Origin of the sequence: Mesorhizobium sp. STM 4661 (genome assembly GCF_000359125.1) — a bacterium.
In the GTDB taxonomy this organism is placed as follows: domain Bacteria; phylum Pseudomonadota; class Alphaproteobacteria; order Rhizobiales; family Rhizobiaceae; genus Mesorhizobium.
In genome coordinates, this window is record NZ_CAAF010000065.1 from 1 (window position 1) to 165187 (window position 165187).

Below are 165187 nucleotides of genomic sequence, written 5' to 3' on the forward strand. Positions count from 1 at the left end.
GCCACGCCCCGGCCGAGGCCGTGCTGCGCGCGCACCGCGTCGCCGCCGCCGTCGTCCAGGTGCGCGGCGCGCTGGCGCCGTTCGAAATCCTTCGAGCGGCATTTGACGGCTAAGGCAGCCGGAACCGGTATTCCGTCACCTGATGGTAGATCTGGCCCGGCCACAGCGTGGCCTGCGGGAAATACGGCCGGTTCGGCGCATCCGGCCAGACCTGGGCCTCCAGGCAGAAGCCTGAAAAAGCCTTGTAGTGGCGCCCGTCCAACCCTGAAGAAAACGGCTGCAGATACTGACCCGTATAGAGCTGGAGACCCGGCTCCGTGGTCCAGACCTCCATTTCGACACCGGAACTCGCACCTTGCGCCCAGGAAGCCTGCTTGAGCGGCCCGCGTGTCGGAGCGAGGCAGAAATTGAGGTCGTAGGGAAGCTGTTCGCCCTCGGTCTCCATGCGCAGCGGCCGCGCCTGGCGGAAGTCGAAGGGCGTGCCGTCGACGGGCTTCACCGTGCCGGTCGGGATCATCTCGCCGTCGACAGGCGTATAGGCGCCGGCATTCAGCATCAGCCGGTGGTCGAGGATGTCGCCGGCGCCGCCATCGTCGAGGTTGAAATAGGAATGCTGGGCGAGATTGCAGAGCGTCGGCTCTTCTGAGGTCGCGGTCATCTCGATGCTCAGCGTGCCCGGGATCTTCAGCCGGTAGGTGCAGGTCACGTCGAGCGCGCCGGGAAAGCCCATCGTGCCATCGGGATCATGCAACGTCAGCGTGACGAAATCCCTGCCATGCAGCGAGACCGTCCATGGCCGGTGGGAATAGCCTTCGGAGCCGCCATGCAGCGTATGCTTGTCGAGGAAGTTGCGCTCGCTCTGGTAGCGCTTTCCGGCGATGGTGAAGCGGCCGTCACGGATGCGGTTGGCAAAGCGCCCGACAACGGCGCCGAAGAAGGCCCTGTCCGTCTCATAGGGCTCGAAACGGTCATATCCCAGCACCAGCGGTGCGTCGTGCCCGGCCAGTCGCAGATCCTGGATTATGGCGCCGAGCCCGATGATGTTGGCGGTGAGGCCGCCGCCCCGAATGGTGAAGCGGCGGACCTGGTCGCCCGCCTGCGTCGTGCCGAAGACCTCGCCGTCCTTCATCGCCATGCCCGAAATGCCGGTTGGTTGATCGATGCCCGCCTGACCTTTCGGGCTTAGCGGGGTCCGTTGTGATCAACAGACCCCGAGGAAATCAGAGGTGAGCAAATCAGAGGCCGAGGCCGCCGATGCAGACATATTTGGTGTCGAGATAGTCCTCGATGCCCTGATGTCCGCCTTCCTTGCCGAGGCCCGATTCCTTGACGCCGCCGAACGGCGCTTCCGGCGTGGTGATGAGGCCTTCATTGACCCCGACCATGCCGTATTTCAGCTCTTCCATGACCCGGAAGGCGCGGCCGAGATCGCCGGTGTAGAAATAACAGGCCAAGCCGAATTCGGTGTCGTTGGCGAGTGCTATCGCCTCCCCTTCGGTTTCGAACTTGAACACCGGTGCCACCGGGCCGAAGATCTCCTCCTTCATGAAGCGCATCTTCGGCGTCGCATTGGCGATCACCGTCGGCTGGAAGAACGAGCCGCCAAGCGCATGGCGCTTGCCGCCGGCGACGATTTTGCCACCCTTGGCAGTGGCGTCGGCGATCAGCTCCTCGACCTTTTCCACGGCCTTCTCGTCAATCAGCGGCCCCTGCTGCACGCCGTCCTCGAGGCCGGAGCCGACCTTCAGCCCGTTGCTGGCGGCGGCGAGCTTTTCGACGAATTTGTCGTAGACTTTCGCCTGCACCAGGAAACGGTTGGTGCAAACGCAGGTCTGGCCGGAATTGCGGTATTTGGCGGTGATCGCGCCCGCGACGGCCCGCTCGATGTCGGCGTCGTCGAAGACGATGAACGGCGCATTGCCGCCGAGTTCCATCGACACTTTCTTGACGGTGACGGATGACTTCTGGATCAGGATCTTGCCGACTTCGGTCGAGCCGGTGAAGGTGATCTTCTTGACCAGCGGATTGGCGCAGATCTCGTCGCCGATCTCGCCGGCGGCACCGGTCAGGATGTTGATGACGCCCTTGGGGAAGCCGACTTCCTCGGCGAGCGCGCCCCAGGCGAGGCCGGAATAAGGCGTCTGCGAAGCGGGCTTGACCACCGCGGTGCAGCCGGCGGCAAGCGCCGGGCCAAGCTTGCGGGCCAGCATCGAGGACGGGAAATTCCACGGCGTGATGGCGGCGATGACGCCGACCGGCTCCTTGGTCACCAGGATGCGGCGATCCGCCCACGGCGACGGCACCACGTCGCCATAGGTGCGGCGGCCTTCTTCGGCGAACCACAATATGTAGGACGCGGCCGAGCCGATCTCGCCCTTCGATTCGAACAGCGACTTGCCCTGCTCGATGGTCAAGAGTTCGGCCAGCACGTCCTGATTGTCCATCATCGCGTCATGCAGCTTGCGCAGCAGCTTCGAGCGTTCCAGCGCGGTGGTCTTGCGCCAGGTCTTGAAGGCGGCGTCGGCGGCCTCGATGGCGCGGCGGGTCTCCACCTTGCCCGACTTCGGCACGGTGCCGATCTTGAGGCCGGTGGCGGGGTTGTTGACGTCGACCGTCTGGCCGCTGTCGGCCTGCACCCATTCGCCATTGATGAGATTGGCCTGGCGCATGAAATGGCTGGTTTTCTGAAGCATGGTGTAGCCTCCGTTCGGCGCACTGACGGGCCGGTCGCTGGATTTTCTTCGATGAGCGCACTTGACGGCATTGGTGCCGGTACGCTGGAGCCACTGCTCTTTACCTAGGGCAAGCCCCGCAATCAATCGCAAGATGGCATATAGGGTTTGGGCCAGCGAAAACTAGCCGAAAACCCAGACGACCACCGCCAGCCAGAAGGCCGTGGTGACGGCCGCACTGGCCGTGGCGATGGTCATCTGGTTCGACGCCAGCGCCTGTCCGGTGTTGAACTGCACGGCGATGAGATAGGAATTGATGCCGGACGGCAGTGCCGCCACCACGACCGCCACCTTGGCCGTCAACGGCGGCAGGCCAAGCAGCCAGACGAAGGCGAGAACCAGTGCCGGCATCAGGAACAGTTTCAGCGCCGACAGCGCCAGCGCCGGCCGGACATTGCCGGAAATGCCGAGACGGCGCAGGCTGAGCCCCATCGCGAACAACGCCACCGGTCCGGCGGTGTCGGCCAGCGCATCGACCAGCCGCATGGCAAATTCGGGCAACGGCGCAGCGCTGAGGCGCCACGCAAGCCCGGCCAGAATGCCGATGATCAGCGGGTTGAGGAACACTCTCCTCAGAAAGCCCCGGATGACGCGAAGCGGATGCACGGGCTCGCTGCCGCCACGGCCGAACATCTCGAACAGGACGATCGAGGCCATCATCATGACCGGCAGATGCACGGCGACGAGCAGCGACAGCACTTCGAACCCATCCGCCCCGAATATGCCGAGGATGAATGGGGCTCCGAGCAGGACGATATTGGAATAGGCTGACGATACACCGCCGACGATACCCGTGCGTGCGTCTCGCCCGAAGATCCGCGTGGTGACCAGATGACCGGCGGCCCAGGTGAGCGCAACCGCCGTGAAATAGGCGCACCACAGCGACCATGGCGCGGCACCATGGAAGTCGGATTTCACCATCGTCTGGAACAGCAAAGGCGGCAGCGCCACGTTGATGGCGAATTCGGCTATGCCCTCACCGCTTGCCGGCCTCAAATAACCAGTGAGCCCGGCGAGATAGCCGAGCGCGACAAGGCTGAAGACGAAGAGCACGGTTTCGGTGAGCGGAGACATTTCCCGTGATAGGCGAGCCCGCATTGCCGTGCAATCGCCTGTCCTCGGAAACAGTCCTTGATCTGGATAGCCAGGAAATGGGCCACCATGCCCTCGCTTGTCTTTCAGCCGGCTTTGCCATCCCTATATGCCGGTCACCGGGGCCTACCTCCGGCGACCGGGAAAAGGACGTCCGATGTTTCGATTTGCCCTGGCGCTGTTGCTGCTTGTCGTTCCCGTCGCAGCGCATGCGACGGAGGCCGGCTGGGCGCTGTTGCGCGACGGCGGCCATGTGGTGCTGCTTCGCCATGCCATGATCACCGGCACGACCGATCCGGCGAATTTCGACATCGCCAAATGCGCAACCCAGCTCAATCTCTCGGCGCGCGGCAAGCAGCAGGCCAGCAGGATCGGCGCGCTGCTTGGCGCCCGTGCGGCCCCCATCGAGCGCGTGCTGTCCAGTCGCTACTGCCGCTGCCTCGACACCGCCCGCATCGCTTTCGAAGCAGAGCCCGAGCCCTTCGCGCCACTTGATCTGCTGAAGACCGACGGAAACGAGAAAGCCGCCCAGCTTGCCGCGATCATGAACGAAATCCGAGGCTATTCCGGCTCCGACAATCTGGTCATGGTCACGCATCTGGAAAACATCGTCGCCCTCACCGGCGTCTCTCCGCGCGAAGGCGAAGCCGTGGTGGTCGAGCCGCAGGGCGACGGCCTGCGCGTGCTTGGCCGCGTCACATTCTGATAGGACACCCATCTTCGGCAACTGTTGCAAAAATGCCACTGATGGAGCTCGATGCTCTGGAGGCTGACGTGGCGTCAATGGAAGGGCCACCGGGCCAACCGGCGGCCCTTCTTGTCTTTTCCAGACCCGCATCCCATCTGCGCGCGGCGTATCAGGCCTTTTCCTGCCCGGAAAAACCGATTAGACAGCGCGCTGAACATGCGGACAGATTCCGCCCGCAACCGAAGGAAAAGCCCTTGTCCACCACGTTCGACAAAGTCGCCAAGATCATCGCCGACACCAGTGAGATCGATATCGACACGATCACCCCTGAAAGCCACACCATCGACGATCTCGGCATCGACAGCCTCGACTTCCTCGACATCGTCTTTGCCATCGACAAGGAATTCGGCATCAAGGTGCCGCTGGAAAAGTGGACACAAGAGGTCAATGACGGCAAGGCCTCGACCGACGATTACTTCGTCATGAAGAACCTGTGCGCCAAGATCGACGCACTGGTTGCGGCCAAGAACGCCTGATGGAGGCAGGGCGCGTGACCTTGACGCGCTTGGCGCATGACCCCGAAAATCGGCATCGATTTTCGGATAGGGATCATGCGCAAAATCAAAAGAAATCGCCTGACCCACAAAGCCGCTCATGAGCAGCCCCCGCGACGTCGTCATATCAGGCATCGGCCTTGTCTCTTCGCTGGGAGAAGGCCCGGATGCGCACTGGCAAAAGCTCGCCCAGCCGGGGCTCGAGCCGGTGCTGGAGGCCTCGCGCTTCGCGCCCTATACCGTTCATCCGCTGCCGGCGATCGACTGGAACCTGCAGATCGCCAAGCGCGGTGACCAGCGGCAGATGGAAACCTGGCAGCGGCTTGGCACCTACGCCGCGGGCCTGGCACTGGACGACGCCGGCATCAAGGGCAATGACGAACTTTGCGCAACCATGGACATGGTGGTGGCCGCCGGCGGCGGCGAGCGCGACGAGGCGGTCGATGCCGCCATCCTTGCCGCTTCGGAAAGCCGCAACGACCGCGACGTGCTGCTCAACGAGAAACTGACCACGGAACTACGCCCGACACTGTTCCTGGCGCAGCTTTCCAACCTGCTCGCCGGTAACATCTCGATCGTCCACAAGGTAACCGGCTCGTCGCGCACCTTCATGGGCGAGGAAGGCGCCGGCGTCGCCGCCGTCGAGACGGCGGCAGCCCGCATCCGCTCCGGCCAGTCGACGCATATTCTGGTCGGCGGCGCATTCCAGACCGAACATTCCGACATGCTGCTCGGCTATGAGCTGGCCGGTTACCTGCATCGCGGCGCCTGGAAGCCGGTCTGGCAAAGGCAAGGCGGCGAAGGCGGCGGCGTGGTGACTGGGTCCGGCGGCGCATTCCTGGTTCTGGAGCAACGCGAGCACGCAGTGAAGCGTGGGCGCAAGATCTACGCCGAACTCGGCCCGGTCGTATCCGGCCGCGCCAGGCGCCGGCGAGACGAGCTCGATGCCGAGATCGCCGCGCTGCTCAAGCAGGCTGCATTGCCGAACGGCGAGCTGCTTGCCGTCTCCGGTGCTTCGGGCGCCCATGCCGCGACCGCTGCCGAGAAATCGGCGCTCGATGCCAATCCGGCGCTGGCCATACGCGCGTTTTCGACGCTGACCGGCCATATGAAGGAAGCGCAATTCCCGTTCGCCGTGGCGCTTGCGGCACTCGCCGTCGACCGCAAGGCCGCCTATCCCGTTTTCGACGCCGCCAACGAGAAGCCGTTCAGCGGTATTCCCAGGACCGCGCTTGCAACGGCGATCGGCTATCACCAATTCGAGGGCATGGCGCTGGTCAACGCTGCTTGAGGCAGCGCTGCGCTACCATGCTGCAGAGATTAAGAGGGCTCCCCTATGGCCAATCTCAGAGATCACATGAACAGGCCGATCGTCGCCGTCACCGGCATCGGCGTGGTGACCTCGCTTGGCGTCGGCAAGGCCGACAATTGGGCGGCGCTCACGTCGGGCAAGTCGGGCATCCATCCGATCACCCGCTTTCCGGTCGATCATCTGAACACGCGCATTTCCGGCATGGTCGACTTCCTGCCGTCAAGTTCGAAGGGCGCCAGCCTCCTCACCTATGAACTGGCCGAAACCGCCGCACAGGAAGCGGTGGCCGAATCCGGTCTCGATGCAGTTGATTTCGGTGGACCGCTTTTCCTCGCCTCGCCGCCGGTCGAGCTCGACTGGAGCGAGCGCTTTTCGCTCTACAATTCCGACAGTGAGGATGCTGGCGCCGAAAGGCTGCTGCGCGTGGCGCGGGGCCTGAAGGAACTCGACATCTTCGAGACCACCCAGTTCGGTTCGATCGCCGACCGGCTGGCCGACCGTTTCGGCACCCGCGGCCTGCCGATCACGCTGTCGACGGCCTGCGCCTCCGGCGCCACGGCGATCCAGCTCGGCGTCGAGGCGATCCGTCGCGGCGAATGCGACAGGGCGCTGTCGATCGGCGCAGACGGCTCGGCGACCGCCGAGGCGCTGATCCGTTTTTCGCTGCTTTCGGCACTGTCCACCCACAACGACCTCCCCGAAAAGGCCTCAAAACCCTTTTCCAAGGATCGCGACGGTTTTGTCCTCGCCGAAGGTTCCGGCGCGCTGGTGCTGGAATCGCTGGAGGCCGCACTTGCCCGCGGTGCGACCATCCTCGGCATCCTGCGCGGTTGCGGTGAAAAGGCCGACGATTTCCATCGCACCCGCTCGAAGCCGGACGGTTCGCCGGCGATCGCCGCGGTCCGGGCCGCCCTTGCCGATGCCGGCTTGAGCGAAGACGAAATCGACTATGTCAACGCGCATGGCACCTCGACGCCGGAAAACGACAAGATGGAGCATCTATCGCTGTCGACCGTGTTCGGCGAGCGGATCGGCTCGATGCCGATCTCGTCGAACAAGTCGATGATCGGCCACACGCTGTCGGCGGCCGGCGCGGTCGAGGCCGCCTTTTCGCTGATGACCATGCGCGAAAGCGTTATTCCGCCGACCATCAACTACGACAATCCCGATCCGGCGATCGTGCTCGACGTGGTGCCGAACCAGAAGCGCAACGCCGAGGTTGGCACCGTTTTGTCCAACTCCTTCGGCTTCGGCGGCCAGAACACCTGCCTTGTCATGGCGCGGGAACCGGTCTAAGCGAGCGCTTTCCGCTCAACAGAACCGACAGCCCATGCGCGCATTGCAACTTATCGAGGACCGCCGCCTTGAAACGGTGGACCTGCCGCCGCCGCCGCCGCCTTCGCTCGGCGAAGTGACGCTGCGCATCAAGGCGGTGGCGCTGAACCACATCGACGTCTGGGGCTGGCGCGGCATGGCCTTCGCCAAGCGCAAGCTGCCGCTGGTCGTCGGCGCGGAAGCCTCCGGCGAGGTCGAGGCCGTCGGCCCTGGCGTCTCCAGCCTGGTGCCGGGGCAATTGGTGTCGATCTATGGCGCACGCACCTGCGGGCTTTGCCGCGCCTGCCGCGAAGGCCGTGACAATCTCTGCGAGCAGGTTTCCGGCGTTCACGGCTTCCATCTCGACGGCTTTGCGCAGGAGAAGATAAACCTGCCGGCGCGCCTGCTGGTCCCTGCCCCGCCCGGCGTGACCGACATCGGCGCGGCCGTTGCGCCCGTAACCTTCGGCACGGTCGAGCACATGCTGTTCGACAATGCCAGGCTGCAGCCCGGCGAGACGATCCTCATCCATGCCGGCGGCTCGGGCATCGGCTCCGCCGCGATCCAGCTTGCCAGGAAAATGGGCTGCACCGTTATCACCACGGTCGGTTCCAACAACAAGATCGACAAGGCCAAGGCGCTTGGCGCCGACCACGTCATCAACTATCGCGACGACCGTTTCGAAGGCGTCGTGCGCAAGCTGACCAAGAAGAAGGGCGTCGACGTCGTCTTCGAGCATGTCGGCGCCGACACCTTTGCCGCCTCGATGCTCTGCCTGAAGCGTGGCGGGCGCCTGGTGACCTGCGGCTCCACCTCCGGCGTGTCGACGCAGATCAATTTGATGCAATTGTTCCAGCAGCAGCTGAAACTGCTGGGCTCCTTCGGCTGCCGTATGGGGAACATGGCCGACGCCATGCAGAAAATGGCGGCGGGTCTCGTCGCGCCGGTCATCGACACCGAAGTCGGCTTCGACGGCATCGATGCGGCGCTGAAGCGCATGGAAGGCCGCGACGTGTTCGGCAAGATCATCCTGCGCGTCGGCTGAGAATGCTCGGCAAGGCCTTCAAGAAGCTCCGCCGCGACCTGGCGTTTCGCCACGGCAGGCGGCTTCGCCAGTTCAACTACTGGCTGGTAGCGCGCGCCGCGATGGCGATAATCTCGGTGCTGCGTCTGCTGCCGGTTGATAGCGCGCTCAATTTCGCCGACCGCGTCGCCCGCCGCATTGGTCCTTGGGTCGGACGCCACGACGTTGCCATCGACAATTTGCGCAAGGCCTATCCGGAAAAAAGCGAAGGGGAGATCCAGGCCATCGCCTCCGACATGTGGGGCAATATGGCGCGCCTGGCGGCGGAATACATCTTTCTCGACGCCTTGTTCGACTTTGATCCGGCGTCGGCGAAGCCGGGCCGTGTCGAGGTCAAGGGGGTAGACCATTTCGTTCAAATCGCCGGCGAGGAAAAGCCGCACATCATCTTCACCGGGCACCTTGGCAATTTTGAGCTGCTGCCGGTGGCTGCCGCCACGTTCGGCATGAACATCACGGCGCTGTTTCGCCCGCCCAACAACCCTTATCTTGCCGAATACATCCTCTCGACGCGCCGCTCGACCATGGGCTCCCTGCTGCCCTCGTCGACCGGCGCTTCATTCGCGCTGGCGGGCATCCTGGAGAAGGGCGGCAATATAGGCGTCCTCGTCGACCAGAAATTCTCGGGCGGGCTCGAAACGACCTTCTTCGGCCGCCCTTGCGAGAGCAACCGGATTCTGGCCACCTTGGCCCGGCACTATGATTGCGATGTCTATCCGGCGCGTTGCGTGCGCTTGCCGGGCAACCGCTTCCGGCTCGATATCGAGGACAGACTGACCTTGCCGCGCACTGCCGGCGGCAGTGTCGATGTCCAGGGCACCACCCAGCTTCTCAACGATGTCGTCGAGCGCTGGGTGCGCGAGGATCCCGGCCAGTGGATGTGGTTCCACAAAAGGTGGGAAATCAGCGGCCGTCGGAGAAAGCGTCAACAGGCGAGACAGCACGGCGAAGCCGCCTGAGCAGCAGCGGTAGACGCAACAATTGCCAGGTGACGGCAGTTATGCTATTGTTTTGGGCATGGTGCTGATTTGCGCCAACGACCCGCCCGCCGAGGCGGGTTTTTTCTGGCCATCGACCGCTCGACGGCCGCCAAGCAGCCTGGCCGGTCCTTGGCGCCGCCGCAGATGGCGTCGCCCCAATGGTGGGAATCTGATTGGTCAAAGCCTTGCCCCATCGGCCGTAAGTGCGTGCTCTCGCGTGCCGGAGACGATGATCTCCAGGACCTCATGCTCGTCGGTGTTCTTGATGTAGCGATCGCCGACATTCTCGCCGCGCTTCAGCACCATCACTCGGTCGCCCACGGCGAAGATGTCAACGAGGCGGTGGGAGATGATGATCTGGGCAACGCCCTGCTTTTTCAGTTCCAGCATGGTCTCGAGCAGCCGCTCGGTCGCCATCACCGAGAGATTGGCGGTCGGCTCGTCGAGGATCACCACGCGCGGCTGGAAGGAGATAGCGCGGGCAATCGCTACGGATTGCTGGCGGCCGCCCGACAGGCTCTCGACCTTTTGATAGACGGAGTTCACGTCGACCTTGAGCCGCTTCAGCACGCTGTCGGCTTCCGCGTACATTTTCCGCCGATTGACGAAAAGGCCCTTGCGCGGCCAACGGCCAAGAAAGATGTTCTGACCGACATCCATATTCCCGCAAAGAGCGAAATCCTGGTAGATCATCTCGATGCCGGCGTCGCGGCTTTCGTGCGGGCTCTTGAAGTGCACCGGCTGCCCGGCGACGAACACCTCGCCGGCGTCGCGCTGGTAGGCGCCGGTCAGGATCTTCATCAGCGTCGACTTGCCGGCCGAGTTGTCGCCGACGAGGCCCAGGATCTCGCCGGGATAGAGCACGAGGTCGACGTTGCGGAGCGCCTGCACCGCACCGAAGGCTTTTTCGATGCCCCGCATTTCTACGATCGGTGCAGGCGTGGTCGCGTCACGCATGGGTGGTTTCCGCCGTTCTCGTGCGTCGCGCAAGGCGCGCCCGCAGGCGGCCGAAGATGTTGGCCTGGCGCACCCAGATGTCGATCAGCACCGCCACGATCAGGATGCCGCCGATGAAGACGTTGATCCAGTGCTGCGGCATGGTGAAGCCCTGGACGTTGAGCTGCAGCAGCGCCCGGATCAGGGTGATCACCGCCGCCCCGGCGAGCGCCCCGATCACGGTGCCGTAGCCGCCGAAGATCGAGCCGCCGCCGATGATCACCGAGGCGATGGCGTCGAGCTCGCGGAACTGGCCGGCCACCGGGTTGAAGCTGCGGAAGTAGGCGATGTTGATAATCCCGGCCATTGTCGCGCAGAGCGCCGCCAGCATGAGCGCGAGGAACCGCACCCGGTTGGTGTTGATCCCGGCATAAGCGGCGGCGCGAATGTTGCCGCCGGTCGCATAGACCTTCTGCCCGAACGGCATGTAGGCGAGCACGACGCCGGCAAGGAGGGCGACGAACAGCATCCAGATGGTCTGGACGCTCACCACCTCGGCGATCGAGCGCACGAGCCCGTCCGGCAGCGAGATGCGGTAGTGCAGCAGGATGTCGTTCACCTTGCGGCCAAGCAGGTTGTAGCCCTCGGGCCAGCCGGTGAGCTGCTGCCCGGCGACGAACCAGGCGGCGAGGCCGCGGGCGATGTAGAACATGCCGAGCGTGGCGATGAAGGCCGGCAGCTTGAAGCCGACGGTGACGATCGCGTTGACGAGGCCGGCGCACATGCCCGCGAGCAGGCCCATCGCCACGGCGGTCACGGGGTCGGCGCCGAGGACTTTGAGGAAATAGGCGGCGGTGCTGCCGGCAAGGGCGAGCACTGCCCCGACGGAGAGGTCGATATCGCCGGCGGCGATGACGTAGGTGAGCCCGACGGTGATCAGCGCAAGCTCGGTGTAGTTGAGCAGGATCGCGAAGCTGTTGGACAGGTTCCACCAGTAGTCCGGCCGGAGCGCAAGGCCGGTCAGCCACAGAAGCGCGGTCAGGATGATGGCGAGCGCGTCGCGCCGGGCGAGGAACTTGCCGAACCCGGTGGCCGACAGCGCCATGTCGGTCGCCATCGCGCCCTTGGTCTGCACCCCCTCGATCGCGATACCGCCGATCTCGTAGGCCGGTGGCGGCGGCTGGCCGCGGAGCCAGGCCCAGAGGCGCCCTGCCACCTGGCGGCGGATGAGATAGGGCTCGATGAGCACCGCGACGATGAGCAGCAGCCCGAGGAACACCGGCACCGCGCCGACCGGCAGCGAGAAGACGGCGTTGACCGTGATCTCCTCGTCGCCGATCTTGATGATGCGCGTGATCGGCCAGCCCTCGCGCAACACCTTGTCGAGCAGCACCACCAGCAGGGCACCAAGGCAGGATCCAGCGACCCGGCCGCGGCCGCCGAGGATCGAGGCGCCGCCGATGATCACGGCGGCGATGACGGTCAGCTCGCCGCTGACGCCGTAGAGGGGCGTCACGCCCTTGTCCTGGGCCGCCGACAGCAGGCCGGCAAGCGCCGCGCAGAGCGATGAGATCAGGTAGGCCCGGATGCGCACCCAGTTGGTCGGGATGCCGGCATAGGACGCCGCCTGCTCGTTGCCGCCGGTGGCGAAGGTCTCGTAGCCCCAGCGGGTCTTGGCGAGCACATAGGCGCCGATCACGGCGACAATGGCGAAGATCGCGATCTGGTTGTTGAAGCCGAGGAGATTGGTCTCGCCGAGGTGAAAAAAAAGCGGATAACCGGTCGCCTTGGCGGGATAGTAGATCGACTGGCCGTGGGTCAGCGCCAGCACGAAGCCGCGGCCGATGAACAGGATGGTCAGCGTGGCGATGAACGCCGGCACCTTCAGGATGGTGACGAGCACGCCGTTGATCAGCCCGATCAGCGTGCCGAGCAGCAGGCAGAGGATCACCGAGGGGACGATGCCGAGATCGAGAAAGCTCGGGGCGAACAGCCTGGCGAAGACGACGGCGACCAGGCCGTAAGTGGAACCGACCGAAAGATCGAGGTCCTTGTTGACGATGACGAAGGTCACTCCGACCGCGATGATGGCAACCCGCGAGGTGTCGCGGAGTAGCGAGTGAAAGGCCCCTGTTGACCCGAAGAACGCGGGATTGACGAGAGCGCCGCCGAGATAGAGCAGCAAAAGCAAGGCAAGGAGGCCCACCTCCCAGCCGCCGACAATCTGGGACGGCGCACGGCCGAGCGATGTGGTCGCGGTGGGCGCCATGGGTCCCCCTCTGGTTGTTGCCGTCGCTGCGGGGGAGCTCGCGCCCTCCCGCACCGATTTTAGACGTTCCGAGCGGACTCAGTTCTCGAAGCGCTTGCCGACTTTCTCGACGGTCTCCTGCGTCACGAGTTGGGCGCGTGTGTCGAGGTTGGCTGCCGCGATGCCGCGATCGATCTGCAGATAGAGCTGCATGACCGGCCAGAAGCCCTGCAAGAAGGGCTGCTGCCCGAGCGCACCGGTCAGATCGCCGCTCTTCATCGCATCCTGCTGGGCCGGGCCGAGGTCGAAACCGTAGGCGCAGATCTTGCCGGTCATTCCGGTCTGAGCGACGGCCTTGGCAAGCGCCGGCGTGAACACGTTGTTGCCGGCGAACGCGCCAACGACGTCGCCGCGCGATTCGAACAGCGTCACGATGCCGTTCACCGGATCATTTGGATTGGTGTCGATACCGGTGTTCTCCGGACCCGCGTCGACCTTGAAGGCATCAAGCTTGCCGGCATCCCTCAAGCCCTTGACGATGGCGTTGAAAGCCGAAGTGACACGATTGTTCACCTCGATGTTGCCCATTGCGGTCGACGACGGCAGGACGATCGACCCCTTCTCGATACCCTTGTCCGCGAGGCACTTGACGAGCGCCTCGCCGGCGATTGCGGCAGCGGAGGCGTCCTGGCCGGTGTGGCCGATGCCGCTGCGGTTGAGGATCGTGCCGTCAAAGGAATTGGTTGTGGCGACCGGTATGCCCTTCGCCTCGGCGGCCTTGACGATGTCGTTGTAGGCGCCGACCTGGGGCGTTGTCATGATCAGCCCGTCGATCGTCGGATCCTGCACGATCTGGTTCAGGATTTCGATCTCGCGGGCAGGGTCGTCGGTCGGCGATTCCGAGCCGAGCAGCAGGATCTTGGCGCCGATCAGGTTGCCGGCGACGGTCGCGCCGACGTAGACCGGATCGAAGAAGCCATTGCCGGCAGTGTGTGTCACGATAGCGAAAGTTAGGCGACCATCGGCCGAATGGAAGTCCTTGGTACCGGGGGCTTCCTTTGCGGCCTCTTCGAAGCTGTAGCCGCCGACCGCCTTATCGACGCCGCCCGATTGTGCGTAGGCGTTCGATACGTCGAGCGATAACGCCGCGGCAAAAGCCGCGAGCACGAAAATGCGTTTCATGATTATCCTCCCTTGCAACCAACGGTCGGAAGCCGTTCGGGCGCATTTATTCAGGGATTCCGAATGCTTCCTCCCACCCCGTATATTCTGCCCAAAGCCTGCCCACGTAAATAGAGCTCCCACTTTCACCGACGAATTGGTTCAGAGCGGAAAGCCGGCGTCGCTTCACAGCCCATTCGACTTCTTGTAGGAGCCGCGAACCCTCGGCTTTCCGCTTCCTTCGCTTGCAGCCAGCCACAGCTAGTCGGTAACGACGATCCGCGTGTTGCGGAAGCCGGCTTGCCGCACCATGGAATAGAAGGTGGCAGCGTTGGCGGTGCGCAGCCGAACACAGCCATGCGACGCCGGGCGCCCTAGCTGCTTGACCGCGCCCGTGCCGTGGATGGCATAGCCGCCGCGAAAGAACACCGAATAAGGCATCGGCGACATGTCGTATTTGCGCGAGTACCACATCCGTTCCGTCCGCTGCGGCCGATAGCTGCCGCGTGGCGTGACATAACCTTTGCGGGCGGTGGATACGGTCCACCGATACACCGCCTGACCATGTCTTACCGTCATCCTCTGCGAAGATATGTCGATGTTTGCGACCAGTTTGGCTGCCTGGCCCTCGACTGAAGAACCAAACAGCATCGTTGCCAGAACCGCTGCCATGAGAACGGTCTTTTTCATGCGATCAAACCCCTTTGATTGCCCTGCCTGCTTGCCTTCACGCCATTATTCATCTTTTTAATGGCGCGTGAGCGAAATATCACACACTCCCTGACGAATTCACCAATCCAAAGCAGCGAATTTGAACGATTTCCCGCCATAGTTGCCGCAGCGATACGCAACTTTGGCGCGATCCGCCAACAGGCTTGCCAAATCGCGTGCTTCGTTGCTCAACTCGCCGGATGAACGAACGACTCCTGAAGGCGGTCGATGACCGGGTCGACGACCTGGTCGCGCTGACCGCCGACCTGATCCGCTTTCCAACTGTCAATCCGCCTGGCGAGGCCTATCGGCCATGCGCCGAATATATCGGCGCACGCCTGAAGAAGCGCGGTTTCGAGACCGAATTCATCCGCGCCGAAGGCACGCCCGGCGACACCGACCGCTATCCGCGCGTCAACGTCGTCGCCCGTTTTGACGGCCGCTCGGCCGGCGCCTGCGTGCATTTCAACTCGCATATCGATGTCGTCGAAGCCGGCGAAGGCTGGACCGTCGATCCGTTCGCCGGCGTCGTCAGGGATGGCAAGGTCTATGGCCGTGGCGCGTGCGACATGAAGGGCGGGCTTGCCGCCTCGATCATCGCCGCCGAGGCCTTCATGGAGGTCTTTCCCGATTTTCCCGGCGCAATCGAAATATCCGGCACGGCCGACGAGGAATCCGGCGGCTTCGGCGGCGTCGCCCATCTGGCGAAGCTCGGCTATTTCTCCGCGCCGAAGGTCGACCACGTCATCATCCCCGAGCCATTGAACAAGGATCGCATCTGCCTTGGCCACCGCGGTGTCTGGTGGGCCGAGATCGAGACCAAGGGCGAGATCGCGCATGGCTCGATGCCGTTCCTCGGCGACAATGCGGTGCGCCATATGGGCGCCGTGCTAAGGGCTTTCGAGGACGAGCTGTTTCCGGCGCTTGACCGCAAGATGACGCGCATGCCGGTCGTGCCCGAGGGGGCAAAACGCTCGACCATGAACATCAATTCGATCCATGGCGGCCAGACCGAGGATTTCCGGCCCGGCCTGCCCTCGCCCAACGTGCCGGATTCCTGCCGGCTGACCATCGACCGCCGCTTCCTGCTCGAAGAGGATTTGGGCACGGTCAAAAGCGAGGTCACTGATATCCTCGAGCGGCTGAAGCGCGATCGCAAGAAATTCGACTACGAGATCCGGGACCTCATGGAGGTGCTGCCGCTGATGACCGAGCGCGACGCGCCGGTGGTCAAGGCGGTGGCGCAAGGCATCATGGAGATTTTCGACCGCGAGCCCGACTACGTGATTTCGCCCGGCACCTACGACCAGAAGCACATTGCCCGCATCGGCCATATCTACGACTGCATCGCCTATGGTCCAGGCATTCTCGACCTCGCTCATCGGCCCGACGAATGGGTCGGGATATCAGACATGGTGGAATCGGCGAAGGTGATGGCGATCGGGCTCAATGTGCTGCTGAGAGGTACCGTCGCCGGGTAGCGACCGGGTGCGCCAATTGATTGAGCATGCAGTTCGGAGAAAAACATTCCTCCCGGCACTGCCGGACAGCATGAAACGCGATTTACTCCTCGGCGAAATCACGCTTCTATCCGCCGGGTTTTTTGAGCACATTCGAGCCTATGGGGAGTTTGCGCGATGAAATTGTGGAAAACCATTCTGGCCGCCGCGGCGCTGGCACTGGCCGCTGGCGCTTCTGCGTTTGCCGCGCGAACCGACCTCGTCATCGGCATTCCGCTCGAACCGCCGCATCTCGATCCGACCGCGGGCGCCGCGGCGGCGATCGACGAAGTGCTCTACGCCAATGTGTTCGAGGGCCTGACCCGCATCGGCCCGAATGGCGAGGTGCTGCCCGACCTCGCCGAAAGCTGGACCATTTCCGATGACGGCAAGGTCTACACCTTCAAGCTGCATAGCGGCGTGAAATTCCACGACGGCACCGACTTCAACGCCGACGACGTGAAATTCTCGCTCGACCGCGCCCGCGCCGACACCTCCGTCAACGCGCAAAAGGGCCTGTTCGCCGCCATCGATACGGTCGAGGTCGTCGATCCGGCGACAGTGAAGATCACGCTGAAGAACCCGCAAGGCTCCTTCCTCTACAATATGGGCTGGGGCGACGCGGTCATCGTCGCGCCTGAGACAGCCGACACCAACAGGGAAAAACCCATCGGCACCGGTCCGTTCAAATTCCAGAGCTGGGCCAAGGGCTCGTCGATCACGCTGGTGAAGTCCGACACCTACTGGGGCGCCCCGGTGTCCCTCGACAAGGCCGAGTTCCGCATCGTCCCCGATGCCGCCGCCGCGATACCGGCGCTGCTTTCCGGCGACGTCCAGGCCATTCCTTTCCTCGATCCCGACAGCGCCGCGCAGATCAAGGACGATCCCCGCTTCAAGGTGGTGATCGGCGCCACCGAGGGCGAAACCATCCTGTCCATCAACAACAAGAAACCGCCTTTCGACAGACCGCAGGTCAGGCAGGCGATTTCCTATGCGCTCGACCGCAAGGCGATCATCGACGGCGCCTCGGCCGGCCTCGGCGTGCCGATCGGCTCGCATATGTCGCCGGCCAGCAAGGACTATGTCAACCTCACCGGCCGCTATCCGCACGATGTGGCCAAGGCCAGGGAATTATTGAAGGAAGCCGGCTTCGAGAACGGCATCAAGGCGACGCTGAAACTGCCGCCACCTTCCTATGCGCGGCTTGGCGGCGAGATCATCGCCTCCGAGCTTCGCGATGTCGGCATCGATCTGGAGATCATTCCGGTCGAATGGGCGCAGTGGCTGGACCAGGTGTTCACCAAGAAGGATTACGACCTGACCATCGTCTCCCACACCGAGCCCAACGATATCGATATCTATTCGCGCAAGGATTATTACTTCAATTACGACAACCCGGCCTTCGACAAGATCATCGCCGATTTGAACCTCACCTCCGACGAGGCCAGGCGCAAGGAGCTGCTCGGGCAGGCGCAGAAGATACTGGCCGACGACGCCGTGGTCGGCTTCCTCTACGAACTGCCGAAGGTCGGCGTCTGGGACGCCAAGCTGCAAGGCCTGTGGGAAAACGCACCGATCCAGGCCAACGACCTGACCAAGGTGAAGTGGACGGATTGAAAGAGGGGAACTTGCGCTCCGTCCCACCCCCCTCTGCCCTGCCGGGCATCTCCCCCGCAAGGGGGGAGATTGCGCGCTCAGCCGCTTTCGCCAATCCTGAACGTGGCAGAAGAGGCGTGCCGCCGAAGCTGCCGATCTCCCCCCTTGCGGGGGAGATGTCCGGCAGGACAGAGGGGGGTGGGCGGGAATGCAATCTCTACTCGGTCGCCGCACCGGGCAGAACATGACCGCCTATCTCCTCAAACGCCTCATCATCGCCGTCCTCACGCTGGTCCTGGCCTCCATGGTGGTCTTCGCGGTGCTGGAGATCATTCCGGGCGACCCGGCGCGGCTGATGCTGGGCATGAATGCCAGCGCCGACCAGGTCGAGTTGCTGCGCAACCAGATGGGCCTCAACGCCCCCCTCGCTTTGCGTTACCTGCACTGGGCCAGCGGCTTGCTGAGCCTCGATTTCGGCCGTTCCTACACCTATTCGGTGCCGGTCATCGATCTTGTCCGCGAGCGCGTCGTCGTCTCGCTGCCGCTGGCGCTGATCGCGCTGGCGCTGTCCACCCTCATTGCCATTCCGGTCGGACTGTTTTCCGCCGGCCGGCACGGAAGGGCCGGTGACACGATTGCGATGGGCGCCGCGCAGCTCGGCGTCGCCGTGCCGAACTTCTGGTTCGCGCTGATGCTGATTTACCTCTTTGCCGTCTGGCTGCGGCTGGTGCCGGCGGGCGGCTTTCCTGGCTGGGGCGCCGGCGTCTGGCCGGCGCTGAAATCGCTGTTCCTGCCGGCGATCGCGCTCGCCCTGCCGCAGGCGGCGATCCTTGCCCGCGTCACCCGCTCGGCCCTGATCGAAGTGCTGAACGAGGACTACATCCGCACCGCCCGCGCCAAGGGCCTGCCCTATCGCACTGTCTTGTGGCGGCACGCGCTGCGCAATGCCATGATCCCGGTGCTGACCATTCTCGGCCTGCAGTTCGCCTTTCTGCTTGCCGGCACCATCATCATCGAGAACGTCTTTTATCTCCCCGGCCTCGGCCGGCTGGTGTTCCAGGCGATCACCCAGCGCGACCTGATCGTCGTCGAAAGCGTCGTCATGCTGCTGGTCGCCGCCGTCATCGCCGTCAACCTGCTTGTCGATCTCTCCTATGCGGTCGTCGATCCGCGCCTGAGAAGCCGGCAATGACGCTACGCTTCGACATCCCCGAAGAGAACCTTGCCAGCATTCTGGCCAAGGCGTTTGGGAATCGATCGTTCCTCGCCGGATTCATCATCACCGCACTGGTGGCGGCGGTCGCGATCGTCTCGTTCTTCTGGACCCCATATGACGTCACCAGGCTGATCATCGCCGACAAGACGCAAAGCCCGTCGCCGGCGCACTGGTTCGGTACCGACCATTTCGGCCGCGACATCCTGTCGATGATCATGGTCGGTGCACGTAACTCGATTGCCGTGGCGCTGGTGGCGGTCGGCATCGGCATGGGTGTCGGCGTGCCGCTCGGCGCCTTTGCCGCGGCACGCGGCGGTCTCGTCGACGAAGCGCTGATGCGGCTCAACGATCTCGTCTTTGCCTTCCCCGCCTTGCTCTCGGCGATCATGATCACAGCCATCTTCGGGCCGGGTGCGGTCAACGCCATCATCGCCATTGGCATCTTCAATATCCCGGTCTTCGCGCGCGTTGCACGGGCTGGCGCGCTGGCGATCTGGCCGCGCGAATTCATCCTCGCCGCGCGCGCCGCCGGCAAGAGCAGGACGCTGATCACGCTGGAACATGTGCTGCCCAACATCGTCACTTTGCTGCTGGTGCAAGGCACCATCCAGTTTGCGCTGGGCATCCTGGCCGAAGCCGGACTTTCCTATGTCGGGCTGGGCACGCAGCCGCCGATGCCGAGCTGGGGGCGGATGCTGTTCGATGCGCAGACCCGCATGGTGGTGGCGCCATGGATGGCGCTGTTTCCGGGCATGGCGATCGTCGTCACCGTGCTTGGCCTGAACCTGCTCGGCGACGGCATCGCCGACATCCTCGATCCGAAATCGCGGCGGCAGCGATGAGCCTGCTCGAGATCGAGAACCTGTCGCTGACCATCGGCGGAACGCGGATCCTGAGGGATATCGAGCTTTCCGTCGCACCCGGCGAGGTGATGGGGCTGGTCGGCGAATCCGGCTCCGGCAAATCGATGACGGCGCTCACCGTGATGCAGCTCCTGCCCTGGGCAGCCCGCGCCACGGGGCGCGTGACCTTCGACGGCATCGACATCCTCTCGGCAACCGAAGACCAGATGTGCGCGCTGCGTGGCGACGACATCGGCATGGTTTTCCAGGAGCCGATGACGGCGCTCAATCCGGTCAAGACCATTGGCGAGCAGGTCGCGGAAGGCATACGCTGGCACACGAAAGCCAGCCGGGCGGAGGCCGAGGAACGCGCGCGAAAAATGCTCGACCGGGTCGGTCTGCCGGCGGCGCAATTCCCGCTGTCGCGCTATCCGCACGAACTGTCCGGCGGCCAGCGCCAGCGCGTCGTGATCGCCATCGCCTGCGCGCTGAAGCCGAAACTCTTGATCGCCGACGAGCCGACGACAGCGCTCGACGTGGTTCTTCAGGCGCAGATCCTCGATCTTTTGCGCGATCTGGTCGCGGAAAACCGCATGGGCTTGCTCCTCATCTCGCACGATCTCGCGGTGGTGACCGAAATGGCGGACCGCATCACCATCCTGCGCCATGGCGAGGTGATGGAGGCCGGCGACACCGCCCGCACGCTGTCCGAGCAGCTCCACCCCTACACGCGCCAGTTGGCGCAAGCCTCGATGCATGTACCCGCGCGCGCCAGAGCACATGAGGCCGGCCAAGGCAAACCTCTGCTTCAGGTAGCCAAACCTCTTCTTCAGGTAGAACGGGTGACGCGGGACTATCCCGGGCGGCGCATATCGCTGTTCAAGCGCAGCGCCCCGATCCGTGCGGTTAATGACGTATCTTTCTCGATGGCGCCTGGTCAGTCGGTGGCGCTGGTCGGGCGTTCCGGCTGCGGCAAGTCCACGCTTGCCCGCATGGTCCTGGCGCTGGACGAGCCGACATCGGGAACAATCCGGTTTCGCGGGCAGACCATCACCGGCAAGAGCGAGGCGGACCTAAAACCGGCGCGGCGCGACATGCAGGTGGTGTTCCAGGACCCTTACGGCTCTTTCGACCCACGCCAGAAGGTGGAAAAACTGGTCGCCGAACCGCTGCATGTCCTGGAGAAGAAGCCGACGAATGCCGAACGGCGCCAGATGGTGGCCAATGCGCTGCACGAAGTCGGCCTGTCGCCGGACGACATGGACAAGTATCCGCACGAATTTTCTGGCGGCCAGCGCCAGCGCCTGTCGATCGCCCGCGCCATCATTACCCGCCCGAAACTGGTCGTCGCCGACGAGCCGGTCTCGGCGCTCGATGTCTCGATCCGCGCCCAGATCCTCGACCTGTTCGCCGAGCTCAACCAGAAACTCGGCATCGCCTATCTGTTCATCACCCACGATCTGACCGTCGCCCGCGCCATCACCGAAGCGGTGATGGTCATGCATGAGGGAAAGATCGTCGAGCGCGGCAGGACGAACGAAGTTCTCGACCACCCGCGGTCCGAAGCGGCCAGGGCGTTGGTCACCGCGGCTCCCGATTTGCACCGGGCGATCGCACGGCGGTTGCAGGAACAGGGGTGAGCGTCCGTCTCACTCTTCCGGTTTCACCACATCGACAGGGCTGATGTCGAGCAGGTCGAGCGTGCGGCGCAGAAGCCGTACCTCGCTCTCGGCAAGTTGCGAATCGGCCTTGGCGATGTCGGCCATGTGGCGGGCGAGCAGCTTGCGCCGTTCGATGTCGAGGTCGCGAAACTGCGCGATGGCTTGCGAGCCGTTGGTCTCGTAGCCAAACTCGTTGAGATACTCGATGACGCTGTCGATGCTGGCTTCCGGAATTCCGAAAGCTTCCCGGCAGATGCGCCTGAAGGCGGCCATCTCGCTCTCGCTGACCGATCCGTCGGCCAGGATCATGCGGAACAGCATGAGCAACTCCGCCGACAGTACAGGATCGTCCGCCACCTTGCGCACGCCGGGGTCGCCGTCGAAGATCGAGCGTATCTGGTCCAGCAAAGCGAATGCCATGGCGTTCCCTCATCGATTCGTCGTGAATAGGTAGCGCGGAATCAGCTTTACGCAAACGGGTTAGAAGATGCCAATCGGGGCGGAGTTGGCGGTGGAACCCAGGACGGGGTGCTGACTGGTGTATGATTGCGGGCCTGATAGACTGTGAGTGTACGAATCATGTTGGAGGAGCCACACATGAATCTCAGTGCACCTACTCAGTTGATTTTCATCATTTCCCTTGTACTCGCCATCATCGGCATTCTCGCCGCTCTTGGCGTTCTTGCGTTCATTCCTTTGGCCGCGGTGTGGATTGTCCTCATCGCCTACATTGTGCTTGCCGCCGGTTGCTTGATGCGCGGCGCCTGATGCATGTCGCCCAAAAGCATGCCCTCGGGCTTGACCCGTGGGTGCGCAGCGGTTTTGGGACAACGACATGCATGAAACAAAAGCTTGAAGCGCATCGTATGAGCCTTTTCAGGCACGACGCGCTTCAAGCACTCCAATCTCAGGCAACTCGGAGCGCCCGGCCAAAAGCCGGGCGCTTTTGATTCTGTATGAGGGTCTGTTAAAGTCCCCAGGCGGAAGGAAAGCCTATGCCCGCCCAGAGCGACGACGGCAACCGCCATCCCAGTCCCGATCTCGACCGGTTCGAGATGGTGCGGCGTGCGCCCGGCCCGCGGCTCCGGGGTTCGGTCACCAATATCTGCGGCTATCGCGAAACCATGCGCGGCCATTTCCGCAATGTCGAATATGCCTCGCTGACCGTGCCGCTGGTCATCAGCTTCGCCGAACCCTTCGCCATCGGGCTCGGCAAGAATCCCGGCGACAATGACCGTTTCGCCAGTTTCGCCGCCGGCCTCTATGCCGGGTCGGTGGTTATCGAATCCTTCGGCGGCGCCTGCTGCGTCCAGATCAATTTCACCCCGCTCGGCGCCCGCCGCTTTTTCGGCCTCCCGATGAGCGAGTTGACCGACTGCATGGTCGGCCTGGACGATGTGCTCGGCCTTGAAGGCATCGCGCTGCGTGAAAAGCTTGGCAACGCGCACGATTGGAACACCCGCTTTGCCACCGTCGAGACGTTCGTCGCGGCCCGGCTGACCGAAGCCCGGGAAATACCGGCCGAAATCGCCTGGGCCTATGACCAGATCCTCGCTTCGGGTGGACGTACCCGCGTCGCGACGCTGGCCGGAAAACTTGGCTGGAGCCGCAAACATCTCTTGGGAAAATTCTCCAACACGATCGGCGTCGGCCCCAAGACGCTGTCGCGCATCGTCCGCTTCAACCGGGCGCTCGGCCTTTCGCGGCAGGACCAAAGCGACTGGGCTGATATCGCCGCCGATTGCGGCTATGCCGACCAGTCGCATCTGGTGCGCGAATTCCGCGACCTTGCCGGCGAAACACCGACAATGCTTGCCCTCCAGGCATAGATGCCGCAGCGTCCTTTGCAGGACGCCCTGGGAGGTAACATTTCTTCAAGACGCCGAAGCGGCCTTCGCCCAGACTGGGGTTATCGACCAACCCAACTGAAGGAGACCGTCATGTCCATAACGTCGAGCCGCCCAGGCTCTATCCGACCTTGCGCTATCGCAATGCCGCCAAGATGATCGACTGGCTGGGCGAGGCCTTCGGTTTCGCCGTTCGTGCTCGCTACGGCGAAGGTGATGTCGTGCATCACGCCGAACTGACCTTCGGCTCGTCGATGATCATGCTGGGCACGGCACGCGACGACAAGTTCGGCCAGATGGTCGGCGCGGCAGGCCCCGGCGGTGGCAGATCGATCTATGTCGCCGTCGCTGAGGCCGACGCAGCCTATGACCGAGCCAAGAAGGCCGGCGCCGAGATTCTGGAAGAGCTCACCGACCGCGACTATGGCAGCCGCGAATTCATCTGCCGCGACCCGGAGGGCAATGTCTGGTCCTTCGGCACCTATTGGCCGAAAGCCGACGAACCTGCCGGCTACCGCGCCAAACCAAAAATAGCGTCGCAGTCGAGGTGGGTTTCCAGCTCGGCCGCGATCTCGTCCAGCGCCCGTTCGACCTCGGCGCGATAGTCGATGCCGCCACCCCTGGCGCCGAGGCTTTCGAGGAATCTTGTCCGGAAGGCATCGGCGGAAAACAACCCGTGCAGATAGCTGCCTGATACCTTGCCGTCGGCGGAGATCGCGCCATCATCGATGCCGTTGATGATGGCCGACGGCCGCAACGTGTCGGGACCAGTAGTGCGGCCGAGATGGATCTCGTAGCCATCGAGCGGCAGGTCGAATGGCACGGAATGCGCGCTGACATTGCGCACCGTCTTTTCGGGCTCCATCACCGTTTCGACGTCGAGCAGTCCGAGCCCTTCGGTTTCGGTGATGCTGCCTTCGATGCCGTCGGGATCGCGCACGATTTTGCCCAGCATCTGGAAGCCGCCACAAATGCCGACGACATGACCGCCGCGCTTGCGATGGGCGAGAAGGTCGCGGTCCCAGCCATTCTCGCGGAATTTCAGGAGATCGCCGATCGTCGATTTCGAACCGGGAATGACCACCAGCCCTGCATCCCGCGGCAGCGGCTTTCCCGGCGGCACGAAGACCACCTCGACCTGCGGTTCGGCCTTGAGCGGGTCGAGATCGTCAAAGTTAGCAATGCGGCCGAGCATCGGCACCGCAACCCTCAGCGCCCGTTTCTCGCCAGAGGCCAGCCGTTCGAGCACGACCGAATCCTCCGACGGCAAGCGCGCCGCCGCCTTCAGCCACGGCACCACGCCAAAACAGCGCCAGCCGGTGAATTTTTCGATCGACTTGATGCCGTCCTCGAACAGCGAGACATCGCCGCGGAACTTGTTGATGAGATAGCCGACGATCATGCGCCGGTCTTCCTCCGGCAGGATCAGATGCGTGCCGGCGACCGAGGCGATGACGCCGCCGCGATCGATATCGCCAACCAGCACCACCGGCACGTTGGCGCGCGTCGCAAAGCCCATATTGGCAATGTCGCGGTCCCTGAGATTGATTTCGGCCGGCGATCCCGCGCCCTCGACGATGACCAGGTCGGCGCCCTCGCCGACCTTCGCCCAGGAGTCCAGCACCGCATCCATCAGCCGGCCCTTCAACGCCTGATAGTCGCGCGCCCGCGCCTCGCCGAACACCTTGCCCTGCACGACGACTTGTGCGCCGACATCGGTCTGCGGCTTGAGCAGCACCGGGTTCATATGGACCGACGGCGCGACGCCGCAGGCGATCGCCTGCAACCATTGCGCCCGGCCGATCTCACCGCCGCCGGCGTTGTTGTCGCCGGGAATGTCGGCGACAGCGGCGTTGTTCGACATGTTCTGCGGCTTGAACGGCCGCACCTTCAGGCCGCGTTTCTTCGCTGCACGGCAGAGACCCGCGACAAGCACCGTCTTGCCGACATCGGAGCCCGTGCCTTGCAGCATGATCGCTTTGGCCATGGCTCAGGCCCTGCCCTGCGCGACTGTGCCGGGAACGGTCGATTTCTGCGCCAGCGGTCCGCCACGCCAGATGTACAGTGCCAGCAGCGGCTCCTTGGCCGTTCGCATGGCATGGCTGACATTGGACGCATGGTGGATCACCTCGCCCGCCTCGCGAAGGTGGAAGCCGCTGTCGCCCTTGTGCCATTCCGTCCCGCCGGTCAGCGGAATGTAGATCTCCTCGGCGATGTGGTGATGGTCGGGATAGACGATATCGGGTCCGAGGATGAGCAGGCCGGCCGCAACCTCGTCGTTGACGAAGGGACCGCGCGTACCGAAGACCTCCAGCCAGCCATATCGGTTAAGGAATTCCGCGCCGAAATCGGCCGCGCTGTACGTCTGGCCCCAGCGCAGCTCATTGCGATGCGCCGCGAGGAACCGCGCCAGAGGTTTGGCATTTGTTGGCGCAAGTTCGGCGGCGCGATCGAGATAGCCAAGGCAAGGCAGGCGGTGCGGCTCGAGCTGGCGCGGGCGCATATACCAGCCGATCCCAGCCACCGCATCGCGCACCAGCGCCTCCTCGAAGGTTTCGAGATAGGTTCGGAGATGCTCAAGCAGTTCATTTGAATTCGTCGACACATCTTGCTCCGATTTGCGCACAGCCGTTCCGCAGGGGGTCGGGTTGCGCGGCGGCATCATTGGTCTAGATTGGGGCGCGCGCAAAGCCAAAAACAACAGGCCAGCAAGCCAACCCAAGGGAGCACGCCATGGACGCCGCGGTCGATGCGGGCACCAGCCAGTTCGAACTCAACGAGGACCAGCGCGCCATCCAGGAGATGGCCGGGGCTTTCGCGGCCGACCGCATCGCGCCCAATGCGCTCGACTGGGACCGGGCAAAACATTTTCCGGCGGATGTGATCCGCGAGACAGGGCCGCTCGGCTTCGGCGGCATCTATATCAGGGACGATGTCGGCGGCTCGGCGCTCGGCCGCCTGGACGCCGTGCTGATCTTCGAGGCGCTTTCTCGCGCCGATCCGGCCTTCTCCTCCTTCATCTCGATCCACAACATGGTGGCCTCGATGATCGACCGCTTCGGCAATGAAGAACAGCGCCAGCGCTTCCTGCCGAAGCTGACCTCGATGGAATGGCTGGCGAGCTATTGCCTGACCGAACCGGGCTCGGGATCGGACGCAGCGGCGTTGAAGACACGCGCGGTGAAGAGCGGCAGCGACTATATGCTGAACGGCGCCAAGCAGTTCATCTCCGGCGCCGGCGACAGCGACCTCTATGTCGTCATGGCGCGCACCGGCGCCGACGGGCCCAAGGGCATCTCCACCTTCGTCGTGCCGAAGGATGCGCCGGGCCTCTCCTTCGGCGCCAACGAGCACAAGATGGGTTGGCACATGCAGTCGACCCGGCAGGTCATTTTCGAGGACTGCAAGGTGCCGGCGGAGAACCTGCTTTCGGCAGAGGGCGCCGGTTTCGGCATCGCCATGGCCGGTCTCGATGGCGGCCGGCTCAACATCGCCGCCTGTTCGCTGGGCGGCGCGCAATCGGCGCTCGACAAGGCGCTTTCCTACACGGCCGAGCGCAAGGCTTTTGGGTCTAAGATCAACCAGTTCCAGGCGCTGCAGTTCAAGCTTGCCGACATGGAGACCGAGCTGCAGGCGGCGCGCATCTTCCTCTACGCCGCGGCCTCCAAACTCGACCGCAAGGCGGCGGATGCCGGGAAATGGTCGGCGATGGCCAAGCGCTTTGTCACCGACATCGGCTTCAACGTCGCCAACGAGGCGCTGCAACTGCATGGCGGCTACGGCTATCTGCACGATTACGGCATCGAAAAGCTGGTGCGGGATCTGCGCGTCCATCAGATCCTCGAAGGCACCAACGAGATCATGCGCGTCATCGTCGCCCGCGCGCTGATCGGGCGATAAAACATCTAGGCAGTAGGCAGTAGGCAGTAGGCAGTAGGCAGTAGGCAGTAGGTGAAAGATGACCGGCAAGATCAATTCGTACAAGGATCTTATCGTGTGGCAGCAGGCGATGGATTTGGCCGTCACCACCTACTCATTGACCAAGGCATGGCCAAAAGAGGAATTGTATGGGTTGACCAGCCAAATCCGCCGCTCAGCGACCTCTATCCCTGCAAACATCGCGGAAGGTTATGGCCGAGACAACAGAGGCTCTTATCAGCAATTTCTCAGGATAGCTCAAGGCTCGCTGAAGGAGTTCGAGACACACCTCCAGATCGCTGAACGCATTGGCCTTGCCACGCATGATCAAGCCCATCACATGCTGTTAGCAACCGAGGGCATCGGGAAAATGCTTCGCCAACTTATTGTCAAGCTTGCGCCCGAATAGACCGCCTATTGCCTACTGCCTACTGCCTCACCCAAATCACGGAGCGCCATATGACCACCATCGCCTTCATCGGCCTCGGCAACATGGGCAATCCGATGGCTGCCAACCTGGTCAAGGCGGGACATGCCGTGCATGGCTTCGACCTGATGCCGGAGAACCTGACGGTTGCGCGCGACCATGGCGTCGTCATCATGGCCAATGCCGTTGCCGCGGTGAAGGATGCCGATGTGGTCATCACCATGCTGCCGGCCGGCAAGCATGTACTCTCGGTCCATGAGGATATCGCGCCCAAGGCCAGGAAAGGCGCGCTGTTCATCGATTCCTCGACCATCGATGTCGAGTCGGCGCGAACGGCCCATGCCATCGCCGGCAAGCACGGCCTGCTGTCTATCGACGCGCCGGTTTCCGGCGGTACCGTAGGTGCCACCGCCGGCACGTTGACCTTCATGGCCGGCGGCTCCAAGGACGCCTTCGCCAAAGCCGAGCCGATCCTGAAGCCGATGGCCGGCCGCATCGTCCATTGCGGCGACGGCGGCGCCGGACAGGCAGCGAAGATCTGCAACAACATGATCCTCGGCATTTCGATGCTCGGCGTCGCCGAGGCCTTCGTGCTGGCGGAAAAACTTGGCCTGTCGAATCAGGCGCTGTTCGACGTCGCCTCGACCTCTTCCGGCCAGTGCTGGTCGCTCACCACCTACTGTCCGGTGCCCGGCCCGGTGCCGACATCGCCCGCCAACAATGACTACAGGCCGGGATTTGCGGCAGCCCTTATGCTGAAAGACCTGAAACTGTCGCAGGAGGCAGCGCAAAGTAGCGGCGCGGTGACGCCGCTTGGCGCTGAAGCCGCGCAACTTTACGCGCTGTTCAACGCACAAGGGAATGCCGGCGTCGATTTTTCCGGCATCATCAATTTCCTGCGTGGTGCCCCTGCGTAAGCCTCGAATTTCACAAGACGTTTTGGATTTTCTAGCCGGCAAGGATCGCGAATTTAGATTTGCTTAAGTTCTCGATAACCCCCCGGTAACGATGTGTCTGTAAAACGGACTGCGAGGCGGACATATCCGCCCGGCGCTCCGGATCAGGTCTCGCGTACCGGAGCCCGTAAGTTTCGCAAGTGCATTTGTAGCGAAACGCCATGCGTATCTGGCAAAGCCGCGTTCCCGATGGGACGCGGTTTTTGCGTTTTGGCCAGCCCGCAGAGTCAGGATCTTGTCGACAGCCGGCGAAAATTGGCCTTTACGGCACGGCTAGCCGGCTTCAGCGCGGCACTGATCGACCGCTCCGCCGCGATACCGTTGAACAGCGACGGCATGCTGCCGGAAAAAACCTCCGGCCAGAAGCGTGATGCGGACTGCAGCAGCGCCATTTGCGCGGCAAACGCGCCCTCGGCCATCGCTGCGGTTTTTTCATGCATAGCGCGTGCGGTCTCAGGGCTCCAGGCCCGGCCGTTTTGTGCGTCCGCGGCCATCAGCGGCAAGCGCATCATCGCCACCAATGGCGCCAGCATCAGGTCCTGACCTATCGCAGCCACTTCCAGCGCCCGCCGGCTCTTGCCAGTGTTCTTCATGAAAATCCAAGCCCCAATTGCAGCCGGTATGGCCGATCCCAAACCACTACGCGCAACGAGTGGTATTCGTTCCCTGACACCATAACAGAAGTTCACTTGAAACCGGGCGCCCTGATCGCAGGACGCCCGGTTGTGGTTTGCCTTACCGTCTGCGCAGATCCGCTTGCGCCAGATCCAGCGCCTTGGCGATGCGTTCGCAGGCCATGTCGATCGTCTCGCGCGTCCAGATCAGCGGCGGCGACAGGATCATCGTGTCGCCGGTGGCGCGCAGCATCAGGCCCTGGGCGATGGCGTGATCGCGAACGACGACGGCAGCACTGCCCGCTGGCAGAAACCGCTCCTTGGTCGCCTTGTCCCTAACGATCTCGATCGCCCCCATCAACCCGATCGAACGCACCTCACCGACCAGATCGTGGCCGGCGATGCGCTCCTGCAGCGCCTTGGCGAAATAGGGTCCGGTGTCGTTCTTGACGCGATCGACCAGACCTTCCCGCTCCATGATCTCGAGGTTCTTCAGCGCCACGGCGCAGGCCACCGGGTGCCCGGCATAGGTGTAGCCGTGATAGAACTCGCCGCCCTTCTCGACCAGCGTTGCCGCGATGCGGTCGCCAACCAGCAGCGCCGACAGCGGCTGATAGCCTGATGTCAGCGCCTTGGCCGTGGTGATGGTGTCGGGCTCGACACCGAAGGTCTGTGCCGCGAACCACTCGCCGGTGCGGCCATAGCCGGTGATGACTTCGTCCAGCATCAGCAGCACATCATATTTGCGGCAGATGCGCTGCACTTCCGGCCAATAGCTCATCGGCGGGATCTTCACCCCGCCCGCCCCCATCACCGGCTCGCCGATGAAGGCGGCGACCTTGTCGGCGCCAGCTTCGAGGATGGCGTCCTCGACGGCCTTCGCCGCGCGCAGGCCGAAATCATGGTCGCTTTCGCCGGGCAGAGCGAGCTCATAGGCATAGGGCATCATCACATGGACGATATTGGGGACCGCGCCGCCTAGCTGCTTGTGCATCAGGTCCATGCCGCCCAGCGACGTGCCGGCGATGGTCGAGCCGTGATAGCCCATCTTGCGCGCAATGATGCGGTTCTTCTGCGGCTTGCCTTCCAGCGCCCAATAGTGGCGGACGAGCCGCAACGCCGTGTCATTGGCCTCCGAGCCGGATGAGCCGTAGAATACCTGGTTGACACCTTTGGGCGCCAGTTCCGCCAGCTTTTTGGCCAGCAGCACCGGCGTCGGCGTCGAGCATTTGAAGAAGGAGTTGTAGTAGGGCAGTTCCTTCATCTGGGCATAGGCCGCATCGGCCAGTTCGTCGCGGCCGTAACCGACATTGACGCACCACAGCCCGGCCATGCCGTCGAGGATTTCCGTCCCCTCGGAATCGTAGATGAACGGCCCGTTGGCCCGCGTGATGATGCGTGAGCCGGTTTCGCGCATCTCCTTGTGGTCGGTGAACGGATGAAGATGATGCGCGGCGTCGATCTGCTGAAGCTGCTTCAGCGAATAATTCTGGTAGGTCATGTCAGGTCTTTCCTCTTTTGAATCAATCCGGCACAGCCGGGGCGGATTCTTCAGGGGAAGGCAGGCGGCGAATAGCCGATGCGGGCGCACAACCGCAAAAGCTCGGCGCGCAGCGTGCGCGGCGACGGCGTCACCGCGACCCCAAATGCGCAAGATGCCTTGATGCGAGCCATGCTCGCACCTTAGGCTGCCTGCTGCCCACGTTTCAAGCGGTGCCGCTCAGCGCCCTTTGCAGGAAGACATACTTCATCGCGGCCTGGGCTGCTTGCGGCCGGCGGTCACCACGGCCACCGTGACCGCCCTCCGTTTCCTCGAAGAACAATGTCTTGTCATGGCCAGCGGCCTGCAACCTGGCAGCCATCTTGCGGGCGTGGCCAGGATGGACGCGATCATCCGCCGTCGACGTTGTCAGCAGCACCGGCGGATAGATCTCGTCGGCCGAGACATGCTGATAGGGCGAATAGGCGGCCAGCCATGCCGCCTCGTCCGGCTTCGCCGGATCGCCATACTCCGCCATCCACGAGCCACCGGGCGGCAGTTCGGTGTAGCGCAGCATGTCGAGCAATGGCACCTCGATGATGACAGCCCCGAACAGTTCGGGGTGCTGCGTCAGCGAGACGCCGGTCAGCAGGCCGCCATTCGAGCCGCCCTGGATGCCGAGCGTGGCCGGCGTGGCAATGCCGCGTTTCACCAGGTCTTGCGCGACCGCGGCGAAATCGTCGAAGGCATTCTGCCGGTTGGCCTTGAGTGCTGCCTGATGCCAGTTCGGGCCGAACTCGCCGCCGCCGCGGATGTTGGCCTGCACATAGGCATTGCCCTTCTCCAGCCACAGCCTGCCGCGCACGCCGGCATAGCCGGGCAACAGCGGCACTTCGAAGCCGCCATAGCCGTAGAGCAGCGTCGGCACCGGGCCGTCCTGGTCGCTTCGCCTGACGACGAAGTAAGGGATCATGGTGCCGTCCTTCGAGCGCGCCTCGAACTGTTCCGCGATGAAGGGCGAAGCGTCGAAACGTGCCGGCTGGGACTTCACCGTGGCAAGCGTCGCGCCATCGTCGTCCGACCAGACGATCGAACTCGGCGTCAGGAAATCGGTGAAGGAGAACGACACGCTGGCGCCGAAATGCTCTGCATGAGCGATGCCGACATTGCCGTTCCCCGGCAGCGCCACAGGCTTCAGCGACCAAGTCCCGTTATTGCGCTCGCAGACGACGACCTTGCCGCGCACATTGTCCATCAGGTTGATGAACAACCGGTCCTGCGTACGGGCGATACCGGCGATGGAAACGCGATGCGCCGGCTCGAGCAAGGTTTCCACCGGGCCCAAGGCGCCGGTTTCGACCCAGCGCGCCAGATCCAGCGAATAAAGCCCGTCAGGTTTGCACACCACGCGGTCGGGCGTTGTCCACGGGCTACGCACGCCGAAGACAAGCTGATCGCGAAAGATCGCGCTGTCGGTCATGTCGTCAGGCAAGGGAAGGCGTCTGTTCTCGCCTGAAGGCAATCTCAGGAAGATGTGCGAGGCGAAGAAGTTCAACGTCCGGGCCAGGATCAGATAGCGTCTGTCGCCATCGAACTCGAGAGCAGCACCCGCGGCCAGATCCTCCTTTTCGGCCTCGAAGATCGGTGTCGCGTCTTCCAACCTGGTGCCGCGCTTCCAGAGCTTGACCACGCGCGGATAGCCGGACTGCGTCTTGTCTGCTTCGTCAAAAGCCGCCGAAACGATGACCGTGTCCTTATCCAGCCAGCCAAAACCCGATTTCGAGGCGGGAGCCCGAAAGCCATCCTCGACAAACGATCTGGTTTCGATGTCGAATTCGCGCATCTCGCTGGCGTCGCCACCATCCGGCGACATCGAGAGCAGACAGCGATTGAAGTCGGGGTAAAGCCGGCTGGCGCCGCTGAACACCCATTTCACGCCCTCTTTCGCCGACAGCACGTCGAAGTCGATGATCGTCTCCCACTCCGGCTTCTCGGTCTTGTAGGAAGCGATCGTCGTGCGGCGCCAGAGGCCGAGCACATTGGTCTTGTCCTGCCAGAAATTGTAGACATGGCCGCTGAGCGCTGCGCCCACGGCGATATTGTCCTCCGCCGTCATCAGGTCGAGCGCGGTCTGGAACGTTGCCTGGTAGGACGGATCGCCCTGCAATTCGGCGACAGTCATTTCATTTTGGCGATGAACCCAGTCGAGCGCTTGCTTGCTGGTCCTGTCCTCCAGCCAGAGAAAGGGGTCTTCGGCGGCCGGCTCAGTCTGGCCTTTTGTCATCGATTGGGTCACGCGCGGTCTCCGAAAGAATTGTCAGGCGGCCTTGCCTACATCGCGTTGCAAGCGTCCACATTCAAGATGGCGATGCAGCGTCATCAGCCGATCGCGGCTTGCTTACACCATCCGGCGACGCACGACAGTCATGACCGCCAGCGCCATGCAGATGGCGCCAAGCGTGATCGGCAGGCCGGACGCGCCGATGACATCCATGACGCCGCCGGTGAGCGGTGGGACAAGAATGCCGCCGACACCCCACATCAGGGAAAAGGCGGCATTGCCGGCGACCAGCGCCGAGCCGCTGAAGCGTTCACCAAGCTCGATGATCGACATCGTATAGATGCCGTAGGAAACCGCGCCCCAGATGAACACGCATGGCCAGATCAGCGGCGTCTCGATGAGAGCCGGTAGCAACGCGCATCCGAGCACGGTCAGCGACACGCAGATGAAGCGCACCAGACGCGCCGTCAGCCGTTCCGCCAGCAGGCCGAGCGGTACCTGCATGGCGATGTTGCCGGCGATCATCACCGACAGCAGCGCCGACATGCGGGTCTCAGTGATGCCGTAATGCGTCCCGTAGACCGGCAGCAGCGCCAGTATCCCCTGTTCGAACCCGGCGGCGACGACGACCGCCGACAGTAGCAGCAATGCCATCGGTATGAACCCCATCACCGAAACCCGGTGTCCGGCCTCGTCGACCTTCGGCAATCGGCGCAGCACCAGTGCCAGGCAAGCACCGCAGAAGACGAATGCGGCGATGCCGACTAGGAATGGCGGCCACCCCTCGGTGCCGACGGCGAGCAAGCAAAGCGGACCCGCCGCGAAACCGGCCGAGATGACCGTCGAATAAACACCCATCACGCGGCCACGGCGCGCCGGCGGCGCCAAGGCGATCACCCAGATTTCGCTCAGCACGTAGAGCGGGTTGGTCACCACGCCGATCAGGAAGCGCAGTGGAAACCACAGATAGACGTTCTGCGTCCAGCCGATCAGCGCCAGCACGATCGCCGAAAGCGCGGCACAGGTAAGCGCGGTGCGCCCTGCCCCGAAGCGACGCGCCAAAGCCGGGATCAACGGCGACGAGACGATGAAGCCGATCGGCGTCATCGCCGCCGACAGCCCGATCATGGCCGGCGAAACGCCCTGGCGCTGTAGGATGAAGCTTAACAGCGGATAGGAGAGCCCTTGCGCGATGGCGAACACCGAGACGGTCGCGATCACCCCGGTGATCGCTGCCCATTGCATCGGCTCGTCGCCGGTTTTTTCCGCCACATCCATCGGGCAGCCTTAGCGGGTCGCCTTCATGGCCGTAAGCGCCGCCGGTGAAAACCGCTTGCTCCAGCCAAATGCGCGTCAGGAGTTCCCGCGCCTGGCGGACCGATAGAGCGCGAACGCGATCAGCAGCGCATCGAGGCCGGCGATCACCGCCGGCAGGCCGAGCGGACCGATCACCTGCATCAGCGAGCCGGCGCCGGGCGGACCGACAATGCCGCCGGCGCCCCACATCAGCGCGAAGGCGGCGTTGCCGGCGACCAGTGCGGTCCCCTTGAACCGGCTGCCGAGCTCGACCAGCGCCATCGTATAGACGCCGTAGCCGATGGCGCCCATCACCACCAGCACGGGCCAAAGGACCATCGCCGGCGCGACGCATGGTGTGTTGGATATCCCTGCAAACAGAGACTACGGAAAATAGCGGGCAATCGCTCCCTTCTTGCCCTCCGCGTAAGGCTTCAACCACTTGTCGTCGATGGAGAGCCCGTCGTCGTCCGAAGGTCCTTTTCCGATGGTCCGGCGCCAGGCGCGAAACTTGTAGTGGTCGAACACATCGAGCATGTGCACCGCATAGGCTGCGGCAAACGTCTTGTCGCCCTCGACGATCACCAAATTCTCGTCATTCTCGTAGGACGCCTTGTAGCCGAGATTGTGGCTGCCGGTGATGACGGTGGCGTTGTCTTCCATCGGATCGATGATCACGATCTTGTCGTGCACGATCGCGCGGCCGACGGTCAGCACCTCTGCCTGGAAGTCGCGCGCAACCGTGGCTCCGGTGAGATTTACCGCCCTGACGATGGAGACGTTCGGCGCCTCCCAGACCTTTTCCGGAAAGACGAATGGCGACTTGCCGTCCTTGTTCGATTTGCGGGTGACAGGATCCTTGGTCGGGGCGACGTAGTTGGGCATGGCGGTTTGGTCGCTGATCGCGCCTTGCACGATCAGACCAGTATCCGCCATGGCTGCCGCTACGGCCTGGTCGACGATCGAATTTTCGCCACGCCGCGAAGGATTGAACACCAGGAAGAGCACCGCGCGCTTCGCCGCCTTGATCCTGGCGAAAACGTCCGCGAGGTCGACCGGCCGCACCGAGATGTCCTTCTTGTTGCGGTCGGGATCGTTCGGCGAAAACCATACCGTCATGCCGTCCAGCGCTACCGTGGCGCCGTTCAGCGGGTTTGGCATGTGGTTTTCCCTGCGGAACGGCACACCTTGCGTCTGCGCGACACGACCGGCCGCGCTTTCGCTGGCCGGCGGCGGGAACACGTCGGCCTTCATGCGCTCCCAATAGGCATCGAACACCTTGGCCATCGCAGGGTCGTCACGGATGAAGGCGTTGTTGGTCTGCCCGCAAATGCCTGTCGAGGTCCAGTTGGTGCTGCCGGTCATGACCGCCTGCGCATCGCCTTGCGCGTCGCGGTAGACGGCAAATTTGTTGTGGCCGATATGGTTGTTGTTGAACAGACGATCCGTCAGCGTGACACCCGCGTCACGCAACCGCTTTCTGAAAGGTGCGTTGCCGGCATCCCAGGCCTTGGTCTGGTCGTCCCTGCCCGAATTTGAAAGAATGACTTCGACGACATCCTTGGCGTCGATGATGGCGTCGCAGAGTTCGTCGTCGCCAAGTTCATAAAGGGCAAGCCTGACAGTGCCGCCCTCGTCCTTGGCCCGTTTCATCAGGCTGGTGAGCACATCCGGCACATCGCCATGCAGATAGGCGCGTATCTCGCTGCCGGGACGCTCGAGCTCGGCCCTGATCTTGTCGCGCTGCCCGACCTTGATCCCGGCGTCCTCGAGGGCGCGCGACATCCATTGTGTCGACAGCACGCCATTGGTGAACGCGACTCGCGCCTTGCCGAACATCTGCCCGAGAAAGATCGGCGGGCTGACGGCGCCCTGGCCGAGATAGCCAAGCGGCCGCGCCGGTCCGGTATAGGCGGGCTTGCCGTCGACGACCTGATCCGGGCGCACCGGCACTGGGTCGAGGCCCGGCTTCATGTCGCCGACCGGGCGCACACGGTAGGCGATCATCTCGCCTTGCGGCCTGACGCCGAGGCTGTCGCGGCGGCGGCGCACGGTGAGGTCGCGCCAGAATATCTTTTGCACCGGCCACACGCCGGTGTCCTGCGGGATCCACCTTGGATTGCGCTGGCCCTTGAATGGCACCCACGACGCCAGGCAACGCTCCCCGCCTGTGTCGGGATAAAGGCGCACGATCTCAAAGCCGAGACAGCCCGGGATCATCCCGTCGAGATCCCATGACAGGAACGCAACTTCATTGTTTGTCGCAGCGCGCACTTTGATGACGTCAGGCATCGTGGTCCCCTCAAAGGTGCTCAACAAGGAAGTATGTCAGAAGTAAAAGACAGAACTGCAACGCATTTCACACTAAGGCACTCCGCCTCGTCCAGCTGGCCTTTCGGCATGTCGCTTCCCTCGCCCTAGTGGTCGCCGCCTCCGCAATGGCCGGACAGCCGGCGGTCCATTATGCCGCCGCATTGTCGCAGCGTACGAGGCCTGTCATGACCGCCGCCCTTCATCCCGCCGAACCGCCATTGGCAACCGACCGCGCCCGTCGCGGCGGCCGCGCGGGCAAGCGTGCCGGCGGATCGGCGGCGTTCGAACAGCCGCCGTTCCGGCAGTTGAGAAACCCGCTGACGCCGACCAGGCTGGTCTCCGACGACGAGTTGGAATCGATCCACCTCGCCTCCTTGCGGGTGCTCAGGGAAATCGGCGTCGACGTCCTGCACGACGAAGCCCGCGGCATCATGAAGGCGCATGGCGCCGATGTCCGCGAAGGCAGCGAGCGGGTGCGCTTCGACAGCGACATGATCCTCCAGCTGGTTTCGCATTGCCCGCCGGAATTCACCATTCATGCCCGCAATCCGGCGCACAATGTGCGCTTTGGCGGCGACAATCTGATCATCTCGATGATGGCGTCGGCGCCCAACTGCTCCGACATCGATCGCGGTCGCAGGCCCGGCAACCAGCAGGACTACCGCAATTTCCTCAAGCTCGCGCAGATGCACAACATCCTGAACTGCACCGGCGGCTATCCGGTCGAGCCGATCGACATCCATCCGTCGGTCCGCCACCTCGAATGCATCCGCGATCTCGCCACGCTGACCGACAAGGTGTTCCACATCTATTCGCTCGGCAAGGAGCGCAATGTCGACGGCATCGAGATCACCCGCATCGCGCGCGGCATCAGCCACGAGCAATTGCTCGAGGAGCCGTCGGTCTTCACCATCATCAACACCAATTCACCGCTCAAGCTCGATGTGCCGATGATGGAAGGCATCATCCAGATGTCGAGCAAGGGCCAGGTCGTCATCGTCACGCCGTTCACCCTGTCGGGCGCCATGGCGCCAGTGACCATCGCCGGCGCGCTGGTGCAGCAGAATGCCGAGGCGCTGTCCGGCATTGCCTTCGCTCAGATGGTGAGGAGGGGAGCGCCTGTCGGCTATGGCGGCTTCACCTCGAACGTCGACATGAAATCCGGCGCGCCGGCCTTCGGCACGCCGGAATACATGAAGGCGCAACTGGTCGGCGGCCAGCTCGCCCGCCGCTACAAAATCCCCTACCGCACCTCCAACACCTGCGCCGCCAACACGGTCGACGCGCAGGCTGCCTATGAGAGCGTCTTTTCGCTATGGGGCGCCATCCAGGGCGGCGGCAATCTTATGATGCATGCGGCGGGCTGGCTCGAAGGCGGCCTGCGCTGCTCCTATGAGAAGACCATTTTGGACATCGACCTGTTGCAGATGGTGGCCGAATTCCTCACCCCGCTCGATCTTTCCGAAGAGGCGCTCGGCTTCGACGCCATCCAGTCGGTCGGCCCGGGCGGCCATTTCTTCGGCACCCAGCACACGCAGGACCGCTACAAGACCGCTTTCTATGCGCCTGTTCTCTCAGACTGGCGCAATTTCGAGACCTGGGTGGAAGCCGGATCGCCGACGGCGCTCGAAAAGGCCAACAAAGTGTGGAAGGAACGGCTGGCGTCCTATGACGAGCCTTACATGGACCCGGCCATTCGCGAGGAACTCAACGCCTTTGTCGAAAAGCGCCGCGCCGAAGGCGGCGCGCCTACCGATTTCTGACCAACACTCGGCAACACGTTGACTTCGGCGTCGAGGCGCGGAGTCATCGCTGACCGATCAACTGATTCAGTTTACGCAAAAACGGACCTAACTTTATGAAATCTCACGTCAAAGCGGTTGTCATCGGCGGCGGCGTCGTCGGCTGCTCGGTGCTCTATCATCTGGCCAAGGCCGGCTGGACCGACATCATGCTGATCGAACGCTCGGAGCTCACCTCCGGTTCGTCCTGGCATGCTGCGGGCGGCTTCCACACGTTGAACGGCGACCCCAACGTCGCCAAGCTGCAGGCCTATACGGTGCAGCTCTACAAGGAGATCGAGGAGCTTTCCGGCCAGTCCTGTTCGCTGCACCTGACCGGCGGCGTGATGATGGCGGATACGCCGGAGCGCATGGACTTTCTGCGACTTGCGCATGCCAAGGGCCGCTATCTCGGCATGGACACCGAACTGATCACGCCGTCCGAGGCCAAGGCGATGTTCCCGCTGATGGACGAAACCAACTTCGTCGGCGCCATGTGGGATCCGGTCGAAGGCCATCTCGACCCCTCCGGCACCACCATCGCCTATTCGAAGGCGGCGAAAAAGCTCGGCGCCGAGATCGTGCTGCGCAACCGCGTCGTCGAACTGACGCAGGAGGTCGACGGCACCTGGAACGTCGTCACCGAGCAAGGCACGGTGAAAGCCGAGCACGTCGTCAACTGTGGCGGCCTGTGGGCGCGCGAGATCGGCCGCATGGTCGGCGTCGAATTGCCGGTGCTGGCGATGGAGCACATGTATCTGCTGACCGAGCCGATGCCGGAGGTCGAGGAGTTCAACAAATCGACCGGCCGCGAGATGATCGGCGTGCTCGACTTCAAGGGCGAGATCTATACCCGCCAGGAGCGCAACGGCATCCTGCTCGGCACCTATGAAAAGGCCTGCAAGCCGTGGTCGCCGGTCAACACGCCGTGGGATTTCGGCCATGAGCTGCTGCAGCCCGACATCGACCGCATCGCGCCGTCACTGGAGATCGGCTTCAAGCACTTCCCGGGCATCGAGAAGGCCGGCATCAAGCAGATCATCAACGGCCCCTTCACCTTCGCGCTCGACGGCAACCCGCTCGTCGGCCCCGTGCAGGGCCTGACCAATTTCTGGTGCGCCTGTGCCGTCATGGCCGGTTTTTCGCAAGGCGGCGGCGTCGGCCTCGCACTGTCAAACTGGATGGTCAACGGCGATCCGGGCTTCGACGTCTGGGGCATGGACGTGGCCCGCTTCGGCGAATGGGCTGGTCTGCGCTACACCAACGCCAAGGTGCGCGAAAACTATTCGCGCCGCTTCTCCATCCGTTTCCCCAACGAGGAACTGCCGGCCGCGCGCCCGGCGCAGACGACGCCGCTCTACGACACGATGCTCGCCAACAACGCCGTCATGGGTGACTCCTGGGGTCTCGAAACTCCGCTCTGGTTCGCGCCGAAGGGCAAGGAGCCGAAGGACATCGTCTCCTTCCACCGCTCCAACGATTTCGGCCCGATCGGCGAGGAAGTGCGCGCCACCCGCGACAAGGTCGGCGTCACCGAGATCGCCAACTTCGCCAAATACGAGGTGTCGGGACCGGGAGCGGAAGATTTCCTCAACCGTCTCATGACCAATCGCATGCCGAAGACCGGCCGCATCGTGCTGACCCCGATGATCAACGAATTCGGCAAGCTCATCGGCGACTTCACCATCGCCAAGGCTGGCCCAAGGGATGGGGAGGACCGCTTCATGATCTGGGGCTCGTCCGCCGCGCAGAAATATCACATGCGCTGGTTCGAGAAGCACCTGCCGAAGAACGGTCCAAGGGCGTCAGAGGTGCGCATCCACCGCTTCGACCAGACGCTGGTCGGTCTCTCCATCGCCGGGCCGAAATCGCGCGACCTGCTGCGGAAGCTGGTCGATGTCGACATCTCGACCAAAGCCTTCCGCTTCATGGATTTCCGCGAGATGGCGGTCGGCGGCGCGCCCTGCATGGTCAACCGCATCACCTATACCGGCGACCTCGGCTACGAGATCTGGATGGCGCCGGCCTACCAGCGCCTCGTCTACAAGGCGATCAAGGACGCCGGCGAGGAGTTCGGCCTCGTCGATTTCGGCATGCGCGCGCTGCTCTCGATGCGCCTGGAAAAGAACTTCCCGACCTGGTTCCGCGAACTGCGCCCGATCTACGGGCCGTTCGAAGGCTCGATGGACCGCTTCATCAAGCTGGAAAAGAACGATTTCATCGGCCGCGAGGCCGCCGCCAAGGAACAGTCGGAAGGACCGAAGCTGCGCCGCGTCTCCTTCTTCGTCGACGCCGCCGACGCCGATGTGATGGGCGACGAGCCTATTTGGGCCAAGGTCGGCAAGGACTATGGCACGGTGGAAAAGCCGCATGGCTATGGTGCGCCGCGCTTCGACACATCAGGCCAGGAAGTGCGTGGCTCAAAGGCTGCGCAAGGCGCCTCGGCCGTGCGCGGTATCGTCGACGGCGACTGGCGCGTTGTCGGCTGGGTCACCTCCGGCGGCTATGCGCACTATGTCCAGAAGTCGATGGCGCAAGGCTATGTGCCTGCGGCCTTGGCAGAGGACGAGAGCGCCGGGCTGTTCGAGATCGAGATCCTCGGCCACCGGCGGCCCGCCCGTATCAATGTCGAGCCGCCTTTCGACCCGAGCGGCGAGAAGATGCGAACATAGGGACAGGACAGCCACATTGTGCAGGGCATAGTTCTCATGCTAGCGGAGCCGGCGGCACACTATGCCGGCGCGGGCGATGAGAATTCCTTGAAGTATCCCATGAAATGGGCCGAATGGCTCGCCGAGGCCAGGATCGGCCCCTTCCCCGCGGCGATCGTGATGGTCGCGCTTTATTGCTGCATTCAGATCGTCGTGCTGCCGCTGGTCAGCCTCTGGGCCGGAACCGGGGTCGGCGTCGATGACTCCGAACAGCTGATGTATATGCGGTTTCTATGGGCCGGCTATGGCGGCTCGCAGCCGCCGCTCTACTCCTGGCTCGGCTGGCTGACGTCGTCCGTGTTCGGAACCAACATCGTCACGCTCAAAATCCTGAAATACTCGCTGATTTTCATTGGCTTGACATCGGTCTTCGTTGCCGTGCGCAAACTGGGATACTCCCAGCGAACCGCAGTGGCGTCGATGTTCGGCCTGTGGCTGTTTCCCCAGGTGATCTGGGAAATGCAACATACCTTGTCGCACAGCGTTGCCGCCTTGTGTTTTTCGGGAGTGCTGCTGCTTGCGCTCATCCAGCTTTTGCAGCGCAAATCACCACTGACCTATGCCTTGTTCGGGCTGGCGCTAGGCGCGGCCATCCTGGCGAAATACAACAATTTCATCCTGATTGCCGCAATGCTGGCGGCTACCTTGTCGTTGCGCGAAGCGCGGCAGGTCATCCTGCGTCCGCAGATCGTGATCAGCATGGTCGTGGCACTGCTGGTGTGTGTGCCGACACTGTACTGGAACGCCACGCACCCAGGTGAGTTGCTGGCGCGCAGCTACAAATTCGGCATCGATGACGGCGACGGTCTTCTGCTCATCCGATGGAACGGCATCGTCGACCTCGGCGAAGCCGCGTTGAATTTTGCCATCCTGCCGCTCGTGATTTTTGCGGTAGCCATGCTGGCGGGGCGGGTCGTTCCATCGATGTTCCGCCAACGGTTTCCCGATTCCGAGAAACTCGTATGGCGCATTCTCGGCTTCGGCATCTGCATCACCATCATCCTGGTGCTCGCCAGCGGCGCCACCCGATTCCAGGATCGCTGGTTGCTGCCGATCCTGCTTTTCCTGCCCGTGGCTTTCGCCATCCGCATGGATGCCCTGGGCGACAACGGCAGGACGGCGCAAAACCTCACCATCAGCGTTGCGTCCGCACTGGCCATCCTGATCATGCCCGCGGCATGGGCCTATCAGGTCTATGGCGGCAGCGGCCTGGGACGCGTCGCGCGTCTGGACTACCAGACATTCTACCGTGACCTGACCGCCGATGGTCCGGTCAAGACGGTTACGTCGGATTGGCACTGGGTCGGAAACCTCAGGCTCGCCGATCCCGACCTTGTCGTCCTCGGAGAGGAAGTGCCAGGTTTCGCCGCGTTGCTGCAAGAACCCGCCGTTCTGGTCTGGCTCGACAAGCCAAGCCCGGAGCCGGACATCCTGGAGCGGATCCACCAGGCAGGTTTTGACGTGGATGGCGCAAGTCGCAGCCTCCGGATTCCCGAATTTTTCGGCTCGACTGACGGCAGGCTCGTAACCGTCGCCAGGTTGAAGAAGCAGGACGCAAAATGAGCGAGCATGGCGTCGAGCGGCGGTTCGGTCGCCACCGCAAGATCATGCCGTTCGAGCCGGGCGAGACTGGTTCCCTTGATGCATTACGTCAGCAATCGCGTCAGAAGGCCGCCGAACTTAACCAGCATGTGCTGGGCTATGGCGCTGTTGCGGAAGCCGAATGGCAAACCGCGGGCATTGCCGCTCCCGACCTGCCCGCCATGCGCCAGTACCGGCTCGACCGCATCCGTGCCGAGCTGAAGCGCCGCGATTGTGCGGGAGCCCTGCTCTACGATCCGATCAACATCCGCTACGCGACCGACTCGACCAACATGCAGCTCTGGGTCGCGCACAATCCGACCAGGCATTGCTTCGTCGCCACCGAAGGTCCGGTGGTGCTGTTCGATTATTTCTCCTGCGAGCACCTTTCCGACCATTCCGGCGTCGTCGACGAGGTGCGGCCGGCGGTGTCGTGGATGTATCTCTACAGCGGCGAGCTGACCGAACTGAAGGTCCGTCGCTGGGCGGCGGGCATCGCCGATCTGGTGAGGGAACATGGCGGCGGCAACAACCGTATCGCCGTCGACCACATCAATCCCGAAGGCGTCGAGGAACTCGCCCGCCTCGGTGTTTCCATAGGCAATGGCGAAGCGGTGATGGAGAACGCGCGGCTGATCAAATCGCCCGACGAGATTCTCGCCATGCGCCGGGCGGTCGTCGCGTGCGAGGCGGCGATGGGCGAGATGGAAAAGGCGCTGAAGCCTGGCATTTCCGAGAACGAGCTCTGGGCCGAACTGCACCGCGCCAACATCGCGCGCGGCGGCGAATGGATCGAAACCCGGCTGCTGACGTCAGGCCCGCGCACCAATCCATGGTTCCAGGAATGCTCGTCCCGCGTCATCGAAGCCGGCGATCTCGTTGCGTTCGACACCGACCTGATCGGCCCTTACGGCTTCTGCGCCGACTTGTCGCGCACATGGCTTTGCGGCGACAAGAAGCCGTCGAACGAACAGCGTGACCTCTACCGCATCGCCGCCGACCAGATCGGCCACAACACCGCCCTGATGCAGCCGGGCGCGTCCTTCCGCGACCTCGTCGAACGCTCGGCGGTGCCGCCGAGCGATTGCTTCCCGACCCGCTATGGCGTGCTTTATCACGGCGTCGGCCTGGCCGACGAATACCCGACGCTGCCGCATGCCAGCGACTGGACGGAAGACACCCCAGACGGCGTACTCGAAGCCGGCATGGTGCTGTGCGTCGAGAGCTATATCGGCCGGCTTGGCGGCCACGAGGGCGTCAAGATCGAGGAGCAGATCCTGATCACCGAAACCGGCAATGAGAAGCTTTCGACCTATCCGCTGGATGAGCGACTGCTCGGCGGCTGATCGCCTCCGGACCGGATTTCAGCCAACCGCCGCGACAGCCTCGCGCAACGCGGCGACGATCTTTTCCGGCGTCGTCCTGGCGGTGATGAATGGCAGGCCTTTGCGCCGCCCCGTCCAACCGACGACCTTCACCGCTTGCGCCGCTAGCTCGAAGCGCTGCGCCAGCGCCCAGCTCTCGCAGTCGATGGCCGCGACATCCGCACTGCCCTCGGCGATGGCGACAATCGATGCGCGGTGGCCGCCGCTTTCGCTTCGCGCCGCAAAGATGTCCAGGCTTTCGCCCATCGTTTCGAGGTCGCGCGTCAGCCCGATGAAGCCCGACATGGAATCGAGGCTGTTGAAGGTGAAGCGCTTGCCGCTGATGAGATCGAGCGGGATGAGCGGCGTGCCGTCATCGGGTGATCGAGCCATTGGCTCCTCGCCCTTACGCATGACCAGCGCGCTCGAATAGAGCTCGCCTTGCCCACCCTCATAGGCGTCATAGCTCGGCTGACTGACCACCTGCACATGTCTGGAAAGGCCAAGTTCCATCGGTCCCCAGCAGGTCTGCGCAAAGAGCAGAGCCGGGTGCAGCCAGAGCCTGTGAAAATCCAGTTCGTCCGCCGGCAGCGTTGCCGGATCGGGCGCGATCAGCTTTCCCTTGGCATCGCGAACACCACCCGGCACCGGCGGCAGGTCGCCATTGCGGCGAACGATGGTTTCCGGCGCGTCGAGGCCTCTTTGCCGGAAAGCGTCGCGCAATCGCGCCCACTGGGCGTCGACCTCTGCCCGCACTTCCGGCCAGTCATACATCGGCAACGCCGCAACGAATTCGCTCATGCCGGAAATCGACCGTTGTACCTGAGGATTGATGGGATCACGGGCGCCAGGCGCCCGTGGCGACCATAGCCGCTAGTGCGGCAAAGCTGCAAAACTCATTCCTTCGGCGGCTCGGCCGGAACCGGCGCGCTGCCTAGCCCATTGAGACTGCGCGCCCTGACGCGCGGCTTGAATGCCCTGCCCGGCTCCGGCGCGCGCCTGAGCACGGGATGGATGATCGGCTCCTTCGCCTTGAAGGCGTATGCCCTAAGCAGCGCGAAATAATTCGGATAGGCGTAGCCATTGTTCATCCGCAGCCACTCGTCCCGGCGGTCGGCAAACAGTTTCGGCAGCCGGTACCAGGCCACCGTCGGGCTCTTGTGATGGACGAAATGCAGATTGTTGTTGAGGAACAGGAAGGACAGCGGCGAACGCTCGACGATCACCGTGCGGCCTTCCGGATGCTCCGACCACTGATGCTCGGCAAAGGTGCGGATCGAGATCAGCGACTGGCCGAGCCACACCGGCACCAGAATGTAGAGCCACAGCGGGATGCCGAAGCCGAACTGTACGATCGGCAGCACCACGGCGAGGCCGATGGCGTGTAGCAGCCACGCCTTACGGATAGCCTTGTCGCCGGCCGCGATCTGCTTGGCATCGTCGATGAAGAAGCCGATGCAGGAGAGCCACGGCCCGAGCACGAAACGGCCGACCATGGTGTTGTTGAGCTTCAGCAGGAATTTCATCGCCGGCGGCAATTCGTCATGATGCCACAGCGCCTTGTAGTAGCTCTCGGGATCGTCAAGCGGATCGGTCAGCCGCTCGTCGGCGTGGTGGCGCAGATGAATGGTCTTGAAACGGCGGAATGGCCAGACGAGGCCGATCGGCAGGAAGACGAAAGCTTCGTTGAGCCGTGCGTTGCGGGTCGGATGACCATGCAGGACTTCATGCATGATTGATGATTGCAGCGCGGCGGTGAAGGCCAGTATGGCGAGGGCGAGGATGGGATAGGACGGCCAGATCAGGAAGCCGGTGACGAGCCAGATGCCGTAGCAGAAAAATGTGAGAAACACGGTCGGCCATTCGATGGCCGGTGCACTGCTACGTCTCTTGCTCATGCTGGTCATGCTATCGACCACTGCCTTCCAGTCGCCGGAACCCCTCTGATTCCTGACAGCATTGTGTCAGGAGTGTTGGGTTGCCGCAACGCGACAAAGTACACAAACTGTTGCGATTGCGCATTTAAAGCCGCACATGTTATGTTTAGTGAACAACCCTGAGGATTCATTTACGCCTGAGGCAGGGTCTGGTTGGCTTCAGCGCAAATTTTTCCTTCAGGAGACGGAGCGAAAATGATGGACAAGCGCGACCTGTCGACGATCTTTCGCGAGCGCCTGAAAATGCTCTTGACACGGTCGGACTTGAACCAGTCGGCTTTCGCCACGGCCGTGGGCATCGACCGTTCCGCGCTTTCGCAGCTTCTCTCCGGCGCTTCGACGCGCCTTCCCCGCGCCGAAACGCTGCTCAACATCGCAGCCGAATTCAAGGTGTCGCTCGACTGGCTGCTCGGCCTCAGCCAGGACGAAGGGGTCACGGGAGAGATCCGCGAGAGCCTCGAGATCGAGGAAGCGCCCGACGGTTTCGACCGCACGCTGCTGGCCAAATGGCATGCCGAGGCCGCCGGCACGAAAATCCGTTACGTGCCGGCCGGCATTCCGGATCTCCTGCGCACCGAGGCGCTCGTCGACTACGAAGCGGGCATCGCCAACAAGAGCCGCGAGGCGCAGGCCGGTGAAACACAGTACCGCATCGACTATAACCGGCGGCCGGAAACCGACATGGAAGTCTGCATGCCACGCCACACGCTGGAGATCTTCGCGCGCGGGCTGGGCGTGTGGGATCGTTTCCCGGAGGCCGAGCGCCACCAGCAGCTTCTCCATATGGCAACGCTGCTCGACGACCTCTACCCCACCTTCCGCCTTTTTCTCTATGACGGGCGGATGCGCTATTCGATCCCCTACACCATCTTCGGGCCCTATCGCGCCGCCATCTATGTCGGCGACATGTATCTGGTGCTCAATGCGACCCAGCCGGTCCGCACCCTGACCAGCCATTTCGACAATCTGATCCGCGCCGCCGACATCAACGCGCATGAGGCCGCCAGCTTCACGCAAAGGCTGGCCGAGATGCGCTTCTGACAGGCGACAACGCGCTCTCGACATTGACGCCATATAAAGAATTCTTTATATCCTTGGCTCAAAGAAAATCCCGGAAGGCGTATTTCACCATGACCAACCCGATCGACGCGCTGCTTGCCGAAAAGGGCGTTCTGCTCGCCGATGGCGCCACCGGCACCAATCTGTTCGCCATGGGGCTGGAGGCCGGCGAGGCTCCCGAGCTGTTGAACGAGACCGCGCCCGACACGATCACCAGCCTGCACCAGAACTTTGTCGATGCCGGCGCCGACATCATCCTGACCAACTCCTTCGGCGGCACTCGCCACCGCTTGAAGCTGCATCATGCGCAGGACCGCGTGCATGCGCTGAACCAGCGCGCCGCCGAGATCGCCCGCGCCGTCGCCGACAAAGCCGGTCGCAAGATCATCGTCGCGGGCTCGGTCGGCCCGACCGGCGAATTGCTGGTACCGCTCGGCGCCATGACCTATGACGAGGCGGTCGACGCCTTTGCCGAGCAGATCGAAGGGCTCAAAGCCGGCGGCGCCGAAGTCGCCTGGATCGAGACCATGTCGGCGCCGGACGAAATCCGTGCCGCCGCCGAGGCCGCGATCCGCGTCGGCCTGCCCTATACCTATACCGGTTCCTTCGACACCGCCGGCCGCACCATGATGGGGCTGCTGCCGAAGGATATCCACGGAGTCGTCGATGGGCTGTCGCAGGCACCGCTCGGTGTCGGCGCCAATTGCGGCGTCGGCGCCTCCGACATTCTCGCCTCGCTGCTCGACATGACCGAGGCGAAGCCGGAGGCGACGGTGATCGTCAAGGGCAATTGCGGCATTCCCGAATTCCGTGGCACCGAGATCCACTATTCCGGCACGCCCGAACTGATGGCCGACTATGTCAGGCTCGCCGTCGATGCCGGCGCCAGGATCGTCGGCGGTTGCTGCGGCACCTCGTTCCAGCACCTTGCCGCGATGCGCAAGGCGCTCGACGCGCACACTCGCTCGGATCGCCCGACCGTCGAGACGATCGTCGAACGGATCGGCCCGATGCGCAACAAGGTGGCGACGGAAAACACCGCCGAGACCAGCGAAGCCCGCCGCGAGCGCCGGCGCAGCCGCGCCTAAATCAAGGGCGGAAAAAGCTTAAGCAGGAAGCCATGGAACCAGGCGGCTTGCGCGGCGTCGTGCAGGCTCATGAGACGATCCTGTTCCTCGCGCGTCTGTGCGCCCGGCTTGTCGTAGTTCGCGCCTGGACGGTTTTGCACGCGCCCAAAACCGCTGGGGGTGACCTCCGCATGGAATTGCAGTCCGTAGATATTGTCACCGATACGGAAAGCCTGATTGGGAAACAGCGCGCTCGAGGCGAGGCGCTCGGCGCCGGCCGGCAATTCGAAGCCATGCCAGTGTGACTGCGTCACATGGATCGGCGCAGCCAGGAAATCTTCCGCGCCCGCGACCGGATAGAGTGGATAATAGCCGAATTCATGCACCCCGGTCGCTGGCGGGCCGACATGCGCGCCGCGATGCCAGGCAATCTGCTGCGCACCCTGGCAGATACCGAGCAAGGGGATGTCGGAATTCATGCAGAAATCGATAAACCGGTACTCGTCCAGCAAAAATGGATGCAGCGCTGTATCGTAGACGTTGTACATGCCGCCGTAGACCACGCCACCCGCGACAGCGCCATCCATATCCAGCGCCTCTCCGGCATAGGCCCGACGCAAGACCGGTTCGTAGCCGTTCTGTGAAAGATAGGCAAAAACACGGTCGTCCGCCGGCTCGTCGCTGTGCCGCACCAGAATAACACGTTTCGTCATGGCTCTGCCTTTCATCTCGCCGAGAATGGGTGGCGGCAGGCCGCGCTGCAACAAAAAAGGCCGGCAAGGTTTCCCTCGCCGGCCTGCCTCACCCGCCCATGGGCCGGCATTCAGAACGATCCCCACCCCAATGAACCGGCCATCATCGCCACTACCGATTGCCGCCCAGCGCCGAGGCAAGGCGCACAAGCGAGAGGAACTCGGACCTGTACCCGAACGGGTCGGCTCCCCGGGCGGCAGTGGCAATCTCCATGATCTTGTCGTAACCGAACTTCGCGGTTGCATCCTCGTCGCGCAGCTTCTGGCCAAGGGCCGCGACCGCGACGGAGAAGCGCTGATCAGTGCTGGCCTGGTCGAAGGACGATACTTCGTTGGCCGATGTCACCGGCGTGGTGATCAGCTTCGAGACGTCCTCGTTCGGCAGCTTGTAGCGGATCTTGACGAAGGCATATTCGTCGGCGTTGGCGACGCCGCCATTGTTGACCGAAGCCTGGCCGTAGCGCAGCGGATCGATTTGTTCGCCGCCACTGCCCTTCGGCGTGATCTCGTAGATCGCGGTGACCGAATGGCCGGAGCCGATCTCGCCGGCATCGACGCGGTCATTGTTGAAATCCTCGCGGTTGAGTGCGCGGGTCTCGTAGCCGATCAGGCGGTATTCCGAGACCTTGTTCGGATTGAACTCGACCTGGATCTTCACGTCCTTGGCGATGGTGAACAGTGTCGAGGACGCATCCTCGACCAGCACCTTCTCGGCCTCGGCCAAAGTGTCGATATAGGCGGCGGTGCCGTTGCCGTTCTGAGCGATGGTCTGCATCATCTGGTCGTTCAGATTGCCGCGGCCGAAGCCGAACACCGACAGGAACACGCCGGTCTTGCGCTCCTGCTCGATCAGCCGCTTCAGGTCGTCGTCATCAGTCTGGCCGACATTGAAGTCGCTATCCGTGGCCAGCATCACCCGGTTGACGCCATCCTTGACGAAGGACTTTTGCGCCAGCCGGTAAGCCTCCTTGATTCCCGCCTCGCCGGCCGTCGAGCCGCCAGGCGTCAAAGTGTCGATGGCATTGAGGATCTTGTCCTTTTCCGAGACCTTAGTGGGTTCGAGCACGGTGCCGGCGTCACCCGCATAGGTGACGATCGAGACGGTGTCGTCCGGCTTCAGCTTGTTGACCAGAAGGCGGAAGGCCGACTGCAGGAGCGGCAGCTTGTCCTGTTCGTTCATCGAGCCCGAAACGTCGATCAGGAAGACCAGGTTGGCCTTGGGCTGCTCGGCCGGCTTCACGTCGAAACCCTTGATGGCGACATGCATCAGCTTGGTGTGCTCGTTCCACGGCGTCGGCATGACGCTGACGGTCGAGTTGAACGGTGTCGAGGCAGAGTCCGGACCCTTCCAGTCATAGGGGAAGTAGTTGATCATCTCCTCGACGCGGACCGTGTCGGCCTGGGGTACAACACCTTCCCTGAGCGAGCGCCGCACAAAGGAATAGGAGGCCGTGTCGACATCGATCGAGAAGGTCGAGACCGGATCTTCAAGTGCGGCGCGCACCGGATTGGTCTTGAAATCCTCGACGCGGTCGCGGTTTTGCTCCGGCGGCAGCATCTGGTCGGCCGGCGTGGCCTGCGGCTGCACCATAAGCTTGGATTCGGCGCCTGGCATGCGGCCAACCCGGGCTGCATTGGGCGCGCTCGGCATGAGCCCGGCACTCTCCCGTGAAAATTCATCACTGGGCGCGGGCGCGGCCGGCAAAGTGCCGTACTGCATATCTTTGGTATCTTTGTACGTCTTTGGATCAAACCTCGGCGACAAGACCGGCGCTGCCGACGGATCCTGCTGTGCCGTGCCGCCAGCAACGGTCGATTCGGATGTCGACGGCGCACCTGGCGCGACAAGCGCCTCGGTTGCGTCATGGCTCTCGCTGTCGGCGTCGGCTTTCTTCTGCTTGTCAGGCTCGGCCGCCGTCTGCGGCTTCACCGTAGCGGGCTTGTCGGCCAGCGTCTCGGTGATCTTCTCGTCCCCTCCGGAATGGAACGGCTGCTCCTGCAGCATATAGATGGTGGCGTATCCGGCGATCGGCAGGGCGACGAGCCCGGCAATGGCCGGCGTGGCGAAGAGTTTCTTTTGCATGATTTCGCTCCAGAGCTTTTGTGCTCGCTCTGTAAGACGAAGCCCGCTCGCCGATCCTTGGGCGGCCATGTCAGTTTTTTCGTCCAAGTCGTAGGCACGCATGGCGGCCGCGAAAGCACGCGCCTTCGCATCGGCGTCCGGCGCCGGTACAGCTGCGTTGTGCAGCCTGTTGAGTTCGTTGTCGTCGACCATGGTCACACTTCCCCGACTGAGCGCATAAGCACTTTCAGCCGTTTCTTCGCTTCATGGATGTGCCAGGAAACCGTCGTCTCCGAGATCGCCATCGCCTCGGCGGCGGCCGCGTGGCTAAGCCCTTCGCCATAGACCAAAAGCACCGCGTCGCGCTGCTTGTCCGGCAGCTTGCGCACCGCCGCCCAAAGCGCCTCGGCCGGGTCTTCGGGCTCGGCCGGGGCCTCTCCCGAGATTAGCGCGTAGGCGCCATAGGCTTCGGTCTTGACCGTCTCGCGGGCGGTCTTGCGCATCATGTCGCGCGCCGCGTTCAGCGTCATGGTGTAAAGCCAGGTCGTGAAGGCAGCGCTGCCATGATAGTCACGGATCGCCCGGCCGAGCCGAACGCAGACTTCCTGGGCGATGTCCTCGGCGTCGGCCTTTTTTCCGCACCAGCGATAGGCCGCGCGATAGACGAAACCATAGTGCCTTTCGAGCAATTTGCCGAAGGCCCCCCTGTCTCCGCCCTTCGCCCGCCCGATCAATTCGGCGTCGGAGGCTTCGCTTTCATCCAGCATCATCGCCATCATTTGCCTGTTGGACGAAGGCTAATGGCGATTCCTTGGGTGATGGGAAGATTTTTTTACCTGCCGGCCGGATGGCTGGCCGTCCGGACCTTAACTCAGCGTTTCCGAAAACAGCGTGGTCAGCCGCTTCCAGTGACGCTCAGCGCCGGTCGCATCGAAGACGCTGTGGTCCGGCACGCACCAGCCATGCGCCATGTCGACATAATTTTCGATTGTATGGTCGACTTCCCCCACCCGGAGCGCTTCGGCCAGCCGTGCTGACTGCTCTGGAGGAAAACTACGGTCGACGCCGGCAACACCGACATAGACGCGCGCCTTGATCGAAGCCGCCTTGCGGTGCGGACTGTCGGGAGCGTCGCTGGCCAGATTGCCGCCATGGAAGCTGGCGGCGGCCTTTATCCTGTCGGGATAGGTCGCGGCGGCATTGAGCGCCCGTGCGCCACCCATGCAATAGCCGACGGTGCCGATTGGTCCTGTCACGCCTTCGCCGGCCAGCGCGTCGAGAAAGGCGCCGCCGTCGCTGATGGTCATCTCCTGCGTCGTGCCGCTCACCAGCGCCATCAGCGCCGCCTTGGTTTTTTCCTCGGCGAAGGCGGTCTTGGCATCGAAGGGACCGTAGGGCACGTTGCGGTAAAAGAGATCGGGAACCAGCACCGCATAGCCCTCGCCCGCCAACCGCTCAGCCATCTGGTCGAGCGCCAGGCGCGGACCAAAGGCGTCCTGGTAGAGAATGACACCGGCCTTCGCCGGAGAAGCGTTTGCGGAGCGGAACAGCCCCGCCTTGGCCGTACCGTCCCTGGTCTTGATCTGAATGTCCTGCTTCGCCATCGCCCGCTCCGTTCATCAGATATGCGATACATACCCGCGCGAGCCGATAGGGCAAGGCGCTCCCTGGATTGCGTGACGCGCTACAGACCCGCGAACGCCGCCATATGGAATGCCTGCACTTCGGCCGGATAGCGGTAGGCGGTCCCGTAGGGACAGGCATTGCGATCGAGACAACCCCCGTTGCGACAGGGCTCGCCATTCGGTCCGCGCACATGCGCCAGGCAGGATTGATAGGCGAATCCTTTGGGAGAATAGGCATCGACCGGGCAGGATTTCATGCAAGGTTTTCCGACGCATGCATCGCAAAGGTGTATAGCCGCCTCGGCCGACTGAACCGAAATCTCATCCTCGAACAGCAGCGCGCCACGATAGGCGTGCCAGAGTCCGTACTGCGGATGCATCAGGATGCCGAGCGGCGACGGCCTCAAGCCCTCCGCCCGCATCGCCCATTGCTGGAACGGCAGATACGGCCTGTCGGAGGGCGAGACTGCACGCGCGCCGAATTCGTCCGCAACCGCGCCGATCACTTGTCGTGCCCAGGTGTCGAGCGGATCGGCGATTGCAAGTGGTTGGATTTCCCGCCACCGCAGGAAATGCGGCCACGGCGCTGCGCCCGCCTGCCCCACCAGCAGCACGGATTTGGCGCCGGAGAGGCCGAAAGTTGCCTCCTCTCCATCGGCAAAGTTGAAGCTGCCGCGAAGGATCAGGCCGTCACGAGCCAGCGCTGCCGCGATGCTTTCGGTCAGGCCGCGCAAATCATCCCTTCTTGTCCGGATCGGAGAAGGCGCTCCGCCAGACTTCCTTGTGGATGATGTTGGCGACTTTAGCCCCGCCTGACTCGGGCTCCCTTCACGTGAAGGCGTCGGCCATCGACGCCTTCTTCGTCGCGATATAGTCCTTCAGCCCATCGTCGATGCCCGGATCGAGAGGCGGCGCTTCGTAGCTTTCCAGCCAGCGGCGGGCGAGCTCGTTGGCGCGCTGCGGCGCGGTCTTCTCGCCTTCGGCCAGCCACTGCTCGTAGGAATTGTTGTCGGCGATGTTGGAACGATAGAAGGCGGTCTGGAAATTGGCCTGGGTGTGGTCGCAGCCAAGATAATGGCTGCCCGGCCCGACCTGGCGGATAGCATCCATCGCCTGGCCGTTTTCCGACAGGTCGACACCTTCGGAAAATTTCTGCGTCATGCCAAGCTGGTCGATATCCATCATGAATTTTTCGTAGCAGGAGGCGAGCCCGCCCTCCAGCCAGCCGGCCGCGTGCAGCACGAAATTGGCGCCGGCAAGGATCGTCGAGTTCAGCGTGTTGGCGCTCTCATAGGCCGCCTGCGCGTCCGGTATCTTCGAGGCGCACAGCGAGCCACCGGTGCGGAACGGCAGGCCGAGCCGGCGGGCGAGCTGTGCCGCGCCATAAGACACTAGAGAGGGCTCCGGCGTGCCGAAGGTCGGCGCGCCCGACTGCATCGAGATCGACGAGGCGAAGGTGCCGAACAGCACCGGAGCACCCGGCCGGATCAGCTGCGTGAACGACGCACCGGCCAGGACCTCGGCCAGAACCTGCGTCAGCGTGCCGGCGACCGTCACCGGGCTCATCGCGCCGGCGAGGATGAACGGCGTGACGATGCAGGCCTGGTTGTGGCGCGAATAGACTTTCAGCGCACCCAGCATGGTCTCGTCGAACACCATCGGCGAATTGGCGTTGATCAGGCTGGTCAGCACCGTGTTGTTCTCGACGAAATCGTCGCCGAATACGATCTTGGCCATCGCCACCGTGTCTTCGGCGCGTTCCGGCGCGGTCACCGAGCCCATGAACGGCTTGTCCGAATATTTGATGTGCGAGTAAACCATGTCGAGATGGCGCTTGTTGACCGGCACGTCGACCGGTTCGCACACCGTGCCGCCCGAATGGTGGATCGACGGCGCCATATAGGCGAGCTTCACGAAATTGCGGAAATCCTCGATCGTCGCATAGCGCCTGACCCCGTCGAGGTCGCGCACGAAGGGCGGACCGTAGACCGGCGCGAACACCGTGGCGTTGCCGCCGACCTGCACCGAGCGCTCCGCATTGCGGGCGTGCTGGGTATAGATGGACGGCGCGGTCTTCAAGAGCGAGCGGCAGAGGCCTTTCGGGAAATGCACGCGCTCGCCCTTGACGTCGGCGCCGGCCTCCTTCCAGAGCTGCAGCGCTTCAGTGTCGTCGCGAAAGATGATGCCGATCTCTTCGAGCACCGTGTCGGTGTTCTTCTCGATCAGATCAAGCCCTTCCTCGTCCAGCACCTCATAGACGTTGATCTTGCGCTTGATGTAGGTGAGCTGGGTGCCGGGGCCACCGCCCGAGCGCGCCGCCCGCCGGGCAGCGGCGCCGCCACTGGCAGCGCGGCCACGTCGGGCGTTTGACGCTTCCTGATCGACTGGCGCGTTCTCACTCATGAGCTTCTTCCCTGAAACTTGAAATCCGTTGCGGCCGCATAGCGCGGCTTCTGGCCGGATCGTAGCCATGCACCCTATTCGAAACGGCCCGCCAGCGCCAACGCCTGTCGCAAAATCGACAAGAATTCCAATAGATTTGCGGTCGCTTTCCTTTTGCGGGAAGTCGCAAATCAGCTATGGACAAGCAGCCCTCACGGGTTAGGTATTGACGCAATATTTTTTGATCTGCCGTGATTATTGCACACGGCAAGGAGCCCGAGAAAAATGGCCGACGACGAGATCATCCTTTCCGAGCTTTCCGACGACGAACTCGTGCAGCAGATGCACGACGATCTTTATGACGGGCTAAAGGAAGAGATCGAGGAAGGCACCAACATCCTTCTCGAGCGCGGCTGGGTGCCCTACAAGGTGCTGACCGAGGCGCTGGTCGAGGGCATGCGCATCGTCGGCGAGGATTTTCGCGACGGCATCCTGTTCGTTCCCGAAGTGCTGCTGTCCGCCAACGCGATGAAGGCCGGCATGTTCATCCTGCGTCCGCTGCTCGCCGCCACCGGCGCGCCGAAGCAGGGCAAGATGGTGATCGGCACCGTCAAGGGCGACATCCACGACATCGGCAAGAACCTCGTCGGCATGATGATGGAGGGCGCCGGCTTCGATGTCATCGACCTCGGCATCAACAATGCGGTCGAAAAATACCTCGACGCCATCGAAAAGCATCAGCCCGACATCATCGGCATGTCGGCGCTGCTGACGACGACCATGCCTTACATGAAGGTCGTCATCGACACGATGAAGGAAAAGGGCATCCGCGACGACTATGTCGTGCTGGTCGGTGGCGCGCCGCTCAACGAGGAATTCGGCAAGGCAGTCGGCGCCGATGCCTATTGCCGCGACGCGGCCGTGGCGGTCGAGACCGCCAAGGATTTCATGAAGCGCAAGCACAATGTCCGCGCTTCGGCCTGAACTAAGCAAGGCGTTTATCAAAAAGCCGCGCCTTGCAGCGCGGCTTTTTTATTCCCAGATGCTGGGGAGATTGTGGATCAGGGATTCTCCACCGTGTCCTCAACTGCATTTGCGGTCGATTTGACGTCCTTGCCGACGCCACGAACGGTGTTGGCGCAGGCTGAAAGAGCCAAGGCGCAAGCGATAATGGCAATCGGCGCGATGCGTAACAGTTTCATGAATGGTGTCTCCCTCAACAAATAGATTCGCCCGACAGCAACGAAGATCGGTTAAACTGGTTCCATGAGCGTTGCGCGAAAACAGCAATCCGATCAAGGCGGCAGGCTTCTGGTCATTGCCTGCGGGATGATTGCGCGCGAAGTTCTGGCCGTCAAGGAGCAGCTCGGGGTGGACCATCTCGACCTGACCTGCCTGCCGGCGGAGTTCCATTTTTATCCCGATCGCATCGCGCCGGCCATGGACAAGGCGATCGTGAAGGCCAAGGCGGACGGCTACCTCAACATCTTCGTCGGCTATGCCGATTGCGGCACCGGCGGCCTGCTCGACCGCGTCTGCGAGAAGCATGGCGTCGAACGCATGGCCGGGCCGCACTGCTTTGCCTTCTACCAGGGCATGGATGCCTATGCGAAAGTCGCCGACGACGACATGATGTCGTTCTATATGACCGACTTCCTGTGTCGGCAGTTCGACGCCTTCTTCATGAAGCCGCTCGGCCTCGACAGGCACCCGGAGCTGATCAAGGACTATTTCGGCAATTACCAGAAGCTGGTCTATCTCGCCCAGACCGACGATCCCGAGCTCGACAAGGTTGCCGAGAAGGCCGCGAAAATGCTCGGCCTTGCCTACGAGCGCCGCTCGACCGGCTATGGCGATCTGACGGCGGAGCTGGCGCAGGCTGCGGCCGTCGCCTGACTACGCAGACTCCGCTGCCAGCGCGGCCAGCACATCGGCAAAGCTCGTCTTGCAGACAAAGCCCAGCCTGTCTCTCGCCCGCGAAGCATCATAGACCCGGTCGATCGATGAAAACATCGTCCATCCCTTTCGCGCATAGAGCGCCGGATAGTCCGGAAAGTAGCGCGCGACGACGGACGGCGCCTCAGCGATCAACGCTTGGCAATCGTCGGAATTGAACGGCGTCGGCGCTGAGGCGATGAAGATATCGAAGCCCAGTTGCGGCGCCTTCTCCAGCGCCGCGACATGGGCCTCTGCCGCGTCTTCCACGGTCAGCCTGCGAAACAGCAGCTCATTGGCCTTGGTGTTGGCGTCCGACTGCTCGATCGCATGCGCCATGTCGTCGGCTTCGGGAAAGAAGCGCGCCGTGCGCAGCACGATGACAGGCAGGCCGTGCTCGATATGGTAGAGACGGCAAAGATGTTCGGCCGAAAGCTTGCTGACGCCGTAGATGTTGCGCGGCTCGGGCGACATCTCTTCCGTCAGCCAGGCAGCCTTGCGCGCGCCGCCGATGAAGCCGGCGCGGATGGCTTGCGAGATCATCAGCGACGTCGTCGATGTGAAAACGAAGCGCCGAACGCCTGACACCACCGCCGCATCGAGAAGATTGAGCGTGCCTTGCACGTTCGTCGCGACGAACTCGCTGTTACCGTGGTTCTCGATGTTCGGCTTGTGCAGCGCGCCGCTGTGGATGATCGCCTCGATGCGGTTTTCGCTGACTGCTTGCATCACCAGATTGCGATCGGCGACCGACCCGATCATCTGCGTTTGCGCCGACGGCGTGGGATCGAGGCCGACGACGTCGTGGCCAAGCGCCCGCAGCCGCGGCGCCAGCGCGCTGCCCAGCCAGCCTGACGATCCCGTCAGCAAGATCCGCATCGATGAAACCACGATTTTTGACCTGACGCTGTTAAGCACGGATGACAGGCCGCCGCGAACCGGTAAGTTATGCGCCAGACAAGAAAACAGGCTGTTCCAGCCATCAACGGGAAACGCACTTATGATCGCTCGTCTCTTGATTGCCGCAGGCGTTGTTTGCTTCACCTTGCCCGCGCTGGCCGATGGCGAGGTGCAGAAGCTCATCACCGCCGCGGACAAGGCGCGGCTCGACAAATATGGCGAGACGCGCAAGGCAGCGCTCGAAGAGGCGAAGGCGGGCAGTCCCGCCGAGGTCAAACAGCTCGACGCCTTGCTGGCGAAGCCGCTGGCCGCCTTTTCCGACAAGGATTTGACCGGCAACTGGCAATGCCGCACCATCAAGGCCGGCGGGCTCGGCGCGCTGGTCATCTATGGCTGGTTCAAATGCAAGGTGAGCGACGACGGTTCGGGCTGGATGCTGGAAAAGGTCAGCGGCTCGCAACGCACCAAGGGCCGCTTCTTCGACGACGGCGAAAAGCGGGCGATCTATCTCGGCTCCTTCCATGTCAACAACGATCCCGCAAAACCCTATGGCAGCGGCCCGCAAACCGACCAGGTCGGCTACGCCTTCCGCAACAGCGCCAGTGAATGGCGCATCGAGTTTCCAGCGCCCTATTACGAATCGAAGCTCGACATCCTCGAATTCAAGCGCTGACCCCTGCTGATCACCAAGGACTAACCCGGACACCTAGCGTCCGGCGCGCCCAAACCATGTCTATCCGGACGGCTCGTCGCGACCATGGACCGCTTGAAATCAAACCTGCCGCCGATCGTCGTCGTCACCGAGGGCGGCCTGCATATCTGGGCCATCGTCAACGCCATCGCCGATCGGCTTGGGCCTGTCAGCGTCATTCTCGAAACGCCTGAATCCAAAAAGCAATTGCTGCTTGGGCGTGCCCGCCGCCAAGGCTGGTTGCAGGCCATCGGGCAACTTGGCACGATGGTGCTGACGCGGCTCGGAAAACGGTTTTTCGCCGGTCATGCGGCAAGCATCATCGCCGAACAGAACTGCAAACCGAACCCAAACCGGGGCAAAAGATCATCCACGTGCCCTCGGCCAACGCGCCGGAGTGCTTGCGGGCGATCGACGAAATCCGGCCGGCGTTGTGCTGCTTGCCGGCTGCCGCCTGCTGTCGCGGCAGACGCTGGCCAGGATGCCTTGCCCGGTCCTCAACTATCATGCCGGTATTGCGCCCAGATATCGCGGCATGAATGGCGGCTACTGGGCGCTGGCTTCCGGCGATGCGGAGAACTTCGGCACCAGTGCATCTGGTCGACGCCGGCGTCGACACCGGCGGCGTGCTGCGGCAGGCGCGCGGCAAGCCTGGTCCGGGCGACACCATTTCAAGCTACACGCTGCGGCAGGCTGCATTCTCGCGCGACATCTGCGTCGACGCGGTCAGCGATGCGCTTGCCGGAAAGCTTGCCACATCGGATCCCGGCCTGCCTTCGAAGCAGTGGTACCATCCGACGATCTGGTTCTATCTCTGGACCGGCGCGAAAAGCGGCGTCTGGTAATCCAGCTTCTGAAATCTCGCCTTTCTCTTGCCGCTTGCCATTGCGTCGCTTTTGAATGCGCGCGCGTCGTCCCATAACAAGCAGCCTAGTGGCGCTTGCGGCAATGCTCGAAACTGCTGCATCGACCCGAAAATCGAAATCGATCGTCGGAAAGCACGATGCAGTCGAGTGAAAGTGGCAGGGCGTCCTTTCCAATTAGACGCAAGGCGCCCTGCAGGAGTGAGAAATTCATGGCCGATCTGATCGTCGTCTACTGGCGCGATATCCCCGCCCAGATCATCGTCAAGAAGGGCCGGCAGAACGCCAAGCGCGAACTGCCGCTGCGCTTCACCGAGGCGATCGACATGTGCGCCATGCGCACCGGCGCCGGCGGCACCGACGACTATCTGGCAGAATGGCGCAAGGCAGACCCCGTGCCGGTCGGCGACGACCTCGAAGCCGAGGTCGAAAAGGCCTTTCAGGACTTCGACACGAAATACGACCGCGAGCGGCTGGTCGCTCTGGTCAAGGCCGGTGGCAAAGAAAATGCCTGAAATCCAACCGACAACGGCTGAAGGCGGGCTGACCCAGGCGACCATCGTCAAGAAGGCGGCGGCGAAATCCGACTACAAGCCGGCCGACGTGTCGCCGCAGCGGCGTGTCCAGCGCTCCTTCGCGGTCAGGCTGTGGTCCGTGCGGCACTCGCGATTGCTCGAATGGTTCTACGCCAGGTTCGCCGACATGTTCCTGCTGCTGCATCCGCTGTGGAAGGGCATCGGCTATGGCCGCGTCGAAGGCCCGATCAAATTCGTCGAAAAGCGCGTCAAGGGTTTCATGTTCGACTGCCGCATGTGCGGCCAGTGCGTGCTGTCCTCCACCGGCATGTCGTGTCCGATGAACTGCCCCAAGCAGTTGCGCAACGGCCCTTGCGGCGGCGTGCGCGCCAACGGCAATTGCGAGGTCGAGCCTGACATGCCCTGCGTCTGGGTCAAGGCCTGGGAAGGCTCGCAGAACATGGTGCATGGCGACAAGATCCTCGACGTGCAGAAGCCGGTCGACCAGTCGCTGCGCGAAACCTCGGCCTGGCTGCGGGTGACCGCGCAGACCGCCGCCGCGCGCGAATCCACCCAAGCTGCAAAGACCGGGGCACCGACATGATCGGACGCCAGCGCGACGAGAACCCGGCCGGCATCGACCTGCCGCTCGAACCCCTGCCCGGCCATACCTCGCGCGGCCGGCTGGAGCGCGTCTTGCGGCGCGGCGAATTCGCGGTGACCACCGAACTCAACCCGCCCGACAGCGCCGATCCGGAGGATGTCTACAACCGCGCCAGGATTTTCGACGGCTGGGTCGACGCCATCAACGCCGTCGATGCGTCGGGCGCCAACTGCCACATGTCGTCGGTCGGTATCTGCGCGCTGCTGACCCGCATGGGCTATGCCCCGATCATGCAGATCGCCTGCCGCGACAGGAACCGCATCGCCATCCAGGGCGACGTGCTGGGCGGCGCGGCGATGGGCGTTGCCAACATGCTCTGCCTCACCGGCGACGGCGTGCAGGCCGGCGACCAGCCCGGCGCCAAGCCGGTCTTCGACCTCGACTGCATGTCGCTGCTGGAGACCTGCCGCATCATGCGCGACAACGGCAAATTCCTGTCCGGCCGCAAGCTGACGACGCCGCCGCGGCTTTTCCTGGGCGCGGCGATCAATCCTTTCGCGCCGCCGATCGATTTCCGCCCGCATCGGCTGGGCAAGAAGATCGCCGCCGGCGCGCAGTTCGTGCAGAGCCAGTACTGTTTCGACGTGCCGATGTTCCGCACCTACATGCAGAAGGTCCGCGATCTCGGTTTTACCGAAAAATGCTTTATCCTGTGCGGCGTCGGGCCGCTGGCCTCGGCCAAGACGGCCAAATGGATCCGCTCCAACGTACCGGGCATTCATATCCCCGATCAGATCGTCAAACGGCTGGAAGGTGCTGAGGACCAGAAGAAGGAAGGCAAGCAGCTCTGCATCGACATCATCAACGAGGTGAAGGAAATCCCCGGCGTTTCCGGCGTCCATGTGATGGCCTACCGCCAGGAGGAATATGTCGCCGAGATCGTCGATGAGTCCGGCGTGCTGAAGGGCCGCCAGCCATGGAAGCGCGAAATCCGCCGCGACGACCAGCTCGTCGCCGACCGGCTCGACCACATACTGCACGACGAGATCACCGAAACGCAGGTGGATATGGTCAAGACCGCGCATTGACGGCGCGGACGGCCACCATTCGCTTGAACGAAATCAGAAACGATATAAAGAAGTCTTTATATCACGACGGAGAGATTTCATGACCCGGACGATCGTCGCCTCGGCGACACGAGAAATCATCATCGGCTTCGACCAGCCCTTCTGCGTGATCGGCGAGCGCATCAACCCGACCGGCCGAAAGAAGCTGGCCGCCGAGATGATCGCGGGCAATTTCGACACCGTCATCAGGGATGCGCTGGAACAGGCCGCCTGCGGCGCGACCATGCTCGACGTCAATGCCGGCGTCACCTCGGTTAACCCGAACGAGACCGAACCCGGTCTGCTGGTGCAGACTTTGGAGATCGTGCAGGGGTTGGTCGACCTGCCGCTGTCGATCGACTCCTCGGTAACCGCCGCGATCGAAGCGGCGTTGAGGGTCGCCAAGGGCCGGCCGCTGGTCAACTCCGTCACCGGCGAGGAAGAAAAGCTCGAGGCCATCCTGCCGCTGGTCAAGAAATACAATGTGCCGGTCGTCGCCATCTCCAACGACGAGACCGGTATTTCGATGGATCCCGACGTGCGCTTCGCCGTCGCCAAGAAGATCGTCGAACGCTGTGCCGATTTCGGTATCCCGGCGCATGACGTGGTCGTCGACCCGCTGGTGATGCCGATCGGCGCGCTGGGCGACGCCGGCCGCCAGGTCTTTGCCCTGCTGCGCCGGCTGCGCGAAGAACTCAAGGTCAACACCACTTGCGGTCTGTCCAACATCTCCTTCGGCCTGCCGCACCGCCACGGCATCAACGCCGCCTTCATCCCGATGGTGATCGGCGCCGGCATGACCTCGGCGATCATGAACCCGGTGCGCCCGCAGGAAATGGAAGCGGTGCGCGGCGCCAATGTGCTGAACGGCACCGACGAGAACTGCACCAACTGGATCAGGACCTACAAGGACTACAAGCCGGCCGAAGGCGGCCAGGCGATCGCGGCTCCGACGGCAGTCAACGCGCCAGGCGAAGGCGCCAACAATGGCGGCCGCCGCCGCGGTGGCCGCGAAGCGCGGATGGCCAGGGGATAAGCGCGCAATCGTGAACTCTCCCGCCAACATCACCGATCCGCTCGTGCTGTTCATGCCGTCGGGCAAGCGCGGCCGGTTTCCGGTCGGCACGCCGGTGCTCGATGCCGCGCGCCAGCTCGGCGTCTATGTCGAGAGCGTGTGCGGCGGACGCGCCACTTGCGGGCGCTGCCAGATCGAGGTGCAGGAAGGCAATTTCGCCAAGCACAAGATCGTCTCCTCCAACGACCACATCACCCCCAAGGGCGCCAAGGAGGAACGCTACGAACGCGTGCGCGGCCTGCCCGAACGGCGACGCCTCTCCTGCTCGGCGCAGATCCTCGGTGACCTCGTCATCGACGTGCCGCAGGACACGGTCATCAACGCGCAGACCATCCGCAAGGACGCCGACACCAGGGTCATCGCCCGCGATTCGGCAATCCACATGTGCTATGTCGAGATCGAAGAGCCCGACATGCATAGGCCCCTTGGCGATCTCGACCGCCTGAAGATCGCGCTGATGAAGGATTGGGGGCTGAAAGAACTCGACTTCGACTTCTATCTCCTGCCGCAGGTGCAAGGCATCTTGCGCAAGGGCAACTGGACCGCGACCGCCGCCATCCACAAGGATGCCGACTCAGAGACCGCGCGGGTCATCGCTCTGTGGCCCGGCCTCAAGAACGAGGCATACGGTCTTGCCTGCGATATCGGCTCGACCACCATCGCCATGCATCTGGTGTCGCTGCTGTCCGGCCGCGTCGCCGCCTCGTCGGGCACCTCCAACCCGCAGATCCGCTTCGGCGAGGATCTGATGAGCCGCGTCTCCTATGTCATGATGAATCCCGACGGCCGCGAAGGCATGACGGTGGCGGTGCGCGAGGCGATCTCGGGCCTCGTCGACAAGGTCTGCGCCGAAGGCAATGTCCAGCGCAACGACATCCTGGATTCCGTCTTCGTCGGCAATCCGATCATGCACCATCTGTTCCTCGGCATCGACCCGACCGAACTCGGCGGCGCGCCTTTCGCGCTGGCCGTCTCGGGTGCCATGCACATCAAGGCGTCGGATATCGGCCTGAAGCTCAACCAGGGCGCGCGCCTCTACATGCTGCCTTGCATCGCCGGCCATGTCGGCGCCGATGCGGCGGCGGTGACGCTGTCGGAAGGCCCGCACCGTCAGGACGAGATGATGCTGATCGTCGATGTCGGCACCAATGCCGAGATCGTGCTTGGCAATCGCCAGCGAGTGGTGGCGGCTTCCTCGCCCACCGGCCCGGCCTTCGAGGGCGCGGAAATCTCCGGCGGCCAGCGTGCCGCGCCCGGCGCCATTGAGCGCGTGCGCATCGATCCCGATACGCTGGAGCCGAAGTACCGCGTCATCGGCTCGGAACTGTGGTCCGACGAGCCAGGCTTCCTCGACAGCGTGCAGGCGACCGGCGTCACCGGCATTTGCGGCTCCGGCATCATCGAGGTGGTCGCCGAGATGTATCTGGCCGGCATCATCTCCGAGGACGGCGTCATCGACGGGTCGCTCAGCGCCCGCTCGCCGCGCGTTGTCGCCAACGGCCGCACCTTCTCCTATGTGCTGAAGGAAGGCGAACCGAAGATCACCATCACCCAGACCGACGTGCGCGCCATCCAGCTTGCCAAGGCGGCACTTTATGCCGGTACCAAGCTGTTGATGGAAAAACAGCACACCGATCATGTCGACCGCATCCACTTTGCTGGCGCCTTCGGCTCCTTCATCGATCCGAAATACGCCATGGTGCTGGGACTGATCCCGGATTGCGATCTCGACAAGGTTTCGGCCGTCGGCAACGCCGCCGGCGCCGGTGCGCGCATGGCGCTCCTGAACCGCGGCTACCGCCGCGAGATCGAGGAAACCGTCAGCCGCATCGAGAAGATCGAGACCGCGCTGGAGCCGAAATTCCAGGAGCATTTCGTCTACGCCATGGCGCTGCCTAACAAGGTCGACCCGTTCCCGAAACTGTCGGCTGCGGTGAAGCTGCCGCCGAGGAAAACCGTCAGCGAGGACGGTGTTGCCGGCGATGCCGCCCCACGGCGTCGTTCGCGTGAAGGCCACGCGGCCAGGCGCGGGCGGGAGTAGCATCCCGCCGGCGAAAGCGGCACTTCGCTCCAATTTCATTTGCATGCAAATGTTTCCGGATCGGTCGATCTGGAAACCAAAACGCTGTTTTCGCGAAATCCTTCAGATACATGCGCGGCGCATTTAACCGGCATTGAACGGCAGGCAGGAAATGTCTTCCAGCCGCTGCTCCAAGGAAGAAGAAGATGTCGATGTTCGGAAGTCTCGGCCGCTATGGCGCGGCCATCAAGCATGCACACAGCAGAAGCAGGTCGATCCGCGCGCTCAACAGCCTGCCGCCCGAAATCCAGAAGGATATCGGCTGGCCCGTGTCGCAGCGCGATGACCCGCGGGGCAAGCTGTCGGCCCTGCTGCTGGGATCGGCGCGCTGATGACCTTCGCCGATAAATGCAAACTGCTCGGCAAGCGCCGGAGCCGTCATGCGGCTCCGGCGGCAGCCGACATCAGGCTGCGTGCCGCGCTGCTGCCCCGGCGTTGAGCTTGCTGGACCCAAACTGCCAGCCAGATCACATCGTGTTGAAACCGGGCAAATCTTGACATTTTTGGCGAAGATACGATCTTCGGACAGCGAGGGGTTCTCTTTAGTCGGCTCGGCCGAGATCCGTGTGTCCGCATGCCCAGTTTGAAAAGCCACGTCGTGTCCTTCGTGCTCAGGCATAGCCGCAAGCAGGCTTTTTCCAGTCCGGAAAATCTGCAGCGCTGGATCGCCTATGCCCGCAAGACCGAGGACCACCAGCCGCCGGCGTCACTGCATCAGCGTTTCGACGTCACGACGCGCAGCGTCAGCGGTTTTCCCGTCTATGACATCGCACCCAAGGCCGGCGAGCGGAAGCGGATCCTTTACCTGCATGGCGGCGCCTATGTCTTTCAAATCACGTCCTATCATTGGGGCCTGATCGCCGAGATGGCCAACCGGCTGGGCTTCGGCATCACCGTACCGATCTATCCCATCGCCCCCGAACACGATTTCCACGCCATGTTCGGCATGGTCGGCGAAGTCTACCGGCAGATGCTCGACGAGACGGAAGCCGAGGACATCGTCTTCATGGGCGATTCCGCCGGCGGCAACATGGCCGTGGTGCTGACCATGATGGCGGCGGAAGACGCCCTGCCCCTGCCCTCGCGCCATGTGCTGATTTCGCCCGGCCTCGATATGTCGCTCGCTAATCCCGAAGTGTTCGAGGCCGAACGCAACGATCCATGGCTGGGCATTTCGGGTGGCCTGGAGGCGGTCCGGCTCTACAGCGCCGGCATCGATCGCAGCGACTGGCACATCAGCCCGCTTTACGGCGACCTTTCGGTGCTGCCGAAAACGCTGCTTCTGACCGGCTCGCACGATCTGCTCAGCCCCGACAATCTGATCTTCGCGCAAAGAGCGCGCGCCGCCGGCGTCGACGTGGACGTCGTTTACGAGAAGGGCATGTTCCACGTCTGGCCGCTGATCGAGATGCCAGAGGCGCGGCGGGCGCGGGACAGCATCGTGGCCTTCCTGGCCGGTGAACCCAAAACACGCCGCACTGAGGCCGGCGGATGGTCGCTGCAAGGCCAGGTCGCGACGTGACAGCTCACGGCCTGGCTGCGCTGCTCAGGTCAGATCAAAATTTCCCGGTTTCCCTGAACACTTCGAAGGTCGCGCGGATATGGTCGGCGACCGCCTTGACCGGCGCGCTGGCGTCCGGCGCCACGACCATGGCGAGATTGTAGGTGCCGATATCGGGCATGCCGTCCTTCGGGCAAAGCTCGACCATATCGTTGCCGAGGAAGGATTTTGGCAACGGCGCCACCGCAAGGTCGGACATGATCGCGGCGCGCTGGCCGGCGGTATGCGCGCTCATATAGGCGATGCGGTAGTTGCGGCCCTCGCGGCCGAGCGCATCGAGCGCCCCCGCCCGCCAGGCGCAGCCTTCCTCCCACAAGGAGACCGGCAGCGGCTCGCGCAGATGCGCGCAGCCACCCTTGGCGCCGGCCCAGACGATCGGCTCGGTCAGCAGCACTTCGGCGCCGAGCGCGCTGGTCTTGTAGGAATTGGTGAGCAGCGTGATGTCGAGCGCCCGGTCGTCCATGCGCCGGCGCAGATTGCTGCTCTGGTCGATGGTGACGTCGACGGCGATCGAGGGATGCGACTGGGCAAAACGCTTCAAGACATGCGGCAGGACGCGCTCGCCATAATCGTCCGGCGAACCGAGCCGCACCACCCCGACAATGTCGGGAATGATGAATTTCGACACCACCTCGCGGTTGATCGACAGCAGCCGGCGGGCATAGCCGAGCAGCATCTCGCCATCCGTGGTCAATGTCACCGAACGTGCGTCGCGCGCGAACACCGAGCGGCCGAGAATGTCCTCCAGCTTCTTGATCTGCATGGAGACGGCCGACGGCGTGCGGAACACGGCATTGGCCGCGGTGGTGAAGCTGCCGGTCTCGGCGATCGCCACGAAAGTGCGCAGGACATCGAGATCGAGCAGTGGCAGCGGATGATTGAGTGGGGCGTTCATGGAAACCGACCTTCAATTTTTCTGATGCAAACCATCATTCCATTTCGTTTGATTGAACATCACTTTGGGAGGATAGTCAACTCCATCGAAGCAGGGCGTATCGAAAGCGGTCTTGAAACGACCATGACACGAACCTGCATTCGACACGAAATGAAGCTGAAACAAACCGGGTGTAGCGCTTTGCACATCCATTGGCCGGAAAGCCCGGCCCAACACCGAGGAGAATGAAATGTCTATCCTGTCGTCCATCGGTCGCATCGCGACCGAATTCAGCGAGGCCCGCGCCCGCTACCAGACCGAACGCGCCATCCGCGCGCTGCCGATCGAACTGCAGAAGGATATCGGCTGGCCTGAAGCCGCCGACACCAAGACCAGCACGCGCCACGGCGTCGGATCCTGGGCTGGTGGAGCGAAGTAGATCGTGTGTACCAAGTGCTGAAGGCCTGCCGCGCAACCCGTCCGGCAGGCCTTCTCTATTTATTTGCATTCAAACGAATTCAGAAGCCATGCCGCCGCTGCATGGCGCGCATGAGCAAGCCGCATAGCGGCTCAGTTTTTGAGCTAACCAACTGTAAATAATCGCAAATCCTGGGCATTCTGCCCAAATTTGTCGCATTTAGTGTCGCTTTTCATATCAAGTGCTTCGCTTTTGTCATTTAGTTTCCCCTCACGTAAGCCTATATGACCACCAGCAAACGAGCTGCCCCACTCCATCAAGCGAAGGCGACCCGTCTGAGCAACCGAATGGAGATGATCATGAAGCTTTTTGCCCGCCTTTTCGCTCGCCGTGAAATGAACCTGACGACCGCGCTCGAGCGCCAGCGCCTTGCCAATACCATGCCCGGCCAGACCGGCGCCATGGCTGCCGCGCGCCTCGGCTTCGTCGCCTGAAATAGCGACTCCCAAGCGGCGCTCCCTGCCGTCGCTTCGAAGTTGATTCCAGCGCCGCTTCGGTTTTGCCGAGGCGGCGTTTTCGTTTGCGCCGACCACATCCTGCACGTCTGCTCAATCCGGCAGCATGTTGGCTCCGTGGCTGCACGGCGATTGCCCATTTGCGACCCATGTCGCAAATATAGTCTTGCCGTTGCACCCTAGCCAATTGACAGGAAAGGTTTTTCCTGATGTCAGCTATGCTGATCGCGACATCCTGTTCGCGCCATTGCAGCGTGAGGGTTCCCCTGTGAACGTCGTAAAGCATCCGATCAGACGATCGTTTGTATTCTTCCTGGTCCCCGATTTCACCATGATCGCCTTTGCAACGGCGCTCGATCCGTTGCGCTCGGCCAACCGCATGCTCGGCTACGAGGCCTACCGCTGGCGTCTCGCCAGCATCGACGGCAAGCCGGTGCGCGCCTCGAACGGTGTCGAATGCGCCGTCAACACCTCGCTCGAGGAAGAGCGCAAGAAGATGTCCGGACCGGACCGGCCGTCGATGGCGATCGTCTGCAGCGGTATCAATGTCGAGCGCTACCAGAACAAGTCGGCCTTCGCCTGGCTGCGCGAGGAATACAACCGGGGCGTTGCCGTCGGCGGCCTGTGCACCGGAGCGCATATATTGGCGGCCGCCGGCCTATTGTCCAACAAGCGCTGCGCCATCCATTGGGAAAATCTGCCCGGCTTCTCCGAGGCCTTCCCGAAAGCCAATGTCTTTGCCGACCTCTTCGAGATCGACCAGAATGTCTATACCTGCGCCGGCGGCACCGCGGCGCTCGACATGATTCTGAAGCTGATCGGCGACGATTTCGACGACAACCTCGTCAACCGCGTGTGCGAGCAGGTGCTGACCGACCGCGTGCGCAGCCCGACCGACCGCCAGCGCCTGCCGCTGCGCGCGCGCCTTGGTGTGCAGAATTCCAAAGTGCTCACCATCATCGAGCTGATGGAAGCCAACCTTTCCGAGCCGCTGTCGCTGATCGAGATCGCCGACCATGTCGACCTGTCGCGCCGTCAGATCGAGCGTCTGTTCCGCACCGAGATGGGCCGGTCCCCTGCCCGCTACTATCTGGAGATCCGGCTCGACCGGGCTCGGCACTTGCTGATCCAGTCGTCGCTGCCGGTGGTCGAGGTGGCGGTCGCTTGCGGCTTCGTCTCGGCCTCGCATTTCTCCAAATGCTATCGCGAACTCTATGCGCGCTCGCCGCAGCAGGAGCGTGTCGACCGCAAGCAATTGCTGGCGGCCTGAGGTCGCGTCGCGGATAAGACTGGCAACCCGATACGACCGGCCATCGACGATCTCAATATCGGGCGCAATAGCATTCGGCAGACGAGATGCGGTCATTCCAGCCAGCGCGCTGGAGATCGCGGAGCCCGCGATTGATTTCGATAGATCTGCCCCCCATCCTTGAATCTTGATAGGCGACAAGCGTACAGCCCCTGCGCACCATCACCGAAGAGATCCGATCGTTCCAGAACTGGCCGTTGCGAAAATCGACCCTGTCATCAGGACTCATCTCCAGTGAGCGCCCGCGAAAATTCGTATCTTCAAACATGACGCAGGCAGGCTCTTCGAAATAGGCGCTCGCGCTGCCGACACAAAGCGCCGACGCGACAGCCGTCAGGGTCACAAGATTTTTCATACAAATATTTCCTCCCTGGCTGCGTTGCGCAGCTTGTTGGCACGGCGCACGCAAGTTTGCCATCGCGCCGGGCAAGGAGGCAAGTCTGGACCGGTTCCGGTTCTCTCGGTACCGTAACATGCTCTAACTATTTGTTTTGCCGCATTTATGCGGACGCCAATGATTCCATTTGGCTGAAAAATGCTCTAGCGGCTGTCGAACATCCAGCTTCGGTCGCGCCACATTTTTTCGCCGATCTGGCAATCGGTGACCGGTCTGTCCTGCGCCAGCACCACCGGCGGGTGCGCCGCTTCGTCCGCCGCCCATTGCGGCGAGTCGGGTCCGGCAAGCTCGAGCACCAGCTTGCGGCGGATCGCTTCGGGAAACTGCGTCCAGTCATTGACCGGGATCATGAACGCGCCAGGCCCGCCGATGACGCAGTCGGTGTAGTAACGGTCGAGATCATTGACATCGTAGACGCTGGTGAAGCCGCTTCTGGTCATCAGCGGCAGGCCATTGATGGTGATGCCTTGCTTGACCAGCTCGTCGCGGGTGATGTTGACGGGAGCACCCTGATTGTTGGGGCCGTCGCCCGAAACATCGATGACACGCTTGATGCCTTGAAAGCCGCTCTCGGCGAAGAGGTCGCTGGAGAATTCCAGGACGCCGGAAATCGACGTGCGCCGGGCGCTGTTCGGCGGCCGGGCGGAAAGCTGTTCGACCACCCGCTCGGCGTCGGCGCGGTTGGCGATCACCGTCCACGGCACGATGACGTGCTGCCATGTCGTACCGGCCCATTCGACATAAGTGACGGCGATCTTGCCATGGACGCCATCGGCGATGGCCTGCAGCACGTCGTCATGCGTCAGCGCCGCCGCATAGCCGCGACGCTGGATCTCGAGTTCGTCTGGCGACATGGACAGCGAAACATCGACGGCCAGCACCAGCTCGATGTCGACGGGCTCCGCGGCGACAGCTCGTGAGCTAAGCCCAACAAGGAACGCCAGCGCGGCGGCGCTCGAAAGCAACTGTCCTGCATGGCCAAGAGCAGACATGACGCCACGTTAAGCGAGAATCGTCCGCCGACAAAGAGAAAAGCCCGACCAAAGGTTGGGTGCATCCACTCACATCTTGCGAGTCCGTTCCTCTGCTCTTCGCGGAACGATCGGACAATTCGCACTCAACTGCGCGGCTTGAGGTTCTCCGGGTCGTAGAGCGGTCTGTAGCCGACAGCGGCCACTTCGACCGGATAGGTCTCGCCGAAATATTCGACATTGAGTCCGCGGCCTTCCTGGCAATACGCCCAAGGCAGATAGGCGAGCCCGATGTTCTTGCCGATGGTCGGACCATAGGCGATTGAGGTCGTGAAGGACCGGCGGCCGAGTTCGTCGACCAGCGTCTCGCCGGTTTGTGGGTCCATCACCGGCATCGTGCCGACGGGATAGCGGGCAACACCTTTGGAATCGACATTGTTCGTCATCACCAGCGTGCACAGCATCGCCGGCTGGTGTTCACGGGCGCGGTACTCCACATGCCTGGCCTTGCCGCAGAAATCGTTCTCCTTGACCTTGGGTCGGGCAAGATCTGCCTCCAGCAGATTGTACTCGGTCAAGAGATCGGCGTTCTGCAGCCGCAGGCTCTTTTCCATGCGGCGCGTGTTGGCATAGGTTTCGACACCAAAAGGCATCACGCCAGTTGAGCGCAGCGCATCCCAGACGGCGAGCCCATCTTCGTAGCGCATATGCAGCTCCCAGCCCTGCTCGCCGACATAGGAGATGCGGAAAGCGGTCACATCCTTGCCGGCGATCCTGACGGGCTTGATCGCGGCAAAGGAGAAATTTTCCGGCGACAACCCGTCCGGATTTTCGACCACTTTCTGCAGCGTCGCCCGGGCGTTCGGACCCCAGATGCCGACGGTGACGTACTTCTCGGTCACATCGGTGATGGTGACATCAAAACCTTTGTCCTGCGCGGTGCGGCGCATGTACTGGAAGTCGCGCGGCCCGGCGTCGGCGCCATCGATCACGCGACAGCGGTCGGCCATGCGGATCACCGTAAAGTCGGCGCGCACCATGCCCTCCTCGTCGAGGAAGTGGGTGTAGATGCCCTTGCCGATATTGTTGTCGCCGCCGATCTTGGCCGCGCACAGCCATTCCAGCAGCGCGACATGGTCCGGCCCTTCGACGTCATACATGGCGAAATGCGAGAGGTTGACGATGCCGCAATCCTCGCTCATGGCGAGGTGCTCGGCATTGGAGACGCGCCAGAAATGGCGGTTGTCCCACTCATTCTCGCGCACCGGCACGCGGTTGCCGTATTTCTCGAGCAGGTGCTCGTTGGCGGCATAGCCATGCGCGCGTTCCCAGCCGCCCAATTCCATGAAGTAGCCGCCGAGTTCCTTCTCGCGCTCCCAGAACGGAGAGCGCCTGATGTTGCGGCCCTTCGAAAAAGGTTCGCGCGGATGCACCGCCGGATTGTAGACCTTCATCGCCGTCTCGGTGCAGCGATCCCAGATGAACTGCTCCTTCGTCTGGTGCGGATAGAAGCGCGAATAGTCGATGGCGTGATGGTCGATCGACGTGCGGCCGTCCGTCATCCAGTCGGCGATCAGCTTACCCATGCCGGGACCGTCCTTGACCCAGATGGCGACGGCATACCACAGGCCCCGCACCTTCTGGCTCTCACCCATGGACGGGCCGCCATCCGCCGTCACCTGCAGCAGACCGTTGAAGGAGTGGCTTTCGTTGTAGCCGAGTTCGCCGAGGATCGGCGTCAGCTCCATGGCCCGCTCGAGCGGCGCCAGGATCTGCTCCATGTCGAGGTCGCGCTGCGAAGGCGAAAGCCGGGCCTGGTCCTTTTCCAGGAGGTCGCGCGGATGGCAAAGGCGCGGATTGGTCTCTTCGTAATAACCCCATTCGATCTGTCCGCCCTCGGCGGTCTTGGGATCGCCGGTGTCGCGCATATAGGCGGAGTTGCCCTGGTCGCGCAGCAGCGGCCAGCCGATCTCCTTGCCGGTGCCGGCGAACTCGGTGTACGGCCCGAAGAAGGTGAGTGGATGGTCGATCGGCATGACAGGCAGGTCCTCGCCAACCATCTCGGCGGTCAACCGGCCCCAAATGCCCGTGCAGACCACCACGTAATCGGCTTTGATCGTGCCGCGGTCGGTCACCACGCCCTTGATGCGGCCGTCCTCGACGATGAGCGACCTCGCCGCCGTATTGGCGAATGATTTGAGCTTGCCCGTGGCCTCTGCCTGATCAACCAGCTTGCCGGCGACAGTCTGCGAGCGCGGGATGACCAGGCCGGCGTCGGGATCCCACAGACCGCCCTGCACCATCTCTTCTTCGATCAGCGGGAATTTTTCCTTGATCTCGGCAGGTTCGATCAAACGCGCGCGCGTGCCGAAGGATTTGGCCGAGGCGATCTTGCGCTTGATCTCTTCCATGCGGCTGTCGTCGCCGACGCGGGCGACCTCAAGGCCGCCGATACGCGCATAGTGGCCCATCTTTTCGTAGAAATCGACGGAATAGAGCGTCGTCCAGCAGGACAGGAAATCATGGCTGGTCGTGTAGCAGAAGTCGGAAGCGTGCGCGGTCGAGCCGATGTCGGTCGGGATGCCCGATTTATCGATGCCGACAATATCGTCCCAGCCGCGCTCGATCAGGTGATGCGCGATCGACGCGCCGACAATCCCGCCCAGGCCGACGATGACCACCTTCGCCTTTTCCGGAAACCCTGCCATTGCCCGCGACTCCAAAGTGGTAAAGCGGGCACCCGGCGCCCGTTTGATCGGCGCACAATATGCAGGCGACGGCCGTCCCGCTACCGCCTGTTTGCGACACGCCACAGGTGCGGCGCGACCCGATAAAGTCAGGTGCTTTCGAGGAGCCCGGAGCTATCCTTCAGGCGAAGGCCCAGACGTCCTCGGCTTGGAAGCCGAGCTGGTAGCCGGCGGTCTTCAGCTTGACCACGACCTGGCCGATCTCGGCCGCCGGCAACGCACCGACCTCGACCTTGATCATGCCGGGACGATAGCGCTCGAGATCGAGCTGTTCGAAGACGATCCAGTCGGCGCCTTCGCAATCGACGAGGAAGGCGTCGATATGGGTGATGCCGTTGCGGTCGAGCAGCGTCTGCAGCGTTTCCGACGGCACTTCGATATCCCTGAGGTGCGGCGCGAATTTGTTGAAGTTGGCGTCGGTCTCACCCCAGGCATTCTTGCCCGACATGAGATTGGTATCGGTCACCGACGAGCAGCCGATGAATTCGATCGGCAGCGCGCCGGCCTCAAGTGCGGCGGCATCGAAGGTGTGGACCGTGATCGTGCCCTTGGTCCTGGTCACCGCCACCGGCTCGATGATAAAACGCTCCGTATCGGGATAGTTGGCGCGCAACCGCTTCTGGTTGTACGGGATCGGCTCGACCAGCACGGCGCGAGCGTGCGGGATGCGCTGCAGCCACGGTGTCACGTCATCGAACAGCGCGCCATCGCAGGCACCGACATTGACCATCTGGAACGGCCTTTTTGCCCTACTGAGGCGCGCTTTCAGCGCGGCCTTCGCCAGGAACTTCGTACCGCGCAGCGACGGCCCGCGGTCGAGGACGCCGGTGGGGAGGCCGAGCGACAGGGCGACGCGCGCCAGGCTGGAAACGGAGCTCATCGCTTATCTCCAGGAATGACGTGCAATGCCGCGGCACGACGCCCATTGATGCTGGCCGACGCCCACAACGCCATGAATGGCCCGGCGAGCAGCAGGAAGGGCGGGATCAGGTTGGGAAAGTAGATGCGGGTGTCGTGGATCGGGAAGACGGTGAATTTCGCCAGCACGCCGAGCACGAGCGCCCCAAACAGGATACCGGTACGACGGTCGAGCTTGAAGCCGGCGCGGCTCGACGCATACCAACCCGCCAGCGCCAGCACCGAGACGCCGACCCAACTGTTCAGGCTGATGGCGCGAACAAAGGAAGCGGCAAAAGCCTTGAGGTAGGCGACAACCGAGAATGGCGGATCGAAGCCGTCCATATTGTAGCGCTGCTCGATCGAGGAAAACCACAGATGCGGCCACCAGCCGGGATGCTGCGCCCAGTGCGATATGGCGAAATAGGCGACGAGCGAGGCGGCGAAGCCGGCCAGCGCACCCCACGCCTTCTGCCGGAAGACCAATAGCAGCATGGCAAAAATAGCAAGGAAAACAATATTGTCCGGCCGCGCCATGAAAGCGAGGAAGAGCAGGATCGCGGTGGCCACTTCACTGCCGCGCGTATAGGCAAAGAGCCCGCCGAGGAACAGCGCCGAGCACAGGAGATCGGGCGTCGATGCCCGTGCCGCGTCGCCGAAATCGGCCATGATCAGCACCGCGCCGAGAACCGGCGCCAATGCCAGCGCGCCTTCTGAGCGCAACCAGAGCAGCGCGATCGCGCCAAACAACAGCACCGAGAACACCTGTAACAGCCGCATCGCCTCGACCGGCGACATCACCGAGCTCATCGTCGACAGGATCTCGGCGTAGAGGAACTTGATCCGGTACATGCCGAGCAGCGAATGGAAGTCGGCGGCATTCCCTGCCATATGGCTGCGGAAGCCGCCGCCATCGTCGATCAGCGCCTTGTAGTCGCCCGCCGACAATTCGGCCTTGACAGTGCCATAGGCATAGTCATGCAGTGCCTGCGCATCGGGATAGGTGCTCTCCTCGGCGATCGCGAGATAAGGCAGCATGTCCCAGTTGGCGTCGGGCGTGAACCACGCCGTCATCGCCGTCAACAGGATGTAGAAAGCGAAGGCCGCCGCCCCGATCGGCGCGGCTAGGCGCGCATAGGTTCCCTCGCCCCACGCCAGACCGGCCCCGGTGAGCCGGTCGAGCAGGTTTGTCGGAGCGGGAGACCTGGTCAGCATGGGTTTCGCTCAGCGGACATCATTCAGCGGACTTGGCTTTTGACGAAGTCCTTCACGATCGACACGATGCCGCGCGCCAACAGGCTGTCGAGGGCCTCGACGAAGCGGTCGACATGTTCGCGCTGGCAGATCAGCGGCGGTTCGAGACGGATGACGTTGCGGTTGTATTCGGTGAAGGCGACGAGCACGTCATAGTCGCGCAGCAGCAGCGCTCCGACGAAGCCGGACAGCGACCCCTTCAGCTTGTCGTCGAGCACGCTGACGACGGGGCGCAGCACCATCGGCAAGGTCTGCGAAAAGTCGTGGAACTCCAGCCCGACCATAAGACCCTTGCCGCGCACATCCTTGATGATCTTCGGGTATTTTTCCCTGAGCGCCTGCAGGCGTTGCAGCAGGTAATCGCCGGTGACGGCGGCATTGTCGATCAGCCCCTCGTCATAGAGCACGTTGAGCGCCTCGATCGACGTGACGCAGGCCTCGCCCATGCCGCCGAAGGTGGCCATGGCATGGATCATCGCCGTTTTCGGCGTGCCATAGGCCTTCATGTAGATCTCGCGCCGGGCGATCATGGCGCCGACAGCCGCCTTGCCGCCGCCGAGCGACTTGGCCAGCGCCGTCACATCGGGAATGACGCCGTAATGCTCGAAGGCGTAGAAGCGGCCGGAGCGGCCATAGCCGCACTGCACTTCGTCGGCCACCCACAGCACGCCATACTGGTCGCACAGCGCGCGCAACTTCCGCCAGTATTCGGCCGGCGCCTGGATGATGCCGCCGCCGCCCTGGATGGTTTCGAGCACGATGACGCCGATCTCGGGATCGGCGCGGAAGGCGCGCTCGACCGCCTCGATATCGGCGAAGGGAATGCGCACCACATTGTCGGCGACCTTGAAGTCGGCGCGGTAGAGCTGACCGTCGGTGATCGCCAGCACGCCCTTGGTCTTGCCGTGGAAGGAATTCTCGGCATAGACGACCTTCGGCCGCTTGGGGCCGGCGGCGCGCTCGGCGAGCTTCACCGCCGCTTCCATGGCTTCCGAGCCGGACGAGCCGAGGAACACCATATCGAGGTCGCCGGGCGAGCATTTGGCGATGTTGTGCGCCAGGGCCGCCGCATATTGCGACATGAAGGCGATGGCGATCTCCTGCCGCTTCTCCTCCTGGAATTTGCGGCGCGCCTCGATGATGCGCGGATGGTTGTGGCCGAAGGCCAATGAACCGAAGCCACCGAAGAAATCGAGGATCTTGCGGCCGTTCTGGTCGATGTAGAACATGCCTTCGGCGCGCTCGATCTTGATCTTGTGAAAGCCGAGCAGCTTCATGAAATGCAATTGGCCGGGATTGAGATGCGCCTTGAACAGGTCGGTCATCCGCGCCACATCCATGGCCTTCGCCTGTTCGACGCTGATCAGGTCTGGCTTGGCGATAGTCTCCGGCGAAAGGGCCGGTGCGCTCACCACTGTGCGCGCTTTTGTGTGTTCCGGCTTGGCCATCACTGTCATCTCAAAAAATCCTTTGTTCGGCAGGCGCTGTTATTCAGCGGGCACATGTTTGGCGGCGACGGCATGGCCGTCCTTCTTGGCGCGGTATTCGCTGTAGGCGGCGATCAGCATGTCCTCGTCGCGATATTGCGGCACCCAGCCAAGCTGGCGCTCGGCCTTGGATACATCCAGCACGCATTCCTCGTCGGCAATCAGATATTGTTCCGGATCCATGATTGGCAGGTTGAGCAAGTCGAGCAGGTCGAGCGTGCGCTTGACCGCCCAGCCCGGTGTCGGGATCAGGATCGACTTCGAGCCGGCATGCTTGATCAGGTCGCCGAGCAATTTCTTCACCGGCGGCGGGTTGAGCGAGCCCAGATTATAGGCCTCATCAGGCACACCGGCCTTCCAGGCGGCGCGCGCGGCCTCGGCGCAGTCGAACACCGAGATGAACTGATAGGGATTTCTGCCCGAGCCAATCATCGGCACCGGAAAATTCCAGTCGATCAGCTTGAACAGTTTTTCGAGAATGCCGAGCCGGCCGGGGCCGATGATGAGGCGCGGCCGAAACAGCGAGATCGACATGCCGCGCTTGCGCCATTCGGCGGCCAGTTCCTCGGTCTTCTGCTTCGACCAGCCATATTCGCCGAGCGGCGCGACCGGGTGCTCCTCGGTCATCGGCTGCGTCACCGTGTGGCCGTAGATCATGTCGGTCGTGTAGTGGACGAGCCTCGGAGCGCCGGCCTTGTCCATCGCCTGCATGATGTGCTCGGTGCCATGGAAATTCACCGGGAAGAAGAACTCATGCCGCTTGGCGCGCACCTGGATCGGCGACAGCATTTTGGCCGACAGATTGTAGACCATGTCGTCGGCCTTCAGCCCCACCGAAGCGACCGAGGCCGGATCGGTGACATCGCATTTGACATAGCGGACCGAGCGGTAGTGCGGCAGATCGCTTTTGGCGATGTCGGCGACGACCACATCCTCGCCGTCGGCAAGAAGCTTTGGGGCCAGATGGCGGCCGACGAAACCGTCGCCGCCGAAAATCACATGTCTCATCGAACGATCTCGTTTGTGTGAATCTTGTCGGAGGAGATGGAAGCTGTCTGGTCCTCATGCTCTCGACCGCCCAAATCTCGACCACTCTGCGCGATCAGCACCGTGCCGACGCAAATGAAGGCGATGCCGGCGATGCGCCAGGCGTTGAGATCTTCGCGGAAGATGAAATAGGCGAAGATCGCAACCGCGACATAGGCAAGGCTGAGGAACGGGTAAGCGAAACTGAGCTCGACCTTGGACAGCACATAGAGGTGCGAGGCCATCGAGACGACGAAGGTGCACAGGCCGAGGAACACCCACGGGCTGAACACGATCTGCAACAGCTTGAGCAGCGGATTGACGCCCTCGAAGGAAACCGGACCGAGCGACATCATGCCTTGTTTCAGCATGAGCTGCGCGGCGGCGTTGGTCATGACCGTGAACAGAATGAATACGATATATTTCATGTTCTTCCCACCAACCCTTCAGCCGTCCTATTACAAACCTGCAAATATTTCGTGAAGTAATAAGAACGTTTCCGGTAAACCTTGATAGTATCCATTCACTAACGACGAATTATTCGAATTTTATCTATTTCCGCGGCTTCGGCGACGTCCCCTTGTTCTTCGAGCTGTTTCGCCGTTCGGGCCCAGAAACTCGACATGAAGGCAGCGTCGCGGATCGCTTCGAGGCGCTGCCATTCCGGAAACGACGCGGCAAAGATGTCGGCGCCCATCCGGGCGTCCTTGTAGGGATTGACCGCGCCGCCGGCTTCGACGGTGATGCGGTCCAGCTCCTTCAGCAGCGCCAGCGTCGCCTGACCACGGTTCGGAAAATCCAGCGTCAGCGTGAAACCCGGCCGCGGGAACGACAGCAGTGCCGGTGAGCGGATTTTGCCGAAGCGCTTCAGGACCGTGAGGAACGAGCCCTGCCCTGCCCGCTTGGCCGCCGCGAGCAATTCCGGCACGACCTGACCCGCAACATTTTCCGGCACCACGCTCTGGTGCTGGAAAAGCCCGTTCGGTCCATAGAGGCGGTTCCAATTGCCGACACCGTCGAGCGGAAAGAAGAACCCCTGATAACCGACATGGCGCGGCGCCGTGGACCGGCGTTTCTTCCACCTATAGGCAGCGTTGAAAACCGTCAGGAACGGCCGGTTGAGCACGTTGAACGGCGGCTGGAAGGGCACCGAAAGAGTGCCGCCGGCGCGTGAGGCCGCATGCGAGCCATGCTCGGCATGATTGCCGGTGAACAGCAGCCCGCGGCCGCTGCGATGGCCGCCGGCAAGCTGATCGATCCAGGCGACGGCATATTCGTTGGCCAGGTCGGCCGCTTCGGCAAGCTCGAAGAATTCGCCGAGGTTGCGGAATGGCGTCGCCTTCTCGACGATGTCGAGCGATGGCACCCGCATCAGCCGGATCGATACGGACAGGATTAGTCCGGTCAACCCCATGCCGCCGATCGTCGCTCGAAACAGCCGTGCATTGTCGGTGGCCGAGCAATGATAGGTCTGCCCGTCGGACTTGAGCAGAGACAAGGATTCGACATGGCAGCCGAAGGTGCCGCGCCGATGATGGTTCTTGCCATGGACGTCATTGGCAATGGCGCCGCCGAGCGTGACGAACTGGGTGCCCGGAACGACCGCCGGAAAGAAGCCAAAGGGCGCCGCATGGGCGATGATGTCGGACAGAAGTGCGCCGGACTCGGCTTCGATCACGCCGGTTTCGGCATTGAAGGCGCGGATTCGGGCCAGCGGCCGCATGTCGACAATCGTGCCCGCCTCATTCTGGCAAGAATCGCCATAGGATCGACCATTGCCATAGGCGAGCAAGGCGCCTTTCTTGGCTTTGCGCTGCTTCAGCAGCGCGATACCGTCACCCGCCGAAATCACATTGGGTGCCGGCGGCGTGGCGAGGCCAAAGCTCTGATACGGCTCCCCGACCATATCTACAGGCTTCCAACGACCAGCAGCACGGCGCCGATGAGCACGACGATCTGGCTACGCCAGTCGCGGATGATGAAGACGACCGGATCGTCATGCATCTCGTCGCGGCGGGCGAGTATCCAGACGCGAATGGTCAAATAGAGCACGATCGGCGCCAGCGGCCAGACCAGCCAGGGATTCGGATAGAGTTCGCGCACCGCGGCGCTGTCCATATAGAGCGCCAGCACCAGTGCCGAGGAAAAGGCCGAGGCCATTCCCGCCTGGGCGACGATCTCCTGGTCCTCGGTGCGGTAGCCGCGGCCGGCAATGCGCTCACCAGCCGGAATGGCGGTGGTGCGCAACTCGACAAAACGCTTCACCAGCGCCAGCGACAGGAAGAAGAAGATCGAGAAGGCGAGCAGCCAGAACGAAACATCGACGCCGGTCGCCGCCGCGCCCGCCAGGACGCGGATCGTGTAGAGGCCGGCCAGCGTCAGCACGTCGACCAGAAGCATGCGCTTGAAGGACAGCGAATAGGCCGTGGTGATGACCATGTAGCCGAAAAGCACCCCGAGGAATTCCCACCGCAGCAGGCATGCCGCACCGATGCCGATTGCCAGCAGCAGCGCCATCGAACCGAGGCCGAACGGGATCGACAACGCGCCGCTGGCGAATGGCCGGTTGCGCTTGGTCGGGTGTTTGCGGTCGAGCGCGAGATCGAAGAAATCGTTGAGGATGTAGATGGCCGAGGCCACCGCGCTGAACGAGACGAAGGCCAGCAGGCATTCCCAGATCATGTCGGAGTTGAAGTATTCGTGCGACAGCACCATCGGCACCGCGATCAATGAGTTTTTCAACCACTGATGGACGCGCAGCATCTTGACGATGGTTCTGAATGTCGGTTTCGGCGCCGGCATCATTTCGGCGCAGTGCATGGCCTGCCAGCGCGCGGCGTGGCGGTCGGGCGCGACAACGATCGCCGTGCGCGCGGCGTCGAACACCTGGAGGTCGTGCCGGCTGTTGCCGGCATAGTCGAAGCCGCCATCACCATAGGCGGCAACAAGCGAGGCACGCTTTCTGCCGGATGTCATGTTGTGCGGACCATCGGTCGCCAGCACGCGATCGAAAATCCCGAGATGCGCGGCGATCGCCTCGGCGAATTTGCGCGGCGTGCCGGTCGCCAGCACAACCTGGCGGCCCTCGCCATGTTCGGTGCGAAGGCGCTGCAGCAGCACCTCGCGATAAGGCAGCGATGCGGGATCGATGTCGATGCGTTGGGCGATAGCCTGCTTCAACCGCGCCGGCCCGCCGGCGAGCCAGAACGGCACGAGAAAAATGTAGAGGGGGTTCTTCTTGAGAAGGATGAACAGCCCTTCCCACAACAGGTCCGTCGCGATCAGCGTGCCGTCGAGATCGACCGCAAGCGGGATTGCGTTCCTGTCAGACCGCGCGTCCATTTTTCGTTGCCCTGCCTGGCGCATGATCCCGAAAACTCTGGTTTTCGGAAGGGGTCATGCGCGGATCCAAAAACCGCGCGCCGTGCCTCGGCGTCTTCGGTCCGGATATAGCGGGGAACAGCGTAACGAACGTTAAAACGCCCGGCCTGGTCCAGTCCGCGTGACGGAATTCCCGTTCATCGTTAAGGTTCGATGACCCGAAACGATAAAAGGCCGGGCATTTTGCCCGGCCTTCCAAAGACAAGCCGTCAAATTACTTGATGCGGGCGACGCCACCCGAGATTTCGACCGTTTCCGAACCGGTCAGCGCCTCGAGGTCGCCGTTCGGTAAGGTGACGAAACAGCCATTCGGGCAGAATTCCACGGTTTCGCCGGCGGCCAGCGCCAGCTCAGTCTTGCCGCCGCCTTCGGTCACGATCAGCGTGCGGGTCTCGGCGTCCTTGTTGACCGCGCTGGCTGCAAAAGCCGAACCACCCACGGCAAGAAAAGCAATGGCGGCAACGACAGACTTCCACATTTGCAATATCGGTGTTTCCACACCGCCTCTGGTTACATTTTTGCAAGGCATTCTCGCCCTTTGCATGTGAGCTTATATGACATGCAAGCTGAACAGCAACTGAATGCCGCATTCATGCCGCAATTGCTTTCGCTGCTCCAACCTACGCTCCAAAGGCGTGTTGAGAGCCGGATCAGCCCGGCCCCCTGAATCTCGACAAGCGCTAGTTGGGATCCGGCTTGCGCGCTTTGCGCCCGGCCTTGGCCAGGCGCTGCGCTTCGGCAGCGGCTTCGGCCTTCGCCTGCTCCTGTGCGGCGAATTCGACCTCGATCTTGTCGTCGTCGATCGGCCATGCCTCATGCTTCTGGGTCTCGACGACGGCGCGCGGTTGCGACGGAATCTCGATATGCTCGCGGTCGAATCTATCGAGGACGGCGAAGCGGATGTCGTTTTGCACGATGGCGCCGTTCAGCACATCGGCGAGAAACACGCGGATTTCGAATTCAAGCGCGGCCAGCCCGAAATTGGTAAACAGCACGAAGGGTTCGGGATTCTTCAGCACCAGCGGATGGCTGCGTGCGATCTCCAGCAGGATGTCATGAACCTGCTTGACGTCGCTGCCATAGGCGACACCCACCTTGACGTCGACACGGCCGAGCTTGTTGCGATGCGTCCAGTTGCCGACCGCATTGTTGATCAGGTTCGAATTGGGCAGGATCACCGATTGGCGCTGGAACGTCTCGATCTCGGTGGCGCGCACGCTGATCTTCTTGACAGTGCCGCTGATATCGCCGGCGACGATCCAGTCGCCGACCTTGAATGGCCTTTCCGCCAGCAGGATCAGGCCCGAGACGAAGTTGGAGACGACGTTCTGCAGACCGAAGCCAATGCCCAGCGAAAGGGCGCCGGCGACGAGCGCGAGATTGGAGAGATCGATACCCGCCGCCGAGACGCCGACGAGGGCGGCAAGTGCCACGCCGGCATAGCCGACGGCCAGGCGGATCGAGTTGCGCACGCCGGTGTCGACCTTGCCGCGCGCCATGACCGAGCCGTCGAGCCAGCCCTGGAACCAGCGCGTCAGGAAATAGCCGATGATGAAGACGACGATGCCGGTGAGGATGCCGGTGACCGAGATCGTCACCGAGCCGATGTTGATGCCGGTGGCCAGCCTGTAGGCCCAGGCCTGGATGTCGCCGGGCTGAAAGCCCCACATCAGCAGGATCAGCGGCAGGAACACCAGCACGATCATGACATTGATGGCGATGCTGACGACCAGGCCGAGCTGGTCGAGGGCTGCATCCTCATAGCTGGAATTGGCCGACAGCCAGCGCCCGATCGACGTGCCGGCGAAACCGCCTTCCTCGCCGATCTCTCGTGCCGAAAGGAAGCCTATATAGGCGGTGACCAGGATCGTGCCGGTGACGACGACCTGTAGCGAGACGAAAATGGCAAGGCCGATATAGCCGAACAGCGCCGCCGCGATGGTGAAAAGACCGAGCGCTATGGCCGTGTAACGCAGCCACGCCGGCCAGGGACGCCAGCTTCCATCGGGCGACTTGAACGGTCTCAGCAACGCCATCAGGATCAGGATAACGCCGACGATGATCGTGGCGACAAAGCTTCTGGCGATGGTCAGCGACAGCGGCGAGCCCATCTTGTCGTTGACGACCGACAGGAAATTGTTGAAGCCGATGACCACAGCCATGGCTGTGGTCAGCCGCACCAGCCAGCGTGCCGGACCTGTTTCGACGGGTATCAAGCGCCAGTTCGGCAGCCGCGGCTCAAGCGCCGCATTGGTCATCCGGTTGACGCAGAACACCACCGCGATGACGGCAGCCAGCGCGTTGAGGAAAACGCCAATGTCGCCGCGCAACACATTGTAATAGTTGAAAAAGAAAACCGTCGAAGCCAGGAAGGCGCCGACCGCCAGCGTCGGCAGCAATGTCGACCAGAACGCCACCGACAGCCGGCTGAGATAGGACGGATCCTCGATGGAAGGGTCCGCTTCGAAGATACGTCCAAAAAGCCGCCGGCCGCCGACAAAGAGCACGGCGGCGAGCGCAAGCGCCATCAAGGTCGCCGCCAGCATCGCCTGGAACTTGAACTTTAGGGCGAAGCCCAGCCAGGACGACACTGCTTTGTAAAGATTGGCGTATTCATCCTGGGCGTCTGAGAACACCTGAGGGCTCAGCGCGTCGGACAGTTCATATCGTTTGGTCAGCACATTGCGGAAAAGCTCGCTGCGCGTGTTGCCGATCTTCTCGATCAGACCATTGATACGGATCGACAGATTCTGTGCGCCGGCGATGACGGCGTTGATCTCGGCCTTTTCGGACGCCAGGGCCCCGCGCTCGCTGCTGACGATCTCGGGTTCTGGCGGCTGACCCTCGGCCGGCGGCGCGCCCAGCACCTCGACACGGTTGTTGATGTCGGAGAGACGCGAGCGAAACGCCAGGGCGCTGGTCAGTGCGGCCCGCGACATCTCCTCCAGTTGCAGGCGGATATCGACGAGGCCGGCGTCGTCCGTGGCCTCTTGCGATACTTTCTTCTCGAGATCGTCGGTCTTCGCCGTCAGATCCTGGATCGCCTTCTGCTGCTCCGCGATCAGCACGGCGGAGCCCTGGCCGATCGCCTGCGCCATCGCGTCGAACGACGACGGCGCCGACACGGCGACAAGCGCAACGATCAGAACCAGGCGGAGCAATCTGAAGAACATGATCTGTTGGCGACTCGCGAACGGCAAAGCAGTTCTGAAAACGCATCCTTGATAAAGACGCTCATATCATGGGGCAAGCCATAGCGCCCGCCGCGTTTTCGGAGTCGGCCAGTCGAAAAGCGATGGCGCAATATTGGCTTTGCGCTGGTGGCCTGCTCTATAGTCTGCCGCATCGCACGCAACGGATGACAAAAGAATGGCGGAATATTCGGCGTTTTCGCTTCTCAAAAACGCACTCACCGGCAACAAGGACTGGAAGCCGGCCTGGCGCAAGTCGGACCCGAAGGCATCCTATGACGTGATCGTCATCGGCGGCGGCGGCCATGGTCTGTCGACCGCCTATTATCTCGCCAAGGAGCACGGCATCACCAATGTCGCGGTGCTGGAGAAGGGCTGGCTTGGATCGGGCAATGTCGGCCGCAACACGACGGCCGTACGCTCCAACTATCTGCTGCCCGCCAACACGCGCTTCTACGAACATTCGATGAAGCTGTGGGAGAACCTCTCGCACGATCTCAACTACAATGTCATGTTCTCGCAGCGCGGCTGCCTGAACCTCGCGCACACGCCCGGCCAGTTCGATGATCTTGCCCGGCGCGGCAATGCCATGCGCCATCTCGGCGTCGACGCCGAACTGATGACGACGGCCGAGATCGCGCGCCTGGTACCGACGCTCGACGTCTCGGGTTCGGCGCGCTTCCCGATTGTCGGCGGCCTGATGCAGCGGCGCGCCGGCACGGCCCGCCACGATGCGGTCGCCTGGGGCTACGCGCGCGGCGCCGATCGCCGCGGCGTCGACATCGTCGAGAATTGCGAGGTCACCGGCTTCCTGCGCGATGGCGACCGCATCACAGGCGTCTCGACCACGCGCGGCGAGATCCGCGCCAAGAAGGTGGCGCTCGCCGTTGCCGGCAGCACCGGGCGCGTCATGCAGCTTGCCGGCATCGAGACGATGCCGATCGAGAGCCATGTGCTGCAAGCCTTCGTGACGGAATCGCTGAAGCCGATCATCGACACGATCCTGACCTTCGGCATGGGTCACTTCTACATCTCGCAGTCGGACAAGGGCGGCCTGGTCTATGGCGGCGACCTCGACGGCTACAACAGCTATGCCCAGCGCGGCAGCCTGCCGATCGTCGACGAGGTGATGAGCGAGATGCTGGCGCTGTTCCCCGGCCTCGCCCGTGTCCGCATGCTGCGCTCCTGGGGCGGCGTCTGCGACATGTCGATGGACGGTTCGCCGATCATCACCACCGGCCCGCTGCCGGGCATGTATCTCAATTGCGGCTGGTGCTATGGCGGCTTCAAGGCGACGCCGGCCTCCGGCTGGTGCTTTGCCTGGACCATCGCCAAGGACGAGCCGCACGAGTTCAATGCACCCTTCACGCTCGACCGTTTCTACCGCGGCCTGGTGATCGACGACAAAGGCCAGGGCGCAACGCCTCGGCTACATTAGACCATGATCCCGAACCGAAGGACCGCGCTAGCGAAAAGTGGAAACCGGTTTTCGGAAAAGATCGTGGTTAAACAAAAAGATAGAATGAAATGCTGATCACCTGTCCTTACTGCGGCCCGCGCGACGTCATCGAGTTCACCTATCAGGGCGACGGCAACCGCGAGCGCCCCCAACCCGCCTCGCAGAATCTCGACGCCTGGAACGCCTATGTCTACGACCGGCTGAACCCGGCCGGTGACCACAACGAGATCTGGCAGCATTCCGGCGGTTGCCGCGCCCATCTGAGGGTCGTGCGCAACACGCTGACGCACGAGATCTCCAGCACCGCCTTTGCCCGCGGCGGCCACAAATCCACTGCGCGGCACAAGGCGGAGGGCAAATCATGAGCCCGCGCCGCACCGATGCCGGCGGCCGGATCGACCGGCTGCGCACCATACGCTTCACCTTCGACGGCGCGTCCTATACCGGCCATGCCGGCGATACGCTCGCTTCGGCCCTGCTGGCCAATGGCGTCACCCTGTTCGGACGCTCGTTCAAATATCACCGTCCGCGCGGCGTGCTGACATCTGGCGTCGAGGAGCCGAACGCCCTGGTGACGGTGCTGCGCGGCGAGGTTCGCGAGCCCAACATCGCCGCGACCATGATCGAGATCCATGACGGGCTGACGGCCGTCAGCCAGAACCGCTTCCCGTCGCTTGCCTGGGACGTCAGCGCCATCAACCAGCTTGGCGGCAAGCTCCTGTCGGCCGGTTTCTACTACAAGACCTTCATGGGACCGGTGTTCGGCCCGCTGAAGGGCACGCGCTTCTGGATGTTCTGCGAGCATTTCATCCGCCGTGCCGCCGGTCTTGGCCGCGCCGGGACCGCTCCCGACACGGCGCGCTACGAGCGCATGAACGCCTTCTGCGACGTGCTGGTGGTCGGTTCCGGCCCGGCCGGGCTGATGGCCGCCAAGGCCGCGGCCGATCAAGGCGCACGCGTCATCCTCGCCGAGCTCGAGCCGCATTTCGGTGGTTCGGCCAACTGGTCGGGCGAGGTGATCGACGACATGCCCGGGGCGGATTGGGCGGCTCGGGCCGCCGGCCAGCTCGAAGGCCATGACAATGTCCGCCTGCTGCCGCGCACCACGGTCTGGGGCTATTATGACGGCAACACGCTGGCCGCGCTCGAACGGGTCACCGACCACAAGGAAAACCCCGGCAAGGGCGAGCCGCGCCATCGCTACTGGGCGATCCGCGCCAAGACGGTGGTGCTGGCCACCGGCTCCTTCGAGCGGCCCCTGGTGTTCCCGGGCAACGACCGGCCGGGCGTGATGCTGGCCTATGCCGGAGAACGCTATGCCAACGAGTATGGCGTGCTGCCGGGCGACAGGATTGCGCTGTTCACCAACAATGACAGCGCCTATCGCGCAGCCCTGGCGTTGAAGAAGGCAGGAGCTGCGATCGTCGCCATTATCGACGTGCGCCCGGAGCTGTCGAGCGAGATGCGCAAGCTCGCCGGTGAAGCGGAGGCCGAGATCCTTTCCGGCCACGCCGTGGTCGCCACCGAAGGCGGCAAGGCGCTGTCCGGCCTCAAGGTGCAGCGCTTTGATATGGTGAGCGGCGCGCTGACCGGCGATGCACGCAGCATCCATGCCGATTGCCTGCTGATGTCGGGCGGCTGGTCGCCGACCATACATCTGGCCAGCCAGGCCGGCGCCAGGGCGGAATGGAATGCCGCCAGACAGGCCTTCCTGCCACCCAGGCCGACGCAGCGCTGGCCAACTCAACAATGGATTGGCGCCGGCGCCTTCACCGGCAGCTTCTCCACCGCCGAGGCCATCGCCGAAGGCCGCGCCGCCGGTCTTTCAGCCGCCGGAGCGGCAGGCGCGCTGTCGGCCTTGCCTTCCGTGGAGGCCGCGCCCGGCGATCCCGATCCGGCGCCAGTGTTCGAGATCAGAGCCAAGGGGAAAAGCTTTGTCGATTTCCAGCACGACGTGACGGCGGAGGATGTGCGGCTGGCGCATCGCGAAGGCTTCGTCTCGGTCGAGCATCTGAAGCGCTACACCACGCTCGGCATGGCGACCGACCAGGGCAAGATCTCCAACATTCCCGGCCTCGCCATCATGGCCGAGGCGCTCGGCAAGCCGATCCCGGAGGTCGGCACGACACGCTTTCGCCCACCCTTTTCGGCCGTGTCGATCGGCTCGCTGGCCGCGGAACGCTTCGGCGACATCAAGCCCGAGCGGCTGACGCCGATGCATGACTGGCACATCGCCAATGGCGCGACCATGTATTCGGCCGGTCTCTGGTATCGCCCGATGATCTATGGCCACGCCGGCGAAACGATCGAGCAGGCCTATGTGCGCGAAGCCAAGGCGACGCGCGAAAGCGCCGGCATCGTCGATGTCTCGACACTGGGCAAGATTGCGGTGCAGGGTCCGGACGCGGCCGAGTTCCTCGATCGGGTCTACACCAACATGTTCTCGACGCTGGCCGTCGGCAAGGCACGCTATGGGCTGATGCTGCGCGAGGACGGCCTTGCTTTCGACGACGGCACCACCTGGCGGCTCGGCGAACAGGACTTCCTGATGACCACCACCACCGCCAATGCCGGCAAGGTGATGCAGCATCTGGAATATTTCCTGGACGTGATCTGGCCTGAGTTGAAGGTCCATGTCACCTCGGTGACCGACGAATGGGCGGGTGCCGCCATCGGCGGGCCGAAGGCCAGGCCAATTCTTGCTGCTTGCGTCACCGGCACCGCCGTCGACAACGCGGCATTGCCCTTCATGGGCATCGTGCGCGGCAAGATATCGGGCGTGCCTGTCATGATCTGCCGGCTCTCCTTCTCCGGCGAAATGGCCTTCGAGGTCTATTGCGGCGCCGGTTACGGCACCCATGTCTGGGAAGCGCTGATCGAGGCCGGCAAGCCGTTCGGGCTGGTCGCCTACGGGCTCGAGGCGCTTGGCACGATGCGCATCGAAAAGGGCCATGTCACCGGCGCCGAGATCGACGGCCGCACCACGGCACGCGATCTGCATCTCGACTGGATGCTGTCCAAGAAGAAGCCCTTCATCGGCTCGGCGATGATGGATCGCGAAGGCCTGATCGCGCCCGACCGGCTGGAACTCGTCGGCCTGATTGCGCTCGACAACCGGCCGCTCAACGGCGGCGCGCATGTCGTGGAAGTGCTCGACGAAGCCAATCCGCACGATTCCATCGGCCACATCACGGCCTGCTGTTATTCGCCGGCGCTCGGCAAGCACATCGCGCTGGCGCTGGTCAAGGGCGGCAAGGCAAGGCACGGCTCGCGAGCCTTTGTCTCCGATCCGCTGCGCAACCGGTTCGGGCCGATCGAGATCGTCTCCAACCACTTCTACGATCCGGACGGGAGCCGCATGCATGGTTGAGCGCCAATCACCGCTTGAGCCGGTGCTGCAGGCCGGCTCGCACGGCAATTTCGAGCATGGCGTGGACATTATCCTGTCCGAAACGCAGCCGGGATCGATCGTGCAGCTCGCTGCTTGGCCGGGCGAGGAGAGGAGGCTGATATCGGGCATCCGCACGGTCACCGGCCTTGCCTTGCCCGATGGCGCCGGCGGCGGCAGCACTGACGGCGTCAAGTCGGTATTCGGCTTTGCGCCGGGAAAATTCACCGTCGTCGATGAGGCGGAAGGCCTGGCCTCGGCCTTTGCCGGTGTCGTCACCCCGGCGATTGGCACGGTGACCGACCTGTCGCACGGCCGCACCGCGATCCGCATTGCCGGACCTAAGGCCGAATGGGTGCTGGCGAAATTCTTCGCCATCGACTTCGCCCTGCCGGCCTTCCCGGTCGGCGCCGGTCGTTCGACCGTGCATCATGATGTCTTCGCGCAGATCCAGCGCACCGGCGCAGACCAGTTCGACATCTATGTGTTCCGCTCGTTCGCGCGGTCGTTCTGGAAGGCGCTCTGCCATGCCAGCGAGGAAGTCGGCTACGAGGTGCAATAACACTCTCCCAGCCGCTTGGCACTATGGACTGACACAACTGCTGCTTGAGCCCGGGCCAGCAGGGAGGATAGATAGGAATCACGGGCCCTTGTCGGGGCAAGCGCCCGTTCAGGCAACCGGTTCGACAATATCCTTCCATGACCGCGGAGACTTCGGCGACAGCCACAACCCGCTTTGCCCCGGCGGGCGAGGCGTCGATGCTTTTGCCGGCGACGGTCGCCTGCGGCGTCTTCATGACCAGCCTCGACCAGAATGTCGTGGTGACCGCCCTGCCCGGCATCGGCGAAAGCCTTGCCCGGCCACCGAGCCAGCTTGGCTTGCTGATCACTGTCTATGTCGCGAGCCTGATCATTTCGATGCCGGTTGGCGGCTGGGCCGCGGACCGCTTCGGCCTGCGCAACGTCTACTGTTTCGCCTTGCTCGTCTTCGCCGTGGCCTCGGCGCTGTGCGGCCTGTCCAGCGACCTCTGGACGCTGGTCGCCTCGCGCGCCTTGCAAGGCTTCGGCGGCGCGCTGATGGGAACGCTCGGCCAGGTCGTCATCCTCTCGAGCTTTCCGCGCGACCGCACGCTCAGGATCAACATGTACATTTCGCTGGCCGGCCAGTCGGGGCCACTGGTCGGCCCGCTGGTCGGCGGCGCGCTCACCACCTACGTTTCCTGGCGCTGGATCTTCTTCATCAACGTCCCGTTCGCACTGACGGCCGCGCTGCTAGCGGCCTCGCTGTTCCCAACCACAACCAAGCCGGTTCGCACCTCATTCGACTTTCCGGGTTTTTTGCTCGTCGGCATCGGCATGGCGCTGCTCGTCTTCGGCATGGATTCGCTTGCCGCCAGGGATGCCACCGGCGGCATCATCGCCGGCGAACTCGGGCTCGCCATCGCCATCCTTGCCGTGGCCGCCTTCTATTGCCTGCGCGCCCGCAATCCGCTGCTCGACCTCAATCTGCTGCGCATCCGCACGTTCCGCATCAGCTTCCTGACCGGTGGCGGTCTCGACACGATCGGCCTCAGCTCGGTCGTCTTCCTGCTGCCGCTGATGTTCCAGCTTGGTTTCGGCATGAGCGCCGTGCAGGCGGGATCGCTGACCTTCGTCGCCGCGATCGGCTCGCTGCTGATGCGCTTCTTCATGCCGCGCGTCTTGAACCGTTTCGGCTTCCGGCGCGTGCTGATCTTCAACACGCCGGTTGCCGCTTGCCTGGTCGCCGGCTTTGCCTTGATGCAGGAGAGCGCTCCGACCTGGATCGTGCTCGCCTACATCTTCGTCTTCGGCATGTTCCGTTCGGTGCAATGGGCCTCGACCGGCAACCTCTCCTATTCGGACATCGCGCCCGAGCAGCTGTCCCGCTTCAGCGCGCTCTATTACATATTATGGCAGCTTGCGGTGGCGATCAGCGTCGGCCTCGCGGCCGCGCTGCTGTCGCTTCTGGCCGGCGGCGGCCATGCGAGCATCAACGATTTCCGCGTCCTGTTCGTCATCGAAGGCCTGATCACGCTGTGCGCGCTGTTCGCCTATCTCAAGCTGACGCCGCAGGACGGTGCTCACGTCAGCGGCCATGGCGCGCCGGTCAATACCGAATAAGCAACCGAACCCGAAGGCCGCCTCACTTGGCGAACGTCACCCACTCCTCGAGCGGCGCGCGGTCGGTGCGGAACTCGTTTTCGGGCTTGGACGTGTCCTCGTGGCCAAGCGCCATGCCGCAGACGACGATCTCCTCGTCGGGAATGTCGAGCACCGGCCTGATCTGCCGGTGATAGGGCGCGAAGGCTGCCTGCGGGCAGGTGTGCAGGCCCCGGCCCCGCGCCGCCACCATGATGTTCTGCAGGAACATGCCGTAGTCGATCCACGACCCCTTGTTCAGCCGCCGGTCGACGGTGAAGATCATGCCCACCGGCGCGTCGAAGAAGACGAAGTTGCGGTCGTGCTGCGCGCGCATCTTGTCGACCTCGCGCCGGCCGATACCGAGCACGCCGTAGAGGCCGAAGCCATTCGCCCGACGCCTTGTGAGATAGGGTTCGAAGAACTGGTCGGGATAGTAGCGGTATTCGTCCCAGTCAGCCTTTTCGGCGCGGACGCCGGAATTGAGGATGGCGTCGGTAATCCGCTGCTTGACCTCGCCCTTGGTCACATAGACCCGCCAAGGCTGCATGTTGGTGCCCGAAGGCGCACGCGCCGCGACGGCCAGAATGGCGCGGATCGTGTCGTCGTCGACCATATCGGGCAGGAATGCTCGTACCGAACGGCGCGAAGTGATCGCCTCGTCGACGATCGCCGTCGCAATCCGGGTATTGTCTTCCAGCATGGGCCGTCCCTTAACGCCAGATACCGACGGACGCCCCCACTCGCCGTTCGCGGCCGAGCCTTTGCATGAACCGTCAAAATGGCGCAAGCGTTTCTTGTGACCCCATGAAAATCCCCTTGATTTTTTCACAGACTTGACCTCTCATGAAATTTGTCACGCATTTTTCACCAAGAGCAATTTTTCATCGAGACCTGGCTTTGCCCTCAACCGCTATCCGACCGGAACAGGAAAACGCCGAACGGCTGCTGGCCGGCGATATCAGGGCGCTGCGCAAGGCGCGCGGGCTGACGCTGGCCGAGATCGGCCTGAGGCTCGGCCGCTCGGTCGGCTGGGTCAGCCAGGTCGAGCGCGGCCTGTCGATCCCGTCCCTAGGCGATTTGCGCGCCTTCGCCGACCTGTTCGGCGTCCCGCTCAGCCTGTTCTTCAGCCATGACGTGCCGATCGAGAAGGAGCGTGGCGTCGTCGTGCGTGCCGGCAGCCGGCGCTCGCTTGGCACAAGCGAATCCGGCCTGGTGGAGGAGCTTCTGTCGCCCGATCTCGGCGGTAGTTTTGAGATGGTGCGCTCGATCTTCGCGCCGGGCGCGGAACTGAAGACCGAAGCGCGGCGGCCAACGGAGGAAGCTGGCTATGTCGCCTCCGGCATTTTCGAGATCGAGATTGCAGGCGTCTGGCACCGGCTCGGCGAAGGCGACTCCTTCCGTTTCGAGGGCAAGCCGTACCGCTGGCGCAATCCGGGTGCCGAGCCGGCAGTGGTCATCTGGGTGGTTTCGCCGCCTGTCTATTGAACCAATGCATGTCGCCCAAAAGTGCGTAGCGGTTTTGGGACAACGACATGCATCAAAACAAAATAGAAGCGCAACGCGCTTTGGGGTTTGGAGAAGAACATGGCCGGTTTGCCGACCACGGCACGCGTGGTGATCATCGGAGGCGGTGTCGTGGGCGCCTCCTCGCTCTATCACCTCGCCAAGGCGGGTTGGACCGACTGCGTGCTTCTGGAAAAGAACGAGCTGACATCGGGCTCGACCTGGCATGCCGCCGGCAATGTGCCGACTTTCTCCTCGTCATGGTCGCTGATGAACATGCAGCGCTATTCGACCGAGCTCTATCGCGGGCTGGCCGACGCGGTCGACTACCCCATGAACTACCACGTCACCGGCTCGCTCAGGTTGGCTCACACAAACGAGCGGATGCAGGAATTCCAGCGCGCCAAGGGCATGGGCCGCTACCAGGGCATGGACATCGACGTGGTCGGGCTGGACGAGATCAGGCGCCGCTATCCCTTCATCGAAACCCATGATCTGAAGGGCGCGCTCTACGACCCGAGTGACGGCGACATCGACCCGGCGCAGTTGACCCAGGCGCTGGCCAAGGGCGCGCGCGACATGGGCGCGAAGATCATCCGCTTCTGCCCGGTGACCGGCGTGCGCCGCGACGGGGACGAATGGGTGGTTGTAACAGCGCAAGGCGAAATCCGCTGCGAGATCGTCGTCAACGCCGCCGGCTACCGTGCGGCCGAGGTCGGCCGGATGTTTGGCCGTGAGGTGCCGATGATGGTGATGAGCCATCAGTACATATTGTTCGAGGAAATCCCCGAACTGGCGGCCTGGTCGAAGGAACAGGGAAAGAAGTTGCCGCTGCTGCGCGACGTCGACACCTCCTACTATCTGCGCCAGGAAAAGACCGGCATGAATCTCGGCCCCTATGAGCGCAATTGCCGTGCCCATTGGGCAACCCATAACGATCCGATGCCGGAGGATTTCTCCTTCCAGCTCTTCCCCGACGATCTCGACCGTCTAGAGCACTACCTCGCCGATGCCGTCGCCCGCGTGCCGATCCTCGGTACGGCCGGCCTGTCCAAGGTTATCAACGGTCCGATCCCCTACGCACCGGACGGCAACCCGCTGATCGGGCCGACGCCCGGTGTGCCCAACGCGTTCGAGGCCTGCGTCTTTACCTTCGGCATCGCCCAAGGCGGCGGCGCCGGCAAGGTGCTGGCCGAATGGATCACCGAGGGCCAGACGGAATGGGACATGTGGTCCTGCGACCCGCGCCGCTTGACTTCATTCGCCGCCGCGCCGGACTATTGCGTGGCCAAGGGCATGGAGATCTACGGCAACGAATACGCCATCCAGTTCCCGCGCCATGCCTGGCCGGCCGGGCGCGACCGCAAGCTGTCGCCGATCCATGATCGCACTAGGGCGTTCGGCGCCCGCTTCGACGCCTATAATGGCTGGGAGCGCGCCACCTGGTACGCCGGGCCGGGCGACGACATTTCGGAAGAAGCCACTTTGACCTTCCGCCGTGATGGCCCCTGGCAGCAACGCGTTCACGAAGAATGCCTCGCCGTGCGCGACGCCGCCGGCATCCTCGACCTGCCCGGTTTTTCTCGGTTCAACCTCGAAGGTCCCCGCGCCGCCGAATGGCTGAGCCGACAGGTCACCGGTCTGGTGCCGAAGCCGGGCCGCATCGGCCTCGTCTACTTTTCCGACGACAAGGGCCGCATCGTCACCGAAATGTCCGTCGTGCGCCACGGCGAGGACCAGATGACGCTGATCACCGCGGCGGTGGCGCAGTGGCACGATTTCGAATGGCTGAAATCGCGCATGCCCAAGGATGCGCCGTTCAAGCTGATCGACCGGACGGAGGAATATTCGACGCAGATCCTCGCCGGCCCCAATTCGCGAACGATCCTCGCGGAGGTCTGCGCCGCCGATCTTGCCCTGCCCTGGCTCACCCATCAGGAGACGACCATCGCCGGTCGCTGGGCGAAGCTGGTGCGCGTCTCCTTCGCCGGCGAGCTTGGCTGGGAAATCCACACCAAGGTCGGCGACACCCCTACTGTCTTCGACGCCGTCTGGGCCGCCGGCCAGAAGCACGGACTGAAACCATTCGGCATGTACGCGCTGGACTCGCTCCGGCTCGAAAAGGGCTACCGCGCCTGGAAGGGCGACCTGTCGACAGATTACTCGATCCTGCAGGGCGGGCTGGAGCGCTTCGTCAAGTGGGAAAAGCCCGACTTCCGCGGCAAGGCGGCGCTGCTCAACGAAAAGCAGCAAGGCGTTAAGAAGCGCTTCGTCACGCTGGTCGTCGAAAATCCCGGCGATTGCGATGCGCCCTACATGTCGACGCTCTGGCATGATGGCAAGATCGTCGGCGAGACGACGTCGGGCGGCTGGGGCCATCGCATCGACAAGTCGATCGCGCTCGGCATGCTGCGCGCCGACCTCGTCGAACCCGGCACCGCGGTCGAGGTCGAGATCTTCGGCGACCGCTTCAAGGCGATCGTGCAAAAGGATGAACCGCTGTGGGATCCGAAAAACGAAAGATTGCGCGCATGAAATCCGTCATCCTTACCGACGGCGGCATGGGCCAGGAACTGGTCCGCCGCAGCAAATCCGAGCCGACACCGCTATGGTCGGCCAGGGTGTTGATCGACGAGCCCGATCTGGTGCGCGACCTGCATGCGGAGTTCATTCGGGCGGGCGCCCGCGTCATCACCATCAACACCTACTCCGCGACACCCGAGCGCCTGGCGCGCGAGGGTGCGGAAGCGCTGTTCGAGCCGTTGCAAAAACGCGGCATCGAGCTCGCAATGCAGGCGCGCGACGACGCCGGCGACGTGGCCATCGCCGGCTGTCTGTCACCGCTGTTCGGCAGCTACGCGCCGGCGCTGACCATTTCCTTCCAGGAGACGCTCGACACCTACCGCCGTATCGTCGCCGAGCAGGCTGATGGCGTCGACTTGTTCCTGTGCGAGACCATGGCCTCGGCCGAGGAAGCACGCGCCGCCGTCACCGCGGCCTCGGAAAGCGGCAAGCCAATATGGGTGTCGTGGACGCTCGCCGATCACGGCACGCCGCGCCTGCGCAGCGGCGAGGCTATAGCGGCAGCGACGAGCGCGCTCGGCGACCTGCCGGTCGCAGCCAGGCTGATCAATTGCTGCCGGCCTGAAGCGATCACTGCGGCACTACCCGAACTGATCGCTCTCGGCGGCCCGGTTGGCGCCTATGCCAATGGCTTCACGTCGATCGAGGCGCTCAAGCATGGCACCACCGTGGACGTGCTGCACGCCCGCCACGATCTTGGCCCTGATGCCTATGCCGACCAGGCAATCGGCTGGGTCGAAGCCGGCGCCGGCATAGTCGGCGGTTGCTGTGAAGTCGGCCCGGCCCACATCGCCACTCTGCGCGACCGGCTAGAACAGGCCGGCTACCAAATCTCGGGAGTCGCATAATGCCCAGACCGTCATCGCGTATTTCCGGCATCGTGCCTTCGGGCAAGGATGGCTGGGAGGTTCATTCCGCCGCCTGGGCACGCAAGGAGGCCGGCGAGGACATCATCATGCTGTCGGTCGGCGACCATGATTTCGATACGCCGAGCCAGACGATCGAAGCCTGCGTGACGGCGGTTCGCGGCAGCAATCACCATTACACGCCGCTTCCCGGCCTTCCGCGCCTGCGCAAGGCAATGGCGGCAGCCTCGACCGCCTGCACCGGCGTCCCGACCAGCCCCGACCAGGTCATCGCCACGCAGGGCGGACAGGCAGCACTCTACGCTGCCGTGCAGGCCGTCCTCGACCACGGCGACCACGCCATCGTGGTCGCGCCCTATTACGCCACCTATCCAAACACTTTCAGTGCGGCGGGTGCGGAATTCACCGTCGTCGAGACGCCGGCCGAGGATGGTTTTCAGCCCCGCGCGGACATGATTCGCGCGGCACTTCGGTCGAACACGCGCGCCATCCTCATCAACACGCCGAACAATCCGACCGGCGCCGTCTATTCGCGACAGCATCTTGAAGAGCTGGCGCAGGTCTGCCGGGAACATGACCTGTGGCTGCTGTCGGACGAAGTCTACTGGACGCTGGGTGGCGGCGAGCATATCTCGCCCCGCGCTCTGCCCGGCATGGCCGAGCGCACGCTGGTCATCAATTCGATGTCCAAGAGCCACGGCATGACCGGCTGGCGCATGGGCTGGCTGACCGGCCCCGAAGCGATGATCTCGCTGCTGATCAACCTCAATCTGGTGACGACCTACGGCCTGCCGGCCTTCATCAGCATCGCCTGCGCCGAAGCGCTCGAAAACGGCTATGGCGTCAAGGAGATCGCCGAACGCTATGCGGCGCGGCGCACCCTCTTCCTCGACGCCATGCGCGGCATGAACAACGTCACTGTACGCGGCTCCGAAGGCGGCATGTTTGCCATGCTCGATATCTCAGCCATCGAGCCGGACGACGAGAAATTCGCCTGGGCTTTTCTGGACACGGAAAAGGTCGGCGTCATGCCGGGCTCCAGCTTCGGCGAGGCAGCCGCCGGTCACATCCGCGTCAGCCTTTGCCAGCCCGAGCCCGTGCTGCAGGAAGCAGCCACTCGCCTGCGCCGCTTCGCTTCCAGCTATCGCCGCGAGGCCGCATGACCGCCAAGACCATCCCCACCAGGGCCATCCCTACCAAAGCAAGGGCGGTCATCATCGGTGGCGGCGTCTCCGGCTGTTCGGTCGCCTATCATCTGGCCAAGCTCGGCTGGACCGACATCGTGCTTCTCGAGCGCAAGCAGCTGACATCGGGCACGACATGGCATGCCGCCGGCCTGATCGGCCAGTTGCGCGGCTCGCAGAACATGACGCGGCTGGCGAAATATTCGGCCGACCTCTACGTCAAGCTGGAAGCCGAGACCGAGGTCGGCACCGGCATGCGCCAGGTCGGCTCGATCACCGTGGCGCTGACCGAGGAACGCAAGCACGAGATCTATAGGCAGGCGTCTCTCGCCCGCGCCTTCGATGTCGATGTGCGCGAGATTTCGCCCAGCGAAGTCAGTGAGATGTATCCGCATCTCAATGTTTCCGATGTGGTCGGCGCGGTCCACCTGCCACTCGACGGCCAATGCGACCCGGCCAACATCGCCATGGCGCTGGCCAAGGGTGCGCGCCAGCGCGGCGCTACCATCGTCGAGAACGTGAAGGTGACCAAGGTCCACACCAAGGCCGGCCGCGTTACCGGCGTGTCCTGGACGCAAGGCGACGAGCAAGGCACGATCGACACCGACATCGTCGTCAACTGCGCCGGCATGTGGGCGCGTGAACTCGGGGCCCAGAACGGCGTCACCATCCCGCTGCATGCCTGCGAGCATTTTTACCTCGTCACCGAGCCAATCCCCGGCCTGACCCGCCTGCCGGTGCTGCGCGTGCCGGACGAATGCGCCTACTACAAGGAAGACGCCGGCAAGATGATGCTCGGCGCCTTCGAACCCGTGGCAAAACCGTGGGGCATGGACGGCATTCGCGAGGATTTCTGTTTCGACCAGCTGCCCGAGGACATGGATCATTTCGAGCCGATCCTCGAAATGGGCGTCAACCGCATGCCGATGCTGGCGACCGCCGGCATCCATACCTTCTTCAACGGCCCCGAAAGCTTCACGCCTGACGATCGCTACTATCTCGGTGAGGCGCCGGAACTGTCGGGCTACTGGATGGCGACCGGCTACAATTCGATCGGCATCGTATCCTCCGGCGGCGCCGGCATGGCTCTGGCGCAATGGATCAATGATGGCGAAGCGCCCTTCGACCTCTGGGAAGTCGACATCCGCCGCGCCCAGCCGTTCCAGAAGAACCGCCGCTATCTCAAGGAGCGCGTCTCCGAAACGCTCGGCCTGCTCTATGCCGACCATTTCCCCTATCGCCAGATGGCAACCTCGCGCAATGTCAGGCGCTCGCCGCTGCACGAGCATCTGAAGGCGCGCGGCGCCGTCTTTGGTGAAGTCGCCGGCTGGGAGCGCGCCAACTGGTTCGCCCGCGAAGGCCAGGAGCGCGAATACCGCTATTCCTGGAAGCGGCAGAACTGGTTCGACAACCAGCGCGAGGAGCATCTGGCCGTCAGGAACGGCGTCGGCCTGTTCGACATGACCTCCTTCGGCAAGATCCGAGTCGAGGGGCGCGATGCCTGTGCTTTCTTGCAAAGGTTCTGCGCCAACGACATGGACGTGGCGCCGGGCAAGATCGTCTACACCCAGATGCTCAACCAGCGCGGCGGCATCGAGAGCGACCTCACCGTGTCGCGCTTGTCGGAAACCGCCTATTTCCTCGTCGTGCCGGGCGCCACGCTGCAACGCGATCTGGCCTGGCTGCGCAAGCATCTCGCGGACGAATTCGTCGTCATATCAGATGTGACGGCGGCCGAAGCCGTGCTCTGCCTGATGGGTCCGGACGCAAGGAAGCTGATCCAGAAGGTAAGCCCCAACGATTTCTCCAATGAAACCAATCCGTTCGGGACGTTCCAGGAGATCGAGATCGGCATGGGGCTGGCCCGTGCCCACCGCGTCACCTATGTCGGCGAACTCGGCTGGGAGCTTTATGTCTCGACCGACCAGGCAGCCCATGTCTTCGAGGCGATCGCGGAGGCCGGCACCGATGTCGGCCTGAAACTTTGCGGTCTGCATACGCTCGATTCCTGCCGCATCGAAAAGGCCTTCCGTCATTTCGGCCACGACATCACCGATGAGGACAACGTGCTGGAAGCAGGGCTTGGTTTTGCGGTCAAAACGGCCAAGGGCGATTTTCTCGGCCGCGATGCGGTACTGAAGAAGAAGGAGGCCGGCCTGTCACGCCGGCTGGTCCAGTTCCGCCTGACCGACCCGCAGCCTTTGCTCTTCCACAATGAGGCGATTCTGCGCGACGGCAAGATCGTCGGCCCGATCACCTCGGGCAATTACGGCCATCATCTCGGCGGCGCAGTCGGACTTGGCTATATCGAGTGCAAGGGCGAGAGCGAGGCGGACGTGTTGTCGTCGTCCTACGAGATCGAGATCGCCGGCGAGCGCTTCGCCGCCGAGGCGTCGCTCAAGCCGATGTACGATCCGAAGGCCGAGCGAGTGCGGATGTAGTTCTTTTTCCTTCTCCCACAAACAAGGAGAGAAGGAAGCTTCCGCAAAACCTCCCCCGAATCAGAACGCATCCATCCTGGCCGCGACCTTCGCCTTGAACGTCTTGCGCGTCCCGTCGGTCGACAGATTCATTGAATAGTGCGCCAGATAGGAGACGGATGCGCCGGGCTTGATGGTAGCGCGCAGCATGCGGTTGACCAATTTGCGCGGCGGGTCGCCCATCAACATGGCGCGGAACCGGCTGCCGCCATAGGTGGTGACAGCGGCCAGCTTGCTTATGTTGTGCAGCGTCGGCTGCACCTTGCCGTCGACCAGCCTGAACGACACGCCGGGCAGGAAGACGCGGTCGAAAAAGCCTTTCAGGATCGCCGGATAGCCGTAATTCCAGACCGGGAATGACAGCACCAATGCTTCTGCCCGCAGCAGGCGCTCGACATAAGGCGCTGCCGCATCATCAGCACCGCGCATATCGTGATAGCCGAGCCGCTCGGCCCGCGTCAGCCGCGGATCGAAATTCTCGGCATAGAGATCGCAGTCGTCGATCGCGTGGCCGGCGGCCGTCAATCGTTCGACGATCGTCCGATGCAGACCGGCGTTGAAGCTGGTTTCGACCGGATGGGCGTAGAGGACGAGGATGTTCACAGGAGAACATCTCGCAGGTCAGCGCGAGGCACCCCCCTCTGCCCTGCCGGGCATCTCCCCCTCAAGGGGGGAGATCGGCTGTCAGTATCGCTTTCGCCAGTTGACGACGTTGGAAGATGGTCGAGACGATGGAACTGCCAATCTCCCCCCTTGAGGGGGAGATGTCCGGCAGGACAGAGGGGGGTAAAGCGCCACACGCTCTTCATCGACTCAGCCCGCCTTCTGCAAGCCCTTGAACAGAAACGACTTGCCCGAACGGTAGTCGTAATCCGGGTTCTCCCAGGCGATCATCTTGCCGGGGTTCAGCAGCCCTTGCGGGTCGGTCTCGCGCTTGAAGGCAAGCTGCACCTCGTCGGTCTGCTTCATGCCGCCCTCTTCCAGCGTGTAGCGATGCGGATTGAAGATCCAGCAGCCATTGTCCTCATGGATGCGGATGATCTCGTCGAGTCGCTCCGCCGTGGTGAAACGGACCAGCGGCAGGCCGGCGACGCCGATCGCGCCGTCGAAGCGAATGAATTCGAGATGCGACGGCACTTCGTCGCCGAAGCGATCGACCATCGCCTTGACGTGAGCGAGATGATCGGGCGACGGGTAGCGGGCCTGCAGATAGGTGATCGTGGGATCGACCCTGATGGCGCGCAATGTCGTGTGGTTCCAGGTCAATTCATAGGCCGGCGGCAGGCCCTTCAAATCGGCCTCCTTGTCGGCGCGGAAGACGATCTCGCCCTTGCTGCGCGCCGCGAAGGCGAGGAAGGCGTCCATCGCATGCGGCGCGATCATCAGGACGACGATGCTCTGCTCGCGGCGGAAGAATTTCTGATGGCGCTTGAAATAATCATACGGGATCGGTGCTGCGATCGGCGTGATCAGTTTTGCCAATATGCCATCCTGGACGGCGAGATCGTCGCCGAAGCCGGCCGCATCCATGAAATCGTCGAAGCCGACGATGACGTCGACCCAGTCGTAAGCGGCCGTCAGCGGCATCTCGACCTCGGTGATGATGCCGTTGGTGCCATAGGCATGCATGACCTTCAGCACGTCCTCGCCGGTAAGCTCCATGACGCGTGGCTCCGCCTCCATCGTCACGGTTCGCAGCCGGATGACATTGCCGAGGTCGCGCAGGCCACCCCAGCGGATCGAGCCGACGCCTCCCGAGCCACCGGCAACGAAACCGCCGATCGATGCGGTGTTGTAGGTCGATGGCGACATCCTGAGCTCCTGGCCCGAATGCGCCCGCGTCGCTCTGTCGATCTCGGCCAGAACGGCGCCTGGCCCGGTGACGACGCGCCCGGGCGCGATCGCCTTGACCGCGTTCATCTCGGCGAGATTGAGCACCACGCCGCCGGACAAAGGCATGGCCTGCCCGTAATTGCCGGTGCCGCTGCCGCGCGGTGTTACCGGAACGCCGTGCCGGTGGCAGGCCGCCAGCAAGCGGATCACCTCCTCCTCGGTTTTCGGCGTCACGATCAGGTCGCCGGTGACATGGTCGAGCTGCTGCTTCAGCACCGGACTGTACCAGTAGAAGTCGCGGCTCTTCTGCTGAACGATCGCCGGATGGTCGTCGATCTTCAGGCCGTCGAGGTCGCGCTTGAGCGCCGCAATATCCATTACTTCACCATCAGCTCGTCGAGTTCGGCATAGTCGGGCAATTGGCGCTCGATGGCGCGGCCATCGCGCACCACGATGCGATCAGATTCCGGTCGCGACAGCAATTCCGTCCAGCTTCGCCCCTTGAAGACGACAAAATCGGCAGTGCCGCCGGCGGCGAGCGCACCAAAGCCGTCGAGCCGCATCACCTTGGCCGGCGTCTCTGTTACGGCCTTTGGCCAGTCGCCGACAGGATGGTCGAAATGCAGGATGCGCGTCGCCATCCGGTAGACCTCCAGAATGTCGAGATCGCCATAGGCATGGAACGGGTCGCGCGTGTTGTCTGAGGCGACAGCGACGGGAATGCCGCGCGCCTTCATCTCATGCAGCAGCGTCACGCCGCGCCAGCGCGGCGTGGTGTTGTCGCCGCGCCGATCCTGCAGATAGAGATTGCACATCGGCAGCGACACCACGGCGAGCCCCGCCTTCGCCACCTTGTCCAGCGTGTCGAGTACGTCGAGGTCCGGCTGACGCGCCAGAGAACAGCAATGGCCGACGAGGATGTTGCCCTCGAAACCGTTCCACAGCGCCGCCTCGGCGATCTTCTTCAGCGAGATCGCGGAAACATCGTCCGTCTCGTCGGCATGGAAATCGAGATCGAGCCCATGCTTGATCGCCAGCGCGAACACCTGGTCGAGAAGTTCCTCGAGGTCCGGCACCATATAGGTGACGACGCCGAGCACGCCCTTGGCCGCGGCCACGCGTTTGGCCAGTCCTTCGAACCATTTCCTGTCGCGCACGCCTTCGATGCCGAGCAGGCAGGCCGCCTGCAATTCGATACGGCCGCGCCACGTCTCCCGCATCGTCTCGAACACCGGCCAGGAGATCTCCTCCTGCGGCGCCACGCTGTCGAGATGGGTGCGCAAGGCCTTGGTGCCATGCGCGTAGGCCGAGCGCAGCGAGAAATCCATGCGGCGCGCGACGTCCTCGGCGCTCCAGCGGGCGGCGCGGTCGGCGCCTGTGGCATTCAATGCGCCCATGAAGGTGCCGTCGGGATTGGGTTTTCGGGGCCAGATATGGCCCTTGTCGATGTGGGTGTGGCAGTCGACGAAACACGGCATGACGATGCGCCCGCCAAGATCGATCGCGCCCGCCGGTGCCTTGGATCGGCCATGCGCGGCAATGCTGGAGATCTTGCCGTCGGCGACGGCGATATCGGCAAGCGCGAAACCGTCGCTGTCATATGCCGCGGCAAGGCCGGGCGTCAGCGACTGATGAACACGGACGCTGGCAAGATGATAAGGACCAGAGGCTGGTATCAAGCCGCACCCCCCTCTGTCCTGCCGGACATCTCCCCCTCAAGGGGGGAGATCGGCAGCTTCACCCGTGGCACACGTCTTGCCACGTCAGTAATTGGCGAAATCCAAAATGAAGTCCAATCTCCCCCCTTGAGGGGGAGATGTCCGGCAGGACAGAGGGGGGTAACGGCGCCAACCACCCTACCGCTCCTGCTTCAGGGCGCTTTCGTGCCAGCGCCGCAGGATCAGATGCGACACCAGCGACAGCACCAGGAAGATCAATATGCCGGTCAGCGAGATCAGGATCAGCGCCGCGAACAGCCGCGGTGCATTGAGCCGATAGCCGGCCTCGATGATGCGCGAGGCAAGACCCGAAGACTGCCCGGTGGCGCCGGCGACGAATTCCGCCACCACGGCGCCGATCAGCGACAGGCCGCCGGCGATCTTCAACCCGCCAAGGAAATAGGGCATCGCCGCCGGCAGCCTGAGATAACGCAATTGCTGCCAGCGGGTCGCGCCGTTAAGCTTGAACATGTCGCGCAGATTGCGGTCGACGGAGTTGAGGCCGAGTGTGGTGTTGGAGAGGATCGGAAAGAAGGCGACGATCCAGGCGCAGAGCAGGAGTTTCGTCGTCTGATTGTCGACATAGATGTTGATCAGCGGGAAGATCGCGACGACCGGCGTCACCTGCAGCACGATGGCAAAGGGGAAGAACGACATCTCCACCCATTTCGATTGCGCGAACAGCACCGCCAGCCCGACCCCGCCGACGACGGCGAGAAGCAGGCTGAGAAAGGTGATCTTGAGCGTCACCAGCAGCGAGGAGAACAACAGCCCGGCATCGTCATGGAGCGTTTGCAGCACCACGCCGGGACGCGGCAGGATGTATTTCGGAATGTCGTTCCAGACGCAGATGCGATCCCACAGCCAGATCGCCAGAATCATGATCGCCAGCGGCAGGATCCATCTGCCGATCCGTTCGAGCCGCTCCTGGCGCAGGCGGCGCGCCTCCTCGGGATCGAGCGTCGGCGTGTGTTCTTCAATGGCCGTCATGATGCGATCCGGCGGTTGAGTTGATGGCGCCGATCAGCACGTCGGACGCCTGGCGGCAGAGCGCGGCATAGTCGGGCGAGGTGCGAAACGCCTCGTCACGTGGATAGGGCGCATCGACGGCAAATTCCCTGAACACGCGCCCCGGCCGCGCCGCCATGACGACGACGCGGTTGGACAGGAACACGCTTTCGAAGACGCTGTGGGTGACGAAGACGACGGTGAAGCGCTCGTCCTGCCGCAGCTCCAGAAGATCGTTGTTGAGCTTGAAGCGGGTGATCTCGTCCAGCGCCGCGAACGGCTCGTCCATCAAAAGCACGCGCGGCCTGTTGACCATTGCGCGCGCGATCGAGACGCGCATCTTCATGCCCCCGGACAGTTCGCGCGGCACGGCATTCTCGAAACCGGTCAGGTGGACCCGCGCCAGCATCTCCATGACAGAAGGCGCCGCCTTGGCCCGCGAAACGCCCTTCAGCCTGAGCGGCAGCCAGACATTGTCGAAGACATCGGCCCAGGGCAGCAGCGTCGGCTCCTGGAAGACGAAGCCGATGTCAGAGCGGTCGAAGGAGCTACTGCCGCGCCAGTCGAGCACGCCCGAGGTCGGCGTCGACAGACCGGCGATCAACCGCAGCGCCGTCGATTTGCCGCAGCCCGACGGTCCGAGCAGGCTGAGGAAATCGCCTTCCCGGATCGTCAGATTGACGTTGCTGAGCGCCGCAACACCGTTGGAAAAGACCTTGCCGACATCGCGCAGCGCCAGCAGTATCGCGGCTTCACCCGATGCGTTTACAGGCGCTTGCGCCACTTTCTCCAGCTTCACGGCCTACTTCTTCAGGTCAAGCCCGACGCTCTTGTTGATAAAGGCAAGCGTGTAGGACTTCTTGATATCGACGCCGTCCGGCACGACCTTCGCCTTGACCATCTTGTCGTAGAAGCTCTGGATGCGCTCGTCTGTCATCGCGCCGATGCCGAGTTTTTCGGTATCGCCAGAATCGACGATGCCGAATTTCTTCATCTGCTCGATCGAAAACGCGATCTGCTCGTCGCTGATGTCGGGATTGTCCTTCTTGATCGCCGCGTTGGCGGCAGCGTTGTCGCCGTAGAGATAATTGTACCAGCCCTTGGCCGAGCCATCGACGAAGCACTGCACGACCTCCGGGCGCTTGTCGATCGTGTCCTGCATGGTCTCGATCGTCGTCGCGTAGGTGTCGAAGCCGTAGTCAGCGAGCAGAAACAAATTGGGCTGGAAGTCGCCTTCCTTGGCGACGGCATAGGGCTCCGAGGTCACGTAACCTTGCTGGATCGACTTCTTGTTGGCGATGAAGGGCGCGGGGTTGAAGGTGTAGGGCACGCGCTTGGCCGGGTCGAAGCCGAATTCAGTGATCATCCACTGGAAGTAGCTCTGTGCACCCTCGTCGCTCAGTATGTACTGGTCCGCGTTTTTCAAATCTTCCCATTTGTCGAGCCCCTGACCCGGATGGGCCATGATCACCTGCGGCTCTTTCTGGAAGGAGGCGGCGACCACGCGCAGCGGAATCTCCTGCTGAACGGCGTCGAAGGCCTGCAGCATGTTGCCGCCCATGTAGAAGTCGATCTTGCCGGCGAGCAGCAGCGGCCGCCCGCTGACCTGCGGGCCACCTTGCATGATCGTTACGTCGAGCCCGCAAGCGGCATAGGTGCCATCAGCGACTGCCTGATAGTAGCCGCCGTGCTCGGCCTGGGCGAGCCAGTTGGTGCCGAAGGTGACCTTCTCGTTCGCTGCCGCACTGAGCGTGCTTGCGGCAAGCAGCGCGATGGCGCTCGCCGAGATCTTCCGTTTTCCGTACATGAACACCACCCTTTGTTTGCTCCGGCACGCCACGCACCGGGCTCGACACCGTCGATTCAAGAAGCAAGACACATGCCACCAGCAAGGCCGCCCGCTTGCGCAATAACCGCATGCGAAGACTGGACGGGTCATGCTGTATGGGATGCATCGTGCCTATTTTTTGAACGCCTGTCCACAATTGCACCGATGGCATGCACCACATCTTGAAGGCCCCACCGGTCCGGTCCTACGCTGGCCGCAAACAGGAGATTGCCATGTTCAGATTCCTCACGCCGAAGTCGATCAAGCCACCTTTCGCCCGCTACAGCCACGGCGTCGAGGTGCCCGCGGGGAAGCGGCTGGTGCTGTGCTCGGGCCAGGTCGCCATCACATCGGATGATCAAATCCCGGAGGATGCCGGCGCCCAGGCCGAACTCTGTTTCCAGAACATAGCGGCGATCCTCGGCGAGGCCGGGCTTGGACTTCAAGACATCGTCCGCATCAACGCCTATGTCACCGACCGCGCCTTCCTCAGGCCCTATATGGACGTTCGCGACCGGCTGTTTTCGAGCCCGGCGCCGGCCTCGACGTTGATGATCGTTTCCGGTTTCGCCCGGCCTGAGTTCAAGGTCGAGATCGAGGTCATCGCGGCGGGGTGAATCGACAGGCGACCCTTCCCGCGCTAGGTCTGGCCTTGCATCGAAGAGGCCACGCTATCGAAAAGGCCAAGCTATCGAAAAAGGCATGACATGAGCGTTGCAAAAAGACGCGTGTGGTGGGGCGACTATCGGACCACCGAATACGCCACGATCGACCCTGAGGCGACGATCGCCATCCTGCCGGTGGCGGCGATCGAACAGCACGGCCCGCATCTGCCGGTTTCGACCGACACCTCGATCATGAACGGCATGCTGGAAACGGTGATCGCCCGCCTGCCCGGCGATCTCGACATCCGCATCCTGCCGGTCCAGGCGGTGGGCAAATCGAACGAGCATCTGTATGCGCCGGGCACGCTCACCCTGCCGGCAACGACCCTGGTCGAGGCCTGGACCGAGCTCGGCCAGTCGGTCGCGCGGGCCGCCGTCAGGAAACTGATCGTCGTCAACTCGCATGGCGGCAACGAGGAGATCATGGGCATCGTCACGCGCGAATTGCGCGTGCGCGCCAAAATGCTGGCGGTGAAGACGAACTGGCAGCGCTTTGGCCGGCCGGCGGGCATGTTCACCGAGCTCGAGGATCGTCACGGTATCCATGGCGGCGATGTCGAGACCTCGCTGATGCTGCATTTCCGGCCGGATCTCGTCGATGTGGGCAAGGCCGACAATTTCGTTTCCAACGTCGCTCGCGCCGAAAAAGAGTTTTCGCTGCTGCGCCACACCGGGACGCACGCCTTTGCCTGGATTGCCACCGACCTCAACCCGAACGGCGTGGTGGGCGACGCCAGCATTGCGACGGCCGAAAAAGGCCGGCTGACCGCCGAGCATCAGGCTGACGGTTTCATCGGCCTGTTGAAGGATGTGCGCAAGGCGAAGCTCGCCGATTGGCTCGCGTAACTAGCCGTCGATCTTCAGCGCGAAGGGCGTGCCTTCAAAGGCATCGGCGCCGCGCCCGATCGCCTGGATGGCGTCGATCATCCGGCCGTTTCGGTCAAGCAGCGTGTCGGCGACGGAAATCAGCCGCGGATTGGGTGTTGCCGAGGGCGACAGAGCACGCAAAGTCTCAGCCAATTCGACCTCGTCGCGCTTCGGCGCCAATGCAGCCGCGATGATGTAGGCCGAGGCGGTCGAACGGCTGATGCCGGCATAGCAATGGACGACCAGCGGCCTTGCACGATCCCACCGGCGCGCGAAATCGAGCAGGTTGCGGACGTGTTCCTCGCCCGGCATGGTCATGCCGTCCTGCGCCACCGCAATGTCGTGCATGACGAGGTGCAGATGGTTCTCCCTGGCGATCGAGGCCGGCCGTGTCACCTCCGTCCCGGCGGCCAGCAGCGAAAGCAGCCGCTCGGCGCCGGTCTTCGTCACCGTTTCCTCGACCTTCGACAGCGAGCAGACATGGATCATCGCTTGATCTCCCTGGCGGCATCGTCGCGCCGCGAAGCCCAGTCCGCAAGAGCCGATTCGAGCCGCCGCCATTCCTCGTCCTCGCCCGGCAATCCGCCGCGCAGCACGTGCGGCCGATCGGAGAAATGCCGAAGCAGGACGCCGCGTTCGCCGAGCGCCGAAAACAGGCCGGCGGCGTCCGGAAGGCTGACATAGCGAAACAGCGTGGTGCCGCCGGCGACGGGAACGCCGAAGCGGTCAAACAGCGCATCGAGCCGCGCCGCATCCTCGGACAGCCGGCGCCGCATGCCGGCCTGCCAATCGGTGTCGGCCAGTGCACGGATGCCATATTCAAGCGCCGGGCCGGCAACCGCCCATGGCCCGAATTGCGCTTCCAGCCGCTCGACGGTCAGCGCGTCGGCCAAGGCAAAGCCAAGCCGCAGGCCGGCCAGGCCAAAGAACTTGCCGAAGGAGCGCAGCACGACGATGCCGCCCTGCTCGACATCGCCGGCAAGGCTTTGCGCGCGCGGGCCGACATCCATGAAGGCTTCGTCGACGACCAGCAGGCCACCGTTGGCGCGCAATTTCCCGGCAAGCCGAAGCAGGTCTTCGCGCTCGACGACGCGCCCGTCCGGATTGTTGGGATTGACGATGATGGCGATGTCGGCCGCGGCAAGCGCCTCGAAATCATCGACCTCCGCCGCCGCATGGCCAGCGATCGCCGCCGCTCGGCTGTGTTCGGCATAGGTCGGGCCGAGCACCAGCGCCTTGCCGGGTTTTACCAGCGAAGCGACGCGCGGCAACAGAATCTGCGTACCGGGCGCCGCCGCCACATTCGCCGCCGATGGTGCGCCATAGACGCTCGCCGCGACATCCGTCAGTTCGCGCAGACGCGCGGCCTCCGGCAACCGTGACAGGGCGGTGGCGGGCAGCTCGAAAAGCGGATAGGAGTGCGGATTGATACCGGTCGAGAGGTCGACAAAAGGCTGCGGCGCGTGGGGAAAGAGCGCCCTCGCCCGGCCAAGGCTTCCGCCATGATCCACTGCTGCCACCGCTCCATCAAGAAGCTTCATGTCGTTCCTGATCGCCTTCCTGTCACTGGTTATCGAATTCGCGCTCGGTTATCCGGACTGGCTGTTCCGTCATGTCGGCCATCCCGTCACCTGGTTCGGCAGGCTGATATCCCTTCTCGATCGTCGGCTCAACCGCGATGCTGATTCCGACGCGCTGCGTCGCCGGCGCGGTGTTCAGGCGCTGTTGGTCATCGTGCTGGTGCCGGGGATCATCGCCCTGGTGGTAGAAATCCTGCTGTGGCAGATCTTTCCTTCCGGTCTGCTCGTCGTGGCAATTCTTGCAACGTCGATGCTGTCGCAGAAGAGCCTGGCCGAGCATGTCGAGGGTGTGGCCGACGCACTCGACAATGGCGGGCTTGCCGTCGGCCGTGTCGCGGTCTCGCACATTGTCGGCCGCGACCCCGAAACGCTCGACAGGGCCGGCGTCTGCCGCGCCGCGATCGAAAGCCTGGCCGAGAATTTTTCCGACGGCATTGTCGCGCCCGCCTTCTGGATCGGCGTCGGCGGGCTCCCCGGCGGCGTCGCCTACAAGGCCGCCAATACCGCCGATTCGATGATCGGCCACCGCACGCCGCGCCATGAGGCATTCGGCCGGGCGGCGGCGCGTTTCGACGATCTGATCAACCTGCCGGCGTCGCGGTTGACCGCGCTGCTGATCGTGCTGGCGGCTTTTTTCGTCAGAGGCGCCGATGCGAAAAATGCCTGGCGCACTGTGCGGCGTGACGCGAGAAAACATCGTTCGCCCAATGCCGGCTGGCCGGAAGCGGCAATGGCCGGGGCGCTTGGCCTCTCCCTTGCCGGGCCGCGCAGCTATGGCGGCGTCATGGTCGAGGATGCGTTCATGGGCGACGGCGGCCGGCGTGAGGCCGAGAGCGCTGACATCAGGCAGGCGCTACAACTCTATCGGACGGCCGATTTTCTGCTGATCGCGCTGTTCGGCATGATCGCGGTGATCGTTCTGGTCGCGTGACCTACCCTCTCCGGGACGGAGGGTAAAAACTTCTCAGAACTCTATCCCTTGCTGCGCCTTCACGCCGGCCGAGAAATGGTGCTTGGTCACGCCCATCTCGGTGACCAGGTCGGCGGCCTCGACCAGCGCCGGCTTGGCGTTACGGCCGGTGATCACGACATGCAAGCCTTCGCGCCGGCCTTTCAGTGCCGCGACAACCTTGTCGAGATCGAGATAGTCGTAGCGCAGCGCGATGTTCAATTCGTCGAGCACCACAAGGCTGATTGACCGATCGGCCATCAGTTCGAGCGCCTTGGCCCAGGCGGCTTCGGCCGCCGCGATGTCGCGCTTCAAATCCTGTGTCTCCCAGGTAAAACCCTCGCCCATCGCATGCCAGACGACACGGTCGCCGAAGGCGGCGAAGGCATCCTTCTCGCCGGTGTGCCATTTGCCCTTGATGAACTGGACGACGCCGACGCGCTTGCCGTAGCCGAGCATTCTCAGCGCCAGCCCAAAGGCGGCGGTGGTCTTGCCCTTGCCCGGCCCGGTGTTGACGATCAGCAGACCCTTCTCGATCGTCTTTGCCGCCACTTCGGCGTCCTGCACCGCCTTGCGCTTGGCCATCTTGGCGCGATGGCGTTCCTCGTCCCCCTGTTCAATGGTCTTGGCATTAATATCGGTCATCTCGCTTCACCTTGAGCGGCAGCCCCGCCACCATCAAAAGCACCGTGTCGGCCACTGCTGCGACCTGCTGGTTGAGCCGGCCGGCAGCGTCGCGAAAGCGCCTTGCCAGCGCATTGTCGGGTACGATGCCTTGGCCGACTTCGTTAGCGACCACGAACCACGGCCCGCGCGGCCGCGACAGCACATCGGCCAGCCGCCGGCTTTCGGCCTCAAAATCATGTTCGGCCAGCATATGGTTGGTCAGCCACAGCGTCAGGCAATCGATCAGGACCGGCCGGCCGTCAGGCAATGCGGCGAGCGCGCCGGCAAGGTCGAGCGGCGCATCCACCGTCGTCCACCCCTCGCCACGCCTCGATCGGTGCAGCGCGATGCGCTCGCGCATCTCGTCGTCATAGGCTTGCGCCGTCGCGATATAGGTCCACGGCCCCCGACAGGCCGTCACCAATGTTTCGGCGTGCGCGCTCTTGCCGGAGCGCGCACCACCGATGATGAAGGTCAATCCTTTGCGATCAGGCAAAGCTGTCGCGCAGGCTGGTCGCCATGCCGGTGAAGCGGCCACGCACCACGCCGACAACAGCGCCTAACACCAGCCAAAACACCAGATTGGTCAGCGTCACCGCCACCACGAACTGGTGATGCAGGCCTTCCGGGATCGCGGTCTCGAAACTGTCGGGCTGCGGCGCGCCGACAATATGCGGCGCCACGATCAAGGCCACAGCCAACAATGCCAATGGCAGCGATTTGCGGAAGGCGAGCAGGCCGAGACCGCCCGCGGTCGCCACCACGGTTGCCGTCCACCAAATCTGGCGCTGGGTGAGATCGGCCGCCGGCATCGCCGGCAGTTCAGGCGGCAGGCCGAGGCCCGGCGCCAGGATGAACGCGGCAAAGCCGGCCAGGCCCCAGAACACGCCCTGGCGCCAATTGCCGATGCCGCCGGCGAATTCCGAGACAGCGACCAGGACCAATGCGAAGCCGATGCCGGTGACGATATTGGCTGCCACGCTGAAGGCGAAGCGCTCGAAGCCGTCGGCCGGCGCCCAGCCTTCGTCTTCTTCCGCGGGAGCAGCCGATTCGGCGGGTGCCGGCGCAGCCGTGCTCATCGCAGTTTCCGCCGTTGCCGCGGAACTCATGGCATTGGTATTGGCTGCCGGAGCCGCCGCGGCATGATCGGGCCCCTGGCCGCTGCCGGTCTTTTCAAAAACTTCGGCCTGGAAAATCAGAGGATAGGTTGCAAAGGCTTGCATGCAGGCGAGAACGACGCCGGCCACAAGCCCTGCGATCGCCGCGATGAACACGACGTTGCGAAACAGTGTCATGATGTCAATTCCTCGTCAGTGGCAGGGAAACGCCATGGAATGGCGATAGTCGTGGGCGGCATTGTGGACGGCCTCGATATGCGAGAAGCCGACAAAGCCCATGACGAAAAAACCGAGCAGCGCGGCAAGCGCGAGCTGCATTAAGCGCGACTGCGCGGAGACGGAAGCGCCGAGAGAGACGGAAGCGGTATTCATATCTTGTCCTTTCGCCCTCCACCCGAGGGCATCGAAGTCAGTTTCCTGTCGCCGGCAGGTCTCCTGGCTCGCGGATCAGCGCCCTTCCCCACCTTCCCGAAGAAAAATCTTCAGTGGCATATGGAGAGGACTACCGCACACAGTTGCGGGGGCAGCCACGGCATTGGGCAAGAAATTCACCCTCACCGCATTCCCTCTTGGCTCCAAACGGAACCGACGACGGTTGAGACTATAAGGAAAATTGCATCGCCCGGCAAACCAAATTCCGCCCGTTACCAGCGTGAATGCGCCACGCGGTTTCAAGGCTTCGAGGCAGCGATCCGCTCGGCAACCAGCCGTTGCAGCCGCCACAGATGGCGATCGTGAATGCCACGCGCTTCCAGGTTTTTCACCGTGTTGTAGAGGTAGTCGGCGCCCGATCCCCAGTGCCCGCAGGATGTGGCGAGCTTTTCGACCATCTCTTCTTCCCCGAGCGGTCCGGCATAGGTCGTTCCCTTGCGATTGATCACGAAGGCCAGCGCCTTGAACGGCCCGCTGTCGCTTGCCCGCGAGAGCAGGCGCGGATGATAGCTCGTCGGCTTCAGTGTCACCTCACGCCGAAAAAGCTTGTCGAGCTGCGCGCGGCGATCGCCATCGCTCAGCCGAAAGGCGACACCCTTGCATTGTCCGCCGCGGTCCAGCGCCATCATCAGCCCCGGGCTCTGCTTGGTGCCGCGCCAGCGTGTCATGTTCATGCAGAAGGATCGATGCCAGCCGCGCGCCACCGCGACCCGTTCCTCGACATGGTCGATTTCGGGCTTCCAGATCAGCGAGCCATAACCGAACAGCCACAGCGGTTCGGAGACGGCGAGTTCAGCCTGCAATTCGTCGAGCATCGCGTCATAGTCGCGGTCATCCAGATGCGCTGCGTCCGGATCGGGACCGGCATCCCCGATCTCGCGCCAGCATCGCGCCACCAGTTCGGGCGTGAGTGACATCTGTCGTGCGGTCATGTCCCGATCCCGTTGTTCGCGGCATGATTAGGCATCACGACCGAAGCCGGCAATGCCGTCGCCCCAATTGACAAACGATTTTCCGGGGTGTCGGCTGGCACATCACAGGAAGCCTGTCATGCAACCCAGTCCGAGCGGGCACGATCCCTACAATGGCCTGACCCGGGCCGAGCCGACGCTGCCGTCGTCAGCCTATTGGGATGTGGAGGCCTATCAGCGCGATCTCGACGCCATCTGGTACAAGAGCTGGCTCTTGGTCTGCCGCGAGGCCGAACTTGCCCAGCCGCTGGCTTTCAGGACATTCCGGATCGGCACGCAGGAGATCGTCGCGCTGCGCGACGAGACTGGCGCGTTGCGCGCCTTCCACAACACCTGCCGGCATCGCGGCTCGCAGCTCTGCCAGGAGAGCGAGGGGCGGCTGAAGGCTCGGCTTATCACCTGCCCCTATCACGCCTGGTCCTATTCGCTGCGCGGCGATCTCGTGCGCGTGCCGTCGAAGTCTCTGCCCGAAGGTTTCGACAAGGCCGAGCACCCACTCTACCGCGTGGCGCTATCGGTGTGGCGCGGCTTTGTCTTCGTCAATCTCGCCGAGGATGCTGGCGGTTCGGCGGAAACCGCCTTCGATCCCGCATCCGGCGACCTCTCCAACTGGCCGCTGGAAACGCTGGTGTCGGGCCATGCGCTGCGCAAGGTGATGAACTGCAACTGGAAGATCTTCTGGGAGAACTTCAACGAATGCCTGCACTGCCCGGGCGTGCACAAGGATCTGTCGCGGCTGGTGCCGATCTATGGCCGCGGCCTGATGGGCCGGCATGACGATCCCGAATGGGCCCACCATGCCGACAATGACGCGCCGGAGTTCTCCGGTGGCCTCAGGGCCGGAGCCGAGACGTGGTCGCAAGACGGTCATGCCCATGGCCCGGTCTTTACCGATTTGACGCCGGCAGAGCGCGCAGCGGGACAGACCTACGCCACCAGCCTGCCGTCGATGTTCGTTGTCGGTCATGTCGACTATGTCCGGACAGTCCGGCTGGCGCCGCTCGGTCCCGAACAGACCGAACTCACCGCCGAATGGCTTTTTTCGCCCGAAGCGCTCGCCGATCCAGCGGCGGACATTGACAACATCGTCGCCTTCGGCAGGCAAGTGCTGGAGGAGGACGCCGCGATTTGCGAAGTCAATCAGAAGGGCCTGCGCTCGATGCGCCACAAGGCTGGCGTGCTGATGCCCGAGGAGTACGACCTGCACCGCTTCCACAATTGGGTACGCGAGCGCCATGTAACACATTCGCCCAAGCCCTGAATATCAAAGGGATTTTGGCAGATAGCGCCACGTAACAAAACCGCAGACCGCCGCTAGCAGGCCGAGCGTGGCGAAGACCGAGCCCAACCCGAAAAACGCCAGCACGACCGAATAGACCAGCGGCGGTGTCAACTCGGAAAAGTCGAGATAGGTGCGATAGACCGCCGCCATCTGCGCCCTCTCGTAGAACCGCACCGAGCGCATGAAGGCGGTCGAGCCCAGCGCGTCGAGAGCGATGGCGAAGAATGCGCCGCACAGCAGCAAGGCGCCGGTAAGAAACGGCACGGATTCGCCGACGGCACCCGCCGCCAGCAGCATGGCGGACATGGCGAAATAGGCTGATGTCATGGTTCGCCGGCCACCAAAACGTTGTCCCACTCTGCCCCAGAAGATGGCCGTGAACAACAGCGCATTGCCCGCCGAGACCAGCAGGCCGCCGGCGAGTTCGCCCTCGCCGGTGATCACCATGAACAGCGGCCCGTAGACGAAGAACGTCGTCCAGAAGCAGGAACGGCCGAAGGCGATCAGCCAGGCAAGCCTCAGCCTGGGCTGCGCGACGAAACGGCCGATATTGGCCAGCGGATTGACCGGCCGCGTCTTGCCCGGGCGGATCGACTGGTTGTCGCCGAGCCGGTAGGTCCAGAACAGCGCCAGCAGGGCCATGGCAAAGATGGCGACCGCGCCATGCGCGGCATAGATGCCGAAACGCGTGTAGAGGAAGATGCCGAGTGTCGGCCCGCTGGTCCAGGCGAGCATCGACCACGCCATGCGCAGCGATTCGGCCTGCGTGAAATCGGTCTTGCGGATGTGGTCCATGATGTAGAGGCTGAGCGTGATGGACAGCGCGCTGGCGCCCATCACGCGGCAAAGCATGCCCACCAATTGCCCGGCAAGCGTGTGCGTGACGAAGAACAGCGAGCCGGCGGCAAGCAGGCAGGCACCTGCGGTGTAGACCCAGCGCCGGGCAAAGCGCCGGATCAGCATCGGCATGAACAGCGTCACCGACAGGCCGAGCAGCGCCACGACGGTGTAGAGGATCGAGACGATCTGTTCGTTGCGGAGGATTTCATAGGCCTGGATCGGGATGACGCTCGACACGGTGGCGCGCGCGAAGGATTCGACCGCATAGAGCGAGGCGAAGGTGCGTGCATCCGCCGGTCGCAAGGCCGGAAGCCCGATCGGATGGCGCACATGGGTAGCCATTGCCTTCCCCGAAGCAGAATCGCCCAAAGCAGAACGCGGGCCCAAATCTGCCGTGGCAATTCCTCGCCCGGTAACAGGAAACCGACGCGTTCGCGGCAAAAAGCGAAGCTGGCCAAAGGCTTTCCGGCGCTGGCCTAAAGCGTCGGCCCAAAAATCGGATTCGATTTTCGGAAAGCACGATGCGTAGATTCAAAAGTGTTAGAGCGTACTTTGTGCGTCCAAGTGGACGCACGTCGCTCTAATGCTGGCCTTGATGCGGCACCAGCACGAACGAGCACCGAGGACATGCATGACCCGCCTTCTGTTGTCCGGCCCAATCGTGATAGTCGTCTTTCACCGCTGAATCAGAATTGCGAGACCATGAGCATTCCCACGTCGACCGCCACCGTTCAGGATTCGCCGAAGCCGAAGCGCATCGTCGCCATCGACATCGCACGCGGCATCGCCCTGCTTGCCATGGCGAGCTACCATTTCACCTGGAACCTCGAATTCTTCGGCTACACCGATCCCGGCCTGACCGCCTTCGGCTGGTGGAAGTTCTACGCGCGTTGCATCGCCTCGAGCTTTCTGTTCCTGGTCGGTGTCAGCCTGTATCTCGCTCATGGTAAACAGATCCGCTGGTCCGGCTTCTGGAAGCGTTTCGCCATGGTCGCCGGGGCGGCACTTGCCATATCTGTTATCACCAGGCTCGCCACGCCGAACGGCTTCATCTTCTTCGGCATACTGCACGAGATCGCGCTGGCCAGCCTGCTCGGCCTGGCGTTCCTGAGGCTGCCGGCGCTGCTGACACTTGTTGTCGCGGCCCTCGTCATCGCCGCACCTTTTTATTTCAGGTCCGAAATCTTCGACCATCCGGCCCTGTGGTGGGTCGGCCTGTCGGCGTCCAATCCGCGCTCCAACGACTATGTGCCGCTGTTTCCGTGGTTCGGCGCCGTGCTGCTGGGCATCGCGGCGGCGAAACTCGGCTCCGCCTCCAGGGTGCTGGCGCTGCTGGCGAACCTCACGGCCGGCCGCTGGTCAAATCCACTGGTGTTCATCAGCCGGCACAGCCTCGCCTTCTACCTGATCCACCAGCCGGTGCTGATCGGCTCGGTCTGGCTGTTTTCGCAAATCATGCCCGCTCCCGCTGAAAACAGGGACGTCAGCTTCTTCAAATCCTGCCAGGTATCGTGCGAGCAACAGCGCGACAAGGAATTCTGCTCCAGCTATTGTGGGTGCATGCTGGATACGCTGCGAGGCGAGGCGACGCTCGATCGGCTCTACAGCGGCGACCAGACCGCCGAATGGAAGTCGCATCTTGCCGACCTGGCGAGCACCTGTACCGCCAGCACCGAAAGCAAGATGATGGAGGGAGGGCAACAATGACCGGCACACAGCCGAAGCACGGAACAATCCCATGGCCGCCGCTGATCTATCTCGCGGCGATCGCCATCAGCATCGCGCTCGGCCTGTTCTACCCACTGCCATGGATCGGCGACCTTCTCGGCGACATCCTGTTCGCTGCCGGTCTTGTGGCGCTGTTCGGCGTCGTCGCACTCTGGTTCACGGCGATCCGCACCATGATCCGGGCGAAAACGACGCTCAACCCCAATGGCGTGCCGGAGCATCTGATCACGTCAGGCCCCTTCGCCATCAGCCGCAACCCGATCTACCTGGCCAACACGCTGCTCATGATCGGTGTCGCCTTCGTATCGGGCATCGCCTGGTTCCTGCCGATGGCATTCATCGCCGCCTTCGCAACGCAGAAGGCCGCCGTCGAGGGCGAGGAGAAAATACTGGCGGCGAAATTCGGCAAGAAGTACCGGGACTATGCAAAAAGAGTTCGGCGTTGGATTTGAGCCGTGCCAGGCCGCTCAAGTGTTGACGCCGAGCTCCACCAGCCGCTCGACACAGGATTCCTCGGCCTGGTCAAGCTCGGCCAGCGTCTCCTCGAGGTCGCGGCGCTTCTGCCTGAGATCCTCGCGCTTTTCCTCGATGCGCTTGATCATCAGCTTGAGCTGGCCGACCTCGCCGGGCGGCTCCTTGTACATCTGGATGATTTCGCGGATCTCGTTGATCGAGAAGCCGAGCCTTTTGCCGCGCATGATCTGGCGGATGAGGTGCCGGTCGGATGGGCGGAACAGCCGCGTGCGGCCGCGCCGTACCGGCTGCACCAGCCCTTCGTCCTCGTAGAAACGCAAGGTCCGCGTCGACACCTCGAATTCGCGGGTCAGTTCGGTGATCGAATAATATTCCCGCATTGCCTCTCCCGACACCGGAGCCTCGGGCGGTCACCGTCATGCGGCGTCGCCTTCCCTCCGATCAAAGCCCATCATGCCGGAATCGGCATGCAACCCGACTGAACCTCACACGACATTTACGTAAAAGTCAATTGAACCGCCTTATCCGGCTCCCGCTCCCAGATGCAGCCACCATGTGGCAAGGCTGAGGAAGGCGAGGAAACCGATGACGTCGGTAATCATCGTCGTGAAGATCGATGACGAAATCGCCGGATCGGCGCCGAGCTTGTCGAGGAACAGCGGAATAAGGATCCCGCCGAGTGCCGCGGCCAGCATGTTGACGATCATCGCCGCGGCAATGACGAGACCAAGATCGGGATTGTGGAACCAGAGGCCGGCGACCAGCCCGAGGATCGTCGCAATGATCGCGCCATTCAGCATGCCGACCATAACCTCGCGGCGAATGACGCGGCCGGCATTGTAGATATCGAGGTCGCGTGTGGCGAGCGCGCGCACGGTCACCGTCATCGTCTGCGTGCCGGCATTGCCGCCCAGCGAGGCGACGATCGGCATCAGTGCGGCAAGTGCCACCATTTCCTCGATCGTCGCACCGAACATGCTGATCACCGAGGCCGAGATGAAGGCCGTACCGAGATTGACCAGCAGCCACGGCACGCGCGAGCGCGATGTCGCAGCAACTGTGTCGGACAGTTCTTCGTCGCCGACGCCGCCCATGCGCAACAGGTCTTCCTCGGCTTCCTGCTGGATGACGTCGACCACATCGTCGATGGTCAGCACGCCGACCAGGCGCTCGTTCTCGTCGACGACGGCGGCGGAGAGAAGGTCGTATTGTTCGAATTCCCGCGCCGCCTCTTCCTGGTCCATGGTCGCCGGAATGGCGTGCCGCGTCTCATGCATGACCTCTTCGACCTTGACCGAGCGCTTGGTGCGCAGGATCTGGTCGAGATCGATGGCGCCGAGCAGCTTGAAGCTCGGATCGATGACGAAGATCTGGCTGAAGCGATCGGGAAGGTCCTGGTCCTCGCGCATGTAGTCGATGGTCTGGCCGATGGTCCAGAACGGCGGCACCGCGACGAACTCCGTCTGCATGCGGCGGCCGGCGGTCTCTTCGGGATAGTCGAGCGAACGGCGCAGCCTGATCCGCTCGGTGAACGGCAGTTGCGACAGGATCTCGTCCTGGTCTTCCTTTTCGAGGTCCTCGAGAATGTAGACGGCGTCGTCTGAATCGAGTTCCTGCACCGCCTGCGCGATCTGCTCGTTGGGCAGATTGTCGACGATCTCCATGCGGATCGCCTCGTCGACCTCGGTCAGCGCGGAAAAATCGAAGTCGGCGCCCAGGAGTTCGACCAGCGCGCGGCGCTGCTCGGGATGCAGCGCCTCAAGCAGGTCGCCCAGTTCCGACTGGTGCAGGTCGTCGGCTTCGCGCTTCAGCGTCAGCGTGTCGCGATCGGCGATCGCGGCACCGATCTGCGCCAGAAACGACGACAGGACGGCGCCGTCCTCGCCATAGATATCGGCGTGACCGTCCTCAGCGGCTCTGGTGTTCTGTTCGTCCTGGCCTTCCACCAGCGCCTCCCGCCATCAGCATTCCGGAAAAGGTGCCTGTCAGGTCTAGACCATGATCCCGAAAAGTGGAAACCGGTTTTGGGAAAATCCGATGCCAAACACAAGATAGAGCGGCGGTGAGATTCGGCACGAGAGCCGGCCCGCGCAACGCACGGAATATCAAACGAAATGCGCCCTGCCCTGCCGTGCGCGAAGGCCGATGTGACTTGGATTGCCGGGCGGGAGGAAGGTGACCTCGGCACCAAGATAAAACCACGATTGCGCAACAAAACTTAACACCACTTCACGCATGCGGCCACTTTCCTCTGAAATGGTGAGAGCATCGGGGGCTTATCGCCTCGCTATACTGGAGCGCGCATGTTTGCCAAAATGGACTGTGGAATATTTGCCGGCCGGGCATCCCTTGCAGCGATGGCCATCCTGTTTTCAACGCATCCGGGAATAGCACTTGCCGCCGACGCCATTGCGGTGAATTCGGACGATTTCACCCTGCCGCCGCCCGAACCTTCCCGTTTCGCGCGCTTCGAGCAAAAACTGTCCGACTGGCATGTCGTCTTGGGCGGCGGCGCGATCGTCGTCCCGGAATATGAGGGCAGCGACAAGTTCAAGATCATGCCGGTGCCCTTTGTCACGGCGACATTCCTCGACGTGGTGACGATCGACCCGACAGGCGCCAACATCGCCATCTATAAGCAAGACCGGTTCGAATTCAGCGCGCGGCTTGGTTATGAAATGGGCCGCAAGGAAGACGACTCCGATCACCTGCGTGGGTTGGGGGATGTCGACATGGGCGCAACCGTCGGCGCGAAGGCCGCGGTGAATTTCGGCCCGGCTCAAATCTTCGCGCAATTGGACAAGACCATCGGCGGCAGCGACGGCATGGTGGGCAGGATTGGGGTCGAGGTCAACCAGCCCTTGTCGCAATCATTGATGATCGGCGCCAGCGCTTCCGCCGTGTTCGCCGACGAAAATCATATGCAGGCGTATTTCGGCGTCACGCCGGAACAATCGGCTCGCTCTGGGCTGGCGCGCTACGATGCCGGCGCCGGGCTGAAGCGCGCCGATTTTTCGATCTCCGCCACATATATGCTCAACCAGAACTGGATGGTGCGCGGCGAAGCGGGGGTGGGCGTTCTCGTGGGTGACGCCGCGGACAGCCCGATCGTCGTCGAAAAAGTGCAGCCGTCAGGAATGCTCCTCGTCGGATATCGGTTCTGACGCCCACACAGGTACCGGTCAGGCAATGGCAAATGTCGCACGGCAAAGGCACCAAAGCGAGATGGCCGCCGAATCCAAATCGGCAAGGCAAGGTTCGCGTATCCTCATTGTCGAAGACGACGCCGAGATCGCGCGCATGCTGGGCGAGACACTCACCGAAAACGGCATGATCGTGGAAATAGCCGAGAATGGCGTCCGGATGAATGCCGCGCTTCGCAGCCAGAAATTCGATCTCATTGTGCTCGATGTCATGCTGCCTGGTGAAAGCGGCCTCAACATCTGCCGCCGTCTTCGCGCGGAAACGAATGTTCCGATCCTGATGCTGACCGCGCTTGGCGAGGAAATCGACCGTATCTTCGGATTGGAGATCGGCGCGGACGACTACGTGACGAAACCGTTCAGCGCGCGCGAACTGACGGCCAGGATACGGGCGCTGCTGCGCCGCACCGCCTACGCTCCCGACGAGCGGGATTGGTCGAGGGTGCTTCTCTTCAACGGCTGGCGCCTCGACCCCATCCGTCGGCAATTGCATGATCCGAGCAATGCGCGGGTCTCGACCACGACACATGAATTCGACCTGCTGCTCGCGTTCTGCCGTAACGCAGGCCGGGTTCTGTCGCGCGAGGAGCTTCTCGGCGTAACTCATGCCGGGCTCGCCGGCCCGATCGAACGAAGCGTCGATGTCCATGTCAGCCGTATTCGCCAGAAGATCGAAAAGGATGCGCGCGATCCGGTGCTTCTCAAGACTGTTCGGCTGGGCGGCTACATCTTCACCGCGACAGTGGAGGAAGCATGAGGAATTTCATCCGCCGCAGCCTGCCGCAGTCAGTGCGCGGGCAGCTCACGGCGATCATTCTCGTCGCGGTGTTTGTGATCATGTCCACCGGATCGGTCATCGAAAGTTTTACGAGGAATATCGACCTGCCGGCTATCGACGACAGTGTCGTACGAGCCAGCGTGGTTGCCGGCTTGTTGCGCGACGCACCGGCGGAGGCTCGCGACGCGATCCTGGCGGCGACGGCTCGTACGGGCCTGGATTTCAAGATACTTTCGAAGGAACGGATCGACAGTATTCCATATTCCTATGTGCAGTGGCGAAACATCGAATGGCTTATCGGGTTCGAAGACAGGCCGATTGACGGGCGGTGGCTGACTGTCGATGGCCAATCCGCGTTTGTCATCGGCCTGGATCGGCAGACCATCCTGGCTCACTTCGGAGTACCCGATACCTTACTGACGTCAGATCTCGTCCGCTCCTTGTTCTACAAGTTCATGGCTTTCATCGCCTTGCCCACGCTGATCTGGCTCTTTGCGGTATGGACCGTAACGGACCCGTTGAAACGCATCTCGACGGCCGTCGGGTCGGCCGAGATCGAGAATGGCGACGAGCTCTTCGTCGAACGCGGTTCCATCGAGATGATTGGCCTGGCGCGGGCGCTGAACCGGATGAGAACACGTATCCGGACGATGATCGAAAACCGCACCCGCATGCTGCGCAGCGTCAGCCACGATCTGCGCACGCCTTTAACGCGGCTGCGGCTTCGCACCGAGCGCATGGACGACAACGCCACCCGCACCGCGATGCTGTCCGATATTCAGCATATCGAAGATCTGATCAACGAGACATTGACCTATCTGCGCAACGACGTTTCGACGGAGAAGTTGCAACGCGCCGACATTGCCAGCGTGCTGCAAACCGTCTGCGCCGAATTCTCCGACGTCGGGTTTTCGGTCTCGTATTCCGGACCGGACCGGCTTCTCGGCTGGTGCAAACCCAATGCGCTGGCGCGTGCGATTACCAATCTCTGCGACAATGGGGTCAAATTCGCCAGCCATGTCACCGTCGCATTGACGCAGACCGACACGGTGGCGCGCATCGCGGTCGGCGACGATGGTCCGGGGATTCCAGTGGCGGCGCGCACCGATGTCTTCGAACCCTTCTTCAAGGAGGACACGTCACGCGGCATTGCGTCAAAGCATGGCTTCGGCCTGGGCCTCTCGATCGTCGCGGACATCATCCAGGGCCATGGCGGCAAGATCGAATTGCAAGACAACCGGCCAAGCGGGCTCGTCGTTACCGTCGACCTGCCGAACGGACCAGGCGTCCAGCCATCATAAGACGGCTTGCACAGCACCCGCGCCTGACGAGCGCCATCGCGCGAGAATGGCCGAAACGCTGGCGCGGACAAAGAAGGCCGCGTGAACACGACGGTCCTCCTACGCCAAGGCTTCGGAGGACACTCCTTCGTCTAACGGCCTTCAGGTGGCCTGCCACCCGAAGCTCGAAGAGCGAAGGGTGGTGCGGTCGAGAAGACTCGAACTTCCACGGGTTGCCCCACAGCGACCTCAACGCTGCGCGTCTACCAATTCCGCCACGACCGCACGTGGTAGGAGCCGGAACGAACCGGCTCGCGGCGTGTAGCAAATCGTTTCCAGCGAAACAAGGGCGCGTCGCGCAATAATCGCCCGGGAATTGGCACATCGGTCGAGAAGGCTGAAACGCGCTCCGAACTGGACGTTTCGGCCGATTGCGGCCATATGAGGGGCGAATGCATGTCGCCCAAAAGTGCAAGGCGGTTTTGGGACGACGACATGCACAAACAAAAAACGACCACGCCATGACAGAACGCAGCCAGATCGCCACGTCATTCCTTCCCCTGCCCGGTTCGGCGCCGGTCGAATGGCGGATCGAACCTGGCCTTACCGCCTATCTCGACGCGCTTCGGTTCATGGAGGCTCGTGCTGAAGCGATCAGAAGTGGTGCTGCCGGCGAGATGGTCTGGCTGGTCGAGCATCCGCCGCTCTACACAGCCGGCACCAGCGCCCATGTCGAGGATCTGATCGAGCCGGACCGTTTCCCGGTATTCGCGGCCGGACGTGGCGGCGAATACACCTATCACGGGCCGGGCCAGCGGGTCGCCTATGTGATGCTCGACCTCAAACGCCGGCGCGAGGACGTCCGCGCCTTCGTCGCGGCGCTCGAACAATGGATCATCGGCACGCTCGCTGCCTTCGATGTGCGTGGCGAACGCCGCGAGGACCGCGTCGGCGTTTGGGTGGTGCGGCCGGATCGCCCCGCCTTATCGGACGGCTCGCCCGCCGAGGACAAGATCGCCGCCATCGGCATCAGGTTGCGGCGCTGGGTGAGCTTTCACGGCATCGCCATCAATGTCGAGCCGGATCTCGGCCATTTCAGCGGCATCGTGCCGTGCGGCGTCGCGGATCACGGCGTCACCAGCCTCGTCGATCTCGGCCTTCCCGTAACAATGGCCGATCTTGACCTGGCGCTGAGATCGGCTTTCGAGAATGTGTTCGGCCCGGCCGCGCCTTTGCCGGTCGAGGCGGCTCGCAAGGCCGGCTGAATACTTAGCTGGATTGGGGTGTTTTGAGGTTCAGGTCAGGCCCCAGCCGAGAAGCCGGTCGGATGCCCACAGAACCCCATAGCCATGGATGGCGAACACCGCCAGCAGCGCGCCGGCCATGACAAAGCAATCGAAGGTGCGGATCGGCTTCAACTCATGACGCGGTTTCACCGCGCTGCCCATCGTCAGCAGGCTGAGGATGGCAAAGACAGCCCCTGCTACCAACAGGAAGCCGTGCGAGAAGCCGGCCCGCCAGCCAAGCGCCAGGAAGGCGGAAAGCAGGACAAACGAAGCCAGCGCCAGTGCGATCGGACCGGGGCAGATCTGGCGCAGCACCTGGCCGCCATCGAATTTCCACACCGGCACCAGATTGGCGACGTTGAACAGCGCAGAGCAGCCGGCAAGCGTCGCCAGCAGTGCCGCGGCGAGCCGGTGTCCCTCTCCACTGGCAAGCGCGCTGGCAGCGATCAGCAATGGCACCAGGAAAGCCGAGAAGCCAGCGCCCATCAGCGCCACGAAAGCCACCTCGAAACGGCTGTCATAGGGTCGCCCGTCTATGGCGATGCCGCCGAGCAGCGGGATGAAGATCATCCGCGCCTTGCGATGGCCCATCAGCCGGAACGCCGCCATGTGCCCGAGCTCATGCAGGGCAACCACCGATGTCAGGATCGCGGCCAGCGCCAGGCCGCCAAGGTTCAACCCGAAGAACGGCCACAGGATGAGTGCCGAAAGCACCGCGAAGCCTACCTGGCTGACCGGATGCTCGAACCAGCCGCCCTTGCGATAGCGACCGGTCCTGGCCCAGACATCCAGCTTGCCGAGTTCGCGGCGCATGGCGAAATAGCGAAAGACGGGAAAGGCGATGCCGCGATAGCGATCGGTCTGGCTGAGGACAACCCGCGTGAACTTGCCTTCGGCAACGAGTTCGGTGGTGGTGCGATAGTCCGCCCAGAAGGAGGCGTCGAGCGACGTGTCGTCGACGACCCGCATGGAAAACCGGCTCTCTTCCACGACATCCCTTAGCAGAACCTTGCGCTCGATGGGCTGGCCATCGCGCCCTTCCCAGGACAGGACGATACGGGCCGCGCCCTGATCGTCCAGCGCCTCGGCGGAAAGGATATCGCCCGACCAGCCGGCATCGCTTCCAAGCGGCCATAGCGCCTGCCAGAGGCGGCGCCGGTCCGCCGCCACCAGCCGGCTGAACCTGACCGTGCGCAAACCGAGCGGCACGCTCAGCAGCAGAAAGATCAGTCCGAGATTGCTGGCCACGAGAATGGCCGTGACGATGGGCGACACTTGGATGTACTCCCGGTCCTAATGCACGTCGCGCCAGCGGTTTGGGACAATGACATGCATCAAAGCAAGGGGTACCCTAGTGCCATGGCGGCAAGAAAGGCTTAACGGAACAGCGCCCTCCTGCCCGCCTTAAGTGTCGCATGAATCGTTCAAACGCGACGCGCATTTAGGGTCAATTGCGTATCAGACCGAAATCAAGCAATGTGGCGCATACCGTTGGATGGACGGTAGAGGCACGTAAGATGATCATGCGCGTCTATCGCTGCACTGTCGTTGCGGGCAAGGAGGCGGAATTCAGGGAATTCGCTTTCACGAAGAGTCATCCATGGTTACGCGAGCAGAAGGGTCTCATCGCTTTCTATGCCGGGAAGCCGCTTCCCAATAGCGGTGACCGTACCCGTTGCATGGTCCAGATTTGGGAAAGCATATCCGCGATCCAAGCCGTTATCGGCGACGATTGGCGCCAGCCGCTCAAACTGCCCGAGGAGGCCCGCGTCTTCATCGAGTCGGTAAGTGTCGAACACTATGAACTTGCAGACGAGTTCAGAGCCGAAGTCTGACCCTCACATCGCTCCGATCCAGATCGCCATGGAAATGAGAAACGTACTCATGCACACAAGCGACACGACATCCTGAACAAGATCGGCCATAACTCTCTCCTGTTGTTGGTATGTTCTAATTTTGTTCTAATTTTGTTCGAGTGTCAACGACCACAAACCGGCGTGCCGCAAAATTTCGGGCGATCAAATCGGCAGGGTTAAGAAAAGGTTGAGACGGCGGATCGCCGCTCGTTCGTACCGGAACGCATGTGGAAAATGCGGTAGGGCAGCAGGCTGACAGACAGTCGCCAGGGTGTGTTGAGATTGAGGTCAGGCCGAGCTGAGAACGGTGAGCTCCGAGAACCGGCCTACGCCGGACGTAGCCTTCATAGGGCGGAGGTGCTTGTGAAGGCTACGGCCGGCGAAGGCCGGCAGCGCAAGATCGCCGTTCGCAAGCCGGCTGAATATCAACACGCCCTAAAGCGGGACCACTTTGCCGTCGGCGAGCGTCACGCGGCGATCCATGCGCGAGGCCAGCTCGTGATTATGGGTGGCGATCAGCGCCGCCAGGCCCGATTGCTTGACCAGCGCCTGCAGCGCTTCGAACACGTAGGAAGCGGTGACTGGGTCGAGATTGCCGGTCGGCTCGTCGGCAAGCAGCACCAGCGGGGCGTTGGCGACGGCGCGCGCAATCGCGACGCGCTGCTGCTCGCCGCCGGAGAGTTCCGACGGGCGATGCTGCGCCCGCTTGCCGATCTGCATGTAGTCGAGCAGTTGCGCCGCCCGCTCGGCCGCCTCCTTCGGCGCCAGCCCTTTGATGAGCTGCGGCATCATGATGTTTTCCAGCGCCGAGAATTCCGGCAGCAGATGATGGAACTGATAGACGAAGCCGACATCGTTGCGGCGGATCGCCGTGCGCTCGTCATCGGAGAGCCGCCCGCAGGCGCGTCCGGCCAGGATCACGTCGCCGGCGTCCGGCCGTTCCAGCAGCCCGGCGGTGTGCAGCAGCGTCGATTTGCCGGTGCCCGAAGGCGCCACCAGCGCCACGATCTCGCCGCGCCTCAGTGAAAAATCGGCGCCGTTGAGAATGGTCAGCTTGCGCGGCCCCTGGACATAGTGCCGCTCGACGCTCTTCAGCTCGATAATGGCCTCGGCCATCATTCGTACCTCAGCGCTTCGACCGGATCGAGCCTTGCCGCGCGCCATGCCGGAAACAGCGTCGCCAGGAACGACAGCACCAGCGCCATCAGCACCACGGAGATCGTCTCGCTGGCGTCCATGCGGGCCGGCAACTGGCTGAGGAAATAAAGCTCGGGATTGAACAGCCGCTCATTGGCCAGCCAGGAAAAGAACTGGCGGATGCGCTCGACATTGAGGCAGATGACAACGCCCAGCAGCACGCCGGCGATGGTGCCGACCACGCCGATCGCGGCACCCGTCATCAGGAAGATGCGCAGGATCGCGCCACGCGTGGCGCCCATGGTGCGCAGGATGGCGATGTCGTGGCCCTTGTCCTTCACCAGCATGATCAGGCCCGAAATGATGTTGAGCGCCGCCACCAGCACGATCAGCGTCAGGATCATGAACATGACGTTGCGCTCGACCTGCAGCGCATCGAAGAACGTCTTGTTGCGCTCCCGCCAGTCGACGAGACTGACCGGGCGCTGGGCGGCCTCCTCGACCTTCGGTTTCAGCGCGTCGACATTGTCGGGATTGTCGACATAGATCTCGATCGTCTGGGCGCGGCCGTCCATGTTGAAATAGAGCTGCGCTTCCGAAAACGGCATATAGACGATGGAGCTGTCATACTCCGACATGCCGACCTCGAAGATCGCCGTGATCGGATAGCCCTTCATGCGCGGCGTCGTGCCGAGCGGCGTGACGTCGCCGTCGGGCGAGATCAGCGTGATGGTGTCGCCAAGCACGAGGCCGAGATTCTCGGCCATGCGGCTGCCGATGGCGACGCCCTCGCCTGTGTCGAAGCCAACGATCGAGCCTTGCTTGATGTTGTTGGCGACGATCGAGATCTTGCCCAGATCCTCGCCGCGTATGCCGCGCACCAGCGCCCCAGTGCCGCCGCCGATATTGCCTTGCGCCAGCACCTGCCCGTCGATCAGCGGAATGGCGTATTTGACGCCGGACACGCCGTTGATGCGGCTGGCGACCTGCGCGTAGTCCTCCAGCGGCATATCCAGCGGCTGCACGATCAGATGGCCGTTGACGCCAAGGATGCGCGTCAGGAGCTCGGCGCGGAACCCGTTCATGACAGCCATGACGACGATCAGCGTGGCGACGCCCAGCATGATGCCGAGAAAGGAGATTGAGGCGATGACAGAGATCACCGTCTCCTTGCGGCGCGAGCGCAGATAGCGCCACGCCACCATGCGCTCGAAGACGGAAAAAGGCCCGGCGGCCGTGGGTGTCGCTGCTGCCGCCTCGCTCATGCGGCGATACCGAAACGCTTTTTCACATCCGCGATCGGCAGCGTCTCGCGCTCGCCGTTGCTGCGGTTCTTGACCTCGACCTCGCCGGCGGCAACGCCGCGCGGCCCGACGATCACCTGCCAGGGCAGGCCGATCAGGTCGGCGGTGGCGAACTTGCCGCCCGGCCGCTGGTCGGTGTCGTCGTAGAGCACATCCTTGCCCGCTGCGGTGAAAGCTGAATTAAGCTCATCGCAGACCCGGTCGCAGTCGGCGTCGCCGGCCTTCATGTTGATCAGGCCGATGTCGAATGGCGCCACCGCCTCGGGCCAGATGATGCCGTTGTCGTCATGGCTGGCCTCGATGATGGCCGCGACCAGCCGTGACGGGCCGATGCCGTAGGAGCCCCCCGAGACGAAATGGTCCTTGCCGTCGGGTCCGGTTACCTTGGCACCCATCGGCTTGGAATATTTGTCGCCGAAATGGAAAATATGCCCGACCTCGATGCCGCGCGCCGAGACGCGGTCGCCCTCGGCGAGCCTGTCCCAGGCCGCTTCGTCATGCATTTCGTCGGTCGCCGCGTAGGGCGTTGTCCACGTCTTGACGATCCCGGCAATCTCGGCGTCGTTCGAAAAGTCGGTATTCGCTCCCGGCACATCCAGCGAAAGATAGTCGCGATGGCAGAAGACCTGGCTCTCGCCAGTGTCGGCCAGGATGATGAACTCGTGGCTGAGGTCGCCGCCGATCGGCCCGGTGTCGGCGCGCATCGGAATGGCCTGAAGGCCCATGCGCGTGAACGTCCTGAGATAGGACACGAACATCCTGTTATAGGCTGCCTTGGCGCCCTCATAGTCGAGGTCGAAGGAATAGGCGTCCTTCATCAGGAACTCGCGCGAGCGCATGACGCCGAAGCGCGGCCGCACCTCGTCGCGGAATTTCCACTGGATGTGATAGAGGTTGATCGGCAGGTCCTTGTAGGACCTGACATAGGAGCGGAAGATCTCGGTGACCATTTCCTCATTGGTCGGACCGTAGAGCATGTCGCGGTCCTGCCGGTCCTTGATGCGCAGCATCTCCTTGCCATAGTCCTCATAGCGGCCGCTTTCGCGCCACAACTCGGCCGACTGGATAGTCGGCATCAGGATTTCGAGCGCGCCGGCACGGTCCTGCTCCTCGCGAATGATCCGGCAGACCTTGTCCAGCACGCGTTTGCCGAGCGGCAGCCAGGAAAAGCTGCCCTGCCCCTGCTGGTGGATCATGCCGGCGCGCAGCATCAGCCGATGCGAGACGATTTCGGCCTCGCGCGGATTTTCTTTGAGAATGGGCAGGAAATAGCGCGACAAACGCATGGACTGATCCGTGAGAGAGGATTGCCGCACCGGAATCGGCGCGGCGCTGGCTTGCTTGCCCCGGCTTCATAGCTATTTCATGACGGAATGGAAACCCGGCCCATGGCGTCGAAATGGCGCTGCGACGGGTGCGGCGGTGTCGCATTAAGCCTTGCTGGTCGTTTCGCAAGCAACGCCTGCCACACTATTGTGCAGTGCAGCACGAGATTGCCTGTTTCGAGGCAAAATTCTGCGTGACAATTTCACCTGCCTTAGGCTAGTGTGCCCTGATAACCGAGAGGGCGGAGAATAATCTGCTCTCCTACGCGGTCAAAGTCTTGGGAGGATGCGATCTAGGCGCGGTTACTCGCTGCCGCCGGATACCGGAAACAGATCGGACGCGTTTAAATTGCAAGGCCTCGTGCCTTGCATTTTTTTTGTGCAATCATCTGCTTAGCACAGCTTATTGCCATACTGCTTTGTCCCACGCATGTCGCTCAAAGTACGCCCATGCGCCCGGCGCGAGGTTACCCGGCTAACGCGCATAAAACAAGAAATTGACGCGCGTAACATGAATCCTTTTGGCACGACGCGCGCTCGCGGCAGCACGACAAATCCGGAAGCCGGCTTTGTTTTTCGGCGCCGAAAGCGCGTCGCGTTGAAACGGATTCGGTCGACGCGCTTTCGGTCTTTGTTTGTGCATGTCGTGGTCCCAAAACCGCTGCGCACTTTTGGGCGACATGCATCAGCGGCGCTCGCCTTCAGGACAGCGGAAAGAGCCTTGCCGGCTATGCTAATGCTTAGGGCTCTGGCTGAAATCCGGCACGATGTGCGGGATGTCGTCGATGCCGAGTCCCAGCCCTCTGGTGATGCCGTAGAAGATGCCCATGAGGATCAGCGTGGCGATGGTCGTCCTGAACGCGGCGCGCAGCATATGCGGTCCGCGCGGCGCGCTCGGAACCGTGCCCAGCGTCACGTCATCGTCTTCGTCCTGTGTCCGCATGCTGAACGGCAGCACGGCGAACAGCACGACCCACCAGGTGGCGAAGAACAGGGCGATGAACGAAACCCAGCTCATGCTTGCTCCAGTTCGACCAGCGTGCCGAAGAAATCCTTGGGATGCAGAAATAGCACCGGCTTGCCATGCGCGCCGGTCCTTGGGTTGCCGTCGCCCAGCACACGCGCGCCGCTGGCTTTGAGCTGATCCCGCGCGGCCAGGATGTCATCGACCTCGTAGCAGACATGATGCATGCCGCCCGAGGGATTCTTTTCAAGAAACGCCGCGATCGGCGAGCCCTCGCCGAGCGGCTCGAGCAGTTCGATCTTGGTGTTGCCGACATCGACGAACACCACGGTCACGCCATGTTCCGGCAGCGCCTGCGGCGCCGTCACCCGAGCGCCGAGCGTATCGCGATAGGCCGCGATCGCCGCGGCCAGATCCGGCACGGCAAGCGCGACATGGTTCAGGCGTCCGAGCATAAGGGCTCCCAGGTTAGGGGAGAAGGGAGTAGGGCAGTAAGGGAGTAGGGCAAAACAGGATCGAGAAGTGCAGACTGTTTGCGCTCCTACTTCCTCCTTCCCCACTCCCCTACTGCCTTACTCCCCTACTCCCTCATCTTGTGACAAACACCGTCACCAGCGGCTTCTTGCCCCAGGCTTCGTTGGCGGCACCGCGCACGGCACGGCGCACCGCCTCCTGCACGAGGTCCAGGTCTTTTCGGCGCTGACGGGGGATGGAGTCCACGGCGCCGATTGCCGCATCGAGCATCAGGTCTTCCAGGGTTTCGCCGCTGGCATCGGCCTCGGCGACGCCGATGGCGACCAGATCGGGATCGCCGGCGAGCTCATATTTGTCGTCGAGCACGACATTGACCGCGACATGGCCGGCAAAGGACAGCTTGCGCCGGTCGCGAATGCCCATCGCCTGGTCGGTGCCGATCAGGCGACCGTCCTTGTAGACGCGGCCGAAAGGCACCTGGTCGATGATCGTGGCGGCACCGGGATAGAGCCTGAGCATGTCGCCGTCGCGCACCTGCGCCACCTGGCCGATGCCGGACATCGACATCAGCGAGCCCTGCGCCACCAGATGCGCCGCTTCGCCATGCACGGGTACGCCGATCCGCGGGCGCACCCATTCATACATCTTGCGCAATTCGTTGCGGCGAGGATGGCCGGAGACATGCACCAGCGCGTCCCCGTCCTCGATGATCTTCATGCCTAGGTCGATCAGGCGGTTCTTGATCTCGAGAATCGCTTTCTCGTTGCCGGGTATGGTGCGCGAGGAAAATACCACCGTATCGCCAGCCGTTAGCGACACCGATTTCATCTCGTCGCGCGACAGTTTGGCGAGTGCCGCCAGTGGCTCGCCCTGGCTGCCGGTGCAGATGATGACCAGGTTTTCGCGCGGGATGAAACCGTAATCCTCCTCGGCGATGAATTCGGGCAGCCCGTCCATATAGCCGAGTTCGCCCGCCACATCGATGACGCGCTTCAACGAACGGCCGAGCACCAGACACTGGCGACCGGCGTTGCGCGCCGCCTTGGCGATGGAGACGATGCGCCCGACATTGGAGGAGAATGTGGTGACGGCAACACGGCCCTTGGCGTTCTGGATGACGCCCTTGAGGCCCTCGCCCACCGCCACTTCCGACGGCGACTCCCCTTCCCGCATCGCATTGGTGGAATCGCAGATCAGCGCCAGCACGCCCTTGTCGCCATAGGCGCGGAAGCGCGCCTCGTCGGTCTTCGGTCCGATGGTCGGCTCCGGGTCGATCTTCCAGTCGCCGGTGTGGATGACGGTGCCGGCCGGCGAGGTGATCGCCAATGACATCGGCTCCGGAATGGAGTGCGCCACCGGGATGGCCTCGATCTCGAACGGGCCGACGGTGAATTTTTCGCCGGCCCGGTAGATCGTCAACGGGATCTTCGGCGCCCCTTGCTCGCCCTGCCGCTTGGCTTCCAGCAATCCGGCGCTGAACGGCGTCATCCAGACCGGCGCCTTGAGCTTCGGCCAGATGTCGAGCAGCGCGCCGTAGTGATCTTCGTGCGCGTGGGTGATGACGATGCCGCGCAGATTGGCGAGATTCTCCTCGATAAAGCGCGTGTCGGGCAGCACCAGGTCGACGCCAGGCAGGCTGGCATCGGGAAAGGTCACGCCGACATCGACGACGATCCACTCGCGCGCATTGGCCGGCCCGTAGCCATAGAGGGCGAAGTTCATGCCGATCTCGCCGACGCCGCCGAGCGGCACGAAGACGAGTTCGGCGTTTTCCGCTTTCGCCATGTTTTTTCCCTTCCTGGCCGGTTAGGCCAAGCCTGTTAGACCAAGCCTGTTAGACCCCGGCCGACGCAACCGCGCCGAAATGCACATCGCCGGCGGCGATCGTCAGAACCGAACCCTCATCGTCGCGGATCACGAAACGGCAGTCCTCGTCAATGGTCTCGAACGTGCCGCGCACCACATTACCGTCAATTCTGACAGCAACCTGCCCGCCAAGTCCCGCCGCGCGCGCCAGCCAGCGTTGCCTGACGGCTGACAGCCCGCGCCCGTCGTTCCACAGCCGCGCATTCTCGCTCCAGGCATCCGACAGCGCCAGAAACAACGTCTCGGCATCGCAAGCAGCACCCAGCGCGCTGAGCGATGTCGCCGGATAAGGCAAATCCTCGGGATATGCCACCACATTGACGCCGATGCCGACCGCCACCGCGAAACGGCCGCCATCCAGCATCGCCGATTCCAGCAGGATGCCGGCAAGCTTGGCGCCGGAAGCGAGCACGTCGTTCGGCCATTTCAGCTCGAAACGGTTTTTCCCCTCGCTGGCGCCGTCGAGACCGATCGAGATCCTGCCCTTCGGCACGACGGCGTCGAGCGCATCGGCCAGCGCCAGTCCGGCGACGAAGCCGAGGGTTGCGGCAAGGCGAAGTTCGGCATTGGTGACGACAAGCAGCGTCGCCGCCAGATTGCCTTCGGGCGTCGCCCAGATCCGGCCGCGCCGGCCACGCCCGCTTTCCTGCTTCTTTGAAACGACCCAGAGCTTGCCGGGATCGCCCGCTCGCGCATGATCCAGCGCCAGCGCATTGGTGGAACCGACCGTGTCATGCGCCTCGAGCCGGAAGCCGTCCGACGCCGCGGTTGGAGCCAGCCGAAATGCCATCCCGTCTAAAAGAAGGTCTTTGCGGCGGCTTCGGCATAGGTGCCGATCGGTCCGCCGATCAGCACGTAGAACAGCACGAAGGCGCCACTGACGCCGAGCACGACACGCAACTCGCTCGCCATCGGCACGAAGCCGCCGACCGGTTCATCGAACCACATGATCTTGATGATGCGCAGATAGTAATAGGCACCCACCACCGAGGCCAGAACGCCGATGATCGCCAGCGCGTAGAGATTGGCGTTGATGGCGGCGAGGAACACGTACCACTTTCCCCAGAAGCCGGCGAGCGGCGGAATGCCGGCCAGCGAGAACATCAGGATGGTCAGGATCGTCGCCATGACCGGATTGGTCGAGGACAGGCCGGCGAGATCGCTGATCCGTTCGACATTGCCTTCCTTGCGCCGCATGGCGAGGATGAAGGCGAAGGTGCCGAGCGTCATCACCAGATAGATCAGCATGTAGATGGCGACGCCGCGCACACCAGCCTGGCTGTTGGCGGCAAGGCCGACCAGCGCGTAGCCCATATGGCCGATGGAGGAATAGGCCATCAGCCGCTTGATGTTGGTTTGGCCGATGGCCGCGAAGGCGCCGAGCGCCATCGAGGCGATCGAGATGAAGACGATGATCTGCTGCCAGTCGGACGCAATCGGCTTGAACGCCCCCATGGTGACGCGCACCAAAAGGGCCATCGCCGCCATCTTCGGCGCCGCCGCCAGGAAGGCCGTCACCGGTGTCGGCGCGCCCTCATAGACGTCCGGCGTCCACATGTGGAACGGCACCGCCGATATCTTGAAGGCGAGGCCGGCCAGCACGAAGACCAGGCCGAAGACGAGGCCAAGCTGCCGCTCGCCGCTGCCAAGTGCTGCGGCGATCTCCTGGAAGCCGGTGTTGCCGGTGTAACCGTAGACGAGGCTGATGCCGTAAAGCAGCATGCCCGACGACAGCGCGCCGAGGACGAAATATTTCAACCCGGCCTCGGTCGAGCGCAGATTGTCGCGGTTGATCGCCGCCAGCACGTAGATCGCCAGCGATTGCAGTTCGAGGCCGAGATAGAGCCCGATCATGCCATTGGCCGAGATCATCAGCATCATGCCGAGCGTGCACAGCAGGATCAGCACCGGATACTCGAACTTGTCGAAATGCTCGGCCTTGGCAAAGCGCATCGACATCACCAGCGTCACCGCCGAACCGATCAGCGCCAGCACCTTCATGAAGCGGGCAAAGGAATCCTGGATGAAGGCGTTGCCATAGGCACTGCCCTGTCCGGCGGAAAAGATCACCCAGGCGCCGGCGACCACCAGGATGACAACGGCAAGACCGGTCACCGTGGTGGTGTTGTTCGTGCGCGAATAGGCACCCACCATCAGCAGCGCCAAGGCGCCGATGGCAAGGATCAGCTCTGGCGTCGAGAGCGACAGGCTGGAGAGAAGGTCCGGCGTCATGGTTCGCAAAACCCCTGGTCAGTTCGCCGCCGCGGTCTGCGCGGTGCCGATGGATGCGGTGACATTGGTGACGAGCGCCTTGACCGATTCGGCCGTCGCGTCGAAGACCGGCGCCGGATAGACGCCGAAGAAGATGACCAGCACGGCCAGCGGATAGATGATCACCTTCTCGCGCGCCGAAAGATCGAGCAGGCCCTTCAGGCTGTCCTTGGTCAGCGCGCCGAAGATCACCCGGCGGTAGAGCCAGAGCGCATAGGCCGCCGACAGGACGACGCCGGTGGCGGCGAAGAACGCCACCCAGGTGTTGACCCGGAACACGCCGAGCATGGTCAGGAATTCGCCGACGAAGCCGCTGGTGCCGGGCAGGCCGACATTGGCCATGGTGAAGATCATGAACACCGTGGCGTATTTCGGCATGTTGTTGACCAGCCCGCCATAGGCGTCGATCTCGCGCGTATGCATGCGGTCGTAGATGACGCCGACGCACAGGAACAGCGCGCCGGAGACGAGGCCGTGCGACAGCATCTGGAAGATCGCGCCCTGGACGCCTTCCTGGTTCATCGCGAAGATGCCCATGGTGACGAAGCCCATATGGGCGACCGACGAATAGGCGATCAGTTTCTTCATGTCCTCCTGCATCAGCGCCACCAGCGAGGTGTAGATGATGGCGACAACCGAGAGGGTGAACACCAGCGGCGCGAACATCTCCGACGCCAGCGGGAACATCGGCAGCGAGAAACGCAGGAAGCCGTAACCGCCCATTTTCAGGAGGATGGCGGCCAGGATCACCGAGCCGGCCGTCGGTGCCTCGACGTGGGCGTCGGGCAGCCAGGTATGCACCGGCCACATCGGCATCTTCACCGCGAAGGAGGCGAAGAAGGCGAGCCACAGCCAGGTCTGCATGTTGGCCGGGAAATTATGCGTCAGCAGCGTCGGGATGTCGGTGGTGCCGGACTGGAAGAACATCGCCATGATGGCGAGCAGCATCAGCACCGAACCGGCCAGCGTATAGAGGAAGAACTTGAACGAGGCATAGACGCGCCGCTTGCCGCCCCACACGCCGATGATGATGAACATCGGGATCAGGCCGGCTTCGAAGAAGACGTAGAACAAGACGATGTCCAGCGCGCAGAACACGCCGATCATCAGCGTTTCCAGCAGGAGGAACGCGATCATGTAGGCCTTGACGCTCTTCTCGATCGATTTCCAGGAAGCCAGAATACAGAGCGGCATCAGGAATGTGGTCAGGATGACGAACAGCATGGAGATGCCGTCGACGCCCATATGATAGGAGATGCCGGAGTCCAGCCAGGCGAATTTTTCCACGAACTGGAAGCCGGCTTGAGAATTGTCGAAACCGATCCAGATGAACAGCGAAACGACAAAGGTGATGCTCGTCGTCCACAGCGCGATGGCGCGGATGTTGCGGCGCGCATTCTCGCTGTCGTCACGCACGAAAAGGATGAGCAGCACACCCACCAGCGGCAGGAAGGTGACCAGCGAAAGGATTGGCGCGGCGGTCATCAGAGCATCATCCAGGTGACGAGTGCGGCAACGCCGATCAGCATGGCGAAGGCATAGTGATAGAGGTAGCCGGTCTGCAGCTTGACGACGCGGTTGGTGACGTCGACGACGCGCGCCGAAATGCCGTCAGGCCCGAGCCCGTCGATGATGGCGCCGTCGCCGGTCTTCCACAGGAAGCGGCCGAGCCATTTTGCCGGGCGCACGAACAGGAAGTCGTAGAGCTCGTCGAAGTACCATTTGTTGAGCAGGAAGGCGTAGAGCCCGCGATGCTGCGCCGCCAGGGTCTTCGGCATTTCCGGCGCGCGGATATAGAACTGCCAGGCGATCGCGAAGCCGATCAGCATGGCGATGAAGGGCGCCAGTTTCACCCACAGCGGCAATTCGTGGATGTCATCCAGGATACGATTGTCGGGCAGTGTGAACAGCGACGCCTTCCAGAATTCGGCATAGCCCTCGCCGATGAAGGCGCTGTGGAAGATGATGCCGGCAAACAGTGCGCCCGCCGCAAGGATGAACAGCGGCACCAGCATCACCGGCGGCGATTCGTGGACATGGTGCATCACCTCGTGGCTCGCTCGCGGCTTGCCATGGAAGGTCATGAAGATCAGCCGCCAGGAGTAGAACGAGGTGAAGCAGGCTGCGGCGACCAGCAGCACGAAGGCAAGGCCGGCGACCGGATTGTGCGCGGCAAAGGCGCTTTCGATGATCGCGTCCTTGGAGAAGAAGCCGGCGGTGCCGATGACGGTCACCGGAATGCCGACGCCGGTCAGCGCCAGCGTGCCGATCACCATCATCCAATAGGTCTTCGGGATTAGCGTCCTGAGGCCGCCCATCTTGCGCATGTCCTGCTCGTCCGAGACGGCATGGATGACCGAGCCGGAGCCCAGGAACAGCAGCGCCTTGAAGAAGGCATGCGTGAACAGATGGAAGATCGCCGCGCCATAGGCGCCGACGCCGAGCGCCACGAACATGTAGCCGAGCTGTGAGCATGTCGAATAGGCGATGACGCGCTTGATGTCGTTCTGGACCAGGCCGACGGTCGCCGCGAAAAAGGCGGTGAAGGCGCCTATGAAAGTGACCACCGTCAGCGCCGAATGCGACAGTTCGAACAGCGGCGACAGCCGCGCCAGCATGAACACGCCCGCCGTCACCATTGTGGCGGCATGGATGAGTGCCGAGACCGGTGTCGGTCCTTCCATGGCGTCCGGCAGCCAGGTGTGCAGCGGCACCTGCGCCGACTTGCCCATGGCGCCCATGAACAGCAAGAGGCAGACGACGGTCATCGCCGACTGCTTGTCGAGAGCATAGCCGAGGAAGGTCAGCACGGCCGCGCCCTGCGGCGCGCCTTCGGCCGGAATGAACGTCGCCGCATTGGCGAAGATGGTGCCGAGATTGACCGAGCCGAACAGCACGAAGACGCCGAAGATGCCGAGCGCGAAGCCGAAATCGCCGACGCGGTTGACGACGAAGGCCTTGATCGCGGCCGCGTTGGCGGAGGGTTTCTTGTACCAGAATCCGATCAGCAGGTAGGAGGCGAGGCCGACGCCTTCCCAGCCGAAGAACATCTGCACGAGATTGTCCGCCGTCACCAGCATCAGCATGGCGAAGGTGAACAGCGACAGATAGGCGAAGAAGCGCGGCCGGTTCGGGTCGTGATGCATGTAGCCGATCGAGTAGATGTGGACCAGCGCCGACACCGTGTTGACGACCACCAGCATCACCACCGTCAGCGTGTCGATCCTGAGCGCCCATGCGGCCTCCAACCCGCCCGACTGGATCCAGCGCATCACCGGCACGGTGAACACTTCGCCCTCACCGAAACCGACGGAGAAGAAGGCCACCCACGACAGCAGCGCCGCGATCACCAGGAAGCCGGAAGTGATGTATTCGGACGCCTTGGCGCCGAGCGACGTGCCGAACAGGCCGACGATCAGGAAGCCGAGCAGCGGAAGGAAGACGATGGCCTGATACATGGTGGTTCCGTCAACCCTTCATCATGTTCACGTCTTCGACCGCGATCGAACCGCGGTTGCGGAAGAAGACGACGAGAATGGCGAGGCCGATTGCGGCTTCAGCCGCCGCGACCGTCAGCACGAACAGCGCGAACACCTGGCCGACGAGATCGCCGAGTGCTGCCGAGAAAGCAACGAAATTGATATTGACGGCGAGCAGGATCAGCTCGATCGACATCAGGATGACGATGATGTTCCGGCGGTTGAGGAAGATGCCGAACACGCCGAGCGTGAACAGGATCGCCGATACGGTCAGATAATGTGCGATGCCGACGGTCATATCAGATGCCCTCGCCCGTCTTGACCTTGCGGATTTCCATTCCCGTTGCCGGCGTGCGGCCGACCTGGGCGGCGATCGACTGCCGCTTGACGCCCGGCTTGTGGCGCAGCGTCAGCACGATGGCGCCGATCATGGCGACCAGCAGAATGAGACCGGCGATCTGGAAGTAGTAGAGGTAGTCGGTATAGAGGATGTCGCCGAGTGCTGCCGTGTTCGAGCGCGCGGCTAGGTCCGGAATGGGTTTTGAGACCGTCGAGGCCAGTTGCGGCGCGAATGTATAGCCGCCGAGCACGACGATCAGCTCCGCCGCCAGGATCAGCCCGACCAGCGCGCCGATCGGCGCGTATTGCAGGGCGCCTTGCTTCATTTCGGCGAAATCGACGTCGAGCATCATGACGACGAACAGGAACAGCACCATGACCGCGCCGACATAGACGACGAGCAGGATCATCGCCAGGAACTCGGCGCCGGTCAGCATGAACAGGCCGGCGGCGTTGAAGAAGGTCAGGATCAGGAACAGCACGGAATGCACGGGATTGCGCGACGAAATGACCATGAACGCCGACGCCACCGCGACAAAGGCGAAGAGGTAGAAAAAGGCCGCCTCTAGTCCACTCAGCATGGGTTCCCCCGGGTTTCCTGTCCGAACAGGACGTTCGTCCTGTTCGATGTTTGCCACCGCCTCCGGCCGGCAAGTTGCGTGTTCCTTAAACGAGGCCCCTCGCCCCGTCCATGCGTCAAATGTCAGCGATAGGGCGCGTCCAGCGAGATGTTGCGCGCCAGTTCGCGCTCCCAGCGATCGCCATTGGCCAGCAGCTTGTCCTTGTCGTAGTAGAGTTCCTCGCGCGTTTCCGTCGCGAATTCAAAATTCGGCCCCTCGACGATGGCATCGACCGGGCAGGCTTCCTGGCAGAAGCCGCAATAGATGCACTTCACCATGTCGATGTCGTAGCGCACCGTGCGGCGCGTGCCGTCGTTGCGGCGCGGGCCGGCCTCGATGGTGATCGCCTGCGCCGGGCAGATCGCCTCGCACAATTTGCAGGCGATGCAGCGCTCCTCGCCGTTGGGATAACGGCGCAGCGCATGCTCGCCGCGAAAGCGCGGGCTTACCGGCCCCTTCTCATGCGGATAGTTGATCGTCTCCTTCGGCGCGAAGAACTGGCGCATCGACAGGAAGAAGGCGCTGACGAAGTCCTGCAGCAGCAGCGACTTGGCGGCTTGGGCTAGCGCTGACATCATCATTCTCCAGCAAACAGCGGGGCCACGAACCAGCCCACGATCGGCAGCAGCACGAACTGGCTGAGGCCGGTTATGTTCAAAACGCGTTTTGTCTCGTCGAGTTCAACGCGCGAGGCAAGCAGCCGGAGCAGCGCGAAATCCGCCGCCGCCACCACCAGGCCCACCGAAGCGCCGATCAGGTTCGCGTTCATGACCGCTCTCTCATCGCTCGCTGCCTTTCCGCAGGCGTGCCGATCGAAGCGTCACGGCGGCGCGTGCAAGCTGACTCGCGCGGCAAGCTGTCGGCCCGGACCATCACGCCATCCCCGTGATCTTGAGGAAGGCGGCGACGATCACCACCATCGCCAGCGAGATCGGCAGGAACACCTTCCAGCCGAGCCGCATCAACTGGTCGTAGCGGTAGCGCGGCACGAACGCCTTCACCATGGAGAACATGAAGAACATCAGGCAGACCTTGAGCACGAACCAGATCAGCCCTGGCACCCAGGTGAAGGGCGCGAAGTCGAAAGGTGGCAGCCAGCCGCCGAGGAACAGGATGGTGGCCAACGCGCACATCAGCACGACGGCGACATATTCGCCCAGGAAGAACAGCAGGAACGGCGTCGACGAATATTCGACCATGTGGCCGGCGACCAGTTCCGATTCGGCTTCGACAAGGTCGAAGGGCGGCCGGTTCGTCTCGGCCAGCGCCGAGATGAAGAAGATGACGAACATCGGAAACAGCGACAGCCAGTGCCAGTCGAGGAAGGTGTTGGGCAGGCCGAGCCTTGTACCGAGCCCGTCCTGCTGCGACAGCACGATGTCGGACAGGTTGAGCGAGCCGACGCAAAGCAGCACGGTGACGATGACGAAACCGATCGAGACCTCGTAGGACACCATCTGCGCGGCCGAGCGCAGCGCACCGAGGAACGGATATTTCGAGTTCGACGCCCAGCCGCCCATGATCACGCCATAGACCTCGAGCGAGGAGATGGCGAAGACATAGAGTATGCCGACATTGACGTTGGCGATCGCCCAGCCCTGGTTGACCGGAATGACCGCCCAGGCCGAGATCGCCAGCACCGCCGACACCAGCGGCGCCAGCAGGAACACGCCCTTGTTGGCGCCGGACGGAATGATCGGCTCCTTGAAGACGAACTTCAAAAGATCGGCAAAGGCCTGCAGCGTGCCCCATGGGCCGACGACGTTCGGGCCGCGCCGCAACTGCACCGCCGCCCATATCTTGCGGTCGGCATAAAGCAGATAGGCGACCGCGATCAGCAGCACGACGATCAGCACGACCGACTTCAGAATGATGATCAGCGCCGGCAGCACGTAGAAGGAGAAGAAGGTGTCCATGCTTATTCCGCCGCCTGCCTGAAGCCGTTTTTCGCCAGCGCCGAGCATTCCGCCATCACGGCCGACGCCCGCGCGATCGGGTTGGTCAGGTAGAAATCCTTGACCGGCGAGGTGAAAGTGCCCTTGTTCAGCCGCCCGCCGAGCTTCGCCACCTTGGCGATATCATCGGCGTTGCCTGCCGCGACCTGATCGATGCGGGCAAGGTGCGGATATTCCCCGTAGAGTTTTGCACGAAGCTGCGGCAGCGAATCGAACGGCAGTTTCTTGCCGAGCACATCCGACAGCGCCCGCAGGATCGCCCAGTCCTCGCGCGCATCGCCCGGCGCGAAACCGGCGCGGTTGGTCTGCTGCACGCGGCCTTCGGTGTTGACATAGGTGCCCGACTTTTCGGTATAGGCGGCGCCCGGCAGGATGACGTTGGCGCGGTGAGCGCCCTGGTCGCCATGCGTGCCGACATAGACGACGAAAGCGCCGCCGGTCTTGGCCATGTCGATCTCGTCGGCGCCGAGCAGGAACAGGACGTCCATCTCGCCCAGCATGCCGGCGACGTTCTTGCCGCCCTCGCCCGGCACGAAGCCGAGATCGAGGCCGCCGACGCGCCCCGCCGCATTGTGCAGCACGGCAAAGCCGTTCCAGTCGGCCCTGGCGGCGTTGACGGCGGTGGCGAGCTTCGCCGCCTGGCCAAGCACGGCCGCGCCGTCCGAACGCGCCAGCGCGCCCTGGCCGACGATAACAAGCGGGTGCGTCGCCTTCTTCAGCACCTGGAAGAACTTGCCGTTGCCGTCCGCCAGGTCCTTCAGCGAGTCGGGTCCGGCGCCGAGCAGCTCATACTCGTAGCGCGTGTCGCCGACATCGCCGATAACGCCAACCGGCAGATTGCCGACGCGCCAGCGCTTGCGGATGCGGGTGTTGAGCACCGACGCCTCGAAGCGCGGATTGGCGCCGATGATCAGCACCGCGTCGGCCTGTTCGATGCCCTCGATGGTCGGGTTGAAGATATAGCTGGCGCGGCCGAGCGACGGATCAAGGGCAGCGCCATCCTGGCGGCAGTCGGTATTCTTCGAACCAAGCGCCGTCATCAAAAGCTTCAGCGCATAGATTTCCTCGACCGCCGCGAGATCGCCGGCAATCGCGCCGATCTTTTCGGGCGCCGTCTTCGACACCGCGTCCTTGATCGCGGCAAACGCCTCGGCCCAGCTTGCCGGAAGGAGCTTGCCATCCTTGCGCACATAGGGGCGGTCGAGACGCTGCGTGCGCAAGCCGTCCCAGATGAAGCGGGTCTTGTCCGAAATCCACTCCTCGTTCACCGCTTCGTTGACGCGCGGCAGGATGCGCATCACCTCGCGTCCCCGGGAATCGACGCGGATCGCCGAGCCGACGGCATCCATCACGTCGATGGATTCGGTCTTGGTCAGCTCCCATGGCCGCGCCTGGAAGGCGAAAGGCTTCGAGGTCAGCGCGCCGACCGGGCAAAGGTCGATGACGTTGCCCTGCAGTTCCGAGGTCATCGCGCTTTCGAGATAGGTGGTGATCTCGGCATCCTCGCCGCGGCCGATCAGACCGAGCTCGGAAATGCCGGCAACCTCTGTCGTGAAGCGGACGCAGCGCGTGCAATGGATGCAGCGGTTCATAACCGTCTTGACCAGCGGCCCGATATATTTGTCTTCGACCGCCCGCTTGTTCTCGTGATAGCGCGAGGAATCGACGCCGAAGGCCATCGCCTGGTCCTGCAGGTCGCACTCGCCGCCCTGGTCGCAGATCGGGCAATCGAGCGGATGATTGATCAGCAGGAACTCCATCACGCCTTCCCTGGCCTTCTTGACCATGGGCGTGTTGGTGAAGATTTCCGGCGGCTCGCCGTTCGGACCGGGGCGCAGGTCGCGCACGCCCATGGCGCAGGAGGCCTGCGGCTTGGGCGGCCCGCCCTTCACCTCGATCAGGCACATGCGGCAATTGCCGGCGATCGACAGCCGTTCATGGAAGCAGAAACGCGGCACTTCAGCACCTGCGTCCTCGGCCGCCTGCAGCAGCGTGTAATGGTCGGGTACAGTGATCTCTTTCCCGTCGACCTTGAGCTTTGCCATCAATTGCCCCCGGCGGTCTTCGCCGTCTCATATGCCTGGATGAGGTCGCCAAGGCTGATGCCGTTTATCATCATGCCGGCGACCTCAGCGTTTTCTATCTTCACGTTGCTCATGTTCACATTGGTGAAAAACGCGTTGGAAAGGTTTGCGTCTTCCACCTTGGTGTTGCTCAGATTGGTGCGCTGGATCTTGGCCGCCGACAAATTCACGTTGTGAAACTGGGTGTTCGACATGTTCACGTCATCGAAGCTCGAATTGCTGACGATGGCGTTGCGCACATCCAGAACATCGCGTTTGTCGTGGACCTCCATCCCGCTCTCCTACCTCTTGGCCCTGGCGGCAAGTGCTGCCGCCTGGCGGGTCCAGTCGTCGCGATCGATGCGGCCCTTGAACGACAGATAGTCGTCGACCCAGGCGATCTCTTCCGGCGTCCATGCCGCGATCTGGCCGTATGTCCAGATGCCCAGGCCGTTCAGCACCTTTTCCAGCTTCGGCCCGATGCCCGATATCGCCTTGAGGTCGGCTGGCTTAGCCGGCCGGTCCATGGCCTTGGGCTGCTTGAAATCCTCCGGCATCAGGCCGGCCGGCGCGCCACCTGTATCCACCGCGTTTGCCGCACTGCCTTTGGTGCTCGCCGCTAGGTCGTTCACCTCCCTGGCGAAAGACTGCGCCTTGGCGATCAAGGTTTTCGTCGCGGCGCGCGCCTTGGTCGAGGAGCTTGTCCTTGTCTCCGAAACCTCGGCCCTGGCCTCGAAATCATCGACGATCGGCTGGAACAAGCGCTGCGAGGCCTCGGCGGCACCCGAGAGCGCGCCCATCCACACGCCAAAGGCGTGGTTGGCCAGCCCGATGCTGAGCGCCGACATCGCCACCGCACCCGCGACAGGGTGCGCCAGGAGATTGACGGCGCTCGCCATCTCCTTCGGCATCATCCTGGTCAGATCCTGGTTCATCTTCTCGAACGGGTCCAAATCGGGCATCAAATCGTCGGGTCCTGAATACAGCGACATAGGTGGTCTCCTGGTCGTTTCTTCCGTCTGCCCGCGCCGTTTCCACAAATCGGGCATTCGCCCGTATTTCTAATCGGGCTTTCGCCCGTATTCCAAATCGGGCACTTGCCCATATTTCTATTCCGCCGCCACCATCACCGGCTCGGCCCGGTGCGCGTTGCGCGAAAACTCGTCGATGCGCCGCTCCACCTCGCCGCGGAAATGCCGCATCAGGCCCTGGATCGGCCAAGCCGCCGCATCGCCCAGCGCGCAGATCGTGTGGCCCTCGACCTGCTTGGTGACGTCGAGCAGCATGTCGATCTCGCGTTTCTGCGCCTCGCCGCGCACCAGCCGCTCCATCACCCGCCACATCCAGCCCGTGCCTTCGCGGCACGGCGTGCACTGGCCGCAGCTCTCATGCTTGTAGAAATAGGAGAGCCGGGCGATCGCCTTCACGATATCGGTGGATTTGTCCATGACGATGACAGCCGCCGTGCCGAGACCCGATTTCAGGTCGCGCAGCGCATCGAAATCCATCGGCGTGTCGATGATCTGCTCGGCCGGCACCAGCGGCACCGAAGCGCCGCCCGGAATGACCGCGAGCAGATTGTCCCAGCCGCCGCGGATACCGCCGCAATGCGTCTCGATCAGCTCGCGGAACGGGATCGACATCGCCTCTTCGACGGTGCACGGAGTGTTGACGTGGCCGGAGATGCAGAACAGCTTGGTGCCGACATTGTTGGGCCGGCCGAAGGACGAGAACCAGGCAGCACCCCGGCGCAGGATGGTCGGCGCCACCGCGATGGACTCGACATTATTGACCGTGGTCGGGCAGCCATAGAGGCCGACATTGGCCGGAAATGGCGGCTTCAGCCGCGGCTGGCCCTTCTTGCCTTCGAGGCTTTCGAGCAGCGCCGTCTCTTCGCCGCAGATATAGGCGCCGGCGCCGTGATGCATGTAGATGTCGAAATCGTAGCCGGAAATGTTGTTCTTGCCGATCAGCTTGGCCTCATAGGCTTCGTCGATGGCGCGCTGCAACGCCTCGCGCTCGCGGATGAACTCGCCGCGCACATAGATGTAGGCGGCGACGGCGCCCATGGCGAAGCCGGCGATCAGGCAGCCCTCGACCAGCGTGTGCGGGTCGTGGCGCAATATGTCGCGGTCCTTGCAGGTGCCGGGTTCGGATTCGTCGGCATTGACCACGAGATAGCTCGGCCGGCCGTCGCTCTGCTTGGGCATGAACGACCATTTCAGCCCGGTCGGGAAGCCGGCACCGCCGCGTCCGCGCAAGCCCGAGGCCTTCATCTCGTTGACGATCCATTCGCGCCCCTTGGCGATGATGCCAGGCGTGCCGTCCCAGGCGCCGCGCGCCATCGCGCCGGCCAGCGACTTGTCGAAGAGGCCGTAGATATTATTGAAGATGCGGTCTTTGTCCTGAAGCATTGTTCGTCCCTCAGACCGGTTTCTTGCCGAAGACGCGGATATATTCGGCGACCCCGCCCTTGGCGAGCGCCGTGGCCTGCTTGACCCAGTCCTCACGCTCGATGCGGCCGTGGAAGCTGAGATAGCCATCGACCCATTCGCGCTCGGCCTTCTTCCAGGACGCGACCTGCGCGAAGGTGAAGATGCCGAGCGAATGCAGGATGCCCTCACTCGTCGGGCCAACGCCTGAAATCAGCTTGAGATCGTCGACCAGTGTCGGCCTTTCGATGCCGGCCGGACGGTTCTTGTCTGTCAGCGAAGGCTTGGCAGGCTTGGCGGCCTTGGCCTCCGGCGCCTTGAACGCCGCCGCCGGCTCGGCTTTGGTCTTCGGGCCGTTACGCTGCTTCGAGACTTTTTCGACCTCTGGCGCCGCCTTGTTGGCATTGGCTGCTGAATGCAGCGGCGCCGAAACGCTCGCCGCCTTTTCCACGGCAGGTGCGACCTTGACCGCCGAAGGCGTCTTCAACGCCGGGCTGGTTTCGGGCGCATCGGTCTTCGGCTTGCTGGCATTCGATGGCGCGACGGCAGCGGCCGATGCTGGCGCGGCCGGAACGGCAATGGCATCCGGCGCTTCCTTGGCGGCCTTAGAAGCTTCCTTGGCTTCCCTGTCGCGGGTCGCCTTGAGGATCGCCTTCTCGCTCTTCAGCGTCGTCAGGCCGCCAATCGGCTCGGAGGTGATGCGGCCATTCTGCGGTCCAGGCGTCACGGACGCGCCCTTGCCGGCGCCGTAGAGGTCGATGATCTCGCCCAGCCGCTCCGGCGTCAGATCCTCGAACGTGTCCTTGAAAATCATCACCATCGGCGCGTTGACGCAGGCGCCGAGGCACTCGACCTCTTCCCACGACAGCGTGCCCTTGTCGTTGGTGTGGAACTGGTCGTGATGGATTTTCGAGCGGCAGACATCCATCAGCGCTTCCGAGCCGCGCAGCATGCAAGGCGTGGTGCCGCAGACCTGGATATGCGCGCGGGTGCCGACCGGGTTGAGCTGATACTGCGTATAGAAGGTCGCGACTTCCAGCCCGCGGATACGGGGCATGCCGAGCATGTCGGAGATCGTCTCGATCGCCGCCTTGGTCACCCAGCCTTCCTGCTCCTGCGCCAGCATCAGCAAGGGTATGATCGCCGACTGCTCGCGGCCCTTCGGATATTTCTTGATCCAGTGCTTGGCCGCCGCCGTATTCGCCCGGTTGAAGGCGAAGGACGCTGGCTGGACGCTGGCTTCTGCGAGACGGCGGACTGACATGGAGCTTCGCTTTTATGTTTCTTACTGAGCTGATCTATAGGCGCGATAGCAATCTTCCGATTGCCCCAAGACGCAAACGAACTCTTCATTCCCACGCTTTAGGCGGATAAACTCGTCGTAGCGGTCATTCCACCAAATTCTTCCGCAGCGAGGTCGGGGCTGGCTAGGCACTTCCGCAACGAAGATATCATTTCGTTCGCAAGGAGGTCCGTTCGGCACACCAAGAACCAATATTCCGGCATCCAAGAGCACATCGCCGCCTATTTCACGCACCGTCAGCAGATCGCCTTCAGCGACGAGCTTGAACCCTTCCTTCAGAAGATCGCTAGACGAAAGCCCGCCGCCTGACGCGGCGAGAGCCACCTCGGAAGACGCAGCAAGACATGCCGCCAGAAGCGCTTTGGATGGCAGAGCCGCACCCATCATCACCGATCGACCTCCCCGAAAACAATGTCGAGGGAGCCGAGAACGGCGGTGACGTCGGCCAGCATGTGGCCGCGGCACAAAAAGTCCATGGCCTGGAGATGGGCAAAACCCGGCGCGCGCAGCTTGCAGCGGTAGGGCTTGTTGGTGCCGTCGGAGACCAGATAGACGCCGAATTCGCCCTTCGGCGCCTCGACCGCGGCATAGACCTCGCCGGCCGGCACGCGGTAGCCCTCGGTGTAGAGCTTGAAATGATGGATCAGCGCTTCCATCGAGCGCTTCATCGCGTCGCGCTTCGGCGGCACCACCTTGCCGTCGAGATTCGACACCGGCCCGCTGCGTTCCTTGCCGAGCAGAAGGTCGACGCACTGGCGCATGATCTTGGCCGACTGGCGCATTTCTTCCATACGCACGAGGTAGCGGTCGAAACAGTCGCCGTTCTTGCCGATCGGGATGTCGAAATCCATCTCGGCATAGCATTCATAGGGCTGCGACTTGCGCAGGTCCCAAGCAGCGCCCGAACCGCGCACCATGACGCCCGAAAAGCCCCAGGCCCAGGCATCGGCCAGCGACACCGTGCCGATGTCGACATTGCGCTGCTTGAAGATGCGGTTGCCGGTGAGCAGCGCGTCGAGATCGTCGAGCGACTTCAGGAACGGGTCGATCCACTTGCCGATATCCTCGACCAGCTTCTGCGGCAGGTCCTGGTGGACGCCGCCCGGCCGGAAATAGGCCGCATGCATGCGCGAGCCCGAGGCGCGTTCGTAGAACACCATCAGCTTTTCGCGCTCGACAAAGCCCCATAGCGGCGGCGTCAGCGCGCCGACGTCCAGCGCCTGCGTCGTCACATTGAGGATATGCGACATGATGCGGCCGATCTCACAGTAGAGCACGCGGATCAGCTGGCCGCGCTTCGGCACCTCGATGCCGAGCAGCCGCTCGGCGGCAAGCGCGAAGGCATGTTCCTGGTTCATCGGCGCGCAATAATCGAGCCGGTCGAGATAGGGTACGGCCTGCAGGTAGGTCTTGTGCTCGATCAGCTTTTCCGTGCCGCGATGCAACAGCCCGATATGCGGATCGACGCGGTCGACGACTTCGCCGTCGAGTTCCAGCACGAGACGCAAAACACCATGCGCCGCCGGATGTTGCGGGCCGAAATTGATGTTGAAGTTGCGGACGGAGGTTTCAGCCATGGATCGCCCTTGGCGATGAGTGAATGGTGAATAGTGAATGGTGAATGGTCAAGTGTGCGTTCCATCCCGGTCCAGCGACCGGACAAATGAGACCAGCCTCTTGCCTAGTCTTGTGTAGGTCGGTTCCAGCTTCGCTGCCTGGTCCTGGGACAACAGCCTGAACCGCACGCAGAGCATGGTATGGGTCTCCAGTTCCTTTAACGAGCCTTGCGCGATGCGAAGAAACTGAATGAATGGCCGTCGCTGCGCACGACCGAACCCTTCCGCGATATTTGCCGGAATTGAGACCGCGCAACGCCGCATCTGAGACGTCATTCCATACAATTCCTCGCGCGGAAACCCGCGCGTCAAAACATAGACTTCCTCCGCGATATCCATCGCTTCTTTCCAGACGATGAGATCGCGATAGTCTCGTATAGTTTCTGGCGTCTCGTCCATTCACCATTCACTATTCACCATTCACTGTTTCGCCTTCTCATCCCCAGGCAGCACGTAGTCCGTTCCCTCCCACGGGCTCAAAAAGTCAAAGTCTCTAAACTCCTGCTTCAATTCCACCGGCTCATAGATGACGCGCTTGGCCTCGTCGTCGTAGCGCACTTCGACGAAGCCGGTCAGCGGGAAGTCCTTGCGCAGCGGATGGCCCTCGAAGCCGTAGTCGGTCAAGATGCGTCGCAGGTCCGGATGGCCGGAGAACAGCACGCCATAGAGGTCGTAGGTCTCGCGCTCGAACCAGTCGGCGCCGGGATAAACGCCGGTGAGCGACGGCACCATGGTTTCCTCGTCGGCCTGAACCTTGATGCGGATACGCACATTCTGCTTCGGCGACAGCAAGTGATAGACGACATCGAAGCGCTTGGCTCGCGACGGATAGTCGGCGCCGCAGACGTCGATGATCGAGATGAACTGGCATTTTGGATCATCGCGCAGGAAGGTCACGACCTCGATCAGGTCGCGCGGTTCGACGCAAACGGTAAGCTCGCCATAGGCAAGCACCGGGTCGTTGACCCAGCCAATCAGCTTCTCGCCGAGATAGGTCGACAGTTCGCTAAGGGATGCGCTCATGGATTTACCGCTCGATCGTGCCGGTGCGGCGGATCTTCTTCTGCAGCAGAAGAATGCCGTAGAGCAGCGCTTCGGCGCTCGGCGGGCAGCCGGGCACATAGATGTCGACCGGCACGATGCGGTCGCAGCCGCGCACCACCGAATAGGAATAGTGGTAGTAGCCGCCGCCATTGGCGCAGGAGCCCATCGAGATGACGTAGCGCGGCTCCGGCATCTGGTCGTAGACCTTGCGCAGCGCCGGCGCCATCTTGTTGGTCAGCGTGCCGGCTACGATCATGATGTCGGACTGGCGCGGAGACGCGCGAGGCGCAACGCCGAACCTTTCCGAGTCGTAGCGCGGCATCGAGGTGTGGATCATCTCGACCGCGCAGCAGGCAAGCCCGAAGGTCATGAACATCAGCGAGCCGCTGCGGGCCCAGGTGATCAGCGCCTCGGTCGAGGTGACGAGGAAACCCTTGTCGGCCAGCTCGTTGTTGATTTCCAGGAAGAACGGATCATCCTCCCCCACCGGCCGGCCGGTGTTGGGATCGATGAGGCCCCTGGGCCTCGGCGCGACAAGGGTGCCTGAACTGTCGTTCAATCCCATTCCAGCGCTCCTTTTTTCCATTCATAGGCAAAGCCGATGGTCAGCACCGCCAAAAACACCATCATCGACCAGAAACCGAGCATGCCGATCTTGCTGAAAGAGACCGCCCACGGAAACAGGAAGGCCACTTCCAGATCGAAGATGATGAACAGGATCGAGACCAGGTAGAAGCGGATATCGAACTTCATGCGGGCGTCGTCGAACGAGTTGAAGCCGCACTCATAGGCGGAAAGCTTTTCCGGATCGGGATTGCGGTAAGCCACCAGGAACGGCGCCACAAGCAGCGCCAGACCGACGACCAGCGCCACGCCGATGAACAGGACGATGGGCAGGTACGAACTCAGGAGTGCGTTCATGCTGCGGCTTTCCGTTGCCAATCCACTTTGATTACAGCAACAGACCTTAATGCGGAAGCGTGACAGATTAACCGCTGAACCGTTTGAAGGGCCTATGCTGCAACGCGGCGAGGGTTAGCGCAGCGCTTTCGGCGAAGCAAGTCAAACCTTGTTCAAAACACGGTGCTGGACGGCACATCCGGAAAAACTGGTCCGATCCGCTCCTGTTTGATTTCCTTCACTTTTTACTCCACTTTTCTCTCCTGACATAAATCCCGCCAAATCCCTGCTAGCATGGTCGGGAATCATCCTGGGAATCTCGGTCAAACACCCATCGGAGTCCCGTCCGCATGAAGGAAAAGATCTCGCTTCGCATGGCCCGGCGCATCGCGCTTGCCGCCCAGGGCTTTGCCGACGCCAGACCGAGCGCAACACCTGACCGTCGTCATCTGGCGCGCGTGCTTGCCCGTATCGGCCTGTTGCAGATCGATTCCGTCAGCGCGGTGGTGCGCGCGCACTATATGCCGCTCTATTCGCGCCTCGGCCCCTACAAGCTGGCGCTGCTCGACAACGCCGCCGTGACGCGCAAGCGCATGGTGTTCGAATATTGGGCGCACGAGGCCTCCTTCCTGCCGGTCGAGACCTGGCCGCTGATGCGCTGGCGCATGGAGCGGGCCGAGCGCGGCGACGAAATGTATCTCGGTCTGGCGAAATGGGGCCGCGAACGCGCCGCCTATATCGAGGATATCTATCGCGAGGTCGTCGAGCGCGGCCCGATCGCCGCCTCTGCTCTTGAGGGCCAGAAGGGCTCCGGCGGCTGGTGGGGCTGGAGCGACGCCAAGCACGCCTTCGAATGGCTGTTCTGGGCCGGCCGCATCACCACGGCGTCGCGCCGCGGCTTCGAGCGGCTTTACGATCTGCCCGAACGCGTGCTGCCGCCCGCCGTGCTAGCCCTGCCGGTGCCTGCTGCCGAGGATGCGCATCGCGACTTGCTGCGCATTTCCGCCCGTGCCCATGGCATCGCGACAGCCGGCGACCTGCGCGACTATTTCCGGCTTTCGCCGGCCGACATCAAGGGCCGGCTGGAAGAACTGGTCGAGTTGGGCGAGCTGCTGCCGGTGCGCGTCGAGGGCTGGGACAAGCCGGCTTATCTTCACAGGGACGCACGTTTGCCGCGAAAAATCGAGGCGCGCGCCCTGCTTGCCCCTTTCGATCCGGTCGTCTTCGAGCGGTCGCGCACCGAGCGACTGTTCGACTTCCGCTACCGCATCGAGATCTACACGCCGGCCGAAAAACGCCAATACGGCTATTATGTCCTGCCGTTCCTGCTCGGCGACAGGATCGTGGCGCGCGTCGACCTCAAGGCCGACCGCCCGGCAAGCGTGTTGCGCGTCCACGCTACCTACGCCGAACCTGGCGCCCCGCCGCAAACCGCCGCCGAACTGTTCGAGGAATTGAAGCAAATGCAGGGCTGGCTCGGGCTTGAACGGATCGAAGTGACGCCTGCCGGAGATCTCGGGCAGCCCCTCGCCGACATCGCTACGTCGTAGACGCGCGTTGACACGCCTGCATACACAAGCCTAAATCCGGTTCAGACGGTCTCCTCTCGGCAAAGGGAGGAGCCAAGAGGGAATGCGGTGCGAAATCTCGATTTCAAATCCGCGGCTGTCCCCGCAACTGTAAGCGACGAGCCAAGGCCGAAAACCACTGGGATGTTCCCGGGAAGGCGGCACCCAGGCGATGACCCGCGAGCCAGGAGACCTGCCGTCTGGGACTAAAGAATCCGATCGCCTGGCGGGTTTTCCGGGCAAGGAGCCTGATTTGGAACGCGACAGCAGTTTTTCGGCTGAGACAGCGGACATATTGTCCGGCGGGGACGATTCCCTGGCCGGCGTCACCGTCATCGTCTGCTCTTCCTGTCGCGACGAAACCGGCTCCGATGCCTATCCCCGCGCCGGCGCGCGGCTCGCCGATGACACGCGCCAGGCCGCCTCTGGCGAAAAAATCCGCATCCGCACCGTCGAATGTCTCGGCAATTGCAAGCGACGCCTCAGCGCCGCGATCCTTCGTGACGGCTGCTGGAGCTACGTCTTCGGCGACCTGAGCATGACCAGCGGCGCCGATCTCGTCGCTGGCGCAAAGCTCTTCGCCACATCGACCGACGGTCTCATCCCCTGGCGCGGCCGGCCGGATAGCCTGAAGCGCGGCCTCGTTGCCCGCATCCCTCCCCTCGACCTCCTGAAGGACTGATCATGACCGCTTCCGTCTCGCGCGTTCCCTGCACCGTCGTCACCGGCTTCCTCGGCGCCGGCAAGACGACGCTGGTCCGCCATCTCCTGGAGAACGCCGGCGGCAAGCGTATTGCCATCATCGTCAACGAGTTTGGCGACATCGGCATCGACGGCGAGATATTGAAAGGCTGCGGCATCGACACTTGCCCCGAGGAGAACATCGTCGAACTGGCCAATGGCTGCATCTGCTGCACCGTTGCCGACGATTTCGTCCCGGCGCTCGACCAGATCCTGTCGCTGACGCCGAAGGTCGACCATATCCTGATCGAAACCTCCGGCCTCGCTCTGCCCAAGCCGCTGGTCCAGGCCTTCCAGTGGCCGTCGGTGAAAAGCCGCGTGACGGTCGATGGCGTCATCGCAGTGGTCGACGGCCCGGCACTGGCCGAAGGCCGCGTCGCCAACGATATGGACGCCCTCCAGGCACAGCGCGCTCAAGACGAAACGCTCGACCATGACGACCCGGTCGAAGAGCTGTTCGAGGACCAGATCGCCTGCGCCGACCTGATCATCCTGTCGAAGAGCGATTTGATGGACGCCGCCGGTTCGGCCCGCGCCAACACCATCATCAATGGACACTCCGCCCGCGCCGTGAAGATCGTGCCGAGTTCGCATGGCAAGGTCGATCCCTCCGTACTGCTCGGCCTCGGTCTCGCCGTCGAGGACGACATCGAGAACCGCAAGTCCCATCATGACGGCGCGTTCGACCACGAGCATGACGACTTCGACACGTTCATTGTCGACATCCCCTCGATCGCCAATCCGGATGAGCTGGCAAAACGTGTCGCCACCGCGGCCGAACAGGAAAACGTGCTGCGCGTAAAAGGCTTCGTCGAGGTCGGCGGCAAGCCGATGCGGCTTTTGCTGCAGGCCGTCGGCCCGCGCGTCAATCACTATTACGACCGCGCCTGGACGGTCGAGGACGACCGCCGCTCGCGCCTCGTCGTCATCGGGCTGAAAGGGCTGAACCGCCCGGCCATCGAGCGTATACTCGCTGGCTGAGGCAGAGCGGAACCGCGATGCACATCCTCACCACAACATCCGCCTCGCTCGACGATCTCGCCGAGCCGGTCGATCTCAGGCAGACGCCGGCGGATGTCGTGGCCTTGTCCTTCACCGACAGCGATCTGGCCGGGCTGGCGGCGGCGTGGAAAGCGGATGCGGCACGACTGCCCTCGATGCGGCTGGCTGCACTTCGCGATCTGCGCCATCCGATGTCCGTCGATCTCTGGATCGACAGCGTCGCCCGCCACGCTAGGGTTGTTCTGGTCCGCATCCTCGGCGGCTACGACTGGTGGCGCTATGGCTGCGACCAGCTTGCCACGATTGCGCGCGCACGCGGCATAAAACTGGCGCTGCTGCCCGGCGAGAGCCACGACGAGGACCTGCGGCTGATCGAAGGCTCGACGCTGCCGCGCGAGGAGTTGGACGGCCTGCTAGGCTATTTCCGCGAGGGCGGGCCGGAGAATATGACGGCGCTGGTGCGGAGGCTGGCGCGGTTGGCCGGTTCGGATGCGGCCGTTGCCGAGCCGGTCAGCGTTCCGAAGGCGGGCTACTATCAGCCGGGACTTGGGGTCATAGAGAAGCCAGACCTCTCAAATGTCGGCATTCCTTCACGCCCCCCTCTGTCCTGCCGGACATCTCCCCCACGAGGAGGGAGATTGGCCGTCACTGGCCGTATCGCGACTTCTGCAACGTCGGACATTTGCGAAGCCGCCGATGATCAGGCGATCTCCCCCCTTGTGGGGGAGATGTCCGGCAGGACAGAGGGGGGCGCGAAAGAACGCGGCCTAAACCCTACGTCTGCCCAACGCGCACCTGTGGTCCCGATCCTGTTCTACCGCTCGATGTTGCTTGCCGCCGACATCGCGCCTATCGACACGCTTGTCGTAGCGCTGAGCGCGCGCGGCATGGCCCCCGTCCCCATCTTCGTCTCCAGCCTGAAAGACCCGGCATCGCTCGCCTTTGTCGAAACCGCACTGGCCGCCCTGAACCCCGCCGCCATCATCACCGCCACCGCCTTCGCCTCCGGCGCCGAGCCCGGCATCGAAACCTTGTTCGACCGCGCCGGCGTGCCTGTCTTCCAGGTCATCGTCGCCACGACTCGCCGCGACATCTGGCAGAACAACCAGCGTGGGCTTGCCCCCGCCGACCTCGCCATGCATGTCGTGCTGCCCGAACTCGACGGCCGCATCCTCGCCGGAGCTATTTCCTTCAAGGGCGAAAGCGAGACCGATCCGGCATTGGCCTTCCGCGCCTTCGCCAACCGGCCAGAGCCCGATCGCGTGGCGCAGGTGGCCAACCGTATCGAAGCCTTCATCCGCCTGCGGCGCACGCCGCGCGCGGAACGCAAGCTCGCCATCCTGATCCCGGATTATCCGAGCGCCCCCGGCCGCACCGGCTATGCCGTCGGCCTCGACGTGCCGTCCAGCGTGCTTGCCATGCTGCACGACCTGAAAGAACAGGGCTACGCCGTTGAAGGGATTCCGCAAACGCCGCGTGCATTGCTGGAGAGGCTGGAGCGCAGTGACGAAGGATTGGGCCTGAACGACTATCTGGCCTTCTCCACGGAATTGCCGACGGCTGCAAACGCTGCGGTAGAGGCCGCTTGGGGGAAGGCTGAAGATGAGACAGCTTTGCGCGAGGCACCCCCCTCTGTCCTGCCGGACATCTCCCCCGCAAGGGGGGAGATTGGCAGCTCCATTGCCGGCTCTCTTCCAGCAGCGTTGGAGATTGGCGAAAGCAGAGATGAGGGCGCAATCTCCCCCCTTGTGGGGGAGATGTCCGGCAGGACAGAGGGGGGCGCGACAGAACGCCAACCTTCGAGCCCAGCAAACAACCGGCAATTCCCCTTCCGAGCCGCAACCTTTGGCAACATCACCGTGGCCCTTGCCCCCGATCGCGGCCGCTCGGCCGACCGTCGCGCCGACTATCACGACCCGACCTTGCCGCCGCGCCATGCGTTGATCGCCTTCGGCTTGTGGTTGCGAAAGTCGCTCGGCGCCCATGCCCTCGTCCATGTCGGCGCCCATGGCACGCTGGAATGGCTGCCCGGCAAGACAGTGGCGCTCAGCGAAAACTGCTTCCCCGAGATCGTCACCGGCGCATTGCCCGTCATCTATCCCTTCATCGTCTCCAACCCCGGTGAGGCGGCGCAAGCCAAGCGGCGCATTGCCGCCGTTACCCTCGGCCATCTGCCGCCGCCGCTGACCGGCGCCGGGCTCGACGAGAACCAACAGCAATTGGAGCGGCTGGTCGATGAATATGCCCAGGCCGACGGGCTCGACCGCCGCCGCCGCGACCGCCTGGCTAAGCTGATCGTCGACACCGCGCGGAAGACCGGCCTTGCGTCCGAAGCCGGAGTTGCCGGCACCGACGCGCCTGACGAAGCGCTGCGCCGCATCGATGCCTGGCTCTGCGACCTCAAGGATTTCGCCATCAAGGACGGCCTGCATGTCTATGGCCGCTCGCCCGGAGGGGAAGGCGCGGGCGAGGCCGATCCGTTGCGCAGGCTAAGTGCCGCGGCCGAGAAGGCAGCCTTGCTCGCGGCGCTCGATGGCCGCCATATCAAGGCCGGTCCGGCTGGCGCACCGGCGCGCGGCCGCTCCGACGTTTTGCCCACCGGCCGCAACCTGTTCACATCAGATCCGCGCACCATGCCGACGCCGACGGCCTATGATCTGGGCAGGGCCGCGGCGGAAGAAGTCGTGCGCGGCTACATGCAGTCGCATGGCGACTGGCCGCGTTCGCTGGTCATCGACCTCTGGGGCTCGGCCTCGCTGCGCACCGGCGGCGAGGAGATCGCGCAAGGCCTGGCGCTGATGGGCTGCCGGCCGCAATGGGATGCCGCCACCGGCCGCGTCACCGGCATCGAGGTGCTGCCGCCGGCCGCCCTTGGCCGGCCGCGCGTCGATGTCACCTGGCGCATATCAGGCCTGTTCCGCGACATGTTCCCGACCCAGATCGCGCTGATCGACGCGGCCGCCAACGCCGTTGCTGCCCGCGACGAGGACGCTTCGGAAAACCCGCTCGCGGCCAGAACCCGCGTTGACGGAAAAATCAGCCCGCGCATTTTCGGCACCTCGCCCGGCACCTACGGCGCCGGCGTCGAGGACTTGCTATCGAGCGGCGACTGGGCCGCGCGAGAAGAGATCGGCCGCGCCTATCTCGACGCCACGTCGCATGCCTATGGCGGCGCCGAGGGCGAAGGCGTCTCCGCGCCCGGCGCCTTCGAGGGCCGCATCGCCGAGGCCGACCTGCTCGTCCATACCGGCGACGATCCCGGCCGTGACATCCTCGAAGGTTCCGCCGATGTCGCCTTCATAGGCGGCTTTTCGGCGGCGCTCGCGGCACTCGGCAGGAACGCCGACGTCATCGTGCTCGACATCACGGACCCGCAAAAGCCGAAGCCGCGCTCGGTCGGCGAAGCAGTAGCGCGGGTGGTGCGCGCCCGCGCGGTCAACCCGCGCTTCATATCAGGCCAGATGCGCCATGGCCCGCGCGGCGCCTCGGAATTCGCCGAGACGGTCGACCGTCTCGTCGGCTTCGCCGAAACCACCCACGCCATACCGGGCGCGCTGATCGAGGCTGTCCACGACGCCTATCTCGGCGATTCCGAGGTTCGCGCCTTCATCCTGCGCGAGAACCCTTCCGCCGCCAAAGTCATCGCCGAGCGTTTCCTCTCGGCGCGGCGGCGCGGTCTGTGGCATCCCTTGCGCAATTCCATCGATGATGATCTGGCGGCATTGATCACTGAGGCCCAGGCGCTCGGGGTCGCGGCATGAACGCCTTCTCTCGCCGTGGCGCTTGCCCTGCTCTGTCGACACCGATGCAGACCGGCGACGGGCTGCTGGTGCGGCTCAATCCGGTCGCTGGAGGATTGCCGCCGAAGTCCCTGATCGGACTTTGTGAATCTGCCTTGCGGCATGGCAACGGCATCATGGAAGTCACCGCACGCGGCAGCCTGCAGATCCGTGGCCTGGCACCGACAAGCGCGCGGCTGCTGGCAGCGGAGGTCGACGCACTGGGCATCATCGTGCGCACCGGCATGCCGGTCGAGACAGGGCCGCTGGCGGGGCTGGATCCGGAAGAGATCGCCGACCCGCGTCCGCTGGCCGAGCGTATTCGTGCAGCGGCTGAAGAAGCTGGCCTTCCGTCGCGCCTTGGCCCCAAGGTTTCGGTCGTTGTCGACGGCGGCGGGCAGCTGACCATGGATGCGGTGACGGCCGATGTCAGGTTGGTCGCCAGGCAGATCGATGCGGGAACGCAGTGGCAGATGGCCGTCGCCGGCGACGGTCGGACTGCGATGCCGCTCGTCATGGCTGAGGAAGATGCTGCCCGTGATATCGCCGTCGCGGTGCTCAGGATGGTCGCCGAAAAAGGCCGCGAAGCCCATGCGAGGGATTTGACGGACAGGCAGTTGGCCTCTCTCGCCAGTTGGCATTCTGTCGCGCCCCCCTCTGTCCTACCGGACATCTCCCCCACAAGGGGGGAGATCGGCGGTTTCGCCGCTGGCTCTCCCTCTGAAGCTTTGGAGATTGGCGAAGGCGGTGATGAGGGCGCAATCTCCCCCCTCGTGGGGGAGATGTCCGGCAGGACAGAGGGGGGCGCGACAGAACGCCAGCCTATGCCGCCGTTACAATCGGCTCGCTCGCCCATTGGAATCTTCGCCCTGGCCTCCGCCAATACCGCCCTCGGCATCGGTCTGCCCTTTGGCAGCATGCCGGCGGAAAAGATCATCGACCTCACACGACACGCTCTCGCCCTTGGCGTCGCTGAAATCCGCCTGGCGCCAGGCCGCGCCTTGCTTTTCCTTGGTCAGCCCGCAGCCGCCAACCAGAGCCTTCAGCAGACAGCCGCCACCCTCGGCTTCGTCACCGACGCAGCCGACCCGCGCACCCGCATCGCCGCCTGCCCCGGTGCGCCGGCCTGCGCCTCCGGCCGGATCGCGACGCGCGACATCGCCGAGACCATCGCGGCGGAGAACCGCGACCTCCTTGATTCTTCCCTCACATTGCACATTTCCGGCTGCGCCAAGGGCTGCGCGCATCCCGGCCCGGCGGCGTTGACCCTGGTCGGCGGCGAAAACGGAGCCGGACTTGTCGTCAACGGGACGGCGAAGACCCTTCCCGCCGGATACAGGCCGGGCTATGACGCCGCGCGCGGCATCGGCCGCGTCGCAGCCACGATCCGCGCAAGACGACATACCGGCGAAACCACCGTTGCCTGCCTGACAAGGCTCGGCGCGGCCGGTATCACCGAGGCTTACCGACGGGAATGAGCATGGCCGCCTACGATTACATTCACGACGGCACGGCGATCTACGAGCGCTCCTTCGCCATCATTCGCGCCGAGGCCGACCTGTCGCGCTTTTCCGAGGCTGAGGCCGATGTCGCCATCCGCATGATCCATGCCTGCGGCCAGGTCGAGGCAGCCACTCACTTTGTCTTTTCCAGCGATTTCGTCGCCGCAGCCCGTGCCGCTTTGGCGGCCGGCGCGCCGATCTTGTGCGATGCCGAAATGGTCTCGCATGGCGTCACCCGTGCCCGGCTGCCGGCCGGCAATGAGGTGATCTGCACGCTGCGCGACCCGCGCACCGCCGAGATCGCCAAGGAGATCGGCAACACCCGCTCGGCCGCGGCCATCGATCTCTGGGGCGAACGCGTGGCTGGTTCGGTCGTCGCCATCGGCAATGCGCCGACCGCCCTCTTCTACCTCTTGGAGAAACTGCGCGACGGCGCCCCGAAACCGGCGGCGATCATCGGCATGCCGGTCGGTTTCGTCGGTGCTGCGGAATCGAAGGATGCGCTGGCCGAGAATTCCTACGGTGTGCCCTGCGCCATAGTGCGCGGCAGGCTGGGCGGCAGCGCCATGACGGCTGCCGCGCTCAACGCATTGGCGAGGCCGGGCCTGTGAACGCGCTTCACGAAGCCCGTTCAGGGGGCCGTCTGGTTGGCGTCGGCACCGGTCCCGGCGATCCTGAATTGTTGACGCTGAAGGCGGCGCGGATATTGGCCGAGGCCGACGTCGTCGCCTATTTCGCCAAGCGGGGAAACAACAGCAATGCACGCGCCATCGTCGAGGCGCGCTTCCGGCCGGACATGCAGGAACTGCCGCTGCTCTATCCCGTGACGACCGAGATAGACAAGGATCACGACGACTACCGCTCGCAGATATCCGATTTCTACGAAGAATCGGCCGAAAAGGTGGCCGAGCACCTTGGCGCCGGCAGAATGGTCGCGGTGCTTTCGGAAGGCGATCCGCTCTTCTACGGCTCCTACATGCATCTGCATGTCCGGCTGGCGCATCGGTTCCCGACCGAAGTCATTCCCGGCGTCACCGCCATGTCCGGCTGCTGGTCGGCGACCGGCCTGCCGATCGTCCAGGGCGACGATGTGCTGACCGTGTTGCCGGGCACGATGAGCGAGTTCGAGCTGACGCGGCGCCTCGCCGACACCGACGCCGCCGTGATCATGAAGGTCGGCCGCAACCTGCCCAAGATCAGGCGGGCACTGGAGGCGACCGGCAAGCTCGCGAAAGCCGTCTATGTCGAGCGCGGCACCATGCCGGGCAGCGTCTCGATGCGGCTGGCCGACAAGCAGGACGACAAGGCGCCCTATTTTGCGATCGTGCTGGTGGCCGGCTGGTCGGGCCGGCCCGGTGCGTCGGGAGCCAAGCCATGAGCGGCCGCCTGACTGTCATCGGTCTTGGACCCGGCAATGCCGACCAGGTCACGCCGGAAGCTAGTCGTGCCATGGCGGAAGCCAAATTCTTCTACGGCTACAAGCCCTATCTCGACCGGCTCGGGCTGCGCCCGGACCAGACCCGCGTCGCCTCCGACAATCGCGAGGAACTCGCGCGCTCCAAGGACGCGCTGAGAAGGGCCGCCGAGGGCCATGACGTTGCCGTGGTTTCGGGCGGCGATCCGGGCGTCTTTGCCATGGCCGCCGCCGTCTGCGAGGCGATCGAGGCCGGTCCGGCCGAATGGCGCGCCGTCGATGTCGCTGTTGTGCCCGGCATCACCGCCATGCTTGCCGTTGCTGCCCGCATCGGCGCGCCGCTCGGCCATGATTTCTGCGCCATCTCGCTGTCCGACAATCTGAAGCCATGGGAGCTGATCGAACTGCGCCTGCTCGCGGCGGCCGGAGCCGGCTTCGTCATCGCGCTCTATAACCCGATCAGCAAGGCGCGTCCCTGGCAGCTCGGCCGCGCCTTCGAATGCCTCACAGCAATCCTGCCCGGCACCACGCCGGTCATCTTCGGCCGCGCCGCGGGCCGTCCCGACGAGCGCATCGAGGTCTATCTGCTGGCGGATGTCGACGCTGAAAAGGCTGACATGGCGACCTGCATCATCATCGGCTCGCCGGAAACCAGGATCATCAAGCGCGGCGACCGGCCAGCGCTGGTCTACACGCCGCGTTCGGCGTCGGGTTCCAAGGCATGATCGACCATGGCGGCCAGTTGATCGACCGTTTCGGCCGAAGGCACGTCCGGCTGGGACGGCCTGCGGATCATGATCACCTCGATGCCAAGCACCCGCGCGGCCGCGATCTTGCCATAAGTCGCCTCGCCGCCGCTGTTCTTGGACACGACGATGTCGATGCCATTGCTTTCGAGCAGCGCGCGTTCGTCCGCTTCGCGGAACGGCCCGCGCGACAGCAGATAGGTCGCGTCAGGCACCGCCAGCCTCGGCTCGACCGGATCGACGCTGCGGATGAGATAATGATGCTGGGGTGCGGCCTCGAAGACAGCGACCTCTTGCCGGCCGAGCGCCAGGAAGACGCGGCGCGGCGCCGCTCCAAGCGCCTGCACAGCACCGGCAACGGTGTCGACCAGCATCCAGCGGTCGCCCTCGACAGGCTCCCAGCCCGGACGCCTGAGCGCCATGATCGGCACGCCCGCTTGCGGTGCCGCTTCCGCTGCATTGGCGGAGATGCGTGCCGCATAGGGATGTGTTGCATCGATCAGCAAATCCGTGTCGGCTTCCTTGAGATACGCCGCCAGCCCGCGCGCACCGCCGAAGCCTCCGGCGCGGACGGGCACGCCCTGCGCCACCGGGCTCTCGGTGCGGCCAGCCAGCGACAGCGTGACCTCAAGATCGGCGCGCGCGGCAAGCTTGCCGGCCAGTTGCCGGGCTTCGGTGGTTCCGCCGAGGATCAGAATTCGCTTCATTGGCACCACAATCGGCCACGCCGAGCTGCCCCTCACCCTCACCCTCACCCTCACCCTCACCCTCACCCTCACCCTCACCCTTACCCTCACCCTTACCCTCACCCTTACCCTCTCCCCGTGAAGGACGGGGAGAGGGGGATGCCAGCGTTGCGGCCAGTTCCCTTCTCCCCGTCACTATACGGGGAGAAGGTGCCGGCAGGCGGATGAGGGGCGGCGCGGCATGTCAAAAACCAAACGGCCAACGCCTCAATGGCTCACAATCGTCGGCATCGGCGAGGACGGTTTAGCGGGTCTCGGCGACGAGGCCAAGCGGCTGATTGCCGAGGCGGAAGTCATCTTCGGCGGCAAGCGGCATCTGGCGCTGGTCGCTTCCCTGGCCAAGGGCGAGCCACGCGCCTGGCCGGTTCCGTTCGATGCCGACATGGCTGATGTCTTGGCGCTCGCCGGCCGGCGCGTCTGCGTGCTGGCCTCTGGTGATCCGTTCTTCCACGGTGTCGGCGCCACGCTTGCCCGCAAGGTGAAGCCGCAGGAAATGCATGTCGTCCCTGCCCCATCGGCCCTCTCGCTGGCCGCTGCCCGCCTCGGCTGGGCGCAGCAGGACATCGAAAACATCTCGCTGCACGGCCGGCCGCTCGACCTGATCCGGCCGCTGCTGCACCAGGGCAACCGCATCCTTGCCCTGACCTCCGACGGCGACGCGCCGCTGGCGATTGCGCGACTGCTGACCGAACTTGACTTCGGCACCTCAGGGCTGACGGTTCTGGAGGCTCTGGGCGGACCGAATGAAAAGCTGCGGAGCGCCCGGGCCAACGCCTTCGACCTCGAAAACATCAACCCGCTCAACGTGCTGGCGATTGAAGTTGAGTCGACTCCGGATGCACGAACCCTGCCCCTGACATCGGGCCTGGCCGATCATCTTTTCGAGCATGACGGCCAGATCACCAAGCGCGAGATCCGCGCCATCACCTTGTCGGCACTTGCGCCCAGGCGCGGCGAATTGCTGTGGGACATCGGTGCCGGATCAGGCTCGATCGGCATCGAGTGGATGCTGGCGCACCCTTCCTTGCGCGCCATCGCCATCGAGGCCGATCCGGTCCGCGCCGCCCGCATCGGCCGCAACGCCGCCGCCTGCGGCGTTCCAGGCCTCGTCGTCGTCGAAGGGGTCGCGCCCAAGGCGCTGGCCAAGCTTGATCAGCCAGATGCGATCTTCATCGGCGGTGGTGGCAGCGATGCCGGCGTACTTAGCGCGGCCATCAAGGCTCTGCCCTCCGGCGGCCGAGTGGTCGCCAATGCCGTGACGCTGGAGATGGAAGCGCTGCTTCTCGCCCAGCACACCAAGCTTGGCGGCGACCTCACCCGCATTGCCATCTCCCGGGCCTCGCCCGTCGGCGCGATGCAGGCCTGGCGCCCGGCCATGCCGGTCACCCAATGGAGCTGGGTGAAGCCATGATGGTCGCGGGCATCGGCAGTCGCAAAGGTGTCAGCGTCGAAGACGTGCTCGCGGCCATAGAAACCGCACTGGAAGCGCATGGGCTGGCTATGACGGCACTGTCTGCCTTGGCGACGACCGAATTCAAACGCGGCGAAGAGGCCATTTTTGCTGCTGGTCGTGAACTCAACCTTCCGGTCATAGTAGTGGACACTACCGAACCGTCGCTCCCCCTCACCCGCCCTCCGCTTCGCTCGGCCGACCTCTCCCCGAGGGGAGAGGAGATCACGCAAGCTGGCGCCAGTCTCTTCTCCCCAGCGGGGAGAAGGTGGCCCGAAGGGCC

Annotated in this window: 150 protein-coding genes, 1 tRNA gene, 5 pseudogenes and 2 riboswitches; of the genes and pseudogenes, 68 read left to right on the plus strand and 88 right to left on the minus strand. The window is 63.3% G+C overall.

Annotated elements, in window-relative coordinates; all coding sequences use genetic code 11:
• Positions 1–113, plus strand: a pseudogene (locus MESS4_RS34715) (sugar kinase); the annotation flags it as partial.
• Here MESS4_RS34715 and MESS4_RS21380 read toward each other — a convergent pair.
• The 3 genes from MESS4_RS21380 to MESS4_RS21390 form a co-directional block, all read right to left on the minus strand.
• A complete protein-coding gene (locus MESS4_RS21380) occupies positions 110–1135 on the minus strand; it encodes an aldose epimerase family protein (RefSeq protein ID WP_006335399.1) in 1026 nt (341 codons plus the stop codon). The pseudogene MESS4_RS34715 and the gene MESS4_RS21380 overlap by 4 nt on opposite strands.
• A gap of 100 nt (positions 1136–1235) precedes the next feature.
• Positions 1236–2693, minus strand: a complete 1458-nt coding sequence (locus MESS4_RS21385; RefSeq protein WP_006335400.1) for an NAD-dependent succinate-semialdehyde dehydrogenase — start codon at positions 2691–2693, stop codon at positions 1236–1238.
• 162 nt (positions 2694–2855) lie between these two features.
• On the minus strand, positions 2856–3806 hold the full coding sequence (locus MESS4_RS21390) for an AEC family transporter (protein ID WP_006335402.1): 951 nt from the start codon (positions 3804–3806) through the stop codon (positions 2856–2858).
• A 175-nt stretch (positions 3807–3981) separates the two neighbouring features.
• On the opposite strand from MESS4_RS21390, the gene MESS4_RS21395 reads away from it, so the two are divergent.
• From MESS4_RS21395 to MESS4_RS21420, 6 genes are all read left to right on the plus strand, one after another.
• The gene (locus tag MESS4_RS21395; RefSeq protein ID WP_006335404.1) at positions 3982–4530 is read left to right on the plus strand and encodes a histidine phosphatase family protein; all 549 of its coding nucleotides are present in this window, start codon (positions 3982–3984) and stop codon (positions 4528–4530) included.
• A gap of 236 nt (positions 4531–4766) precedes the next feature.
• Positions 4767–5048: an acyl carrier protein gene (locus tag MESS4_RS21400; RefSeq protein ID WP_006335407.1), complete on the plus strand. Its 282-nt coding sequence runs from the start codon at positions 4767–4769 to the stop codon at positions 5046–5048.
• A 118-nt stretch (positions 5049–5166) separates the two neighbouring features.
• Positions 5167–6357: a beta-ketoacyl-ACP synthase gene (locus MESS4_RS21405; protein WP_006335409.1), complete on the plus strand. Its 1191-nt coding sequence runs from the start codon at positions 5167–5169 to the stop codon at positions 6355–6357.
• A 45-nt stretch (positions 6358–6402) separates the two neighbouring features.
• The gene (locus tag MESS4_RS21410; protein ID WP_006335411.1) at positions 6403–7674 is read left to right on the plus strand and encodes a beta-ketoacyl-ACP synthase; all 1272 of its coding nucleotides are present in this window, start codon (positions 6403–6405) and stop codon (positions 7672–7674) included.
• Positions 7675–7708: 34 nt separating this feature from the next.
• Positions 7709–8737, plus strand: coding sequence for a zinc-binding dehydrogenase (locus MESS4_RS21415; RefSeq protein ID WP_006335413.1), 1029 nt, complete (start codon positions 7709–7711; stop codon positions 8735–8737).
• 2 nt (positions 8738–8739) lie between these two features.
• Positions 8740–9735: a lipid A biosynthesis lauroyl acyltransferase gene (locus MESS4_RS21420; RefSeq protein WP_006335415.1), complete on the plus strand. Its 996-nt coding sequence runs from the start codon at positions 8740–8742 to the stop codon at positions 9733–9735.
• Between the two features lie 198 nt (positions 9736–9933).
• Here MESS4_RS21420 and MESS4_RS21425 read toward each other — a convergent pair whose 3' ends face one another.
• From MESS4_RS21425 to MESS4_RS21440, 4 genes are all read right to left on the minus strand, one after another.
• Positions 9934–10713 (minus strand): ATP-binding cassette domain-containing protein, encoded by a 780-nt coding sequence (locus MESS4_RS21425; protein ID WP_006335417.1) that lies wholly within the window; start codon positions 10711–10713, stop codon positions 9934–9936.
• A complete protein-coding gene (locus tag MESS4_RS21430) occupies positions 10706–12961 on the minus strand; it encodes a Permease of sugar ABC transporter (protein ID WP_006335419.1) in 2256 nt (751 codons plus the stop codon). Before MESS4_RS21430 ends, MESS4_RS21425 begins: the two co-directional genes overlap by 8 nt.
• A 78-nt stretch (positions 12962–13039) precedes the next feature.
• Positions 13040–14122 carry a substrate-binding domain-containing protein gene (locus MESS4_RS21435; protein WP_006335421.1) on the minus strand — a complete coding sequence of 361 codons (1083 nt, stop codon included), beginning with the start codon at positions 14120–14122 and terminating at the stop codon, positions 13040–13042.
• A 240-nt stretch (positions 14123–14362) separates the two neighbouring features.
• Positions 14363–14791: a L,D-transpeptidase gene (locus MESS4_RS21440; protein ID WP_006335425.1), complete on the minus strand. Its 429-nt coding sequence runs from the start codon at positions 14789–14791 to the stop codon at positions 14363–14365.
• Between the two features lie 221 nt (positions 14792–15012).
• Here MESS4_RS21440 and MESS4_RS21445 point away from each other — a divergent pair, with 221 nt between their 5' ends.
• The 5 genes from MESS4_RS21445 (at position 15013) to MESS4_RS21465 (ending at position 21605) form a co-directional block, all read left to right on the plus strand.
• On the plus strand, positions 15013–16293 hold the full coding sequence (locus tag MESS4_RS21445) for an acetylornithine deacetylase/succinyl-diaminopimelate desuccinylase family protein (RefSeq protein WP_006335427.1): 1281 nt from the start codon (positions 15013–15015) through the stop codon (positions 16291–16293).
• A gap of 156 nt (positions 16294–16449) precedes the next feature.
• Positions 16450–17928 carry an ABC transporter substrate-binding protein gene (locus MESS4_RS21450; RefSeq protein ID WP_006335430.1) on the plus strand — a complete coding sequence of 493 codons (1479 nt, stop codon included), beginning with the start codon at positions 16450–16452 and terminating at the stop codon, positions 17926–17928.
• 223 nt (positions 17929–18151) lie between these two features.
• Positions 18152–19099, plus strand: a complete 948-nt coding sequence (locus tag MESS4_RS21455; RefSeq protein WP_036241832.1) for an ABC transporter permease — start codon at positions 18152–18154, stop codon at positions 19097–19099.
• Positions 19096–19965: an ABC transporter permease gene (locus MESS4_RS21460; RefSeq protein WP_006335434.1), complete on the plus strand. Its 870-nt coding sequence runs from the start codon at positions 19096–19098 to the stop codon at positions 19963–19965. The genes MESS4_RS21455 and MESS4_RS21460 overlap by 4 nt, the downstream gene beginning before the upstream one ends.
• On the plus strand, positions 19962–21605 hold the full coding sequence (locus tag MESS4_RS21465) for a dipeptide ABC transporter ATP-binding protein (protein ID WP_006335436.1): 1644 nt from the start codon (positions 19962–19964) through the stop codon (positions 21603–21605). The genes MESS4_RS21460 and MESS4_RS21465 overlap by 4 nt, the downstream gene beginning before the upstream one ends.
• Before the next feature lie 9 nt (positions 21606–21614).
• On the opposite strand, the gene MESS4_RS21470 is transcribed toward MESS4_RS21465, so the two are convergent.
• Positions 21615–22046: a TerB family tellurite resistance protein gene (locus MESS4_RS21470; protein ID WP_006335438.1), complete on the minus strand. Its 432-nt coding sequence runs from the start codon at positions 22044–22046 to the stop codon at positions 21615–21617.
• Between the two features lie 177 nt (positions 22047–22223).
• On the opposite strand from MESS4_RS21470, the gene MESS4_RS21475 reads away from it, so the two are divergent.
• The 3 genes and pseudogenes from MESS4_RS21475 to MESS4_RS21485 form a co-directional block, all read left to right on the plus strand.
• Entirely contained in the window at positions 22224–22394 is a 171-nt protein-coding gene (locus MESS4_RS21475) for a hypothetical protein (protein WP_006335442.1), read from the plus strand.
• 227 nt (positions 22395–22621) lie between these two features.
• Positions 22622–23455 (plus strand): AraC family transcriptional regulator, encoded by an 834-nt coding sequence (locus tag MESS4_RS21480; protein ID WP_006335459.1) that lies wholly within the window; start codon positions 22622–22624, stop codon positions 23453–23455.
• Positions 23456–23628: 173 nt separating this feature from the next.
• A pseudogene (locus MESS4_RS21485) lies at positions 23629–23982 on the plus strand (VOC family protein); the annotation flags it as partial.
• A 2-nt stretch (positions 23983–23984) separates the two neighbouring features.
• Here MESS4_RS21485 and MESS4_RS21490 read toward each other — a convergent pair.
• Positions 23985–25460 carry a cobyric acid synthase gene (locus MESS4_RS21490; RefSeq protein ID WP_006335463.1) on the minus strand — a complete coding sequence of 492 codons (1476 nt, stop codon included), beginning with the start codon at positions 25458–25460 and terminating at the stop codon, positions 23985–23987.
• 3 nt (positions 25461–25463) lie between these two features.
• On the minus strand, positions 25464–26078 hold the full coding sequence (locus MESS4_RS21495) for a dimethylsulfonioproprionate lyase family protein (RefSeq protein ID WP_006335465.1): 615 nt from the start codon (positions 26076–26078) through the stop codon (positions 25464–25466).
• A gap of 128 nt (positions 26079–26206) precedes the next feature.
• On the opposite strand from MESS4_RS21495, the gene MESS4_RS21500 reads away from it, so the two are divergent.
• From MESS4_RS21500 to mmsB, 3 genes are read left to right on the plus strand one after another with little or no spacing between them, the layout of a single operon-like run.
• Entirely contained in the window at positions 26207–27373 is a 1167-nt protein-coding gene (locus MESS4_RS21500; RefSeq protein ID WP_006335466.1) for an isobutyryl-CoA dehydrogenase, read from the plus strand.
• Positions 27374–27431: 58 nt separating this feature from the next.
• Positions 27432–27800, plus strand: coding sequence for a four helix bundle protein (locus MESS4_RS21505; protein WP_006335467.1), 369 nt, complete (start codon positions 27432–27434; stop codon positions 27798–27800).
• Between the two features lie 50 nt (positions 27801–27850).
• The gene (gene mmsB, locus MESS4_RS21510) at positions 27851–28735 is read left to right on the plus strand and encodes a 3-hydroxyisobutyrate dehydrogenase (protein ID WP_006335468.1); all 885 of its coding nucleotides are present in this window, start codon (positions 27851–27853) and stop codon (positions 28733–28735) included.
• A gap of 266 nt (positions 28736–29001) precedes the next feature.
• On the opposite strand, the gene MESS4_RS21515 is transcribed toward mmsB, so the two are convergent.
• From MESS4_RS21515 to MESS4_RS21540, 7 genes and pseudogenes are all read right to left on the minus strand, one after another.
• The gene (locus tag MESS4_RS21515; RefSeq protein ID WP_006335482.1) at positions 29002–29367 is read right to left on the minus strand and encodes a hypothetical protein; all 366 of its coding nucleotides are present in this window, start codon (positions 29365–29367) and stop codon (positions 29002–29004) included.
• A 142-nt stretch (positions 29368–29509) separates the two neighbouring features.
• A complete protein-coding gene (locus MESS4_RS21520; RefSeq protein WP_006335487.1) occupies positions 29510–30889 on the minus strand; it encodes an aspartate aminotransferase family protein in 1380 nt (459 codons plus the stop codon).
• Positions 30890–30939: 50 nt separating this feature from the next.
• On the minus strand, positions 30940–31062 hold the full coding sequence (locus MESS4_RS32530; protein WP_040593600.1) for a hypothetical protein: 123 nt from the start codon (positions 31060–31062) through the stop codon (positions 30940–30942).
• A 32-nt stretch (positions 31063–31094) separates the two neighbouring features.
• A complete protein-coding gene (locus MESS4_RS21525; RefSeq protein WP_081609815.1) occupies positions 31095–33152 on the minus strand; it encodes a prolyl oligopeptidase family protein in 2058 nt (685 codons plus the stop codon).
• Positions 33153–33266: 114 nt separating this feature from the next.
• Entirely contained in the window at positions 33267–34427 is a 1161-nt protein-coding gene (locus tag MESS4_RS21530; RefSeq protein ID WP_006335494.1) for an MFS transporter, read from the minus strand.
• A 75-nt stretch (positions 34428–34502) separates the two neighbouring features.
• Positions 34503–34781: pseudogene (locus MESS4_RS21535) on the minus strand (MFS transporter); the annotation flags it as partial.
• Positions 34782–34829: 48 nt separating this feature from the next.
• Positions 34830–36737: a phospholipase D-like domain-containing protein gene (locus MESS4_RS21540; protein WP_006335496.1), complete on the minus strand. Its 1908-nt coding sequence runs from the start codon at positions 36735–36737 to the stop codon at positions 34830–34832.
• Between the two features lie 206 nt (positions 36738–36943).
• Between MESS4_RS21540 and MESS4_RS21545 the strand changes: the two genes are divergently transcribed.
• The 4 genes from MESS4_RS21545 (at position 36944) to MESS4_RS21560 (ending at position 44177) form a co-directional block, all read left to right on the plus strand.
• Entirely contained in the window at positions 36944–38521 is a 1578-nt protein-coding gene (locus tag MESS4_RS21545; RefSeq protein WP_006335498.1) for a trimethylamine methyltransferase family protein, read from the plus strand.
• Between the two features lie 95 nt (positions 38522–38616).
• On the plus strand, positions 38617–41211 hold the full coding sequence (locus tag MESS4_RS21550) for an FAD-dependent oxidoreductase (RefSeq protein ID WP_006335503.1): 2595 nt from the start codon (positions 38617–38619) through the stop codon (positions 41209–41211).
• Between the two features lie 87 nt (positions 41212–41298).
• Entirely contained in the window at positions 41299–42813 is a 1515-nt protein-coding gene (locus MESS4_RS21555; protein WP_244441186.1) for a glycosyltransferase family 39 protein, read from the plus strand.
• Positions 42810–44177 carry a Xaa-Pro peptidase family protein gene (locus MESS4_RS21560; RefSeq protein ID WP_006335505.1) on the plus strand — a complete coding sequence of 456 codons (1368 nt, stop codon included), beginning with the start codon at positions 42810–42812 and terminating at the stop codon, positions 44175–44177. Before MESS4_RS21555 ends, MESS4_RS21560 begins: the two co-directional genes overlap by 4 nt.
• Positions 44178–44195: 18 nt before the next feature.
• Here MESS4_RS21560 and MESS4_RS21565 read toward each other — a convergent pair whose 3' ends face one another.
• Together MESS4_RS21565 and MESS4_RS21570 are read right to left on the minus strand one after the other, a co-directional pair.
• Positions 44196–44996, minus strand: coding sequence for a PhnD/SsuA/transferrin family substrate-binding protein (locus tag MESS4_RS21565; protein WP_006335506.1), 801 nt, complete (start codon positions 44994–44996; stop codon positions 44196–44198).
• Positions 44997–45091: 95 nt separating this feature from the next.
• Entirely contained in the window at positions 45092–46102 is a 1011-nt protein-coding gene (locus tag MESS4_RS21570; protein WP_006335507.1) for a fatty acid desaturase, read from the minus strand.
• A gap of 228 nt (positions 46103–46330) precedes the next feature.
• On the opposite strand from MESS4_RS21570, the gene MESS4_RS21575 reads away from it, so the two are divergent.
• Together MESS4_RS21575 and bmt are read left to right on the plus strand one after the other, a co-directional pair.
• Positions 46331–47173, plus strand: coding sequence for a helix-turn-helix transcriptional regulator (locus MESS4_RS21575; protein ID WP_036241853.1), 843 nt, complete (start codon positions 46331–46333; stop codon positions 47171–47173).
• Positions 47174–47262: 89 nt separating this feature from the next.
• A complete protein-coding gene (gene bmt / locus MESS4_RS21580; protein WP_006335509.1) occupies positions 47263–48279 on the plus strand; it encodes a betaine--homocysteine S-methyltransferase in 1017 nt (338 codons plus the stop codon).
• On the opposite strand, the gene MESS4_RS21585 is transcribed toward bmt, so the two are convergent.
• The 6 genes from MESS4_RS21585 to MESS4_RS21610 form a co-directional block, all read right to left on the minus strand.
• Positions 48276–49022 (minus strand): glutamine amidotransferase, encoded by a 747-nt coding sequence (locus MESS4_RS21585; protein WP_244441187.1) that lies wholly within the window; start codon positions 49020–49022, stop codon positions 48276–48278. The two genes, bmt and MESS4_RS21585, sit on opposite strands and share 4 nt — an antisense overlap.
• A gap of 100 nt (positions 49023–49122) precedes the next feature.
• Positions 49123–51285 (minus strand): VWA domain-containing protein, encoded by a 2163-nt coding sequence (locus tag MESS4_RS21590; protein WP_006335520.1) that lies wholly within the window; start codon positions 51283–51285, stop codon positions 49123–49125.
• A gap of 2 nt (positions 51286–51287) precedes the next feature.
• Entirely contained in the window at positions 51288–51848 is a 561-nt protein-coding gene (locus MESS4_RS21595) for an RNA polymerase sigma factor (RefSeq protein WP_036241854.1), read from the minus strand.
• A gap of 90 nt (positions 51849–51938) precedes the next feature.
• Entirely contained in the window at positions 51939–52676 is a 738-nt protein-coding gene (locus MESS4_RS21600) for a dienelactone hydrolase family protein (protein ID WP_006335530.1), read from the minus strand.
• Between the two features lie 80 nt (positions 52677–52756).
• On the minus strand, positions 52757–53431 hold the full coding sequence (locus MESS4_RS21605; RefSeq protein ID WP_006335531.1) for a 4Fe-4S dicluster domain-containing protein: 675 nt from the start codon (positions 53429–53431) through the stop codon (positions 52757–52759).
• A gap of 94 nt (positions 53432–53525) precedes the next feature.
• Entirely contained in the window at positions 53526–55100 is a 1575-nt protein-coding gene (locus MESS4_RS21610; RefSeq protein ID WP_006335532.1) for a trimethylamine methyltransferase family protein, read from the minus strand.
• Positions 55101–55364: 264 nt separating this feature from the next.
• Here MESS4_RS21610 and MESS4_RS21615 point away from each other — a divergent pair, with 264 nt between their 5' ends.
• Positions 55365–56063: a cobalamin-binding protein gene (locus tag MESS4_RS21615; protein WP_006335533.1), complete on the plus strand. Its 699-nt coding sequence runs from the start codon at positions 55365–55367 to the stop codon at positions 56061–56063.
• Between the two features lie 77 nt (positions 56064–56140).
• Here MESS4_RS21615 and MESS4_RS32535 read toward each other — a convergent pair whose 3' ends face one another.
• Positions 56141–56281, minus strand: a complete 141-nt coding sequence (locus MESS4_RS32535) for an entericidin A/B family lipoprotein (RefSeq protein ID WP_081609816.1) — start codon at positions 56279–56281, stop codon at positions 56141–56143.
• 64 nt (positions 56282–56345) lie between these two features.
• Between MESS4_RS32535 and MESS4_RS21620 the strand changes: the two genes are divergently transcribed.
• A complete protein-coding gene (locus MESS4_RS21620; RefSeq protein ID WP_006335536.1) occupies positions 56346–56975 on the plus strand; it encodes a DUF1638 domain-containing protein in 630 nt (209 codons plus the stop codon).
• Here MESS4_RS21620 and MESS4_RS21625 read toward each other — a convergent pair whose 3' ends face one another.
• Positions 56976–57893 (minus strand): NAD(P)-dependent oxidoreductase, encoded by a 918-nt coding sequence (locus MESS4_RS21625; protein ID WP_006335538.1) that lies wholly within the window; start codon positions 57891–57893, stop codon positions 56976–56978.
• 121 nt (positions 57894–58014) lie between these two features.
• Here MESS4_RS21625 and MESS4_RS21630 point away from each other — a divergent pair, with 121 nt between their 5' ends.
• The 9 genes and pseudogenes from MESS4_RS21630 to MESS4_RS21675 all read left to right on the plus strand — a co-directional run bounded on the left by MESS4_RS21630 (position 58015) and on the right by MESS4_RS21675 (position 66370).
• Positions 58015–58587, plus strand: a complete 573-nt coding sequence (locus MESS4_RS21630; protein WP_006335540.1) for a DUF4893 domain-containing protein — start codon at positions 58015–58017, stop codon at positions 58585–58587.
• 84 nt (positions 58588–58671) lie between these two features.
• Positions 58672–59450 (plus strand): annotated as a pseudogene (locus MESS4_RS31260) (formyl transferase).
• Positions 59451–59680: 230 nt separating this feature from the next.
• Positions 59681–59983 carry a virulence factor gene (locus tag MESS4_RS21645; protein ID WP_006335547.1) on the plus strand — a complete coding sequence of 101 codons (303 nt, stop codon included), beginning with the start codon at positions 59681–59683 and terminating at the stop codon, positions 59981–59983.
• Positions 59976–60587: a methylenetetrahydrofolate reductase C-terminal domain-containing protein gene (locus MESS4_RS21650; RefSeq protein ID WP_036241838.1), complete on the plus strand. Its 612-nt coding sequence runs from the start codon at positions 59976–59978 to the stop codon at positions 60585–60587. Before MESS4_RS21645 ends, MESS4_RS21650 begins: the two co-directional genes overlap by 8 nt.
• A complete protein-coding gene (locus MESS4_RS21655) occupies positions 60584–61675 on the plus strand; it encodes a methylenetetrahydrofolate reductase (RefSeq protein WP_006335549.1) in 1092 nt (363 codons plus the stop codon). The genes MESS4_RS21650 and MESS4_RS21655 overlap by 4 nt, the downstream gene beginning before the upstream one ends.
• A gap of 79 nt (positions 61676–61754) precedes the next feature.
• Positions 61755–62729: a methyltetrahydrofolate cobalamin methyltransferase gene (locus tag MESS4_RS21660; RefSeq protein ID WP_006335550.1), complete on the plus strand. Its 975-nt coding sequence runs from the start codon at positions 61755–61757 to the stop codon at positions 62727–62729.
• Positions 62680–64809, plus strand: a complete 2130-nt coding sequence (locus MESS4_RS21665; protein WP_006335551.1) for an ASKHA domain-containing protein — start codon at positions 62680–62682, stop codon at positions 64807–64809. The genes MESS4_RS21660 and MESS4_RS21665 overlap by 50 nt, the downstream gene beginning before the upstream one ends.
• Before the next feature lie 185 nt (positions 64810–64994).
• Entirely contained in the window at positions 64995–65180 is a 186-nt protein-coding gene (locus MESS4_RS21670; protein WP_006335552.1) for a hypothetical protein, read from the plus strand.
• Between the two features lie 242 nt (positions 65181–65422).
• Positions 65423–66370, plus strand: a complete 948-nt coding sequence (locus MESS4_RS21675) for an alpha/beta hydrolase (RefSeq protein WP_006335553.1) — start codon at positions 65423–65425, stop codon at positions 66368–66370.
• Positions 66371–66404: 34 nt separating this feature from the next.
• Here MESS4_RS21675 and MESS4_RS21680 read toward each other — a convergent pair whose 3' ends face one another.
• Complete coding sequence (locus MESS4_RS21680; RefSeq protein WP_006335555.1) at positions 66405–67304, minus strand: LysR substrate-binding domain-containing protein; 900 nt, start codon at positions 67302–67304, stop codon at positions 66405–66407.
• Between the two features lie 229 nt (positions 67305–67533).
• Here MESS4_RS21680 and MESS4_RS21685 point away from each other — a divergent pair, with 229 nt between their 5' ends.
• Positions 67534–67722 carry a hypothetical protein gene (locus MESS4_RS21685; protein ID WP_006335556.1) on the plus strand — a complete coding sequence of 63 codons (189 nt, stop codon included), beginning with the start codon at positions 67534–67536 and terminating at the stop codon, positions 67720–67722.
• Positions 67723–67865: 143 nt separating this feature from the next.
• On the opposite strand, the gene MESS4_RS34050 is transcribed toward MESS4_RS21685, so the two are convergent.
• Entirely contained in the window at positions 67866–68303 is a 438-nt protein-coding gene (locus MESS4_RS34050) for a hypothetical protein (protein WP_006335557.1), read from the minus strand.
• 244 nt (positions 68304–68547) lie between these two features.
• Here MESS4_RS34050 and MESS4_RS21690 point away from each other — a divergent pair, with 244 nt between their 5' ends.
• On the plus strand, positions 68548–69486 hold the full coding sequence (locus MESS4_RS21690; RefSeq protein ID WP_348259959.1) for a GlxA family transcriptional regulator: 939 nt from the start codon (positions 68548–68550) through the stop codon (positions 69484–69486).
• 52 nt (positions 69487–69538) lie between these two features.
• On the opposite strand, the gene MESS4_RS21695 is transcribed toward MESS4_RS21690, so the two are convergent.
• From MESS4_RS21695 to MESS4_RS21750, 12 genes are all read right to left on the minus strand, one after another.
• Positions 69539–69880, minus strand: a complete 342-nt coding sequence (locus MESS4_RS21695; protein WP_006335560.1) for a peptidase inhibitor family I36 protein — start codon at positions 69878–69880, stop codon at positions 69539–69541.
• A 185-nt stretch (positions 69881–70065) separates the two neighbouring features.
• Positions 70066–70914: a DUF1194 domain-containing protein gene (locus MESS4_RS21700; protein WP_006335561.1), complete on the minus strand. Its 849-nt coding sequence runs from the start codon at positions 70912–70914 to the stop codon at positions 70066–70068.
• 125 nt (positions 70915–71039) lie between these two features.
• Complete coding sequence (locus MESS4_RS21705; RefSeq protein WP_006335562.1) at positions 71040–73601, minus strand: FAD-dependent oxidoreductase; 2562 nt, start codon at positions 73599–73601, stop codon at positions 71040–71042.
• 160 nt (positions 73602–73761) lie between these two features.
• Positions 73762–74520, minus strand: coding sequence for an FkbM family methyltransferase (locus tag MESS4_RS21710; RefSeq protein ID WP_006335563.1), 759 nt, complete (start codon positions 74518–74520; stop codon positions 73762–73764).
• On the minus strand, positions 74517–75752 hold the full coding sequence (locus MESS4_RS21715; RefSeq protein WP_006335564.1) for a hypothetical protein: 1236 nt from the start codon (positions 75750–75752) through the stop codon (positions 74517–74519). The genes MESS4_RS21710 and MESS4_RS21715 overlap by 4 nt, the downstream gene beginning before the upstream one ends.
• 23 nt (positions 75753–75775) lie before the next feature.
• Complete coding sequence (locus MESS4_RS21720; RefSeq protein WP_006335565.1) at positions 75776–77248, minus strand: aspartate aminotransferase family protein; 1473 nt, start codon at positions 77246–77248, stop codon at positions 75776–75778.
• 30 nt (positions 77249–77278) lie between these two features.
• Positions 77279–78286, minus strand: a complete 1008-nt coding sequence (locus MESS4_RS21725) for an NAD(P)-dependent oxidoreductase (RefSeq protein WP_006335566.1) — start codon at positions 78284–78286, stop codon at positions 77279–77281.
• The gene (locus MESS4_RS21730) at positions 78283–78732 is read right to left on the minus strand and encodes an EamA family transporter (protein WP_006335568.1); all 450 of its coding nucleotides are present in this window, start codon (positions 78730–78732) and stop codon (positions 78283–78285) included. The genes MESS4_RS21725 and MESS4_RS21730 overlap by 4 nt, the downstream gene beginning before the upstream one ends.
• A gap of 98 nt (positions 78733–78830) precedes the next feature.
• Positions 78831–80210: an FAD-binding oxidoreductase gene (locus MESS4_RS21735; protein ID WP_006335569.1), complete on the minus strand. Its 1380-nt coding sequence runs from the start codon at positions 80208–80210 to the stop codon at positions 78831–78833.
• A 2-nt stretch (positions 80211–80212) separates the two neighbouring features.
• On the minus strand, positions 80213–81646 hold the full coding sequence (locus MESS4_RS21740; RefSeq protein ID WP_006335570.1) for a UbiA family prenyltransferase: 1434 nt from the start codon (positions 81644–81646) through the stop codon (positions 80213–80215).
• A gap of 253 nt (positions 81647–81899) precedes the next feature.
• Complete coding sequence (locus tag MESS4_RS21745; RefSeq protein ID WP_006335571.1) at positions 81900–82163, minus strand: hypothetical protein; 264 nt, start codon at positions 82161–82163, stop codon at positions 81900–81902.
• 202 nt (positions 82164–82365) lie between these two features.
• Entirely contained in the window at positions 82366–84858 is a 2493-nt protein-coding gene (locus MESS4_RS21750) for a mechanosensitive ion channel family protein (protein ID WP_006335572.1), read from the minus strand.
• Positions 84859–85054: 196 nt separating this feature from the next.
• On the opposite strand from MESS4_RS21750, the gene MESS4_RS21755 reads away from it, so the two are divergent.
• The 5 genes from MESS4_RS21755 to MESS4_RS21775 all read left to right on the plus strand — a co-directional run bounded on the left by MESS4_RS21755 (position 85055) and on the right by MESS4_RS21775 (position 91865).
• Positions 85055–86314: a sarcosine oxidase subunit beta gene (locus tag MESS4_RS21755; RefSeq protein ID WP_006335574.1), complete on the plus strand. Its 1260-nt coding sequence runs from the start codon at positions 85055–85057 to the stop codon at positions 86312–86314.
• 89 nt (positions 86315–86403) lie between these two features.
• Positions 86404–86700 (plus strand): sarcosine oxidase subunit delta, encoded by a 297-nt coding sequence (locus tag MESS4_RS21760; RefSeq protein WP_006335575.1) that lies wholly within the window; start codon positions 86404–86406, stop codon positions 86698–86700.
• Positions 86697–89705, plus strand: coding sequence for a sarcosine oxidase subunit alpha (locus tag MESS4_RS21765; RefSeq protein ID WP_006335576.1), 3009 nt, complete (start codon positions 86697–86699; stop codon positions 89703–89705). The genes MESS4_RS21760 and MESS4_RS21765 overlap by 4 nt, the downstream gene beginning before the upstream one ends.
• Positions 89698–90285, plus strand: coding sequence for a sarcosine oxidase subunit gamma (locus MESS4_RS21770; protein WP_006335577.1), 588 nt, complete (start codon positions 89698–89700; stop codon positions 90283–90285). Before MESS4_RS21765 ends, MESS4_RS21770 begins: the two co-directional genes overlap by 8 nt.
• 137 nt (positions 90286–90422) lie before the next feature.
• Positions 90423–91865 (plus strand): MFS transporter, encoded by a 1443-nt coding sequence (locus tag MESS4_RS21775; RefSeq protein ID WP_006335578.1) that lies wholly within the window; start codon positions 90423–90425, stop codon positions 91863–91865.
• A gap of 22 nt (positions 91866–91887) precedes the next feature.
• On the opposite strand, the gene MESS4_RS21780 is transcribed toward MESS4_RS21775, so the two are convergent.
• Positions 91888–92586, minus strand: coding sequence for a nitroreductase (locus tag MESS4_RS21780; RefSeq protein ID WP_006335579.1), 699 nt, complete (start codon positions 92584–92586; stop codon positions 91888–91890).
• A 242-nt stretch (positions 92587–92828) separates the two neighbouring features.
• Here MESS4_RS21780 and MESS4_RS21785 point away from each other — a divergent pair, with 242 nt between their 5' ends.
• The 5 genes from MESS4_RS21785 to MESS4_RS21805 all read left to right on the plus strand — a co-directional run bounded on the left by MESS4_RS21785 (position 92829) and on the right by MESS4_RS21805 (position 100463).
• Positions 92829–93371 (plus strand): XRE family transcriptional regulator, encoded by a 543-nt coding sequence (locus MESS4_RS21785; protein WP_036241855.1) that lies wholly within the window; start codon positions 92829–92831, stop codon positions 93369–93371.
• Between the two features lie 99 nt (positions 93372–93470).
• Complete coding sequence (locus tag MESS4_RS21790; protein WP_006335581.1) at positions 93471–95924, plus strand: FAD-dependent oxidoreductase; 2454 nt, start codon at positions 93471–93473, stop codon at positions 95922–95924.
• Positions 95921–96820, plus strand: a complete 900-nt coding sequence (locus MESS4_RS21795) for a homocysteine S-methyltransferase family protein (RefSeq protein ID WP_006335582.1) — start codon at positions 95921–95923, stop codon at positions 96818–96820. Before MESS4_RS21790 ends, MESS4_RS21795 begins: the two co-directional genes overlap by 4 nt.
• On the plus strand, positions 96820–98001 hold the full coding sequence (locus tag MESS4_RS21800) for a pyridoxal phosphate-dependent aminotransferase (RefSeq protein WP_006335598.1): 1182 nt from the start codon (positions 96820–96822) through the stop codon (positions 97999–98001). The genes MESS4_RS21795 and MESS4_RS21800 overlap by 1 nt, the downstream gene beginning before the upstream one ends.
• Positions 97998–100463: an FAD-dependent oxidoreductase gene (locus MESS4_RS21805; RefSeq protein WP_006335599.1), complete on the plus strand. Its 2466-nt coding sequence runs from the start codon at positions 97998–98000 to the stop codon at positions 100461–100463. Before MESS4_RS21800 ends, MESS4_RS21805 begins: the two co-directional genes overlap by 4 nt.
• Before the next feature lie 60 nt (positions 100464–100523).
• On the opposite strand, the gene MESS4_RS21810 is transcribed toward MESS4_RS21805, so the two are convergent.
• The 6 genes from MESS4_RS21810 to MESS4_RS21835 all read right to left on the minus strand — a co-directional run bounded on the left by MESS4_RS21810 (position 100524) and on the right by MESS4_RS21835 (position 106868).
• Entirely contained in the window at positions 100524–101105 is a 582-nt protein-coding gene (locus MESS4_RS21810; protein ID WP_006335600.1) for an NAD(P)H-dependent oxidoreductase, read from the minus strand.
• Between the two features lie 210 nt (positions 101106–101315).
• A complete protein-coding gene (locus tag MESS4_RS21815; RefSeq protein ID WP_006335601.1) occupies positions 101316–102713 on the minus strand; it encodes an FAD-binding oxidoreductase in 1398 nt (465 codons plus the stop codon).
• Positions 102713–104014, minus strand: coding sequence for a cytosine deaminase (locus tag MESS4_RS21820; RefSeq protein WP_006335602.1), 1302 nt, complete (start codon positions 104012–104014; stop codon positions 102713–102715). Before MESS4_RS21820 ends, MESS4_RS21815 begins: the two co-directional genes overlap by 1 nt.
• Before the next feature lie 177 nt (positions 104015–104191).
• Positions 104192–105043, minus strand: coding sequence for an ABC transporter permease (locus MESS4_RS21825; RefSeq protein WP_006335603.1), 852 nt, complete (start codon positions 105041–105043; stop codon positions 104192–104194).
• A complete protein-coding gene (locus MESS4_RS21830; RefSeq protein ID WP_006335604.1) occupies positions 105030–105860 on the minus strand; it encodes an ABC transporter ATP-binding protein in 831 nt (276 codons plus the stop codon). The genes MESS4_RS21825 and MESS4_RS21830 overlap by 14 nt, the downstream gene beginning before the upstream one ends.
• 3 nt (positions 105861–105863) lie before the next feature.
• Entirely contained in the window at positions 105864–106868 is a 1005-nt protein-coding gene (locus MESS4_RS21835) for an ABC transporter substrate-binding protein (RefSeq protein ID WP_006335605.1), read from the minus strand.
• 254 nt (positions 106869–107122) lie between these two features.
• Between MESS4_RS21835 and MESS4_RS21840 the strand changes: the two genes are divergently transcribed.
• Positions 107123–107506 (plus strand): RidA family protein, encoded by a 384-nt coding sequence (locus MESS4_RS21840; RefSeq protein ID WP_006335607.1) that lies wholly within the window; start codon positions 107123–107125, stop codon positions 107504–107506.
• A gap of 90 nt (positions 107507–107596) precedes the next feature.
• Positions 107597–108400, plus strand: coding sequence for a creatininase family protein (locus tag MESS4_RS21845; protein WP_006335608.1), 804 nt, complete (start codon positions 107597–107599; stop codon positions 108398–108400).
• On the opposite strand, the gene MESS4_RS21850 is transcribed toward MESS4_RS21845, so the two are convergent.
• The gene (locus MESS4_RS21850; protein ID WP_006335609.1) at positions 108401–108910 is read right to left on the minus strand and encodes a tyrosine phosphatase family protein; all 510 of its coding nucleotides are present in this window, start codon (positions 108908–108910) and stop codon (positions 108401–108403) included.
• Positions 108907–109962: a threonine-phosphate decarboxylase CobD gene (gene cobD, locus MESS4_RS21855; protein ID WP_081609819.1), complete on the minus strand. Its 1056-nt coding sequence runs from the start codon at positions 109960–109962 to the stop codon at positions 108907–108909. The genes MESS4_RS21850 and cobD overlap by 4 nt, the downstream gene beginning before the upstream one ends.
• Here cobD and cbiB point away from each other — a divergent pair.
• Entirely contained in the window at positions 109961–110932 is a 972-nt protein-coding gene (cbiB, locus tag MESS4_RS21860) for an adenosylcobinamide-phosphate synthase CbiB (RefSeq protein WP_006335611.1), read from the plus strand. The two genes, cobD and cbiB, sit on opposite strands and share 2 nt — an antisense overlap.
• A gap of 33 nt (positions 110933–110965) precedes the next feature.
• Here the strand turns inward: cbiB and cobO are convergent, their stop codons facing one another.
• The 5 genes from cobO to MESS4_RS21885 all read right to left on the minus strand — a co-directional run bounded on the left by cobO (position 110966) and on the right by MESS4_RS21885 (position 114098).
• Complete coding sequence (gene cobO, locus MESS4_RS21865; protein ID WP_006335612.1) at positions 110966–111595, minus strand: cob(I)yrinic acid a,c-diamide adenosyltransferase; 630 nt, start codon at positions 111593–111595, stop codon at positions 110966–110968.
• A complete protein-coding gene (gene cobU / locus MESS4_RS21870; protein WP_036241842.1) occupies positions 111582–112112 on the minus strand; it encodes a bifunctional adenosylcobinamide kinase/adenosylcobinamide-phosphate guanylyltransferase in 531 nt (176 codons plus the stop codon). Before cobU ends, cobO begins: the two co-directional genes overlap by 14 nt.
• On the minus strand, positions 112105–112911 hold the full coding sequence (locus MESS4_RS21875) for a CbtA family protein (RefSeq protein ID WP_006335614.1): 807 nt from the start codon (positions 112909–112911) through the stop codon (positions 112105–112107). The genes cobU and MESS4_RS21875 overlap by 8 nt, the downstream gene beginning before the upstream one ends.
• A 15-nt stretch (positions 112912–112926) precedes the next feature.
• Positions 112927–113106: a CbtB-domain containing protein gene (locus MESS4_RS21880; RefSeq protein WP_036241843.1), complete on the minus strand. Its 180-nt coding sequence runs from the start codon at positions 113104–113106 to the stop codon at positions 112927–112929.
• Between the two features lie 35 nt (positions 113107–113141).
• Positions 113142–113339: riboswitch (cobalamin riboswitch) on the minus strand.
• Positions 113340–113405: 66 nt separating this feature from the next.
• Positions 113406–114098 (minus strand): gamma-glutamylcyclotransferase, encoded by a 693-nt coding sequence (locus MESS4_RS21885; RefSeq protein ID WP_006335616.1) that lies wholly within the window; start codon positions 114096–114098, stop codon positions 113406–113408.
• Positions 114099–114216: 118 nt separating this feature from the next.
• Between MESS4_RS21885 and MESS4_RS21890 the strand changes: the two genes are divergently transcribed.
• The gene (locus tag MESS4_RS21890; RefSeq protein ID WP_006335624.1) at positions 114217–115398 is read left to right on the plus strand and encodes an aromatic ring-hydroxylating dioxygenase subunit alpha; all 1182 of its coding nucleotides are present in this window, start codon (positions 114217–114219) and stop codon (positions 115396–115398) included.
• A 3-nt stretch (positions 115399–115401) separates the two neighbouring features.
• On the opposite strand, the gene MESS4_RS21895 is transcribed toward MESS4_RS21890, so the two are convergent.
• Positions 115402–116601, minus strand: coding sequence for an MFS transporter (locus tag MESS4_RS21895; RefSeq protein WP_006335625.1), 1200 nt, complete (start codon positions 116599–116601; stop codon positions 115402–115404).
• Between the two features lie 360 nt (positions 116602–116961).
• Between MESS4_RS21895 and MESS4_RS21900 the strand changes: the two genes are divergently transcribed.
• Both MESS4_RS21900 and MESS4_RS21905 read left to right on the plus strand, forming a co-directional pair.
• Entirely contained in the window at positions 116962–117966 is a 1005-nt protein-coding gene (locus MESS4_RS21900) for a DUF1624 domain-containing protein (RefSeq protein WP_006335627.1), read from the plus strand.
• Entirely contained in the window at positions 117963–118439 is a 477-nt protein-coding gene (locus MESS4_RS21905) for an isoprenylcysteine carboxylmethyltransferase family protein (protein ID WP_006335628.1), read from the plus strand. The genes MESS4_RS21900 and MESS4_RS21905 overlap by 4 nt, the downstream gene beginning before the upstream one ends.
• Before the next feature lie 15 nt (positions 118440–118454).
• Here MESS4_RS21905 and MESS4_RS21910 read toward each other — a convergent pair whose 3' ends face one another.
• The 3 genes from MESS4_RS21910 to MESS4_RS35020 all read right to left on the minus strand — a co-directional run bounded on the left by MESS4_RS21910 (position 118455) and on the right by MESS4_RS35020 (position 120698).
• Complete coding sequence (locus tag MESS4_RS21910) at positions 118455–118841, minus strand: MerR family DNA-binding transcriptional regulator (protein WP_006335629.1); 387 nt, start codon at positions 118839–118841, stop codon at positions 118455–118457.
• 141 nt (positions 118842–118982) lie between these two features.
• Positions 118983–120407: a magnesium transporter gene (gene mgtE / locus MESS4_RS21915; RefSeq protein WP_006335642.1), complete on the minus strand. Its 1425-nt coding sequence runs from the start codon at positions 120405–120407 to the stop codon at positions 118983–118985.
• Positions 120408–120566: 159 nt separating this feature from the next.
• Positions 120567–120698, minus strand: coding sequence for a hypothetical protein (locus tag MESS4_RS35020; protein WP_280110244.1), 132 nt, complete (start codon positions 120696–120698; stop codon positions 120567–120569).
• Positions 120699–120764: 66 nt separating this feature from the next.
• Here MESS4_RS35020 and MESS4_RS21920 point away from each other — a divergent pair, with 66 nt between their 5' ends.
• The 3 genes from MESS4_RS21920 (at position 120765) to MESS4_RS21930 (ending at position 123743) form a co-directional block, all read left to right on the plus strand.
• Positions 120765–121625: a MipA/OmpV family protein gene (locus MESS4_RS21920; protein WP_006335644.1), complete on the plus strand. Its 861-nt coding sequence runs from the start codon at positions 120765–120767 to the stop codon at positions 121623–121625.
• Positions 121626–121686: 61 nt separating this feature from the next.
• Positions 121687–122421 (plus strand): response regulator transcription factor, encoded by a 735-nt coding sequence (locus MESS4_RS21925; RefSeq protein ID WP_081609824.1) that lies wholly within the window; start codon positions 121687–121689, stop codon positions 122419–122421.
• On the plus strand, positions 122418–123743 hold the full coding sequence (locus MESS4_RS21930; protein WP_006335646.1) for a HAMP domain-containing sensor histidine kinase: 1326 nt from the start codon (positions 122418–122420) through the stop codon (positions 123741–123743). The genes MESS4_RS21925 and MESS4_RS21930 overlap by 4 nt, the downstream gene beginning before the upstream one ends.
• Before the next feature lie 179 nt (positions 123744–123922).
• Here MESS4_RS21930 and MESS4_RS21935 read toward each other — a convergent pair.
• Positions 123923–124007 (minus strand) — tRNA-Leu (locus MESS4_RS21935).
• Between the two features lie 236 nt (positions 124008–124243).
• Here MESS4_RS21935 and lipB point away from each other — a divergent pair.
• Positions 124244–124987: a lipoyl(octanoyl) transferase LipB gene (lipB, locus tag MESS4_RS21940; RefSeq protein ID WP_006335647.1), complete on the plus strand. Its 744-nt coding sequence runs from the start codon at positions 124244–124246 to the stop codon at positions 124985–124987.
• A gap of 30 nt (positions 124988–125017) precedes the next feature.
• Here the strand turns inward: lipB and MESS4_RS21945 are convergent, their stop codons facing one another.
• The gene (locus tag MESS4_RS21945; RefSeq protein WP_006335648.1) at positions 125018–126283 is read right to left on the minus strand and encodes a site-2 protease family protein; all 1266 of its coding nucleotides are present in this window, start codon (positions 126281–126283) and stop codon (positions 125018–125020) included.
• A gap of 242 nt (positions 126284–126525) precedes the next feature.
• On the opposite strand from MESS4_RS21945, the gene MESS4_RS21950 reads away from it, so the two are divergent.
• The gene (locus MESS4_RS21950; RefSeq protein ID WP_006335649.1) at positions 126526–126843 is read left to right on the plus strand and encodes a hypothetical protein; all 318 of its coding nucleotides are present in this window, start codon (positions 126526–126528) and stop codon (positions 126841–126843) included.
• A gap of 456 nt (positions 126844–127299) precedes the next feature.
• On the opposite strand, the gene MESS4_RS21955 is transcribed toward MESS4_RS21950, so the two are convergent.
• The 26 genes from MESS4_RS21955 to MESS4_RS22080 all read right to left on the minus strand — a co-directional run bounded on the left by MESS4_RS21955 (position 127300) and on the right by MESS4_RS22080 (position 151977).
• A complete protein-coding gene (locus MESS4_RS21955; RefSeq protein ID WP_198292790.1) occupies positions 127300–127983 on the minus strand; it encodes an ABC transporter ATP-binding protein in 684 nt (227 codons plus the stop codon).
• The gene (locus MESS4_RS21960) at positions 127980–129266 is read right to left on the minus strand and encodes a lipoprotein-releasing ABC transporter permease subunit (protein WP_006335651.1); all 1287 of its coding nucleotides are present in this window, start codon (positions 129264–129266) and stop codon (positions 127980–127982) included. Before MESS4_RS21960 ends, MESS4_RS21955 begins: the two co-directional genes overlap by 4 nt.
• The gene (gene proS, locus MESS4_RS21965; RefSeq protein ID WP_006335653.1) at positions 129263–130591 is read right to left on the minus strand and encodes a proline--tRNA ligase; all 1329 of its coding nucleotides are present in this window, start codon (positions 130589–130591) and stop codon (positions 129263–129265) included. The genes MESS4_RS21960 and proS overlap by 4 nt, the downstream gene beginning before the upstream one ends.
• Positions 130592–131363: 772 nt before the next feature.
• Positions 131364–131648 carry a DUF1467 family protein gene (locus MESS4_RS21970; protein WP_006335655.1) on the minus strand — a complete coding sequence of 95 codons (285 nt, stop codon included), beginning with the start codon at positions 131646–131648 and terminating at the stop codon, positions 131364–131366.
• Positions 131645–132049, minus strand: a complete 405-nt coding sequence (gene mce / locus MESS4_RS21975; protein WP_006335657.1) for a methylmalonyl-CoA epimerase — start codon at positions 132047–132049, stop codon at positions 131645–131647. Before mce ends, MESS4_RS21970 begins: the two co-directional genes overlap by 4 nt.
• 133 nt (positions 132050–132182) lie before the next feature.
• Positions 132183–133853, minus strand: coding sequence for a ribonuclease J (locus tag MESS4_RS21980; protein WP_006335658.1), 1671 nt, complete (start codon positions 133851–133853; stop codon positions 132183–132185).
• Positions 133854–133902: 49 nt separating this feature from the next.
• On the minus strand, positions 133903–134724 hold the full coding sequence (locus MESS4_RS21985) for a biotin--[acetyl-CoA-carboxylase] ligase (RefSeq protein ID WP_006335660.1): 822 nt from the start codon (positions 134722–134724) through the stop codon (positions 133903–133905).
• Between the two features lie 5 nt (positions 134725–134729).
• Positions 134730–136166 (minus strand): NADH-quinone oxidoreductase subunit NuoN, encoded by a 1437-nt coding sequence (nuoN, locus tag MESS4_RS21990; RefSeq protein WP_006335666.1) that lies wholly within the window; start codon positions 136164–136166, stop codon positions 134730–134732.
• Between the two features lie 18 nt (positions 136167–136184).
• Complete coding sequence (locus tag MESS4_RS21995; protein ID WP_006335667.1) at positions 136185–137690, minus strand: NADH-quinone oxidoreductase subunit M; 1506 nt, start codon at positions 137688–137690, stop codon at positions 136185–136187.
• On the minus strand, positions 137690–139663 hold the full coding sequence (nuoL, locus tag MESS4_RS22000) for an NADH-quinone oxidoreductase subunit L (protein ID WP_006335668.1): 1974 nt from the start codon (positions 139661–139663) through the stop codon (positions 137690–137692). Before nuoL ends, MESS4_RS21995 begins: the two co-directional genes overlap by 1 nt.
• A 10-nt stretch (positions 139664–139673) precedes the next feature.
• Complete coding sequence (gene nuoK, locus MESS4_RS22005; RefSeq protein ID WP_006335669.1) at positions 139674–139982, minus strand: NADH-quinone oxidoreductase subunit NuoK; 309 nt, start codon at positions 139980–139982, stop codon at positions 139674–139676.
• A 1-nt stretch (position 139983) separates the two neighbouring features.
• Complete coding sequence (locus tag MESS4_RS22010; protein WP_006335670.1) at positions 139984–140604, minus strand: NADH-quinone oxidoreductase subunit J; 621 nt, start codon at positions 140602–140604, stop codon at positions 139984–139986.
• Between the two features lie 122 nt (positions 140605–140726).
• Positions 140727–141218 (minus strand): NADH-quinone oxidoreductase subunit NuoI, encoded by a 492-nt coding sequence (nuoI, locus tag MESS4_RS22015; protein ID WP_036241856.1) that lies wholly within the window; start codon positions 141216–141218, stop codon positions 140727–140729.
• A gap of 2 nt (positions 141219–141220) precedes the next feature.
• The gene (locus MESS4_RS22020; RefSeq protein ID WP_006335672.1) at positions 141221–141412 is read right to left on the minus strand and encodes a hypothetical protein; all 192 of its coding nucleotides are present in this window, start codon (positions 141410–141412) and stop codon (positions 141221–141223) included.
• Between the two features lie 103 nt (positions 141413–141515).
• The gene (gene nuoH, locus MESS4_RS22025; RefSeq protein WP_006335673.1) at positions 141516–142559 is read right to left on the minus strand and encodes an NADH-quinone oxidoreductase subunit NuoH; all 1044 of its coding nucleotides are present in this window, start codon (positions 142557–142559) and stop codon (positions 141516–141518) included.
• Positions 142560–142561: 2 nt separating this feature from the next.
• Positions 142562–144643, minus strand: coding sequence for an NADH-quinone oxidoreductase subunit NuoG (gene nuoG / locus MESS4_RS22030; RefSeq protein ID WP_006335674.1), 2082 nt, complete (start codon positions 144641–144643; stop codon positions 142562–142564).
• The gene (locus MESS4_RS22035; protein ID WP_006335675.1) at positions 144643–144954 is read right to left on the minus strand and encodes a pentapeptide repeat-containing protein; all 312 of its coding nucleotides are present in this window, start codon (positions 144952–144954) and stop codon (positions 144643–144645) included. Before MESS4_RS22035 ends, nuoG begins: the two co-directional genes overlap by 1 nt.
• Before the next feature lie 9 nt (positions 144955–144963).
• Positions 144964–145653: a hypothetical protein gene (locus MESS4_RS22040; RefSeq protein WP_006335676.1), complete on the minus strand. Its 690-nt coding sequence runs from the start codon at positions 145651–145653 to the stop codon at positions 144964–144966.
• 117 nt (positions 145654–145770) lie between these two features.
• Complete coding sequence (nuoF, locus tag MESS4_RS22045) at positions 145771–147075, minus strand: NADH-quinone oxidoreductase subunit NuoF (RefSeq protein ID WP_006335677.1); 1305 nt, start codon at positions 147073–147075, stop codon at positions 145771–145773.
• Positions 147076–147085: 10 nt separating this feature from the next.
• Positions 147086–148357 (minus strand): NADH-quinone oxidoreductase subunit E, encoded by a 1272-nt coding sequence (locus tag MESS4_RS22050; RefSeq protein ID WP_006335678.1) that lies wholly within the window; start codon positions 148355–148357, stop codon positions 147086–147088.
• Positions 148358–148378: 21 nt separating this feature from the next.
• Positions 148379–148786, minus strand: a complete 408-nt coding sequence (locus tag MESS4_RS22055) for a hypothetical protein (protein ID WP_157385642.1) — start codon at positions 148784–148786, stop codon at positions 148379–148381.
• Positions 148783–149973, minus strand: a complete 1191-nt coding sequence (locus tag MESS4_RS22060) for an NADH-quinone oxidoreductase subunit D (RefSeq protein ID WP_036241845.1) — start codon at positions 149971–149973, stop codon at positions 148783–148785. The genes MESS4_RS22055 and MESS4_RS22060 overlap by 4 nt, the downstream gene beginning before the upstream one ends.
• Before the next feature lie 48 nt (positions 149974–150021).
• Complete coding sequence (locus MESS4_RS22065; protein ID WP_006335681.1) at positions 150022–150411, minus strand: four helix bundle protein; 390 nt, start codon at positions 150409–150411, stop codon at positions 150022–150024.
• A gap of 21 nt (positions 150412–150432) precedes the next feature.
• Positions 150433–151035, minus strand: coding sequence for an NADH-quinone oxidoreductase subunit C (locus MESS4_RS22070; protein ID WP_036241847.1), 603 nt, complete (start codon positions 151033–151035; stop codon positions 150433–150435).
• Between the two features lie 4 nt (positions 151036–151039).
• Complete coding sequence (locus MESS4_RS22075; protein ID WP_036241849.1) at positions 151040–151621, minus strand: NADH-quinone oxidoreductase subunit B; 582 nt, start codon at positions 151619–151621, stop codon at positions 151040–151042.
• Complete coding sequence (locus MESS4_RS22080; RefSeq protein WP_006335683.1) at positions 151612–151977, minus strand: NADH-quinone oxidoreductase subunit A; 366 nt, start codon at positions 151975–151977, stop codon at positions 151612–151614. Before MESS4_RS22080 ends, MESS4_RS22075 begins: the two co-directional genes overlap by 10 nt.
• Positions 151978–152306: 329 nt before the next feature.
• On the opposite strand from MESS4_RS22080, the gene MESS4_RS22085 reads away from it, so the two are divergent.
• The 8 genes and pseudogenes from MESS4_RS22085 (at position 152307) to MESS4_RS22120 (ending at position 162687) form a co-directional block, all read left to right on the plus strand.
• Positions 152307–153506, plus strand: a complete 1200-nt coding sequence (locus MESS4_RS22085; protein WP_006335684.1) for a winged helix-turn-helix domain-containing protein — start codon at positions 152307–152309, stop codon at positions 153504–153506.
• Positions 153507–153535: 29 nt separating this feature from the next.
• Positions 153536–153740, plus strand: a riboswitch (cobalamin riboswitch).
• A gap of 37 nt (positions 153741–153777) precedes the next feature.
• Positions 153778–154206 (plus strand): DUF1636 family protein, encoded by a 429-nt coding sequence (locus tag MESS4_RS22090; RefSeq protein ID WP_006335685.1) that lies wholly within the window; start codon positions 153778–153780, stop codon positions 154204–154206.
• Positions 154207–154208: 2 nt separating this feature from the next.
• Positions 154209–155246 (plus strand): cobalamin biosynthesis protein CobW, encoded by a 1038-nt coding sequence (gene cobW, locus MESS4_RS22095; protein ID WP_006335686.1) that lies wholly within the window; start codon positions 154209–154211, stop codon positions 155244–155246.
• Positions 155247–155263: 17 nt separating this feature from the next.
• The gene (locus tag MESS4_RS22100) at positions 155264–159028 is read left to right on the plus strand and encodes a cobaltochelatase subunit CobN (protein WP_006335687.1); all 3765 of its coding nucleotides are present in this window, start codon (positions 155264–155266) and stop codon (positions 159026–159028) included.
• Positions 159025–160521 (plus strand): annotated as a pseudogene (gene cobG, locus MESS4_RS22105) (precorrin-3B synthase); the annotation flags it as partial. The gene MESS4_RS22100 and the pseudogene cobG, both read left to right, overlap by 4 nt.
• Positions 160522–160526: 5 nt before the next feature.
• Positions 160527–161159 (plus strand): precorrin-8X methylmutase, encoded by a 633-nt coding sequence (locus tag MESS4_RS22110; RefSeq protein WP_036241851.1) that lies wholly within the window; start codon positions 160527–160529, stop codon positions 161157–161159.
• Positions 161156–161926: a precorrin-2 C(20)-methyltransferase gene (locus tag MESS4_RS22115; RefSeq protein ID WP_006335690.1), complete on the plus strand. Its 771-nt coding sequence runs from the start codon at positions 161156–161158 to the stop codon at positions 161924–161926. Before MESS4_RS22110 ends, MESS4_RS22115 begins: the two co-directional genes overlap by 4 nt.
• Positions 161923–162687 (plus strand): precorrin-3B C(17)-methyltransferase, encoded by a 765-nt coding sequence (locus MESS4_RS22120; protein ID WP_006335691.1) that lies wholly within the window; start codon positions 161923–161925, stop codon positions 162685–162687. The genes MESS4_RS22115 and MESS4_RS22120 overlap by 4 nt, the downstream gene beginning before the upstream one ends.
• Here MESS4_RS22120 and MESS4_RS22125 read toward each other — a convergent pair.
• On the minus strand, positions 162651–163415 hold the full coding sequence (locus MESS4_RS22125) for a cobalt-precorrin-6A reductase (protein WP_006335692.1): 765 nt from the start codon (positions 163413–163415) through the stop codon (positions 162651–162653). The two genes, MESS4_RS22120 and MESS4_RS22125, sit on opposite strands and share 37 nt — an antisense overlap.
• Before the next feature lie 220 nt (positions 163416–163635).
• Here MESS4_RS22125 and MESS4_RS22130 point away from each other — a divergent pair, with 220 nt between their 5' ends.
• Both MESS4_RS22130 and MESS4_RS32555 read left to right on the plus strand, forming a co-directional pair.
• A complete protein-coding gene (locus MESS4_RS22130) occupies positions 163636–164865 on the plus strand; it encodes a bifunctional cobalt-precorrin-7 (C(5))-methyltransferase/cobalt-precorrin-6B (C(15))-methyltransferase (RefSeq protein ID WP_006335695.1) in 1230 nt (409 codons plus the stop codon).
• Positions 164862–165187 (plus strand): cobalamin biosynthesis protein (locus MESS4_RS32555; RefSeq protein ID WP_085987830.1); only part of this gene is annotated, 326 nt, incomplete at its 3' end. The genes MESS4_RS22130 and MESS4_RS32555, both read left to right, overlap by 4 nt.

Coding starts and splice junctions, on each gene's coding strand:
- MESS4_RS21480 (WP_006335459.1), top strand. CDS start 22,622: ATGCCCGCCCAGAGCGACGACGGCAACCGCCATCCCAGTCCCGATCTC.
- MESS4_RS21570 (WP_006335507.1), bottom strand. CDS start 46,102: ATGACCAGCATGAGCAAGAGACGTAGCAGTGCACCGGCCATCGAATGG.
- MESS4_RS21980 (WP_006335658.1), bottom strand. CDS start 133,853: ATGGCGAAAGCGGAAAACGCCGAACTCGTCTTCGTGCCGCTCGGCGGC.
- MESS4_RS22125 (WP_006335692.1), bottom strand. CDS start 163,415: ATGAAGCGAATTCTGATCCTCGGCGGAACCACCGAAGCCCGGCAACTG.
- MESS4_RS21390 (WP_006335402.1), bottom strand. CDS start 3,806: ATGTCTCCGCTCACCGAAACCGTGCTCTTCGTCTTCAGCCTTGTCGCG.
- MESS4_RS21590 (WP_006335520.1), bottom strand. CDS start 51,285: ATGGTCGACGACAACGAACTCAACAGGCTGCACAACGCAGCTGTACCG.
- MESS4_RS21465 (WP_006335436.1), top strand. CDS start 19,962: ATGAGCCTGCTCGAGATCGAGAACCTGTCGCTGACCATCGGCGGAACG.
- MESS4_RS21750 (WP_006335572.1), bottom strand. CDS start 84,858: ATGTTCTTCAGATTGCTCCGCCTGGTTCTGATCGTTGCGCTTGTCGCC.
- MESS4_RS21385 (WP_006335400.1), bottom strand. CDS start 2,693: ATGCTTCAGAAAACCAGCCATTTCATGCGCCAGGCCAATCTCATCAAT.
- MESS4_RS21795 (WP_006335582.1), top strand. CDS start 95,921: ATGAAATCCGTCATCCTTACCGACGGCGGCATGGGCCAGGAACTGGTC.
- cobD (WP_081609819.1), bottom strand. CDS start 109,962: ATGAAGCTTCTTGATGGAGCGGTGGCAGCAGTGGATCATGGCGGAAGC.
- MESS4_RS21815 (WP_006335601.1), bottom strand. CDS start 102,713: ATGGATATTGCGGCGCTCAAGCGCGACCTCGACGGCCTGAAGATCGAC.
- MESS4_RS22130 (WP_006335695.1), top strand. CDS start 163,636: ATGTCAAAAACCAAACGGCCAACGCCTCAATGGCTCACAATCGTCGGC.
- MESS4_RS21755 (WP_006335574.1), top strand. CDS start 85,055: ATGGCGGAATATTCGGCGTTTTCGCTTCTCAAAAACGCACTCACCGGC.
- MESS4_RS21885 (WP_006335616.1), bottom strand. CDS start 114,098: ATGACCGCACGACAGATGTCACTCACGCCCGAACTGGTGGCGCGATGC.
- MESS4_RS21560 (WP_006335505.1), top strand. CDS start 42,810: ATGAGCGAGCATGGCGTCGAGCGGCGGTTCGGTCGCCACCGCAAGATC.
- cobO (WP_006335612.1), bottom strand. CDS start 111,595: ATGACCGATATTAATGCCAAGACCATTGAACAGGGGGACGAGGAACGC.
- MESS4_RS21825 (WP_006335603.1), bottom strand. CDS start 105,043: ATGACGGCCATTGAAGAACACACGCCGACGCTCGATCCCGAGGAGGCG.
- lipB (WP_006335647.1), top strand. CDS start 124,244: ATGACAGAACGCAGCCAGATCGCCACGTCATTCCTTCCCCTGCCCGGT.
- nuoK (WP_006335669.1), bottom strand. CDS start 139,982: ATGACCGTCGGCATCGCACATTATCTGACCGTATCGGCGATCCTGTTC.
- MESS4_RS21840 (WP_006335607.1), top strand. CDS start 107,123: ATGTTCAGATTCCTCACGCCGAAGTCGATCAAGCCACCTTTCGCCCGC.
- MESS4_RS21415 (WP_006335413.1), top strand. CDS start 7,709: ATGCGCGCATTGCAACTTATCGAGGACCGCCGCCTTGAAACGGTGGAC.
- nuoN (WP_006335666.1), bottom strand. CDS start 136,166: ATGACGCCGGACCTTCTCTCCAGCCTGTCGCTCTCGACGCCAGAGCTG.
- MESS4_RS21550 (WP_006335503.1), top strand. CDS start 38,617: ATGAAATCTCACGTCAAAGCGGTTGTCATCGGCGGCGGCGTCGTCGGC.
- MESS4_RS21675 (WP_006335553.1), top strand. CDS start 65,423: ATGCCCAGTTTGAAAAGCCACGTCGTGTCCTTCGTGCTCAGGCATAGC.
- MESS4_RS22100 (WP_006335687.1), top strand. CDS start 155,264: ATGCACATCCTCACCACAACATCCGCCTCGCTCGACGATCTCGCCGAG.
- MESS4_RS21780 (WP_006335579.1), bottom strand. CDS start 92,586: ATGCTGGAAGACAATACCCGGATTGCGACGGCGATCGTCGACGAGGCG.
- MESS4_RS21910 (WP_006335629.1), bottom strand. CDS start 118,841: ATGCGGGAATATTATTCGATCACCGAACTGACCCGCGAATTCGAGGTG.
- cobW (WP_006335686.1), top strand. CDS start 154,209: ATGACCGCTTCCGTCTCGCGCGTTCCCTGCACCGTCGTCACCGGCTTC.
- MESS4_RS21835 (WP_006335605.1), bottom strand. CDS start 106,868: ATGTACGGAAAACGGAAGATCTCGGCGAGCGCCATCGCGCTGCTTGCC.
- MESS4_RS21880 (WP_036241843.1), bottom strand. CDS start 113,106: ATGAATACCGCTTCCGTCTCTCTCGGCGCTTCCGTCTCCGCGCAGTCG.
- MESS4_RS21625 (WP_006335538.1), bottom strand. CDS start 57,893: ATGCGGATCTTGCTGACGGGATCGTCAGGCTGGCTGGGCAGCGCGCTG.
- MESS4_RS21500 (WP_006335466.1), top strand. CDS start 26,207: ATGGACGCCGCGGTCGATGCGGGCACCAGCCAGTTCGAACTCAACGAG.
- MESS4_RS21710 (WP_006335563.1), bottom strand. CDS start 74,520: ATGAGCTCCGTTTCCAGCCTGGCGCGCGTCGCCCTGTCGCTCGGCCTC.
- MESS4_RS21950 (WP_006335649.1), top strand. CDS start 126,526: ATGATCATGCGCGTCTATCGCTGCACTGTCGTTGCGGGCAAGGAGGCG.
- MESS4_RS21695 (WP_006335560.1), bottom strand. CDS start 69,880: ATGAAAAATCTTGTGACCCTGACGGCTGTCGCGTCGGCGCTTTGTGTC.
- MESS4_RS21740 (WP_006335570.1), bottom strand. CDS start 81,646: ATGGACGCGCGGTCTGACAGGAACGCAATCCCGCTTGCGGTCGATCTC.
- MESS4_RS21655 (WP_006335549.1), top strand. CDS start 60,584: ATGATCGGACGCCAGCGCGACGAGAACCCGGCCGGCATCGACCTGCCG.
- MESS4_RS21725 (WP_006335566.1), bottom strand. CDS start 78,286: ATGAGACATGTGATTTTCGGCGGCGACGGTTTCGTCGGCCGCCATCTG.
- MESS4_RS22050 (WP_006335678.1), bottom strand. CDS start 148,357: ATGTCAGTCCGCCGTCTCGCAGAAGCCAGCGTCCAGCCAGCGTCCTTC.
- MESS4_RS21690 (WP_348259959.1), top strand. CDS start 68,548: ATGATCGCCTTTGCAACGGCGCTCGATCCGTTGCGCTCGGCCAACCGC.
- cbiB (WP_006335611.1), top strand. CDS start 109,961: ATGTCGTTCCTGATCGCCTTCCTGTCACTGGTTATCGAATTCGCGCTC.
- MESS4_RS32535 (WP_081609816.1), bottom strand. CDS start 56,281: ATGAAACTGTTACGCATCGCGCCGATTGCCATTATCGCTTGCGCCTTG.
- MESS4_RS21705 (WP_006335562.1), bottom strand. CDS start 73,601: ATGGCAGGGTTTCCGGAAAAGGCGAAGGTGGTCATCGTCGGCCTGGGC.
- MESS4_RS22010 (WP_006335670.1), bottom strand. CDS start 140,604: ATGCTGAGTGGACTAGAGGCGGCCTTTTTCTACCTCTTCGCCTTTGTC.
- MESS4_RS21380 (WP_006335399.1), bottom strand. CDS start 1,135: ATGGCGATGAAGGACGGCGAGGTCTTCGGCACGACGCAGGCGGGCGAC.
- MESS4_RS21455 (WP_036241832.1), top strand. CDS start 18,152: ATGACCGCCTATCTCCTCAAACGCCTCATCATCGCCGTCCTCACGCTG.
- MESS4_RS21470 (WP_006335438.1), bottom strand. CDS start 22,046: ATGGCATTCGCTTTGCTGGACCAGATACGCTCGATCTTCGACGGCGAC.
- MESS4_RS21800 (WP_006335598.1), top strand. CDS start 96,820: ATGCCCAGACCGTCATCGCGTATTTCCGGCATCGTGCCTTCGGGCAAG.
- mmsB (WP_006335468.1), top strand. CDS start 27,851: ATGACCACCATCGCCTTCATCGGCCTCGGCAACATGGGCAATCCGATG.
- MESS4_RS21565 (WP_006335506.1), bottom strand. CDS start 44,996: ATGAGCGAATTCGTTGCGGCGTTGCCGATGTATGACTGGCCGGAAGTG.
- MESS4_RS21450 (WP_006335430.1), top strand. CDS start 16,450: ATGAAATTGTGGAAAACCATTCTGGCCGCCGCGGCGCTGGCACTGGCC.
- MESS4_RS21650 (WP_036241838.1), top strand. CDS start 59,976: ATGCCTGAAATCCAACCGACAACGGCTGAAGGCGGGCTGACCCAGGCG.
- MESS4_RS22120 (WP_006335691.1), top strand. CDS start 161,923: ATGAGCGGCCGCCTGACTGTCATCGGTCTTGGACCCGGCAATGCCGAC.
- MESS4_RS22035 (WP_006335675.1), bottom strand. CDS start 144,954: ATGGAGGTCCACGACAAACGCGATGTTCTGGATGTGCGCAACGCCATC.
- nuoH (WP_006335673.1), bottom strand. CDS start 142,559: ATGGACACCTTCTTCTCCTTCTACGTGCTGCCGGCGCTGATCATCATT.
- MESS4_RS21730 (WP_006335568.1), bottom strand. CDS start 78,732: ATGAAATATATCGTATTCATTCTGTTCACGGTCATGACCAACGCCGCC.
- nuoI (WP_036241856.1), bottom strand. CDS start 141,218: ATGTCAGCGCTAGCCCAAGCCGCCAAGTCGCTGCTGCTGCAGGACTTC.
- MESS4_RS21645 (WP_006335547.1), top strand. CDS start 59,681: ATGGCCGATCTGATCGTCGTCTACTGGCGCGATATCCCCGCCCAGATC.
- MESS4_RS21900 (WP_006335627.1), top strand. CDS start 116,962: ATGAGCATTCCCACGTCGACCGCCACCGTTCAGGATTCGCCGAAGCCG.
- MESS4_RS21715 (WP_006335564.1), bottom strand. CDS start 75,752: ATGCTGACCAGGTCTCCCGCTCCGACAAACCTGCTCGACCGGCTCACC.
- mce (WP_006335657.1), bottom strand. CDS start 132,049: ATGCTCGGACGCCTGAACCATGTCGCGCTTGCCGTGCCGGATCTGGCC.
- bmt (WP_006335509.1), top strand. CDS start 47,263: ATGACCAACCCGATCGACGCGCTGCTTGCCGAAAAGGGCGTTCTGCTC.
- MESS4_RS21895 (WP_006335625.1), bottom strand. CDS start 116,601: ATGGCTACCCATGTGCGCCATCCGATCGGGCTTCCGGCCTTGCGACCG.
- MESS4_RS21775 (WP_006335578.1), top strand. CDS start 90,423: ATGACCGCGGAGACTTCGGCGACAGCCACAACCCGCTTTGCCCCGGCG.
- MESS4_RS21515 (WP_006335482.1), bottom strand. CDS start 29,367: ATGAAGAACACTGGCAAGAGCCGGCGGGCGCTGGAAGTGGCTGCGATA.
- MESS4_RS21955 (WP_198292790.1), bottom strand. CDS start 127,983: ATGATGGCCGAGGCCATTATCGAGCTGAAGAGCGTCGAGCGGCACTAT.
- proS (WP_006335653.1), bottom strand. CDS start 130,591: ATGCGTTTGTCGCGCTATTTCCTGCCCATTCTCAAAGAAAATCCGCGC.
- MESS4_RS21395 (WP_006335404.1), top strand. CDS start 3,982: ATGTTTCGATTTGCCCTGGCGCTGTTGCTGCTTGTCGTTCCCGTCGCA.
- nuoF (WP_006335677.1), bottom strand. CDS start 147,075: ATGCTTCAGGACAAAGACCGCATCTTCAATAATATCTACGGCCTCTTC.
- MESS4_RS22040 (WP_006335676.1), bottom strand. CDS start 145,653: ATGTCGCTGTATTCAGGACCCGACGATTTGATGCCCGATTTGGACCCG.
- MESS4_RS21475 (WP_006335442.1), top strand. CDS start 22,224: ATGAATCTCAGTGCACCTACTCAGTTGATTTTCATCATTTCCCTTGTA.
- MESS4_RS21615 (WP_006335533.1), top strand. CDS start 55,365: ATGGCCGACGACGAGATCATCCTTTCCGAGCTTTCCGACGACGAACTC.
- MESS4_RS21630 (WP_006335540.1), top strand. CDS start 58,015: ATGATCGCTCGTCTCTTGATTGCCGCAGGCGTTGTTTGCTTCACCTTG.
- MESS4_RS21760 (WP_006335575.1), top strand. CDS start 86,404: ATGCTGATCACCTGTCCTTACTGCGGCCCGCGCGACGTCATCGAGTTC.
- MESS4_RS21610 (WP_006335532.1), bottom strand. CDS start 55,100: ATGAGTGAGAACGCGCCAGTCGATCAGGAAGCGTCAAACGCCCGACGT.
- MESS4_RS21600 (WP_006335530.1), bottom strand. CDS start 52,676: ATGGCGAAGCAGGACATTCAGATCAAGACCAGGGACGGTACGGCCAAG.
- MESS4_RS21805 (WP_006335599.1), top strand. CDS start 97,998: ATGACCGCCAAGACCATCCCCACCAGGGCCATCCCTACCAAAGCAAGG.
- MESS4_RS21660 (WP_006335550.1), top strand. CDS start 61,755: ATGACCCGGACGATCGTCGCCTCGGCGACACGAGAAATCATCATCGGC.
- MESS4_RS21425 (WP_006335417.1), bottom strand. CDS start 10,713: ATGCGTGACGCGACCACGCCTGCACCGATCGTAGAAATGCGGGGCATC.
- MESS4_RS21790 (WP_006335581.1), top strand. CDS start 93,471: ATGGCCGGTTTGCCGACCACGGCACGCGTGGTGATCATCGGAGGCGGT.
- MESS4_RS21905 (WP_006335628.1), top strand. CDS start 117,963: ATGACCGGCACACAGCCGAAGCACGGAACAATCCCATGGCCGCCGCTG.
- MESS4_RS21845 (WP_006335608.1), top strand. CDS start 107,597: ATGAGCGTTGCAAAAAGACGCGTGTGGTGGGGCGACTATCGGACCACC.
- MESS4_RS22085 (WP_006335684.1), top strand. CDS start 152,307: ATGAAGGAAAAGATCTCGCTTCGCATGGCCCGGCGCATCGCGCTTGCC.
- MESS4_RS21490 (WP_006335463.1), bottom strand. CDS start 25,460: ATGGCCAAAGCGATCATGCTGCAAGGCACGGGCTCCGATGTCGGCAAG.
- MESS4_RS21540 (WP_006335496.1), bottom strand. CDS start 36,737: ATGCCTGACGTCATCAAAGTGCGCGCTGCGACAAACAATGAAGTTGCG.
- MESS4_RS21440 (WP_006335425.1), bottom strand. CDS start 14,791: ATGAAAAAGACCGTTCTCATGGCAGCGGTTCTGGCAACGATGCTGTTT.
- MESS4_RS21620 (WP_006335536.1), top strand. CDS start 56,346: ATGAGCGTTGCGCGAAAACAGCAATCCGATCAAGGCGGCAGGCTTCTG.
- MESS4_RS21735 (WP_006335569.1), bottom strand. CDS start 80,210: ATGGTCGGGGAGCCGTATCAGAGCTTTGGCCTCGCCACGCCGCCGGCA.
- MESS4_RS21720 (WP_006335565.1), bottom strand. CDS start 77,248: ATGACAGTGATGGCCAAGCCGGAACACACAAAAGCGCGCACAGTGGTG.
- MESS4_RS21745 (WP_006335571.1), bottom strand. CDS start 82,163: ATGTGGAAGTCTGTCGTTGCCGCCATTGCTTTTCTTGCCGTGGGTGGT.
- MESS4_RS22075 (WP_036241849.1), bottom strand. CDS start 151,621: ATGGGATTGAACGACAGTTCAGGCACCCTTGTCGCGCCGAGGCCCAGG.
- MESS4_RS21700 (WP_006335561.1), bottom strand. CDS start 70,914: ATGTCTGCTCTTGGCCATGCAGGACAGTTGCTTTCGAGCGCCGCCGCG.
- MESS4_RS21520 (WP_006335487.1), bottom strand. CDS start 30,889: ATGACCTACCAGAATTATTCGCTGAAGCAGCTTCAGCAGATCGACGCC.
- MESS4_RS21545 (WP_006335498.1), top strand. CDS start 36,944: ATGACCGCCGCCCTTCATCCCGCCGAACCGCCATTGGCAACCGACCGC.
- MESS4_RS21770 (WP_006335577.1), top strand. CDS start 89,698: ATGGTTGAGCGCCAATCACCGCTTGAGCCGGTGCTGCAGGCCGGCTCG.
- MESS4_RS21405 (WP_006335409.1), top strand. CDS start 5,167: ATGAGCAGCCCCCGCGACGTCGTCATATCAGGCATCGGCCTTGTCTCT.
- MESS4_RS21420 (WP_006335415.1), top strand. CDS start 8,740: ATGCTCGGCAAGGCCTTCAAGAAGCTCCGCCGCGACCTGGCGTTTCGC.
- MESS4_RS21530 (WP_006335494.1), bottom strand. CDS start 34,427: ATGGATGTGGCGGAAAAAACCGGCGACGAGCCGATGCAATGGGCAGCG.
- MESS4_RS21970 (WP_006335655.1), bottom strand. CDS start 131,648: ATGAGCTGGGTTTCGTTCATCGCCCTGTTCTTCGCCACCTGGTGGGTC.
- MESS4_RS22080 (WP_006335683.1), bottom strand. CDS start 151,977: ATGAACGCACTCCTGAGTTCGTACCTGCCCATCGTCCTGTTCATCGGC.
- MESS4_RS21670 (WP_006335552.1), top strand. CDS start 64,995: ATGTCGATGTTCGGAAGTCTCGGCCGCTATGGCGCGGCCATCAAGCAT.
- MESS4_RS21685 (WP_006335556.1), top strand. CDS start 67,534: ATGTCTATCCTGTCGTCCATCGGTCGCATCGCGACCGAATTCAGCGAG.
- MESS4_RS22060 (WP_036241845.1), bottom strand. CDS start 149,973: ATGGCTGAAACCTCCGTCCGCAACTTCAACATCAATTTCGGCCCGCAA.
- MESS4_RS21435 (WP_006335421.1), bottom strand. CDS start 14,122: ATGAAACGCATTTTCGTGCTCGCGGCTTTTGCCGCGGCGTTATCGCTC.
- nuoG (WP_006335674.1), bottom strand. CDS start 144,643: ATGGCAAAGCTCAAGGTCGACGGGAAAGAGATCACTGTACCCGACCAT.
- MESS4_RS21995 (WP_006335667.1), bottom strand. CDS start 137,690: ATGACCGCCGCGCCAATCCTTTCGCTGGTCACCTTCCTGCCGCTGGTG.
- MESS4_RS22110 (WP_036241851.1), top strand. CDS start 160,527: ATGGCCGCCTACGATTACATTCACGACGGCACGGCGATCTACGAGCGC.
- MESS4_RS21925 (WP_081609824.1), top strand. CDS start 121,687: ATGGCCGCCGAATCCAAATCGGCAAGGCAAGGTTCGCGTATCCTCATT.
- MESS4_RS21525 (WP_081609815.1), bottom strand. CDS start 33,152: ATGACAAAAGGCCAGACTGAGCCGGCCGCCGAAGACCCCTTTCTCTGG.
- MESS4_RS21875 (WP_006335614.1), bottom strand. CDS start 112,911: ATGACACTGTTTCGCAACGTCGTGTTCATCGCGGCGATCGCAGGGCTT.
- MESS4_RS21665 (WP_006335551.1), top strand. CDS start 62,680: ATGGCGGCCGCCGCCGCGGTGGCCGCGAAGCGCGGATGGCCAGGGGAT.
- MESS4_RS21960 (WP_006335651.1), bottom strand. CDS start 129,266: ATGAGCGAGGCGGCAGCAGCGACACCCACGGCCGCCGGGCCTTTTTCC.
- MESS4_RS35020 (WP_280110244.1), bottom strand. CDS start 120,698: ATGCGTGAAGTGGTGTTAAGTTTTGTTGCGCAATCGTGGTTTTATCTT.
- nuoL (WP_006335668.1), bottom strand. CDS start 139,663: ATGTATCAGGCCATCGTCTTCCTTCCGCTGCTCGGCTTCCTGATCGTC.
- MESS4_RS21985 (WP_006335660.1), bottom strand. CDS start 134,724: ATGGCATTTCGGCTGGCTCCAACCGCGGCGTCGGACGGCTTCCGGCTC.
- MESS4_RS21445 (WP_006335427.1), top strand. CDS start 15,013: ATGAACGAACGACTCCTGAAGGCGGTCGATGACCGGGTCGACGACCTG.
- MESS4_RS21575 (WP_036241853.1), top strand. CDS start 46,331: ATGGACAAGCGCGACCTGTCGACGATCTTTCGCGAGCGCCTGAAAATG.
- MESS4_RS22020 (WP_006335672.1), bottom strand. CDS start 141,412: ATGAACGCGAACCTGATCGGCGCTTCGGTGGGCCTGGTGGTGGCGGCG.
- MESS4_RS21505 (WP_006335467.1), top strand. CDS start 27,432: ATGACCGGCAAGATCAATTCGTACAAGGATCTTATCGTGTGGCAGCAG.
- MESS4_RS21890 (WP_006335624.1), top strand. CDS start 114,217: ATGCAACCCAGTCCGAGCGGGCACGATCCCTACAATGGCCTGACCCGG.
- MESS4_RS21920 (WP_006335644.1), top strand. CDS start 120,765: ATGTTTGCCAAAATGGACTGTGGAATATTTGCCGGCCGGGCATCCCTT.
- MESS4_RS21680 (WP_006335555.1), bottom strand. CDS start 67,304: ATGAACGCCCCACTCAATCATCCGCTGCCACTGCTCGATCTCGATGTC.
- MESS4_RS21410 (WP_006335411.1), top strand. CDS start 6,403: ATGGCCAATCTCAGAGATCACATGAACAGGCCGATCGTCGCCGTCACC.
- MESS4_RS21930 (WP_006335646.1), top strand. CDS start 122,418: ATGAGGAATTTCATCCGCCGCAGCCTGCCGCAGTCAGTGCGCGGGCAG.
- MESS4_RS21460 (WP_006335434.1), top strand. CDS start 19,096: ATGACGCTACGCTTCGACATCCCCGAAGAGAACCTTGCCAGCATTCTG.
- MESS4_RS21430 (WP_006335419.1), bottom strand. CDS start 12,961: ATGGCGCCCACCGCGACCACATCGCTCGGCCGTGCGCCGTCCCAGATT.
- MESS4_RS21850 (WP_006335609.1), bottom strand. CDS start 108,910: ATGATCCATGTCTGCTCGCTGTCGAAGGTCGAGGAAACGGTGACGAAG.
- MESS4_RS32530 (WP_040593600.1), bottom strand. CDS start 31,062: ATGGCTCGCATCAAGGCATCTTGCGCATTTGGGGTCGCGGTGACGCCG.
- MESS4_RS22065 (WP_006335681.1), bottom strand. CDS start 150,411: ATGGACGAGACGCCAGAAACTATACGAGACTATCGCGATCTCATCGTC.
- MESS4_RS21765 (WP_006335576.1), top strand. CDS start 86,697: ATGAGCCCGCGCCGCACCGATGCCGGCGGCCGGATCGACCGGCTGCGC.
- MESS4_RS21595 (WP_036241854.1), bottom strand. CDS start 51,848: ATGGCGATGATGCTGGATGAAAGCGAAGCCTCCGACGCCGAATTGATC.
- MESS4_RS22070 (WP_036241847.1), bottom strand. CDS start 151,035: ATGAGCGCATCCCTTAGCGAACTGTCGACCTATCTCGGCGAGAAGCTG.